We start from the raw sequence: 227,409 nt of genomic DNA on the forward strand, positions 1-227,409 counted from the left end.
TTAAGAAAAGCCCCCTGACGGGGGCTTTGCGTTGAAGAGGTTTCGCTCAGATATTTAGAAGCTGTTTACGATCTCGCGAGCAAGGGCGAGGCAAGGCGAAAACGGCTGAAAAAGCGGAGTGTACACACGGTACATGAGCATTTTGAAGGTGCACTCACCGAGCCACGTTTCACGACGCGCGGCAGATCGTAAACAGGTTCTTAAACCTGTCGTGCCGTGTCCGGCTCCGGCACGCTCTCCGTGGCCGGGGGCGGGCTCAGGCGCAGCGCGCGCGCCACTTCCTGCTGTGCTCGCTCTGCCAGCGCAAAGCGGGTTTCCAGTCCGTTTTCCCAGGCTTTCAGCGGCTGGCCGTAGCTGACTTCCACCTCCATCGCCGGCATCGCCAGCACTTTGCGCACGCTTTGCAGAAAAGTCAGATCGCCGATAAAGGCGGGCTCCAGCGTTTGTTGTCCGTCCGCGCCGTAATAGCGCAAGCCCACCGGCTGCACGGTGCCGCGAGACAGCAAGGCGGCTTCGAACAACGAGGCCTTGAACGGCAGGAGATTCAGGCCGTCTGAGGTGGTGGACTCGGGAAACACCGCCATGCACGCGCCGTGCTCCATCGCATGCGCCAACGCCTTGTAGACGCGGCTGGCGTCCTTGCGCTTGCTGCGGTCGATGAACAGAGTGCCGCCCAGGTGCGCCAGCCAGCCCAGCACCGGCCAGGAGCGAATCTCTCGTTTGGCGACGAAGCGGGATACTGTGCAGCTATTGAGCACGAAGATGTCCAGCCAGGAAATGTGGTTGGCCACCAGCAAGGTGTTGGGCGGGTAAAAGCCGGGATTGACGCCGTTGATCCGCACGCTGATGCCCAGAATTTTCAGCGCGTGGGCGGCCCAGCGCCGGGTGACGACGGCGCGTTCGGCGTGGGCTAGCCGAGAATAACGAGTGGCCAGGATGAAGACACCGATGGCCAAGTGGCCGAACAGGCGCACGATGCGTCCTATCCGGGTGAGCGAAGAGGTTGTGGCGGTTGACTTCAAGATGCTTTGAGGCTCGGTACGCAAGGTTGAGGCCGTAACTCTAGCATGGCTGGCATAGCGGACAATAGTAGGAACTGCGTTGGCCCTGGCGCAAATGCCGGATCGGCGTGCCGCATTGTCGGCAGGGCTGGTCCTGCCGGCCGTACACCATATAAGTTTGCTGGAAATAGCCGGGCTTGCCGTCACTGTGCACGAAGTCGCGCAGCGTGCTGCCTCCGGCCTGTATGGCGCGGTTCAGCACGCCGCGGATTTCCTCGGCCAGCCGACGGTATTCGCCGTCGCGCACCGTGTTGGCTGCGCGTGCGGGATGGATGCCTGCGTGAAACAGCGCTTCGTTGGCGTAGATGTTGCCGACTCCGACCACCACGTGGTTGTCCATCAGCATCAGCTTGACCGCGCTGCCGCGGCGTTGCGCGGCCCGGATCAGCGTGTCGCCGTCAAAGCCGTCGGACAGCGGCTCGGGCCCCAGCGCTTGCAGCAAGGGGTGGTGCTCGATGGCGCCGACATGCCACAGCACCGCGCCGAAGCGGCGCGGATCGCGGTAGCGCAGCACATTGGAGCCCAACAGCAGATCGACGTGGTCGTGTTTCTCCGGCGGAGTGTCCGCAGGCAGGAAGCGCAGGCTGCCGGACATGCCCAGATGGATGATCAGGGTGCCGGCGTCGGTGCCCAGCAGCAGATATTTGGCGCGGCGGTCGACGGAACGTATCGTCAGCCCGCGCAGGGTGGCATGCAGCTCCGGCGGCACCGGCCAGCGCAGGCCGGCGTGGCGGACCACGGCGCCATCCAGTTTGGCGTTCAATAGATGGGGCAGAATCCCGCGGCGGGTGGTTTCGACTTCTGGCAGTTCAGGCATGGGTAGAATGGCGCGAAGATAAAAACAGGTCATGCTATTCTACGCATTCAATAGGTTTATAAGCAGGTCTCTGACTCCATGCGAATGCAACGGCTGAAAAAAACACTCCCTTTGCTGATGGTCGCGCTGCTGTCGGCATGCGCCAATTTCAAGCACCCGGGCGCGGCAAAGCCGGTCGATGCCGGCAAACCGGCCGGCGACGAGACGGCGATAACGCAGAAAGAGGACGAAAGCCAACTGCCCAAGGCGGAGCTGACGCCGGAAATTCTCTATGGCGTGGTGGCTGGCGAAATCGCCGCCCAGCGCGGCTCGGTGGGCGCGTCCGCCGTGACCTATCTGGAACTGGCGCGACAAACGCGCGATCCGCGGCTGGCGCAACGGGCCGCCGAGTTTTCTATGTTCGCAGGGCTGCTTAAGGAAACCTCGGAAGCCTTGACCTTGTGGATGGAGCTGGCGCCGGATTCGGTGCCGGCGAGAGAGCAGTTGTTCATCACCCTGCTGCGCGCCGGCAAACTGGCGGAAAGCAAGCCGCTGATCGAGGCGTTGCTGCAGAAAGAGCCGGAACGGGCGCCGGCCATCTTCGTCCAATTGGCGAGGCTGACCTCGCGTCAGAGCGACAAACAGGCCGCTTACGACTTGGTCAAGCAGTTCGCCTCCCGTTACCCGGACCTAGCCGAGGCCCGCTTCGCGCTCTTGGCCGTGGCGGCCGAAGCCGGCGACCAGGCCACCATGAATCGCGAGTTCGACAGGCTGGCTCAGATCGCGCCCGCCTGGGATTTGCCGGTAGCCTGGCAAGTCGACCGGCTTCGCCGTGAGCAGTTGGATCAGGCTATCGACTTTTTGCAGCGGGAGTTGGCGCGGCGGCCGAACGCCGGTCTGGAGCTGAAGCTGGCCAAGCCGCGCTTGCTGGTGGGCGCCAAGCGCTTCGCCGAGGCGCGCCAGGCTTTCGATCAACTCCTGCCCGGCAATCCCAATAACCCGGACCTGCTCTACGCTTCCGGCTTGATGGCTTACCAGATGCGCGATCTGTCTGCTGCCGAGCGGCATTTGCGCCAAGCACTGGCAGCAGGTCATCCGGAGACTAATTTCATTCGTTACACCCTGGGGCAGATCGCAGAGGAGCGCCAGGACGTCGGCGCGGCCAAGGGCTGGTACGAGATGGTGGGCGCCGGGCCGCAATTCCTGCCGGCGCAAGGCCGGCTGGCGGTGATGGAGGCGGGCGACGGCAAGCTGGAACCGGCCCTGGCGCGTCTCGCGCCCTTGGGCGGCAACGACCAGGAGAAAATCACCTTGGCTTTGCTGCAATCCCAATTGGCGCGCGAGGCCAAGCAGCCGGGCAAGGCTCACGATTTGTTGAGCAAGGCGCTGCTGCGCATGCCCAAGGCGCCGGAGCTGTTGTACGAGCGGGCGCTGGTGTCGGACAGCCTGGGCAATGTCGGCAACGCCGAACGGGATCTCAAGCAAGTACTGAAGGAAAAGCCGGGTGACGCTCAAGCGCTCAACGCGCTGGGGTATACCCTGACCAACCGCACCAACCGGCATCAGGAGGCGCTCGGCTATATCGAGAAGGCGCTGAAGAGCGAGCCGGACAACCCCACCATTCTGGACAGCCTGGGTTGGGCGCAATACAAGCTGGGCCGCCTGGACGCGGCTTTGAAAACGCTGCAGAAGGCCTACGCCTTGTTGCCGGACGCGGAGCTGGCGGCCCATCTGGGCGAAGTGCTATGGAAGCTGGGCAAGAAAGAGGAGGCGCTGGCGGTGTGGAACAAGGCGCTGGAGGCTAGCCCGGAACATGACGTGCTGCGCGATACCATGCGCCGTCTGGGGGCGCATTGATGAGGTGGGGCGGTCTGATTCTGGCTTTGTCTCTTGTTGTGACAGGCTGCGCGACGAGGGATGCGGTGTTCATGCCCTCCGCGACGCAGTCCGCGGACCAACCGTTCGCGGTCAGCGGGCGCTTGTCTATCAATCTGGACGGCAAGGGGCATGTCGCCAACTTCGATTGGCGGCACCAACTCGAGCGCGACCAGCTGGCGATCAATTCACCGTTGGGCAATACTGTGGCCGAAGTGATCCGGGACGCAGGCGGCGTCACCTTGCTGGCGGACGGCAAGGCCTGGCAGGCGCCGGATGTGGAAAGTCTGACCGAGAAAACCCTGGGGTGGCCGCTGCCTCTGTCCGGTTTGGCCTGGTGGATCCGCGGCATGCCGGTGCCGGGCGAGGCTAAAGAGATCCGTCCCGACGGTGAGCTTTTGCAGCAGGGGTGGCGTATCCGCTTCGTGCGCGAGGCTGAGTCCGGCGAGCGCTACCCCAAGCGCGTGGACCTGGTCCGAGATGGATTGACGGTAAGAGTGGTGGCCCGCGATTGGCGCTGACCGCATCGCCACATACGTGTTATTTCAATGATTGCCATGGTGTTCTGTTGATGAGTTCTCCCGTATTCCAAGACTTCCCGGCTCCGGCCAAACTCAACCTCTTGTTGCACGTCGTCGGCAAGCGTCCGGACGGCTATCATTTGCTTGAGACGGTGTTCCGTTTTGTCGACTTCAGCGACACCGTGTCGTTGGCCCTGCGCGACGACGGCCGTGTCGTGCTGGAGACGCCGATTGCCGGCGTGGATCCGGAGCAGGACCTGACCGTGCGCGCGGCGCGTCTATTGCAGGCCCATACTGCGTGCGGGCTGGGCGTGTCCATTCGCCTGGATAAAAAGATACCGATGGGCGGCGGTTTGGGCGGCGGCAGCTCCGACGCCGCCACCGTTTTGCTGGCCCTTAACCGCATGTGGGGACTGAATCTGCCGCGGGCGGTGTTGCAGGAACTGGGCTTGAAGCTAGGTGCGGACGTTCCGGTGTTTATTTTTGGTCGCAGCGCGCTGGCTACCGGCGTTGGCGAAAAACTGAATGAAATCAAATTGAAGCCGGCATGGTATGTGGTAATTCACCCTCAGGTGCATGTGCCCACCAGCAAAATATTTCAAAATTTCTCGCAAGAGGTGTTGACAGAGGTAGGGGGCGTCGGCATAATGCGAATCCTCGAAACAACGCAGCAACGGCGAAACGATCTGCAAAACGTTGTTTCGAATATGTACCCAGCGGTGAATGAAGTGCTGACCGAATTAAGAAAATATGGTTCGCCGCTGATGACTGGTTCCGGTTCCTGTGTGTTTCTGGAGTGCCAGTCTAAAGACGAAGCCGATAAAGTTTATCAGGCGGTGTCGATAAAATATAAGGGATTTTTAGCAAAAGGACTCGATGTCCATCCCTTGATCGACAACGCTGAATAAAAGTTACTGGGGAGTCGCCAAGTGGTAAGGCACCGGATTTTGATTCCGGCATTCGTAGGTTCGATCCCTACCTCCCCAGCCAAGACTTTCTCTCAATAAGAGAGAGCATGAAAAAAGCGTGTAAGAATCCCTTACACGCTTTTTCTTTATCTAGCTAAGGCACACGAATCATGGCGGCATACGACAGTTTGATGGTATTCACCGGGACCGCGAACCCGGAACTGGCCCAAAACGTAGTCAAACATCTGGATATCTCGTTGGGACGCGCCGACGTCGGCAAGTTCAGCGACGGCGAAGTGGCGGTGGAGCTGCTGGAAAACGTCCGTGGACGCGACGTGTTCATTCTGCAGTCGACCTGTGCGCCGACCAATGACAATCTGATGGAAATCCTGACTATGGCCGATGCGTTGAAACGCGCTTCGGCCGGTCGTATTACCGCGGCGATCCCGTACTTCGGCTATGCGCGCCAGGACCGCCGTCCGCGTTCCGCCCGCGTACCGATCTCCGCCAAGCTGGTGGCCAATATGCTGACCAGCGCCGGCATCGACCGCGTGCTGACCGTGGACCTGCACGCCGACCAGATTCAGGGCTTCTTCGATATCCCGGTGGACAACGTTTACGCGACGCCGGTGTTGCTGAAGGACATCCGCTCCCAGCGCATCGAAGACCTGATCGTGGTCAGCCCCGACGTGGGCGGCGTGGTGCGCGCCCGCGCGATGGCCAAGGCCTTGAACACCGATCTGGCCATTATCGACAAGCGTCGCCCCAAAGCCAATGTAGCCGAGGTGATGAATATCATCGGCGACGTGTCCGGCCGCACTTGCCTGATCGTCGACGACATGATCGACACCGCCAACACCCTGTGCAAGGCGGCCAGCGCTCTGAAGGAGCGCGGCGCCCAGCGCGTGCTGGCTTATGCGACTCACCCGATCTTCTCCGGTCAGGCGATTGATCGCATCAAGAATTCCGACATCGATATGGTGGTGGTGACCGACACCATCCCGTTGACCGCCGAGGCCAAAGCCTGCCCGAACATTCGGGTGGCCTCCATCGCCGGCCTGCTGGCCGAGACGCTGCGCCGGATCAACAACGAAGAATCGGTGTCTTACCTCTTCAATGAGGAACTGGTTGCGGCGGGCGCCTGCCTGCCGTGAACATCGGGCCCGCTGGTCGCGGCGGGCCGGGTGCTTTTAATCTGAAACTGGAGTTTTGCCATGTCTTTTGAATATACCGCCAGCAAGCGTGAAGAGTCGGGTACGAGTGCGAGCCGCCGCCTGCGTCACGCCGGCCAGGTTCCGGCCGTTGTTTACGGCGCTTCCAAAGAAGCCGTATCCATCGTTCTGGACCACAACACCATGTACTACGCGCTGAAGAACGAAGCGTTCCACACTTCCGTTCTGGATCTGGTGATCGACGGCCAGAAAGAACAAGTTAAAGTGGCTGCGTTCCAAATGCACCCGTACAAACAGCAAGTAATGCACATCGACTTCGCTCGCGTGTAATCTAGCTGCCGTGCCGTCTGACGGTAACGGTTGAAAAGCTCGTTGCTAGCCGTCGGCCCGCAACGAGCTTTTTCATTTGGAACAAGAGAATATGTCCGGCATTCGCCTGATAGTGGGCTTGGGCAACCCCGGCCCTGAATACGATAGAACGCGCCATAACGCCGGTTTCTGGCTGTTGGATGAGTTGTGCTGGCGCTATAAGGGAAATTGGCGCACGGACGGCAAGTTTCACGGCGATATCGCCCGCGTGGATATCGAGGGACAGGACGTCTGGCTGCTCAAACCGATGACCTATATGAATCTGTCCGGGCAGGCGGTGTTGGCGCTGGCTCATTTTTACAAGATTCTGCCGGATCAGATTCTCGTCGTGCACGACGAACTGGATCTGCCTCCGGGCGCGGCCCGCTTCAAGCAGGGCGGCGGCCATGGCGGCCACAATGGCTTGAAGGACATCGCGGCCCGCTTGGGCTCGCCGGCTTTCTGGCGCTTGCGTTTGGGCATCGGCCATCCGGGAGACCGCAACGAAGTCGCCAATTTCGTGTTGAAAAAGCCGCGCGCCGAGGAACAGCAGGGGCTGGACGAGGCGATCGAACAGGCTTTACGACAATTGCCTGCGGCCATCGGCGGCAAGATGGCGGCGGCGATGAAGGAATTGCACACCGCGGCCAAATGAGCGGCTGGGCAAACCGCCGGCTTGCGGCTATGCTGCGGCAGAACAAGATTTTTCAAGAATTCGAAGGAATGCGGACATGAGTCTGAAATGCGGTATCGTGGGCCTGCCCAATGTGGGCAAGTCCACCCTGTTCAATGCGCTGACCAAGGCTGGCATCGAGGCCGCCAACTATCCGTTCTGCACCATCGAGCCCAATGTCGGCATCGTGGAAGTACCGGACCAGCGTCTGGCCGAGCTGGCCAAGATCATCAACCCGCAACGTATCCAGCCGGCCATCGTCGAATTCGTCGACATCGCCGGCTTGGTGGCGGGCGCTTCCAAAGGTGAAGGCCTGGGCAACCAGTTCCTGGCCAATATTCGCGAGACCGACGCCATCGTCAACGTGGTGCGCTGCTTCGAGGATGAGAATATCGTTCACGTCGCCGGCAAGGTGGACCCTATCGCCGATATCGAAACCATAGGCACAGAGCTGGCGTTGGCCGATCTGTCCGCGGTGGAAAAGGCGATGAACCGCGAGGGCAAGAAGGCGAAATCCGGCGACAAGGATGCGCGCGCCTTGATCGCGGTGCTGGAAAAGCTGGTGCCGCATCTGGATCAAGGCTTGCCGGCGCGCTCGCTGGACCTGAGCCCGGAGGAGAGGGTCTTGGTCAAGCCGTTGTGTCTGCTGACGATCAAGCCGGCGATGTATGTGGCCAATGTGGCGGAAGACGGCTTCAGCAACAATCCGTTGTTGGAGCGAGTGCAGCAGCTGGCGGATAAAGAAGGCGCGCCGGTAGTGGCGTTATGCGCGGCGATCGAGTCCGAAATCGCGGAGCTGGACGACGCCGACAAGGCCGAGTTCCTGGAAACCTTGGGCTTGGAAGAGCCGGGTCTGGATCGCCTGATTCGCGCCGGCTACAAGCTGTTGGGCCTGCAAACGTACTTTACCGCCGGCGTTAAGGAAGTGCGCGCTTGGACCATTCACATCGGCGACACCGCGCCGCAGGCGGCCGGCGTGATTCACACCGATTTCGAGCGCGGCTTCATCCGTGCGCAGACCATTGCCTATACTGACTTCATTGCGCTGGGCGGCGAGGCCAAGGCCAAGGAGGCCGGCAAGATGCGGGCCGAAGGCAAGGATTATGTGGTGCAGGACGGCGATGTGATGAACTTCTTATTTAATGTTTAATAATAATAATTAACTGAAGAAAAGGCATGTGACTCTGGCGCATGCCTTTTTTTGTAAGTAAAATGAGCAGGGATGGCGCATCATTCATGGACAAAAATCGGCAAAAGGAAAATGACAGTTGGAACAGCAGCGCGAAGTTTCAGATGAGATCAGCTTGGTCGATATTATTTTGTTCTGTAGAAAGCAGTGGCGCTTGTTGGTGATGTTGCCTGTGGTCGCGGTGATATTGGCGGTTGTCATTGTTATGAATATGCCACCCCGTTATACGGCGACTTCCTTGCTATTGGTGCCGGCACCGCTTGGCCCCCAGGGTGGCGCAAGTGTGTTGAAGGACAGTGCGATGCTGGACCGCGTCGTTACTGATTTTGAATTGGCCAAGCATTATGAACTAAGCTCTGCAGATAAGACTAAGTTGAATTTGTTGGATAATCTGAAGGTGGGTGCGGGCAAGGATGGCTTGCTTGAGGTTTCGGTCAGTGATGGGGATGCCTTATTCGCTGCAAAGCTGGCTAATTATCTGGTGGAGCAGGCCAGGCAGAGAATTTTGGATCTGCATGTCACTGAGCAAAGTAAAAAGTATCTGGTACTGCAAGAAAAGATCAAGGCGACACAGCAACAACTGTCTGTGGCACAAGGTCAGTTGAACCAGCAGGGTGGCGGAGAGGCGTTGTTGAACAGTGAGTTGGCGCGGATCGTCGATGGATTTGCCCGCCTTGAAGTGCAAATGAATACGCAGCAGATGGAGGGGAGTAGTCCACTGCAATCGTCTTTGCTGCAATTGCGAGCGGAACTGGAACGGTCGAATCCGCAGGCCAAGTCGATCTCTTCGCAGCAGTTGGCGATGTTGAGGAATTTTTTCTTCTATCGGGCGGCCTTGGAGGAGTTGCAAAAACAGGCTTTGGTGGGCAAGGCATTAGTGTCGCAAGAAGTGCAAGTGGTATTGCCGGCCAGTCCCCCTTTGGAAAAGGCGGGCCCGAGGCGTGCGTTAGTGGTGGCGTTGGCTGGTTTGTTGGGATTGGGCTTAGCGATATTGATTGGCATAGGACGCAATGTGCTTAGCTCTTCGCTGAGGCGGCTGCAACAGCTTGCTTGATGATAAGGCCGCCCTAGCGGCCTTTGTTCTATCTGGAACTTGTCAGTGGCTGTGTGCAATGATATTCTGAATTTTTGCACATTATGAATTCAAAATTCCAAAAGGTTATATTGATATGCGCAAGCTGATGACGGTTCTTGTAGTGGCAGGCTTGGCTGGCCAAGCGTTTGCGGCGGACTTGCTGGATACGGTCAAGCAGCGCGGCAGTTTGAAAATCGCTTTGGAAGGCACGTATCCTCCGTTCAACTTCAAGGACGCCAAGCAGCAATTGACTGGTTTTGATGTTGAGATTGCCACCGAAATCGCCAAGCGCCTGAAAGTAAAGCCGGAGTTCACCACCGCGGAGTGGAGCGGTCTGCTGGCGGGCTTGCAGGCCGGCAAGTTCGACATCGTGGTTAACCAGGTGGGCGTAACCGACAAGCGCAAGGAAGTGTTCGACTTTTCCCAGCCTTATACTTACTCCAGCGCGCAATTGATTGTGCGCAAGAACGAGGCCCGCGTATTCAAGAGCCTGGCAGATCTGAAAGGCAAGAAGTTGGGCGTGGGACAGGGCAGCAATTACGCCGATATGGCCAAGGCCGTGCCCGGCATCGAGGTGAAAACGTATCCCGGCGCGCCTGAATATCTTCAGGATCTGGCCAGCGGTCGCGTGGACGCGGCGTTGAACGACAGTTTACTGATTCCCTTTGCCATCAAGCAGGCGAAGCTGCCGTTGAAGGCCGGCGCCCCGGTGGGCGACGTGGCAACGATGGCTATCCCGTTCGCCAAGAACAATCCGCAGTTCAAGGCGGCGATTGACAAAGCTCTGGGCGATATGAAGACCGACGGCAGCTTCAAGAAGATCTCAGTCAAGTGGTTCGGCATCGACGTGTCGAAAGTGCCGGCGGCCAAGAAATAAGCGGCGCTCCTTTTTGAGTGGATAGGGCAAGACGCCCCTGCTTGCGCGGGGGCGTCGGTTTTTGGAAAAACGTGAATGACTGACTGGATTGTCCTGTTCGAATCGGCGCTGCCGGTGTTATTGCAAGGCGCGGGCTATACCTTGATGTTCGCTGTGGTCGCGATGGTGCTGGGGCTGGCGCTGGGCTTTATCGTGGCCTTCCTGCGCGTAGCCAGGGTGCCTTTGCTGGCGCAGGCGGCGGCTTTCTATGTCAGCGCAATGCGCGGCACCCCGCTTTTGGTGCAGATTTTCGTCATTTATTACGGTCTGCCCGGCGTGGGGATTGAATTGGGGCCGGTGACGGCGGGCATTCTGGCCTTGACCCTGAACGTGGCCGCCTACTTGTCGGAAAGCCTGCGCGGCGGCATTGCCGGCGTGCACCGGGGACAGTGGGACGCCGGCTTGTCCTTGGGCTTGAGCTGGTGGCAGACCATGTGTCACATCATCGTCCCGCAGGCGTTGCGCTTGTCGGTGCCCAGCTTGTCCAATTCGCTGATCAGCCTGATCAAGGACACTTCGCTGGTGTCGGTGATCACGGTGACCGAACTGATGCTGGCGACCAAGGAAGTGATTGCCCAGACGTTCCAGCCCTTGCCGCTGTATCTGGCTGCGGCGGGGATCTACTGGGTGTTGAGCGCCAGCTTCGAGCGAGTTCAGCGCTATGTGGAGCGGCGCTTGGAGTTCGCACATAAGCGCTGACCGTCTCGCAATAAAAAACCCCGCGTTGCGGGGCTTTTCGCGTAGCGCTCAGGCCGGGGCGTAGAGGCTTTCTATCATTGCGCGGCAGCGTTCGGCAATGACCTTGCGGCGCAGCTTCAGCGTGGGCGCCAATTCGCCGGCGTCAACGCACCAGGGCTTGTCGATCAGCGTGAATTTCTTGATGTGTTCCCAGTTGCCGAAGTAGCGGTTGAAGCGTTTGATTTCGCGGTCTATCAACTCGACGATCTTGGGGTGGCTGCTCATCTCGCTGTCGGTGGTGTAGGCGATGCCGTGCTCGGCGCACCACTCCTTCAGTTTCTCGAAGAGCGGGACAATCAGCGCCGCCGCGTATTTCTGACCATCGCCCACTACCATGATCTGATCGATAAAGGCGGATTCCTTCAGTTTGTTCTCCAGCGCTTGCGGCGCAATGTATTTGCCGTTGCTGGTCTTGAATATTTCTTTTTTGCGATCGGTGATGCGCAGGTAGCCATGTTCCAGCACGCCGATGTCGCCCGTGTGCAGCCAGCCGTTTTTCAGCGCTTCGGCGGTGAGTTCGGGTTCCTTGTAATAGCCGAGCATGACATTGTCGCCGCGCACCAGGATTTCGCCATCGTCGGCCAGGCGCACTTCCACGCCGGGCAGGGGCAGGCCCACGCTGCCGATCCGGGTGTCCCGGGCATTGAATGGGTTAGCGGAGATCACCGGGGCGGACTCGGTCATGCCGTAACCTTCCGCCACAGAAACGCCGCAGGCCCAGAACAGGCGCGCCAGGCGCGGCTGCAGCGCGGCGGATCCGACATTGATCCATTTGAGTTCGCCGCCCATGGCCGCCCGCCATTTGCGGTAAACCAGCTTGTCGGCCAGCGCGTGTTTGGCAGCTTCCAGGGGGGAGCGCCGCGCATTGGGGTCGAAGCGCTCGGCCCGTTCCACCGCCCACAGATATAGGCGACGTTTGAGGCCGCTGAATTCGCGCGCCTTGCCCACCAGCTTGTCGTGCACTTTCTCCAGCACGCGAGGCACTGCGCTGAAGGTATGCGGACGAATGTCGGCAAGGGCGGAGGACAGGCATTCCACGCTGGAGAAATAGATCCCGGCGCTGCTGTACATATAGTAGAACACCCCGGCGCGCTCGAAGATGTGCGACAGCGGCAAAAAGCTCAGCGCGCGACACTCTCCGTGAGGCAGGCGAGTGAACTCCGCGGTGGCGATGACGGTGCTGAGCACGTTGCGGTGCGACAGCATCACGCCTTTGGAGCGTCCAGTGGTGCCGGAGGTGTAAATGATGGTGTAGACATCGTCCGGTTGGATTGCGTCACGGCGGCGCTCCAGCTCGGCTTGCCGCTCCGGATTGGCAAGGGCCAGGATCTCGGTCCAGGATGGGCAGCCTTCGATCTGTGCCAGACCATAGATCGGACAGCTGAATTTGCCCAGCGCCTCATGCAATTTGCGTTGCAATGCGGCATTGCCGACGAAAGCGAGCTTGACCTCGGCATGAGTCAGGATATAGCGTGCATCATCAAGGGTCATGGTGGGATAGAGCGGCACGCTGACGGCGCCGATTTGTTGCAACGCCAGATCGGCTAGCACCCATTCGATGGAGTTATCGGCGGCGATGGCGACTTTGTCGCCGCTGGCGATGCCCAACTCCAAGAGACCCAGACTGAAGCGGTTGACGCTGTCCGCAACTTCCTCGGTGGACAGCCTGCGCCATTCCTTGCCGGACTTCGCGGCGAGGCAGTCAGTGCGTGGGTGGCGTTCGAGTTGGCGGGGCAGGATGTCAAATACGCGTTCTAGCTTCATTCGTACAATTGTTTGAATGCGAAACGCTGCAAAATAGTCCTAAAGCGCGTGGATGTAAAGCCAAAGCTGCTAAAAATTTAGTCAAGATCAAGGGAGTTGCCGCCATTTTTGTGGTGGTTTCCTTGAAGTTTTCGAAAAATGATGAAAGAGTCATGGACGCGGCGCGCTAGGAGCTTGATTGCGGTCTGTTTGTCGGACAATGTAGGCAAGTAAATGATTTTTTGAGGAAAACCCGTGAAATTTGCAACCAGATCCATTCATGCCGGCTATGACAACGCAGATCATGGCAAGGCAGTGATGCCGCCGGTGTACCAGACTTCGGTGTTCGAATACGGGCATGTCGGAGAAGCCATGCCCTTTGTTTATGCCCGCACCGGCAATCCCACGCGGGCGGCGCTGGAGGCTTGCCTGGCCAGCCTGGAAAACGCCCGCCACGGCCTGGCCTTTGCCAGCGGCATGGCGGCCATAGACGCGGTGCTGCGCGCTTGCCTGAAGCCGGGCGACGAGGTGATCGCGGTGGCGGATCTTTATGGCGGCGCTTACCGCTTGCTGAGCAAGGTGATGGAGCCGGCTGGCGTCAAAGTCACTTTCGCGGATTTGAGCGATAGTCGGAGCCTGTCTGCGCTAATAAGCACGCGGACCAAGCTGTTGTGGCTGGAGTCGCCCACTAATCCGTTGTTGGGCATGGTGGACATCGCGGAGTTGTCCAAGGTCGCGCACGCTCATGGCTCGCGAGTGGCGGTGGACAGCACTTTCGCCACGCCTTATTTACAGAATCCGCTCGATTTGGGCGCCGACATCGTTGTGCATTCCGCCACCAAGTATCTGGCCGGTCACTCCGACGTCTTGCTGGGCCTGGCGGCGGTCAACGACGATGCCTTGCATCGCGAAATCAAATTCATCCAGAACGCGGCCGGCGCGGTGCCGGGACCTCAGGATTGCTTCCTGACCCTGCGCGGCATCAAGACCCTGCATCTGCGCATGGATCGCCATTGCGATAACGCGGAGCGGGTGGCGAATTACCTGCAATCGCACCCCAAGGTGGAGCGGGTGTTCTTCCCAGGGCTGCCTGAGCATCCGGGGCATGGTTTGGCCCGCCGACAGATGCGTCGCTTCGGCGGCATCGTCAGCATCTGGCTTAAGGACGATAGCCGCGAGGCGGCCAGCAGATTGGCGGAGCGGCTGCGCTTGTTCGCGTTGGCGGAGTCGCTGGGTGGAGTCGAGTCGTTGATCAATCACAGCTATACGATGTCGCACGGCGGCATGCCGCCCGAGCAGAAGGCCCGGTTGGGGATCCGCGAAGGAGGGGTGAGACTGTCGATAGGCATAGAAGACATCGAGGACATCCTGGCTGATCTGGAGCAGGCTTTGGCGGACTGATTGAAGAGCGCGTCTGATAGCGCAGTCTTTCAACCGACGCCCGCGCGGGCGTAATCTGAGGATAAATATGGCTTCCGCTTTGTGTCGTCGCTGGCAGTTGCACACCCCTTTGATTCAGGCGCCGATGGCGGGCGGCGCCACTACCCCTACCTTGGTGGCCTCGGTCAGCCAGGCCGGCGGCCTGGGTTTCCTGGCGGCGGCGCTGCTGCCGCCGGAACGCCTGCTCAGCGAAGCCGCCGCGGTGCGCCGCCTCACGGACAAGCCTTTCGGCATCAATCTATTTGTGCAGGACGATCCCGTTCCCGGCAGGGAGGCCTTGGAACAGGCGCTGGAGTGGCTGGCGCCGCTGCACCGTGAGCTGGGACTGCCGGCGCCGCAAATCCCGGAGCGCTTCTGTGAGCCGTTCGCACGTCAGTTCGAAGCGTTGCTGGAGGCTAAGCCGGCGGTGGCCAGCTTCACCTTCGGCATCCTCAACCGCAATCAGCTCAAATTGTTGAAGCAGGCCAAGATAGACGTGATCGGCACCGCCACCAATATGGCGGAAGGGTTGGCCTGGGCCGAACTGGGCGCTGACGCGATCTGCGCGCAGGGCCGGGAAGCGGGTGGCCATCGCGGCACTTTCATAGGCCGGCCGCAGGACAGCCTGCGGCCGACGCTGTCGCTGGTTTACGAATTGGCGCAGAACCAACCGCTGCCGGTGATCGCCGCCGGCGGCATCATGCATGGGCGCGACATCGCCGCCGCGATGCGTCACGGCGCCCAGGCGTGCCAGCTGGGCACCGCGTTCTTGCGTTGTCCGGAGTCCGGCATTTCCGCCTTGTGGAAAAGCGAGCTGGCCAAGGCCGCGCCCGGCGGTACCCGTTTGACCCGCGCGTTTTCCGGGCGCCACGCGCGCGGCCTGAGCAACCGTTATATGGAATTGATGGCCGACAAGGAAGACCTGGTGCCGGCTTATCCTGTGATGAACGCCTTGACCGGGCCCTTGCGAGCCGCGGCGGCCAAGGCAGAACTGTCTGATTTTCTATCCTTGTGGGCTGGCGAAAACGTGGCCGCCGGCCGGGAGCTGCCGGCGGGGCAACTAGTCGCCACGCTGCATGAGGAATGGCTGGCCGCCTATCGTTGAGCGCCTCTGTGACGCCGGCTTGAAGCCGTAGCCGATCTGGAGGACAATACTTGAGTGATTTACTTGGGTATTGGCGAGCAATGGATACAGCGATCGAAGAGAAATACACGGTTCAACCCATTTTATGGTTGCGGCGCTGGGCGGACAATCTGCTCAGCTTCCGCTTGCGGCGGCCGGACGCCTATCGTTTTGAGCCAGGGCAGTTTGCGCGCTTGGGCCTGCCGCTGGGCGATCATGGCGGCCAAGTTTGGCGGGCGTACTCGATGTGTTCGGCGGTGACCGACGAGTATCTGGAGTTCTATTCCATCGTGGTGCCGGAAGGCCAGTTCAGTTCGCGCCTGGCGCAGTTGCAAGTGGGCGCAGAAGTGATGTTGGACAAGAAGGCGATGGGCTTCTTCTTGGCGGACCGGCTGCCGGCGGGTAAGGATCTGTGGCTGCTGGCTACTGGCACCGGTTTGGCGCCGTATTTGTCGATTCTGCAGGATCCGGAGCAGTGGCGGCGTTTCGAGCACATCGTGCTGGCGCACTGCGTGCGACGCGCCGAGGAGCTCAGCTACCAGGATTTCATCGCTGCTTTATGCGAGCATCCGTTGTGGGAAGAGCACGGCCATAAACTGCAATACCTGCCCATCGTGACGCGCGACGCGCCGGAAGGCCTGTTGGACGAGCGTATACCGGCCTTGCTGGCCAATGGACGTTTGGAGCGGGCGGCTGGGCTGTCGATGTCGCCGGAAGACTCGCGTTTCATGATCTGTGGCAACCCGGCCATGGTGGAGGACACCCATAGGCAATTGATGAAGATGGGCTACCGGATGAGCCGGCAAAGCGCGCCCGGCCACCTGGTATTGGAGAACGGCTGGTAGTCGTTACGCTCCAACAGGCCTACAATGCTTTGCTCATGAACAGGCTGAGCGGATCGGGGGCGTAGGCGCCGAATGGAGGGCAGGGGCTGAAGCCGGCGCGTTGGTACAGGCCGATGGCTTCTGGCTGGGACACGCCGGTTTCCAGTTTCAGCGCGGGTAGGCCGGCGGCGCGGGCTTCTTCCTCCAAGCGCCCCAGTAGCGCCTGCGCTACCCCCTTGCCGCGTTGGGACGGCGCCACGAACATGCGTTTGATCTCGCCGTAATCCTCATGCCGCACCAGTGCGGCACAGCCGGCGGCGGCGCCCTTCTCGTCGCGAGCAACAATGAAGCGAACCTGGGGCCGCTCCAGTGCCGAGGGGTCCATCAAGTGGTTGCTTTCCGCCGGGTAGAGGGCGGCCTGATATTCGTCCAGTTGGCGGATTAGCTCTAACGCATCGTGTTGCCGCGGAGACTCCAATTGCAGATTCATGGCGTTTTTACTTGTTGGCGTTGGCGAGCAGAGCGCCGAATAGCAGAAATGTCATGCCGCCGGCCTTGTTCACCCATTTGCCTCCGCGCTCGCTGGCCAGCCAGCGCCGCGCGCGCTGGGCGGTCAACGCGTACACGGTGTGAATCAGGATGATCAGGCTGCTGAAAGTGCCGACCAGCAGCAGAAATTGCGGCGCGTAAGCGCCTTGAGTGTCGATGAACTGCGGGAAAATGGATAGAAAGAAGAAGATGGACTTGGGGTTGGTCAGCTGTACCGCCATGCCTTCTCCAAAGCGTCGGGCAAAACCGCGCGGCTGGGTTTGAATCTCATCGAAGCGGAAAGCCGGCGCGCGCAGTAGTTTGACGCCCAGATAAAACAGATAAGCGGCGCCGATCCATTTCATCATGGTGAAGGCTAGCGCCGAGGCCGCCAGCAATAGGCCCAGGCTGGTAGCCGACACGCCGGCGACGATGAAGGAGCCGCAGGCGGTGCCGAGAATGCCGCCCATGGTGCCGCGCAGGCCGAAGCGCAGAGAATTGGTCAGGGTCATCAAAATGCCGGGGCCGGGGCTGAGCACGGTGGCCGCCGCCATCAGTAGATAAAGCGGATAGTGTTGCATGAGGATTGTTCTGGTTGGGGGCAGGCCCTTAGTCTACGCAGGGTTCGTCATCGATGACAATGTTGTTCCGCGCGGCGCACCGGCTGCGCTGTTTCGGAGAGCGAGCTATGACGATACGCGTCGTGCAATTGGGCAGTCCGCGTCACCCGCAGGAGGGCACGCGCATCGGTACGGTGCGGAGGCCGCCGCGCGGTGTACCCAAGGAGGCGTTTGCCAGCGGTGATTGGTACGACGTGTGGTTTCCCAACCTGGCGCCTAGCGCGGAGCTGGTAAAACAGGCGCAGGCCGCGCAGGGTCCCGCTGAATGGCAGGCTTTCGAGCGGGCGTATCGCGCGGAGATGAAGGCGCCGGCGCAAAGCCGCGAGCTGGATTTGCTGGCGGCGCTGTCGCACGGCAGCCACTTTTCCATCGGCTGTTACTGTCAGGACGAGGCGCGCTGCCACCGTTCGGTGCTGCGAGCTTTGCTGCGGGAACGCGGCGCGGCGCTGGATTGAGGCTTTGATTCCGTCGGGCTGGCTTGTATTATGGCAATTTGTATCTATTCGGAATGTCCGCCATGCCTGATTTGTCTACGCTATTGTTGTTCAGCCTCGCCTGCGTTGCGCTCGCGGCGACGCCGGGCCCGGATATGCTGCTGATCGCCAGCCGCAGCGCCAGCCAGGGTTGCAAGGCCGGTTTCGCCACCTTGGCGGGTATTCAGATGGGGACTTACTGCCATGCTCTGGCGGCGGCCTTCGGCTTGGCGCAGTTGTTCGCGCATGCGCCGATGGCCTACGATGCGGTGCGCATCGCCGGCGCCGCCTACCTGTTCTACCTCGCTTGGACCACGCTGCGTAGCGGCAGTGTGTTGAGCGTCCCCGGAGCGGCGGGCGCGCAGTCGATGCCGCGCATCGTGGCCCAAGGTCTGATTACCAACTTGCTCAACCCCAAGATGGCGCTTTTCGTGTTGGCTTTGTTCCCCCAATTCGTTCACCCGTCAGCTGGGCCGGTTTCCCTGCAGATCATGGTGTTGGCAACTGTGCTGAACGCGATCGGCCTGCTGATCAACGGCGCGATCATCTTGGCGGCCAGCCGTTTCGGGCGCGCGCTTGGCGACAAACTGGGAAGCAGCCGGCTGCCGCAATGGCTGCTGGCGTCTGTGTTTGGCGGGCTGGCTTTGCGGCTGGCGCTGGCGAGCAAGGACTGAGGCGTTACGGGCGACTGACAAAAATCAGTTTCACGCCTGAGAACGTGCTTACGATCTCGCGAGCTAAGGTGAAACAAGGCGAAAACAGCTGAGAAAGCGGAGTGTACACACGGTACATGAGCATTTCGACGCGGTTTTCAACGCTGTATCGCCGATGCGCAGCAGATCGTAAACAGGTTCTGAGGCAAGGCGCACCGACGCAGGCAGTACTTGTAACGGCAAGTCGGCGCAACGCGGCATCAGGGGCTTGTCAGCCGCTCTAGGCGCCGCGTTTGGCCCAGGGCAATATCAGCTGGGCGATGACGCCGCCGTTGGCGGCGTTTTGCACGTGCAGCTTGCCGCCTTGTGCCCGAGCCAGGGTTTCGCATAGCGGTAAACCCAGGCCCATGCCGCGGGAGCGAGTGGTGAAGAAGGGGAGGAAGATCTTGGGCAGGATGGCGTCGGGAATCCCTGGGCCGTTGTCTATGACCTTGAAGCGATAGTTGTGCCCGTCGCTTTCGCCGCTGATCACGATGCGGCCGCCTTGTTCTTGTAGCGCGTCGCAGGCGTTTTGCACCAGATTGTGCAGGATCTGTTCCAGCGCGGTGCGTTCCGCGCGGGGCCATTCGTCTGGGCTTAAGTTATGCCATTCCAGGGTGATGTTTTGGTTGGCCAGTTCGGCCTGACGTAGGAACAGCAGGGAATTCACCAGGGCGTCTGGGTCCAGCGGCGTGGTTTCAGTGGCTTTGGGATGGGCCAGCAGGCGGCTGAGCCGACTGATCAAGGCGGCGGCGCGACGCGCTTGCGCGCCGGTGGCCAGCAGCGTGTCGCGCACGGTTTCGCGCTGAGAGGGTTCGTCCAGCGTCCGCTCCAGCTGGCGGGTATTGGCGATGATGGCGGTGAGCGGCGGGTTCAACTCCTGCGCCAGCCCGGCCATCATTTCATTCAGGGTGTTGAGCCGGGCTTGAGCGGCCAGCCGGTCCTGCTGCTGCTGGCGCTGTTGAGAGGCGCGTTGGCGATGTCTGGCGTACAAGGCGACGGCAACGGCTGCGAGCAGCGCGTTCCATAGCAGGATTTCCATCCAGGGCAAACTGTTCCAACTCAAGGCTGTGCGGCTGGATAGACGGAAGGGCTGGCTGGCGCTGGGCAGTTTGCGGTCCAGGCTCAGGTCCCAGTCATTGACCGGCGCGCCGGCCTTGCGTTGCAGCAATTCGATACGGTGGCCGCGCAATTGCAGGGAGATGTTTTCCAACGGTTTGGGCAGTTCGGCTTGGACCAGCATGCGCAGCGGGTCGATCAGCAGCGCCCAGCCGTCGGGACTTTGCAGCCAGTAGCGCTGTTGCGCGTCGAAGCCGAGGACGGTCTGGCCTTGTTGCTGGGCCTGCCATAACAAGGCCAGCGGCGGGCGGAGACCGCCCGGGTCGCCATGCCATTGTTGTTGCCGCCAGTAACCCACCGCGCTGAGCTGAGGCATGGCGGTTTGCAGGCGCTTGAGCATGTCGGCCGGCAAACGGCTTTGTTCCGAGGCGGCCAAGGTGGCCAGCACCGCGTCGTGTTGCGAGGCTTTCTGGCTTAGCAGACGCAGGGCGATAAAGGATTCCTGGCGGAAGCGCTGCTCCAATTCGCCAAACTGGCGCCAGCCCAGCCATAGGCAGCCGGCCAGGCTGAGCAAGAGCCAGGCGATGAGGGCGTAACGGCGGTCCAATGACATCATGACGGCGATTATCGCACGCTGCCGCGAGCGCGCCAGCCTGGTGTGTTAAAGATTATTGTGTAGAAATTGTGGCGGCGGCGCGCTGGCGGAGCACCGCCGCCGTGCCTCATTTCACGCAGTCGACACAGTAGACCTTGCGGCCGTTAAGGTCCGTCGCCACCAACCCATGCACATCGGTCTCGAAACCGGGCAGCTCGCGGTTGAAGTCCTGAGCGAAGCGCAAGTAGTCAACGATGGTTTTGTTGAAACGCTCGCCGGGAATCAGCAAGGGGATGCCTGGCGGATAGGGTGTCAGCAGCACCGCGGTGACGCGGCCCTCCAACTGTTCCACCGGCACGCGTTCGATCTCGCGGTGAGCCATCTTGGCGAAGGCATCGGCAGGGCGCATGGCCGGCTCCATTTCCGACAGGTAGATCTCGGTGGTGATGCGGGCCACGTCGTGCTTGCTGTAGAGCAGGTGGACGCGCTGGCACAGATCGCGCAGGCCGACGCGCTCGTATTGCGGGTATTTGGCGATGAACTCCGGCATGACCCGCCACATCGGCTGGTTCTTGTCGAAGTCGTCCTTGAACTGCTGCAGTAGGGAGATCAGCGTATTCCAGCGGCCTTTGGTGATGCCGATGGTGAACATGATGAAGAAGCTGTACAAGCCGGTTTTTTCCACCACCACGCCGTGCTCGGTCAGATACTTGGTGACGATGGCGGCGGGAATGCCCATCTCTTCGAAGCTGCCGTCCACATCCAGGCCCGGCGTCAGTACCGTGGCCTTGATCGGGTCCAGCATATTGAAGCTGTCCTCGATGCCGGCGAAGCCGTGCCAGCGCTCATCCGGCCGCAGTTGCCACTCGGCCGGGTCGCAGATGCCGTCGTCGGACAGGTCGTCCGGTCCCCAGACGCTGAACCACCAGTCGCGGCCGTACTCTTCGTCCACTTTGCGCATGGCGCGGCGGAAGTCCAGCGCCTCCACCAGCGATTCTTCCACCAACGCCTGTCCGCCCGGCTGTTCCATCATCGCCGCCGCCACATCGCAACTGGCGATGATGGAGTATTGCGGGCTGGTGGAGGTGTGCATCAGATAGGCCTCGTTGAACCAGGCGGTGTCCAGCTGACGTTGTTCCGGGTCTTGCACCAGAATCTGCGAGGCCTGGCTGATGCCGGCCAGCAGCTTGTGCGTGGACTGGGTGGAGAAGATCAGGCTGTCCTTGCAGCGCGGCCGGCCTTCGCCGATGGCGTGGAAGTCTCCGTAGAAATCATGGAAGCCGGCGTGCGGCAGCCAGGCCTCGTCGAAGTGCAGGGTGTCGACCTCGCCGTCCAGCAGGTGCTTGATCTCCTCGACATTGTAGAGAATGCCGTCGTAGGTGGACTGAGTCAGCGTCAGGATACGCGGCTTGGTCTGCGGGTTCTTGGCCAGCGCGTCGCGTGCGAAGGGATTAGCCTGAATTTTCTTCTTGATATTGTCGAACTGAAATTCGGATTTCGGAATCGGGCCGATGATGCCGTAGTGGTTGCGAGTCGGCATCAGGAACACCGGAATCGCTCCGGTCATCATGATGGCGTGCAGATTGGATTTGTGGCAGTTGCGGTCCACCAGCACGATGTCCCCGGCCGCCACGCAGCTGTGCCAGACGATCTTGTTGGAGGTAGAGGTGCCGTTGGTGACGAAGAACAGGTGGTCGGCGTTGAAGATGCGCGCGGCGTTGCGCTCGGAGGCGGCGATGGGGCCGGTGTGGTCCAGCAACTGGCCCAGTTCGTCCACCGCGTTGCAGACGTCGGCGCGCAGCATGTTTTCGCCGAAGAATTGGTGGAACATTTGGCCCACTGGGCTCTTCAGGAAGGCGACGCCGCCGGAGTGGCCGGGGCAGTGCCAAGAGTAAGAGCCGTCGTGGGCGTAGTCCACCAGCGCGCGGAAGAATGGAGGAGCCAGGCTATCCAGATAGCTTTTGGCTTCGCGGATGATGTGGCGGGCGACAAACTCCGGCGTGTCCTCGTGCATGTGGATGAAGCCGTGCAGCTCGCGCAGGATATCGTTGGGGATATGGCGCGCGGTGCGGGTTTCGCCGTACAGGTAGACAGGGATGTCCGGGTTGCGGCGGCGGATTTCCGCGACGAAGCCGTAGAGTTTGCCCAGCGCTTCCTGCGCCGCGTCTTCGGTGTGGAATTCCTCGTCGTCTATCGACAGGATGAAGCCGGCCGCGCGGCTTTGTTGCTGGGCGAAGGAGGTCAGATCGCCGTAGCTGGTGTAGCCGATCACGCTCATGCCTTCCGCCTCCATGGCGGCGGCGAGTTCGCGGATGCCGGAGCCGCTGGTGTTTTCCGAGCGGAAGTCCTCGTCGATGATTACGATGGGGAAATGAAAACGCATACCTGAGTCCTCAGTTGCTGTAACTCGGACACGCGCGGCGGGCGGGACGCGGGGAGGCCGCCGGTTCGCCGTAGGCGAATCCGGGGCCGCGGGCACCTGTAACCCTTTGCGGTGTCACTCGGTGCGCGTTGGGGCGCAGTTCTGTACGCACGGGCAGACGCGAGGTCCGCCGCCGCCATGGAGGCTGGCCTTGAGGCGCGAATAAAAACAGGGCGCTTTGCGCCGCGGTCCGTAGCTGGCACGCATCTCATTCAGTTTGCGCGCGCTTCACGTCTGCCGGCCTGGAGAACATCCCAAGAAAGCGCGCATTTTAGACCTTTTGCTTGTCATGTTGTTGCGCAGCAAAAACTTTTCCCAGAAAAAAGCTGCTGGCGGCGGCCTCTCGTGGGGCGGCGGGGATGTATTGAAGACCTCGACCTAGGTCAAGGATTTGTTTTTAATCGCATTTGTCCTGGGGCGCGCCATCTTGAGCGCTTGCCGGCGCAGCCGGCGGCGGCTGTTGTTTTTTGCCACGTCTGGCCCAGTACAAGCCCACGGCCTTGGCGACGATGGCCCCGCCGCTGAGCAGTAGCAAAAAGAGCAAGGGAGCCGCCACCAGCCAAGGGAAGAAAGCGATCAGGCTGGCGAAGATCAGCAGGGCCATGCCTATGGTCAGGAAGGCGGACGCTTCGCTGGCGTCGACATTGCGGGTGCCGCGCACCACCACGTCCAGCGCGTCGCCAATCCGCGCCGCCTGCCGCGCGGCGGCGCTAGCGCCGCTGAGGGCGGCGGTATGCGGCGGCAACTGCAGGCCGTGATAGTCCTTGGGGCGAGGCTTGGTCAGCGTCGGTCGGCGGCGTTGCCCGGCCAGAATCACCTCGGTGGCGTGGTCCAGATCCCGCAGGAATTGCTCGGCCAGCTTTTCCGCCAAAGTCTGGTCTTCCACCGCCACGTCCAGTTCTCGGTTGGCGAGCCAACTGGAGAGGTTGAGATTGGTGGAGCCGATACGCGCCCAACGTCCATCCGCCACCGCGGTCTTGGCGTGGATCATCGGGCCGTCCCATTCGAAAACGCGAACGCCGGCTTCAAGCAGCGGGCGGTATTGGGTGCGCGATACAGTGGCGATCCAGCCGATGTCGCTGGAACGCGGCACCAGCAAGCGGACATCGACGCCGTCGCGCGCGGCCTGTTTCAGCGCGGTCAGATACATGCTGGTGCCCATGAAATAGGCGTCGGTCAGCCACAAGGTGCGCCGAGCGAAGCAGGCGATCAGCAAATCCAGCCGCATCATTTGCGCGGTGGCCGGCGTGGTGGCGATCAGACGCGCCGCTACCCCGCCGCAGTTCTCCGCCGGCGGCGGGGTTAGCCATTCCGCGGGCAGAGGGCTGCCGCAGCTGGCCCAGCTGTCGGCGAAGGCGGCCAGAGCGTCGGCCGCCAGCGGTCCGCTGAATTTGACGCCGGTATCGCGCCAGGGCTCTTGGCCGCGCTCCGGGCGACCTTCCCAACTGGAACTGATACACAGGCCGGACACAAAGACGGTTCGGCGATCAATCACGATCAGTTTGCGATGATTGCGGCCCAGCATGCTGAGGCCTGCGGTCAGCGATGGAGGGTTGTAGGCGCGTAGTTCCGCTCCCGCGGCCTGCAGCGGGGTGAAGAAACTGCCCAGATGCGTTTTCCAGCTGCCCAGCCAGTCGTACAGCACGCAGACCTTCACTCCGGCGCGGGCCTGTTCGGTCAGTAGATCCCGGATTCGCAGGCCAAATGCGTCGTTGGCGAAGATATACATCTCTATGAATACCGATTCCCGGCTATCGGCGATGGCTTGTTCCCATGCCGGGAAATTTTCCACGCTGTCGTAGAGCAGTTCCAGGTGATTGCCGCCCACCAGCGGGGCGCCGGCGGAACGTGAAAACGCCTGCTCGGCCAAGTGGCGGATCAGCTCCTGATTGGCGGGATGGGGAGACAGGATGGGCATTATTGTTGGCTATTGTTTGACAATATACTTGTTTTGATTGAAATGGCCATTTTGGATGTCCTTGACAAGGTAGCTTGACAGTCGTTTTATTGAACGTCCGCGTCACAAAATCACAATTAATCCGTCGTAAAAATACGATTTTTCGACATCGGAAAATTAAAAAATGCGCTGTAACATAATGATTTTTATAGTCTAATGCGGTGCACAAAAACCGGTTGCAGGGTCAAGCTCCTTGCCCTTAGAATCGAAACATTCGTTTCACATTATAAGCAGGACAAAGCTATGGACAGACAACGCTGGCTACAGGGCACCCTGTACCATCCGGACTTCGAACAAGACAGCTGCGGTTTCGGCTTGATCGCCCAGCTTGACGATAAACCCAGTCACTGGCTGGTGAATACCGCCATTTCCTCGCTGGCCAAGCTGACTCATCGCGGGGCTGTGGCCGCCGACGGCAAGTCCGGCGACGGCTGTGGTCTGCTGTTTCGCAAGCCGGACGGGTTTTTGCGCGAAGTCGCCGCGGAGGCCGGCTTGACGCTGAAGCCAGTGTACGCCGCAGGGCTGGTGTTCCACCATCCCGATCCGGAGCAGGGGGAGCGCAGCTTGCGGCGTCTGCGCGAGTTTCTGGAGTCTCAAGGCTTGGAGGTGGCGGGTTTCCGACAGGTTCCCACCGACAACAGCGCCTGTGGGGAGGCGGCCTTGGCATCTCTGCCCGCCATGGTCCAGGTCTTTGTTAACTGTCCATTCGGCATGGACGAATTAATGTTCCAGCGCCGTTTGTATATGGGTCGTCGCCAGGCTGAGAAAGCCAATAAGGCAGACGACCCGTTTTTTTATCTGCCGACTTTGTCGCCGCACACCCTGTCCTACAAAGGCTTGGTCACGCCGGAGAACCTGCCCAAATTTTTCCTGGATTTGAACGACTCCCGTTTCGAGTCCAGCCTGGCCGTGTTCCACCAGCGCTTCTCCACGAATACCTGGCCGCAATGGAAGCTGGCGCAGCCTTTCCGTTTTCTCGCTCACAACGGCGAAATCAACACTGTGCAGGGCAATCGTCATTGGGCGCGAGCGCGCGAGCGCATCATGGCATCTCCGCATCTGGACATGGACGCGGTGCGTCCCATCGTGCAGACCGACGGCTCCGACTCGATGTCGCTGGACAATATGCTGGAAGGCCTGCTGATGGGGGGCATTCCGCTGTTCCGCGCGCTGCGCCTGCTGGTGCCGCCGGCTTGGCAGAATGTCGATTCGACCGATAAGGATTTGCGCGCCTTTTACGAATTCAACTCCATGCATATGGAACCGTGGGACGGCCCGGCCGGCATTGTGCTCACCGACGGTCGCTACGCCGCCTGTATGCTGGATCGCAATGGCCTGCGGCCGGCGCGTTGGGTGCTGACACGCGACAATATCCTGACCATCGCCTCCGAAGTGGGGGTGTGGGACTACCATCCCGAAAATGTGGTGCGCAAGGGCCGGGTCAAGCCGGGCCAGCTGTTCGCCGCGGACCTGGCCACCGGCGAGTTGTTGTTGCCGGAGGAGATCGACGCCCAGCTCAAGAGCGCCAAGCCGTATCGGCAATGGATTAAGGACAGCGCCAAATATCTGGAGCTGTCGATCGAGGACGATGCCGGAGTCGAGCCTTTGTCCAAGGACGAACTGGCGCGTTTGCAGAAGCTGTTCAATATCAGCTTTGAAGAGAGAGACCAAATCCTGCGTGTACTGGCCGAAGACGGCCAGGAGGCGGTGGGCTCAATGGGAGACGATACGCCGATGGCGGTGTTGAGCCGGAAAGTGCGCTCGCCGTTTGATTATCTGCGCCAGCAATTCGCCCAGGTGACCAACCCGCCTATCGACCCCATCCGCGAAGCGGTGGTGATGTCGCTGAATACGGTGTTTGGGCCGGAACGCAATATGTTCGAAGAGAGCGCCGAGCACGCCAAGCGGCTAGAAGTGCGCTCTCCGGTGCTGTCGCACGAGAAATTCACCCGCGTGACCACGCGGCCGGAGCCTTATCTGAAGGCGACGACCTTCGACCTGTGCTACGACCCCACCGAAACCGATTTGCGCCAAGCATTGGAAACGCTGACCCGGCATGTTGTGGATGCGGTCCAGGAGGGCACGGTCATCGTGGTGCTGTCCGACCGCCATGTGACGGCGCAACGCCTCCCCATCCCGGCCTTGTTCGCCACCGGCGCGGTGCATCACGCATTGATCGACAGTGGTTTGCGTTGCAAGACCAATATTCTGGTGGAAACCGGCACAGTGCGCGACGCGCACCAGATGGCCTGCATCATCGGCTACGGGGCCACCGCGGTCTATCCCTATCTGGCTTATCAGAGCATCATCGAGTTGGTACAGAGCGGCGAGGTCAAACTCAAGCTTAACGAAGCCTTGCAGCACTATCGCAAGGGCATCAACAAGGGCTTGCTCAAAGTACTGTCCAAGATGGGTATCTCCACCATCGCTTCCTATCGCGGCGCGCAGCTGTTCGAAGCAGTGGGCATCCACGAAGAGGTGGTGGAGCTGTGCCTGAAGGGCACGGTGTCGCGAGTGTCCGGCGCGGGTTTCGCCGACTTCGAGGACGATCAGCGCAAGCTGGCGCGTTTCGCCTTCAACCCGATGCGGCCGATCTCACAGGGCGGCTTGCTCAAGTACGTGCACGGCGAGGAATACCACGCTTACAACCCCGATGTGGTGACCTTGCTGCAAAAGGCGGTGCAGAACGACGACTACCAGGCCTATCAGCAGTACGCCGAGGCGGTGAACCAACGCCCGGTGGCGATGCTGCGAGATCTGATGCAGGTGCAGCCATTGGGCGAGCCCATCTCTATCGACGAAGTGGAGCCGGTGGAAGCCATCCTCAAGCGTTTCGACTCCGCGGGCATGTCCCTGGGCGCTTTGTCGCCGGAGGCGCATGAAGCGCTGGCGATCGCGATGAACCGCCTGGGCGGCCGCTCCAACTCTGGCGAAGGCGGCGAGGACGCCGCGCGTTACGGCACAGAGAAAATGTCCAAGATCAAGCAGGTGGCTTCGGGGCGCTTCGGCGTTACGCCGCATTACCTGGTCAATGCCGAAGTGCTGCAGATCAAAGTGGCGCAAGGCGCCAAGCCGGGCGAGGGCGGCCAGCTGCCGGGCGACAAGGTGTCCGGCCTGATTGCGCGGCTGCGCCATGCCAAGGAAGGCATCAGCCTGATCTCGCCGCCGCCGCATCATGACATCTACTCTATCGAAGACTTGGCGCAACTGATTTTCGACCTCAAGCAGGTCAATCCGTCCGCGCTGGTGTCGGTCAAGCTGGTCGCCGAGCCCGGCGTCGGCACCATCGCCGCCGGCGTGGCCAAGGCCTACGCTGACCTGATCACTATTTCCGGCTACGACGGCGGCACCGGCGCCTCGCCGCTGACCTCGGTCAAATACGCAGGCTCCCCATGGGAGCTGGGCTTGTCTGAGGCGCAGCAAGTGCTGCGCGCCAATGGCCTGCGGGGCCGGGTGCGGGTACAGACCGACGGCGGCTTGAAGACCGGCCTGGATGTGATCAAGGCGGCGATGATGGGCGCGGAAAGCTTTGGCTTCGGCACCGGCCCGATGGTGGCGCTGGGTTGCAAATACTTGCGCATCTGCCATCTGAACAACTGCGCCACCGGCGTGGCTACCCAGGAAATCAAGCTGCGCTCTAAATACTTCACCGGCTTGCCGGAAATGGTGATGAACTATTTCCTGTTCATCGCGCGTGAAACCCGCGAGTGGATGGCCAAGCTGGGCGTGCGCAATATGGAAGAGCTGATCGGTCGGATGGACTTGCTGAGCCTGGCGGCCGGAGATACCGACAAGCAGCAGAAACTGGACCTGTCGCCCTTGTTGTCGCAAGGCCGGGTGCCGGACAGTGAGCCGCGTTTCTGCGTCAGCGCCAGCAATCCTTCCTTTGACAAGGGCGAATTGGCGGAAGCCATTCTGCAGGACGCCTTGTCCGCCATCCACAATAAGCAGATGCTGGAACTGAGCTACCCCATCGAGAACACCCACCGTTCCATCGGCGCGCGCTTGTCCGGCGAGATCGCCCGCGTTCACGGAGCCGCTGGCTTGCCGTTCGGCTGCCTCAAGATCAAGTTCAGCGGCAGCGCCGGGCAAAGCTTCGGCGTGTGGAACGCATCCGGCTTGCACCTAGAGCTGGAAGGCGACGCCAACGACTATGTAGGCAAAGGCATGGCCGGCGGCCGAGTGACCATCTATCCGCCCAAGAGCGCGGGATATCGGGCAGGCGAGTCCATCATCATCGGCAATACCTGTCTCTACGGGGCTACCGGTGGGCAGTTGTTCGCCGCAGGCGTGGCGGGAGAGCGTTTCGGGGTGCGCAACTCCGGCGCGCTGGCCGTCATCGAAGGCGCCGGCGACCATTGCTGCGAATACATGACCGGCGGCACGGTCATCGTGCTCGGCGAAACCGGCTACAACTTTGGCGCCGGCATGACAGGCGGCTTCGCCTTCGTCTACGACCCGAATGAGAAATTCGCTTATCGCTACAACAACGAGCTGATCGATATCCACCTGATCAACGGCGAGGCCATGGGCATGTACCGCGCCTATCTATTGGAAAAGATCGCCAAGCACGTTGAATTGACCGCCTCCGAGACGGCCAAGGCGATGCTGGAGAACTTCGACGATTACGTCGATTACTTCTGGCTGGTCAAACCCAAGGCGGCCAGGCTCGACAGCCTGCTCAAGGACTAAGAAGACGGCACGACCAAGCCGCGCGAGCGCGGCCTGGTCAAATCACCTCATTAAAAGCCCGGCCGCCTGTGAGCGGCGGGCCCAGCAAGACAGGAAACAACCATGAGCGATGTTTTCCAATTTATGAAGCTTGCACGCAACCCCGGCGACAAGGTCGACGCTTCGGTACGCAAGGTCGAATTCAAAGAAATCTACCAGCCCCTGCATAGCGTGGATGCGGCCGAGCAGGCTGGCCGCTGCTTATCCTGTGGCAACCCATATTGCGAATGGGAGTGCCCTGTGCACAACTACATCCCCAACTGGCTGAAGTTGGTGGAGGAAGGGCGCTTGTTCGAGGCGGCGGAAATGTCGCACAAAACCAATAGCCTGCCGGAAATCTGCGGCAGGGTTTGCCCACAAGATCGCTTATGCGAAGGCGCTTGCACCTTGAATCAAGGCGGCTTTGGCGCGGTTTCCATTGGCAGCATCGAGAAATACATTACCGACGAGGCCTTCAAAGCCGGCTGGCGTCCGGACATGTCCAAGGTGGTGTGGACGGACAAGAAGGTCGCGGTAATTGGTGCCGGCCCGGCTGGCCTGGCCTGTGCCGACGTATTGGTACACAATGGCGTCAAGGCGGTGGTGTTCGACCGCTACGAGGAGATTGGCGGCCTGCTTACCTTTGGCATTCCGGAGTTCAAGCTGGAAAAGTCGGTGATCAAGCGCCGTCACGAGATCATGGAGGGCATGGGAGTGGAGTTCGTGCTCAATACCGAGATCGGCAAGGACGTCCAGATAGAAGAATTGTTGGAACAGTACGATGCCATCTTCATGGGCATGGGGGCGTACAAGTATATGAAGGGCGGTTTTCCTGGGGAGGATTTGCCCGGGGTGTTGGAGGCTTTGCCATATTTGATTAATAACGTCCGTCAGGGGCTGGGTACGCTGCCCGAGGGTGAGGCCCCCATTTCAATGCGAGGCAAGCGTGTGCTGGTGTTGGGCGGTGGCGACACGGCGATGGACTGCAACCGTACCGCGATACGCCAAGGTGCCAAGAGCGTGATCTGTGCCTACCGACGCGATGAGGCGAATATGCCGGGTTCCAAGCGTGAGGTGGCGAATGCGAGGGAGGAAGGAGTAGATTTTTTGTGGAACCGACAACCGATCATCATCAACCCGGTAATGAATGGGGCCCTCGCGGTGACTCTGGCAGAAACCTGTTTGGGGGAACCAGATGCCAAAGGCCGCCGCAATGCTGAGATTGTGCCTGGTAGTGAAGCAATCGTAGAATGCGACCATGTTATCATTGCCTTCGGTTTCCAGGCTGAAGCGGCTTCATGGTCGGATAGGCAAGGCATCACGGTTGCAGCGAACGGCCGCACCTTAGCGGCCGCGCACGGCGTCCACAAATATCAGACCAGCAACCCCAAAGTTTTCGCAGGCGGCGACATGGTGCGTGGTGCGGATTTGGTGGTGCGGGCGGTATTTGAGGGGCGGGAGGCTGCGGAGGGGATGTTGGAGTATCTAGGTGTTTGAATGCAGGGGGGCGTTAGCGATCCCCTGCATTACTCGCTGTGTTCCTAGCGAACTGTTGAGGCTCATGTAAGTATATGTAGGTCCCTCAAGTCAACTTTGTCGGGGGTGTTGTGTAGACCCCGTAAGGTGACTTTGAGTACAATGTTCAAGTTTTTACAGAACTGCCGGGTGGGTGCAAAACGGCTGGTAGGAATATTGCGTACGTTGCTTAATAATGCACCAAAACTATTTATATGTAAGATGTCACACGAGATTGATGCTTCGATTCTTATGATTAGTCGTCAAGCAAGACTACAGGAGGATACCTATTTTCGGGTGATGTGTCTCCTGCAAGACAATCCAGATCTGACCCAGCGCGAGCTGGCGGAAAAGCTAGGCATCAGCGTGGGCGGGGTGAACTACTGCCTGAAGGCTTTGATGGGAAAAGGCCTAGTGAAGATGAAAAATTTCGCTCACTCCAAGAACAAATTTGGTTACGTCTACGTGCTTACCCCTAGTGGTATGGTTGAAAAGGCTGCCACCACTCACCGATTTTTGCATAGGAAGATGGAAGAGTATGAGGCGCTGAAAGCTGAGATTGAAGCGCTCAAGTTGGATGTTGAAAATATTGGCAGTGAAGGAATACAAAAGTCATGATTAGTGTTACTCCGGTTATTCTCTGCGGTGGCTCTGGCACGCGCCTTTGGCCGTTGTCGCGGACGGGTTTCCCCAAACAGTTCTTATGTCTAACCGGTAGTGACAGCTTGTTTCAGCAGGCTGCACAGCGCCTTTCCAGCTTGGGAGATGCCAACATGCAGGTGGCTCCTCCGCTTATTGTCACAGGTGAGGAGCATCGCTTTCTGGCTTCCGAGCAGCTGCGCGAAGCCAATATTGAAATGGGAGTTGCACTGCTTGAGCCCGTAGGGCGCAATACAGCTCCCGCGCTAACTCTGGCTGCCTTAGCTGCACTAGAGGGCGGTAATGATCCCATTTTGGTTGTGACGCCAGCTGATCAGACTGTGACTGATTCCGCAGCGTTTACATCGTCAATGCAGCTTGCGATCAGAGAGGCCGTAAATGGCGTGATCGTAATCTTAGGGGTTACTCCAGACCGACCTGAAACAGGCTATGGCTACATCCAGGTTGATAAAAGCGAATTTGGAAGAGATGCACACCTAGTTAAGCGATTCGTTGAAAAGCCGAATGAGGTTACTGCTAGGGGCTATTTGGCAGAGGGCGGGTACTACTGGAACGCCGGCATGTTCGTGTTCAAAGCATCGGTATGGTTGAAAGCACTCGAAAAATTCCGGCCCGATATTTTAGAGGCGACTCGTACATCTTGGGCAATGCGCTCAGAAGATGCACGATTTGTTAGGCCGGGCAAGGCAGAGTTTGTCGCCATCCCATCTGAGTCTGTGGACTACGCAGTGATGGAGCAGTGTCCTGATAGTGACTTCCCAATCAAAATGGTAGCGTTGGATGCAGGTTGGGATGATTTAGGCGCTTGGGATGCGGTGTGGAAGGTCTTGCCTAAGGATGAGTTCGGAAACGCACAGGTTGGCGATGTTCTTACCACCAATAGCCGCAATACATTAGTTCATGCAACCAGTCGACTCGTGAGTTTGGTTGGAGTCGAGAATATCATTGTTGTAGAGACCCCGGACGCAGTTCTTGTTGTAGATAAATCCTGCAGTCAAAACGTCAAACATATTGTTGCCGCGCTTGGGCAGCAGAAGCGTGAAGAACATGTTCTGCACCGTAAAGTTCACCGGCCCTGGGGGTGGTACGATAGCATTGACGAAGGTGGTCGCTTCAAGGTCAAGCGTATTCAAGTTAAACCCAAAGCTAGCCTGAGCTTGCAAAAACATCATCATCGGGCAGAGCATTGGATTGTCGTCAAGGGAACTGCAGAAATTACAAATGGCGAAAAAATTATTCTTCTGACGGAAAACCAGTCGACCTATATTCCATTGGGGGTGGTTCACCGTTTGGCTAATCCAGGTACCATTCCACTTGAAATTATAGAAGTACAGTCGGGAAGCTATTTGGGAGAGGACGATATCGTTCGCTTTGAGGATGATTATGGAAGGGGCGGACAATGACTATGCCAAAGATTTATGTTGCAGGCCATCGTGGGATGGTTGGCTCCGCAATTGTTAGAGCCCTGCAGCAACAAGGTCAAACAAATGTTATTGCTCGTACGCATTCAGAACTGGACCTGACAGATCAAGCAGCAGTTAGGTCCTTTTTTGAGGCTGAAAGACCTGATCAAGTGTATTTCGCCGCGGCTAAAGTGGGGGGGATTTACGCTAATAATGCTTATCCAGCTGAATTCATTTATCAAAATTTGATGATGGAAGCTAATGTTATTGATGCCGCCTTTCGTAATGGAGTAAAAAAATTACTATTCCTTGGCTCTAGCTGTATTTACCCCAAATTAGCCCCTCAGCCAATGGCCGAAGAGTCTTTGCTTACCGGTTCACTTGAGGCGACTAATGAACCTTATGCTGTTGCAAAGATTGCGGGTATTAAATTGTGCGAAAGCTATAATCGACAATATGGCAAATCGCATGGTGTAGATTACCGTTGTGTTATGCCTACCAATCTTTATGGGCCTGGGGATAATTATCACCCTGAGAATTCTCATGTCATTCCTGCGCTGATTCAACGATTTCATGAGGCAAAGCTAAGCAACTCACCTTCAGTTACCATTTGGGGTACAGGCACACCCCGACGAGAATTTTTGTATGTGGATGATATGGCATCTGCGAGTGTTCATGTGATGAATCTTCCTTTTGAGATCTATGCGGAAAATACCCTGCCTATGCTGAGCCATATTAATGTAGGCTGTGGAGAAGATGTTTCTATCTTTGAAGCTGCCAAGCTAATTGCAAAAACTGTAGGCTATATTGGTGAGATTAAAACTGATGCTAGCAAGCCTGATGGTACTCCTCGAAAACTAATGAATAGCTGTCGGCTAAATACTTTGGGGTGGACGCCTCGGGTTGGCCTTGCTGACGGACTTGCATTTACATACGACGACTTTCTAGAGAAAAATTTTGTATGATTAACGAAAACGCGCCTAAAGGTAAAGTTGCACTCATTACTGGGATTACTGGTCAAGATGGTTCCTATCTCGCGGAACTCCTACTGGAAAAAGGTTATACAGTTCATGGTATTAAGCGACGGGCAAGCCTTTTTAATACCCAGCGGGTAGATCACATTTATCAAGACCCACACATCACTGATGCAAGACTAAAGCTTCATTATGGCGACCTTTCAGATACAAGCAATCTTGTTCGCATAATTCAGGAGACTCAGCCTGACGAAATATACAATCTCGGTGCAATGAGCCATGTGGCGGTAAGTTTTGAGAGCCCAGAGTATACTGCTGATGTAGATGCCATTGGCACTTTACGAGTTCTGGAAGCTATTCGTATTTTGGGCTTGGAAAAAAAGACACGTTTCTATCAGGCATCGACCAGTGAGCTTTATGGTTTAGTTCAGGAAATTCCTCAGAAAGAGACCACCCCTTTTTATCCTCGCAGCCCCTATGCAGTAGCTAAGTTGTATGCTTATTGGATTGTGGTGAACTATCGGGAAGCTTATGGCATGTATGCCTGCAATGGCATTTTGTTTAATCATGAGTCTCCCCGTCGCGGGGAGACATTCGTGACGCGCAAGATTACACGTGGTCTGGCGAACATTGCTCAAGGGCTTGAGGATTGCTTGTATATGGGGAATCTAGATGCATTGCGCGACTGGGGTCATGCGAAAGACTATGTGCGCATGCAATGGATGATGCTCCAGCAAGAACAGCCTGAGGACTTTGTGATTGCGACTGGCGTGCAGTACAGCGTACGGCAGTTCATCAAGTGGAGCGCACAAGAGCTAGGTATCACTTTGCATTTTGAGGGGCAAGGTGTTGATGAGGTCGCCATTGTAGAGAAAATTGAAGGCGATAAGGCCCCAGCCCTCAACGTGGGTCAAACGATTGTGCGTATCGATCCTCGTTACTTCCGTCCGACAGAGGTAGAAACGTTGTTGGGAGACCCTACGAAAGCCAAAGCCAAACTTGGCTGGACGCCTGAAATTACCGTTCAAGAAATGTGTGCGGAGATGGTTGTAGCAGATTTGCAAGCAGCCAAGCAGCATGCATTGCTTAAGGCTAATGGTTATGATGTCAATGTCAGCGTGGAATAATTAACAGTTGTGGCAATTGCTAAACTAACAGGCGGGCGTGAGTTCAAGGTCGAGGGGGGGGCGTCCCTATTGGATGCAGCAACGTCTGCCGGGTTAAGGCTTCCTTATAGTTGCCGGACGGGCCGCTGCAGTACTTGTAAAGCCAAGGTGTTGAGCGGCTCTACAAAGCCGCTGCAGGATGAGACGGGGTTAACTTCTGAAGAGCTGAATGAAGGATGGATTTTGACTTGTTCGCGATCCGCTCAAGCCGATATTGAACTCGACATTGAAGATCTTGGCGATATCGCGATTCCTGTACCCAAGACCTTGCCTTGTCGCATATCGCTTCTATCACATCTTTCCACCGATGTGATCAAGGTGGTGTTACGTCTCCCGCCAACAGCTAATTTTGAATTTATTCCTGGCCAGTATGTTGATGTGATTGGCCCTGGTGGTGTGCGTCGGAGTTACTCCCTGGCGAATTCCAGCTTCGCTGAAAAGACGCTTGAACTCCACATTCGCGAGGTTGACGGAGGGGCGATGAGCCAGTATTGGTTCTATCAGGCCAAAGTCGATGACCTTCTGCGTCTTCATGGCCCGCTTGGGACTTTTTGGTTACGAGATACCGCGAATATCGATCTATTCTTCCTCGCTACGGGCACCGGAATTGCCCCTGTCAAGTCCATGCTGGAATCCATCGCACACCTGCCAGTTGAGAAAAAACCCAGTTCGGTAACCGTACTGTGGGGGGGGCGCCAGCCAGATGATTTTTATCTTGATGTACGCAGCATCGCGACTGGATGCAACTATATCCCGGTTCAATCTCGCATACATAATAGCTGGGCAGGTGAAACGGGCTATGTGCAGCATGTGATGCTCGATTTGGTATCTGACTGGAAAAATGCGGTTGTCTATGCCTGTGGATCTGATGCCATGATTCATTGCGCCAAAAAAGCACTCATAGACGCTGGTTTACCAGCCAAGCAGTTCTACTCCGATGCCTTTGTGTGCTCGGCAAGCAATTGATCGAATATTGAATAGAGAGGGTCGAAATGAAAGCAGTGATTCTTGCAGGGGGACTCGGTACGCGACTGAGTGAAGAGACGTCAGTTCGTCCTAAGCCGATGGTAGAAGTCGGTGGCAAACCGATTCTTTGGCACATCATGAAGATGTACTCCTACTATGGAATTAACGATTTCATTATTTGCTGCGGTTACAAAGGCTATTTCATCAAAGAGTATTTTGCGAACTACTTCTTGCACATGTCAGATGTGACGTTCGATATGCAAGCTAATACCATGCATGTTCATGAAAAGCGTGCCGAACCCTGGAAAGTGACACTGGTTGATACCGGGGATGACTCCATGACGGGTGGTCGCCTTGGCCGGGTGGCTGATTATGTGAAGGACGATGAAGCCTTCTGCTTTACCTACGGTGATGGCGTCAGCGATATTGATATTTCAGCGACCATTGAATTCCATCGCCAGCATGGAAAAGCCGCAACTTTGACGGCTACCTATCCGCCGGGACGCTTTGGTGCACTGGACATTCAAAGCAGTCAAGTCAAGAGCTTCAAGGAAAAGCCGAAGGGTGATGGAGCTATGATTAATGGAGGATTCTTTGTTCTGAGTCCTAAAGTGCTGGAGTATATCAAAGGCGATAGCACAGTCTGGGAACAGGAGCCGTTGATGCAGCTGGCTGAGGATGGCCAGCTGATGGCCTATGAGCACCAGGGTTTCTGGCAGCCTATGGATACGCTGCGGGACAAGCACTTGCTGGAAGAGCTGTGGATGAGTGGCAAGGCTCCCTGGAAAAAATGGGGTTTGAAGTGATACCGCAGCAAACCAGGCCGGAGTTCTGGCGTAACAAACGGGTATTGTTGACGGGGCATACCGGCTTTAAAGGTAGTTGGCTCTCTCTCTGGCTTCAGGCTATGGGAGCCGAACTGCGAGGTGCCGCGCTTCAGCCTCCCACGACACCTGCACTGTTTGATGTAGCCCGAGTGGCTGAGGGCATGGATCATCAGGTTGTAGATATCCGCGACTATGAAAAAATCTGTGCGTTAGTTGCAGACTTTCAGCCCGAAATTCTGATCCATATGGCTGCACAACCTTTGGTTCGTCTGTCGTATCAGCAGCCTGTTGAAACCTATGCCACAAATGTTATGGGCACCGTGCATGTTTTAGAGGCCGCACGTAAGGCTGGCAGTGTTCGGGCAATCGTCAATGTCACCACTGACAAATGCTACGAGAACAAGGAATGGCTCTGGGGCTATCGAGAAGACGAGCCGATGGGCGGTTATGATCCGTATTCGAATAGCAAGGGTTGTGTTGAACTGGTGAGTAGTGCCTATCGAAAGTCCTTTCTCAAGAATGAAGGCATTGCCATGGCGACGGCGCGAGCAGGCAATGTCATTGGTGGTGGCGATTGGGCATTGGATAGGCTGGTGCCGGACATCCTTCGTGCTTTGGAAAAACAGCAACCCGTTCAGATTCGCAATCCACATGCCATTCGTCCTTGGCAGCATGTGCTGGAACCGCTGTCGGGCTACCTCCTGCTGGCAGAGAGGTTGTACGAAAATGGTCAAGCTGATGCGGAGGGCTGGAACTTCGGTCCCTGCGATGAAGATGCACGTCCCGTTCAATGGATAGTCGAGCAACTCTGCGAAACTTGGGGGCGGGGCGCGACATGGTCTTTGCAGGCGGGTGATCATCCGCATGAGGCCAGCTACCTTAAGTTGGATATTTCCAAAGCACGGCAACGCCTGAGTTGGTCGCCACGATGGTCGTTGCAAACGGCGCTTTCCCGCATTACTGACTGGCATCAGGCCTGGTTGTCCGGCGCAGATATGCGCGCTTGTTGCCTTGATCAAATCACACAATATCAGAGTAAAAAATGAGTACAGCATCTACCGTTAATTTTCAGCCGCAACTCGATAAACTCCGCTCGCAAATTAGCGAACTAGTGCAGCAATACGCTGAAATCGCCCATGCGCCCAAACCCTTTGTAGCCGGCCAAAGTGCAGTTCCGGTTTCGGGCAAGGTCATCGGTGCAAAAGAACTGCAGTTGATGGTGGATGCCTCACTCGATGGCTGGCTGACGACCGGTCGTTTCAATGCCATGTTTGAAGAGCGGCTGGCCAAGTTTCTGGGAGTGAAGTATCTGATTACAGTGAACTCCGGCTCCTCTGCCAACTTGGTGGCATTCTCGACACTGACTAGCTCCAAGCTGGGCGATCGTGCCATCAAACAGGGGGACGAAGTCATCGGCGTGGCAGCTGGTTTCCCAACAACGGTCAACCCTATCCTCCAGTTTGGTGCCGTCCCGGTGTTTGTTGATGTGGATCTTGCCACGCACAACATTGACGCCAGCAAGATTGAAGCAGCCATCACCCCCAAGACCAAAGCCATCATGCTGGCCCATAGCTTGGGCAATCCCTTCAATCTGGAAGTAGTGACGGCTCTGTGCAAGAAATACAATCTCTGGCTGGTGGAGGATTGCTGTGATGCCTTGGGAGCAACCTACAATGGCCAACTGGTCGGCACTTTTGGCGATATCGCCACGTTGAGTTTCTACCCCGCACACCACATTACGATGGGTGAGGGCGGTGCAGTATTCACCAATAACCCCGATCTCAAGCTGATTGCAGAGTCCTTCCGCGACTGGGGCCGTGACTGCTACTGCGCACCTGGCAAAGACAATACCTGCGACAAACGATTCTGCTGGACGAAAAAAGAGTTGGGTGGTGATCTGCCCGACGGCTATGACCACAAGTACACCTATAGTCATCTGGGGTACAACTTAAAAATCTCCGACATGCAGGCTGCTTGTGCTCTAGCGCAGATGGACCGTGTCGAAGAATTTATCGCCAAGCGCCGGGCTAACTTCGCGTACCTGAAAAATCGTCTGGCTAGCGTCGAGCAGTTCCTGCACTTGCCGGAAGCGACTCCGAATAGTGAACCGTCTTGGTTTGGTTTTCCGTTGATTGTTAAGGATAGTGCAGGTGTAAAGCGAGCTGATTTGATCAACTTCCTGGAGGAGAACAAGATTGGTACACGACTTCTTTTCGCCGGCAACCTGACGAAACAGCCCTATATGTCCGGCCGTAACTTCCGGGTCAGTGGTGATTTGACTAATACCGATGTTGTGATGAATCAGACTTTCTGGTTAGGGACCTTCCCCGCGCTGGGCCAAGAACAGCTGGATTACATTGTGGAAAAACTAGAAGAGTTTTTCGGAGTGAACTTCTGATGACCTCCTTAGGGGCTTCCCACGTGGAAACAGACGCCAATCAGCGGTTCGCGCCGGCGCGTATGCGCCGCACTGTGCTCGAGATGGCTTTTGCTGGTTCGACGGTGCATATCGCTTGTGCGTTCTCGATTATCGAGCTGCTGACGGTCCTGTACCGCAATTATCTGCGTTACCCCGGAAACGATCCATGCGCCGAGGGGCGCGATTACTTGATTCTCAGTAAGGGGCATGGTGTGATGGCGCAGTACGCGTGCATGCATGAATTGGGGTGGCTTGATGGTTCGCATGTCCAAGGCTACTTCAAGGATGGCAGCGAGTTGAAAGGTTTGTCGGACTCCCGTGTGCCAGGCCTAGAGGTGACTTCTGGATCGCTGGGACATGGCTTCTCCGTCGGTGTCGGCATCGCTATGGGATTGCAGCGTAAGGGGTCGGATCAGAAGGTCTACGCAATTGTTGGCGATGGTGAGCTTAATGAAGGTCCGATCTGGGAGGGGGCGTTAGTCGCGTCCCATCACAGAATGGATAACCTGATGCTGATCATCGACAAAAATGGTTTTCAAGCGATGGGTACTACCGACGATGTGTTGGCGTTAGGTGATTTGTCGGCGAAGTTTGAGAGCTTTGGATTCGAAACGTTGGAAGTGGATGGTCACGATGAGGTTGCCGTGGATGCGGCGATTTGCAAATTGTGGGCCATTGGAGCAGGCAAGCCTAAGGCATTGATCGCACGTACAGTCAAGGGTAAGGGGGTTCCCTTTATGGAGTCCGATAACCGTTGGCACTATACACGCTTGAACCCGCAGACCTTCGCCGAAGCACTTGACGCGCTCGGCCTTGCTGGAGTACCGAAGTGAGAGAAGCCTTTTCTAATGCGCTGGTAAGCTTGGCACTGGAAGACCCGAACGTGCTACTGCTGACAGGCGACCACGGCTACGCGCTATTCGATGAATTCCGCAAGCGTTGCCCGAACCAGTACATCAATAGCGGCATCGCTGAGCAAAATATGGTGGGTATGGCAGCAGGGCTTGCACGTGTAGGGTTTCGGCCATTTGTCTACGGATTAGCTGCGTTCGTACCGATCCGCACTATGGAGCAGATTAAACTCGATATCGCCCATGACAATCTACCTGTAGTACTGCTCGGCGATGGTGCTGGCTTCGTTTATAGCCACCTTGGCACAAGCCATCAGTCTACAGAGGACATCGCCTGCACGCGAGCAATTCCGGGCCTGGGGGTGTTATCGCCAGCCGATCGCTTCGAAATGACGGCCAGCATGAATTATGCCTATGAGGCTGGTGGGCCTATTTACATGCGCATGGGCAAGTCGGATCGTGGTGATGTGCATACGAGACCGGTCGATGTTTTGAAGCCAGGATGTTTAGTGCAAGTCCGTGGTGGTCGCGCCAGTCTGCCTGGGTTGATTGCCACCGGGTCTATGCTTCGCACTGCCGTGGATATCGCGCAAGAATATGACCTTGCTGTCTGGAGTGCGCCTTTGCTCAAGCCGCTATCTACCGAAGATGTCTGTGCCGCGGCACGTTCTTGTAACGGACTAGTCACCTTGGAGGAGCATTCAGTGTTGGGGGGGTTGGGTGCTGCAGTTGCTGAAATTGTCAGTGAGTACCAACCTACGCGTGTACTGCGTCTAGGAGTGCCAGACCGCTTCTCGGAATATTGTGGCTCTCATGATTATCTATTGCACGAGCATGGTCTCGATATCAATAGTGTCCGGGCCCGCATCTTGGCTTTCCACTCTCAATTGAGTTTGGCGACGTGAGTGTGCCCAAATTACTTCGGGCAGTGCACGAGGATGACCTTCTGCATGTTTTTCGACTGTTGCCTGAAGATGTCTGGCACGGCTTGGCTGGCCGGCGGATCTTCCTGACAGGTGGCACTGGTTTCGTCGGAAAATGGTTGCTGGCGACGCTGGACTACGTTAATCGCCATCTAGGTTTAGGGGTGCACACGACTATTTTAAGCCGTAATCCTAGCACGTTCAGTGCTGAGGCGCCGACCCTTGCCCAGGCTGACGGCATCAAATGGTTGCAAGGCGATGTACGGAATTTCGTTTTCCCCGAGGGGGAATACGATACCATCATTCATGCGGCTACCGATGTTGTTGCCAGAACGACGCCGGAAGACATTTTTGATACTTGCACCGAAGGCACGCGGCATGTGTTGGCGTTTGCCGAAAGGGCGAATGTACAGGATTTCTTGTTGGTGAGCTCGGGGGCAGTTTACGGTCGGCAACCTGTTGATTTGCTCTGCGTGCCTGAAAGCTATTTTGGTGCCCCCGATCCGTTGCTGCCAAGCTCTGCTTATGGAGAGGGAAAGCGGGTATCGGAATGGCTGACCGTTGCTGCCGGTGCCCGTACCGGGTTGCGGGTTCGCGTTGCTCGATGCTTTACATTTGTGGGTCCCTATCTACCTCTGGACAAGCACTTTGCCATTGGCAACTTCATAGGGGCAGCACTTGATGGCCGCGAGATCGTCATTCATGGTGATGGCACTCCGTTGCGCAGTTACCTGTATGCGGCAGATATGGCTGCTTGGTTGTGGGCTGTATTGCTTAAAGGTCGGCCTGGGGCGGCGTACAATGTCGGGTCGGATATGGCCATCTCAATTAGTGAACTCGCTTACCGTGTTTGCCGGGTTTTGGAGGTGTCGGCTCAAGTGCGTGTCATGAACACGCCGAAATCGTCCCAGCTAGTCGAGCGCTATGTGCCGGACCACAGTTTGGTGCGTAGAGAACTGGGCCTAGCTATGCCGATCATGCTAGATGAAGCTATTACCCGTACCGTGAGTTGGCATCGTTCTGACCATAGGCCATGAGAAATATTGGGAGTCAATTGTGGACGAGCCCACTGAAGCACAGGATGTCGCTTCCTCTTTAAATAAGGGATCGGTATACGATTGTGTTTATGACTCACACTAAAATCCTCCCTCGGGGATTCTATGGCGCCACGGCATCCAGCCGAATCAGCGTTCCATTGACGCAAGCTTCACCAGGAGGCAGCCTGTCATGCAACGAGTGCCGGCCAGGCAGTGGTTCGCGCTTCGGAGTTGGCTGAAGTGATGAAGAAAATCCGCGAGCTGCAGCGCCTGTTGAGCAAAAAGATCGTGGAAGCAGGAATTTCAAGGTAGCCGAGGAGGTTGCCTGCCCGCGAAAATGGATTGTGCGGTAGCTTTTGTTTTCGAGGTGACCAGTGAGTTGGTTAGCGACTGCCCAGGCGTAGTGCGCTCCCTCCGGCTACTCGAACAAATGCTCGAGAGACTGGCACGACGGGTGCCTGCACTACGGCTGAGGATGTGGACTTGGTTGCAGACCTGGACGCAGATTGACGATTTACCCTGCGATGGTTACCGGCGGGTCAGAGGATTGTTGAGGCTCCTGCAAACAACCCTATATATGAAGGTCAACGCCAATCGGGTCTACCGAGTCCTGCCGCAGAATGACTTCCTGTTGAGTCGAGGGATGAAGCAATTCATGGTGTCGCGTCGGTATAAGGGGCTTGTTTCTGTGGCGACCAGGAGTATTTGCAAGTGCTCAGATGATTTCGATGTGAACTATGACTATGGCGATAAGCTATGGCCCATGTTTTTCTTGGGTTCTGTGGTCGAGAAGCCATGAGTAGGGTGGTCTGCTCCTGGCCACCGGAGTGATGACATGCGGAACGTGATGAGCGTGATTGGGTGGCACACATGTCGAAGCCGGACGCTACAACCATCATGCGGAACCTTGGTATTTCCTTCTAACATTACAACGAGCATTACCATTCAGTGTACGGAAATACGATTCCTCACGGGAGCTCAGCCGACTGGCGGCAGCATCAGCCTAAGGGAGGTTTGATGTCTTGAGATACATGGGAAAATCCACGGGGGGCTATTTATATTGTCATTATTCCTTGATGGAGTCTTTGTGGTTCTCAATAGAATTGAGAGTTTGCGAGGCTAATGTTATTAGAGTGGCTGCATAAATCATAAATGTAGTAATTCACGACTGTTCGTGGTGGGTTATTTCTGCTCAAGTTTTAAACCTATCTGAGAATACCAATTGTTATAGCACGGGCTTTTGTTTTATGATTTTGTTATAGGGTAGACGGCATGATATTTACATTATCGTCATGTGAAGGTATGGGTGATAAACAGGCTGGTTTTAATTTTTCGATGATACTTCCAATCTATAATGAGCAGGAGAGAATAGGGCGTGTACTTGATTATTACGGGCAGTTTGGTTCAGTTTTGGTTGTCGATAACTGTAGTAATGATGAGAGTGTGACAATAGCAAAAAATCGGGGCTGTACAGTTGTTGAAGTAGCCAATAAAGGGTCTCTTCAAACACCAGAATGGTTTCGAACTGTTTTACCTATGGTAAATAACGATTATATTCTACTCCTGTCTTGTAGTGAATTTATTTCTTTTCAGGTGCTTAAAGAGTTTGATCGTGTGGCTAGAGAGGGAGCTATAAACATGGTCACTACTCCGATAGTTTCATATACGTGTGGGGAAGATATTCAGATTTGGGGTGGTAGGTTTAGGAATTTTGAAAGAAGAACTGAAAGATTTTTTAATAGAAAAAATCTTAATTATGAAGCTATTTTCATGCATGCTCCATTTGAAACTGTGAACGGCGGTGATGTTCTTCATTTAGAGTCAAGTGAGGGCTTCAGCATAGTTCATTTGCGAGACTCAGATATTGAGTCTTTGACAAGAAAACATTTAAATTATGCCTTGGTTGAAGCTGAACAGATGGTGGCGTCTGGTAAAAAAATAAGCCTATTAAAATTGTTTAACTATGTTGTTAGTGACTGCATTCGTTTTGTTAGACTACCTTGGGGAAAGCATGGTTTTATCTCGGCAAGAGAGCTTTGGGCGAGGATTATGCTTCATGTGACAATATATTTTTGTGTAAAAGAAATTTATGAAGAAAAAGGCATTCGTTATTCACGCGAGCGGTCATCGGCGTTATGGCAGAAGTTGACAAAAACTCAATGTTCAGACAACTAGCTTGTATGAATGATTTCTTTGTGGTTGGGGTGGGGCGGTTTGCTGTAATCGGCTTGCAACTTGCCTATGTGAAAGTTTATACAAATATTTTAAACTCAGCCCAGCTGGGATATTATGCTTTTTGGTTTACTGTGGCCTATCTTTTTTCGGCGATAGTCTTTGTGCCAGTGGATTATTACTTGCAGTCTAAACTCTATGAGTGGCGACGTGAAGGAATATCGGTTACTGGCGCATTGTTGTTAAACGTGGCTCTGGTAAAGTGGTCTTTGCTTGTTACCTTATTAATTGGATGTATTGTAGGGATCGTTTCATCTCCTATTATGGCCCTCGGCACTGTTGTAAGCCTTGTGTATGGGGTTGTTAATCAGTTCTGTGTATCTTTGAGAAATTTAACTAATAATCTAGAGCATAAAAAAACTGCTACCTCTTTCTTGGTGATTGATGGGGTGCTTAAGCTTACGATTTTGTTTGTTGCAAAACAATATTTTAATGTAGATAGTGTATTACTAATAACCTTTGCGTTATTTAGTGGGGTCATCTCTTTAGTGACATATCTGCTGGTAATGAAAAGGCTGGGTATTTTTTTTGGAGGGAAAGTTGTTGAAATCAAGTTAAGTGAAATCTCTAAATTTTGTATGCCAATCTCTTTGTCTTCTTGTGCTAATTGGATGCAGCTACAAGGATATAGGCTGGTATTAATCCCTCTTGGTTTTTCAGAGGTAGTGGGGGTCTATTCGGCCGTGGCAGGTGTAGGCGCTGCCGCTATGAATGCAGCAGGTTCCATTTATTCTCAATTATTTACACCGTCTCTCTATAAATATGGTGGAAAGACACTTAATAAATATATAGGAGGTGCAATTCTCCTGTCTGTTTTCTCTTGCCTGATTACATTGCTTTTTGGTAAGCAAGTTGTCAATTTTCTTACCAATGAGACGTTGGCTCAGCATTATAACTTGATGCTGTTCGGCATATTGATAGAAAGTGGAAATTTGATAATTGGTGCAATGGTTGTTTTCAGTACAATTATTTCCAGCAACCAAAAAGTGCTTATTGCCTCAATCTTAGGTGTTTTGGCATGTTTCGCTATGTTGGCTGTTGCGTATTTGCATTTAACAATTTGGACCGTAGGCATGCCCATGGTGATCTCTCAGTTTCTAGTGGGTGTTTATCTTTATATTAAGTCTTGTCGTAGACATCACTAGAGGATAAAGAATTATGAATGAGCCAATGCCAGAAAATAGCAGCCCAAAAATTTCAATTATTACGATTGTTAGAAATGATAAGAAAGGTATTGAAAGAACACTTGCAAGTGTTGAACGAGAGAAAAATTATTTAGTTGAATATATCATTATTGATGGTGCATCAACTGATGGAACTGTAGAGACGATAGAAAGCCATCTTGATATTGTTGACAATTTTATTAGTGAGCAAGATAACGGGATTTATGATGCCATGAACAAAGGTGTTCGTTTGGCATCTGGCGATGTTATTTGTATGATTAATGCTGGGGACGAGCTTGAGCCTGGCGCTATTAATTTAGTGTTAAATAGCCTAGAGATTCATGGGAGTCATTCTATTTATTTTGGTGATGCCTATTACTCTTATGAAGATACTGGTTCGAAGCGGATGGTGTCGGCACAGGCAGAAAATATTATATGGAAAATGAGCATTTGTCATCAGGCAGTTTTTATTCCCAAATCGGTCTACTATAAGTATGGGTTGTATAGCCTAAAGTATCGTTACGCCGCAGATTTTGATTTCATTCTACGTGTATATATGGCAGGGGAACGGTTTTTTTATGTAAATGGAGTGCTTGCTGTTTTTTATACGGGAGGGGCAAGTGATAAAAAAATACATCGTTCACGGATTGAAAGTATACGCATTCTCCACTCTCAGAATAGTCCTGTGAAATGGAGGGCAAGTGTGCGTTATATCTTTGAGGTATTGCAGTATTATGTTTATGATGCTATCAGTCAAATTTTTGGTGTACAGTTTGCTATTCGCATGCGAAAGTTATTGGCTAGGGGGGGGGTATGAAAATTAGATTATCTTTTGTCGTGCCAGTGGTAAACCCTGACAGCTGGCTGGCTGGTATGATTTCCTCCCTTAAAAATTCTATTGGCTATAGAGCTGATGTGGAACTTGTTGTTATTAATCAGAGCGATTCTAGTATAGATGACTTGCTAAAGTGTCTTGACTGCCCTTCCATTGAGGTGAGACCGGGTAAAATAATTCCAGCTGCGGAGGCTAGAAACTTTGGTGCTAGTCACGCGAATGGGGAGATCCTTTTTTTTATGGATGATGATGCTTTATTGTTAGCATGTCCTGCAAAAATTGATGCCTTGCTGCAAGAGTTTGACCAGGGGGTAAATGTTTGTCTATGTCAGCGTGGCGAACTTAGGGATGGATCATTTATAACACATTGGCCAACTTCGCCAAAAGCAATAAATGAGCGAAATTTTCCGATGTATGCTATTGAATGGAACTTGATAATTCGTAAGAGTATTTTTTTGCAACATAAAGGCTTCCCATTAGTTGGTGCAGGTTCTAGGCACGCTGCACTTTCTGGTGAAATTTTTATTTTAATGGCTTGCCTTCTCCAGAAAGAGAAAATAAAACTGTTTTCTGATGTTTCTGTTGCTCATCCATCTCTTATAAAGAAGAGCAATGCTGCGTTAAACTTATTGGGTTATTTTTATGGGGCAGGCTATGCAGTTGGTAGCGGCATGCAATATTTCAGCAAATTAGGGAGGCTGTACTGGTTTGCAAGAGTAGTTCTTGCTGGGTGTTTTGATTTGGTAGTTCGTTCAAAGCGTTATAAAAGCACAACAGATTCACATGTAAAGATATTGGGTTTAAAACTGTTGTATGTCCGAATTAGAGGTCTGCATGATGGTTTCTCTAGTGGATCTATAAAAGATCAGATTTGGCTTTCAAAATTAGTATAAATTCCTACTGTTCAATCTGATGTTATGTCTCAGTCTTGAAAAGGCGTATTTTTAGATAATACTGCATTATGACGATCAATCAAGAGATCTTGGCTACTATAACTTTAGGCTCATGTTCCTTTGTTGGAGTTTTGATCCTTTTCTTCTATTGTAGAGATAAATGGCGGAATCCATTTTTTTTATATGTTACAGGCTCGCTCATGGTTTTTCTTTCATATGAATGGGGTGGCGCTGAGTTTGTTAATGGAAGAAGCATGGAAGCTGAAGGGTTTTATCTTTTCTCATTATTGATTTCATGTTTCGGCTATAGGTTGACTTGCTTTCAGCATGCGAGCCTCTCTGTTAGCATAGATCCGATTAAGGCGAGGAAGGAGAGTTGGACTGAAAGTTGGTTAATGGGTCTAATGTTAATCGTACTAGGTATTTTGATCGTGCGCTTGACATCTGGAAATATATTTCGCCTTTTTGATTTGTCTTATGGAAATGAGCTTAAGTGGCTAAGAATTACGGAAAAAGATCTTGTAATTTATGTCTCTGAAGCCACATTTATCGCACTGTTTGGGGTCGTTCTGCCTATTGCAGTTTTAAAACTAGCGAGAACCCCCTCAAGTTGGAGATCACTTACCTTGGTGATACTCCCTTATCTACTTTATTTGATGACGACAGGATCCAGATCTCCAGTTGTGGCGGCCGTGTTGACTGCACTGCCAGCGTTTATAGCACTTCGTGAGTACGGGTATTCAACTCGAAAGATCAAAAAATTATTAATTTTATTGTTTTTGTGCTCTGTTGCATATTTTTCAATTATCTCTATGAGTAGAGATACCATAGATGATAATGGTAATGATGCGTTAAAAGTCATATTTAATGCCAATGAGTTGGGTTATTTGGCGGATGCTGACTTTCTCCCTAGGGTAATTCAATTGCCCTTAAATGTGATATCTATTTATTTCTCTTCTACTTTTAATAACTACGTCATAATTTTTCAAAAATCAGAAGAGCTCGCCAACTCATTTGGATATCGTATTTTTTATAGTGAAGCGAAGTTTTTTTCTACTATTGTTCCGCTAATGGACTTTACGAACAGTGAGCAAGTGCTAAGCGAAAATACGGCACTTTTGCGTCAAGTTTCTCCAACTGGTGACCAGTGGGGAACTAATCTAGGGACTTTAATTTTGGAGTTTGGCCTATATGGGGCTCTTTTCTGCTCATTCATACAAGGGGCAGTTATGGGTAGTCTGATCTCTTTCTCTAGGCGATTAAACAGTACTGGGAAAGTCTTGATGGATTGCTTCTTGGTTCCTATTGCAATTTCTTCGATCATTGTTCATCCATTGTTAAGTCTGAGTGTTCATGTCCAGTTTCTAGTTTTGATCTTGATTTTAAGAAAAGTAAAAAACTTCGTACAGAGAAAGTACCTAAGATGGTATAGTGTTTTTATTTATATGATTCGATGATTTAAGACTGACATGCGTCTATGCTCAATTGAATTGATGGTGGTGCCATGATGAATCAATGCAAGCCTAAGGCTTTAATATGTGGTGTTGGTGGGCAAGATGGGGCCTATCTTGCAAAGTTTTTGTTAGACAAAGGATATAAAGTTTGGGGAACTTCGCGCGATGCTCAGATGTCTGCGTTTTCAAAGCTCCGCGCTCTTGGAGTGTTAGAGCAGGTTGAGCTGCTCTCAATGGCGCCAACAGACTTCAGGAGCGTACTGACTGCAATCAGTCGATCAGATCCGGATGAAATTTACTTTCTTGCTGCTCAAAGCTCTGTTGGCCTGTCGTTTGAGCAACCTGTGGATACAATTGAAAGTATTACTCTTGGCACATTAAACGTATTAGAAGCCATGCGTTTTTTAAAATCCAAGGCAAGATTATACAATGCGAGTTCAAGTGAATGCTTTGGAGATTTAGGGAGAGAGGCGGCAACTGAGAGAACACCCTTTCGTCCTTGCAGTCCATATGCGGTGGCTAAAGCCTCGGCCTATTGGCTTGTTTGTAACTATAGAGAAGCTTATGAGCTTTATGCTTGTAATGGCATTTTATTTAATCATGAGTCTCCTTTGCGACCAGAAAGATTTGTTACGAGAAAAATTATTTCTGCAGCGTGCCGAATTTATCATGGCTCAAGTGAGAAGTTAGTTCTTGGCCGACTTGATATCGAACGAGACTGGGGGTGGGCTCCGGATTATGTGTCTGCGATGTGGCGCATGTTACAGCAAGAAAGTTCTGATGACTTTATTGTGGCAACGGGGAGAAGTTATCGATTAGAACAATTCGTGGAAAAAAGTTTTTCCAAGTTTTTCCTAAACTGGCAGGATCACGTAATCATTGATGAGTCTCTATTCAGGCCTAATGAGTTGGCCTGGAGCCAAGGAGATGCGAGCAAGGCAAAGCGCTTGCTTGGTTGGGAGGCTAAGTATGATATGAATGATGTGGTTGATCTGATGATTGAAGCAGAAATGATTGATATAGAGCAACGTTCGGCTGTTAATTAAATTTAAATAACTAGCTTAATGAAAATGAATTCACCTTTTTTTGCTAAAAATGAAAAAAATTGGAATTGATGCACGCTTTGTGACAAGAGCTCCAAGGCGAGGAATTGGAAATTATTCAATTCATCTGTTAAATGAAATGATAGATTTAGCTTCGGACTATATTTTCTATCTGTACATTTCTCAAGAAGATAGTGATGCAATACTTCCAACATCTTCAAACGTTATAGTTCGACAGCTCAGTATGCCCGGATACCCTTTGTGGGAGCAAATAGCACTCCCGAGGGCAATTGTCGCTGATCAAGTAGACTTACTTCACTGCTTAGGTAATACCGGACCTATTTTTAGATCTGGGAGTGTGAAGTGCAGGCAAGTGCTATCCCTTCATGATGTGATGTTCTTAGAGGCTGGACAATATATACCTAGACCTACTAATAGTTATCAAGCATTAGGGCGCCTATATCGCAAATTTATAGCCCCAAGGTATGCTAAACAATGTGATAAAATCATTACTGTTTCGAATTATTCGAAGCTAGATATCCTTAAGTGGATTCCGGAGCTTGAGGCTAGCCAAATAGTAGTGACTGAGCAGTCTTGTGACCCTATCTTTAAAGTTTTTGTATCGGAACTAACATCTCGTCCTCGCCCTTCTGGTCGGCCGTACATATTTGCGCTAGGAGCGGAGGATCCTAGAAAAAATACCATGCGGTTGGTTCAGGCATATTTAAGCTTGCTGAGGGAGGATGACTCTAATGATTTGGTTATATGTGGCTATCAAAACTGGGAGAGTGGACCAGAGTGGAGGGCTGTGCAAGCGGCTGGTGCCCAGTCTCGCGTTCATTTCTTATCGTTTGTGCCTAAGGGAGAGTTGATCGAACTTTATCGGAATGCTAGTTTTTTTATTTACCCTTCCTTGTATGAGGGGTTTGGAATTCCTTTGCTGGAGGCATTTTCCGTAGGCTGCCCTGTTATTACTTCCAATGTCACCTCTATGCCTGAAGTGGCTGGTGATGCTGCCTTGTATGTTGATCCTTACGATATCATTTCTATGTCAAGAGCTATGCTAACCCTGCTGAAGGATGTAGAGCTTCGTGAGGCGTATCGTTGTGCAGGGGAGCGAAGAGCCGATATGTTCTCTTGGTCACATACTGCAGAAAAAACACTAGCTGTTTACGAAAAATGCTTTAAGGAGAAGGCGGGTTGAAATTCTTAACGTTGGCTGGCCGATTGCCTGCACTTGAAAAAAAAGGTGATCAGATTATTGCTTTTCATCGGCTAATGCATTTGACAAAGCAAGGGCATCATGTAGAGATCATCTGCTTCGGTAGTGAAAGCATAGAGGAGGATCGTTTAGCTAAGCAGGTGTTAGAAAAAAATGGAGTGATTGTTCATTTGATAGAGTGGAGGCTAACCGTAGCATTAATTAATGTTTTTCGGGCAATTACAAATTCAGCCATGCCATTTCAGTGCGCCTTTTTTTTGTCCCGTCCGTTCCAGAAAAAAATTTCAGAGGTAGTGCAGCGTCTACAGCCTGATATTGTATATTGCATTATGTTACGCATTGTCCCTAACCTCTCAATCCCATGTAGAAGAGTTGTCATTGAACTGGTCGATTCAATGGGGTTAAATTTTACGCGTAGAGTCGATTTATCTCGCGGATTAAAAAAATGGCTATTAAAAGTTGAAAGAAACCGGGTTGCTAAATTTGAGAGAAACCTAACCAGTAAAGTTGAGCGCTCTTTTGTTGTGTCATCAATAGATGCAGACTTTATTTGTTCTAAAAATATTGATGTTATTCCCTTGGGGGTGGCCATTCAGAGGCCTTTGAATGAAAGAGTGCGTAGTTTTCCTCCCGTTGTTTCATTTACAGGAAATATGAACTACCAACCTAATGTTGATGCTGTTTTGTGGTTTGTTCAACACTGTTGGAAAGAGATAAAGAAAGAATCACCAGGAGTAAGGCTTGTCGTGGCTGGTAATGAACCACAATTATCAATTAAGACTTTGTCTGACGATGACCCTTCAATTATGGTGACGGGTAGGGTGCCTTCTATTGCAGATATTTTAAATAAGTCTACAGTGGCTGTTGCTCCTATGAGATCGGGCTCTGGTATGCAGTTTAAAATTCTCGAAGCCATGGCTTGTGGGGTGCCAGTGGTTGCAACAACGTTGGGCTTAGGGGATATTAGTGCAATAAATGGGCAGGATATAATAATCGCAGACAATCCAAATGATTTTGCTCGGCAAGTTGTTCGACTGATCAAGAACGCTGACATTAATAAAAATGTTGGTAATGCTGGTATGGTATATGTCAAGCGCAATCATAGTTGGGATAGCGCTAATGCATGCTTTGAAAAGGCTCTAGATTTTTAGTGGCAGCGAAAAGTAGAGATTTCGGGCAAATTGAAGCCCATCCGGGTAGGCGATTTGTCATGAAAAAATCGAAGTTCACGGAAGAGCAGGTCGTCTTCGTATTGCACCTGGCGGAGTCCGGTACCACCGTCGCAGAGGTCTCTCGCAAGATGGGCGTGTCTCCGAAGTCACCTTCTACACTTGGTAGAAGAAATACGGTGGCTTGGGTGTCGGAGAGCTACGATGTCTGAAGCATTTGGAAGAAGAAAACGCTCGGCTCAAGCGTATGGTCGCGGACCAGAGCCTGGATAAGCAGATTCTGCAGGAAGTCATCTAAAAAAAGCTGTGAAGCCGGCTAGCGAACGCGAGCTGGCCAACTCCTGATCGGTGCATACCACGTCAGTATACGACGCGCCACAGCCATCATTCAGTTGCGGCAAGCGACGTATTTTTATCGTTCCCATCCTCGTGACGATCGAGTGGGGCTGACCTCCTCCCGACTAACCGAGCGGTCTAAGTTGGAGATTTTCGGCTTAAAGATGAGCAAGTCGGAACTCGCTCGGGGTCTGGTCTCCCAGCGAACTGTGAGGCCTGAATTCGTTGTAATCCTGTCGCCAACGCTCGATTTTGTCACGTGCGTCATCCAGCGACAGAAACCAATGCACATTCAGGCACTCATCCCGCAGACTGTCGTTGAACGACTCGATAAAAGCATTATCCGTCGGTTTTCCTGGCCGCGAGAAGTCCAGCGTGACACCTTGTTGGTATGCCCATTGATCCAGCGCCATCGATATAAACTCGCTGCCATAGTACCTGCAGAATAGTGGTCAACCATCGTCAAGATCCACATCCTTTCCGAGCGACTTGAACCGATGGAGGAGCTTGAGATGGCTGACCCAATCCATGATGTGCGCCCGCAAACCTGGGTGGCAATTGATATCGCCAAACAATTTCATGCAGTATTGATTGAAACCTCGCAAGGTCGACGCCAGCGCTTCAAGATGGCTTCGACAGCCTGTGAGCATGATCGATTCATTGCGTTGCTATCCTCATTGCCGCAGCCGTGCCGCATTGCCTTCGAACCGACTGGTAATTTCCACCGGACATTAGCATGGCGCTTGCTAGCTGCCGGCTTTGACGTGGTAACCGTTTCGACGGTGGCTGCCGCCCGCTATCGGGAAGCGCGTTTCAACTCTTGGGATAAGAATGACCCTAAAGATGCTCAAGTCATTCTGGAAATGCTCAAACAGGGCCTGACGCAGTTTTACCATGAGCCCTTGCTGACGGGATGCCATGACTTGCAGGAGCTGTCCAAGACCTATCACCAGGTCGCCTTGGCCCGCAAGCGGCTGGCCGATACGCTGCTGAATCACTACCTGCCTCTCTACTTTCCCGAAATGGCGCGTTATTGGGAAGCGACGCGCGCCGAATGGTTCATTGCCTTTCTGCAACGATTTCCCACGCCAGGGGCCATTCTGACGTTGAATGAAAGCGAATTTGTGCAAGCCGCAGGGACATTGCTGGGCCGCAAGGTGCACAAGACGGGAAAGCTGTTGGAGATGTATGCGCTGGTGCAACATAGCTCAGCCTTGCCAGTCCTGAAGGATTCGCTGGCCGTGCAGACGTTCCGGCAGCAGTTAGCGCATATGGCCCATGTAGCGGCACTGCGTCGGACTTTGGAACAGCAGGCGCAGGTCCTTCTCCAGGACCGCTGGGAATTTCGTTGCCTGTCGTCTCTGCCTGGCGTCGCAACCATCTTGGCCCTGATCATTCTGGCTGAGGTTGGGGATATCCGTCGCTTTGGCCACCACCGACAGTTCCTCAAATATTGTGGCCTGGACTTAGCAAAGTCCCAGTCGGGGCAGTCGAAAGGAAAGGAGCGGCTTTCCAAGCGGGGCAATGCGCGCCTGCGTTACGCTTTCTGGATGGTGGCTTTAGTGGCGGTACGTATGACCGAGAACTCGTTCCGAGACAAGTATGAACGCTATCTTGCATCGGCACCCCATGACGCGGATCGGAAACGGATGGCGCTGACCGCCGTTGCCGCCAAAATGGCGAGGGTGGCTTATGGACTACTGAAGACCCGCACCATGTATCAAGGCTATTTCGAACACGCTTTACCCGGTGGATCGACCTCTCTCGCGCTGGCCATTGAGGCAACTATGACCTCGTAGATAATGCTTGGGCCTTCCACCGGGACTTCTATGCTGTTTTAGGTTAGGTTAGGTCAGGGCTAGCCGCTGGCTGGATCCTATGTTTATTATGGTCAGCGGGATTCCCGTCAAAGGGGGGAAGCACGGGGGGCACTGTGTGCGTCGAAAAGTGTTTTTACAGACGATTGCTCGTCTGAGGATCAGTGTTGCCTGGCGATGGACAAACCACTTGCAGTTAGTACGTTGTCGACCTGAATCCGTTGTGGTGTCCCGCGCAAGACTTGAACATGCCGCATCGTAGCAACCACGTCCGCGGCTTTCAGCGCGAAATCCACCGTGATCGCCAGGCTCTCCCGGCTAAAATTATCCACTACAGTTAAGGCCCGGATTTTCTGGCCGTTGAACAGCTGATCGGCGACGAAATCCATGCTCCAGCAGGCATTCAAACTGGAGACCGCCGGCCGAGCTTGCCGGTGCGCGGCCGCCACTCGCCGCTTGGGCCGTTTGCGCCGCGTTCAGACCTTCCTCGCAGTAGATCCGGTAGGTCTTCTTGTGATTGATCTGCCAGCCCTCACGCCGTAGCAGGACGTGGATGCGGCGCGCGCCATAACGAATACGCGTGGCGGCGATCTCGCGGATCCGCTGTTGCTCCGCGCGATCGTCTCGAGGATGAGGGCGATAAAAATAGCTAGCTTGCCGCAGTTGAATGACTGCAGTGGCGCGACGGATGCTGACGCGGTACGCGTCAATCAGGAAGTTGGCCAACTCGCGTTTGCGGGCCGGCCTCACAGCTTTTTTTGGATGACTTCCTGCAGCATCTGCTTGTCCAGGCTCAGGTCAGCGACCATGCGCTTGAGGCGGGCGTTCTCTTCTTCCTGTTGTTTCAGGCGGCGCAGCTCGCTGACACCCAGGCCGCCGTATTTCTTCTTCCAGTTGTAGAAGGTGGCTTCAGAGACACCCATCTTGCGGCAGACCTCGGCGACGGTGGTGCCGGATTCCGCCTGGCGCAAAGCGAAGGCGATCTGTTCTTCGGTGAACTTCGATTTTTTCATGACAAACCTCCCTGCCCGGATGGGCTGAAATTTGCCAGAAATCTCTACTTTTCGCCGCTACGTTTTTGCGGGAGGAGGTCAGTGGCATTCAGGTTGACGACGGTTTCGCTGCCACTTGCTAGCCCGTCGAGCACGAAACTGCAGCCTAAAATGATGCCGTCACCGCAGGTTAAAATAATCATATAATTATTCTCAAAGCGTCAATAGCCGTTAGGATTTTGGCTTTGCCAGCGCCAGCTGTCCCGGCACATGTCTCCTAACCCTTTTTCTGCTCTCCATCCGAGCATGCGTTCTGCTTCACTGGGGTCCGCCCAGCAGGAAGCAATGTCACCTGGGCGTCGAGGAGCAAATTCAAAGGGGATGGGTTGTCCATTGTGTGCTTCAAAGGCTTGTACCATATCCAATACGGAGTAGCCTTGACCAGTGCCAAGGTTGGCCGTGATCAGACCCCCTCCCTTCTGCAACGCTTCCAGCGCTTTGAGGTGTCCATGGGCCAGGTCGACGACATGGATGTAGTCACGCACGCCAGTACCATCGGGGGTAGGGTAGTCGTTGCCGAACACTTGTAACGTTTTGCGTTTGCCGATGGCTACCTGGCTGATGAAAGGCATCAGGTTGTTGGGAATGCCGTTGGGATCTTCGCCGATCTGTCCACTTTCGTGTGCGCCGACAGGGTTGAAGTAGCGTAGGAGGGCAATGTTCCAGTCAGGTTCGGCTTTGCTGAAGTCGCGCAGCATATCCTCCACCATCAGCTTGCTATGACCGTAGGGATTGGTGGCAGATAGAGGGAAGTCTTCTCGAATTGGGACGGTGGCGGGGTTGCCGTAGACCGTTGCCGATGAACTGAAAACCAGAGTTTTAACCTGATGCTGACGCATGGCCCGAAGCAGCTGTAAGGTACCGTTTACATTATTGTCGTAGTATTCCAGCGGTTTTGCCACGGACTCGCCTACGGCTTTGAGACCGGCAAAATGGATGACGGCCTGAATCGGGCGGGAGAAAGCTTCGGATAGGGCTGCGTGGTCGCGAGTGTCGCCTTGAATAAAAGTAAGTGGCTTGTTGGTCAGGGCCTCTACTCGCTTGACGGATTCGACTTTGCTATTGCAGAGATTGTCGAGTATCACCACTTCGTAACCTGCTTCCAGGAATTGCAGGCAGGTGTGGGAGCCGATGTAGCCGGCGCCGCCAGTAACCAAAATAGTCATTTTAAATTAACATCCCAAATTAATTGCATACTTCAGCTAGACGATGGGGTCCGGCTGCATTCAGGAGCCGTACTCGACAATTATTGTTGCATGAAAACGGTAGCTTGAGAATGGTGGGCCGCTTACAATGATAGACTTAATTTTGGTGCAGTTGGGATGGCGCGGGCGGCGCCATCACCACGTTTTAAAGAGGCAAGTAATGCTGCAAATCTTATTGTTGGCTACGTTTTTTTCGCTATTAGTAGGGATGTGTCTGATCCACTTCGCTCACTTGCATGAGAGCTTCTCGGCGGATCATGACTTGGGTGGAGTGCAGAAATTTCATGCTAGACCTGTCCCGCGAATTGGGGGGGTGCCGATAGCCGTGGGGCTGGTAGCTGGTGGTTGCTTACTGGCGTGGTCTTTGGGTGACCCGAGGGTGCTACTAGTGCTGCTTGTGGCTTTACCTGCGTTTGCGATAGGAATGCTAGAGGATGTGACTAAGCAGGTGGGGCCCATGCCGCGCTTATTGGTCACATTTGTGTCCGCAGGCCTTGGGTACTTCTTGCTGGGGGCTGGTTTGCAGCGTTTGGATATTCCGCTGTTGGATGGTCTACTGACTCAGTTCTGGCTGCTTTCCTTGCTGTTGACTCTGGTGGCCGTCGGCGGTGTCGCGCATGCCGTTAATATTATTGATGGCTACAATGGCCTTTCCGGAATGGTGTCTATTTTTATTTTCTTAGCCGTTGCCTATGTTTCCTTCAAGGTTCAGGATGCGATGCTGATGGGGATTTGTTTTGCGATGGTTGGTGCAATCGCGGGATTCCTGTTCTGGAATTTTCCCCGTGGTCTGATTTTTGCAGGAGATGGCGGGGCCTATCTGGTGGGCTTCATGATTGCGGAAGTCGCGGTACTGCTGGTGACGCGCCACCCGCAAGTATCTCCTTGGTTTCCCTTGCTGTGTGTGATCTATCCCGTGTTCGAAACGTTGTACTCCATCTACAGGAAAAAATTTTTGCGCGGCATGTCGCCAGGTATGCCGGATGGACTGCATTTGCACATGTTGATATATAAACGGCTGGTGCGTTGGATGGTCGGGTCCAGAGATGCTGCTCACCTGACCCAGCGCAACAGTTTGACATCCCCGTACCTGTGGGCGCTGTCCTCATTTTCTGTGGTGCCCGCCATGCTGTTCTGGAACAACACTCCTGTGCTCATTGGCTTTGTGTTGGTTTTCATTGCCAGCTACATCTACCTGTATCGAATGATCGTCCGCTTCCGCACCCCACGCTGGATGCTGCTGCGCAAGTCTGCTCGCCCCTGATGCTTCTTGAGCCTGTCGAAAATTGAAGCGACAGGCTCTTGAAAACCCTTTCTCTCGTCCCTATCATTAGCACTCGTAGCAGGTGAGTGCTAACACCCGCCTCAACTCAAACAGGTTTCAACTCTCAACAGCCACTGTAACAGGAGAGATCCATGGCAATTCGTCCTTTGCACGACCGTGTTGTTATCAAGCGCCTCGAGGCTGAAGAAAAAACCGCTTCCGGCATCGTTCTGCCGGGCGCAGCCGCTGAGAAGCCGGACATGGGCGAGGTTTTGGCCGTCGGCAACGGCAAGATTCTGGAAAACGGCGAACGCCGCGCTCTGGAATTGAAGAAAGGCGACAAGGTCATCTTCGGCAAGTACTCCGGTCAGACCGTCAAGGTTGACGGAGATGAAGTCCTCGTAATGCGCGAGGAAGATGTAATGGGCATCGTTGAGTAATCCGACCCGCATCTGAACTTCCCTTACTCAGAATTCTGGAGATTTTAAGAATGGCTGCTAAAGACGTAAAGTTTGGTGATTCCGCTCGCGCCAAGATGGTAACCGGCGTCAACATCCTGGCTGATGCCGTTAAAGTGACACTGGGCCCGAAAGGCCGCAACGTGGTGTTGGACCGCTCCTTCGGCGCGCCGACCATCACCAAGGACGGTGTATCCGTCGCCAAGGAAATCGAGCTGAAAGACAAGTTCGAGAACATGGGCGCGCAGATGGTGAAAGAAGTCGCTTCCAAGACTTCCGACGTTGCCGGCGACGGCACCACCACCGCCACCGTGCTGGCTCAAGCCATCGTGCTGGAAGGCATGAAATACGTTGCCGCCGGCATGAACCCGATGGATCTGAAGCGCGGCATCGACAAAGCCGTTGCCTCGCTGGTGGGCGAAATCGCCAAGATCGCCAAGCCGTGCGCTACCACTAAGGAAATCGCTCAGGTAGGCTCCATCTCCGCCAACTCCGATTCCGACATCGGCGACATCATCGCCAATGCCATGGAAAAAGTGGGCAAGGAAGGCGTGATCACCGTTGAAGACGGCAAGAGCCTGAACAACGAGCTGGACGTGGTTGAAGGCATGCAGTTCGATCGCGGCTACCTGTCCCCGTACTTCATCAACAATCAGGACAAGCAGATTGCCGCTCTGGACAATCCCTTCATCCTGCTGTTCGACAAGAAAATCTCCAATATCCGCGACCTGCTGCCGGTTCTGGAGCAAGTGGCCAAGTCCGGCCGTCCGCTGCTGATCATCGCCGAAGACGTTGAAGGCGAAGCGCTGGCGACTCTGGTGGTCAACACCATCCGCGGCATTCTGAAAGTGGTTGCCGTTAAAGCCCCGGGTTTTGGCGATCGTCGCAAAGCCATGCTGCAGGATATCGCCATCCTGACCGGCGGCACCGTGATTGCCGAAGAAGTTGGTCTGACTCTGGAAAAAGCTTCGCTGGAAATGCTGGGCCAAGCCAAGCGCGTTGAAGTGGGCAAGGAAAACACCACTATCATCGACGGCGCTGGCCAAGCTGCCGAGATCCAGTCCCGTGTGGGCGAGATCCGCAAGCAGATGGAAGAAGCCACTTCCGACTATGACCGCGAGAAACTGCAAGAGCGCGTGGCCAAGCTGGCCGGCGGCGTTGCGGTGATCAAGGTTGGCGCCGCGACCGAAGTGGAAATGAAAGAGAAGAAGGCCCGCGTTGAAGACGCGCTGCACGCTACCCGCGCCGCTGTGGAAGAAGGCGTTGTGGCCGGCGGCGGCGTTGCTCTGCTGCGCGCCCGCTCCACTTTGGACAGCCTGAAAACCGATAACACCGATCAGGATGCCGGTATCAAGATCGTGCTGAAGGCCATCGAAGCGCCGCTGCGCCAGATCGTCAAGAACGCTGGTGAAGAGCCGTCGGTTGTGGTGAACAAGGTGCTGGAAGGCAAGGGCAACTTCGGTTACAACGCAGCTAGTGGCGAGTACGGCGATATGCTGGAAATGGGCGTGCTGGATCCGGCCAAGGTGACCCGCTCCGCTCTGCAGCACGCGGCTTCGGTTGCTGGCCTGATGCTGACCACCGACTGCATGATCGCTGAACTGCCGGAAGACAAGCCGGCGGCTGGCATGCCGGATATGGGCGGCATGGGCGGCATGGGCGGCATGATGTAAGCTGACGCCTCCTCGGCTTTGAAAAACCCCGCTACGGCGGGGTTTTTCTTTTGTGGCCTTAAATTGAGTTGGCTTCTGGCAAAATAAGGCCGGGGCATATATTAAGTTAAGGAGTGCGTGATGGAATTGAAGGCGTTGCTGAGCAGCCTGGACACGATTTTGGAGCCGTGGCGGTTCAAAGACTACGCGCCCAACGGGCTGCAGGTGGAGGGCCGGCCCACTGTGCGCAAGTTGGTGACTGGAGTGACGGCTTCCCAGGCCTTGATTGACGAGGCGGCGTTGCGTGGAGCGGACGCCGTGCTGGTGCACCACGGTTATTTCTGGAAGGGTGAGGACGCCCGGATTTGCGGTATGAAGCGCCAACGGGTCAAGGCATTGCTGGAGCATGATTTGAGCTTGCTGGCTTATCACCTGCCTTTGGATGCTCATCTGGAGTTGGGCAATAACGCGATGCTGGGCAAGGTGCTGGATTTGGATGCTTTGGGGCAGGGGGGCGAGCAGGGTTTGCTGTGGCATGGGTCATGGCGGCAAGGAGGCAGCGCGGTAGATTTTCGCGGGCACGTTTCAGCTTGCCTAGGGCGCGATGCCTTGTTGTTGGGCAGGGCGGACAAGCCGATTTCGCGCGTGGCCTGGTGTACTGGCGGTGCGCAGAGCTTCTTCGCCGAAGCCATCGATCTGGGGGTGGATGCTTTCATCACCGGCGAAGCATCCGAGCAAAATCATCATATGGCAATGGAGTGTGATGTGGCTTTCATCGCGGCGGGGCATCACGCCACGGAGCGTTTTGGCATCAAGGCTTTGGGCGAACGCATGGCTCAGCTTCATGGCATAAGTGTTGAATTTGTAGACATTTCCAACCCGGTTTAAGAGGCTAAGCGGGGCTTCGGCCAATTTATTTGCATAGAAGCTTCAAGTCCCTACTCGGAATCGGGTAAAATCAGGCAGTTTTGGGCTCGGTTTCCACGTTTGAGGATGACTGTAATGAGTGAACAACAAGTCGATGCGGGGCGCCGTCGCTTTCTGACGGTTGCAACCAGCGCTGTTGGTGGTGTGGCGGCGGCCGGAGTGGCTACGCCGTTTCTGATGAGTTTCTTCCCGTCCGAGAGGGCAAAGGCCGCCGGCGCTCCCGTCGAGGTGGATATCGGCAAGATCGAGCCGGGCCAGAAGATCAACGTCGAGTGGCGCGGCAAGCCGGTATGGGTGCTGAACCGCACGCCGGAGCAATTGAAAAACCTGCCGAAGCTGGACGAGAAGCTGGTTGATCCCAAATCCGAGATGGATCAGCAGCCTACTTATTGCCAGAACGAGCACCGCTCGATCAAACCCGAGTTGCTGGTTGCCGTCGGCATCTGCACGCATTTGGGCTGTTCGCCGACTCACCGTCCGGATATCGCGCCCGCCGATCTGGGCCCGGACTGGTTGGGCGGCTTCTACTGCCCCTGTCATGGTTCCAAGTTCGACTTGGCCGCGCGCGTTTACAAAGGCGTGCCGGCACCGAAGAACCTGGAAATTCCGCCGCACAAATATCTGTCCGACACCCGCCTGCTGATTGGCGAAGACAAATAAGCTGAGGGGGCTACATGACTAAAGGACAAAAGTTGCTCAACTGGGTGGACGAGCGTTTTCCGCTATCGTCGATGCTCAAGGAGCACGTTACCGAGTATTACGCGCCGAAGAACTTCAACTTCTGGTACTTCTTCGGTTCGCTGGCCATGCTGGTACTGGTGATTCAAATTGTCACCGGCATCTTCCTGACCATGAACTACAAGCCGGACGGCACCTTGAATGGGGCCGGCATCCCGGTTGCCTTTGCTTCGGTCGAATACATCATGCGCGATGTGGCCGGAGGCTGGATCATCCGTTACATGCACTCCACCGGCGCTTCGATGTTCTTCGTGGTGGTGTATCTGCATATGTTCCGCGGCCTGATCTACGGTTCCTACAAGCAGCCGCGCGAACTGGTGTGGGTGTTTGGCACCTTGATCTTCCTGTGCCTGATGGCCGAGGCCTTCATGGGCTATTTGCTGCCTTGGGGCCAGATGTCGTTCTGGGGCGCGCAGGTGATCGTCAACCTCTTCGGCTCCATTCCGGTGATCGGCCCTGACTTGTCGGTGTGGATCCGCGGCGATTACGTGGTGTCTGACGCTACACTGAACCGCTTCTTCGCGCTGCACGTGATCGCGGTGCCGCTGGTGCTACTGGCTCTGGTGGTCGCTCACCTGATCGCTTTGCATGAAGTGGGCTCCAATAATCCGGACGGCGTTGAGATCAAGAAACTGAAGGATGACAAGGGTATTCCGCTGGACGGCATCCCCTTCCACCCGTACTACACCGTTAAGGATGTGCTGGGCGTGGTGGTGTTCCTGATCGTGTTCTCGGCCATTGTGTTCTTCATGCCGGAAATGGGCGGTTACTTCCTGGAGCACCCCAACTTTGACCAGGCCGACCCGCTGAAGACTCCGCCGCATATCGCGCCGGTATGGTACTTCACCCCGTTCTACGCCATCTTGCGTGCCATCCCGTCCTTCCTGGGCACTCAGGTATGGGGCGTATTGGCGATGGGCGCGGCGGTGGTGCTGATCGCCTTCCTGCCGTGGCTGGATCGCTCGCCGGTTAAGTCCATCCGTTACCGCGGTCCCAAGTTCAAGTTCATGCTGGTTCTGTTCATCGTGTCCTTCATTGGTCTTGGCATTCTGGGCGCTTTGCCGTCCACCAATGCCCGTACCGTGATTGCGCAGGTGCTCTCGTTCGTCTACTTCGCCTTCTTCCTGGGCATGCCGTTCTACACCAAGAACGATGTGGGCAGCATTCCGGTGCCGACGCGGGTGACTGATACCAACGCCCAGCGCCAAATCCGGTTTGCGGTGCTGGTGGTGGTGACCATCGTGGCCGCCGCCGTATTCGCCATGAACGTGTAAAAAGGGGAGAGGACTCATGAAAAGCAAAATCCGCCACCTGATCGCGGCCATGGCGCTGGCGTTGCCGTTCAGCGCTACGGCGCTGGCTGCAAGCGAAGGGGCCAAGCTGCCCAAGGCGCCTATCAATATCCAAGATACGGAAAGCCTGCAACGCGGGGCGCAGATCTTCACCAACTACTGCTTGTCTTGCCATTCGGCCAGCGCGATGCGTTACAACCGCCTGACCGATATCGGCCTGACTGAAGAGCAGATCAAGGCGAACTTGCTGCCGGAGGGCGCCAAGATCGGGGATCAGATGAACATCGCGATGAACAAGAAGGATGCTCAAGCCTGGTTTGGCGCCACGCCGCCGGACTTGTCGCTGATCGCGCGTTCTCGCGGCGCCGACTATCTGTACGGCTATCTGCGCGGCTTCTACCGTGATCCGAGCCGGCCTACCGGCTGGAATAACGCGGTGTTCGACAAGGTGGGCATGCCTCACATCTTCTGGGAATGGCAAGGCGAGCAGGTGCTGAAAACCGAGAAGAATGCGGAAGGCCATGAGGAGCACAAGCTGGAGCTGATCAAGGCCGGTACTTTGACCAAGCTTGAGAACGGCAAGGCCAACACCGTGGAATTCGACAAGCGGATGGCGGACTTGACCAACTTCCTGGTCTACATCGGCGAACCGGCACAAGTGAAGCGTCAGCAGATTGGCTATGTCGTATTGATGTTCCTCTCGCTGTTGCTGTTGCCGCTGGCGTATTTCTTGAAGAAAGAGTACTGGCGCGACGTGCATTAAGCTAACTTGTCGGCTTTGATCAAGGCGGAGAAATCCGCCTTTTTTTATTTTAAATCATGGCCTTATGATGCGGTGCTGGAAATGGGGTGGGGGAAAGTGCTAGAATGCCCAGCTGAATCAACCCATTGTTAGTTAAGGATTTCCTCCTGCCATGATGACTCTTTACTCCGGAATTACCTGCCCGTTCAGCCAGCGTTGCCGTATCGTGCTTTTTGAAAAGGGAATGGATTTCGAAATCATTGATGTGGACATCCATAACAAGCCGGAAGATCTGGCGGTGATGAACCCCTACAATGAGGTGCCGGTATTGGTCGAGCGCGATTTGATCCTGCACGAATCCAATATCATCAACGAGTACATTGACGAGCGTTTCCCGCACCCGCAGCTGATGCCGGCGGACCCGGTGATGCGCGCGCGCGCCCGCTTGTTCCTCTACCGTTTTGAAAACGAGCTGTTCATCCACGTCAAGGCGCTGGAGGCTGGCGCCACCGGCAAGGAAGCGAACAAGGCCCGCGAGGCCATCCGTGACGGTTTGACTACGATCGCGCCGATTTTCGCCAAGCAGAAGTTCATGCTGGGCGACGATTTCTCCATGATCGACGTGGCGATTGCGCCGCTGATGTGGCGTTTGGAGCATTACAACATTGATCTGGGCAAAAACTCCGCGCCCATCCTGAAGTACGCCGAGCGGATTTTCCAGCGTCAGTCCTTTATCGATTCGCTGACGCCGTCCGAAAAGGCCATGCGCAAATAAGGATTGCCAATGAGCTCCAGCACCAAGCCCTACATGATCCGAGCGCTGCACGAGTGGTGTGGCGACAACGGTTTCACGCCCTATGTGGTGGTATGGGTCAACGAGCGCGCCGATGTGCCGCACGAGTACGTGAAAAACAACGAAATCGTGCTGAATATCGGTCTTTCGGCCACCAAGAACCTGCGTATCGACAATGATTGGTTGTCGTTTTCCGCTCGTTTTGGCGGCGTTTCCCGCGACATTTGGGTGCCGATTGGCAATGTGATGTCGATTTTTGCGCGGGAAACCGGCGAAGGCATGGGTTTCGAAGTTGAGCTGGGAGAGGCTGAAGCCGCCGCGCCGGCACTGAAACCGGTAACGGCCGACGACGAAGCTAAGCCGGTGGAAGCTTCCGAGCCGGAGGCTCCAGTCAAGCCGACGGGGCGTCCCAGCCTGCGCATCGTCAAATAACGGTTTCCATTCCGTAAGCGAGAGCCGGTCCGTAAGGGTCGGCTTTTTCATTGGCGGCTTGGAATGCGTTCACGATTTGCTGCGCGTTGGCGATATGGCATTGAAAACCGCTTTGAAATGCTCAAGTATCGTATGACCATCTCGCTTTCTTAGAACCTGTTCACGATCAGCTCCGCTGCGGCGATACGGCGTTAAAAACAAGCTCAAAATGCTCATGTACCCCTTGTACATTCCGCTTTTTCGCTCGTTTCACCTTGTCTCGCTCTTGCTCGCGAGATCGTGAACAGGCTCTTAGCCGTTTTCGTTTTGTCTCGCCCGGGCTCCCCGGAGTTTAAGCACTCTCTCTGGCAAAAAAAGGGCGCCAGCGGCGCCCCAAGTCCCTTACCACAACAAGAAAATTCGTATTTATTCGACGCGCTCCCCGTGCAGGATCACATCCAGTCCCTCGCGTTCTTCGTCTTCCGCGACGCGCAGTCCAATCGCTACATCGATCAGCTTCAGCAGGATGAAGGTGACGACGGCGCAATAGGCCGCTGTGACGCCCACGCCTAGCGCTTGAGCGGCGAGGCTGCCTTCCGCGCCGCCGATTTCTTTGACGGCGAAGACGCCGGTGAGCAAGGCGCCCAGGATGCCGCCGATGCCATGTACGCCGAAGGCGTCCAAAGAGTCGTCATAGCCCAGCATGTGCTTGAGTCCGGTGGCGCCCCAGAAGCACACCACGCCGGCTGCCAGGCCGATAATCAGCGCGCCTTTGACGTCGACGAAGCCGGCCGCGGGCGTGATGGCGACCAAGCCGGCGACCGCGCCCGACGCAATGCCCAGCACCGAAGGCTTTTTCTTGGTGAGCCATTCGGCAAACATCCAGGCCAGCGCGGCGGCGGCGGTGGCTAGCTGGGTAGTGACCATGGCCATGCCGGCGCGGCCGTCCGCAGCCGCGGCGGAACCGGCGTTGAAGCCGAACCAGCCCACCCACAGCATCGATGCCCCCACCAGGGTCAGCACCAGGTTATGGGGGGCATCGCTTCCTTACCGAAACCGACGCGCTTGCCCAGTACCAAGGCGGTTACCAAGCCGGCGATACCGGCGTTGATGTGCACTACGGTTCCGCCGGCGAAGTCCAGCACGCCCTTGTCCGCCATCCAGCCGCCCGGCGCCCAGACCCAGTGCGCCACCGGCACGTAGACCAGCAAGGACCACAGGGCCATAAAGACCAACATCGCGGAAAACTTCATTCGCTCGGCGAAGGCTCCGGTGATCAGCGCGGGGGTGATGATGGCGAAAGTCATCTGAAAGGTCATGAACACCGATTCAGGTATGGTGCCGGCCAGCGGATGTACCGCCAATTTGCCGGCGTCTTTCAGGTAAACCATGCCGTCCAGCATCACACGGCTCAAGTCGCCGAGATAAGGCGTGCCGACGGTGAAGGCCAGGCTGTAGCCGATGACCGCCCACAGCACCGTGATCAGCGCGGTGATGGCGAAACTTTGCATGAGCGTCGCCAACACGTTTTTCTTGCGCACCATGCCGCCATAGAACAGCGCCAGGCCGGGAATCGTCATGAACAGCACCAAGGCGGTGGAGATCAGCATCCAGGCGGTGTCGCCGGCGCTGATGCTCTTGGCGTAGGCAATCGCCGGGCCTGCCGGCGCGGCGGCGAACGCCAGCGGGGCCATTAGGCCCAAGCCGGCGAGCTGAATGGTTGCGAGCAGTTTTTTCATTGTCGTTTCCCCTAAGTCTCTATTGCGGTTCAGACCGCGTCGGCGCCGGTTTCGCCGGTGCGGATGCGCACCACTTGTTCCAGGTCGTAGACGAAGATCTTGCCGTCGCCAATCTTGCCGGTGCGGGCGGATTTTTCGATGGCTTCCACGACCTGATCGAGCAAAGCGTCGTCTATGGCGATCTCCAGTTTGACCTTGGGCAGGAAGTCCACCACGTATTCGGCGCCGCGGTAGAGTTCGGTATGCCCTTTCTGGCGACCGAAGCCTTTGACTTCGGTGACGGTGACGCCTTGCACGCCGATGGCGGACAAGGCTTCGCGGACTTCGTCCAGCTTGAAGGGCTTGATGATGGCAGAAACGAGTTTCATGACTGCTCCTTGGGTCTGATGATCCGATGTCTTGAGGTGAGCGCTGCTGTCGCGTCAATACGCATGAATCGTGCCAGGCCGGATTGGCGCAAAAGAAAACGCTAAGATCATGTTGCAATGCAAAAAAGGTCTGTACTGGCCTTTTTGGCACTTTCCCGGTGCATGCGGCGCTGAGGTGCCGCACTGATTTGGTGCCGCGAAGGGCGCGGAGTTGGGATGGGGGGCCAATGGGTACGCGCTGGCGGGTGGCGGACTTGGCTTTTTGCTACACTCTGCTCTGTTATCACTTATTCATTCAAGGAGCCGCGTCATGTTGAGCCAAAAGCTGTTCGAGGAAATCGGCAACAAGATCAGCGAAACTATTGCCGCCAGTCCGGCCAAGGACATCGAGAAAAACGTCAAAGCGATGATGGCCTCCACATTCAGCAAAATGGATCTGGTGACGCGCGAGGAGTTCGACGTGCAGCAAGAAGTGTTGGTGCGGACCCGAGAGAAGCTGGCTCAGCTGGAGCAGAAGCTAGCGCGCTTAGAGGCGCAGGTGTTCCCGGATGAGGCGCGAGCCACGGTAGAGGCCCAGTCAGAACTCGGTCACTCCTAAGCGACATGGCGCTGGCCGTGGTTGCAAGCCGGGCGCTGGCCGGAGTGGACGCGCCTGAGGTTGCGGTGGAAGTGCATTTGGCCAACGGCTTGCCCGCTTTCACCATTGTCGGCTTGCCTGATCTGGAGGTGAGGGAAAGCCGGGAGCGGGTCCGCGCGGCAATCTTGACCTCTGGTTTTGAGTTCCCGGCCCGGCGCATCACCGTCAACCTGGCCCCGGCCGATCTTCCCAAAGACTCCGGCCGTTTTGACCTGCCCATCGCCATTGGCATTCTTGTTGCCAGCGGACAGGTGCGTTGTCCCAAGTTGGCGGAATATGAAATTGCCGGAGAGCTGGCCTTGACCGGGGCTTTGCGGCCGGTGCGCGGGGCCTTGGCGATGGCGTGCAAGACGAGGGAAGCGGGGCGCGCCTTCATCTTGCCGGTAGCCAGCGCCAGGGAGGCTGCCGTGCTTGAGGGCATGCCATTATATGGCGTGAGCAGCCTGGTTGAGGCCTGCGCCTTTCTCAACGGTCTCTCCGAGCTGGAGCCGTATCGACAAGAGGGTGGCCCATCCCGCTCGCTGCCTGATTACCTTGATCTGTTGGATATCAAAGGCCAGTCCTTAGCGCGCCATGCGTTGGAAGTGGCTGCGGCCGGACGGCATAGCCTCTTGTTGATCGGGCCTCCCGGCACAGGTAAATCCATGTTGGCCGCCCGCCTGCCCGGCATCTTGCCCGGCATGCCGGACGAAGAGGCGCTGGAAAGCGCGGCCGTGCGTTCTTTGGGGACCGATGGCTTCGCCCTGGACGATTGGGGCGTAAGGCCTTTCCGTGCCCCGCACCATACCGCGTCCGCGGTGGCGTTGGTGGGTGGAGGCAGTGACCCCCGGCCAGGGGAAATTAGCCTGGCGCATCATGGCGTTTTGTTTCTGGACGAATTGCCGGAGTTCGATCGCAAAGTGCTGGAGGTCTTGCGCGAGCCGCTGGAGGCCGGCGTGATCCACATCTCGCGCGCCGCGCGCCAAGCCAGTTTTCCCGCGCGATTTCAGCTGATTGCGGCAATGAATCCCTGCCCGTGTGGCTATCTTGGGCATTTCAGCGGAAAATGCCGGTGCACGCCCGAGCAAGTGGGGCGCTATCGAGGTAAAATCTCCGGTCCCTTGTTGGATCGCATCGATTTGCATGTTGAAGTGCAGTCCTTGCCTGCCGAGGCGTTGGTGGATGGGGCCGCCGGCGAGCCCAGCGCTTTGGTGCGTGAGCGGGTGGAGTCGGCGTATCGTCGACAATTGGCTAGGCAAGGAAAGGCGAATGCGGGCTTGAGCGGGGCGGAGCTGGAGGCGCTTGGCGATTTTCACGCCGAAGGGCTGGCATTATTGCGGCAAGTTTTGGACAAGATCGGCTTGTCGGCGCGCAGTTATCATCGGATACTTCGGGTTTCCAGAACCATTGCCGATTTACAGGGTCAGGCTATGGTCATGCGGGAGCATGTGTTGCAGGCGATTCAATTACGACGCGCGGCAATGCCTAATGGCTAACAATAAATAAAGAATTGATCAATCCAGATAGTTTTTTGAACTATTTGATTAGTTAAAAGCGTAAGTGCTGCATGGCAAATCGAGATTTAAAAAATTCCTCCCGTAGTTCCCGTGGCCGTTCATCCAGCTCTAAAAGCGGAGGCGGCGGCATGGTGGCGGGCATCGTCATCGGTCTGATCGTCGGCGTTGCCGTCGCGGTTGGCCTCGCCATGTATCTGAATAAGTCCTCTACGCCGTTCAGCAACTTGGAAAAGTTGGATCGCAAAGCGGCCGGCGCTTCCGCGCCGCCGACGGAGCTGCTGGCCCCGGGCACGCGCATTGCTGACGCCGCTTCGGAAACCGTTGCCGCGCCGGCCCCGGTGGCCAAGCCGGCTCAAGAGCCCCCGTCCGCTCCACCACCGATGCCGGCGGAAGTTCCCGCCAAGCCGGCCGCCGCGCCGGCGGCCAAGGACGCGGGCAAGGAAGAGCAGCGCTTTGACTTCTACAAAATCTTGCCTGGCCAGGTGGACGCGGTGCCCGGCAAGAACGGCAAGGCGACGGAACCTTCTGCTCAGCAGGCGGCCAAAAAGGTCTACTTGCAGCTGGGGTCCTTCCAGAATCAGGACGAGGCGGACAACCTCAAGGCCAAGCTGGCGTTGTTGGGCGTGGAGGCCAAGATCCAGTCGGTGACTGTGCCGGAAAAGGGGCTGGTGCATCGGGTCAGGGTGGGGCCGTACAACCGTCAGGACGAGGTGGATCGGGTGAAGGCTCAGTTGAAGCAGGATGGCATTGGCGCGACAGTCGTCAAGGCGGAATAAACTCTTCCTCTATTTAGGGAATCGATAATGAAAAAGTGGTTATTGCTTTCGTTGATGCTGTTCAGCGGGCTGGCAAACGCGGCGATTGAGCTGGGCAAGGATTACACCATGCTGGCGACGCCGCAGCCGGTGGCGGATCCGAAAAAGGTGGAGGTCATCGAGTTCTTCTCTTACCACTGCATTCACTGCCTGGAACTTGAGCCGGCGATGAGCGCTTGGGAAAAGAGCAAGCCCGCCGACGTGGCGTTCTCCAAGGAACAGATCGTGTGGCAAAAGTCGATGGAGGGCTTCGTGCGCATGTTCTCCGCTTTCAAAACCACCGGCACCTACGACAAACTGCACCGCCCGGCTTTCGAGGCGGTGGTGAAGTCGCGCGTCAACCTGTCTGACGAGGGCGTGTTCGCCAACTGGCTCAAGCAGCAGAAGGGCGTTGACGCTGCCAAGGTGATGCAGGCGTACAAATCCTTTGGTGTGAACGCACAGGTGGCCAAGGCGGCCAAGATGACTCGCGATTATGCGATTCAGGGTACCCCGACAGTGATTATCAATGGTAAATACGTAGTGACACCGGTGGCGCCGGAGCGCATGGTGCAGGTGATCAACGAGCTGGTGGTCAAGGCGCGAGCCGAGAAAAAATAAGAATCGAGCAAGATGCTTGGTGAAGAAGGCAGCCCCGGGGCTGCCTTTTGCGCATATTAAACCTTGATGGGGGATGGATGGACATGGATTTGATGCTGTTGGCCAAGGCTTTATTGCTGGGCATCGTCGAAGGGGTGACGGAGTTTTTTCCGATTTCCAGCACCGGGCACTTGATTGTGGTGGGGGACCTGATCGGTTTTCAAAACAATGCGGACGTGTTTGAGGTGGTGATTCAGCTGGGAGCAATCCTGGCAGTGGTTTGGGAGTACCGCCAGCGTTTTCTGAGCGTGGCGCAGGGCGCTTTACAGCGGGATGCCCAGTCGTTGCGCTTCATCAGCAACTTGTTGGTGGCCTTTATGCCGGCGGCGGTTATCGGTTTCTTCGCGATCAAGGCGATCAAGCACTATTTGTTCAACCCGCTGACCGTGGCGCTGGCCTTGGTGGTGGGCGGCATCATCATTCTGCTGGTTGAGCGCAGGCAGCGCGTGCCGCGGGTGAACAGCGTGGATGCGATGAGCTGGCAAGACGCCTTGAAAGTGGGGATCGCTCAGGTGTTTGCCATGGTGCCCGGCACATCGCGCTCCGGTTCCACCATTATCGGCGGCATGTTGTTTGGCCTGGATCGCAAGGTCGCGACGGAGTTTTCCTTTTTCCTGGCGGTGCCTACCATGTTCGCGGCCACGTTCTACGATGTGTACAAGCATTGGCACCAATTCACCGCCGCAGATGTGCCGGTGATAGGCGTTGGTTTCATCGCGGCGTTCATCAGCGCTTTCTTCGCGGTGCGTGGTTTGATCCGCTATGTGTCCAGCCACAACTTCAATGCGTTCGCCTGGTATCGCATCGTATTCGGCTTGGTGATATTGGCCACATGGCAGTTGGGCTGGGTGGATTGGAGTGTTTGAATTGGCTCAAGATAGAAATATCTTGACAGCCAGGAGTGGCTTGTATAATATGCAACCTCTCTGACGCGGGGTGGAGCAGTCTGGTAGCTCGTCGGGCTCATAACCCGAAGGTCGTAGGTTCAAATCCTGCCCCCGCAACCAAATTCAAAAACCCAGCTTTCTTTTGAAAGCTGGGTTTTTTGTTTTCCTTCCAGTGGTCTGTCCGATCAATGGCCGCTGAATTAAAAAAACCGCCGGGTAACGGCGGTTTTTTATTGCTCGAGCAGGCGTGATTAAATGCGCTTGGCCAGTTCCGATGCCTTGCCGATATAGCTGGCCGGTGTTAATTCCAGCAGGCGGGCTTTTTCCGTTTCCGGTAGTTCCAGGTTTTTGATGAAGGCATGCAAGGTTTCACGGGTGATGCCGCCCTTGCCGCGCGTCAATTCCTTCAGCTGTTCGTACGGATTGGGCACGCCGTGGCGCCGCATTACGGTTTGCACCGGCTCCGCCAACAGTTCCCAACTGTTGTCCAGATCGGCGGCAATCGCCTGCGGATTGATTTCCAGCTTGTTCAAGCCCTTCAGGCAGGCTTTGAGGCCAAGAAGGGTGTAGCCGAAGCCCACGCCCATATTGCGCAGAACCGTGGAGTCGGTCAGGTCGCGCTGCCAGCGCGATACCGGCAGTTTTTCCGCCAAGTGGCCCAGGATGGCGTTGGCCATGCCCAGATTGCCCTCGGCGTTTTCGAAGTCGATCGGGTTGACCTTGTGCGGCATGGTGGAGCTGCCGACTTCGTCCTTCTTCACCTTCTGCTTGAAATAGCCCAGCGAGATATAGCCCCAGATATCGCGGTTCAGGTCGACCAGGATGGTGTTGACCCGCGCCAGAACCTGATACAGCTCGGCCATATAGTCGTGCGGCTCGATCTGGATGGTGTAAGGGTTGAAGGTCAGACCCAGGCCGGTGACGAAGCGGCCGCAGAAGCTTTCCCAGTCGATGTCGGGGTAAGCGACCAGATGGGCGTTGTAGTTGCCCACCGCGCCGTTGATCTTGCCGAGGATTTCCTGGTGTACCAGTTGTTCGCGTTGGCGTTTCAGGCGGTAGACCGTATTGGCCAGTTCCTTGCCCATGGTGGACGGTGTCGCCGGCTGGCCGTGGGTACGGCACATCATCGCGGTGTCGGCCAGCTCATGCGACAGTTTTTGCAGCTTGTGGATGACTTCGTCGATGGTGGGTAGCACCACGGTGTTGCGCGCGGTTTTCAGCATCAGCGCGTGCGACAGGTTGTTGATGTCTTCGGAGGTGCAGGCGAAATGGATGAACTCGCTGGCCGCCATGACTTCCGGGTTGCCGGACAGACGTTCCTTCAGCCAGTACTCGATGGCTTTCACGTCGTGATTGGTCCGCGCCTCGATGGCTTTGACCTCTTCGCCGTGCTGTACGTTGAAGTTGGCGATCACGTCGTCGATTTCACGGATGGTGGCTTCCGAGAAGGAAGGCACTTCCTCGATGCCTGGCTCGGCGGCCAGCATCTTCAGCCATTCCAGCTCCACTTTAATGCGGAACTTCATCAGGCCGTACTCGGAAAACAGATTGCGCAAGGCCTCGACTTGGCCGGCGTAGCGGCCATCCAGGGGGCTTAGGGCGGTCAGCGTGGTCAGGTTCATGCTGGGTAGTTCCAAACGTGGGTTGCCGGTGTTCTGGCGGGTTGCGGTACAAAATCCCTTAATGCTCAACGCAGGCGTCGCGCGAGCGCCGCGGCCAACTCCTCCGCGGCTTGCGGCCGGAAGCGGAAAAACAGCTCCGGTTCGATCATTTCCAACTCCATGACCGCCAGGCGGCCATGGTTGTCGCGAATCACGTCGACGCGCGCGTAAAGCACGTCGAAAGGCACTGCTTGCACGGCGGCTTCTGCAAAGGCGATTTCTTGCGCGTCGGCCTGATGCGGGTGCACCTGGCCGCCGTGGTCGTCCTGCACGCGGAAGTCGCCGGACTTAGGCGTTTTGCGGATGGCGTGGCTGAAATGACCATCGATGACGATCAGGGACAGCTCCCCCTGAGTCAACACGCTGTGTTGCATGGGTTGCAGCAACATGGCTTCTTGTTGGATCAGCTCGGCATACACACATTCCAGCGTTTCAGCGTTCGCCGGGGCGACGCGATAGGTGTGCCGGGCGGCGCCGGAGACGACCGGCTTCAAGATGGCGTCGTTCCAGCCTCGTTCCGCTAGTAGTTGGCGCAGTGTTTGCGGCGCGCCTTTCTCAATGTAGTGCGTGTCCACCGTATGAACAGCGTTTTGTTGCAGTTCGGCCAGGTAGTGTTTGTCCAGATTCCAGCGAATGAGCCCAATCTCGTTGAATAGCCGCGTTTGGCCGGCCGCGCGCGCCAGCCAGTCGGAAAACTCGGGCAGGCGCTCGAAGTAATCCCAAGTGGTGCGGAACAGCGCGCAGCGCGCGCCGGCCCAGTCCATGTCCGGGTCGTCCCAGGCCAGACGACGAACAAGCAAACCCTGGCGCTGTAGCGCTGCCAGGACCAAGCCGTCCTCATGATGAACCTGGCGGCGATACCAGTCGCGGTTGTCCGGCGGCAGCAGGCGCGAATCGGTCAGAACGGCAACATCGAGCGACATCGAAATCCTTTTACATCAAGAAAAACGGGTGCCAGGCACCCGTTTCAGCTTACATGCCGGGCATCATGCCCTTCATGCCGCGAAGCATTTTCATCATGCCTCCCTTGGAGGAGAACTGCTTCATCATTTTCTGCGTCTGCTCGAACTGGTTCAGCAGTTTGTTGACTTCCTGCACCGTCACGCCGGCGCCGGCGGCGATGCGTCGCTTGCGGCTGGCTTTGAGCAACTCTGGTTTGTGGCGTTCTTGCGGCGTCATCGAGTTGATGATGCCTTCAATGCGGCGCATGGCTTTTTCCGCCTCCGCGCCCTGCACGCCTTTGGCCATCTGGCCCAGTTGCCCCGGCATTTTCTCCAGCAGATTGCTCATGCCGCCCATTTTCTTCATCTGCTGCATCTGGGCCTTGAAGTCCTCAAGGTCGAAACCCTTGCCGGATTTCAACTTCTTGGCCATGGCGGCGGCTTCGTCCTGATCGATGCCTTTTTGCACTTCCTCGATCAGCGACAGCACATCGCCCATGCCCAGAATGCGGCTGGCGATCCGGTCCGGGTGGAAGGGTTCCAGGCCGGACACCTTTTCGCCGACGCCGATGAATTTGATTGGCTTGCCGGTGATGTGGCGGACCGACAGTGCCGCGCCGCCGCGCGAGTCGCCGTCCATCTTGGTGAGGATGACGCCAGTCAGCGGCAGCGCTTCATTGAAAGCCTGGGCGGTGTTGACCGCGTCTTGGCCCTGCATCGCATCGACGACGAACAGGGTTTCCACCGGATTCAGCGCCGCGTGCAGCGCCTTGATCTCGGCCATCATCGCCTCGTCGATGGCCAAGCGGCCGGCGGTGTCGACCATCAGGACATCGAAGAAATGGCGCTTGGCGTGATCCACCGCAGCGCGGGCGATGTCGACGGGATTCTGGTCGCCGGAAGAGGGGAACCATTCGACTTCGACCTGCTGGGCCAGCAGTTTCAACTGTTCGATCGCGGCGGGACGGTAGACGTCGGCGGAGACGACCAGCACTTTTTTCTTCTGGGTCTCTTTCAGCAGCTTGGCGAGTTTGCCCACCGTGGTGGTTTTACCGGCGCCCTGCAGGCCGGCCATCAGTACGATGGCAGGGGGCACGGCCGCCAGATTGAGGGCGTCGTTCTTCTCGCCCATCAATTTGGTCAATTCTTCATTGACCACGCCCACCAGGGCCTGGCCCGGAGTCAGGCTGCCGGCCACGTCCTGGCCCAGGGCGCGTTCCTTGACCTGGGCGATAAAGGTTTTGACTACGGGCAGGGCGACGTCGGCCTCCAGCAGGGCCATGCGCACTTCTCGCATCGCGTCCTGGATATTGGCCTCGGTCAAGCGCGCATTGCCGCGCAGATTTTTCATCACGCCGGACAGGCGGCTGGTCAGGTTGTCTAGCATGGTGCGTCCTTACTTCTGCCAACGGCTTGCCGGTTGGTGTAGACTCTCAAACTACTGATTTTACCACGAGCGGCCGGGCTGCACCCGGTTTTGATAAAACACCCGCCATGACCAGCTTCCTGCTCATACTTTCTATTGCGCTGATCCTCTCTTACGGGGTCTTCACCTGGCATTACTTCGCCAACTGGCGCGGCTTGGCTTGCTGGCCGCGCAAGCCGCGGCTGGAACACAGCCTATTGGGCGTGCTGCTGCTGCTGCAGGCGATTGCCGTGCTGTTGCCGCTGACTCAGGGACCTTTGCTGTCTCTTGGCGTGGGCCGCGCGCTGTCGGTCATGGTGTGGATCATGCTGCTGATTTACTGGACCTGCAGTTTTTTCTATCGCGTGGAAGGTTTGCAGCTGTTCATGATGCCGCTGGCGATGGCAGCGCTGGGCTTCGCCTTGCTGTTTCCCGGCCAACACGTGGTTCAGGATCTGAGCAATCCGGCTTTTGTGCTGCATATTCTGGTGTCCTTGTTCGCCTATAGCCTGTTCGCCATCGGCGCCCTGATCGCCATTTTGATGCTGTTTTTGGAAAAGGCCCTGCATGATAAACGGGCGTCTCCGCTGCTTAGACAATTGCCGCCTTTGCTTTCCCTTGAAAAAATGATGTTCCAAGTGATTGGCGTGGGCTTTTTGTTGTTGACGGTTTCTTTGTTGACCGGGGTGGTGTTTTCCGAGGAAGTGCTGGGGCACGCCGCGGCGCTGACGCACAAGACCGTTTTCGCCGTGTTGTCCTGGCTGCTATTTGGCGGCTTGTTGATCGGCCGTAAGTTACAAGGCTGGCGTGGTCGGGTGGCGATTCGTTGGACTTTGGCCGGTTTCCTGTCCTTGGCGCTGGCTTACATTGGCAGCAAGGTCGTCATAGAATTGATCCTGCAACGCGGTTGAGGTTGCTCAGTCCTGTCTCACAAGGAGATCAATGATGAAAAAATTGTTAGCCCTGTTTGCCGCCCTGATGCTGATTTGCGGCACCGCTTTTGCCGCCGTCAATATCAACACCGCTAACCAGCAGGAGTTGGAGGCGTTGAACGGCATCGGCCCGGTCAAGGCCAAGGCCATTGTGGAATACCGCGCCAAACACGGAGCGTTCAAGAGTGTCGACGACCTGAAGAATGTCAGTGGGATCGGCGACAAGACCTTGGAAAAACTGCGCAGCGAGATCGCGGTCAGCGGAGCGTCCAGCGCTGCTCCGAAAGCGGCGGCCAAGCCCGGTGCCGCCGCCAAACCGGCTGCAGCGGCTGCCAAGCCGGTGACCGGCGCCAAGAAAGAAGCTTCTAAGCCGGCGGCCAAGAAAAAGTCCTGATGCTTGTCTGGCAACGGTTTGCAGGAAACAACGCCCGCTTATGCGGGCGTTTTTCATTGCTTGCCGAAGAGTGCCAACGCCAGCTGCCGCTGCTCGGCGTGGTCGACGATGGGAAGCGGATAGTCTCGGCCCAGTTTGAAGCCTTCCGGCAGCGCCTTGGCTTGCCAGGGGGCGTGAATCGCCTGATCGTTTAGCGCCGCCAGCTCCGGTACGTATCGGCGGATGAAGCGCCCATCCGGGTCGAATTTCTGCGATTGAGTGACCGGGTTGAAGATGCGGAAATAGGGCTGTGCGTCACAGCCGGTGGAAGCGGCCCATTGCCAGCCGCCGTTGTTCGACGCCAGATCGAAATCCAGCAGTTTCTCCGCGAAATAGCGTTCTCCCAGGCGCCAGTCAATCAGCAGATCCTTGACCAGAAAGCTGGCGGTGATCATGCGCAGCCGGTTGTGCATATAGCCGGTTTGGTTCAGTTGTCGCATGGCCGCATCAATCAGCGGATAACCGCTTAGTCCTTTCTGCCAGCTTTCCAACCAGTCCAAGCGATTGGGAAAGGGCAGGTCGCGGTATTGCGGCTTGAAGCTGTGAGTGGCCGCATCCGGGAAGTGCCACAGCAGTTGCTGATAAAACTCCCGCCAGATCAACTCCTTCAGCCAGCACATCGCGCCTTCGCCGCCGTCGAAGCTGGCGAATTGCACCAATTGGCGAATCGAGATGGTGCCGAAACGCAAGTGGGTGGAGAGGTAGGACACGCCCTTTATGCCGGGATAGTCTCTCTGTTGATGGTAGCGTTGGATGCGTTGCTGGCAAAAATCGGCAAACAGTTCTTTTGCACCGGATGCGCCCGCTGCCAGCAAGCAAGGCTCGGTCTGGGCAAATCCTAGTTCTTCAAGGCTGGGCATGGCCGGCGTACCCGCTGGGGAGCGTAGCCGGCCGGTCAGCGGTGGCACCGTCAGCGCTTGGCTGTGCTGTGGGCTCAGCTTCTTGAGCCAGGCATTGCAATACGGCGTAAACACGGTGAATGGCTTTCCGCTGGCCGTGAGCAGCTCGTCCCGGGCGAAAATGACCTGGTCCTTGTAGGCGTGAAAAGTCTTGCCCATCGTCGCCAAGGTTTGGGCAACCATCGTGTCTCGCCGGCGCGCATAAGGCTCGTAATCCTCGTTCGCGTAAACGGCATCGGCACCTAGCTGCGCTGCCAGCCTGGGGATAATGTCCTCGGCCGGTCCTGTTTCGCACCACAGATCGCCGCCCGCCGCGCGCAGGGTATCCTGAATCTCCCGCAAGGACTGCCAGATGAAGCCGAGGCGTCGATCGGTGGGGGGGAGTGTGTTGAGAATATTGCTATCGAAAACAAAGACGCATTGAACCGGCAGCCCCGAGGCAAGCGCTTGCCGCAAGGCGTGGTTGTCTTCCAGGCGCAAATCGCGTCTGAGCCAGTAAAGCACGGCGTTGCTGGCAGGGGGATTTTTTTCGGTTTGATTGTCTGACAATGTGTGGTCCATTTGTATGCCTGATGGTTTGTTGCTTTTTTGCACCAAGTTACCGCTTGTGTTGCATAATTGCATCTTAATGGTTGCGGTGTTTAGGGGACAGGTTCATGTAAAACAATGCCTTGTGATGATGGTGTTGTTTTTTTGAGTGATTTTTTGTCGAAAGTACATGCTGTTTTTGTTTTTTCGCAACGTCGGTCTTATATTGAGGCTAGCGATCACCGAAGCATATCGGTGGCACATAAATGTCCGGGTTCTCTGGCTTTAGAACAGCGAAATCAACAGGACAACATCAACTGACTTGAAAGGAACTGCAATGAACAAGACGCATATCGCTCTTGCAATCGCCGCCCTGATGCCGGCCGCCGCCGCGATGGCCGACGTCACCATCTACGGTGAAATCCGTGGTGGTTACGAGTACAACAAGACTTACAGCTCCAGTGCTGGTGTTGATGCCAATGGTAAACCGCAGGGTACCTCTCAGATCAACGACTGGACTTCCCGCATCGGTTTCAAGGGCAACGAAGACTTGGGCAGCGGCTTGAAAGCCATCTGGCAGGTCGAGAACCGCGTGCATATCGATGGGGCCTCCAATAGTGGCGATACTTTCGCGACGCGCGACAGTTTCATCGGCTTGGCTGGCGACAGTTGGGGTAAGATTCGCTTGGGTCGTCTGTCCAACTATGCCAACGACATGATGGAGCAAGTGGATCCAGGCTACTACAGCAACCAGAGCGTTGGTGGTTTGGGTATGTTTACCCGTCTGGACGGCCGTCAAAACAACGCGGTGCGCTATGATAGCCCGAACTGGAACGGCTTCAGCTTTGCCTTCCTGTACGGTGCCGATGAAAGCCGTACCGCTGCCCCAAATGGTTCACGCACCAATAACCAGACTTGGAACCTGGGCCTGAGTTATGAGAACTCCGGCTTCTTTGGCAAGTATAACTACGAAAACTGGGGCGACGCAGACAAGCGCGGTGGTGTCAAAAACTGGCATCGTTTGGAAGCGGGCTACAACGCCAATAATCTGTATGTCGCCTTGGGCTATCAACAGATTGAAGGTTATCTGGCGACCAGTACGACTGGAGGTGTAACGACGTTCAAGGATGATGCTGGGGTGGTTTACAATATCAACGCCTTGAATGCTTATGCCAAGACCGCCAATGCACAAATAACCGCGGCTACCTTCGATACCACCCAGAAAATCAAAACTAAGGAAGCAGCTTTGACTTTGGGTTATACCTTCGGGTCGCTGACTCCGTATTTCTCCTATGTCAAAGGCTATGACGTAAGCGTGGGTGGCAATAACTTCTCGAACTCTGGTTACGACCAGTTCGTATTGGCTCTGGACTACGCTTTGTCCAAGCGTACCGAGGTTTACACTTCTTACGGTCACGTGAAGTGGAAAGACGGCGCTTTGGACAAGGAAAACTCCTTCGGCGTGGGCTTGGTGCACCGCTTCTAAGTACATTTGAGTTTGAGCTTGAAAGGACTGCTTCGGCAGTCCTTTTTGTTTTGGCGTGGATGCTTGGCGTAATCCGGCCACGCCGGGATTTAAGTCAAAGTAGCCCCCGCATTTTGCATATAATGTTGTAACGGTAGTGCGGTGGTCTTCAAGGTGGCGAGCTCTGACTCAGGAGCGCCGCGCGGTGTTGTCTAATCTGTTCACTGGTGAGTTGCAAGCGTATGGAAGCTTCGGCTGGCATTTCCGGCTTGGGTCGGGCCTTGGTGCAAAACAATATGCTGTTGCAGCAGGATGCGGACGCAATCCTGCGCCAGTCTCAGGCATCGCACATCAGCTTTGTCGAGCAGCTGATTCAGAGCAAGAAGATGACGGCGCAGGATGTGGCGATGTTCGCGTCCAAGACCTTTGGTTACCCCTTGCTGGACATGTCGGCCATTGATCTTGATCAGTTGCCCAAGGGCGTGGTTGATGACGAGTTGGTCGCCAGCCGGCGCTTACTGCCCCTGCTCAAGCGTGGCAACAAGCTGTATGTAGGCACTTCCGATCCCACCCAGACCTCCGCCTATCACGCCATCACCTTCAAGACTGGGATGACGGTGGAAATCGTGGTGGTGGAGGATGATAAGCTGGGCAAGATGCTCGGCAAGTACAGCGAGGATGCCACCGCCGCGATCAAGGCCTTGGAGAACGAGGATTTTGGCGATCTTGAATTCGCCGATCCGGATGCGCCGACCGATGCCGGCCCACAGCCGGATGTCGATGATGCGCCTGTGGTCAAGTTCATCCATAAGGTGTTGTTGGATGCGATCAATGGCGGCGCGTCGGATATTCATTTCGAGCCCTATGAGAAGTTTTATCGCATCCGCTACCGGGTAGACGGGGTGTTGAAGGAGATTTCGCAGCCGCCCCTGGTATTGAAGGAAAAAATCGCCTCCCGGATCAAGGTGATTTCCAAACTGGATATTTCGGAGAAGCGAGTGCCGCAGGATGGCCGGATGAAGCTGGTCATCTCCAAGGCGCGGGCAATCGACTTCCGGGTCAGCACCTTGCCCACCTTGTACGGCGAGAAGATCGTCATGCGTATTCTGGACTCGTCGGCGGCGAATCTGGATATCGAGCAGTTGGGCTTTGAACCGGAGCAGAAACGCCTACTGCTGGACGCGATTGCGCGGCCCTACGGCATGGTGCTGGTCACCGGACCTACCGGTAGCGGTAAAACGGTGTCCTTGTACACCTGCCTCAATCTGTTGAACAAGCCGGATATCAATATCGCCACCGCCGAAGACCCTGTGGAAATCAACTTGCCGGGCATCAATCAGGTCAACGTCAACGAGCGTGCCGGGCTGACCTTCGCTTCGGCCTTGAAGGCCTTCCTGCGTCAGGATCCCGACGTGATCATGGTGGGTGAGATCCGGGATTTCGAAACGGCGGACATCGCGATCAAGGCGGCTCAGACCGGCCATATGGTGTTTTCCACTCTACACACCAATAACGCGCCGGCGACTTTGACCCGGATGCTGAATATGGGGGTGGCGCCGTTCAACATCGCCAGCTCGGTGTTGCTGATCATGGCGCAACGTTTGGCGCGCCGTTTGTGCGCGCATTGCAAGAAACCGGCGGAGATTCCGGAGGAGGCATTGCTGCGGGCGGGATTCAAGCAAGAGGAGTTGGATGGAAGCTGGAAGCCCTATGCGCCGGTGGGTTGCGAGGAGTGTCGCAACACCGGCTACCGTGGCCGTACCGGTATTTACGAAGTGATGCCGATTACCGATGCGATGACGCGTTTGATCATGCAAAACGGTACCGCCATCGATATCGCCGACCTGGCGCGCAAGGAGGGCATGGTGGACTTGCGCCATGCCGGTTTGCTGAAGGTGAAGGCGGGGTTGACGTCGTTGACGGAGATTGAAGCGGTGACTAACGAGTAAGAACCTGTTCACGACCTGCGCGCGTCGGCGATGCGGTGTTGAAAATTGCTTCGAAATGCTCATGTACCACTTGTACACTCCGCTTTCTCAGCCCTTTTCGCCTTGTGTCGCTCTTGCTTGCGAGGCTTTGAACAGGGTCTAAGAGCGGTTTTGCGCCTCCGGCGGCCGCCGGAACGCTGACTTAACGGCTTGGATAAGAAAGAGGCCATGGAATGGCAGTCACGGTAGCAAAAAAAGCGACGCCGGGCTTTGTCTGGGAATGGGAAGGCAAGGACAAGGCGGGTAAGGCGATACGCGGGGAGCTGCGAGCGGAGTCCGAGGCGGTGGCCAAGACTCAACTGCGGCGTCAGGGCATCAATGTCGTCAAGATCAAGCGTCGGCGCGGAGGCTTCGGCAAACGCATCACCGAGCGGGACATCACCTTGTTCACCCGGCAACTGGCGACCATGATGCGCGCCGGGGTGCCCTTATTGCAGGCTTTCGATATCGCGGCCAAGGGCCACAACAATCCAGCCGTGACCAAGATGCTGCTGGAGGTGCGCGCCGACGTTGAAACCGGCTTGTCGCTGGCGGAGTCCTTCCGCAAACGTCCCTTGTACTTTGACAAGCTGTTCTGCAACATCATCGCCGCGGGCGAAACCGGCGGCGTGCTGGACTCCTTGCTGGACAAACTGGCCACTTACAAGGAAAAAGTGATGGCGATCAAGGGCAAGATCAAGTCGGCCCTGATCTACCCGTCTGCCATTGTCGGCACTGCCTTCATCATTACCGCCGTAATCATGATTTACGTGATTCCGGCATTCAAGGATTTGTTCTCTAGTTTCGGCGCCAATTTGCCGGCGCCGACGCTGTTCGTGATCTGGTTGTCGGATGGCTTTGTCCATTACTGGTGGCTGATCTTCGGGGTGATTTTCGGCAGCCTGTTCGGCTTTCTCTACGCCTTCAAGCGAACGCCCAAGTTGCAAGAGCAGATGGATCGCATCCTGCTGCGCCTGCCGGTGATCGGCGATATCATCCGCAAGGCCACTATCGCGCGTTGGGCGCGTACCTTGTCCACCTTGTTCGCCGCCGGGGTGCCGCTAGTGGAAGCGCTGGATTCGGTGGGCGGCGCCTCCGGCAACCAGGTGTACGCGGATGCCACCAAGCGGATTCAGAACGATGTCAGCACCGGTTCCAGCCTCAACTATTCGATGCAGCGGACCGACTTGTTCCCTAATATGGTGCTGCAGATGACCTCGATTGGGGAGGAGTCCGGCTCGCTGGACCAGATGTTGGACAAGGTGGCGGATTTTTACGAAGAAGAAGTCGACAATGCGGTTGCCGCGCTGTCCAGTTTGCTGGAGCCGGCCATCATGGTGATTCTGGGGGTATTGATCGGTGGTTTGATCATTGCGATGTATATGCCGATTTTCAAAATGGGGCAGGTGGTTGGATGATTGAGGAGTGGCGCTGGATCGCCGGCTCGTACCCGCTGGCTTTCGCCGGCGCGGCGCTGGCGCTGGGTTTGTTGGTTGGCAGTTTTTTGAATGTGATCATTCATCGCTTGCCCAAGATGCTGGAGGCCGAGTGGCGGCGCAATTGCGTTGATTGTCTGCAGTTGGAAGAGGACGAGACGTCCGAGCCCTACAACTTAATGCGGCCTGCCTCGCACTGCCCGCAATGCCGGGCCGCGGTGCGTCCGTGGCAGAATATCCCGGTGTTGAGCTTTGTATTGCTGAGCGGACGCTGCGGCAGTTGCCGAGCCAAGATCCCTTGGCGCTATCCGGTCGTGGAGCTGTCGACCGGGCTGTTGTTCGCTTTCCTGGCCTGGCGTTTCGGCTGGTCGGAACAGCTGCCGGCCTATATGGGTTTGACCGCGGTGCTGCTGGCCCTGACTTTTATCGACGCGGATACGCAGCTGCTGCCGGACAACCTGACTTTGCCCTTGCTGTGGGGGGGCTTGTTATTCAATTTGCTGACCGGCACCGTGCCGCTGGCCGACGCGGTGATAGGCGCGATGGCGGGCTATCTGTGCCTGTGGTTGCTGTTTCACGGTTTCAAGCTGGCCACCGGCAAGGAGGGCATGGGCTATGGCGACTTCAAGCTGCTGGCCGCTTTGGGCGCGTGGTTGGGGTGGACTTTGCTGCCCTTGGTGATTTTGCTGTCTTCGCTGGTGGGGGCAGTGGTGGGCGTGATCTTGATTTTGCTGTCCAAGCACGGACGCGGTCAGCCGCTGCCGTTTGGCCCTTATCTTGCGGCCGCCGGCTGGATTGCTTTGATCTGGGGGCAGGACATTGTGAATTGGTATTTGCATGCCTATTAAAGTCGTGGGTTTGACCGGCGGCATTGGTTCCGGCAAAAGCGCGGCGGCTGATCGTTTCGCTGAATTGGGTGTGCCGGTGATCGATACCGACGCCATCGCGCATGAGTTGACCGGCCCGTGCGGCGCGGCGATGCCGGCCTTGGTAGCGGAGTTCGGCGCGGAGGCGGTGCGAGCGGATGGTGGTTTGGATCGGGGCTGGATGCGCGAGCGGGTGTTCGCCGACTCAAGCAGCCGGCAGCGGCTTGAGAGCGTGTTGCATCCGCTGATCCGACGGCAGAGCGAAGCCGGGGTGGCCGCTGCGCGCGGGCCGTATTGCGTGCTGGTGGTGCCCTTATTGTTCGAAACCGGGCATTATCTGCCGATGCTGTCGCGTACCTTGCTGGTGGACTGCGACGAGTCGGTGCAACTAGAGCGGGTGATGCGGCGCAACGGCATGGACGAAAAAGCCGTGCGCGCGATCATGGCGGCGCAATGTTCGCGAGCGCAGCGACGTGAACGCGCCGACGATATAATTTGTAATAATGACAGCTTGGCTGCATTGAGGCTTCAAGTCGACGCCAAACACGATTATTATCTTGCCAGCCTAGCCGATAGATCATAACCGGGCTCTCGCGAGCCAAGCAGAAGGGCCGATGCGCCGTGATCAGTTTTGAGTTTCCCGTCACCGAGCGAACCCGCATCCTGCTCCGCCTGGAGCATCTCTACGCACGTCTTGGGTATTTCATCGGCAAGGACCATCCGTATGATCATCATGCGGCCCTGCTGGTGTTGTTCGAGCTGATGGAAACCGCCTCGCGCGCGGATTTGAAGGCGGATCTGCTGCAGGAGCTGGAGCGGCAGAAACAGATGCTGGAAGCGCTGCGCGAGAATCCGCAGGTGGCGGAGGAGACCCTGGAGGGCGTGCTGGAGGACATTGAGCACGCGTCCAGCCGTTTGCTGGCGCTGACCGGCAAGTTCGGTCAACACTTGCGTGAAAACGAGTGGCTGATGGCGATCAAGCAGCGCGCGGGCATTCCCGGCGGCACCTGCCAGTTCGATTTGCCGTCCTATCACCAGTGGCAGCAGAAGTCGGCTGAAGTGCGGCGCCAGGATATCAAGCGCTGGGCGTCGCCATTGATGCCCACCGCCGAGGCGGCGGGCATTCTGTTGACCCTGTTGCGCGATAGCGGCAAGACCCATCATTACGTGGCGCGCCGAGGCGTGTTCCAGCAGATGTCCGGCGGCAAGGTGGTGCAGCTGATCCGCGTGGCCTACGACGGCGGCCTGGAACTGCTGCCCGAGCTGTCCGCCAATAAATATGCGCTCAATATCCGCTTTGTCAGCGCGGTGACCGGGGAGTCCCGGCCGCGGCAGACCGAGCAGGATGTCGAGTTTCACCTGACCAATTGCAAGTTCTGACCGGCGTGCGCTGGTCTTTGCCCCGTTTTGAGAAGCCATGTCTGATTCTGTTCGCGTTGTCGCCTGTCCCACTTGTCGCGCTCCGGTGCGCTGGGAGCCGCAAAGCCAGTTCCGTCCGTTTTGCAGCAAGCGCTGCCGTTTGATTGATTTGGGCGAGTGGGCGTCGGAAAGCTACCGGGTGCCGGCGCAGGAAGAGTCGCCGAGCGAGGCGAGCCGCGGCGAGTGAGCGCCCGACCTCAATGAAAAACAGGTCCCATCAGGGACCTGTTTCGTTTGGGGGTGGGAGCGGCTCAGGCTCGGGCGGCCAGCGCCGCGCCTTGCGAAAAATAACCCTTCATGCCGGTGAAGATGGCATTGGCCATTTGCTGCTGGAAGTCGCTGCTGAGCAGGCGCTGTTCTTCTTCCGGGTTGGAGATGAAGGCGGTCTCCACCAGGATGGATGGGATGTCCGGCGCTTTCAGCACCGCGAAGCCGGCTTGCTCCACCGCGCTCTTGTGCAGCTTGTTGAGGCCGCCCAGATGCCCCAGCACGGTCTTGCCCAGTTTCAGGCTGTCGTTGATGGTGGCGGTCTGGGTCAGGTCCAGCAGGGTGTGCGCCAGGTATTTGTCCTTGCTGCCAATCTTGACCCCGCCGATCAGGTCGGCGTCGTTCTGGCTTTGCGCCAGTGCCTTGGCAAAGGCGCTGGTAGCGCCTTTTTCCGACAGCGCGAACACCGAGGATCCGCGCGCGGCGCGGTTGGGCGCGGCATCTGCGTGGATGGACACAAAGAGGTCGGCGTTCAGCTTGCGGGCCTTGGCCACGCGCACGCCCAGCGGGATGAACACGTCCTCCTCGCGGGTCATATAGGCCTTCATATTGCTTTCCGCGTCGACCAGCCGTTTCAACTGTTTGCCGATGCGCAGCACCACGTCTTTCTCGCGAGTGCCGTTCAGGCCGACGGCGCCGGGGTCTTCGCCGCCGTGGCCCGGGTCCAGCATCACGATGATGGGGCGGTTGCTGTCTTTTTTCTTGGGCTTGATCTGCGGTGCAGGCTGTTCCAGCTTGCCCTTGTTGTAGTCCTGCAGCAGGGCGAGCAGGGGATCGTCTTGCTGGCCGCCGGCCGGGTAAAGATCCACCACCAGCCGGTGTTTGTATTCGGCCACCGGCGCCAGGGTGAAGGCTTGCGGCTTGACGTCGGCTTTCAACTCCAGCACCAGGCGCACGGTTTCCGGGTCGAACTGGCCGGCGCGGGCGGTCTTGATATAGGGATCGGCGGCGGAAATCTGGCCGCCGATGTCTTTCAGCACGCTGTTGAGCTGCACGCCTTGCAGGTCGATCACCAAGCGGTTGGGGTTGGGGATGGTGAACTGCTTGTACTGAATGGCCTCGCTGGCTTCCAGCGTGATGCGGGTATAGGTCGACGCAGGCCATATGCGCAAGGCGACAACCTGGCTGCCGGAGGCGAAGCCGACGCGGCTCACCGACAGCATGAAGGTGGCGGCCGCGGCGCCGATCAAGCGGCGGCGGATGGGGTCGAAAGTCGAATCAGGCATGACTGTCCGGTTTCTGAGTGGGCAAGTAAACGATAATTGCGACCATTTCCGGCCACGGCTAGTTCCAACACGATGTCGGCGCGCGGCAGCAGGTCCGCGGCCTTGTCCGGCCATTCGACCAGACACAGGCTGTCCGGACCGAAGTATTCGCGGAAGCCGGCATCCTCCCATTCCTCGGGATCGGCGAAACGGTACAGGTCGAAATGGTGCACGCTATAGTGAGGAAAAGAATAGCTCTCCACCAGAGTATAGGTGGGGCTTTTGACCTTGCCGGCATGGCCGAGCGCGGTCAGCAGGCCGCGCGTGAACGTGGTCTTGCCTGCGCCCAGGTCGCCTAATAGATAGACGACGAGGCCGGCTTGCGCCGCTTCGGCGAAGGCTTTGCCCAGCGCCAGAGTGGCGGTTTCATCTTCCAGGTAGCCGCAGCGAACGCTGGTATCATCCATGGCCATGACCGAAAACTCTTTACAAAAAACGGATTATCCCGAATTGGCGCGCCAAATCAAAGCCTGGGCGCGCGAATTGGGTTTCGCCGACGCCAGAATCGGTCGCGCCGGCCTGCCGCCGGAGGCGGAACAGAAGTTGAACGCCTGGCTGGCCGCCGGTTATCACGGCGAGATGGACTATATGGCTCGCCACGGCTCCTTGCGGGTCAAGCCGGCTGATCTGGTGCCCGGCACCCTGTCCGTTATTTCTCTGCGCATGCATTACTGGCCGCAGGCCCGCGCTTCGGCCGAAGTGCTGGCAGACGGCGGCAAAGCCTATTTATCGCGTTACGCGCTGGGACGCGATTATCACAAGGTCTTGCGTAACCGGCTGCAGGCGCTGGCGGAGCGGATCAAGCGGGAAATCGGCGATTTCGGTTACCGGGTGTTCACCGATAGCGCTCCTGTGGCGGAGGTGGCGCTGGCGGCCCAGGCTGGATTGGGCTGGCGAGGCAAACATACTCTGCTGCTGACCAAGAACGAGGGCTCCTTGTTTTTCCTGGGGGAGGTCTTCACCGATCTGCCCTTGCCGGAGGACGAGGCGGAGGACGGTCATTGCGGCCGCTGCACCCGCTGCATCGATGTCTGTCCCACGGCGGCCATCGTCGCGCCCTATACCGTGGACGCGCGGCGCTGCATTTCCTACCTGACGATAGAATTGAAGCGGGCGATTCCGGAGGAGATGCGGCCCTTGATCGGCAACCGTGTTTACGGTTGCGACGATTGTCAGTTGTTCTGTCCGTGGAACCGTTTCGCGGTCGATAGCCGTGAGACGGATTTTGCGGTGCGTCATGGTCTGGACGACGTGAGCTTGCTAGAGTTGTTCGCTTGGAGCGAGGCCGAGTTCAAGGAAAAGATGGCTGGCAGCCCGATTTACCGCATCGGCTACCTTAAGTGGCTGTCTAACTTGGCGGTGGGCCTGGGCAACGCGCCCACCACGCCGGAAGTGGTGGCGGGGCTGCGGGCGCGTTTGGATTTTCCCGACGAAATGGTGGCCGAGCCGGTGCGCTGGGCGCTGGGCCGGCACGGCGTCATCGTCTGAAGCTCAGGGTTTGCTGGGCGCCTTGACCAGGGACTCGCCTTCCAGCACCACCTTGCCGCGGACCGAGCATTGAGTCGCTAATTTGACGAAGTGTTTGTCCGGGTTCAGCTCTATCACGGTGGCGCGGGCGGTCACGGTGTCGCCGATGCGCACCGGCGCTTTGAAACGGGTGGATTGCGATAGATAGATGGTGCCGTGGCCGGGCAATTGGGTGCCCACTACGGTGGAGATCAGGCTGGCGGTCAGCATGCCGTGCGCGATGCGTGTCTCGAACGGCGTTTGTTCCGCGTATTCCTGATTGATGTGCACCGGGTTGTTGTCGCCGGATACGGCGGCGAACATCAGCACGTCGGCTTCGGTGATGGTCTTGCTGAATTCGGCGAAATCGCCGAGCTGAAGATCTTCAAACCAAACAGTCATGACCGCTCCTGACTTGATATGACGATAAAATGCTGTGGTGCATTGTGACAGCTTTTGGCCGAAATGCAAATTACCGAGAAATCACGTACTATCGGCGATAAGTTGCGTTTTTGCCACGCTGTATGCAATACAAATCAACCAAACGCTCGTTTGAATTTGTCCTTGGGGCATAATCAGGCTTGCTTCGGCAATTGCTGCTTCCGCGTTCGATCAATCCAGACGGCGGCATTTCTGAAACGGCCGCGCTTGGCGGCGCGGCGGCGGCTATAAGCCGCTCCAGGTTTCTTTTGAGAGATGTCCAGAGGTTTGTTGGAGGAATATGAAAGTTCTAGTCGCTGTGAAACGCGTTGTGGATTACAACGTGAAGGTTCGGGTCAAGGCCGACGGCACTGACGTGGATATCGCCAACGTCAAGATGTCGATGAACCCGTTTGACGAAATCGCGGTGGAAGAGGCGGTGCGCCTCAAAGAAGCCGGCAAGGTCAGTGAAATCGTGGCGGTGTCGCTGGGCGTGAAGCAATGCGAGGAGACGCTGCGCACCGCGCTGGCGATGGGCGCGGATCGCGCCATCCTGGTGGAAACCGACGTGGAGCTGCAGCCGCTGGCGGTGGCCAAATTGCTGAAAGCCGTGGCGGAAAAAGAACAGCCGCAGCTCTTGATCGTGGGCAAGCAGGCGATTGACGACGACGCCAACCAAACCGGTCAGATGGTGTCCGCGCTGCTGGGCTGGGGCCAGGGCGCTTTCGCCTCCAAGGTGGAACTGTCGGCGGAGACCGTGGACGTGACCCGCGAGATCGACGGCGGTTTGGAAACCGTCAAGCTGCGCCTTCCTGCGGTGGTCACTTCCGACCTGCGCTTGAACGAGCCGCGTTTCATCAAGCTGCCCAACATCATGGCGGCCAAGAAAAAACCGCTGGACAAGACCACGCCGGCGGAGCTGGGCGTGGACGCCGCTCCCCGTCTGAAGACGTTGAAGGTGGCGGAGCCTTCCAAGCGCAGCGCCGGCATCAAGGTGGCCAACGCCGCCGAGCTGGTCGCCAAACTGAAAACCGAAGCAAAGGTGCTGTAAGCCATGGCCATTCTCGTTATCGCTGAACACGACAACCAGAGCCTGAAAGCAGGCACCCTGAACACCATTACCGCCGCCGCCAAGCTGGGCGAAGTGCACCTGCTGGTGGCCGGCCACAACGCCGCCGCAGCAGCAGAAGCCGCCAAGAGCGTGGCGGGCGTCGCCAAAGTGCTGCTGGCCGATGCCGCGCACTACGCGCACGGCCTGGCCGAGAACCTGGGCGTGCTGGTGTCCGGCCTGGCCACGAGCTACAGCCACGTGCTGGCGCCGGCGTCTTCCTTCGGCAAAAATCTGCTGCCGCGCGTAGCCGCGCTGCTGGACGTGGCGCAGATCTCCGAGATCGTCGCCATTGAGTCCGCCGATACCTTCGTGCGGCCCATCTACGCCGGCAACGTGCTGGCCACCGTGCAGTCCGCAGACCCGATCAAGGTCATCACCGTGCGCACCACCGCCTTCGACGCGGCGGGCCAGGGCGGCTCCGCCGCGGTGGAAGCCGTGGCCGCTGCCGCCGACGCGCAGCTGTCCAGCTTTGTGGGTCAGGAACTGACCAAGTCCGATCGTCCGGAACTGGGCTCGGCCAAGGTCATCGTTTCCGGCGGCCGCGCCTTGGGTTCGGAGGAGCAGTTCAAGGCGGTGATCGATCCGCTGGCGGACAAGCTCTCCGCCGCCGTTGGCGCTTCCCGCGCCGCGGTGGACGCCGGCTACGCGCCAAACGACTACCAAGTGGGTCAGACGGGCAAGGTCGTGGCACCGCAGCTGTACTTCGCAGTCGGCATTTCCGGCGCCATCCAGCACCTGGCCGGCATGAAGGATTCCAAGGTGATCGTCGCCATCAACAAGGACGAGGAAGCGCCTATCTTCCAAGTGGCGGATTACGGCATCGTCGGCGATCTGTTCACTGTTGTTCCGGAGTTGATGGCCGAGTTGTCCAAATAATCCCGCGTCCGCGCCGCGAGCCTCTCGCCGGCGTGGATGGGGTTCGGCGCGCCGCATGGCCGCCGGAACAAGAATATTCAGCCGGCAACGCCCGCGCGCAGTCATCGGCCCGATGCGGGCCGGACCCGTGCGGCGCTTGCCGGCTTTTTCATGTCTGCGAATAGAAACCGATTGCCGGCTGCGGAGGCCATCCCAGCCATCCAAACACGAGGAGAAGGCGATGATTTATCAAGCACCGATCAAGGACATCCAATTCGCGCTTAACGAGTTGGCCGAGCTTCCGGCCATTTGCGGCCTGCCGGGCTATGGCGAGTGCTCGGTGGAACTGGTGGACGCCATTTTGGAAGAGGGCGCCAAGTTTGCCGAGGGCGTATTGGCTCCCATCAACAAGCAAGGCGATCAGGGCGCGAAATGGCGCGACGGCGAAGTCAGCGCCGCACCGGGCTTCAAAGACGCCTGGCAGCAATACGTCGAGTCCGGCTGGGTGGGCCTGCGCGCGCCGGAGGCCTACGGTGGTCAGGGCATGCCGGCCCTGGTGGCCACCGCGGCGGAGGAAATGTGGTGTTCCGCCAATCTGGCCTTCTCGCTGGCGCCGCTGCTGACCTTGGGGGCGATCGAAGCCATTCACCATCACGCATCGGACGAACTCAAGAGCGTCTATCTGCCGCCGATGTCCAGCGGCGCCTGGACCGGCACCATGAATTTGACCGAGCCGCAAGCCGGCTCAGATCTGGCTCAGGTGCGCAGCAAGGCAATGCCGCAGGCCGACGGCAGCTATCGCATCAGCGGCCAGAAAATCTTCATCACCTGGGGCGAGCACGATATGGCGGACAACATCGTCCATCTGGTGTTGGCCCGCTTGCCGGACGCGCCGGCCGGGGTGAAGGGCATCTCCTTGTTCATCGTGCCCAAATTCCTGGTCAATGCAGACGGTAGCCTGGGCGCACGCAACGACGTGCGTTGCGTATCGCTGGAGCACAAGCTGGGCATCCACGGCAGCCCCACCGCCGTGATGAGCTTTGGAGATCAGGGCGGCGCGGTCGGTTATCTGGTTGGCGAGGCCAACAAGGGCCTGAACTATATGTTCACCATGATGAACCACGCACGCCTGGGCGTGGGCATCGAAGGTCTGGCGGTATCGGAACGCGCCTACCAGAAGGCGGTGGAGTACGCGCGCGATCGGGTGCAGAGCCGTGCCGTGGGCTCGCCCGATCCGACCGGCGTGGCCATTATTCAGCACCCGGATGTGCGCCGCATGCTGCTGACCATGCGCGCCCAAGTGGAAGCGCAGCGCGCGCTGGCCCTGTATACCGCGGCGGCGCTGGACCGCGCCGCGCGTCATCCGGTGGCGAGCGAAAAAGCGCGCAATCAGGCGCTGGCCAATTTCCTGATCCCTATCGTCAAGGGCTGGAACACCGAGCAGGCTAATGAAATCACCAGTCTGGCGCTGCAGGTGCACGGCGGCATGGGATATATCGAGGAAACCGGGGTTGCGCAGTACTACCGCGACGCGCGCATCACCGCCATCTACGAAGGCACCACCGGCATTCAGGCGCTGGACTTGATTGGCCGCAAGACCGCCGGCGAGAGCGGCGTCACTGCCCGCGCCTTGCTGGAAGAGGCGGCCGGTTGCGCGGTCAAGCTGCGCGCGGCGGGCTTGACCAGCCTGGCGGACAATCTGGATGAGGCGGTCAAGCAGGCGCGCCGCAGCGTCGATTTCATCCTGGCCACCTTCGCGGGGCAACCGCAACGTGCGGCGGCCGGATCGGTGCCCTTCCTCAAGCTGATGGGCATTACCCTGGGCGGCTGGCAGATGTCGCGCGCGGCGCTGATCGCCCAGGCCAAGCTGGGCGAGGCCGATGTGGATCACAACTTCTTCAAAGCCAAGCTGGCCACTGCGCGTTTCTACGGCGAGCACTTGCTGCCGCAGGCGGGCGGTTTGGCGGCCGCGATCGTGGAAGGCGCGGACAGCGTGCTGGAGATGGACGAAGCCTGGTTCTGAGGCGGGGAGAAAGGCCAAGAAGACGCCGCGGGTTCCGCGGCGTTTTTTGTTGCCTGGCCGATGCAAGAGCGATTCTTGCATGAGTTTGTAATCGGCCTTTGAGATAATGAAAAAGACCTTGTTGCGAGATGCTGTGCTGCAATATCAAAAACCGTTTGTCATTAAAAATATTTTGCCGCATAGTGTTTGTTCCGCCCCTAGCTACGGGCAGTGTGCGAAATCGGGCGAAAAAATAGTCCTTAATAGAAGAATTAATCGCATGGCGCGCTGATATTCGCCTGAATATTGCCGGGCTATGCAATTCGGTCTTTTTTTGGATTGACCGTATCCTGATGGCGTGCAAATAATCCGCTGCATGACTCACAGCCATGCTTGAGCCAGACCCTCGCCGATTCCACCAAGACGCGAGCGTTTGCTTGAGTCTGGCCGCAAGGTCCGCGCTTAGATTTCAAGAATGAATACAGAAGCCAGGATGCAATGAAGCAAGTGGTCCATTGGAGTGAAAAGGGGAAGCGATTGTTGCCGTCGGCCGCGATGCTGGGACGTCTGGTCGCCGCTTTGCCTTGGCTGGCGCTGGCCGGCGCCGCCGTGTGGCTGGGTACGGTCGCCGCGCCGTTGCTGGGCCCCGCCGCCAAGCAGTGGCGAGGCTTAAGCGAGCCGGCGCCGCAGTCCGCTGCCGCCAATGTGGCGATGGCGCACTGGTTTGGCGAGCCGGTGGCGCAACAGGCCGCGGCTTTGCCGCCGGTCAAGCTAATCGGCGTGTACGCTCCGCAGGCTTCCGGCGCGCCCGGCTTCGCGGTGATAGACGACAATGGCCGTTCGGTGGCCTTGTTGCTGGGCAAAACGACGCCGGATGGCTGGGAGCTGGCTCAGATCACCGCCTCCGGCGTGTTGATGCGTTCCGGCGGCAGCGAGCAGTTTGTGCCCTTGGTTGAGCGCGTGCCCGGCGCGGGGGCCGTGGTTGGCGGCAATATCCCGCCGACGATGCCGCCGCCGATTTCTCCTCCTTCCCAGGCCCCCGTTTCTCCCCCCGCCGTGGTCCCTGTGAATCCTGAAACCCCGCCGCAACCTGGGCTGGATTCCGCCAGCATGGTTCGCCAATAAGAAGACTGAATATGCGTATCCACAAACTCGTCGCCATCCTGGCCCTGGTCTACGGTTGCAACGCCGCATTGGCCGCCACCCCGCAGAACGATGGAGTGATGCTCAACTTCGTCAACGCCGACATCGAAACCGTGGTCAAGGCGATAGGCGAGATCACCGGCAAGAACTTCATCATCGACCCGCGAGTGAAGGGCACGGTCAACATCGTGTCCAGCAAGCCGGTGCCGCGCGCCTTGTCCTATCAGATCCTGTTGTCTTCCTTGCGTTTGCAGGGCTTCTCAGCGGTGGAGGGCGGCGGCGTGGTCAAGATCGTGCCGGAGGCCGACGCCAAGTTGCACGCCAAGGCCAGCAAGAACATTCCGCGCGGCGACGGCGATCGATTGATCACCAAGGTGTTCACGCTCAAATACGGCAATGCGAATCAGCTGGTGCCGGTGATCCGTCCCATCGTGTCGCCCAACAACACGATTGCAGCCTACCCGCAGTCCAACGCGCTGATCGTCACCGACTACGCGGACAATATCCAGCGCATCGAGTCCATTATCGACTCGATCGAAAGCGCGGCCTCGGGCGATACCGTGGTGGTGCCGGTGCTGTTCGGCTCCGCGGTGGAGTTGGCCGGCAGCCTGAACAAGCTGTTGCAGGACAGCGGCGCCGGCGCCGACGGCGGCAAGACCACCATCATCCCGGACGCGCGCGCCAATGTGCTGATGGTGCGCGCTGACACCCCGGGCAAGATCGGCAAGATCAAAAGCCTGTTAAAGCTCCTGGATCAGCCCAGTCAGGCCGGCGCCAATGTGCGCGTGGTCTACCTGAAAAACGCAGAGGCCGGCAAAGTGGCGCAGACGCTGCGCGCGCTGATGACCGGCGACGCCGGCCCCTTGCAGGGCCGCACCGCGGTGAGTACCAATGGCGGCTCCAGCTCCAGCCTGTTGAATCAGAGCGGTTCGGGCAGCGGTTCCGCGTCCTCGTCCAGCGGCTCCGCCAGCGCCGCTCAGGCGGCCAGTCCGGTGGGAGGCGACAGCGCGTCCAGCAGCGGTAGCGGCGGCGGGGCCGGAGGCGGCGGTTCCATGATCCAGGCCGACCCCACCAACAACGCGCTGATTCTGAATGTGCCGGATTCCATGTACCAGAATCTGCGCAATGTCATTGACCTCTTGGACAAGCGCCGAGCGCAAGTGATGGTGGAGGCGCTGGTGGTGGAAGTGGCCGCGCAGCGGGTGATGGAGCTGGGCGTGCAGTGGCAGGCGCTGGGCGCGCTCAACGGCAACGGCGCCGGGGTTTTCGGCGGAACCAACTTCCCCGGTACCTCCAATCCGGGAATCATCGGCCTGTCCGGCGGGGCGCTGGCCGGCGGTACCGGTGCCGCCGCCACGCCTCTCGGCGCTCTGGCCGGCTCCGCCGGCCTCAACATCGGCTGGGTCAAGGGCACCGTCAACATTCCTGGCATCGGTACTGTGTTGAATATGGGCGCGCTGGCTCGGGCGATGGAGACGGAAATGGGCGGCAACATCGTGTCCAGCCCATCCCTGATGGCGATGGACAATGAGAAGGCCAAGATCCAGATTGGTCAGGAAGTGCCTATCCTGACCGGCCAATACAGCAATACCGGCAGCAATAGCAATGGCTCGGTCAACCCCTTCCAGACCTATGACCGCAAGACCATTGGTTTCAATCTGGAAATCACGCCTCAGATTTCCGAAGGCGGCTCCATCCGCATGAAGATTTTGCAGGAAGCGTCCACCATCGTGCCGGGCACCGATAAAAACCCGCAGGGTCCTACCACCAACAAGCGGATGATAGAAACCATCGCCAACGTCGACGACGGCGGCATCATCGCCATCGGCGGCTTGCTGCAGGAAGCGGTCAGCGACAATGAAAGCAAGGTGCCGCTGCTGGGCGACATTCCATGGCTGGGCGCCTTGTTCCGCTACAGCAACAAGAAGCGCGAAAAGACCAATCTGATGATTTTCATCAAGCCCACCATCGTCCGTGACGATCTGGGCGCGCGTTCCATCGCCACCGATCGCTACAACTACATCATTGGCGAAGGCCGAAAGGCGGAGAAGGAAAAACTGCAGATGAACCTGGATTCGGCGCTGAAGTCCCTGCCGGAGAGTGGCATCCGCTCGACGCTGGAACAGAGCCTGAAAGCGCAGCCAAAATGAACAAGCCCAAGCTGTCGCCGGCGCTGGGCTTTCCGTTCGCGCGCGCCAACGGCGTCATCCTGCTGGACGGGGAAAGCGGCCGGCATCTGCTGCTGCGCGAAGACAGCCGGCCCGAGGCCTGGGCCGAAGTGTTGCGCCTGCACGGCCAGGGGCTGGCCAGCGTGGAGACGCTGGAGGCCGCCTTGTTCGACAAGCGGCTGTCCGAGCATTACGCCAACCGCGACGGCGCGGCGGCCGAGGTGGTGGACGACATCGGTCAGGATTTGGACCTGACCCAGATGGTGGAGTCCTTGCCGACGGTGGAGGATCTGCTGGAAAGCGAGGGCGACGCGCCCATCATCCGCATGATCAACGCCTTGCTGACCCAGGCGCTGCGCGACGGCGCCTCGGACATCCATATCGAGGCTTTCGAAGACCGCTCGGTGGTGCGTTTCCGCCTGGACGGCTCGCTGCGCGACGTGGTCAGCCCGCACCGCGCGCTGCATGCGGCCATGGTGTCGCGGATCAAGATCATGGCCAACCTCGATATCGCCGAAAAACGCATTCCGCAGGATGGCCGCATCTCGCTGCGCCTGGGCGGCCGCCCGGTGGACGTGCGGGTATCCACGCTGCCCACCAGTCACGGCGAGCGCGTGGTGCTGCGTCTGCTGGACAAGGAAAACGCCCGCCTGGATCTGGCCACGCTGGGCATGGCGGCGGACACCTTGCAGGCGGTGGACAAGGTGATCCGCCAGCCTCACGGCATCCTGCTGGTCACCGGCCCCACCGGTTCGGGCAAGACCACCACGCTGTACGCGGCTTTGTCGCGGCTGGACGCGCGCCACACCAACATCATGACGGTGGAGGACCCGGTGGAGTACCACCTGGACGGCGTCGGCCAGACCCAGGTCAACCCGCGCATCGACATGAGTTTCGCCAAGGCGCTGCGCGCGATTCTGCGCCAGGATCCGGACGTGGTGATGATAGGGGAGATTCGCGATCTGGAAACCGCGCAGATCGCGGTGCAGGCCTCGCTGACCGGTCACCTGGTGTTGGCCACGCTACATACCAACGACGCGGCCTCGGCGGTGACGCGGCTGGTGGACATGGGCGTTGAGCCCTTCCTTTTGGCGTCCAGCCTGCTGGGCGTGATGGCGCAACGGCTGGTGCGCCGGCTGTGCCCGCACTGCAAGGCGCCGCATCCGGTGCCGCTGGAAGGTTCGGAGGACACGCCGCATTACCGGCCTGCGGGGTGTCCAAGCTGTGGCCATTCCGGCTACAAGGGGCGCTACGGCGTCTATGAACTGCTCTTGGTCGACGATCAGTTGCAGCGCTTGATCCATGATCGCGCTTCCGAGCAGAAAATGCGCGACTACGCCGCCCGCCACGGCATGCGCTCGCTGCGCGACGATGGCCTGCGTTGGGTCAAGGCCGGCGAAACCTCGCTGGAAGAAATCATGCGGGTGACGAGGAACTGATGGCCGCCTTCCGCTTTACCGCTTTCGACCCCGCCGGCAAGGAGCAAAAGGGCTTGCTGGAGGCGGACTCCGCGCGCGCAGCGCGCAGCCAGCTTCGCGAGCGCGGCCTGCTGCCGCTGGAGGTGGAAAGCGTCAGCGCCAAGAACGGGGACGCCGGCAGTTCCGCTCTGCGCCGCGGCTTGCCGCGCGCCGAACTGGTGATGATCACGGAACAGCTGTCCACCCTGCTCAACGCCGGCCTGCCGTTGGAAAAAGCGCTGACCGCGGTGACCGAGCAGTGCGAGCACCCGCGCAGCCGCACCGTGCTGGCCGCTTTGCGCAGCGACATTCTGGAAGGCAAGAGCTTCGCCCAGGCGCTGTCAGCCGCGCCGGGCGTGTTCTTCCCCTTGTATCGTTCACTGGTGCAGGCCGGGGAGCAATCCGGTCATCTCGACACGGTGATGGCGCGCTTGGCCGAATACTTGGACAAGCGCCAGAACACCCAGCAAAAAGTGATGTTGGCGATGGCCTATCCCGCCGTGGTCACCGTGGTGGCCATTCTGGTGGTGGCCGGCTTGATGAGCTATGTGGTGCCGCAAGTGGTCAGCGTGTTCGCGCAGACCAAGCAGACCTTGCCTTTCCTGACTCGGGCGCTGGTGGCCGCCAGCGATTTTCTGCGGCAGTGGGGCGTTGCGCTGCTGGCGGGCATTGTCGCCGCGCTCTTTCTGACGGTGCGCGCCTTGCGCGCGCCGGCGCTGAAGCGGCGCTTCCACGCCAGGCTGTTGAAGCTGCCGGTGTTCGGCCGTCTGCTGCGCGCGCTCAACACCGCGCGCATGGCCAGCACGCTGTCCATTCTGGTGGGCAGCGGCGTGCCGCTGCTGACCGCGCTAGAAACCGCGCGCGGCCTGATGACCTTGCTGCCGATGCAGGACGCGGTCAGCGAGGCGATGGCCAAAGTGAGAGAAGGCGTGGCGCTGTCGCGTGCGCTGCACGCCACCCGTCAATTCCCGCCGGTGCTGATCCATCTGATAGGCAGCGGCGAATCCAGCGGTACGCTGGCCCATATGCTGGACCGTGCCGCTCAGCAGCAGGAGCAGGAGGTGGAGCGCAAACTCGCCACCTTCACCACCCTGATGGAGCCGCTGCTGATCCTGTTCATGGGCGGCATGGTCTTGTTGATCGTGCTGGCCATCATGATGCCCATCATCGACATGAACCAGATGGTGCATTGATTTTTGCGGAAAGAAGCACGGCAATGTCTCACAAGGCAGTTTTACAGCAATGGGTGTTGGAAGCGCTGGCCGCGCATGGCGGCAAGGCGGACCGGCTGACGGTGGCCAAGCACATCTGGCAGGCGCGCGGGCGCGAGCTGGAAGGCACCGAGTTGTTCTACACCTGGCAATACGATATGAGCTGGGCGGCGAGCGAGCTGAGAAAGCTGGGCCAGCTCAAGCCGGCCAATGCCGGACCCGCCGGCGTCTGGGAATTGTCCGGCGAAGGCCCCTCCCTGTTTTGACCCTTTGAAACCTCGGTAGTAGGAGTAGATATGCGACACCTTTCCAAAGCGGCCCAGCGAGGCTTCACCCTGATCGAAATCATGGTGGTGATCGTGATTCTCGGCGTACTCGCGGCGTTGGTGGTGCCCAAGGTGATGAGCCGTCCGGACGAGGCGCGCGCCGTCGCCGCCAAGCAGGACTTGGGCGCGCTGAGCCAGGCCCTGAAATTGTATCGTCTGGACAACGGCCGCTACCCCAGCAGCGAGCAAGGCCTGCAGGCGCTGGTGCAAAAGCCGACTTCGGCGCCGGAGCCGAAAAACTGGAAGCCGGGCGGCTATCTGGAGCGTCTGCCCAAGGACCCGTGGGGCAATCCCTACCAGTACGCCAACCCCGGCACGCACGGCGAGATCGACATCTGGAGCTTCGGCGCCGACGGCGAGCCGGGCGGCGAGGGCGTGGACGCCGACATCGGCAACTGGGACGCGGTCAAGTAAGGCCGGAGCCGTTGATGAGCTCCTCCCTTCCGGCGCGCGGCTTCACCCTGATTGAGGTGATGGTGGTGATGCTGATCATCGGCGTGCTGGCCACCACGGTGACGCTCAGCATGCGGCCGGATACCCATCGTCAGGCTTCGGATGAGGCCTACCGATTGGCGCGGGTGCTGGAGCAGGCGGCGGACGCCGCCGAAATGGGGGATCCGCTGGCCCTGATGTGGGACGCCAAGGGTTATGGTTTCCGTCGTCGCGGCGACAACGGGGACTGGGGCGGCGCCAACGACGAATTGCTGGCCGACCGGCTGTGGCCGGAAGGTGTGCACGGCGGCGCGCTGTTGCTGGACGGCCAACCCTGGCCGGCGGGGCGGCCGCTGCTCTTGTGGCAGGACGGGCGCGCCAACGCGCTGGCTTTGCAGATCAAGACCGAGACGCGCAGCTTGGCCGTGACCCTATCGCCGTTGGGACGCAGCCGGGTGGACGAAGGCTCATGAAGCGCGAGCGCGGCTTTACCTTGTTTGAAGTGCTGGTGGCGCTGGCCATCATCGCGGTGGCCTTGGGCGCGTTGTTGCGAGCCACCGGTCTGGCCGCCGACAACGGCGAAGGCATGAAGCGCCGGATGCAGGCGGCCTGGGAGGCGCAGAACATGATCGCGCTGATGCAGGCGCGCCGCGAATGGCCGGATGTGGGCGAGCAGGCTGGAGAATTGGACGACGACGGCGCGCGCTGGCGCTGGCAGCGCGTGATCAGCCAGACGCCCAACCCCAATTTCCGCAAGGTGGTGGTGCGGGTGTTGGCCCAGGGCGATGGCCGTTATGTGCTGGCCGAGATGACCGGCTACCTGCGCATGAATGTTGGAGGCGGGTCGTGAGGGACGGCCGGCAGGGCGGCATGACCTTGATCGAGATTTTGGTGGCGATGAGCTTGCTCGCCATCTTGTCGGTGCTCGGCTACAAGGCGTTCGGCTCCTTGCTGATCTCGCGCGAACGGCTGATGCAGACCAGTGAGCAATGGGTGGACGCCGCGCGCGCCTTCCGGCGGCTGGAGGGCGATTTGACCGGTCAGATGCCGGCGCCGACGCAAGGGCAGGGGCCGAGCTTGGGCGGCAGCCAACTGTTGCTGCAAAGCGACGGCGACGGACAGACACTGACCCTGCAGAGTTTTTCCGCCCGCTATCCCGGCGGGCAGGAGCGCATCAGCTACCATGCCGGCGCGCAAGGCCTCAGCTGGGCGGCGGGCGACGCTCAGGGCGCGGCGCCGACCGCCTACGTGCTTTTGGCCAAGGACGCCGCGGTGCGATGGCGCGTGATGTTGGACGACGGCAACTGGCTGGAGAACTGGCCGCCGCGAGAAGCCAGCTCGGCGCGCAGCCCGCGCGCGCTGGAAATGCGCATCCGCATGCCGGGCAATGAATGGGCGAAACGGATATGGGCGCTGCCATGAGGGCGTCGGGGAGCCGGAAGCAGCGCGGCATGGCGGTGATCATGGCCTTGCTGATCGTGGCGCTGGCTACCACCGCCGCCTCGCTGGTGCTATGGCAGCAAGGCCTGTGGTGGCACCAACTGGACAATGATCGCAATCGCGCCCAACTGCGCCTGGTGGCGGACGCCGGCCTGGGCTGGGCGATGGAAATCCTGCGTTTCAACAACGGCGCGGCCGGCAACGGCGTGGTGGCCTTGTCTCAGCTGTGGGCGCAACCTTTGCCGCAGACCGAGGCGCAGGGCGTGACCGTGGCCGGGCAACTGAGCGATCTGCAGGGACGCTTCAATCTGAATTCACTGGTGCAGAACGGCCAGACCAATGCGCGGCAGCTGGTGTTCTACAAGCGGCTGTTGACCACGCTGGGTCTGCCCACGCGCTTGTCCGAACCGCTGGTCAGGCAGTTGCGCGGCGGCAAGGATTCGGAGGACGCCAGCCAGCCGGCGAGCGAGAGCCGGCCGCCGGAGCCGGGCGCGGCGGCGCCGGGCCATCCGCTGCTTCGCGTGGAGATGTTGCGCTGGTTGCCGGGCTACACCCCTGAAGTGTTGGACAAGCTGCTGCCGCACGTGGCGGCCTTGCCGGCGGACGTTAGCCAGATCAACGTCAACACCGCCACGCCGGCGGTGATGAAAACGCTGTTGCCCGGCGTGGGCGACGGCAATTTGCTGGTTTTGCTCAACCAGCGCAAGGTCAATTACTACAAGGACGCCAACGATTTCAAGGCGCGGTTGCCGGCGCCGGGCATCGTCGCCGACACCGATATCGGGGCGGCGTCCAATTACTTCATGCTGGACAGTTCGGCCCGGTTGGAACGGGCGCGGCTGGAAATGCGGGCGCTGATCTACAGCAATATGAATGTGGTGAAGGCGTTGTGGCGGCAAGACGGCGCGGTCCGCCCGCCGCCGGCCAGGGGAAACGGAAATCAGAATGACAACGCTTAGACTCTATTTGCGGGCCGGTTGGCCCGATAGCGAACCGGGGCTGCCCTGGGCCTTGCTGGGCGCGCGCGGCGAGCCGAGCGCTCAGGGCGACAGCGCGCCGGCCGGCTGGCCGCGCGCCGATCGTTGCGAACTGATCCTGCCCGCCGGCCGCACTCTGTTCACCCAGGCGCGGCTGCCGGCCGCGGTCAAGCAGCCTACGGCGGCGATGATGGGTTTCGCTCTGGAGGAGGGGCTGATCAATGATCCCTCCGCCAATCTTTACGCTCTTGGCGGGGAGTTGCCGGATGGCAGCCGGGCAGTGGCGGTGACCGAAGCGTTTCCGGTGCGCCGCGCCGTGGCCATGCTCAAGAGCGCGGGGCGGCTCTGCGACCGCATCCTGCCGGAGGAAAGCCTGTTGCCGTCGCCGGCGCGCGACGGCTGGAGCGTGGCGCGCGGTAGCGAGGGCTGGTTGCTGCGGCTGAGCGCCACGCGCGCGGCCTGGCTGCCCTATTGCGGCGAAACCACCGAACAACGGTTGTTTGCACGGCTGGCGACACAGCTGCCGCCGGCCAGCCTGATTGTGTGCGGGGCTGAAGCGGCCGGTCTGATCGGCTCGCGCCTGCCCGCGTGGCAAGGCGAGCCCAAGCAATTGGCCGCTCATGATTGGCGGCATGGCCAGGCACAACAGGCTTTCGATTTCGCCAACGGAGAATTGGCGGCCAATCGCCGCTGGCGCGACTGGGGGCCGGCGCTGAGACGGACCGGGCTGGTGCTGGGCGGCTTGCTGGCGGCGCAGCTGGCGTTGACCCTGGGTCAGGCCGGCTGGTACGCCTGGCAGAAACAAAGCCTGTCGGCCGACATTCGCGCCGCCGCCAAACCTTGGATAGGCGGTCAGGCGATGCCGGGCAGCAGCGCGCTGGCAATGACGCGGGCGGTGGACAAGCTGCGGCTGAGCCACGGCCTGCCGGCTCGCGACGACGCCTTGGAACTGATGGGCGCGCTGGCCGCGCTCAGCGGCCGCGATTTGCAGACCCGCACGCTTAGCTACGAAGGCGGGCGGCTCAAGCTGCAAGTGGCGGACGTGCCGGGGGAAACCTTGCAGCGCTGGCGCAGTCAACTGGCGGCTAAGCAGATCCGCCTGGACGTGACCGCCACCCAGCAAGGGACCAAAGAACTCAGCTTGTCCCGGGAGCCTTGAAATGAAGCAATACCGTGAACAATTCGTAGCCTACTGGCGGCAGCGCAGCCGCCGGGAACAAGGGCTGCTGCTGGCGATGGCCGTCGTGCTCGGCGTCGGCGTGCTCTACGCCGGTGTTTGGGAGCCGGCGGGCAAATCGGTGGAGCGCAACCGCGCCGCGGCGGCGCGCCTTCAAGCCGAACTAAGCCATGTGCAGTCTTTGGCTCGCGAGGCAGAGCAACTGAAGCGCCAGCCCGCGCAAGCGGCGCTGCCCGCCAAGGAGCTATTGCCGGTGATTCGTCAGGTGGCGCAGAGCCAAGGCTTGTCCGAGGCTGGCTGGCACTTGAGCCCCGAGGGCGAGTCCGGCGTGGCGATGGAGGGGACGATGGCGTTCGACGCCTGGGTCAAGTTGGCCGGCGTGCTGGCGGCTCAGCACCAGGTGCGCGTGCTCAGCGTGAGGGCGGAGGCGCAGCCGATGCCGGGCCAAGTGCATATCAAGGCGCTGCTGGCGCATGCCGGAGGCGGCGCATGAAACGAAAGATTCTGATTGGCGCGCTATTGGGCGCGTTGTTTCTGACCGGCCTGGTCGCCGCCTTGCCGGCGACCTTGCTGTCGTTGCCGCTGTTGCGAGCCACCGGCGACCGCTGGCAGTTCAGCGGCGCGCAAGGAACGGTGTGGCAGGGCAAGACGCAGTTGGTCTATGTAGGGGACAAGGGCGAGGTGTTGCCCATGAGCAGGATTGGCTGGAATTTCCAGCCCAAGGCCCTGTTGTCTGGCCGGGCGATCTGGTTGCTGGAGAGCGACGGCCAGGACGGCAAGTTGGAATGGGGCTGGGGCGGCGTGGAGGTGAACGGCGTGAACCTGACGCTGCCGGTGGCAGCGCTGGCGAATCTGTCCAAGACCTGGCAGGCGGCGCGGCTGGGCGGCGATCTGCAGCTCAAGGTCGGCCAGTTCAGCCGCAAGGGCGGCCAATTGGCCGGCAATCTCCAGCTCAGCTGGCTGGGCGCGGCCTCGCCGTTGAGCCCATTGTCTCCGTTTGGCTCTTACCAGATGGACGTCAACGGCGCCGGCGCGGGCGTGGCGTTGAACGTGGCGACGCTGGATGGGCCGCTGAATCTGAGCGGGCAGGGGCAGTGGCAGCCGGGAGCGGCCTTCGCGCTGAGCGGCAGCGCCGACAGCCCTCCGGAGAAATACGACGCCTTGAAGCCGTTGATGTTGATGCTGGGTAAACCGAGCGGACCGACCAGCGTGCAATGGCAGATTCGCCCCGGGGCTTGATGCCCGTTCATTTGTCATTTTATGGAATTTTCTTGTGATTTTTCCTGTTTGGCGTTACTATAGAAAGGTTTAACCAAACGGGACTGATGCGCCAGGCATCGAGTCCCGTTCTTCACATAAAGCAATTCGAAAACTTAGGGTAGGGACAGATCCCATCTGTCGCGGCCAGGGTCTTGCGCGAGCAAGGCGGCCAGGCGGACGGACGGGGTCAAACAAACCGGCGCAGCCGGTTTTTCCTTACCCGCCGCAAACGCAATAGGAGCAGCTTGTGTCAACCGTACCCGCAATCCTTGTCTTGGCCGACGGCACCGTGTTCAAGGGCAGTGCTATCGGGGCCGCCGGACATACGGTGGGCGAGGTGGTGTTCAATACCGCCATCACCGGCTATCAGGAGATTTTGACCGACCCCTCCTATACCAAACAGATCGTCACCCTGACTTATCCCCATATCGGCAACGTCGGCGCGAATTCGGAAGACACCGAATCTCGCGCCGTTTTTGCATCCGGCCTGATCATTCGCGATCTGCCGCTGTTGCACAGCAACTTCCGCGCCGAAGATTCCTTGTCCGCTTATCTGAAGCGGCACAATGTCGTCGCCATCGCCGACATCGATACCCGCCGCCTGACTCGCATCCTGCGCGAAAAGGGCGCTCAGGCCGGCTGCGTCATGGCCGGGGATGTCGATGAGGCGCGCGCGCTGGAACTGGCGCGGGGCTTCGGCTCCATGGCCGGCCAGGATCTGGCCCAGGTGGTCAGCTGCGACAAGCCGTACGCCTGGACCGAGCGCGAGTGGACATTGGGCGCCGGCTATCAAGTGCAGTCGTCTACCCGCTTCCATGTGGTCGCCTACGACTTCGGCGTCAAGCACAATATTCTGCGCATGCTGGCCGAACGCGGCTGTCAGTTGACGGTGGTGCCGGCCAAGACCCCGGCCGCCGACGTGCTGGCGCTGAATCCGCACGGCGTCTTCCTGTCCAACGGCCCTGGCGATCCGGAACCGTGCGATTACGCCATCGCCGCCATCCGGGACATCCTGAACGCCAAGCTCCCGGTATTCGGCATTTGCCTCGGCCATCAACTGTTGGGCCTGGCTAGCGGCGGCAAGACGTCCAAGATGAAGTTCGGCCACCACGGCGCCAACCATCCGGTGCAGGACCTGGACAGCGGCCGGGTGATGATCACCAGCCAGAACCATGGTTTCCAGGTGGATGAAACCAGCCTGCCGGCCAACGTGCGCGTGACTCACCGTTCCTTGTTCGACGGCACGGTGCAGGGCATCGCATTGACCGACCGTCCGGCCTTCTCCTTCCAGGGCCACCCGGAAGCCAGCCCGGGGCCGGAAGACGTCGCTTATCTGTTCGACCGTTTCATCGCCTCGATGGCGGAACGCGTTTAAGCGGGGAGCGGGGACATGCTGGGGATTACCGATCTCACCACCTATCTGCTGGGCGCCGTTCTCATTGTGCTGTTGCCGGGGCCCAACTCCATGTATGTGCTGTCGGTGGCCGCGCAGCGCGGCACGCGCGCCGGCTTTGCCGGCGCCGGCGGCATCATCATCGGCGACTTCATCCTGATGACGCTGGCGGCGACTGGCGCGGCCGGTCTGCTGAAGGCCAACCCGATGCTGTTCGCCGTGGTCAAGTATCTGGGCGGCGGCTATCTGGCCTGGCTGGGCTTCAATATGCTGCGCGGCGCGCTGACGGCCTGGCGCCGCTCCGCCCGCGGCGAAGCGGCCGAGGCCAAGTCGGTGCTGGTGGGAGAGGAAAATCCTTTTGTCAAAGCCTTGCTGATCAGCTTGATGAATCCGAAGGCCATCCTGTTTTTCGTGTCCTTCTTTGTTCAATTCGTTGATCCCGCTTACCCGCATCCTGCGCTGACCTTCGTCGCGCTGGGGCTGATCGTGGAAGCGTGCAGCACGCTGTATCTGACCGCGCTGATCGTCGCCGGCCACCGGCTGGCCCAGGCCTTCCGCCGCCGTCGCAAGTTGAGTGCGGCGCTGGGCGGCTCGGTGGGCGCGCTGTTCGTCGGCTTCGGCGCCAAGCTGGCCGCGGCCAGCTTGTAACGCAGAGATTTAATATTCGCCGTGAAGCGGTTGGGCGTCCCAGGCGTCCGGGCTTCGCGGCAAACAAAATGCAATCATAAAGAGTAGAACCATGCCAAAGCGTAGCGACCTCAAAAGCATTCTGATCATCGGAGCCGGCCCCATCGTCATCGGCCAGGCCTGCGAATTCGACTACTCCGGCGCGCAAGCGTGCAAGGCCCTGCGCGAAGAGGGCTACAAAGTCATCCTGGTGAACTCCAACCCGGCCACCATCATGACCGATCCGGACATGGCCGATGTCACCTACATCGAGCCCATCACTTGGAAAGTGGTGGAAAAGATCATCGCCAAGGAGCGCCCGGACGCCATCCTGCCGACCATGGGCGGCCAGACCGCGCTGAACTGCGCGCTGGACCTGGCCAAGAACGGGGTGTTGGAAAAATACAAGGTGGAGCTGATCGGCGCCACCGAGGACGCCATCGACAAGGCCGAAGACCGTGGCCGTTTCAAGGAAGCGATGGCCAAGATCGGCCTGTCCTGCCCGCTGTCCTTTGTTTGCCACACCATGGAAGCGGCGCTGGACGCGCAGTCCAAGGTGGGCTTCCCGACACTGATCCGCCCGTCCTTCACCATGGGCGGTTCCGGCGGCGGCATCGCCTACAACCGCGAAGAATTCCTGGCCATCTGCGAGCGTGGTTTCGAAGCCTCTCCCACCCATGAGTTGCTGATCGAACAATCGGTGCTGGGCTGGAAAGAGTATGAAATGGAGGTGGTGCGCGACAAGAACGACAACTGCATCATCATTTGCTCGATCGAGAACTTCGACCCGATGGGCGTGCACACTGGCGACTCTATCACCGTGGCGCCGGCGCAAACGCTGACCGACAAGGAATACCAGATCATGCGCAACGCCAGCCTGGCGGTGCTGCGCGAGATCGGCGTGGACACCGGCGGTTCCAATGTGCAGTTCGCCACCAATCCGGCCACCGGCGAAATGATCGTCATCGAAATGAACCCGCGCGTCAGCCGTTCCTCGGCCTTGGCGTCCAAGGCCACCGGCTTCCCCATCGCCAAGATCGCGGCCAAGCTGGCGGTGGGCTTCACGCTGGACGAATTGAAGAACGACATCACCGGTGGCGCCACCCCGGCCTCCTTCGAACCGTCCATCGACTACGTGGTCACCAAGATTCCGCGTTTCGCCTTTGAAAAATTCCCGCAGGCCGACGACCGCCTGACCACCCAGATGAAGTCGGTGGGCGAGGTGATGGCGATGGGCCGCACCTTGCAGGAATCGATGCAGAAAGCGCTGCGCGGTCTGGAAACCGGCCTGGCCGGCTTCGACCCGGTCACGAGCGACGAAGCGGCTATCCGCCATGAACTGGGCACGCCGGGACCGGAGCGCATCCTGTACGTGGCCGATGCCTTCCGCATCGGCATGAGCCGCGACGATATCCACGCGGTCAGCAAGATCGACCCCTGGTTCCTGGCGCAGATCGAAGACCTGATTGGCGAAGAACAAGCGCTGGCCGGCCGCAAGATCGAAGAACTGGACTACGCAGAACTGCGCCGCTTGAAGCGCAAGGGCTTCTCCGACCGTCGTCTGGGCGAGCTCTTGGGCTCGGACCAGGCCGCGGTGCGCGCCAAGCGCTGGAGCCTGAACCTGCACCCGGTGTACAAGCGCGTGGACACCTGCGCCGCCGAATTCGCCACCAACACCGCCTATATGTACTCCAGCTACGAGGAGGAGTGCGAGTCCAACCCGTCCGACCGCAAGAAGGTGATGGTGCTGGGCGGCGGGCCGAACCGCATCGGTCAGGGCATCGAGTTCGACTACTGCTGCGTGCACGCTGCGCTGGCGCTGCGCGAATCCGGTTTCGAGACCATCATGGTCAACTGCAACCCGGAAACCGTATCCACCGACTACGACACCTCCGACCGCCTGTACTTCGAACCGTTGACGCTGGAAGACGTGCTGGAAATCTGCCGTATCGAAAAACCGTTCGGCGTCATCGTCCAGTACGGCGGCCAGACCCCGCTGAAACTGGCGCGCGCGCTGGAAGCCAACGGCGTGCCCATCATCGGCACCACCCCGGATATGATCGACGCCGCCGAGGACCGCGAGCGCTTCCAGAAGCTGCTGCACGAGCTGGGCCTGAAGCAGCCTCCCAACCGCACCGCGCGCGCGCCGGCCGAAGCGATGAAGCTGGCCGAGGAAATCGGCTATCCGCTGGTGGTGCGCCCGTCCTACGTGCTGGGCGGCCGCGCGATGGAAATCGTCCACGAGCCGGCCGATCTGGAGCGCTATATGCGCGAGGCGGTGAAGGTGTCCAATGACAGCCCGGTGCTGCTGGACCGCTTCCTCAACGATGCTATCGAAGTCGACGTCGACTGCGTGTCCGACGGCGAGAACGTGGTGATCGGCGGCATCATGCAGCACGTGGAGCAGGCCGGGGTTCACTCCGGCGATTCCGCCTGCTCGCTGCCGCCGTACAGCCTGTTCCCGGCGGTGCAGGATGAAATCCGCCGCCAGACCGTGGCCATGGCCCGCGCTTTGAACGTGGTTGGCCTGATGAACGTGCAGTTCGCCATTCAGGGCGACACCATCTACGTGCTGGAAGTGAATCCGCGCGCCAGCCGCACCGTGCCCTTCGTATCCAAAGTGACTTCCGCGCCGCTGGCCAAGATCGCGGCGCGCGCGATGGCCGGCATCGGCCTCAACGAGCAGGGCTTCACCAAGGAGGTGATTCCGCCGTTCTACGCGGTGAAGGAAGCGGTATTCCCCTTCATCAAGTTCCCCGGCGTGGACACCATCCTGGGGCCGGAAATGAAGTCCACCGGCGAGGTGATGGGCGTGGGCAAAACCTTTGCCGAAGCCTATGTGAAGGGTCAGCTGGGCGCAGGCGACCGTCTGCCCAAGACCGGCAAGGTGTTCTTGTCCGTGCGCGACAGCGACAAGAACGGCGCGGTGGAAGTGGCGCGCGAACTGCAGCGGTTGGGTTTCGGCGTCTGCGCGACGCGCGGCACCGCCAAGCATTTGTCCGCGGCGGGCATCGTGGTGCAGGTGGTCAACAAGGTTAATGAAGGCCGCCCGCACATCGTCGACATGATCAAAAACTCGGAAATCGATCTGCTGATCAACACCGTCGACGAAAAGCGCCAGGCGATTCAAGACAGCCACTCCATCCGCCGTTCGGCCTTGCAGGCGCGGATTCCGCAGTACACCACCCTGGCCGGCGCCAAGGCGGTGTGCGTGGGCATGGCCCACGCCGAGGAGTTCGACGTCTACAGCGTGCAGGAACTGCACAGCCAGATTCAGGGCTGAGTCCTGACGCGGGGGCTTGGAAGCGGGAGGGGTTTGCCGTTACAATCCCTCCCATAACCCGCTACTTCAAGCCGCCGTCCAGTACGGCGGCTTGTGCTTTTGATGAAGGCGGATGCCGCCTCTGGAGAGAATTCTGAAATGATCAAAGTCCCGTTGACCGTGCGCGGTGCCGAGCTGCTGAAAGAAGAGCTGCAACGCCTCAAGAGCGTGGAACGTCCGGCAGTGATCGAGGCGATTGCCGAGGCTCGCTCGCATGGCGACCTGTCCGAGAACGCCGAATACGACGCCGCCAAGGAGCGTCAGGGTTTTGTCGAAGGCCGCATCGCCGAACTGGAAGGCAAGATTTCCAACGCGCTGATCGTGAACCCGGCTGAACTGGACGCCGACGGCCGCGTGGTGTTCGGCGCCACCGTCGAACTGATGGACCTGGAGACCGAGGAAAACGTCACCTACCAGATCGTTGGCGACGACGAGGCCGATATCAAGGTATGCAAGGTGTCGGTGAACTCCCCGATCGCGCGCGCGCTGATCGGCAAGGAAGCCGGCGACGTGGCCGAGGTGGTGGCTCCGGGCGGCATCCGCGAATACGAAGTGCTCGACGTCAAATACATCTGAGTCCCGCCGACGAGCGGGCCGGACGGTCCGCGCGCGGCGCGGCGTGGGAGAGGGACTGAGACATGGATGGATTGCGTTCCATCGCCAAGACGTTCTGGATTGGCGGCTTATGGGTAATCGGCATCATCGTGGCGCCGGTGCTGTTCGCCATGCTGGACCGGGTCACCGCCGGCATGGTGGCTGGCAAGCTGTTCGCCAGCATCGCCTGGGTAGGGCTGGTGTGCGGGGCGATTCTGCTGGTGGACCATATCCGCCGCAACGGCGCGGCCGGGGTCAAGGAAAGCGGCTTCTGGCTGGTGATGGGCATGCTGGCCTGCACGCTGATCAATCATTTCGCCGTCACTCCCATCATCGCCAACCTCAAAGCGCAGATGAATCATGCGGCCGAAGGCCTGTTCGGCGGCGGCTTCGCCACCTGGCATGCGATTTCCAGCCTGATCTATCTGGTGCAGAGCTTGATGGGTTTGGTTTACGTCTGGCGCCACGACTAAGAACCTGTTCACGATCTGCTGCGCGTTGTGAGAGGTTGCACGGTGAGTACCGCTTCGAAATGCTGATGTGCCACTTGACCATTCCGCTTTTTCGCTCGTTTTCGCCTTGTCCCGCTCTTGCTCGCGAGATCTTGGACACGTTCTAAGGCGCCGTTCACGGTTCGTGAATATCCCGTTTGGAGCGGACAAAACAAAAGCGGTGGCATGCCACCGCTTTTCTTCAAGCGCGATCGCCGTGAACGGCGTTCAGCCTTTCAGCGTCTGCTTGTTCTTGGGCAGAACGATGCGTTGTTTATCGCTTGGACGCCACAGCACCAGCAACTTGCCGATGTGCTGGACCGGGGCGGCGCCCAGGTCTTCGCAGATCTGCTCGAACATGGCGACGCGCGCTTCGCGGTCGTCGCCCTGCACGCGGACCTTGATCAGTTCGTGTGCGTCCAGATTGATGGCGATTTCGCGGATCACCGCTTCGGTCAGGCCGTTGTTGCCTATCATCACCACTGGGTTGAGGTCGTGCGCCAGTCCCTGCAGATACTTGCGCTGGAACGGCTTGAGTTCAATTTTCATGAGAAATACGGATTTACAAAGCAAAAGCCGATTCTACTCGAGTTGGACGCTTTCCCAAAGTCCGGACCTAAAATAAATGAAAAACAACAGGATAGCGCGGCTGACCTGTTGCCCACCTTTTTAAGAGCACAGCGCAATGGCTAGAAGCAAGAGCAGCAACCACTGGTTGCAGGAACACGTCAACGATCCCTATGTCAACCAAGCGCAGAAAGACGGCTACCGCGCGCGGGCCGCTTACAAGCTGCTGGAAATCAACGACAAGGACAAGCTGATCCGTCCCGGCACGGTATTGGCCGATCTGGGGTCCACCCCCGGCAGTTGGTCGCAGGTGGCGGCGCGCATCGTCGGCGACAGCGGCAAGGTGTTCGCGCTCGACATTCTGGACATGGACCCGGTGCCCGGCGTCGACTTCATCCAGGGCGACTTCCGCGAGGAAGAAGTGCTGGCGCAATTCGTGCAATTGCTCGGCGGCCGCGAATTGGACCTTGTAATTTCCGATATGGCGCCCAATATGTCAGGCATGAGCGCCATTGACCAGGCCAGAAGTTTTCTGTTGTGCGAGCTGGCGTTGGAATTTGCGCGAGATCATTTGAAACCTGGCGGCCATTTTCTCGTCAAAGTGTTCCAGGGCAGCGATTTCCAAGCCTATCTCAAGTCCATGCGCGAGCTGTTCGACGAGGTAGTCACCCGCAAGCCGAAAGCGTCGCGCGACCGTTCCAGCGAAATTTACCTGCTGGGCAAAGGCCGACGCTGACATAAAGTGGCTCGCGGCGTACAATCAAAGCAAATATCTAGACAAGCAACCAAAAAGTCAGGGCACAGAGGAGTCCGCTACTCGTGAACAATATCGGCAAAAACATCGCGATATGGGTCATCATCGGTTTGGTACTGATGACGGTATTCAATCAGTTCAACAAGCGTCAGGATACCCAGAATCAGCTTGAATATTCGCAGTTCATCAGCGATGTCGAGTCCGGCAAGGTCCAGTCCCTGGCCATAGAAGGCCACCCGCTGCGCGGGCAATGGCTGAAAGGCAAGCTGACCGACGGCTCCGCGTTCAGCACCTACGCGCCTTACGACCCGCAACTGGTCGACGACCTGATCAAGAACAACGTTCGTTTCTCCGCCAAGCCGGAAGAGGAGCCGTCGATGCTGATGAATATTTTCATCAGCTGGTTCCCGATGCTGCTGCTGATCGGCGTATGGGTGTTCTTTATGCGCCAGATGCAGGGGGGCGGCAAGGGCGGCGCGTTCTCCTTCGGCAAGAGCAAGGCCAGAATGCTGGATCAGGACGCCAATACCGTTACTTTCGCCGACGTCGCCGGTTGCGACGAGGCTAAGGAAGAAGTGAAGGAGATCGTCGATTATCTGCGCGACCCTTCCCGTTACCAGAGCTTGGGCGGCCGCATTCCGCGCGGCATCTTGCTGGCCGGCTCGCCTGGTACCGGCAAGACCTTGCTGGCCAAGGCCATCGCTGGCGAAGCCAAGGTGCCGTTCTTCAGCATTTCCGGTTCCGATTTCGTTGAAATGTTCGTCGGCGTGGGCGCGGCCCGCGTGCGCGACATGTTCGAGCAGGCCAAGAAGAACTCGCCGTGCATCATCTTCATCGACGAGATCGACGCGGTTGGTCGCCAACGCGGCGCCGGTCTGGGCGGCGGCAACGACGAGCGTGAACAGACGCTGAACCAGCTTCTGGTGGAAATGGACGGTTTCGACACCAATTCCACCGTGATCGTGATCGCCGCGACCAACCGTCCGGACGTGCTGGACCCTGCGCTGCAGCGTCCGGGTCGTTTCGACCGCCAGGTGGTGGTTCCGCTGCCCGATATCCGCGGCCGTGAACAGATTCTGGGCGTGCACATGCGCAAGGTGCCGATTGCCGCTGACGTCAATGCCGAGGTGATCGCGCGCGGCACGCCGGGTTTCTCCGGCGCCGACCTCGCCAACCTGATCAACGAAGCCGCCTTGTTCGCAGCGCGTCGCAACAAGCGCCTGGTGGACATGGAGGACCTCGAGTCCGCCAAGGACAAGATCATGATGGGCGCAGAGCGCCGCAGCATGGTGATGACCGACGAAGAGAAGCGCAACACCGCTTACCACGAGTCCGGCCACGCCGTCGTTGCCAAGCTCTTGCCCAAGGCGGACCCGGTGCACAAGGTCACCATCATCCCGCGCGGCCGCGCGCTGGGCGTGACCATGCAGTTGCCGGAGCAGGACCGCTTCGCCTATGACCGAGGTTATCTGCTGGACCGCATCGCCATCTTGTTCGGCGGCCGCATCGCGGAAGAGCTGTTCATGAATCAGATGACCACCGGCGCTTCCAACGACTTCGAGCGCGCCACGCAAATGGCGCGCGACATGGTGACCCGCTACGGCATGAGCGACAAGCTGGGCCCGATGGTGTACGGCGAGAACGAGGGCGAAGTCTTCCTCGGCCGCTCCATCACTACCCACAAAAACCTGTCTGAAGCCACCATGCAGCAGGTGGACGCTGAAATTCGCCGCATTATCGACGAGCAATACGCGCTGGCGCGCCGCTTGCTGGAAGAGAACCGCGACAAAGTCGAGGCGATGACCGCCGCGCTGCTGGAATGGGAAACCATCGATGCGGATCAGATCAACGACCTGATGGACGGCAAGCCGCCGCGTCCGCCGAAGCCTGGCGCTGGTTTCGCGGCCAAGCCGCAGGAAGACAAACCGACGCCGCCGGCCGCCGAGCCGACCGCCGATCCGGCCCAGGAAGTCTGAGTCCCTCAGTCATCAAGCCGGGCAAGCCTTGATAGGCTTGCCCGGTTTTTTTGCGACAACACCCCTCCATCCATGAGCGTAGTTCAGATCATGAAACCCTCTTTGCAATGCGGGCGCTTCACGCTCGATCTGTCCCGTCCCCTGGTGATGGGCATTCTGAACGTCACCCCGGACTCCTTTTCCGACGGCGGGCGTTTCAACGCCTTGGACCAGGCGCTGAGCCACGCCGAGCAAATGCTGGCGGACGGCGCGGCCATTCTCGATATCGGCGGCGAGTCGACACGACCGAACGCGCCTCATGTCAGCCCTGAACAGGAAATGGAGCGGGTGCTGCCGGTGTTGGAGCGTTTGCGAGAGCTAGGCGCGCCGCTGTCGCTGGACACGCGGCGCACTGTGGTCATGCGCGAGGCGCTGGCCATGGGCGCGGTGGATCTGGTCAACGATGTGTCTGCGTTGGAAGACGCGGGCGCGTTGGAGTTGGTGGCGGCTTCGGATGCCGCAATTTGTCTGATGCACAAGCAAGGCAACCCGGACACGATGCAGGATCGGCCGGAATACGCGGATGTGGTGGCTGAAGTGGCCGGCTATCTGGCGCGCCGCGTCCAGCTTTGTCTGGATGCCGGCATCGCCCGCGGCAGGCTGCTGGTTGACCCTGGCTTTGGTTTCGGCAAGACGCTGGAACACAATCTGGCCTTGCTGCGCGGGCTGCCGGAGATTGAACGCGCCGCCGGCGCGCCGTTACTGGTGGGTTTGAGCCGCAAATCCATGCTGGGCGCGATCACTGGCGAAGCGACGCCAGCGGAGCGCCTGGGCGCCAGCGTGGCAGTGGCGCTGGAGTCGGCGCGGCGCGGCGCGCGCATCATTCGCGTGCATGACGTGAAGGCCACGCGCCAGGCCTTGCAAGTGCTGGATGCCTTGAAAGTTTGAACTGAAAGGGGTGTCTGGCGCACAATAGCCGGCGTAGCGATTACAGCGGTTGGCCAGAAGCCGGCCGGATTCGAGAGAGAAACATGAGTCGTAAATACTTTGGCACCGATGGCGTGCGCGGCGAGGTCGGTCAATTCCCGATCACGCCTGAATTCGTGATGAAACTGGGCTATGCCGCCGGCCGCGTATTGGTCGACCACGACAAGGCGCATCGTCCTACGGTCTTGATCGGCAAGGATACCCGGATTTCCGGCTATATGCTGGAAGCGGCGCTGCAAGCCGGCTTTTCCGCCGCCGGCGTCAATGTGCTGCTGACCGGCCCGTTGCCGACGCCGGGCATCGCCTACCTGACCCGCGCGCTGCGTCTCGAGGCCGGGGTGATGATCTCCGCTTCGCATAATCCCTTCCAGGATAACGGCATCAAGTTCTTCGCCGAAGGCGGCAAGAAGCTGGACGATGCCGTTGAGTTGGAAATCGAGGCGATGCTGGAGCAGCCGATGGCGACCAATCCGTCCGAACAATTGGGCCGGGTGCGTCGCATCGAGGGCGCGGTGGAGCGCTACATCGAGTTCTGCAAGAGCAGCTTTCCCAACGATCGCGATCTCAAGGGCTTGAAGCTGGTGGTGGATTGCGCCCACGGCGCCACTTACCACGTAGCGCCCAAGGTGTTCCATGAACTGGGCGCGGAGGTGGTCACCATCGGCGGCGAGCCGGACGGCTACAACATCAACGAGAAGGTGGGTGCCACCTATCCCAAGACTTTGCAGGTAGCGGTGCTGGAGCACCACGCCGACTACGGCATCGCGCTGGACGGCGACGGCGACCGGCTGATCATGGTGGACCGCGAAGGCACCGTTTACGACGGCGATCAGCTGATCTACGTGATCGCCAAGGCGCGCGCGGCCAGGGGCGAGCTCAAGGGCGGCGTGGTCGGCACGGTGATGACCAATCTGGCGATGGAACTGGCGCTAAACAAATTGGGCGTGGAGTTTGGCCGCGCCAAGGTGGGCGACCGCTATGTGCTGGAAATGCTGCATGGCAAAGGTTGGCAGGTGGGAGGAGAAGCTTCCGGCCATATCTTGTGCCTGGACTGCCACTCTACCGGCGACGGCATCATTTCCAGCTTGCAAGTCCTGGCTAGCCTGACGGATCTGGGCATGAGCCTGGCCGACGCCTGCAGCGACTGGCAGCCGTATCCGCAGACGCTGATCAATGTTCGCCATAACGGCTGCGATTGGAAGAGCGCCTCCGCGGCGTCGCTGGCCGCCGCCGAGCAGGCTTTGCAAGGCCGCGGCCGCGTGGTGTTGCGTCCGTCCGGTACTGAGCCGGTGGTGAGGGTGATGGTGGAAGCCGACGACAAGGCTCTGGCCGATCAGTGGGCGCAGTCCATTGCGGCGGCGATCCAGAGCGTCGCCTGATTGCCACAGCCGGCAAGTGCCGGCATTAGCATGAAAACGCCATACATTGTTTGTTTGGCGTTTTTTTATTGCCTGGATTTGGAAAGATGCGGAGCTTACTGTTTTCAGGAAAAACATACAGATAGCGACTTTGCGTGCAACTGTATCTAATGACATCTTTTTGTCATTGCGCTCTGGTTAGAATCAGCGCTCCTTACGCTCGTGATGAACCCAGACCATGAAAACAGCAACAGCATTCAGGACCTTGAGCCCTATCGCCATGGCAGTGGCGTTGGCGACTCCGGCCTTGGCCCAGGCCGCTTGCGGCTCCGCCGGCGCCACTTTAATCCATGATGTGCAGGGCCGCGTCGTCGGAAGCCCGATGCAGGGCAAGACCGTCACTGTGGAAGGCGTCGTCAGCGGTGCCTTCACCGGGGCCGGGCAATTGCGTGGCTTCTACCTGCAAGAAGAGGTGCGGGATCAGGATGCCGACCCGACCACCTCGGAAGGCATCTTCGTGTTTCTCGGCAATCTAGCGGCGCCGACGCTTAAACCCGGCGATGTGGTGCGCGTCACTGGCAAAGTGTCCGAGTACAGCCGCAAGGGCGACGCCGCCAGCGAAACCCAGATCACCCCGGCCACGATCGCCGCGGTGGAGCAGTGCGCTTACAGCGAGCCCTTGAGCTACGCCACGTTGCGGCTGCCCTTGCAATCCCGCGCTCAGCTGGAGGCGCTGGCCGGCATGGCCGTGCGCCTGGAAGGACCGGTCTACGTCGCCGCCAATTACGACTACGGCCGTTACGGCGAGCTGACGCTGTCCAGCCAGCCGCGGCTGTGGACCGCCACCCAGCGTTTTCTGCCCGGCAGCGCCGAAGCCAAGGCGCTGACCGAGGCCAATCAATTGGACAAGCTGACCCTGGACGACGGCCTGCAGATCCAAAACGCCAATGCCTGGCTGCCGGCGCCCGGCGGCTTGTCCGCCAGCCAGACCTTGCGCAGCGGCGACCGTCTGGACGGCGTGACCGGCGTGTTCAGCTACGCCTTTGGCAAATATCGGCTGCAACCGCTGGCCGCGCCGAGCGTGGTGGCCAGTAATCCGCGCCCCGGCGCGCCCAAGCGTAAGCCGGAGAGCGTGCGCTTCGCCAGCTTCAATGTGCTCAACTTCTTTAATGGCGACGGCCAAGGCAAGGGTTTCCCGACGCCGCGCGGCGCCAAGACTCAGCAGGATTTCGAGCGCCAACGCGCCAAGATCGTGGCCGCGATTCGTCAACTGGACGCTGATGTAGTGGGCCTGATGGAAATCGAGAATGATGGCTTCGACCGCTACTCGGCGATTCAGGACTTGGTGAATGCGCTAAATCAGGGCCAACCCCAGCCCAAGCAATATCAATTCGCCAACCCCGGCCTGCCGCAAGTGGGCAGCGACGCGATCACCACCGGCCTGATCTACCGTCCGACCGTGGTGACGGCGGAGGGCAAGGCCGAGGTGAGGGTGGTAGGCAATCCGCAGAAGAACCGGCCGGCCTTGTTGCAGACTTTTGTGCTGGACGCCAAGAGCAAGACCCGGGTCACCGTGGCGGTCAACCATCTGAAGTCCAAGGGCAGCAGCTGCGCCGACATGGTAGTGGACGGGCAGGCCGACGTGGATAAGGGCGACGGTCAGGGCAATTGCAATCTGACCCGGGTGCAGGCGGTGCGCGATCTGATGGCGTGGTACGCCACCCGTCCGCAGCCCGGCCCTAACGACGGCATGCTATTGCTGGGCGATATGAATTCCTACGCCAAGGAAGATCCGATCCGCGCCTTTGAAAGCGCGGGCTTCAACAACCTGCTGGCGCGTTGGAGCCGCGATGCCTATTCCTATGTATTCAACGGTGAATCCGGCAACCTGGACCATGCATTGGCCGATAAGCCGCTGAGCTCCATGGTGCTGGCCGCCGGGGAGTGGCACATCAACGCCGATGAGCCGACAGCGCTGGAGTACAGCAGCGAGTTCAAGAGCGCGGAGCAGCAGCAGAAATACTACGCGGCGGACGCTTACCGTTCTTCGGATCATGATCCCTTGTACGTCGACGTGGCGCGTCGCGGCAACGCGGTGGCGGCAGCGGACGAAGGCGGCCTGGCGTTGCTGCTGGGCTTGGGCGCATTAGGAGCGACGGCGCTGTGGCGCCGCAAGCGCTGAAGACCCTGGCCGGCCGGCTGCAGCTGGGTTTATGCCTCGTCGTCCTGCTGCCGCTGGCCGCGCCTTGGGGCGCGGGGGCGCTGGCGTGGCGTTTCGAGCCTTGGAACGCCGAGGAGTGGTGGCGGGCGTTGAGCGGCGGCTGGGTGCATGCCGACGCGCGCCACGCCTGCTTAAACAGCGCGGCGCTGGCTGTGCTGGCCTGCTTGGGGCTGGGACGGGCGTCGCTGCTGCTGGGGTTGGCGCTGACGGCGCCGCCGCTAATCGCCGTCATGCAATGGCTGTGGCCGGCGCCGCAGGCTTTTGTCGGCGCATCCGGCCTGGTGTATTGCTGGTGGGCGGCGCTGGCACTGACGCAGCCGCGCTGGCGCGGCTTGTGGCTGGCCGCCCTGCTGGCCCGGCTGGTGTGGCAAAGCCTGTTTCCAGGCAATTGGAGCAGCGGCGAGCCGGTCTTGACGTCGGCGCATTGGAGCGGCGCGGTCTTGGGTATGTTGGCCACCTGCGGCTGGCTGCGCCGGGCTCAGTTATTGACGACGCGCGGCACTCTCGGCGCCACTGCGCACATCAGTTCGTAGCCCAAAGTGCCCGCGCCGGCGGCGACTTGTTCTATCGGCACTTGAGGGCCCCACAGTTCAACCCGGCTGCCAATGCCGGCTTGAGGCAGTGCGCTCAGGTCCACCGCCAGCATGTCCATGGATACCCGGCCGACGATGCCGCTGGGCAGGCCATCCACCGCGACCGGCGTGCCGTTGTCGGCGATGCGCGGATAGCCGTCGGCGTAGCCGCAAGCGACGATGCCGACGCGCATGTCGCGTTCGGCCACCAGGCGTCGACCGTAGCCGACGGCGTCGCCGGCTGGCACCTTTTGCACCGCGATGACCCGGCTGCTCAGCGTCATCGCCGCCTGTAGGCCCAAGCCGGCGGCGTCGATGTCGGCGAAGGGAGAACAGCCGTAGAGCACGATGCCGGGGCGCACGATGGCGCCGTGGGTATGCGGGTGGCGGAACAGCGCGGCGGAGTTGGCGGCGCTGACCGGCAGCGCGCTGGGCGCGATCAAGGGCTGGAAGCGCCCCCATTGTTCGGCGACGCCGTAGTCGTCGTCGGCGGTGGCGAAGTGGGTCATCAGCGCATCGACGCGCGCGCTGGGTTGAGCGCGCAATTGCGCGAGCGCGGCGGGGGCCTCCGCCGGGGTGAAGCCCAGCCGGTTCATGCCGCTATTGATCTTCAGCCAAACGGAAACCGGCTGTTTGGCGGAACCTTTGGCCAGCCAGCTTATCTGTTGTTGGGAATGTACCGCGCCGCCTAGCCGGTAGTGCGCCATCGCCGCGGCTTCCTCGGCGTCGAAAGCGCCTTCCAGCAGTACGATGTCCTGTTGGATGCCCGCTTCGCGCAAGCGGACGGCGTCCTCGATATTGAGCAGGGCGAAGCCGTCGGCGACATCGGCCAAGGCTTGGACCGCATCCAGCAGTCCATGGCCGTAGGCATTGGCCTTGAGCACGGCGTATGCCTTGGCTTGAGGGGCCTGGGCGCGGGAAAGCAGGTAGTTGTGGCGGATGGCGGCGCGGTGGATTTCCACCTGGATAGGGCGAGTCATGTCAAGAAAGTCTGCGTTGGAGGTGTGCTATTATAAGCCCCTGGTGATGTACCCCGATAACGCAGCCGCGCCAGGATCGTCCTGAACGGAGACATGGCGGCAAGCGGAACAAAATGGACACTCTGCAAATACTTCTCGATTTTTTCACTGGCTACGGCTATGTCGCCGTATTCACCGTGTTGCTGGTATGCGGCTTCGGCGTGCCGATTCCCGAAGACATCACCTTGGTGGCCGGCGGCATTATTTCCGGCCTAGGCTACACCAATGTGCATTGGATGTTTCTCGTCGGCATGGCCGGGGTGCTGGCAGGCGACGGCATCATGTTCACCGCCGGGCGAGTGTTTGGCAACCGGGTGCTGAAGTTCCGGCCCATCGCGCGGATCCTGACTCAAGAGCGTTTTGAAGCGGTGCAGGAGAAGTTCGAAAAGTACGGCAATTGGGTACTGTTCGTTGCCCGTTTTCTACCCGGACTGCGCTCTCCCATTTTCATTACCGCCGGCATGACTCGCCGCGTTTCCTACTGGCGTTTCTTGCTGATGGACGGCTTCGCCGCCCTGATCTCGGTGCCGGTATGGGTGTATCTGGGCTATTACGGCGCCGCCAACCGCGAGTGGTTGATGACCATGGTGCATCGCGGGCAGGCCGGCATTCTGGCGGTGGTGGCCGCCTTGCTGCTGGGCGTGGCTTTCGTCTGGATGCGCCGCCGTCGTCAGCATCAGTGTGTGAAGAAATAAGCCCGCGCCATCCAATGAAAAAAGCTTCCCTGGGGAAGCTTTTTTTACGTCCTTGCACAGCAGGGGTTCAACCCACTTGCAAGAGCTCCACCTCGAACACCAGAGTGGCGTTGGGAGGAATCACGCCGCCGGCGCCGCGCGCGCCGTAGCCCAGCTCGGCCGGGATGGTCAGCTTGCGTTTGCCGCCCACTTTCATGCCGGCCACGCCTTGGTCCCAGCCCTTGATCACATAGCCGGCGCCCAGCGGGAAGCTGAACGGCTGGAAACGGTCCTTGCTGGAATCGAACTTGGTGCCGTCGGTCAGCCAGCCAGTGTAGTGCACGGTGACTTCCTGGCCGCTGACGGCTTCGGCGCCGTCGCCGATCGCCAGTTCTTCGATAATCAGTTCGCTCATGAGATGTCCTTTCGCGCAAGCGCGGGATGAGGCCCGGCCCGGCGGCGCGAAGCGCGGCGCGCGTCAAGGGCCGTGGCAATCGCGGGATTATAGCAGCCGGACGGCCAGCTTGTGTTTTGCGACGCGTGGCGTATAACGGTAAGGATGCGGGGGCTGCCTCGCATCGTATCCTTGAGGGGGACTTGTCATGGACGCGACTCACGATATCCCGCGCGATCGCCCGGTTGCGCGCAGGGTGGAAACCTCCCGGCCGTTGCAATGGCTGAAAAAAGGCTTCCGCGATTTTCAAAAAGCCCCGGCCGACTGCCTGTTTTACGGCGCGGTATTCGTATTGATGGGGTATTTGCTGACCTTGTACTCCGAACACTCTCCTGAGCTGATCATCACCTTCGCCACCATTTTCCTGTTGGCCGGCCCCTTTCTGGCGATAGGTCTGTACGACATCGCCAAGCAGATGGAGGCTTTCGACGGTCATGGACGAGTCAAGCTGGCGCACAGCATGGCGGCCTGGCGCGTCAACTTGCCGGCTTTCACCTTGTACGCGGCCTTGCTGGCGGTGCTGGTGTTCGGTTGGTTCCGAGTGTCTTTGCTGATGTTCGCGCTGTTCTACGACACCGCCGCCTTGCCATCCTTGAATGACATTGTGGTCAATGCCTTCAATCCGGACAATCTCGCCTTCCTGGTGGCTTACTTCGCGGTGGGCTTCCTGTTTGCTCAGCTGGTATTTTCGGTCAGCGTGGTCTCTATCCCCTTGATGCTGGATAAGGAGGTGGACACCGTCACCGCCATGATCGCCAGCGTGCAGGCGGTGCTGAAGAATCTGCTGACGATGGGCATATGGGCGGCTATCATTGTGACGCTGAGCGCGGTGGGCTTTGCGACTTATTTCCTGGGCCTGATCATCATCATGCCGGTTCTGGCGCTGGCCAGCTGGCATGCTTACCGCGATTTGATCACTTTCGAGAGATGACTGAATAGCCGATGACCCACTCCGTCGTGTTTCTTGACCGGGACAGCTTGCCTGTCCCGGTTCCGCTTTTGCCGTTCCCGTCCGAATATCACGAGTTCCCCTCCACCAGCGTCGAAGACGCGGCGATGAATTGCTCGGGGGCGGACATCGTCATCACCAACAAGGTGCCGTTGCGTCGGGAAACCCTGGAGCAATTGCCTGGGCTTAAGCTGGTGGCGGTGGCCGCCACGGGCTACAACCATGTCGACCTGGACGCCTGTCGCGAGCTGGGCATCGCGGTCTGCAATATCCGCCATTATGGCGACGACACCGTGGCCGAACACGCGCTGACCCTGATGCTGGCCCTGGCCAAGAACCTGCCGGCCTATCAGCGCGACGTCGCCGCAGGGGTGTGGCAGCAATCGAGACAGTTCTGCCATTTCGGCGCGCCGATCCGCGATTTGCGCGGCGCGACCCTGGGGATTGTCGGCGCGGGCGGTATTGGCCTGCGCTTGGCGGAGATGGCCGGCGCGCTTGGCATGGAAGTGTTGTTCGTCGAGCGCAAAGGCGCGAAGACGTTGCGCTCCGGTCATGTGGCTTTTGCCGAGGCCTTGGCGCAGGCCGATGTGATTTCGCTGCATTGCCCGCTGACCGAGGAAACCCGGGACTTGATCGCCCAGCCGGAGCTGATGCTGATGAAGCCCGGCGCCTTGTTGATCAACACCGCGCGCGGGGGCCTGGTTAACGAGGAGGACCTGGTGGCTGCGCTGAAATACGGGCAGCTGGGCGGCGCGGGTTTCGACGTGCTGAGCGAAGAGCCGCCGGTACATGGCAATCCTCTGTTGAAAACCCGCTTGCCCAATTTGATTGTCACCCCTCATGTGGGCTGGGCCAGCCGGCAGGCGATGGAGCGTCTGGCCGCGCAGCTGGTGGACAATATCGCGGCCTTTGTAGCGGGCGTAGAGCGCAACCGTTTGTTGTGAGACCCGTTCGTTTCAGGCTTCAAGCCGGCTAAGGCCGGCTTTTTTTAATGATTCATTTTAAATATTATATTTATATAAATGATTCAATATTTTATTTGTTGTTAATTGTTGAAAAACTATTTGCAATTTGTTTATTGTGGGAATAGCATGAAGCTGCTCTTCTGGCTTTGCCAGTACGAGCTGCCCCGCTTGATCGCCGTGGAGGGTTTCCCCCCCACGGCTCTTTTTTTGCCTGTCGCCGGGCAATGCAAAACGCCCGGCTGAGCCGGGCGTTGGTCATGAGCAAGCGCTTGTCGGGTGTGCGGCGTCAGCCTGGGATGTCACTAGGGTTGATGCGGGGCTGCTCCTCCGCTCCCATGCCCAACTTGCCGCGAATACAGCCTATGTAGCGGTTCACGTCCGGTCCGCCGCCATGGCGCTGAGCGTGCCAGATCATTTCGCCGAGACAATCCATCATCGCGTGCTGAGCCAGATGTTCGCTGCCGTGGCGCAGCGCCAGCTGGGCGTACAAGGAGCGGATGCCGAAGGGCTGGTCGATGGAGCGCTGTTCCTCAATAGCCACATGCAGGCCCAGGTGCAGGAAGGGATTGCTCTGGCCCATTTCCGGAGTCCACTCCTGTTCCATATACTGTTCCGGCCGATCCAGAATGGCGTGATACTCCGGGTGGTCTATAAGAATGGGGAGCACCATTTTTTCCAGATCGGACAAGTCCGTCCCGGATTTGGATTTCTGCCAGGTGTCGAAGAAAAAGCGCCGGGCGTCCTGCCGGCTGGGATTGAACAACATCGGATAGTGCCTGAGTGGATTCTCGGGAGCGCTCATTATACGAGACGGAGGTGGCCATGACCACGCTTTACGACTTCACCGCCGCGCGCATAGACGGCAGCGAACAGCCGCTGTCGGCGTACACCGGCCAAGTGACGTTGGTGGTGAATACCGCCAGCGAGTGCGGCTACACCCGGCAGTACGCCGGCTTGCAGGATTTGCAGCAAGGCTTGGGCGGCCGCGGGCTGGTTGTGCTGGGATTCCCCTGCAATCAGTTCGGCGGCCAGGAGCCGGGCGACGAGGCCGAGATCGAGCGTTTTTGCCGGACGCGCTTCGAGGTGGATTTCCCCATGTTCGCGAAGGTGGAGGTTAACGGGCCGCGGGCTCATCCGTTGTGGCGCTGGCTGACTCAAGCAGACTCCACCCATCCACACCCGGTGAAGTGGAACTTCACCAAATTCCTGATCGATGCGAAGGGAAGGGTGGTCAAGCGTTACGAGCCGGCGGTGGAGCCGCACGAGTTGCTGGAGGATATCGAGGCTTTATTGCCGCGAGCGGGCTGAGAGCCTGTTCAAAGACTACCGCGCTGCGTGATGCGTGGCCCGGCGGGTACGTGCTCAGAACGTGTTCACGATCTCTCTCTGGCCGGAGAGCTTTTGAACAGGCGCTGACGCCCGCCGCTTGCGACGGGCGTGGGAGGGGATCAGAGGCGGCGGAAAATGACGTCCCACACGCCGTGGCCCAGTTTGATGCCGCGGGCCTCGAACTTGGTCAGCGGGCGGTAGTCCGGGCGTGGCGCGTAGCCATCGGCGGTATTGACCAGCTGCGGCTGGCTGCTGAACACGTCCATGATTTGCAAGGCGTAGTCTTCCCAATCGGTGGCTGCGTGCAGGTAGCCGCCCGGCTTGAGCTTGGTGATCAGCTTCTCCACCAGCGGCGCCTGGATCAAGCGCCGCTTGTTGTGGCGTTTCTTGTGCCAGGGGTCGGGAAAGAAAATATGCACTCCATCCAGGCTGCCGTCGGCCAGCATGTGATCCAGCACCTCCACCGCGTCGTGTCGGATGATGCGCAGATTGCTCAATTCTTTTTCCGCGATCAGCTTGCACAGATTGCCGACGCCGGGAGAGTGCACTTCCACGCCCAGGTAGTCTTGATCCGGATTGGCGGCGGCGATTTCGGCGGTGGCGCCGCCCATGCCAAAGCCGATCTCCAGAATTTTGGGCGCGGCGCGGCCGAAGGCCTGCTCCAGATCGATGCGCTCGGGGCGGTATTCTATGCCCCAGCGCGGCATGCCTTCGTCCATCGCGCGTTGCTGGCCGGGGGACAGATGGCCTTGGCGCAGGACGAAGCTGCGGATGGCGCGTTGAAATGCCGGATTTTCCATAGAGAAGCCTGCTGAAACTCAAAAAAACCGCGATGTTACCGAATCTTGGCCGCCGAGGCGAGCGCGACGGCGATGCGTTCCGGCGCTTGGGCCAGCGCCGCCAGGTAGACGGCAGTGTTGGGCCAGCGGAGTACCGGCAGCAATTCCCGGCGCAAACGCCTGTTGTCCAACTGCCTGGACTCCATCATATACGACCATAGACCAGCGGAGACCTGGGCGCGGACTTCCTCGCGCGGCAGCAAGGGCGGCAAGACCAGGCCAAGCGTGGCGGCGAGCCGGCGGTACCATTCGCTGATTGGAAGCGGCTGATCGTCGCTGGCGTTGTATACGCGAGGGCCGCCGCGGCATTGCCGCAATGCCGCCACGCAGGCGGCGGCAAGGTCGTCGGCGTGGATGTGATTGCTCCAGCTGTCCTCTTCCGGGCGGATCAGCGGCGTTTGCGAGGCGAAACGGCTTAGCGGAAGGCGGTTGTCAGCGTAGATGCCCGGCGCGCGCAACACGGTCAGTTGACTGCCGTGGGCTGCGGCAAAGCTTCGCAATTGGGTTTCGGCGTCCAAGCGTCGGAAGGCGCGATCGTTGTGCGGGCGAGGACGGGCGCCTTCATCCAGCAAAGCGCCATCGGCATTGCCGTACACGCCGCTGGTGCTGATATAGACTAGGCGCTGTGGTATCCTGCAACCTTTTGCCAACGCAGACAACAACTTGCGCATGCGCAAGTCCTTGCGGCCGGTTTCCTGGGGGGGAGCGGTCAGCAGCAGATCGTCGGCCAGGCCGGCCAATCGGCGCAAAGTGACGGGGTTGTCCAGATCGCCCCGGATGGGCGTGACGCCCTGCCGGCGCAGCGCTTCGGCGCTCGCGCTTGAGCGGCATAGCGCCAGCACTCGCCAGCGGCGGGTCAGTTCCGGCAAAGCGCGGCGCGCGACATCGCCGGCGCCGATGATCATCAGGGTTCGCATGATGCGCATTTTAGCCAGATATTGAGTAGAGGAAACAGATGACAGCGCAGGTGAAAGTGCTCCCCAGCGGGCATACATTTGGCGTCGAGCCGCATGAAACCGTATTGGAAGCGGCTTTGCGTCAGGGAGTGGGCCTGCCCTACGGCTGCCGCGACGGGGCATGCGGCGCCTGCAAAGGCAAGGTAGTGGATGGCGAAGTGAGCCAGGATGGTTTCCAGGAAAAAGCCCTGACCGAGGCCGAACGCGCCCAGGGGCTGGCTCTGTTCTGTTGCGCCCGCCCTCAGGGCGACATCACCATCGAGGCTCGCGAAGTGGCTGGAGCGGGCGATATCCAGATCAAGACCTTGCCGTGCCGTGTAGAGAAAATCGAGAAAATCCACGACGTGGCGGTGCTCAAGCTCAAGTTGCCGGTATCGGAGCGCCTGCAGTTCAAGGCTGGTCAATACATCGACATCCTGATGAAGGATGGAAAGAAGCGCAGCTTCTCCATCGCCAACGCGCCGCATGACGACGCTTTTCTAGAGTTGCACATCCGTCATCAACCTGGCGGTTCGTTCTCCGACTACGTGTTCAGTCAGATGAAGGAACGCGAAATCATGCGCTTCAAGGGCCCGCTGGGCTCCTTCTTCCTGCGCGAGGATTCCTACAAGCCCATCCTCTTCGTGGCCAGCGGCACCGGCTTCGCGCCGGTCAAGGGCATTATCGAGCATGCGATCCACAGCGGAATCCAGCGCGAGATGGTGTTCTATTGGGGCGCGCGGACCAAGGCCGACCTCTATATGGCGGAACTGGCCGGAGCCTGGCAGGCGCAGAACCCCAACATCACCTTCATACCGGTATTGTCCGACGCGCTGCCGACAGACGAGTGGGCGGGCCGTACCGGCTTCGTTCATCAGGCGGTGCTGGAGGATTTCGAAAATTTGTCCGGCTATCAGGTTTACGCTTGCGGCGCGCCGCTGATGGTGGAGGCCGCGCACGGCAGCTTCACGCGCGAACGCGGCTTGCCGGAGGATGAATTCTTTTCCGACGCGTTTTTCCTGTCCAAGGATATGGGCGGCAGCAAGTGAGCGCATCGGCTCGACGTGGATGACGAGCGCCAATTTTTGAGATGGAACGGATCCGGACTGTATCGCTTTTCGAGCAACTGTAATGATATAAGTTGCTGATTTTTAGGAAATGAGCCCCTGGCTAGAGCCAGGGGCTTTTTATTTGTCTTGCATCAAATTTGTGAGTCATGCCATTTGATTTGGGTCAATGGGCGGGCGCCCCAACTGGCTAAGATGAGGGTCAAGAAACCTATATGGGGCGTGGCCCCGGAAAAGGAGTGGCGATGGAACTTCTGACTCTGCTTCTCTCCGACGATGTCGGCATTTTAAGCTTGGTGACCATTGTGGTGACTACCCTGGTGGTGCTAGGCGCTCTGGTGGCGATTTTCAAGAACGTGAAAAAGCCGGAGTGAGCGTCCGAGCAAACAGCATGTGTTTATCCTCTTGATGTGTGTGTTGGTGGATGCGGTGGTGGGCCGCATCCACTTTTTTTTGCGTTTTACGCCTTGTTCTTGATCCCGCGTTCTTTTATCGCTTATCACGTCGATAGGCGCTTGTCTTGATTTCTGCTTGCCGGAATATCCCCTTTCTGAATTGTCTCCCGCAATATTTCACGCAGTAATAATTAATAATTATTTAAAAGAAAAGTAAGTAAATATTTTGTGCGCTGCACATTTTATTATTTTGTCATTCTGATGGGTGGGTTCTATAAAGCTTTTGTTCTATTGCCATAGTGGGTGAGATAGGGCAGGGGAAGCTATTTGATGCAGGTCAAACGGATGTTCGACTGTTCTGGCGATCACTAAATCCGAGGTATACCATTGTCTCAGATGATAAGAATTTAATTATATAACAACAGATTTGCAGGTTAATGTACTCTCACGGAGAACGAAAATGTCTACGGAAACTGAAACCCAAGGCGGCGGCGCTCCCAAGCTCAAGCTTGGCGCGCTGACCGCTCTGGTGGTGGGCTCCATGATCGGTGGCGGCATCTTCTCGCTGCCTCAGAACATGGCGGCGGGTGCCGGAGCCGGTGCTATCTTGATCGGTTGGGTGATTACCTTCTTCGGGATGTTGACTCTGGCATTTGCCTTCCAGATGCTGGCCAACCGCAAGCCGGAAGTTGAAGGCGGCGTTTATGGCTACGCCAAGGCGGGTTTTGGCAACTACATGGGCTTCAACTCGGCCTGGGGTTACTGGATTTCAGCCTGGATCGGCAACGTATCCTATTTTGTGGTGATGTTCTCGGCGCTGGCCTTCTGGTTCCCTGTGTTCGGCGAGGGCAATACCACCACCGCCATCGTCTGCGCATCCATCCTGTTGTGGGCCTTGCACTTCCTAGTGCTGCGCGGCGTGCACGGCGCGGCCTTCATCAACACCATCACCACCGTAGCCAAACTGGTCCCGCTGGCGTTGTTCATCCTGCTGGTTATCTTCGCCTTCAAAGTGGATACCTTTAACCTGGATTTCTGGGGCTCGACCAAACTCGGCTCGGTTGTCGACCAAGTGAAGAGCACCATGTTGGTGACGGTATGGGTGTTCATCGGCATCGAAGGCGCATCGATGTTCTCCAGCCGTGCGGAAAACATGAAAGAAGTAGGCAAGGCCACTGTGATTGGTTTCCTGCTGACCATCGCCTTGCTGGTTGCGGTGTCTGTGCTGTCGCTGGGCGTCATGACCCAGGCTGAACTGGCCGCGCTGAAAAACCCGTCCACCGCCTATGTGCTGGAAAAAGCCATCGGTCCCTGGGGCGCTAACTTGATGAACGCCGGTCTGGTGATCTCCGTGGGCGGCGCGTTGCTGGCTTGGACGCTGCTGGCTTCCGAAGCGCCCTACCTGGCAGGCAAGGACGGCGTGATGCCCAAGGTATTCGGCACCACCAACGCCAATGGTTCTCCAGCCGCCTCGCTGTGGCTGACCAACGGTCTGATCCAACTGTTCCTGATCATCACGCTGTTCAGTTCCGCGGGCTACCTGGCGCTGCTGTCGCTGGCCACCTCGATGATTCTGATTCCCTACCTGCTGTGCGCCGGCTATGCCTTGCTGGTGGCCAAGCGCGGCGAGGGCTACGCCCAGGGCGAGTCCAGCGGCAAAGAGTTCGGCATCGCCACCATCGCTTCGGTCTACGGCATCTGGCTGATCTACGCCGCCGGCCTGAAGTACCTGTTCCTGTCGATGGTGTTGTACGCCCCGGGTCTGCTGTTCTACCTGTGGGCTCGCAAGGAACGCGGCGAGAAAGCGTTCACCGGTCCGGAAGCGGTACTGGCTGCGCTGATCGTGGTGGCGGGTTTGTTCGCCGGCTACGAGTTGCTCACCGGAGCGCTGACGCTCTAAGTCGGATTTAGAAGTAAGAAGATTACCGGAGGCGCGCGAGATCCTCGGGCCTCCACCAGCTCCCCCAATATCATTAAGGAGTTTGTCATGACCAAGTTTGGTGTTCATTCCGAGTGTGGCAAGTTGCGAACTGTGATGGTGTGCCGTCCCGGCCTGGCGCATAAGCGCCTGACCCCGGACAACTGCCACGGCCTGCTGTTCGACGACGTCATCTGGGTAGAGCGCGCACAGAAAGACCACGCCTACATGGTTGAGCAAATGCGCTCCCGCGGCATCGAAGTGGTGGAAGTGCACGATGCGCTGGCCAAAGTATTGGACGACAAGGCCTCCCGCGCCTGGATTCTGGATCGCAAGGTCAAGGCCGACAACGTAGGTATCGGCATGTTGCGCGACCTGCGCAGCTGGCTGGACGAAATGCCTTCGTCGCAACTGGCCGAGCATCTGGTGGGCGGCATCGCCAAGTTCGAACTGCCGTTTGATCCGAAAGGCCTGTTCGGCGGCTATCTGGACCAGTCTGAATTCGTACTGCCGCCGGTGCCTAACAGCCTGTTCCAGCGTGACCCGTCTTGCTGGATCTATGAAGGCGTCACGTTGAACCCGATGTACTGGCCGGCGCGCCGTCAGGAAACGCTGATCCTGCAATCCATCTACAAATTCCACCCGATGTTCGCCGGCAAGGTGAAAGTATGGTGGGGCGATTGCGACCAGGAGCATGGCCCGGCCACGCTGGAAGGCGGCGACGTGATGCCTATCGGCAACGGCGTGGTCCTGATCGGCATGGGGGAACGCACCAGCCCGCAGGCTGTGGTGCAAGTGGCCAAGCGCGTGCTGGGCAAGGAAGGCGGCGCCACTCGCGTGATCGCATGCCAGATGCCGAAGTCCCGCGCGGCGATGCACCTGGACACGGTGTTCAGCTTCCTGGACATCGATCTGCTGTCGCTGTTCCCGGACGTGGTGGACGATATCACATGCACCAGCATGTACGTGGGCGACCGCGAAGGCGAAATCCGTTTCGAACGCCATGAAGGCGTGCATCTGGTGGAAGTGGTGCGCCAGGCGCTGGGTCTCAAGGAAATCCGCGTGATCCAGACCGGCGGCGACGCTTACCAGCGCGAACGCGAGCAGTGGGACGACGGCAATAACGTGGTGGCGCTGGATCGCCGCGTGGTGGTGGCCTACGACCGCAACACCTATACCAACCGCCTGATGCGCGAGCACGGGGTGGAAGTGATCGAGATTCCGGCTTCCGAATTGGGCCGCGGCCGCGGCGGCGGTCACTGCATGACCTGCCCGATCACTCGCGACGAAGTGAAACTGTAATTCAGCTGTAGTGTCCCGGCCGCGGGCGCGGCCGGGAGGAAAATCCAAGATTCATGTGCAAAAAGACAGGTTGACCGCCGGTTTCCCCGGAAACGACGGCCGGCTTGCCCAGACTCTAATCAGGAGCAATATCATGGCTTTCAATCTGCGCAACCGTAACTTCCTCCGCATGCTGGACTTCACCCCGCGCGAAATCCGCTACATGCTCGACCTGGCCCGCGACCTGAAGCGCGCCAAGTACACCGGCACCGAACAGCAGCACCTGAAGGGCAAGAACATCGCCCTGATCTTTGAAAAAACCTCGACCCGCACCCGCTGCGCTTTCGAAGTGGCCTGCTACGACCAGGGCGCCAACGTGACTTACCTTGGGCCGTCCGGTTCGCAAATCGGCATCAAGGAATCGATGAAGGACACCGCCCGCGTGTTGGGCCGCATGTACGACGCGATCGAATACCGCGGCTTCGACCAGCACATGGTGGAAACCGAGCTGGCCAAGTTCGCCGGCGTGCCGGTATACAACGGCCTGACCGATGAATGGCACCCGACCCAGATGCTGGCCGACGTGCTGACCATGTGGGAAAACAGCGACAAGCCCATCTCCCAGATCAGCTACACCTACCTGGGCGACGCCCGCAACAATATGGGCAACTCCCTGCTGGTGATCGGCGCCAAGCTGGGCATGGACGTGCGCATCGGCGCGCCCAAGCATCTGTGGCCGACCGACGAGCTGGTGGCTCAGTGCCGCGAAATCGCGGCCAAGACCGGCGCGCGCATCACTTTGACCGAAGATGCCAAAGCCGCGGTCAAGGGCACCGACTTCATCCACACCGACGTATGGGTGTCCATGGGCGAGCCGGCCGAAGTCTGGGCCGAACGCATCAAGCTGCTGAAGCCTTACCAAGTGAATGCCGCGCTGATGGCAGCCGCCGAAAATCCGCAGGTGAAGTTCATGCACTGCCTGCCGGCCTACCACAACAGCGAAACCAAGGTGGGCAAGGAAATCGCCGCGCAATACCCGGACCTGGCCAACGGCATCGAAGTGACCGAGGACGTGTTCGAGTCCGAAGCTTGCATCGCTTTCGAGCAGGCCGAGAACCGCATGCACACCATCAAGGCCATCCTGGTGGCTACGCTGGGCGACTGATAGCCGCTTAGCATCATCCAGATGATCCGCCGGCCAAGGCTCCCCTGACCGGGAACCTTGGCCGGTTTCGTTTTCAAGCGCGCACGCTGTATCAGACGGTGGGCGCGGCAGTAAAAAGGAACTGAATATGCGAGTCGTCGTAGCTCTGGGCGGCAATGCCCTGCAACGTCGCGGCGAGGCCATGACCGCCGACAACCAACGCGCCAACGTTAAAGTGGCCGCGGAACAACTGGCCGGCGTGACCCGGCTGGGCCACAACCTGGTGATGTGCCACGGCAACGGGCCGCAAGTGGGCCTGCTGGGCCTGCAGAACGATGCTTATGCCCGCCATGTGGACGAAAAAGTGACGCCCTATCCGCTGGATGTGCTGGGCGCGCAGACCGAAGGCATGATCGGCTACATGGTTGAGCAGGAACTCGGCAATGTGTTGCCGTTCGAAGTGCCCATCGCCACCATCCTGACCCAGACCGAAGTGGACGCCAACGACCCGGCGTTCAAGAACCCGACCAAGTTTGTCGGCCCGGTCTACAGCAAGGAAGAAGCCGACAAGCTGGCGGCGGAAAAAGGCTGGACGGTGAAGGCCGACGGCGAATACTTCCGCCGCGTGGTGCCCAGCCCGAAACCGAAGCGCATCTTCGAAATGCGCCCGATCAAATGGCTGATCGAAAAAGGCGTGGTGGTGATTGCGGCCGGCGGCGGCGGTATTCCCACCATGTACGAGGGCGACAAGCTGGTGGGCGTGGAAGCGGTGATCGATAAGGATCTGGCCTCTGCCTTGCTGGCGCGAGAAATCGACGCCGACTACTTCGTGATCGCCACCGACGTGAAGAGCGTGTTTGTCGGTTGGGGCTCGCCGGAAGCCAAAGCGATCAAGCAGGCGCATCCGGACGAAATGGACAAGCTGGGCTTCGCAGCCGGATCGATGGGCCCGAAAGTGGAGGCCGCTTGCGAATTCGCCCGCCTGACCGGCAAGAAAGCGGTGATCGGCGCGCTGGAAGACATCGAGAAAATCGTCAAGGGCGAGGCCGGCACCGTGATTTCCACCGAGAAGGCCGGCATCAGCTGGTATTGATGCCGTCTGCGCTTAACCAAGCGTCAAGGGCTGCCGTCAGGCAGCCCTTTTTTATTGCCTCGCCTTGCTTTAGCCCAGCAGCTTGGCGCGGTGTTGGCGGAGCAGGTCCTGCCCGGCTTGATAGCCGATCTCATAGAGTTGAGACAGATTGGAGTGCGACCAGTCCAACTCCTCCGCGCGGCGTTTCGGGTCGATCAGCTTGTCGAACTGGATCTTCAGCACCTCGGTGCGCGGCCGGCCTTGGTCGTCCTTATTGTGCAGCGCCTCGAACAGCTTCAGGTCGTCGCGCGCGATTTCGGTCAGCGGGGTGATGATGGATTGCACCCAGGCGTCGTACAGACCGCGTGGCGGGTGCAATAGTCTGTCGCTGCCCAGCACGTCGAACACCAGGGTGTAGTCGATGTGCGGGTGATCGCGGAATAACTGCTTGAAGTTCAGCGTGTCTATGGCCGCGCCTTCGATGTAGTCGCCGTCGGCCAGGGGATAAGGCGGGTAGATGAAGGGAAAGGACAGCGCGGCCAGGAAATGCTCGTGGCCGATCTCGCTCTTGTCCCAGCAGCGCATCTCGCCGCGGGTGATGTTGTACGCGTTCAGGTAAAACTGCGGCGCAATGGTCTTGAGGCGGTCGAAATCCACGATTTCTTCGATGAAGGGCACGTGCGCGCACAGGCCTTGGCTGTTGGGGCCCAGATCGCTGGGGCAGAGCGTGGCCAGCAGCAGCGATGTCCAATCGGCCAGCAGGCGTTGCCAGGGGCCTTGGTCGGCTTGCTGCTGAATGGATTGCAGCAGCGGATTTTGGCTTTGCCAGCTACGCCACATGTCGGCGGCCGGGCCGGGTTTGTTGAACACCTTGTAGTTGATCGGCAGCAGCCGGTAAATCGGATCGGATACGCCTAGATCGGCCAGCCGGCGTAAATTGTCCAGCGGCGAGCCCTTGCGCGGCGCCGCGTACAAGAGGCCGACAATAGCGCCGGCGCCTGAGGTGGAGATGATGTCGAATTCGACGCCGGCCTCCATCAGCGCGACCAGCGCGCCGGCCATCAAAGTTGCGTTGGGCGCGCCGCCGCCCAAGACCAGCGCAATGCTGGGCCTGCTTGCTTTTGCCATCGAAATCCCCATTGAGAGAGTGGCCGGTTGGTGGATACCGGGCTGGTACACGGTTAGTTCAATGTCATTATTGTTGTTGAATTATGGATGGCAAGATGTATTTTGCAATGCAATATGATGTCAGTGATGACTATATGACGTGTTGCGAGAAAGCCGCAGCAAGGACTATTTGTCATTGTGTAATGAAAGATACCTTGCGGTACAAGGTAGTGGTTTGTATAGTGCAACCACAAGCAGATTGATGCCTTGGTCCAACTAGCTATCTTGTAATGCAAGGTAGTGGGGCGGGTGGGACCGGGCGGTTTCAAGGAAGGCAAGATGAAAACCCAGTTGAAGAAGGGGACCCTGGACATGTGCGTATTGGCGGTATTGGCTCAGTCCGATAGTTATGCCTACGAATTGGTCAGCACCTTGTCGCGCACGATGGAAATCAGCGAAGGGACGATCTACCCGCTGATGCGCAGGCTGCAGAACGAGTCCTGGGTCAGCACCTATCTGGTGGAATCCGCGTCCGGACCGTCGCGCAAGTATTACGCGCTGACCGAGGCGGGAAAGCGGGAACTGGAGCTGATGCGACGCGAGTGGCAGGAGTTCGTCAGCGAAGTGGACAGCGTGCTGAGTCGCCTGCCGGCGGCCGGCCAGCCAGGAGAACGACAAGCATGAATCGCAAAGTGTTTTTGGAGCAGTTGGAACAGGCCCTGGCCGGCATGCCGGCGGAGGAGATCCGTGAAATCGTCGCCGACTACCAAGAGTATTTCAGCGACGCGCAAGAAGCCGGCCGCGCCGAGGATGACGTGGTTGCCGCTTTGGGCAGCCCGCAGAAGCTGGCCAAGGAGCTAAAAGCGCAGGCGCACTACCGCCAATGGGAGAACCATCGTTCCTTCGGCAATTTGATGAGGGTGGTGGCCTCGGTTGCCGGCCTGGGCGTGCTGAATTTCTTCCTGGCGCTGCCGTTCATGCTCTACCTGCTATGCCTGTCCATAGGCTACATGGTGTCCGGCAGCCTGTTGATAGCCGGCGTGGCGCTGGTGGCGGCTTGGGGAGGCAATAGCCTGTTCGGCTGGCCGGAACTGGAGCCGAGCCTTTCGCCGGAGAACGGCAAGATCGAGTTCAAAGTTCAAGCCGAAGGGAAACCGGTGCACGGCGTGACCCTGAAACAGGGGAGGCTGTTGCTGACGCTGGAAGAAGACGAAACCGCCAGCCTGCAATTGCGAACCGGCGATCCGGTGCGAGTGAGCTACGACGGCGGGGAGCTGAAAGTGGATGCCAGCAATCCGGCGGCCAGGCAGTCGATCAAGCGAGAGGGCGAACGCTCCGTCAGCCTGGAGCGCGGGCAATTGCGCGCGCTGACGCTGACATCTGACGGCGGAGAGAGCATGGTGCTGGCCCAGGACGGGGATGGCCGCTCGCTGCGCTGGCGGATGATCTCGGAGGAAGCTTCCGTCGCCGCCGGCGAAGCCGGACAAGCCGCCGATCTGGTGCTGGGCGACGGCGAGAGCTCGCTGGTGATCAAGGATAACCGGTTGTCGCTGAAAGACGGCAAAGATCATATCGAGATCGACGGCATTCCGGGCTTGTCGCTGCAGAGTTCGGCGGCGGTCAGCGGATTCGTGTTGTTGCTGGTTGGGGGATTGGGGCTGGTGTTTTGCGTATGGCTGACGCGGCTGACTTGGCTCGGGCTGGTGCGCTACGTCCGCTACCAGATCGACTTGGTGGCGGGCAGAAGTCCGAGCGGCAAAGCGGTGTGACGAGTGATGTTTTGACTGGATTTGGGAGAGAAACATGAAACACGATGCATGCATTCAACAATTGCAACTGACCATGGAGCGCTTGCCCGAATCCGAGCTGCGCAAGATTCTCAGCGACTATCGCGAATACATTCGCGACGCGGTGGCAGACCAGCGCAATGAGAGCCGCCTGATCGCCGCGCTGGCGGACTCCCGGAGGCGCACCGTTTCGGCCTTTGCGCGCCAAGGGGGGGCGAGCGCTCAGTGGGCGCGGCTAGCCCGCCATGCTGTGGGCGGGATGGCGGCGGCTTGCGGCGTTATCGCGATGTACTGGCTGTTCATGCAGTGACGAAAACAAGCGCCGCCGGCCGCGGCGGCGGTTTCAACTTGAGAAAGGGGAACGTGATGATGCGTGAGGCAAGGCGGTTGCTGATGTTGACGGGCATGGCGTGCGGCGGAGCGGTTCACGCGGCGGAAGCGCCGATTGAAAAGCTGGTGATCAAGGGGGACGCCGCCGTGCTCAAGCTGAGTGCGGACGACAAACGGCCGTATCAGCTTGATCTGAACAAAAGCAATTGGGACGCGAAGCTGTGCAGTGCCCAAGTGCGGCGCGAAGGCGGGGTGGTCACGATCACGGTCAAGCTCAACAACAAACTGCTGGGCGCCGGCTGCGGGCTGGAGATCGCGGGCAATCTGAAACCGGGCAAGCAAGTGGAGTTGGGGCTGGTCGCGGTCAAGGGTTCGATCCGCGGCGCTTATTCTGCGATCCGGGTGGACAGCAAAGCGGTGGATCTGACGCTGGAGGGCAAGGCTGCCAGCCTCTCCATGTCCGCCGACGCGATCAGGGCGCAGGCCAAGGGCGCTTACGACAAGCTGGCGTTCAAGGGGCAGGCGTTGACGCTGGCTTTCGAGGGCAGTAGCCGCGACATGGCCTTTGACGGCCAGGCGGTGAAGGCGAAGGTGAGGCTGACCGATGCCAAGCCCAGCGGTTCCTTGTCGTTGGACGCCACCACCGGCAAGTTGGCGCTGACGCTGCCGAAGTCCGCAACGCTGCAGTACGAAGTGCGCGGCGCGGCGGCCTCGGTGGATAGCAAGTTGCCCAGCACCGCCGGCGCGCCGCTGAAGCTGAGTGCGCGCGGCCAGGCCTTGAAGGTGTCGGTGGAGGCGGATTAAGGACCTATTTACGATCTCGCGAGCAAGGGCGAGGCAAGGCGAAAACGGCTCAAAAGCGGAGTGTACACACGGTACATGAGCATTTTGAAGGTGAGCTCACCGAGCCACGTTTCACGACGGGTATTCGATCGTAAACAGGTCTAGGTCGCGGCCAAACAAAAACGGAGCCCAAGGGCTCCGTTCGCATGACGGGCGAATCCGGCTCAGTAAGCGCAGACGGTGAACAACTCCAAGCCGCCGTCGCGCACCAGCTTGCCGCCGCCCAGCTCGGGCAACTCAATGATGGCGGCGGCTTCCAACACGTCGGCGCCCATGCGCTTGAGCAGCTTGTAGCCGGCCATCATGGTGCCGCCGGTGGCCACCAGGTCGTCGATCAGGATCACGCGGTCGCCCGGCTTGCAGGCGTCGGTGTGCATTTCCACCGCGGCGTTGCCGTATTCCAGCTCGTATTCCTCTTCCACCGTGGTGAAAGGCAGCTTGCCGCGCTTGCGGATAGGCACAAAGCCTACGTTCAACTCGTAAGCCAGCACCGAGCCGATGATGAAGCCGCGCGCGTCCAGTCCGGCCACCAGGTCCACCTTCTCCATCATGTAGCGGTGCACATAGATGTCGATCAGCATGCGGAAGGTTTTGGGGTTCTGCAGCAGCGGGGTGATGTCGCGGAACATCACGCCTTGTTGCGGCCAGTTGGGCACAGTGCGGATCCAGCCTTTCAGATAGCTGGAGTAGTCGAGATTGCTAAGGTTTTCCATGGCCTTATTGTACTTCTAAATGAAGAGAATCGCCGCGCGGCCCACAAGAAAAAGCCCGCCGCGCAGCGCGGCAGGCTAGGAGTCCGCATCAATTATTGACGTTTCAGTGGAAGAAAGCCAGCTTGAAGATCCACAGCGCGGCGATGACCAACACCGGCAGTTTCAGGTCGGAGAAACGACCGGCCAGGATCTTGATCACCGCATAGCTGATGAAGCCGAAGGCGATGCCGTCGGCGATGGAGAAAGTGAACGGCATCGCCAGCGCGGTCATCACCGCCGGCGCGGATTCGGTCAGATCGCTCCAGTCGATCTCGGCCAGGCCGCGAGCCATCAGCACCGCCACGTAGCACAGCGCCGGCGCGGTGGCGTAGGCTGGCACGGTGGCGGCCAAAGGCGACAGCCACAGCGAGGCCAGGAACAGCAGCGCCACCACCATGGCGGTCAGGCCGGTGCGGCCGCCCACGGCGGTGCCGGCGGCGGATTCCACATAGGCGGTGGTGGACGAAGTACCCATCACTGCGCCGGCGGTGATCGCCACCGAATCAGCCAGCAGCGCGCGCTTCAGGCGCGGCAATTTGCCGTCCTTGAGCAGGCCGGCGCGATGGGATACGCCCACCAAAGTGCCGGTGGTGTCGAACAAATCCACGAAGAAGAACACGAAGATCACGCCGATCAGGCCGGCTTGCAGCGCGCCGGCGATATCCATCTTCATGAAGGTGGGCGCCATGCTGGGCACCGGCGCCACCACGCCCTTGAACGGAGACAAGCCCATGGCGATGGACAGCACCGTCACCACCAGGATGCCGATGATGATGGAGCCCGGCACCTTGCGGTATTCCAGCGCCACGATCAGGAAAAAGCCCAGGACGGCCAGCAGGGTGGTGGGTTTGTGGATGTCGCCCAGGGTCAGATAGGTTTCCGGGTGCGGCGCGATCACGCCGGCGTTCTTCAGCGCGATGATGGCCAGGAACATGCCTACGCCGGCGGAAATGGCGAATTTCAGCGATTGCGGGATGGCGTTGACGATGGCCTCGCGCACGCGGAACAGGCTCACCGCCAGGAACACGATGCCGGAGATGAACACCGCGCCCAGCGCGGTTTCCCAAGAGAGCCCCATGCCCTTGACCACGCTGAAGGTGAAGTAGGCGTTCAGACCCATGCCCGGCGCCAGCGCGATTGGGTAATTGGCCACCAGGCCCATGATGGAGGTGCCGAGGGCGGCGGCCAGACAGGTGGCCACGAAGACGGCGTTCAAGTCCATGCCGGTGCTCGACAGGATCAGCGGGTTGACCAGGATGATGTAAGCCATGGTCAAGAAGGTGGTAAAGCCGGCGATGACTTCGGTCTTCACCGTGGTGCCGTGTTCTTTCAGCTTGAAGAAGCTGTCAAGGAATTGCATGGCGAAACGCGCTCCAAGGGAGATAGGTAGGAAAAAAACGAGCCATTTTATTCAGCCTGAAGAGATTTACCTAAATCTTGATGTGAAAATAACTTGGCGATTAACAGCAACAGCCCGCTTATGGTATTCTGGAGAATTACTCATTTGGCAGGAAAGCGCCTTTTCATGAGCCAGCCAACCGGTAATATCTTTATCGTGGTCGCTCCTTCCGGCGCGGGGAAAACCTCGCTGGTCACGGCCTTGCTCCAGGCGGAGCCATCCGTGGAGCTGTCCATTTCTTATAGCACGCGCGCGCCGCGCAAGGGCGAGGTGGACGGCAAGCATTACCATTTCGTCGATCAGGCCACGTTCAAGTCCATGATAGAGCGCGGCGATTTCCTCGAGTACGCGGAAGTCTACGGCAACTATTACGGCACCAGCGCGCCGTGGATACGCAGCCGCCTGGACGTGGGGCAGGACATCCTGCTGGAAATCGATTGGCAGGGCGCCGAGCAGGTGCGCAAGGTCTTTCCCGAGGCGATCGGCATTTTCATCGCGCCGCCGTCTATCGAAGAACTGGAGCGCCGGCTGCGCGGCCGCGCCACCGACAGCGAGGATGTGATCCGCCGCCGGCTGGCCTCCGCTCGCGCAGAGATCGACAAGATCGCCGAGTACGACTACATCGTGGTCAACGACGATTTCGAACGCGCTCGCCTCGATTTGATCAGCGTCGTGCGCGCCAATCGGCTGCGCAGCGCCATCCAGTGCCGCAAGCTGGCGGCGATGCTGGCGCGGATGGGACAGGCCGGCTGATCCGTCCGTTTGTTGGTGAGTCGACTAAAATTTAGATATAGTGATCCCTCTGGGCGTTGTTGCCGCCGCAAGAACGGCGACCGACAATGCCCTTGGCAACTTTGAGAAAGAAAGCATATGGCCCGTATTACTGTTGACGATTGCCTGGACCGCATCCAGAACCGTTTCGACCTGACCCTGGCCGCAGCCTACCGCGCCCGTCAAGTGGCTTCCGGCGCCAGCCCCTTCGTTGAAGCCGGCCGCCATAAGCCCACCGTTGTCGCGCTGCGTGAAATCGCCGCCGGCCATGTTGGCAAGGAAGTTCTGAGCCGCGGCAAAGCCTGATTGCAAGTGGGTGGTGGGTTATGGCAACCGGCATCGAGGATGAAATCGACTATAACGCCCTGATCGACAGCGAAGCGCAAGCGTTTTTCGAGTCTGTCGCGCGTTATCTCAAGCCGGAGGACGTCCAGCTGTTGCGGCAGGCTTTCGAGGTCAGCCGCGCGGCGCACGAAGGGCAAACCCGCAAGAGCGGCGAACCTTACATCACCCACCCGCTGGCGGTGGCCGGCATGCTGGCCGAGTGGCGGCTGGACGTGCAGGGGCTCGCCGCCGCATTGCTCCACGATGTGCTGGAAGACACCGGCGTCACCAAGCCGACGCTGATCGAAAAGTTCGGCAAGATCATCGCCGATCTGGTGGACGGCCTTTCCAAGCTGGAGAGGCTGGAATACCAGACCAAGGAAACCGCGCAAGCGGAAAGCTTCCGCAAAATGGTGCTGGCGATGGCGCGCGATATCCGCGTCATCATCGTCAAGCTGGCGGACCGCCTGCACAATATGCGCACGCTGGACTCGATGCGCGAAGACAAGCGGCGACGCATCGCGCTGGAAACCCTGGAGATCTACGCGCCGATCGCCAATCGCATCGGCCTCAACAAGGTTTATCGCGAACTCCAGGACCTGGCGTTCAAGCACCTGCATCCGCATCGCTACGGCGTGCTGTCCAAGGCGGTGCGCGCCGCGCGCGGCAACCGCCGCGAAGTGGTGACCAAGATTTTGCAGTCCGTCAGTCAGAAGCTGGTGCAAAGCAATATCGAAGCCACGATCAAGGGGCGGGAGAAAAACCTCTACAGCATCTACAAGAAAATGCAGGAAAAACACCTGTCGTTTTCCGAGGTGCTGGACATTTACGGCTTCCGCGTCGTCGTCAACGACATCCCGGGCTGTTACCTGGCGCTGGGCGCCTTGCACAGTCTGTACAAGCCGATTCCCGGCAAATTCAAGGATTACATCGCCATTCCCAAGGGCAATGGCTACCAGAGCCTGCACACCACCTTGTTCGGCCCCTATGGCACGCCGGTGGAGATGCAGATCCGCACCCGCGAGATGAATAGCGTGGCCGAGGCCGGCGTGGCCTCGCACTGGATGTACAAGAGCGGCGATGGTGTTAACACCGCCCAGCAGCGCACCCATCAGTGGCTGCAGAAAATCATGGACATGCAGGAGGAGAGCGACGATCCGGTCGAATTCCTCGAGCATATCAAGATCGACCTGTTCCCGGACGAGGTCTACGTATTCACGCCCAAGGGCAAGATCATGGTGATGCCTCAGGGCGCGACGCCGGTGGACTTCGCCTACGCGGTGCACACCGACATCGGCCATCGCTGCATCGCCGCGCGCGTCAATCACGCGTTGGTGCCTTTGCGCACCGTGCTACGCAACGGCGATACCGTGGAAATCATTACCTCCACCCAGGCCAAGCCCAATCCGTCCTGGCTGACCTTCGTGCAGAGCGGGCGGGCGCGCTCCGGCATTCGCAACTATCTGAAGAGCCTGCAGCAGGAAGAGGCGGTGGGCTTGGGCGAGAAGCTGCTCAAGCAAGCGATAGGCGCGCTGGCGGTGACGCCGTTGGCGCTGAGCGATGAGCTGTGGGTGGAGTATCTGGCCGCTTTCGGCGAGAAGCTCGCTTCTCATCAAGACGTGCTGGCCGATATCGGCGCGGGCAAGCTGATGCCCATCGTGGTGGCGCGGCGCTTGCTGGAGCTGGCTGGCGAACGGCTGGGCGAGGAGGTGAAAGTGGGTCCCGTGACCATACGCGGCAACGAGGGCGGCATGGTGCAGCTGTCGCCGTGCTGCAACCCGCTTCCGGGCGACGAGATTCTGGGCGTGATCACCAAGGGCCAGGGCCTGGTTATCCACCGCAAGGGGTGTCCGAACGCGCGGCGGGCGGATCACGACAAGCTTCTCGACGTCAATTGGGAAGCGCAACGCGACCGTATGTTCGGCGTCACCGTTGGCGTGTTGTCCCGCAACGAGCGCGGCGCGCTGGCGGATATCGCCACCGCGATCTCGCAGGCTTCGGCCAATATCGAAAGCGCCGACACCCAGGACAGCAGCCGCGATGGCGACGGTCTGTTCAATATCCACTTCCGCTTGCAGGTGGAGGGCGTCGAGCACCTGGAGCGGGTGCTGAGCGCTATTCGCGTGCTGCCGGTGGTGCAGCGCGTGCAACGGAGATGAGATGCTGAAACTCAAGATCAACGGCGAGGGCCGCGAACTGGCCGACGTAGCCAACGTGGCCGAGCTGGTGGCGGCGCTGGACCTTGCCGGCAAGCGCGTGGCGCTGGAAAAGAATGGCGAGATCGTGCCGCGCAGCCAGTATCCGGCCACCGGACTGGCCGACGGCGACGAACTCGAAATCGTGGTGGCCGTCGGCGGAGGCTGAGCGGCAAAGCTGATAGAGGTGCAGGAGTGGCGGATCAACTGATCATCGCAGGCAAGGCTTACAATTCGCGTTTGCTGGTGGGGACCGGCAAGTATCGGGATTTTGAGGAGACGGCGCAGGCGCTCGACGCGTCGGGAACGGAAATCGTCACCGTCGCCATTCGCCGAGTCAACCTGGGACAGAACGCCGGCGAACCCAATTTGCTGGACTTTTTGCCCAAAAACCGGTATAACCTTCTCCCCAATACGGCGGGATGTTATTCCGCCGTCGATGCCATTCGCACTTTGCGCCTGGCCAGAGAGCTTCTGGACGACCATCGTTTTGTCAAGCTGGAAGTGCTGGGCGATCCGAATACCTTGTTCCCCAACGTCAAGGAAACCCTTAAAGCGGCTGAAGTATTGGTGGCCGAGGGGTTCGACGTCATGGTGTATACCTCGGATGATCCCATTATCGCCCGCGAGTTGGAGCAAATAGGCTGCTGCGCCATCATGCCGCTGGCCAGCCTGATTGGTTCCGGGATGGGGATTCTGAATCCGTGGAATTTGAAGTTGATTATTGAGCAGTCCAAGGTTCCCGTGCTGGTTGACGCCGGCGTCGGCACCGCTTCCGACGCGGCAATCGCGATGGAACTGGGCTGCGATGGCGTGCTGATGAACACCGCGATTGCCGCCGCGCAACAACCGGTGTTGATGGCGCACGCCATGAAACAGGCTGTAGAAGCAGGCCGCTCGGCATATCTTGCCGGCCGGATGCCGAAACGTTTTTATAGTGCAGTACCTAGTTCTCCTAGTGAGGGGGTGATTTCTTCCGTCAAGCCGTGATGCGTAAAGCGCCACAGATTGCTTGGTCGGAACGCTTCAGACTTTTCCAAACCGCGTAACGTTGTTAAAATGCTGTTTTTTATAGCCCCAGTCACGTCTGGGCGCTAGGAACTAAGGATACTAGATTCAATGCCGAACATTCGTGTTAAAGAGAACGAGCCGTTTGAAGTTGCAATGCGTCGCTTCAAGCGCGCGGTGGAAAAAACCGGTCTGCTGACCGAACTGCGCGCCCGCGAGTTCTACGAAAAACCGACTGCCGAGCGCAAGCGCAAGCACGCCGCTGCTGTTAAGCGCCACTACAAGCGCATCCGCAGCCAAATGCTGCCGCCGAAACTCTACTAAGAGTTCGTCTGGTCAGTAAGCAGGACCGCAGGCCTAGCCTGCGGTTTTGCCATTTGTAGTTCCCCGTTAGCAGACTCTGACGGCATGGGTTTTGAGCTTTTCAAAACCAATGTCATCAGGGTTTGACTCTCTCTCAAGTGCGCACTCGCCGCCCGCGACGGGTGGCGGTCATCTTCCGGAAAGCAAGCAATGAGCCTCAAGCAGCGAATCAGCGACGACATGAAATCTGCAATGAAAGCGCGGGAAAGCGACAAACTGGCGGCCATCCGCCTGTTGCTGGCGGCCATCAAGCAGAAGGAAGTGGACGAGCGGGTGGAGCTGGACGACGCCGGCGTTGTGGCCGTCATCGACAAGATGCTCAAGCAGCGCCGTGATTCGATCAGCCAGTACGAGGCGGCTCAGCGCCAGGACCTGGCCGACAAGGAAAAATTCGAGATGGACGTGCTGATGGCCTATATGCCGCAGCAACTGTCCGCCGAGGAGATTGACGTTCTGGTGGCCAAGGCCGTAGCGGACAGCGGCGCCGCCGGCATGCAGGACATGGGCAAGGTGATGGGGCTGCTGCGGCCGCAATTGGCCGGCCGTGCCGACATGGCGCAGGTGTCCGCCTGCATCAAGGCCAAGCTGGCCGGTTGAGCCCGCTTCGGGCCGCTTTGTCGGCCCGAGCCAACGGTGACCTTGCTTGATCCCTCAGGATTTTGTTGATCAGTTGTTGTCCCGCGTCGATATCGTCGACGTGGTGGATCGTTACGTCCCTTTGAAAAAGGGTGGCCAGAACTATCTGGCCTGCTGCCCGTTTCATAAGGAAAAGTCGCCGTCGTTCACGGTGAGTCCGTCCAAGCAGTTTTATCACTGCTTTGGCTGCGGCGCTCACGGTTCGGCCATCGGCTTCGTGATGGAATACCAAGGGCTGGGCTTCGTCGACGCCGTGAAGCTGCTGGCGGAAGGCATCGGCATGCAGGTGCCGGACAGCCGCGCTCACGCCAATCCAGAGGCCAGCCGCGCCGCGCGCGAACGCAAGCTGTCGCTGGAGCAGATGATGCAAATGGCGGCAGGCTACTACAAACAGCAGCTGAAGTCCGCGCCCAACGCCATTTCCTATCTGAAAGGCCGGGGTTTGAGCGGCGAAGTGGCCGGTCGCTTCGGCCTTGGCTTCGCCCCGGACGGCTGGCAGAACCTGGAGACGGTTTTTCCGGATTACCAGGACGACAAGCTGGTTGATACCGGCTTGGTCATCGTCAACGAAGAGAAGGGCCAGCGTTACGACCGATTCCGCGATCGGGTGATGTTCCCGATCCGCAACCAGCGCGGCGCCATCATCGGCTTTGGCGGCCGGGTGATGGGCAAGGGCGAGCCCAAGTACCTGAACTCGCCGGAAACGCCCTTGTTCGAGAAGGGCCGGGAACTGTACGGCCTCTACGAGGCGCGCCAGGCGATACGGGATAAAAACCGCGTGCTGGTGGTCGAAGGCTATATGGATGTGGTGGCGCTGGCTCAATTTGGAGTCGGCTATGCGGTGGCCACGCTGGGTACCGCCACCACCGGCGAACACGTGCGCAAGTTGATGCGCCACGCCGACCAAGTTTACTTCTGTTTCGATGGCGATAAGGCTGGCCAAAAGGCCGCCTGGCGAGCGCTGGAAAGCAGCCTGCCGCAATTGCAGGACGGCAAGGCGTTGAATTTTCTGTTCCTGCCGCAGGAACATGACCCGGACAGCTATATCCGCGAGTTCGGCGCCGAGGCCTTTGAAAAAGTATTGGAAGAGCAGAGCTTGCCTCTGTCTGTTTATTTCACCCGCGAATTGTGTCGCGAGGTGAACCTGACCACGCCGGAAGGCAAGGCCGATCTGATCCGTCAGGCCGCGCCCCTTCTGGCGCAGATTGCCGCTCCGGCCCTGGGCTTCATCATCAAGAAAAGACTGGCGGAACTCGCCGGTGTGGATGTCGACGAATTCGACATGTTGACGACGGGCCAACGGAAGTCGGAGCGCAAAGGCAAGCGGGAGCACCGTTTGCCGGAGGTATCGCATCGCCCGCCACAGTCCTCCATGGTGACGCGCCTGATCAAATGGCTGCTATTGAACCCTGGTTGGGCCGGCGATGTGCGTTTGCCGGACAGTATGGCACTGTCCGACGAGCTTGCCTGTTTTGCCATGTTGGCCGAATGCGTGCAAGGGCACGACCAGCCGCCGAATACGGCGCAATTGATGGAAAGCCTGCGCGGCACTCCATACGAAGGGCTGGTGGATAGTGTTCTGCAGCAGGCCATGCAGGACCCGGACGAGTTCGCCGATCCCAGCGAGGAAGATAGACAGCAGTTTCAGGACGGCGCTGCCAAGCTCCTGAAAATGCTGCATCAAACTCAGGTGGAACGGCTAAAACAAAAGGACCGGAACGAAGGCCTGACTCCGGAAGAAGTCAGATTGCTAGGGGAATTGCTGCGGGATTTGCTGGCGCCAAACGCTTGACGTTGTCGCCGCCCCGGCAGATTGCCGAAAGCGATGCCGTGGCTTTAAAAGCGCCCCGCAGGGCTACACAAACAGCGTTGTTTGCTTGTGTTATTATCAACTGTTTTTTTCGGCTTATTTCAAGCAGGAAGCGAAATGGCGGCCTCTCCCGAAAATCAAAAAGACGTGCAGGAAAACGAAACCGAAGTGATGAGCCTGGAAGAGCAGCGTAAACGCCTGCGCCAGCTGATCGCCTTGGGTAAAGAGCGTGGGTATCTGACCTACGCGGAAATCAACGACCACCTGCCGGAAGATGTGTCCGACGCAGAGCAGATCGAAAACATCATCACGATGATTTCCGGTCTGGGCATCCAGGTTTACGACGAAGCGCCGGATGCGGACACCCTGCTGATGTCCGACGCCACTCCGCCGGTGGCCGATGAAGACGCCGTGGAAGAAGCCGAAGCGGCGCTGTCCTCGGTGGATTCCGAATTTGGCCGCACCACGGATCCGGTGCGCATGTATATGCGCGAAATGGGTTCGGTGGAGTTGCTGACCCGCGAAGGCGAGATCGAAATCGCCAAGCGGATCGAAGACGGCCTGAAGTACATGATCCAGGCGATTTCGGCTTGTCCGGGCACCATCGCCGAAGTGTTGGAGCTGGTGGAACGCGTCGGCCGCGACGAAGTGCGCGTGGACGAGGTGGTTGATGGCTTCATCGATCTGAACGCGCCGTCCGAGGAGGAGGCCGCGTTCGCCGCGCAGGCGGACGAGGACGAGTTGCTCGACGCCGAGGCCGAAGAGGAAGAGGAAGAAGAGGAGGAGGAAGGCGACGCCGCCGACGCCGCCGGTATCAACCTCGAAGAGTTGAAGCAGCATGCACTGGAGCACTTCGCCGGCGTGCGCATGTTGTTTGACAAGATGGTCAAGGTGCTTGCCGCCAAGGGTGCGCAGAGCAAGGAATACCTGGAGCTGCAAGACGCGATCACCACTGAGTTCATGCTGGTGCGCTTCTCCACCCGCCAAGTGGAAAGCCTGTGTGATTCGCTGCGCAGCCGCGTCAACGAAATCCGCACTTACGAGCGTGACATCCAGGATATCTGTGTCAGCCGCGTGCGCATGGAGCGTGCTCACTTCATCAAGGTGTTCCCTGGCAACGAGACCAATCTTGATTGGGTGGAAAACGAGATCCATTCGGGCAAGGGCTGGGCGGAGGCGTTGACCCGCTTCAAACACGCGATCATCGAGAAGCAGACCAAGCTGTCCGAGTTGCAGGATCGCGCGATGCTGCCGATCAAGGCGCTTAAGGAAATCAATCGCCAGATGTCGGCGGGCGAATCCAAGGCGCGCCGCGCCAAGAAAGAGATGATCGAGGCCAACCTGCGTCTGGTGATCTCCATCGCCAAGAAGTACACCAACCGCGGCCTGCAGTTCCTCGATCTGATCCAGGAAGGCAATATCGGTTTGATGAAGGCGGTGGACAAGTTCGAATACCGCCGCGGCTACAAGTTCTCGACCTACGCCACCTGGTGGATTCGCCAGGCGATCACCCGCTCCATCGCGGACCAGGCGCGCACCATTCGTATTCCGGTGCACATGATCGAGACCATCAACAAGATGAATCGCATCAGCCGTCAGATTCTGCAGGAAACCGGCCATGAGCCGGACCCGGCCGAGCTGGCGGAAAAGATGGAGATGCCGGAAGAGAAGATTCGCAAGATCATGAAGATTTCCAAGGAGCCCATCTCCATGGAAACCCCGATCGGCGACGACGACGATTCCCATCTTGGCGATTTCATCGAAGACCAGAACAACCTGGCGCCGTCCGACGCTGCGATGTATTCCAGCCTGAAGGACGCCACCAAGGAAGTGCTGGACACGCTGACCCCGCGTGAGGCCAAGGTGTTGCGCATGCGTTTCGGCATCGACATGAACACCGACCACACGCTGGAAGAGGTGGGCAAGCAGTTCGACGTGACTCGCGAGCGCATCCGCCAGATCGAAGCCAAGGCTCTGCGCAAGCTGCGTCACCCGACCCGTTCGGAACGTCTGCGCAGCTTCCTGGACAACGAGCCGGGCGGTCAGTGATTCGATGTGACTCCGGTTTAGGCTAACAGCCTGCGCCGGACGAAAACCCCAAGCCGTCGGTATTAGACGCTTGGGGTTTTGCTTTTGGGCTGGTATAATGCGCAACTCTGGGCCTCTAGCTCATGCTTGGTTAGAGCAGCGGACTCATAATCCGTTGGTGCGGGGTTCGACTCCCCGGGGGCCCACCAAGACTTCCACACTAAACACGGCGGTTCTTGGCGATTCAAATCAGAAGCCGACGCTTAGGTCGGCTTTTTTGTTTTGGTCGGCCGCTCCGTTATTGCCACCTCGCCCGTCTCTTTGTTGAATGCTTCCCTGATTGCGGATTTCCATGCCGGATAGGCGTAGCTTTTAGCTATTTCCCCCCTGTTCCGATGGGGAAAATCAATATGCGACGTCGTTTTCAGTTACTATCTAGCGTTTCGCGCGTTATTGCGCGCTCTCATGTGGAAAAAACCGAATGCCACAGAAGGAAAAAAAAGCGGCAAGCAGTAACGCCACATTGGCCGACAAGGTATTCCAGGAGTTGCGACGGGACATTCTGTTGGGCGTATACCGCCCGTCGCAGAAATTGCTGTTGCATGACCTCAAGGCGCGTTACGACGCCGGAGGCTCTCCGATCCGGGAGGCGCTGTTGCGCCTGAGCTGGTGCAAATACGTGGTGATGGAGCCGCAGCGCGGTTTTTGGGTGGCGCCGATTTCCCGCCATGAGCTTTACGACATTCTGCTGGTGCGCCGAGTGCTGGCGGAGGAGGCGGTGCGCCGCTCGCTGGAGCAGGGAGACGAGGCATGGGAACTGGAGGTGTTGGCCAGCTACCACCGTTTGAGCCGAATAGATCTGAACGACGCGGATGTGGATCTTCAGGACTGGGCGGACCGCCACATGGCGTTCCACCTGGCCATCATCAGCGGCAGCCACTCGCCGGTGATTGTGGAGGTGATGGAGTCCTTGTACAACCGCTTGGAGCGCTATCGGCATATCTGGTTTGATCCGGCTTTGCCGTCCTCCAAGCGTTACAGCGACGAGGGTGAGCATCAGGCCATCATGCAGGCCGTGTTGGCCAGGGATGCGGACCGGACCTTGCAATTGCTGGATCAGCACTATTCCCACGTGATGCAGGTGGTGGAAGGATTAAGCACGGAAGCCTTCCAGCCCCGCTAGTTCGTTGGCCGATTCGAGGCCGGCGGCCCCGCCCGTTCGCCGTCAGGCTTGGGGCGGGGCGAGCCCGGCGCTTCAGCGTCCGGGCCGTTTCACGCGGTTTCTCGCGTTTATTCCCAAATCAACAGACAGTACTGTTTCTTGCCGCGCCGCAACAAGGTATAGCGTTGATGGCGGCGATCGGCCTGTTCCAGCCGAGCTTCCAGCGCTTCCGTTCTGGCGCCGTTAACGCTGACCGCGCCGCTTTGCAGCAGCGTGCGGGCCTCGCTTTTGGACGCGGCCAGGCCGCTGGCCGCCAAGGCGTCGATCAGCGGGGTGGATTGCGGCGGCAGGGTTAGCCGCGGCATGCCGTCCTGGGCCAGTTGAGCAAAGTCCGCGGCGCTGAGGCCTTCCACGTCGTTGTCGAACAGACTAAGCGTGATCCGCTGAGCGGCGGCGAGCGCGGCCGGCCCGTGCACCAGCTCGGTGACTTGCTCGGCCAGGATGCGCTGAGCCCGCGGTTTGCCGCCGGAGGCGCGGTCTTCGGCCTCGATGGCCTGGATCTCTTCATTGGACAAAAAGGTGAAGTAGCGCAGAAAGCGGTAGACGTCGGCATCGGCCGCGCCCAGCCAGAACTGGTAGAAGGCGTAGGGCGAGCACTTGTTAGGGTCCAGCCAGACCGCGTTGCCTTCGCTCTTGCCGAACTTGGTGCCATCGCTATTGGTGATCAAGGGCATGGTCAGGCCGAAGGCCTGCTGCTGGTTCACCCGTCTGACCAGGTCGACGCCGGCGGTGATGTTGCCCCACTGATCGGAGCCGCCGATCTGCAGCTTGCAGCCGAAGCGGCGGTTCAGCTCAACGTAGTCGTGACTCTGGAGCAGGCTGTAGGCGAACTCGGTGAAGGAGATGCCGACATCGTCGCGGTGGAGCCGCTGCTGTACGGATTCCTTCTTGATCATGGCGTTGACTGAGAAATGCTTGCCGACATCGCGGAGGAAATCCAGCGCGCTCATGCTGGCGAACCATTCGTGGTTGTTGGCCATCAGGGCGGCATTGTCGCCTTCGAAGCTAAGGAAGGGCTCCACCTGACGGCGGATTTTGTCCACCCAGCCGGCCACCACCTCCGAGGTGTTGAGCTTGCGCTCGCTGGCCTTGAAGCTGGGGTCGCCTATCATGCCGGTGGCGCCGCCCACCAGGGCGATGGGGCGGTGCCCGGCCATCTGGAAGCGCTTGAGCAGCAGCAGCGGCACCAGATGGCCCAGGTGCAGGCTATCGGCGGTGGGGTCGAAACCGCAGTACAGGGTGACCGTTTGCCGGGACAGCAGCACGTCGAGCGCGTCCGCGTCGGTGACCTGCGAGATCAGGCCGCGTTGCTGCAGATCCCGGATCAGGGTCGATTGCTTCATTTCGTTTACCTCCATGATTGCGGCGCGCGGCCGTGTTGGCCGCGCGTCCGGACGACGGCGCGGAGGCGCCGTCAGAACACGGGCAGCAGTCCTTGCATCACCAAGATCTGGAACAGGATGATGGCGAGGCCTGAACCGCCTATCGCCCAGTGCAGGGTGCCGCCGCCGCTGACTTGGTAGTCGGGCTGGTAGTTGTCCTGGCTACGCAGCTTGATCAGGGCCAGCGCCGGGAACAGGATGGCGAGCACCACCAGGAAAATGGCGGCGGCGCCCAGCGCGGCGACGAAGCCGCCGGGGAAGAACAGCGCGAAGCCCAGCGGCGGCAGATAAGTGATCAGCGCGGTTTGCAGCCGCTGCCGCAGGCTGTCGCCGCGTTTCAGAGTGCTGGCCATGGCGTCGAACAAGCCGAGCGATACGCAAAGATAGGAGGTGAACAGCGCGATGGACGAGAAGGCGGACAGCAGGGATGGCACTTGCGGCGTGGGCACCAGCGCGTGGAATTCGTCCAGAAACATGCCCACCGATCCATTATGAGCGGAGATCGCCTGGAAGCTGTGGCTGCCATAGCGCGGCAGCGTGCCCAGGGTGTTGAACACCCACAGCAGGTAGACGCCCATGGGGATCAGGCTGCCGGCGATGAAGACGTTGCGCAGCGTGCGAGGCTGGTCGCGGCCCAGGTATTTGACCATGCTGGGCACGCTGCCGTGAAACCCGAAGGCGGTCAGAAACATGGGGATGGCGGCCAGCATGTATTTGGCGGAATCCGTGCTTTCCGACAGATTGCCGGTGTCGACGTAGGGCTGGATGACCGCGCTTAGCGCCAGAAAGATCAGGATGTTCAGGCTGAACAGCAGCCGGTTGACCTTGTCCACCGCCGTGGTGCTGGCGAAGACGATGCCGCCGATCAGGACGGTGAAGACCAGCGAGACCTGGGCGGGAGACAGGCTTAGGCCCAGGTACTGGTGCAGGCTGGATTGATAGGTGGAGCCGCCGCCGGAGATATAGGCGGAGGAGAGCGCGTAGAGCAAGAGCAGCAGGCTGGCGTTGATCAGATAGCTGCCCTTGGCCTTGAACAGCGAGCGGGCGATGGCGTCGAAGCCGTAGCCTTCGGGAAAGGACAGGCAGACCTCCAGCAGCATCAAGCCGGTGTAGGTCATCAACGCCCAGATCAGAAACAGGGTCAGGCAGGCGTAGCCGAAACCCATGCCGGCGGACACCAGCGGCAGCGCCAGCATGCCGGCGCCCAGCATGGTGCCGGAAATCAGCAAGGTGGCCCCTATGGCCTTGAAATTGACTTGCATGTGGAATCCTCAACCATCCTTGATGAAGAGAAGGATGCGTTCGTAAAAACCGGACAAACTCATAGTCGGTATTGGGTCTGGTGATGAAAAAAACGCTCCCGGCCAAGCCGGGAGCGGAGGTGGATCAGGCCGCGATCAGGGTGTCGGCGCCGGTTTTGTCTTCCATGTCCACGATCTGGGCCAGCTTGGCGGCGAAGACCTCGCGCAACTGTTCCCAGTAGGCGTCGAAATCCTCTGCTTTGCGCAGGAAGTGGGTCATCACGGCGGCGCGCAGGATGTAGACGCTTTCCACCTTGTCCCATTCGGCCCGGCTGAAGCCGCGGCTAGCCACGTAGTGCCAAGGGGTGTCGCCGTACTCTTCCACGGACAAGGAGGTGGAGGAGGTCAGGAAATCGTTGGTGTAGGTGCGGCCTGAAGCGTAGGAGCAGATCTCGTACATCTTCTTGTTCAGCCGGTTGTGGTCTTCCAGGCTGTCGTTGCCGATTTCCTTGAAGGTGAAGTTCACCATGTGGAAGTCAGGGTGCATGATGGGGCGCACTTCGAAACGGCGGCGGCCAACGGTCAGCGGCTTGGCGGAGGCCAGGCGCTGGGCGAACCAGTCCGCGGTCACGATGCCGCGGCCAATCACTTTGCCGTAGCCGCCGATGTTCAGCGGCACCAGGCGGTGGGCCGCCCATACCGCGGCGGCGGTGGCGCCGGCCTTGGAGCCTTCCATGATGGAGGAGCCCAGCACCACCTTGGTGTCGGCGCCTTCAGCTTCGTCCACTTCTTCGAACACATAGGCCGCGTGGTAGGAGATCAGGTCGACGATGCGCTTGTCCTTCATACAGACGGCGCCGGCCGCGTACTGGATGTAGCCCACCTTGTGCGGATCCACGGTGATGGAGTCCGCTTCCGCCATCGCTTTGAAGCCTTCGTAAACTTCGCGCTTGGGCCAGGTGACGCCGGCCGGGATGATGTCTTCGGCGCGGTAGCGGGCCAGCAGCGCGTCGTAGTCCATGAAGCGGTTGTCCTCATCGAGGAACATCGCGCGCACATAGCCGCCGTAGGCCGCGTCCACGTGCACGTAGAAGGAGGCGCCGTATTTCCGTTCGCACTCGGCGCGCAGCTTGATCACCTCGTCGACATGGTCGATCGAGCCTTCCTCCGTGGTGCCCACCACGGACACCATGGCCAGGATGGGATGGCCTTCCTCTATCAGGCGGAAGGTGATCTCGCGCATCTTGGCGACGTCGGTGCGGTAGTTTTCGTCCACAGGCAGCGGCACGATGTGTTCCTGGCCAATGCCCAGCACGTCCATCGCCTTCATCCACGAGTAGTGCTTGGATTGCGGCACCAGGATCTTGCCCAGCGAACCTTGCTTGATGCCGACGCCGCGGCAGGACAAGGCGCGCACTTCTTCAAACAGGCCGCGCTTTTTCAATTCGTCGGTCAGGTCCAGCACAGCGCTGGGCGATAGGTTCAACAGTTCCTTCTCGCTCTTGCCGGCGACCAGATCGCGGGCTTTTTCATGCTGGGCGATGGCCAGCGGAATGGTCTTCAGATTACGCGCCACCCACATGCCTTCGTAGTTGGCCACGGTGCCGCCGGACGTGATGTGGCCCCAGCTGCGTTTGGGGTCGTAGCCGAACATCCGGCACAGGTCGAGGCCGGCCTCCACTTCCAGTTCGGTGGTGGTGGGCGAGGCTTCGTGCGCGCAGTTGTTGGGGTTGTACATCATGGTCATCACGTAGGCCAGGTTGGACACCATCAGCGTGTCCGCATTCATGTGGCCCAGATAGCGCGGGGAGAACCAGGGCACCGAGGTGTTTTTCAGCTTGGAGGACAGCTGACGCAGGATGCCTTCGGTTCGGTACAGGGTCTGGCGGAAATCGCCGGCGTGCTGCTCCACCGGGGTGACCAGCGCCGGGTCTTCCGGATGGAAGTCCGCGCGCCAGTGCAGGTGTTCAGACACGGCGTATTCCATCATTTCCTTGAAGAACACGCGGTTTTCGGATTTGGGGCCGATGAACAGGGCATCGACGTTAAGCGGGGAGGCGTTCGGAGTGTTCATAACAGATTAACCTTGTAATTTAGGGGCATAAGCGGCTCATTTGCCTTCGGCGGGACGCGCTTTGCTGGCGGGAGAGGTGCGCGGCGCAACGCCGGCGGAGCGGGCGTGCTTGGCTTTTTGGCCATAGGCGTACACCAGGAAGGGAATCACCAGCATGATGGCGAGCCCGATGAGCTGGAATTGCAGGTATTCGTGGGAGGAGCCATGGAAGCTGCCCGGCGGGATGAAACCCAGGTAGCCGGCCAGCAGCGAGATGACGATGCCCAGGCCGGAGCAGACCCACATGCCCGCGTTGCCTCCGGGCACTCGGAAACTGCGTTCCACGTCCGGACGCTTGTAACGCAGGTAGATGGCGGCGGAGAACATGAACAGATAGGCCACCAGATAGACGAGCCCGGTCAGGCCCATCAGCATGAAGTAGAAGTTATCCACGTTCGGCATCACGGTGATCAGCACGCCGACGACGGTAATGGCCGCTGCCTGGATCAGCACCAGAGTGACCGGCACGCCGTGGCGGTTGGTCGTCTGCAGGAATTTGGGCAGTGCGCCGGAGTCCGCGGTGGCTTGCAAGCCGCGCACCGGGCCCAGCACCCAGGAGTTCACCTGGCCCACCAGACCCAGGCCGATGCACAGGCCCATGACAGGAGCCAGCCAGCCCATGCCCCATTGATTGAAGTAGAGCTCGAAGGCCTGCATCAAGCCGGCGGTCATCGAGATTTTTTCCTTGGGGATGGCGATGAAGATCGCCGCGGAGCCGATCACGGACAGCAATACCATGATCACCGACACCAGGATGATGGCAATGGGATAATTGCGCCGGGCGTCTTTGATGGAGGAGACGTTGGACGCGGACACCTCCATGCCCATCACCACGAAAATGAAGCCGATGAAGAGGCCGAGCGTGCCGCTGTCGCTAAAGCTGGGGACCAGGTTGTTCCAGCTCCAGGACACGTCGGTCATGATGGGATGGCCGCCGGCCAGATAGGCGATGCCGCAACCGATCAGCACCACGCCGGGCATGAAGACGCCCAGGCTCACGCAGATGGTGGACACCCAGCCCAGGGTTTTCACGCCGCGCATGTTCACCAAGGTGCAGGCCCACCAGATGCCCACGATCATCGCCAGCATGTAGAACTTGTTGCTGGCGAGGGCAGGGTCGAACACATAGGCGAAAGTGGCGGCGATGATCATGATGATGGAGGTCATGCCGAACACCATCTGTATCCACTGCATCCACACTGCGACAAAGCCCATGCGCTCGCCAAAGGCTTCGCGAACCCAGATGAACAGGCCGCCATCCTGCGGCCAGGCGGTGGCCAGTTCAGCGGACACTAGGGCGGTGGGCACCAGAAACAGCAGCGCGGCCGCCAAGGTCAGGAAAATCGTCATCATCCCCGGTTGAGCCGTCATTGGCAGCGTGCGGACGCTGACGACCACGGCGGCGGTGATCATGACAAAGGCAAAGACGCTGATCTTGGGAGGCGTCTTATCTATTGTCGTCATTTTCATCTCCATCGAACAAAACAATAAAAACGTAAAAATATAAAATTTCGAAAATCTTATTTATTTCGTGTTGTTCGACGTTTGATGAAAGTCAATATTAGGAAAATTCAATAAAAGATAATTTGAATGGAATAATGCTTTGGATGCAGGAAAGCCTTGCCTGAAAAGGGTTCTATGGGACTGTGACTGCAAGGGGCCATTACAGACGCGCTTGCGCAGGGGAAGAGCGAGAGGGTTCTTCGTACGGATTCGTAGCCGCATAGACGACGCGCAGCAGGCTTTGAACCGGCTCTAATGCGGAGAGGCTAGGTGGCAAGACGCTCGCCGCGTCAGCTTGGACGAAGCGTCGCCCATGCCGCGGGCGGAGAGAACAAAGAGGGTGGATCGCCGGAGGAGGGCGAGGTTTGCGGCTGTTGGGAACGAAAGAAGGCGGCGGCGCCGGCACGCGCGCGCCGCCGGGAGCTTAACAGCTTACAGGGCCTGGGACGGGTTCATGCCTTTGGGCAGCAGCATCCACAGATTGCCTTGCTGCTTCATTCTGCCGGCGTACATGCCGGCCTCGGTGCCGTAACCCCAGAAGAAATCGGCGCGCACCGCGCCCTTGATCGCGCTGCCGGTATCCTGTGCGTGCACCAGCCGCGTCAACGGCTGGGTGGAGTGAGGCCAAGTGGTGACCAGGTAGACCGGCGCGCCCAGCGGGATGTAGCGCGGGTCTACCGCGATGCTGTAGCCCCCGGTTAGCGGCACGCCCAGCGCGCCCATTGGCCCGCCGTTGTCGCCCGGCAAGCTTTTGAAGAACACATAGCTGGGGTTCACCGCGAACAGCTCCTGCCGGCGTTGCGGGTTGCGGGTCAGCCAGTCCTTGATGCCCTGCATCGATGCGTCGCCCAGGGTCAACTCCCCCTTGTCCACCAGCCATTTGCCGATCGATTGGTAGCCGTAACCGTTTTGTTCGGCGTAGCCGACGTGGATGAAGCTGCCGTCGTCCAACTGGATGCGGCCCGAGCCTTGCACTTGCAGGAAGAACAACTCCACCGGATCTTCGACCCAGGCCAGGATGGGCGCGTTGGCCACACCCTTGCCCTGGTTGATTTCGGCGCGGGTGTAATAAGGCAGCAGGCGCTTGCCATCCAGCCTGCCTTTCAGCCGCGTGCCGCGGTTGTCGGCGGGAAAGTCGGCAGGGCGGATCTCAATGTCGCCGGCCGCGCTCAGCGCCAGTCGGTTGGGACCGCTGCGGCGCGCAGTCAGGCTGGATTTGCCGCGGAGGGAGGCCGGAACGTCCACGCTGTAGAAGTCCGCTGGAATGCCATACACCGGCCAGGGAGTGCGTTCGCTGCGCGTCCGGCTGCCGCTGAGCAGCGGCTCGTAATAACCGGTGATCAAACCGCTGTCGCGGCCGCCGTCGTTGACCTTCCAGGCGGCAAAGCGATTTTCAAAGAATTGGCGCACAGCCTGAGCGTTGTCGGCGGCAATGCCGTTGGCTTGCCTGCACACTTCGGACCAGCCCGGCTTTCTGGCAATGGCTTTACAGCTTTGCTTCAGCGCGACGAGAGTATCGCCCAGTTCTTGCTGGCTCCAGGCCGGCAGCGAGGTGGGCGCGTCGCTTTCACGCGCCGCGCCGCCAGGCTTGCCAGGCGGGCTGGAGGTAGAGCAGGCGGCCAGGCCGACGACGAGCAGTAACAACAGCCATTTTCTAAACATGCGGTAGGTTCTCTGAAACAGGGCTAAGGCAGCGACGCGCTGCAAATTCGGTCTGATTTTACGCTGGGACGCACATGACGGGGCAATGATGCCCGCGGCGAATGTTGCGGCGGCGCCAACAGCCGGAAGCGTCATGCCGCGTTGTCATGGACCGGCAACAAAATTGAAAAGTTTCCTCGCTAGTATGCGGTAAAACATTCGCGCTGAAGCTTGGGCTTGAGCCATATCACTGGAGAATCTGATGAAACGTTTTTGCATCCGCGCCTTGCTGTTGACCACCTTGCTGTCCGCCGGCCTGCCGGCTTACGCCGAACAGACCCCGCCGACGGATGAGGAGCTGGCCGCCAGCGTGCAGCAGGCCTTGAACGGCGACGCCGAATTGCAGGGGCTTGGTTTGAAGGTGAGCAGCAAGAAGAGCGAGGTGACGATTGAAGGCGGCATGACCGACGACCAGCAAATGTTCAAAGCAGGGCAAATTGCCGAAAAAGTGCCGGGCGTGAAGTTCGTCATCAACAATATGGTACTGAAAAACTAGGCGAGAACGGCCTGGATCAGCAGCATCAGGGGGCGCTTCGGCGCCCTTTTGTCATTTGTGCCGACCAGCGTTTTCGCCAGAAATTTAAGATTAATCCGATTGTGGCGTATTCCCTTATTGAGAAAAATTTACGGTGTTGCCGGCGGACTGCCTTTCTAAAGGCTGGGGCCGGCAAGGTTTTTCCAATCAGCAGTAAGGATCGCACGCCGGCCCACTGCGAAGCACCGGACATGACTCATGGAATATGCATCCGCACTTGGCAAGAGGCTCTCCCACCGCATGATGCTGCAACCGGCGGAGCAGGTGGACAAATTGATTTCACGGCTTGAAGGCGCCGACGAAGCCAAGCTGGTGTATTGGGACGAGCGCAGCCAGCGGCTGCGGGCTTTGAGCCCGCGCTCGCGCCGCGGCCGGCAACTGCTGGCGCGCGGCTTGCAATCGCCCCAGGTGGTGGGGGTGTTCAACGGCTACGCCAGTTATCAGGATATTTATCAGGCCTTCCAGCAGACGCTGGACGACCTGAAGCTTAGTTGATTCTGGCCTAGACTCGCTCCAGCTCCAACAATTCCGCCATGGTTTGGCGGCGGCGGATCAGGCGGCTGGAAGACCCGTCGATCAAGGCTTCGGCCAGCAGCGGCCGGCTATTGTAGTTAGACGACATGGTGGCGCCGTAGGCGCCGGCGTCGTGAAATACCAGCAGATCCCCTACCTGCGCGTCCGGCAGCGGGCGGCTTTCCACCACGCCGCCTTCCTGTTGGGTGAAGACGTCTCCCGATTCGCACAAGGGTCCGGCTACCACGCAGGGCGCGCGCGCGCCTGATTTTTCCGTTCCGTCCGGGCCCAGGACGGAAATATCGTGATGGCTGCCGTACATGGCGGGTCGCATCAAATCGTTGAATCCCGCGTCTACCAACACGAAACGTCGACTGCCCATGGTCTTGACCGCTCTCACCTCGGAGATCAGGGCACCGGATTCCGCTACCAGGAAACGGCCCGGCTCGATTTCCAGCCGCACCGGATGTCCCAGATGCGCGGCGATCCGCCGCCGCGCCTCGTCCCATAGTTCGAAGTAATGCGTGGTATCGATGCGTGCGTCGCCGTCGCGGTAAGGAATGGACAGGCCGCCGCCGGCGGAGATCGCTTCGATGTCGTGCCCCAGTCCAGTCGCCAGCTTGACCATGGCGCCGCAGACCTGCTGCAGGTGGCCGTAATCAACGCCCGAACCAATGTGCATGTGCAGGCCCACCAGATGAAGGCCGAACTGACGGATCACGTCCAGCGCGTCGGACACTTGCTCATGCCAGATGCCGTGCTTGCTGTTCTCGCCGCCGGTATTGGTTTTCTGGCTATGGCCGTGGCCAAAACCGGGGTTGACGCGCAGCCAGACCCTATGGCCGGGCGAGGCCGCGCCCAGCTGACGCAGCATGTCGATGGAACCGGCGTTGACCGCGATGCCCGCGGCCGCCACGCGTTCCAGCGTGGCGCGGTCCAGCACGTCGGCGGTGAAGACGATGTCGGAGGGCTCGGCGGAGTCGGCCTTGTAGCCGGCGGCGAGCGCGCGCTCGATTTCGCCCAGCGACACTGCGTCCACTTTCACGCCCTGTTCTCGCATCAAGCTGAGGATATGGATATTGGAGTTGGCTTTTTGCGCATAGCGGATCACGTCGAAGCGCTTCAGTTCGGCGATGCGCCGGCGAATGGTGTCGGCGTGGTAAACCCAGAGCGGGCTGCCGTACTGGCGGGCGAGTTCTGTCAGTTGGCGGGCGTCAAAGCATTTCATGGCGTGGCGTTGGCTAGGGGTGGCAGACAGAAGCATCATGTCGCGTGCTCCGGCAAAAATAAAATATCAAATTATCGCTACCTCTTTCATTTATGATATGGATTGCCAAGTTGCTTAAGAGGAGGCGGAATGGACATCAGCCTGCGCCATATCGAAGTGTTTCGCGCGGTGATGACCACCGGCAGTGTTACCGAGGCGGCCGTTTTGCTGCGCACTTCGCAGCCTACGGTCAGCCGCGAACTGGCGCGCTGTGAACAATTGCTGGGCATGGCCTTGTTCGAGCGCAGCCGCGGCCGCTTGCGGCCTAGCGCGCAGGGGCTGCTGTTGTTCGAGGAAGTGCAGCGCAGTTATCAGGGCCTGGAGCGCATCGTCAGCAGCGCGGCGGCGATTCGCCAGTTCGAACAAGGGCAATTGTCGATTGTCTGTTTGCCGGTTTTCGCTCAATCGCTATTGCCGGCGGTGTGTCGGCGTTTTTTGTCGCAAGCGCCGGGCATCAGCCTGAACATCGCGCCGCAGGAATCGCCGTTGCTGGAGGAGTGGCTGGCGGCGCAACGCCATGACCTGGGTTTGAGCGAGAGCGCGCACGCGCCGGCGGGAACCAGGGTGGAGCCCCTGCTGCAGGCGGACGAGTTGTGCGTGTTGCCGGAAGGGCATCGTTTATTGAGCAAGACGGTGCTGGCGCCCGAAGACTTCGAGGGCGAAGCCTTCATCAGCCTGGCGGCGACTGATAGCTATCGGCAACAGCTGGATCAGGTGTTCTCCGAGAGGGGGGTCAAGCGGCGCATGGTGGTGGAGACGCATAGCGCCGCCTCGGTATGCGCCATGGCGCGGCAGGGCATTGGCGTGGCCGTGGTTAATCCGTTGACCGCGCTGGATTACGCCGGCGCGGGCCTCGCCATGAGGCGCTTCAGTGTGTCCATTCCGTTCGCGGTCAACCTTGTGCGACCGTTGCACCGCCCCGTCTCTCCTTTGCTGGAGCGCTTCGTCGACAGTCTGAAGGCCGAACTGGGCGTGATTAGCCAACGGCTGGCCGCGCCGGCAGGGGTTTAGAACCTGTTTACGATCCGCTGTGCGTCGTGGAGCGTTACACGGTGAGTACGGCTTCGAAATGCTCATGTACCGTGTGTACACTCCGTTTTCTCAGCCGTTTTCGCCTTGTCTCACCTTAGCTCGCGAGAACGTGAACAGGCTTTAAAAGCCTGCTCAAGTCTCGCGAGCCAGAGCAAGACTTTGAACAGGTTCTTAGTCGCGCAGCGCCACTACCACCCGCTTGTTGCGCGCGCCTTTGCTTTCAATCTTTTTCACCACGACCGGGCCAATCTCGCCGGTGCTGCGCACATGAGTGCCGCCGCAGGGCTGTAGATCGATGCCGTCGATATTGATCAAGCGGATTTCAGGCAGGTGCAGCGGCGGCGTCACCGACATGGTCTTTATCAGCTCCGGCTGCCGCTGCAGCGCCTCGCCGCTGCTCATTTCGATGCGCACCGCACGGTCTTCCGCTACTAACCGGTTCAACTCGTTTTCGATGTGCTCGCGGTCCAACTCCATGCCCTCGGGCAGGTCGAAATCCAGGCGGCCGGATTCCGCGCTCAGATTGCCGCCGGTGACACCCGCCTTGATCACCACGGACAATAAGTGCAGACAGGTGTGAATGCGCATGTGGCGATGGCGGCGCGCCCAGTCGAGTTCCAGGGTGACCGCCGTGCCGGCGGTGAGCCGCGGCGCATCGGGGGGCACCAAGTGGACGATGGCGCGTGTTTCGCGGTCTCGTCGGGTATCGCTTATCGCACAGCCGCCGCCGTCCCAGCTTAGCGTGGCGGTATCGCCCGGCTGGCCGCCGCCAAGCGGGTAGCAAAGCGTGTCCTCCAGCACCAGACCGGCGTCGTCGTACCGCGCCACGCGGGTTTCCAGCCGGGTTTGATAGGGGTCGATGTAAAAGCGTTCTGCCATGCGGCGGTTCCTTTTCAGGCTATGCTGGGAAGACCGGCGGCGCTTGCCGCCGCCGGAGGCGATGATGTTGAGAATGCTGCCGCCGGCTGTGTATTTCAAGAGACAGCGCTAGCGAAAAATCATGGCAACAGCTTGTCGCAGCAGCGTTTAGCGCAGATAATCGCCGCCTTTTTCCGCTTTCCTTTCCATTGCCCCATGACCATTCGCCATAATCTGGAACATTACAATCCGCCGCCGGACACAGGCCTAGACGTGATCTACGCCGACGAGGCGATCCTGGTGTTGAACAAGCCTTCCGGCTTGTTGTCGGTGCCGGGCCGCGGCGAGGACAAGGCGGACTGCTTGATCAGCCGCGCTCAGCGGCTTTATCCGGACGCGCTGACCGTGCATAGGCTCGATATGGCGACATCGGGCCTGGTGGTGATGGGACGCGGCGCCAACATGCAGCGCGAGTTATCCATCGCCTTCATGGATCGCAAGGTGGACAAGCGCTATGTGGCGGTGGTGGACGGCATCGTCGAACAGAACAGCGGCACTGTGGACCTGCCGCTGATCATTGACTGGCCGAACCGCCCGCGTCAGAAGGTGGATTTCGAGAACGGCAAGCAGGCCGTCACTCATTACCGGGTGGTGTTGCGCGATGGCTTGCGCCAGACCAGCCGAGTGGAGCTGGAACCCTTGACCGGCCGCGCTCATCAGCTGCGCATGCATATGCTGCATCTGGGCCATCCCATTCTGGGCGACGACATCTACGCGCCGGAGGCGGTGTTGGCGAAAGCCGAGCGTTTGCTGCTGCACGCGGAGCGGCTGACTTTGCGTCACCCGATCACGCGCGAGGAAATGGAGTTTGTCGCCAAGGCGCCTTTTTGAGTACTCGTTGAAAGCTTCTCCGGGCTAAGCTGCACGCCGCGTCTTGACCCTGCTGGCAGCGTTTCGGCTGCGAAGCCGCGGATGAATTAGCCTTGTGGCTGGCCGAGAATACGGATTGTGTGCTGGGCTTGCTTAGAGCCTGTTCAAAGTCTCGCGAGCTAGGGCGAGACAAGGCGAAACGGCTGAGAAAATGGAATGTACGCGTGGTACAGTGCCGCCCCTGCGGACGCCTTCATTTTCCGCAACACTTACCCGGCCCGGTTTCCATGGCGAAAACCGGGCCGGCTTCGTATTGGGCGGCGGGCTTCGCCGCTGCCCCCTCCGTCATGCCTTCGGTTTTTTCTGCTGTGTAATCTTGGCTTGTCTTGCCAGCCTGTGCATACTTCTTCCTTGATCTGAAGCAAGAACTCCCTAAACAAGCGTGTTGCCGCCAGAACGTTTGTTTAGTGATTTCTACCTTGTAAGGATCTGTCATGTTAAGTCGCAATTCCGCATTGCCCAGCATTGTCGTCGTTGGCGGCGGCGCCGGCGGCCTGGAGCTCGCCACTCGGCTGGGGCGCACCCTGGGCGCGCAGCACAAGGCCCGCGTCGTGTTGGTCGACGGCTCGCCCACCCACATCTGGAAGCCGCTGTTGCACGAGGTGGCCACCGGTGCGCTCAACACTGGCGAGGACGAGGTCAATTACTTTGCCCATGGCTATCGCAACGGCTACGAGTTCGAGTTCGGCTATATGCAGTCGCTGGACACTGAACGGCGCAGCATCCAGCTTGCCGAAGTGCGCGATGCCGGCGGAGCGCAACTGAGCCCGCCGCGGGAAGTGTCCTACGACTGGCTAGTGCTGGCGGTGGGCGCGGAGGCGAACGACTTCGGCACGCCCGGCGTTGGCGAGCACGCGATGTTCCTGAACACCCCGGACGATGCGGAGAAGCTGCGCCACCGGGTGCTGGAACTGGCCTTCCGCTGCAGCAGCGGCCTGCAACCGCTGGCCAAGCTGGGGATCGCCATCGTCGGCGGCGGCGCCACGGGAGTGGAACTGGCGGCGGAACTGAACCACACCTTGTGTGAACTGCATCATTACGGCGCGCGCCTGCAGCCGGAGCGCGTGGAAATCAGCGTGATCGAAGGCGCGGACCGCATCCTGGCCGCCGCGCCGCCGTCTTTGTCCGCTTATGCTCAGGAGCAATTGGCCGCGCGCAACATCAAGGTGCTGACCGGCAGCCGGGTGGCGGCCGTGCACGCCGACGGCGTGGAACTGCAGGGCGGCGACAAGGTGGCGGCCGACATCACGGTTTGGGCCGCCGGGGTCAAGGCGCCGGGTTGGCTGGCCGGTTTGGGGGGCTTGCAGACCAACCGCATCAACCAATTGCAGGTGGACAAGTGGCTGCGCTGCCAGGGCGCCGCCTGCGTCTATGCGCTGGGCGATTGCGCCGAAGCGCCGGACGGCGACAGCGGTCGCAATCTGCCGGCCACCGCCCAGGTGGCGCACCAGCAGGCGCGCTGGCTGGCGGATGAACTGAGCCGGCGCGTGGCCGGCCGCCAGGGCAAGCCCTTCGACTTCAAACCACAGGGTATGCTGGTGTCGCTGGGCAAGCACAGCGCGGTGGGCAGCTTGGCGGCGGTGGTCGGCCCCAAGCGCGACTACTATGTGGAGGGCCGCGGCGCCAAGCTGATCTACAGCTCTCTGTACCGCATGCACCAAGCGGCTGTGCACGGCTGGGTGCTGGCGGGCCTGCTCTATGTCGGAGACAAGTTGCGCCGCGCCGCGAGGCCGTCTTTGAAGCTGCACTGACCCGCTTCAGACCGACGACAAGCCCATCCTCAAGATGGGCTTTTTTTTTGGCGCGGCTTGACCGGGCGGCGCTTTGTGGACATCTTGTTTGCCGTTGGCATAATGGGGCGCGGAGATGGCGCAAGCTTCAAGTTTGGAGATCGACACCTGGCTGGATCAGCGGCCGCTGGGCGGGTTTCAGCGTCGGCTGCTGCTGCTTTGCGGCTTGCTGATGATTCTGGATGGATTCGATGTTCAGGCCATGGCCTATGTCGCGCCGGCGCTGCTGGCGGATTGGGGCTTGGCCAAACCGTCCTTGGGGCCGGTGTTCAGCGCCGGCTTGCTTGGTTTGCTGCTGGGCGCTTTACTGTTCAGTCCGCTGGCGGACCGCTTCGGCCGCCGTGCCTTGCTGCTGTTGTGCACTTTGTGGTTTGGCCTGGGCATGCTGGCCACCGCCTTCGCCGCCACACTGGAGCACCTGCTGTGGCTGCGCTTCCTGACCGGCCTGGGGCTGGGCGGCATCATGCCGAACGCGATGGCGCTGGCCGGCGAGTACAGCCCGCTCCGGCGCAGGGTCAGCATGATGATGCTGATTTCCTGCGGCTTCACGGTCGGCGCGCTGTTAGGCGGCTTGCTGGCGGCTTGGCTGGTTCCTGCCCACGGTTGGCGCGCGGTGTTTGCGGTTGGCGGGGCCGCGCCGTTGCTGTTGGCGCTGTGGATGTGGCGGCAGTTGCCGGAGTCGTTGCAGTTTCTGTTGTCGCGGCAACGGCGCGAACAGGCGCTGTTCTGGTTGCGGCGTCTGGACCCGGCGATGAGCGGGACGACGGCGTCTTGCCTGACGCTGCGGGAGCCCGTCGCCGCCGCGTCGTTGCCGCATTTGTTCCGGGCCGGCCGCGCACGGCTGACGCTGACCCTGTGGACGCTCAGCTTTTTGAATCTGCTTCTGCTCTATTTCCTGTCCAACTGGATGCCGGCCCTGGCGCGGGACGCCGGGTTGGACACGCAAAGCGCCATTCTCGCCGGCGCCGCGCTGCAACTGGGCGGCGTGGCCGGCACCTTGCTGTTGGGGATCTGGATAGACCGGCTGGGTTTTTTGCGGGTGATGCTGCCAAGCTTCGCGCTGGCGGCGGCGGCCGTTGCCATGCTGGGGCAATTGGGCGCGCAGCAGGCCGGCTTGTTTGGCCTCTTGTTCGCCGCCGGTTTTTGCGTGGTGGGCGGCCAGCCGGCGATCAACGCCCTGGCGGCCAACGCCTATCCCACCTCCTTGCGCGCCACCGGCGTGGGCTGGAGCCTGGGCGTCGGCAGGGTGGGGTCGGTGTTGGGGCCATGGCTGGGCGGCGAGTTGCTGCGTCAGGACTGGAGCCTGGCCAGCTTGTTCATGCTGGCCGCGACGCCGGCCATATTGGCGGCCTGGCTGGTGTGGATGTGTCCGCAGGCGGAGCGGCCGGTCGCCGGTTGAGTCAAATCGCCAGCAGCGCGGCGACGACGCGGCGGTCTTCCGCCAGCAGGATGTTGAAGGTGCGGCAGGCGGCCTGGGTGTCCATGGTTTCCACGCCAATGCCGGCGTTGGCCAGTGCGGCGGACAGGCGCGGGTGGCAAAAGCGCAGGCTTTTGCCGGTGCCGAACAGCACCACTTCCGGCTGCAGCGCCAGCAGCGCGCTGAAATGGCTTTCTTGCAAATCCTCGAAAGCGGTTACCGGCCAAGGCGCCACGCTGTCCGCGGTCACGATCAGATTGCCTTCGTGACGCTGGGCGTTGATCAGAACATGGCCTTCGCCATAGCCGGTGAACAAGTTGCGGCCCTGTCCAAGCGATTGCTGCATTTTCATGTGAGTGGATTCCCGATTGCGAGCGCTGCGGCGGATGGCCCTTTTCGGGGGCGAAGAACCTGCTGCAGTGCATCAGAGATTGGGATAGGATTATAACTCGACCCCGCCGCTGATTGCCGCCACAACGTCAACGTGGTCATCGCTTCAGCGGGGACATCCAAAGAGATCAGATGAAAGAACACAAACCGCGCCGCCAGGGCAAGACCGCCGTCTCCGGCGGGCGGCAAGCCACGGAAAACATTGTCGTCATGCAGCCAGTCCATAAATCGCAAAAACTCGCCAACGTCTGTTACGACATCCGCGGTCCGGTGCTTGAGCACGCCAAGAAGATGGAAGACGAAGGCCATCGCATCATCAAGCTGAACATCGGCAACCCCGCGCCGTTCGGTTTCTTCGCGCCGGACGAAATCATCGAGGACGTGATCGTCAACCTGCCGTCAGCCTCCGGCTATTCCGACTCCAAGGGCCTGTTCGCCGCGCGCAAGGCGATCATGCATTACGCCCAGCAAAAACAGCTGCCTAATGTGGGCATGGACGACATCATCGTCGGCAACGGCGTGTCCGAACTGATTGTTATGGCGATGCAGGCGCTGCTGGACAACGGCGACGAAGTGCTGGTGCCGGCGCCGGACTACCCGCTCTGGACCGCAGGCGTCAGCCTGGCAGGCGGCAAGGCGGTGCATTATCTGTGTGACGAAGAGCAGGGCTGGTTCCCCAGCATCGACGACATCCGCGCCAAGATCACGCCCTCCACCCGCGCCATCGTGGTAATCAACCCCAACAATCCCACCGGCGCGGTTTACCCGCCGGCGCTGCTCAAGCAGATCGTAGAGGTGGCTCGTCAGCATCAGTTGATCATCTACGCCGATGAAATCTACGACAAGGTGCTGTACGACGAGGTCAAGCACACCTCCATCGCCTCCCTGGCGCCGGACCTGTTCGTGGTCACTTTCAACGGTCTGTCCAAAAACTACCGCGCTTGCGGCTACCGCGCGGGCTGGATGATTCTGTCCGGGGAAAAGAAACACGCGAAGGACTATATCGAAGGCCTGAACATGTTGGCCTCGATGCGTTTGTGCGCCAACGTGCCGGCGCAGTTCGCAATCCAGACGGCGCTGGGCGGCTACCAGAGCATAGACGACCTGGTGGCGCCGGGCGGCCGCCTCGCGCGCCAGCGCGATCTGGCGCACAAGCTGCTGACCGACATCCCCGGCGTCAGTTGCGTCAAGCCGCAGGGCGCACTCTACCTGTTCCCCAAGCTGGACCCCAAGGTCTACCCGATAGGCGACGATCAGCAGTTCATCCTGGAGCTGTTGCAGGAGGAGAAGGTGTTGCTGGTTCAGGGCTCAGGGTTTAACTGGATTGCGCCCGATCACTTCCGCGTGGTATTCCTTCCCAACTCGGACGATTTGGTCGAGGCCATCGGCCGCATTGCGCGTTTCCTGGAAAACTATCGCAAGCGCCACGGCGGCGAAGCCTGAAACCGCGGTTGCTTGAGGCTTGAGCGGAGGGACGGGGGCTGCGGCTCCCGTCTTGCCATCAGGCTTTCCTTGTCAGCGGATACGGTCCGCTGACAAGGAAAACTTGGGACACGCGCCCGCTGCGCCGGCAATGGCTTGGCGGCACGGCTCTTGATCAGGGCTGGCCGTCGCGGGCAGGGACAAAATACTAGAGACAGGGAGCAGATAATGAAACCGATCAATATCGGCCTATTGGGCGTGGGGACTGTAGGTGGCGGTACCGCCACCGTTCTCAAACGCAACGCCGAGGAAATCAGCCGCCGCGCCGGGCGTCAGATCCGCCTGCTGCAGGCGGCCAACCGCAACCAGGCCCGCGCGCAATCCTTGCTGGGTCCGGACGTGGACGTGGTGGCCGACGCGATGCAGGTGGTGAACAACCCCGACGTCGACATCGTGGTGGAATTGATCGGCGGCGACACCGTGGCCAAGGAGCTGGTGCTCAAGGCCATCGCCAACGGCAAGCACGTGGTCACCGCCAACAAGAAGCTGCTGGCGCTGCACGGCACCGAGATTTTCGCCCGCGCGCAGGAACAAGGCGTGATGGTGGCCTTCGAGGCCGCGGTGGCCGGGGGCATCCCCATCATCAAGGCGCTGCGCGAAGGCTTGTCCGCCAACCGCATCGAGTGGATTGCCGGCATCATCAACGGCACTTCCAACTTTATCCTGACCGAGATGCGCGAGAAGGGCGCCAGCTTCGCCGAAGTGCTGGCCGAGGCGCAGCAGCTGGGCTACGCGGAAGCCGACCCCACCTTCGACATCGAAGGCCATGACGCCGGCCATAAGCTCACCATCATGGCGGCGCTGGCCTTCGGCATTCCGATGCAGTTCGACCGCTGTTATCTGGAAGGCATCAGCAAGCTGGAAGGGCGCGACATCAAATACGCCGAGGAATTGGGCTACCGCGTCAAGCTGTTGGGCCTGACCCGCCGCACCCCCGCCGGCGTGGAGTTGCGCGTGCACCCGACGCTGATTCCGGCGCGCCAGTTGATCGCCAACGTCAACGGCGTGATGAACGCCGTGCTGGCCAAGGGCGACGCGGTGGGGCCCACCTTGTACTACGGCGCCGGCGCCGGCGCGCTGCCCACCGCCTCCGCGGTGGTGGCCGACATCGTCGACGTGACTCGCTTGCTGACGGCGGACCCGGAGCACCGCGTGCCGCATCTGGCCTTCCAGCCGGACCAGTTGCAGGACCTGCCCATCCTGCCGATTTCCGACGTGGTCAGCTCCTACTATCTGCGCATCGGCGCCGCTGACCGCGCCGGGGTGCTGGCCAACATCACCCGTCTGCTGGCGGAAAACGGCATCTCGATCGAGGCGGTCATCCAGAAAGGCTCGGTGTCCGACGGCACCGCCGAAGTGGTGATCCTGACCCATCGCGTGCAGGAACAGGCGATTGACCGCGCCATCTCCGGCATCGAGGCGCTGGAAAGCATCACCGGCAAAGTGGTGCGCCTGCGCATGGAAGAGCTGAATGATTAAACGCTGGCTGACCGGCCTCGGGGCCGGTCTGATCCTGGCAAGCGCCGGGGCGACGCCCTTGTCCCCCGGCCAGCACAGCCTGTTGCAGGGCTTTTTGATGCGTGGTTGCGTCAAACGCACTCCGGCCTCGGACGGCGTTGGCCAGCACTCGTCGGAACAAGTGCAAAGATATTGCCAGTGCGCCAGCCAGCATCTGGCCGGCCGCTTTTCCTCGGAAGAGGTGATGGGCGTGCTGACCGGCCAGATCAAGAAAGACGACCCGCGCGGCAAACAACGGATGAAGGACGCCTCCGCCGCCTGCGCCCAATATCTGGAAACTCCCTGATGCGTTATATCAGCACCCGCGGGGGCATGGCCCCGCAATCGTTCAGCGACATCCTGCTGATGGGCCTGGCGCCCGACGGCGGCCTGGTGTTGCCGGAGAGCTATCCGCGGATTGATCGCGAGCGGCTGGACGCCTGGCGCGGCCTGTCCTATGCCGAATTGGCCTTTGAAGTCATCCGTCTGTTCGCCACCGACATCCCGGAAGACGATCTCAAATCCATCGTCGAGCGTACCTATACCCGCGCGGCCTTCGGCAGCGAGGCGATCACGCCGCTCAAGCGGCTGCACGACGGCCTGGCCATCCTGGAACTGTCCAACGGCCCGACGCTGGCCTTCAAGGACATGGCGATGCAGTTGCTGGGCAATCTGTTCGAATACGTGCTGGCCAGGAAGGGCGAGCGTCTGAACATCTTGGGCGCCACCTCGGGCGACACCGGCAGCGCCGCCGAGTACGCGATGCGGGGCAAGGCCGGCATCCAAGTGTTCATGTTGAGCCCGGACGGACTGATGAGCCCGTTCCAGCGCGCGCAAATGTATAGCCTGCACGACGCCAATATCCACAATATCGCGATCCAGGGCATGTTCGACGACTGCCAGGACATCGTGAAGGCGGTGCAGAACGACCATGCCTTCAAAGCGCGTCACAAGATAGGCACCGTCAACTCGATCAACTGGGCGCGAGTGGTGGCCCAGGTGGTGTATTACTTCAAGGGCTATTTCAACGCCACGGCGAGCAATGAGGAAAAGGTCAGCTTCTGCGTGCCGTCCGGCAACTTCGGCAATGTCTGCGCCGGCCATATCGCGCGTCAGATGGGCTTGCCGATCGAACGGCTGCTGGTGGCCACCAACGAGAACGACGTGCTGGACGAGTTCTTTCGCACCGGGGCCTACCGCCCGCGCGGCACGGCCAACACCTACGTTACCTCCAGCCCGTCGATGGATATTTCCAAGGCCTCCAACTTCGAGCGCTTCGTGTTCGATCTGCTGGGACGGGACCCGGAAGCGCTGAAAGCGCTGTGGCGCCAGGTGGACGCCGGAATCGGCTTCACCTTGTCCGAGGAACAGACCGCCGCCGCCGCAGAGGTCTTCGGCTTCGTTTCCGGCAAGAGCAGCCATGCCGACCGCCTGGCCACTATCCGCCAGCTGGACCGCGAAGACGGCGTGGTGGTGGACACCCATACCGCCGACGGGATCAAGGTGGCGCGCGAGTTGCGCCGCCCCGGCGAAACCGTGGTTTGCCTGGAAACCGCTTTGCCCGCCAAGTTCGCCGCCACCATCCGCGAAGCGCTGGACCGCGATCCGCCGCGGCCGGACGGTTTCGACGGCCTGGAGGATCTGCCGCAGAAAGTGTCGGTGTTTCCGGCGGACGCCGATGAGGTCAAAGCCTTCATCGAACGCAGTTTGAGCTGAAGCGCTTCGGACGCGAAAACGGCCCCATGGGGGCCGTTTTTTTGCGTCTGCCGCGGCGTTAGGGCTTATTCAAAGTCTTGCTCTAGCTTGCGAGACTTTGAACAGGCTCTTAGAACGTCAGCGCCACGCCGACATTGCCGGCGGTCTGGCTGCTGCCGCTGCGACCGCTGGCGGCGCTGAGCTGGCCGAACATCGACACGCTCTTGCTCAACTGGGCGCTGAGGCCGGCGGTCCATTCCAGCCAATCCGCCTTGGGCTTGCCCAACTTGACGCTGTAATCGCCCAGCGTGGTGGCCAGGCCGGCGGTGACTATGCGGTCGTCGCGCTTGAACTCGTGCGCGTAGCTGAGTTTGGCGTAAGGGCTGAAACGGCCGATGTCGGCTTCCAACTGCCAGCCGACACGCGCCACCAGTGAGGTGCCGTTTTGCGCGTTGAAGGCCATGCTGCTGCTGTTGCCGCCTTGCTCTGTGAAGCCGTTCACCTTGACGTGGGCGTAGTCCAGGCCAGCGATGGGGCCGGTGTGGTAAGCGCCCAGCGGGATAAGGTAACCGCCGCCGACGCGCACGCCGTATTGACTCTGACGAGCCGTGCCGTTCAGCGCGATTTGAGCGGCGCCCAGCGATACTTGGCGGCGGGTGTCGATATCGCCGGCGCCGATGTGGGCGTCGCCGTCCAGCCAGAACCGTTCCTGCTTGTAGCTGAACAACGCGCTCATCAAGGTGCTGCGGTCATCTACGCTGCCTGGCGTGGCAATGCCGTTGATGTCGGTTTTGCCGTTCTGGCGCGACATCGCCAGCCCCAGGCTAAGCGCTGGGCTGGCCTGGAAGTCCAGGCCCACGGTGTACAGACGGCCTTGCGGCTTGGCGGACAGGCTGTCATAGCCGATCTTGTCGTCGTTGAAGGCGCCGCTGACGAAGGCGCTGACCGCGCCAACCTCGCGTTTCTGCGCGCGGATGGCCTGATAGCGGCTGTCCAGCGTTCCGCCCAGTTGGCGGGCGTTGTTCAGCGCGGATTCCGGCAGCGCGCCGGCGAAATAGGGCGCTTGCAACAGGCCGTAGATGTAGTCGCCTATCAATTGATAGGCTGCCGGTGTGGGATGCAAGGCATCGGTGAACAGATAGTTTTGCCCCGGAATAACGGAGGCCAGGCAGTATAGAGCGGACTGCGAGCAAGCCGCGCCGGAGGTATTGCTGAAACCATAGGCTCGCGGATTGGCCAGAAGCTCAGAAAACAGGCCCGATATATTGGCCCTGACGACGCCATGCTGCAGATTGCCTGCGCTAAGCGCCATATCCACCAGCTGGTTGTAACCGCTAGCGCCTTTTTGAAGGTTGGGTTGTACCGCAGCGTAAGCGTTGGTCAGCGTGCCTTCGCTCAGGCCGGCGGTGGTTTCAGCCTTGCTTAGCGCCTGGTTGATGAGGGCCGGCGAATTGCTGGTCTGGCCGGCGCTCAGCACCTCCCAGGCGGCGCCCCAGGCGGTAAGGACCTTGCCGGCGTTGCCGGCGCCGGGCAGCGCTGTCTGAATGGCGGCGAGCACGGATAGCGGAGCCGCGGAGATGTCGGGCAGATTGGGCAGGATGATGGTGTTTGCCCCGGCAGCCTTGAGCGCTGCCACCGCCTGCGCGGTGTAGCCTGCGGAGGCGCCTAGATAGGCGGTTGGGTTGCTCTGGCTGCCGGCGGCGATGACGTCGTTGCCGCCGATCCAGATGGCGTAGGCGGCGTTGGGGTCGGCCTTTTGGCCTTTCTGGCCCAGATAAGCGTTGATCTGGCCCGGCAAGTCGGTGACCGGGATCGCGTCGGCGGCAGGGCTCTGGCTGGGCGTCTCTGGATTTGTATTGGGCGGGCTGGCGGGCTGCGCGCGAGCGTCGCCCTGAGCATAATTATTGCCTGCGGTATTGGCAATGTGGGTGTTTAGGCCGTTGTTGGGCGATACGCTTTGGCCGTAGTGATTGGCCAAGACTTCGGCCCAACCCGTTCCGTAGCCCAGAGTCCAGCGAGCGGTTGACGGCAGGCCGCCCAGCCCGCCGAAAGCGCCGGTGTCGGTCAGACTGTCGCCGAAGAAATAAAAATGACTATAGGCGTTGGCGGCGGCCGGCAGGGCCAGCAGAGTGGCCACGGCCAGCGTGTTCAGGCGCTTGCGCATTTGGAATGTCCCCTTCCGGATAAATTTTTGGTTTTATTTGATTTAGGTTTAAGAGTCTAAGCTCTATTCGAACGATTATTTTAATTTCTCCATGGCATTGTCAATAGGAGGGCGCAGGCTGCAGCCCTGGCCTTGCTTGCGCTAGAATGCGGGTATGCGACGTTTACTACTTTGGATGATGTGCTGCGTCTGGGCCGTGGCGGCATCGGCCGCGGGCATGCAGGACCTGGGACGCTTGGAGGCTTTGGCCGGAGACTTCCTCAAGCACGAATTGTCGATGCGTCCCGCCACTTGGACCTTGGGGCAGTTGGACCGTAAGCTGGCGGTGCCGGCCTGCGCGCAGCCCAAGGCGGATTGGGCGACGCCAGGCGTGACCACCGGCGCCACCTTCGTCGCGGTGTCGTGCCCGGAACTGGGTTGGGCGCTGCGGATTCCCGTGCGGATCAATGAAAAGAAAATGGGCGTGGCCCTGAGCCGGGCCGTGGCGGCCGGCGAGGTGCTGAGCGCCGCCGACGTGCGCTTAGTCGACGTGGCCAATCCCAGCCTGGCGCGGAATGTGTTGGACGACCTGCAGCAAGCCATAGGCAAGACCATGCGCTCCGGTGCGCCGGCCGGCGCCTGGTTGCGCAGCTTCATGGTGCGTGCGCCCTATCTGGTGAACAGCAACCAGCGGGTGAAGGTGGTGGCGTCGGGGGAAGGTTTCGCCGCGGCGGCCGACGGGCTGGCGATAGGCAATGCGGCCGAAGGCGAGCAAGTGTCGGTGCGCATGGCTTCCGGCCGGGTGATACGCGGGCAAGTGCAGGCGGACGGCAGCGTGATGGTGATATATTGAGACGGCTCGCCGGCAAGCCGATGTGGCGGCCGCGGCGCGCGGGGACGGATAATTAGGAGAAAGTCTTCAAGATATTGTTTTTCCGTCCGATAATAGAGGTAATCCAGGTTCCCTTTGGGAAGGCCATGCCATGAAAGTAGATAACTCGGGTAAGCTGTCAGCAAGCTACAGCACCCAGAACAAGGCCGCGCCGCGAGATGCGGCCGCCAACGCCAACCCTGCCGCCAGTGGATCCGACAGCGTGACGATTAATCCTTTGGCCAGCCGTCTGAGCGCGGTGGAAAGCAAGGTCAGCGGCGATTCCGGCTTTGATGCCGGTAAGGTGGCCGCGATCAAGTCGGCCATTGCCGCGGGCACATTCAGCGTCAATCCGGAGAAGATCGCCGATGGCTTGATCGCCTCCACCAAGGAATTGTTGGCGCGTTAAGCGCGCGCAGTTGAGAGTCAGGCATGAACGTTGTTGAAGAATTCTGCCAGCTGTGCCGGGCCGAGAGCGATCTCGTTGCCCGGCTGATTGCGTTGCTGGAGCAGGAACAAAAGGTATTGGTGCAGGGTTTTGACGTTCAGCTGGACGCTCTGGCCGAGGGCAAGAGCGCAGTGCTGGACCAACTGGCAGTCAGCGCCGCTCAGCGCGGCGAACTGATGCGTCGGATCGGCGTGCAGGACAGCGAGACGGTTTACATCTGGCTGGCGGACAAGCCGGAAGCCAGTCTGGCCTGGACCGGGCTGGAAGAGGCGATTCAGCGGGCGCAGAGCATCAATCAGCTCAACGGCAGCTTCATCGACCAGCGCTTGTCGTTGGTGGAGGGCGCGCTGAACACCTTGCGCGACGCCGCAGCCTCAACCATGGGCTACGATAAGGCCGGGCAGCTGCCGGAACTGGCGACCGGGCGGCGCTTTCTCGGCTCCGCCTGAGGTTTGTTCAAAGTCCGCCGCGTGTGGGCGGGATGGCTGGAAAAGGGGAGTGAAAACGCCCCCGGCAAGCTCAATATACGAGAGAGCGCCTTTGCGGCGCTCTTGGCTTTTTCACCGCGTCGCGACCGGTTTTAGAGTCTATTCTCAAGGAGCAGTGGGAATGCCCTGGCCTTTATGGTATCTTCCTCTCCGGGCCTGAGAAAACCACTATCCGGAACCAATGACCCTGATTTCCTTGATTATCGCTCTGGCACTGGAGCAGTTGCGGCCGTTAGGCAATCGCAATCGCGTCTGGCTGCTGTTCACTCGCTACGCCAATCATTTGGAACGCAATCTGAATGCCGGCTCCAACCGCCATGGCGTGTTGGCGTGGTCCTTGGCGATCGTGCCGGCGGTCTTGCTCAGCTTGCTGATCTACTACGCACTGCACGCCTTGAGCCCGATCCTGGCGATGTTGTGGAATGTCCTGATCTTGTATCTGACCATGGGTTTCCGCCATTTCTCCAGTGCGTTCTCCGAAATCTCCCAGGCCTTGGCCGAAGGGCGGGATCTGGACGCGCGCACCGCGCTGGCGAATTGGACTGGCCAGGGCACCGCTGAATTGTCTATCGAGGAAATTTCCCGGCTGGCGATTGAGCAGGGGGTGGTGGACAGCTACCGCCATGTGTTCGGCACCATGTTCTGGTTTGTGTTGTTGCCGGGCCCGGCCGGCGCGCTGTTGTACCGACTCTGTTCTATGCTGAATCAGAAGTGGGGCAACCGCGACGCGGACGAAGACCCGTTCGGTCGTTTCTCGGCTAGCGCCGCTGCCTGGCTGGACTGGATTCCGGTGCGTTTGACCGCCGCCAGCTTCGCCATCATGGGCGATTTCGAAGATGCGGTGTATTGCTGGCGCTCCCAGGCCAAAACATGGGGGAACTACGCTAATGGCATTCTTCTGGCTTCGGCCGCGGGTGCGATCGGTGTGAAATTGGGCGATCCGCTCAGACAGGATTACTCCATACGCTTCCGGCCCGAACTGGGCTTGGGCGACGAAGCCGACCCCAACTACCTGAAAAGCGCGGTTGGTCTGGTCTGGCGTTCCGCCTTGCTATGGTTGGCCGTAATCCTGCTGCTCAGCGTCGCAAGCCACATGGGCTGACGACCCAACGCCGCCGTTAGGGCGGCGTTGTCTTGTCCGTTTGTGTCATTTGAATACGGGGGCATGTTGGCGCGTGCGCGCAACAGGCCCCGCGAGTTTTGCAGGAGTGTTGTCCATGCTGTTTTCCGAACTCGGGCTGTCGCCCGAGATTCTGCGCGCCATTGAAGAACAGGGCTATTCCCAGCCCACCCCGATTCAGGAAAAGGCGATTCCTCTGGTTTTGTCCAGCCGCGATTTGCTGGCCGCCGCCCAAACCGGCACCGGCAAGACCGCGGCCTTCATGCTGCCCATTCTGGAGCGCCTGAAGAAATACGCCAATACCAGCGTGTCCCCGGCGATGCATCCGCTGCGCGCCCTGGTGTTGTCTCCTACCCGCGAATTGGCGGATCAGATCGGCGTCAACGTCAAGAGCTACACCAAATACCTGCCTCTGCGCGCCACCACGGTGTTCGGCGGCGTCAATATGGACCCGCAAACTCAGGAACTGCGCCGCGGCGTGGAAATCCTGATCGCCACGCCGGGACGCCTGCTAGACCACATCCAGCAAAAAACCGTTCAATTGAACAAGGTGGAAGTGCTGGTGCTGGACGAAGGCGACCGCATGCTGGATATGGGTTTCATTCAGGACATCCGCAAGATCATGGGCATGCTGCCCAAAGAGCGTCAGACTCTATTGTTCTCCGCCACTTTTGCGCCGGAGATCAAACGGCTGGCCGCTGATTTCATGAAGTCGCCGCAAACGGTGGAGGTCGCGCGTCAAAACGCCACCAACGATCAGGTCGAGCAGATTGTTTACTCGGTGGACGCCTTCAAAAAGCGCCATCTGTTGACGCATCTGATCAAATCTCGCGAGATGAGCCAGGTCATCGTGTTTTGCAAGACCAAGCTCAGCGCCGACCGTCTGGCGCGTGAACTGCAGCGCGACGGCCTGCAAGCCGAAGCCATTCACGGCGACAAGGCTCAGGGCGCGCGTCTGGAAACGCTGGCGGGGTTCAAGGAAGGCAAACTGCGCATATTGGTGGCCACCGATGTCGCCGCTCGCGGCCTGGATGTGACGGAGTTGCCCTATGTGGTCAACTTCGAGCTGCCGAACGCCCCGGAAGATTATGTGCACCGGATTGGCCGTACCGGCCGCGCCGGCGCCAAGGGCGTGGCGATTTCGTTAATGTCCCCGGAAGAAACCCGTCAGCACGAGTCTATCGAGAAGCTGACCAAGCAGACGTTGACGCCGCAGATCGTCGACGGTTTCCGCCCTTCCTGGCTGACGCGCCCCAGTGAGCGGGAACGGGAGCGTGAGCGTGAGCGCTTGCCGGCGCCGCCCAAGCCGGAAGCTTCGGTTCTGGCCGGTTCGACCGAGGGCGTTAAGAGACCTTTGAGCGGCCGTCGCAGCCGGAAGGCGAAGCGCGAGGTGCCGGCTTTGCTGCTGCCGCCGCGCTATAAGGTGGAAATCATTCGCTGATTGGGCGAATAGACAAGAAACGGCCCTGATGGGGCCGTTTTTTTATGCGCATCGTCGGCACTTCCTGTCAGCGATAGAGTCGGACATCTGTGCGAAACCGTTCTGGGATAGGGATAGGGATAGGGAGAGGGCGATGGTGGTGAAGTGGCGGCATATCGGCGTGGGCGGAGTGATGTTGGGCGCAGGCGCGGCGGCGGGAGCGGCGACGACAACGACGCTTCCATCCGCTTTGGGGAAGACCGAGGCCAAGCCCGTGGCGGCATCTGTGATGCTGGCGGAGGCGCAGCGGCTGGAACGCCTGCGCGCGCTGGTGAAACAGCATGCGATCCAATGCCATTGCTCGCTATGCCTGGGGCGGGATGTTGGCGGAGCGAACGGCGGAAGAGAACAGGAGTCGAACCTGCCCGGGACCGCTGGCGGCCCCATCTGATTTTGAAGACCAGCCGCCCCACCGGGGACGAGTCTCTTCCTGCGTGCGAACGGACTGTTGGCCCGTTGGCGTCAAGCCGACGCCAGCGGGCATTATATCGCGGAATCGCGATAAGCCAATTTTATGCCTTATAAATAAAATGAATTTCTAGACAGAGCCTCATGCCATTAGAATGGATGGCCCGCTGCAATGCGCCGGAAGAGCGCGCGGGTCATTCCGTCTACTGAGAATAAAGGAAATCAGCATGAAGCACCTTCTGTCTTTGTTTACCCAGCTTTGCCATGTCGCGGGACGTCCGGGGCTGCGCCGCGGCAAATGAGCCTATCGCCGGCGAGGCTGGCGGAGCGAAGCGAAAGCGGCCCTTCAGGGCCGCTTTCGCATTGAGCGCCGCGAGCGACGGCTACTGTCCCATGGTACTGGTCCGGATAGGGGCGGATGGTTTTTTGTCGGGCAGCTTGATATATTGGCCAGAAATATTTTAATGGCATTTTTGTTCTAATTAGATTTAATTGTTTTGCTTGTGAAATCAAAGTTCAAATGTCATGAGCCCGGCGCCGGAAGACGTCGGACGACGGGCACGGGATGAGCAGGGTTGGGAGCGTGGCATGGGGAAGAGCTGGAAGGCGGTCTTGGGTGGAATGGCGCTGGCGTGTTGCATGGCCGCGCTGCATGCCGAACCGGGGCCAGTGGTGTTGACGGTGTCGGGCAAGATCAGCCAGTTCACTAATAAAGAAAAGAATGTGTACGAGTTCCGCGAGCAGGATTTGCAGAACTTCAAGCAGCATTCGGTGGTGACCAAGACCAGCTGGACGCCGCAATCGGTGTTCAGCGGACCGCTGATGCGGGACATCCTGGCCAAGGTGGGCGCCAGCGGCCAGAAAGTGAAACTGCGCGCGCTGAACGACTACGTGTACTGGATAGACCGCCGCGAATTCTACGACTTCGACGTCGTGCTGGCGCGCTCGGTCAACAACAAGCCTTTGGACATCACCAACCGCGGGCCGCTTTGGCTGATGTATCCACTGGACCAAATGCCGGAGGATAAGAAAGGGCCGGTGATGGACGCCAAACTGGTATGGCAGATCAATCGCCTGGTGGTGTTTTGATGCCGGCCGGTCAGGAGGGCTCGGGACGAGCGATGAACAAATCGATGCTGTCCGGCTGGAAGGGGATTCCGGCGCTGGCCTTGCTTGGCTTTTTGTTGCTCGCCATCGGCGTTTACATGGCGATCGAGCGTTATGTGCCGGCGCGCAGCTTTGAGGGGCGCAGCGAAGATTTGTACTGGTCGGTGGCGCAGATGCAGCTTGAGCTTGAGAAAGCCCGCGCGGACCTGTTGAGGTTGAAGGCGGGGGAAGTCCCCGAGTCGCAAGTGCAATTTCGCTTGGCGGTGGCCAACAGCCGTTTCCTCGATTTCGTCACTCCATCCAAGATGCAGGAGATGCTGAGCCGCGTGGACGGCTTCAAGGGCACCGCCAGCCTGCTGCAGGATTTCTTCGAAGACGAGAATATTCTGCATCCCAGCCTAAGGACCGCGCAGCAGAATATAGACCGCATCGACAGCATCAGGCCTTCGCTGGCGGAGTTCGCGGTTCAGGCGCGCGTGGCCGAGGTGTCGTCCCGCGACGCGCGCAATAAGGATTTGCGGCACAACCAGCAGTTGGTCGCTTCGCTGTGGTTCGCGCTGGGCGGCATTTGCATGGTGATTTTCGTGCTCTTGTACCGCTATCAGGGCGCGCGCCGCGACGCCGCCGCCCGTCAGCAACTATTGGAACAAGAGCGTGAGGCGCATAAGGCCACGGTGAACGCGGAACTGGACCGCACCACCTTCCTCGCCACGCTGAGCCACGAGATCCGCTCGCCGCTGCAGACCATGCAGGTATGCGTGGAGCTGATCGAGCCCGACATTGATCCGGCAGGAAAGGCGGCGAAGGCGGTGGGGCGCTTGAAAACCTGCATGGCGCATCTTATGACCCAGGTGCGGGACATCATGGACATCTCCGCGATCAAAAACATGCAGTTCCGCTTGCATATCAGCGATGTCGATGTGGCGGCGGCGCTGAACGAGGTGATCGACGTGCATCGCGCTCAGCTGGATGGCAAGGGCCTGGGCCTGCATGTGCGGCTGGGCGAGTTGCCGCCGAAGGTGAGGTTGGACGGAGACCGTTTACGGCAGATAGTCGGGAATCTGCTGACCAACGCCATTCGTTACACGGATCACGGGACGGTTACTGTTGAGGCCGGTGTGGACGCCGCCGATGGCCGCAATATTTTGGATATACGGGTGATAGATACCGGCATCGGCGTGCCTGAGGAGTTTCAATCTCGCATTTTCCAGCCGTTTTTCCAGGGGCATGCGCGTCGAGTGGGCAGCAGCGGGCTGGGTTTGGCGGTGGTCAAGGAGCTGGTGTCGCTGCTGGGCGGCGAGTTGGAGCTGAAGAGCGTGGTAGGCGTCGGCTCCGAATTCATCGTCCGTTTGCCGATTGTGGTGCCCGACCAACTGCCGGGGCCGGAGCGCTCGGTGTTGGTGGTGGACGACGACAAGAATATCCGAGAGCCATTTTCAGATTGTCTGCAGATGAACGGTTACGCGGTGTCCACCGCCAGCTCTGTGGCGGAAGCTTGTCAAAAGCTGCAGCAGGCGAGCTTCAACGTGGTGTTGTTGGACATGCAGCTGGGTAATGAGAGCGGTTATTCAGTGGCGGAAGCGCTGAAGCGCAGCGTGCGCCACCGTGGCGTGAAAATCATCGCGATGACGGCGTATCCGGAAGAGTACGCCGACCCGCGCGCCGCTTGGTTCGCCGCGCGTCTGGAGAAGCCGTTTGATATCAGCCGGCTGCGCGCGGTGCTGGGCCGGGCCTTGGAGTCGCCGCCAGGCCCCGGGCATGCCGGCTAGTCGAACAGCCGGGCTTCGCGCAGAAGGTGTTTGTCGCCCAAGCGACGGGTAAAACCGCAGCGGTCGAAGTATTCCAGGATCTGAATCGCCAGCTTGCGGCCGCAGCCCAACTGATCGCGGAAGTTGGCGGCGTCGGCGTAGCCGACGTCTTGGTTCAGGTTTCGAACGATGGCCGCCATGCCGCGTATGGTCGCGCTGGAGCAATAGCGGTCCCGCACCACGGCGTGGACATGACCCAGTCGTGCGGCTTTGCGCAGCAAGGCGCGCGCCTGTTCTTCTTCCAAGCCGGCAGCCGTTGCCAGATCCCGTACCCAGTGCGCTTGGTTCTCCTCGGCGAAAGCCGGTTCCAATCGCCGCCACTGCGCGGTCTCTTCTGGGCTGAAAGCCAGCACGTGCTCGGGCAGGTGCAGCCAGCCGCGGGTGTTGGCCAGCCTCCCTTCCGCCAGCAACTGATCAATCATCAAGTTGACGGCCGCCTCGCTTTCCTGCGGCAGCGCCAGCCGGCGCGCGCGGCCGCGGCTGGCGCCCAGTTGATCCGGTTGCTGAAGATGCAGGACCGCCAGCCGTTGCAGCAGTTGTTCTAGCAAACTTGCCCAGTGTTCCGGCGCATAAGCATGTTGGCCGGCGATGCGTAGCGGCGCGGCGCGCAGCAGTTCCGCCAGGCCGGTTTCGTTTAATTGCCGGTCCCAGGCCAGATCGGGCAGGGAAACCGCTTGCCGGCTGAGGCGGAGCCGCAGATTCTCGATATCCTCCATTCCCGCCGCGGCCAGGGCGCGCAGATAGGTCAGCCGTTCGTCGTGTCGCTTGCCGCGGGTGGGCGGTTGCCGCTCCAACACCGTGGCGCAGGCCAGCGTGTGCTGCGCGCCGGCGTCTCGCAGGATTATCCGGTCGCCGTCGGCCAGGTGGAGCGGACGGTCCAGGCTCAGTTCCGCCAACCCCTCGTCGCCGGAATGGAGCTGCGAGCGTTCCAGTAGCGCCACCCGGCCGGTGCAGTGGCTGGCCGCGTGATGGATATGTACGGCCTGCCAATGGCGCAGCGCGGTGTGAAGCCCCGGAGCCAGGCGCAAGCGGACGCTGACGCGGGTGCTCGGTGCCGGGGCCGCTTGCGCCAGCAGCCAGTCGCCGCGCTGAATCTGTTGTTTTTCGATGTCGCCTGCCAGGTTGAGCGCGATGCGCTGCCCCGCCTGGCCTTGCCGCGCCGGCTGGTTTTGCACGTGCAGGCCGCGTACGCGGACTGGAACGTCCTTGCCGCTCAGCCATAGCGTGTCGCCCATGCTGACGCGGCCGCCCCAAGCCGTGCCGGTTACCACAAGGCCGGCGCCGCCTATGGTGAAGGCGCGGTCTATCGCCAGACGGAAGCGCCGTTCCGTTCCCGTCGCGTCGCCGCGCTGTTGCAGCAGTTGCCGCCGTAAATCATCGACGCCGACGCCGGTGCGCGCGGAAACCGGGAGCAGCGCTGTCGCTTGCAGGCCGTGCTCCGTCAGCGTCTGTCGCGCTTCGCTCATGACGCGTTCCAGTGCTTCCGGGCCGACCAGATCGCTTTTGCTGACGGCCACGGTCAGGCTGTCCAGCTGCAGCAATTGCAGAATGGCGAGGTGTTCGCGGGTTTGCGGCATCACGCCGTCGTCGGCGGCGATGACCAGCAGCGCGTGGCGCACGCCGCCAACCCCGGCCAGCATATTGCCGAGGAAGCGTTCATGGCCGGGCACGTCGATGAAACCGATCGCGCCGCCGTCCGGCGTGGGCAAATAGGCATAGCCCAGATCTATGGTCATGCCGCGTTTTTTTTCTTCCGGCAGACGGTCGGCGTCGGTGCCGGTCAGGGCGTGCAGCAGGGCGGTTTTGCCGTGGTCTACGTGTCCGGCGGTGGCGATAATCATGGCGGGCGAAGCTGAAGGGGTAAAAGGCCAAGTATCGCCAGAAACGGCGGGCTTGGCCATGGGGCCGCGCTCAGCTAGTGGGCGCGGCGTCCGGAAGGTAGTGCTCGACGGGATCGATATGGATCAGCACGTCCAGCACCGGGTGCCGTTCCAGCACATGGTGGCGCGCGGCTTCTGAGATGGCGTGAGCCTGCTCCACGCTGATTGAGCCGTCTACTTCCAAATGCACATCCACTTGGATCAGATCGCCCATCTTGCGAGTGCGCAGGTCATGAACGCCGTGGATGCCGGGGGTGGCCAGCAGGGTTTCGCGGATGGCGGCGACGGCCTCGTCGTCGGCGGCGCGGTCCATCAGGTCATGCATCGCATCCCAGCCGAAGCGCCAGCCCATGCGGGCGACCAGCAGCCCCACCAGCAGCGCGGCCACCGGGTCCAGCAGCGGGTAGCCCATCAGGTTGCCGATAATGCCCAGCGCCACCACGAGGGAGGAGGCCGCGTCGGAGCGCGCGTGCCAGGCATTGGCCACCAGCATGCTGGAGCGCACGCGTTTAGCCACCGCCAGCATGTAGCGGAATAGCGCCTCTTTGACCACCAGGGCCAGCAGCGCCACCCACAAGGCGACGACATGGACGGTGGGGATGGAGGCGGGGTCGTGGAATTTAGCGGCGGCGCTGTACAGCATGCCCAGGCCGACGCCCAGCAACAGCAGGCCCAGAACCAGCGAGGCGGCGTTCTCGTAGCGGTGGTGGCCGTAGTGGTGATCGTTGTCCGGCGCTTTGTGGCTGTGTTTGCCGGCCAGCAAGACGACGAAGTCGGCGATCAGGTCGGACAGCGAGTGCAGGCCGTCGGCGATCAAGGCGGAGGAGTGCGCCAGGGCGCCCACCACGATCTGGGTGGTGGAGAGAATCAGATTGACCGCGACGCTGACGAGCGTGCTGATGCGGCCGGCGCGGCGTTTTTCTACGCTGTCGCCGTCGATGGCGTGATGAGTGTGGGCCATGGCAGTGCAGTCCGGCAGTGGGTGGGATATCGCTATTATCGCATATTGGCTATTAATTTTAAAAAATTGATTGTTTTTATTAATGAGAATGAGAACAAGAATGAACCTCAGCCGTTGGCTGGACGGCTTGTGACACAATCGTGGTTTTCCGCGGGCGGGTAAGGAAATGGCTTTATTGTTGAAAAGCGCCTTGGGCGCGCTGGCGGTCTTGTTGATCAGCGTGTTGGCCAGGTCCAGAAATTACTATATCGCCGGCCTGGTGCCGCTGTTTCCCACCTTCGCGCTGATCGCGCATTATATTGTGGGCAGCGAGCGCGGCGTGGCCGAGCTGAAAACCACCTTGCTGTTCGGCATGGCTTCGCTGCTGCCTTATTTTATTTATTTGTTGGCTTTGTATTGGCTGGTCGACCGTTGGCGCTTGGGCGCGGCCTTGCTGGGCGCGGCGGCATGCTGGGCCATGGCCGCCGGCGTTTTGGTGTGGCTATGGACGCGCCAATGAGCCCAGGTTGTCGATAAAGCCGGTTTCATCCTCCAGGCAGCGCAGGTCCAGCCATAACCGGCCGTCGGCCAAGCGGCCGATCACCGGCCGCGGCAGCGCGCGCAGCGCTTCGGCCAGCCGTTCCAGCGTGCCGCCTCGGCCGTCGGCGGGCGAAACCGCCAGCGCCCAGCTGGGCAAGCGGTCCACCGGTAGCGAGCCGCTGCCGATCTGGGACAGGCAGGCGGCGTCCTCTACCAGATAGTCCGTTCCCAGAGCGGCGGCCAGCGGGGCGCGCAGGCGCTCGGCGCTGGCGCGCATCGTTGTTTGCGGGCGGGTCAGCAGGCGTAGCGTCGGCAGGGTTTCGGGCAGCCGGTCCGGTTCCAGATATAGCCGCAGCGTGGCTTCCAACGCCGCGAGCGTCATTTTGTCGCAGCGCAGCGCGCGTTTGAGCGGGTGTTGCTGAATCTTGTCTATCCATTCGCGCTTGCCGATGATCAGGCCGGCCTGCGGCCCGCCCAGCAGCTTGTCGCCGGAGAAGCTGACCAAGTCTACGCCGGCGGCGATCATCTGCTGCGGCATCGGCTCGTGAGGCAGGCCGTGGGCGGCCAGGTCGATCAGCGCGCCGGAGCCCAGGTCGGTGGCCACCGGCAGGCCGCGTTCGCGCGCCAGTTCGGCCAGTTCCGCCTCCGCCACGCTGCTGGCGAAGCCCTGAATCGCGTAATTGCTGGTGTGGACCTTGAGCAGGAGGCCGGTTTCCGCCGTGATCGCGTTGCGATAGTCCTTCAGGTGAGTGCGGTTGGTAGCGCCCACTTCCACCAGCCGGCAGCCGGCCTGGCGCATCACGTCCGGCATGCGGAAGGCGCCGCCGATCTCCACCATCTCGCCGCGGGACAGAATGACCTCGCGGCCGGCGGCCACGGTGGACAGCATGATGAGCACCGCCGCCGCGTTATTGTTGACCACGCAGGCGGCTTCAGCGCTGGTGAGTTCGCGCAATAGTTCGCTGACCGCCTGGTCGCGGTGGCCGCGGCCGGCGCCTTGCAGGTCGAATTCCAGCGTGGCGGCTTCGCGCATCGCCGCGGTCACCGCGCCCACCGCGGCCTCGGCCATCGGCGCGCGGCCCAAATTGGTGTGCAAGACGGTGCCGGACAGGTTGAACACCGGGCGCATCCGCATGCGCTGGCGCTCGGCGACGCGGTCGCCTACCGCGGCGGCCAGGCTGTCGTCGCTGGCGGCCCAGGGCGGCAGCGCGTGCTGTTCGCGTATGGTCCGGCGCGCCTGCTCCAGCGTCTGGCGCACGGCTTCGGCCAGCGCGGCGTTGCCGTGGCGGCCCAGCAGGCGGGACAGACGGTCGTGGCTCAGCAGGCGGTCTACGGAGGGCAGGCGGGTATACAGGTTTTTCAGATCCATGGGGGCTTCCGGCGCGACGTCAGATTCCTTCATTTTACCCGCTTACGCTTGAGAGCTGCCGGCTGCGTATAATGCCCGGATGCAGACACATCAAACGCCTCCCTTCGCCGGTCTCACGCCGGACGCCATTCTCGACGCAGTGGACAGCCTGGGCCTTTTCAGCTCCGGCAGCTTGCTGGCGCTGAACAGCTATGAGAACCGGGTTTATCAGATCGGCATCGACGACGCCGCGCCGCTGGTGGCCAAGTTTTACCGGCCGGAGCGCTGGAGCGACGAGCAGATACTGGAGGAGCACGCGTTTTCGCTGGAGCTGGCGGAACGCGAGATCCCGGTGGTGCCGCCGTTGGCTTTCAACGGCGCGACGCTGCACCATCACGGCGGTTTCCGCTTCGCCTTGTTTCCTCGCCGCGGAGGCCGGGTGCCTGAGCTGGGCGACGCGCGAACCTTGGAGTGGATCGGCCGTTTCCTTGGGCGCATTCACGCCTTGGGCCGAGTGGAGGGCTACGCGAGGCGGCCGGCGCTGGACCCGGACAGTTTTGGCCGCGAGCCGGCGGAATACCTGTTGCGGCACGCGGACTTGCCGCCGGAATTGCGCGAGGTGTTTCGCGGCGTGCTGGAGCAAGCCTTGGCCGGCGTCGAGCGCGCTTACCAGCGAGCAGGCGCGGTAAGCACGCTGCGGCTGCACGGCGATTGCCATGTCGGGAATATGCTGTGGACCGACGACGGCCCGCATTTTGTCGATTTTGACGACAGCCGCATGGGGCCGGCGGTACAGGATTTGTGGATGTTGCTGTCCGGCAGCCGCGAGGAGCAATCGGCGCAGTTGGCCGAGGTGCTGGCCGGCTACGAGGACTTCTGCGAGTTCGACCTGCGCGAACTGCATCTGCTGGAGGCCTTGCGCACCCTGCGTCTCATCCATTACAGCGCCTGGCTGGCTCGGCGTTGGCACGATCCGGCCTTTCCGGTCGCCTTCCCCTGGTTCAACAGCCAGCGTTATTGGGAGGAGCAGATTCTGACCTTGCGCGAGCAGATTGCGCTGTTGGACGAGCCGCCGTTGTGGTCGGTGTAAGCGCGATTTTACGATCTTGCGAACCAGAGCGAGACAAGGCGAAAACGAGCGAAAAAGCGGAGTGTACGAGGGGTACATGAGCATTTTGAGTTTGTACTCGCCGTGCAAGGCTCCACGAAGCGCGGCAGACTTTGAACAGGCTCTAAGCGCCGGTTCAAAGTCCGGGGTCAGCCGGTGCTGGCCTCCTTATGCTGCTGCATTCTTTCCTTGACCCAGCTTTCAAAGTGGGGCGCGTCCATCGGCTTGGCGATGAAATAGCCCTGGCCCATCAAGCAGCCGCGGTTGCCCATGAAGTCCAGGTCGGTGGTGGTTTCTATGCCCTCGGCCACGGTAGTCAGTTGCATGCGTTGGGCCAGTTCGATCACGCTGTTGAGCACGGCTTCCAGGTGCGGCTTGGTGGACACCGAGGTGACCAGCGATTGATCGATTTTCAGTTCGGTGAACGGGAAGCGGGTCAGTTGCTGCAAGGTGGCGAAGCCGGTGCCGAAGTCGTCGATGGACAGACCCAGGCCGCCCAGCCGCAGCCGGGCGGCGATGCCGATGGCCTCGGCCAGGTTGTCGGCGATCGCGGTCTCGGTCACTTCGAAGATGATGAAGCGAGGCGGCACATGGGTGCTAAGCAGCCGCTGCTCGATTTGCTGTGTCAGGTCGTCTCCCTTCAGCGACAGCGCCGACAGGTTGACCGATAGCGGCAGCCGCAGCCCGCGACGCGCCCATTCCTGCCATTGCTTCAGGCCTTGGTCCAGCATGCTGAGCGTCAGTTCGGTGGCCCAGCCGCTGGCTTCCACCACCGGGATGAAGCGGGCGGGCGAGACGATGCCGAGCTCCGGGTGCTGCCAGCGCGCCAGCATTTCCGCGCCTTTGAGCAAGCCGCCGTTGAGGGTGACCTTGGGCTGGTAGTAGGGAATGATCTCGCCCTTGTCCAGGGCCTCGCGCACCTCTACCTCGCTGAACAGTTCGGCATGGTGTTCGTCGCTGCCCTTGGGCGTCCAGACCCGTTTGAGCAGGTCCAGCAACTCGGGCTGGCGCAGCGGCTTCTTTAAGCCGCCTAGCACCGGTAGTCCAAGCTCCCGCCCCATCAGCTCCACGGTGGAGATCAACAGATAGTCTTTGCTGGAAGTGACCACCAGCGGCGCGGTCAGCCCCTCTTTGGCCATGTGTTGCATCACTTGCACGCCGTCCAGTTTGGGCATTTCCAAATCCAGCAGGATCAGGCTGGGCAGTTGCTCGCGCATCCGCTCCAGACCTTCCTCGCCGTTGGCGGCCTGGCGGATCTGCTGCGCGCCCAGGCCTTGGCAGATCTCGCAGCCGTGCTGGCGTTGCAAGGTGCTGTCGTCAATGATCAGGACGTCCTGGATATCCAGTTGCATGGTGTTTCCTCGTTCAGCGGCAAATCGCCTTGGCGATGGTGTCCAGCGACATCACTTCGTCGGCCGCGCCCAGGCGGATCGCTTCCTTGGGCATGCCGAACACGACACAGCTTTCCTCGTCTTGGGCGATGGTCTTGGCGCCGCAGTCGTGCATTTCCTTCAAGCCCTTGGCGCCGTCGTCTCCCATGCCGGTCATGATGATGCCCAGCGCGTTTTTGCCGGCGAACTTGGCGGCGGAGCGGAACAGCACATCCACCGACGGCTTGTGGCGGCTGACCAGCGGTCCATCCACCACTTCCACCAGATAGAAGGCGCCGCTGCGTTTGATCATCATGTGCTTGCCGCCGGGGGCGATCAGCGCGCGGCCCGGCAGGATGCGGTCGCCGTTGCTGGCTTCCTTGACTTCGATCTGGGACAGGCTGTCCAGCCGCTCGGCGAAAGAGCGGGTGAATTTTTCCGGCATGTGCTGGACGATGGCGAGGCCGGGGCAGGTGCGCGGCAAAGCGGTGAGGACGGTTTCCAAGGCCTGGGTGCCGCCAGTGGAGGTGCCCACGGCAATGATGCGTTCCGTGGTGGCGAACATATTGCCGCCGGTGGGCGCGGACAGGATGGCGTCGGCGGACAGCTTGGGCCGGGTTTCCAGCGGGTTGGGTGTTGGCGCCGGGCCGCCAGAGGGCGCTCCGCCGCCGGCGGAGGGCATCACCCGCACTCGGTTCATTCGGGCGGCGGCGGCGCTGCGCACCGCATGCACCAGTTGGCTGGCGCTCTCTTCGAGAAAGCCCTTGACCCCGGCCATGGGTTTGGCGATTACCTCCACCGCGCCGGCGGCCATCGCCTGCATGCTGATGTCGGTGCCTTTTTGCGTCAGCGACGAGCAGATCACCACCGGCGTCGGCCGGCTGGCCATCAACTGCTTGAGAAAGGTAATGCCGTCCATGCGCGGCATCTCGATGTCCAGCACGATGACGTCCGGCCATTGCTGTTTCATTTTTTCCATCGCGGCGATGGGGTCGGTGGCCACATCCATCACCGTCATGCCGGTTGCCTGGCTGAAAACCTGGCTCAGCACTTGGCGAACCACTGCAGAGTCGTCCACGATCAGCACTTTGATAGTCATGCCCGAGTCCTTGCCTTATGGTGTGCGGAGATCTTGCTCATGTCCGCGTCTTGCGTTTGTTTTACCCACACATCGCCCGTTGCCAGATCGAACATCACCAACCGCGGGCTGTTGCCGCCCAAATCCTCCGCATGCACGGATAGCCCGAGTTGTTTCACCAACTGGTAGGCCATGTCGATATTGCGCGACGGCACGTCGTGCGGCTGATCGCGTTCGATGCCGGCCAGCACCGCGGCTCCACCCACCAGCTTGGCGTGGAATTCCTGCAAGGGCAGTCCGGAGTTCAGCACCTCGTGCAGCATCAACAGCATGGCTTCGTCGCCGTAGCGGCCCGACAATGTCGATGCCCTGCGGTCGGTGCGCCGAGCCAGCAGGTAGTGGCACATCCCTCCGATTTTGGCTTTGGGATGCCACAGCGTGATCGAGACGCAGGAACCTAGCAGCGTGCGGACCTTGTGGTGCTTGTCGCCGAAGTACCAATCGCCGGGATGAAGGAAAATATCGACGTCTTGTTTTGTCATTACCAGGGCCTTTGTGCCGAAGGTGGCCAAGCGACCGGTTCATTCGTTTTAATGTAGATCAGTTGCCGCGCCGTTTCAGGGTGGATTCGACGCGCTCTCCGTCTCCGCGCTTGTCTCCTGAATCAGAAAGTAAGCGATTTGCTGTTGCAGACGCGCCGCCTGTTTGTGCACTTCGGCGGCGGTGGCCGCCAGCGCTTCGCTGTTGGAGGTGTTGCGCTGGGACACCTCGCCCAGGTGCTCCATCGCGTCGCGGACTTGGGATATGCCGCGCGCCTCTTCCCGGCTGGCGGCGCTGATGCCGCCCACCAGTTCCGCGGTGGCCGCGCTGCGTTCCAGAATGCCGGACAGCGCGCGCGCGGCCTGACGCGCTTCATGGCGGCTGTGCCGGGCCAGTTCGCTGATTTCCCGGGCGGCGTGATGGCTGCGTTCGGCCAGCTTGCGCACGTCGCCGGCCACCACGGCGAAACCATGGCCGTGCCGGCCGGCGGTGGCGGCCTCTATGGCGGCGTTGAGCGCCAGCAAATTGGTTTGGTAGGCGATGTCTTCGACGGTTGCGATGCGCTCGGCAATCTGTTCCAGCGCGTTTTCCGCGGTCTGCACCGCTTGTTTGCCGTCAGCTACTTGGCGCGCGGCGTCGTGCGCGGCGGCGTTGGTCAGTTCGGCCTGAGCCAGGTTGCCTTGGCTGACGTCGTGCATTTGAGCGCAGGATTGGGCGGTGGCGCTCACGCTGAGCGCGGCGGCCCAGCTGTTTTGCGCCAGCGCCTCGGCGGTGGCTCGGATTTCGCGGGCGCTGTCGGCCAATTGGTCGGCGTTGTGACGCACGTCTTGGATGATGTCGCTCAGGTGGCGGCTGCTGTATTCCAAGGTGGAGTGCACGCTGCGGCGAGTTCCCGCGGGCAGCTTGCCGCCGCGCCATAGCCGGCCGGCGGCCATTTCGCGCATGCGCTCGGCCAGCTCGTCGGGCTCCGCGCCCAGGATGCGCCACAGGTTGCGGTGAATGGCCCAAGCCAGCAGCAGGCCGGCCAGCGCGCTGCCTCCGGCCAGCGTCAGCAACAGCGTTTTCAATTCCCGGCCGCGGCTCTCCGCTTGCAGGGCGGCTTGTTGCTGCAAGGCGTGGGTTTCTGTCCGCAGCTTCCGCAAGGCGGCGAGGAAATTGGGCGTAGCGTGGCCCAGGACTTTGCGCGCTTCGTATTTTTGGTTGGCGGCGGCCTGGCGCATCGCCTGGTCCAACTGGATGAAGGCCTCTATGCGGCGATTTTGCAGTTGCCGCAGGGCCTGTTGCAGGCTGGCCCGGCCCGGCGCTTGTTGCCGGGCGATGCCGTCGGCCAGGCGCTGCTCCAGCTCCAGGTAGCGGTTGCGCGCGCTCAAATAGCGTTCGCGCCAGGTGTCGATGTCGCGGCGGGAGGAGACGATGATCAGCGAGCGGTAGTCGATGCGCATTTCCTGGATCTGGACCTGCATGCGGTCGCTGAGCCGGGCGTGGCGGCCATAGACTTGGGTGATCTCCTCCAATTGAACGTGGAATTGCTCCAGGCCGTACAGCCCCGCGCCAATCAAGGCCAGCAGCAGAAACAGCAGCGCGCCGAAGCCCAGTTTCAACTGCCGGGAGACGGACAGAAAACTTGGGCCGGGCGCGGGGGCGAAGTGGGCCGGCATGGCCGCTCAGGCCTTTTCCGTTTGGGTTTCCGCTGCGGTTTCCTGCTGGCCCAGGCTGGAGATCAGGGCCATTTCATCGACCGACAGCACTTTGTTGACATTGAGCAGCACGATGAAGTGGCCGTCCAGCTTGGCCATGCCGGCAATGAAGTCGACGCGGATCTTGCTGCCGAACTGGGGCGGAGGCTCGATGTCTGCGTCGGGAATGGCCAGCACTTCGTGCACTGCGTCCACCAGAATGCCGATCAACTGCAGCTGGTCTTCTCCTTCAACCTCGATGATGACGACGCAGGTGCGGCGATTGATTTCGGTTTCGCCTCGGGCGAAGCGCAACGACAGGTCTATTACCGGCACCACCGAGCCGCGCAAATTCATCACGCCGCGAATGAAGGGCGGCATCAGCGGCACATGGGTGGGTTTCAAATATTCCAGGATTTCACGTATTGCCAGGATGCCGATGGCGAAGACGTCGCCGCCCAGCTGGAAGGTCAGGTATTGGCGTGCGTCGGTCTGCCCTTCGGCGGAGACGGCGTTGTCGTGTTTGCGCTGCAGATGGAGCGGTTTCATGGCGCTAGTCCGGTTAGAAACGGATGAAGTCGGACTCTTCCGCCAGCGGCGGGTGCAGCGGTTTGTGCTGCAGCACGGACTCGCGCCGCGCGCGCGGCGCGGGGTGGAAGGATTCGGCGGCGCCCAGCTTGAAGTAGCCCATCAGCTCGTGAAGATGTTCGGCCTGGTCGTTCATTTCCTCGGCGGTGGAGGCCAGTTCTTCGCTGGCGGACGCGTTCTGCTGCGTGGTCAGGCTCAGTTGCTGGATGGCGGAGTTGATCTGGCTGACGCCGCTGGCCTGTTCATTGGAGGCGGCGGCGATTTCCTGCACCAGATCGGCGGTGCGGCTGCTGGAGCGGACGATTTCCTCCAGGAACTGGCCGGCCTGCTCGGCCAGCTTGACGCTGCTGCCGGCCACGCCGCTGATTTCCTGAGCGGCGATCTGGCTGCGCTCGGCCAGCTTGCGCACTTCGGCGGCCACCACGGCGAAGCCCTTGCCGTGCTCGCCGGCGCGCGCGGCTTCGATGGCGGCGTTGAGCGCCAGCAGATTGGTTTGGTAGGCGATGTCGTCGACGATGCCGATCTTATCGGCGATCTGACGCATCGCCTCTACGGTGCGGCGTACCGCCTCGCCGCCCTCGGCCGCCTCGCGCGAGGCCTTGGTGGCGATGCTCTCGGTGACGCGGGCGTTGTCGTTGGTCTGGCTGATGGACGAGGACATCTCTTCCACGGAGGCCGATGTCTCCTCAATGCCGGCGGCCTGTTCGCTGGCGGCCTGGGACAGCGCCTGGGAGGTGGAGTTGATCTGCTGCGCGGCGCTGGACAGCGCCTCGGAGCCGCTCTTGACCTCGGCGATGATGTTGCGCATCCGTTCTATGGTGACGGCGATGGCGGCGCACAGGCTGCTTTGGTCTCCCTGCCGCAGCCGGATTTCCGCGTCCAGATTGCCGTCGGCCACCTGACGCATCACTTCGGACACGTAGTGCGGTTCGCCGCCCAGAGTGCGCAGCAGGTTGCGGGTGATCAGCGTGGCGAGGCCGGCGCTGATCAAGGTGGCCAGCAAGGACAGCGCTATCATCACCCAGTGGGCTTGCTGATAGCTGGCGTCGGCCTGATTGGCCAGTTGGTCGTTGAGTTTGTCTTCCAGGTCCGCCAGCGCGGTCAGTTGCTGGTTGAAGGCGATCATTTGCGGAGCGATCTCGTTCTGCATCAATTTCTTGGCCTCATCCAGGCGGCCCTGGTTGGCTAGATCCACCGCCTTGTCCACCAGGGCCAGCGTGGCGGGGCGCATATTCTGGATGCGGCTCATCTGCTCCAATTCTTGTGGGGTGTTGTTGCTGGCTTGCCGGAACACTTCGGCCAGCTTCTTTTCCCTGTCCGTATAGATGATTTTTGCCGCCTGATAGGCTTGCAGCGCGTTGTTGATGTCGGCAGGCCCCTCGGCCAGCATCACGTTGCGGTAGGCAATCCGGATGTCCTGATTGTCGCTGATCAATTGGCGCGCCAGCCGGCTTTCCGTGTTGTTGACCTGGGTGATGTCGCGCAGGGCGATATTGCTGACTTCCAGCCCGTACAGCGCTGCGCTGACGCAGATCAGCATCAGCGCGATGATCAGGCCGAAACCCAGCCCGAGCTTCTGCGCGATGGACATGCCGTGTTTGTATTGGCTCATTGGGCGCTCCTATCCGTTTTCGCCGCGGTGTTTGTCGTGCCAGCGTCCCATTCCCGGGCGGGAAGCAGCGCGTACCGCTCCGCCTCTTTTTGGGTGGCATGGTGGATCAGGGCGGGCACGTCGAGAATCAAGGCGACTTCGCCGGTGCCCAAGATGGTGGAGCCGCTGATGGCCTTGAGATGGCGGAACAGATTGCCCAGCGGCTTGATCACGGTCTGGAATTCGCCCAGCAGGGCATCCACCACCAGACCAGCCTTGCGATCGCCGTAGTGGACCACCACCACGTTGCGGCGTTTGGCCGCGACCGACGGCAAATCCAGGAAGCTGTCCAGGCGCAGCAGCGGCAGCAACTCGCCGCGCAGATTCAGGCAGTCGTGAACGCTGTCTTTGTCCAGGGCGGCGGGTAGTTCTATGCATTCGATCACCGCTTCCAGCGGTACCACGAAGGTGGCGGCGGCCACTTCCACCAGGAAGCCGTCGATGATGGCCAGCGTCAGCGGCAGCCGGATGCGGAAGGTGGTGCCGAGCCCGAGTTCTGATTCGATGTCTATGGTGCCGCGCAGCTGCTCTATGCTTTTTCTCACCACGTCCATGCCGACGCCTCGGCCGGAGATGTTGGTGACCTGGTCCGCGGTGGAGAAGCCTGCCTCGAAGATGAGCCGGAACACGTCCTGCTCCGGCAGCGCGGAATCGGCGGGAACCAGGCCGCGTTCCACCGCCTTGGCCAGGATGCGCTCTTGGTTGAGGCCGCCGCCGTCGTCGGCCACTTCGATCACGATGCTGCCGGACTCATGGTAGGCGTTGAGCCAGACATGCCCTTCCGCCGGCTTGCCGCTGGCGAGCCGGCGCTCCGTGGTTTCGATGCCGTGGTCTATGGCGTTGCGCACGATGTGCATCAGCGGGTCGCCCAGTTTTTCCACCATGGATTTGTCCAGCTCGGTTTCCGCGCCGGAGATGTGCAGCTGGATGTCCTTGCCCAGTTCGCGGGAGACATCGCGCGCCACGCGCGGGAAGCGGCTGAAGATTTCGCCGATCTGGATCATGCGCATGGACAGCGTACCGGCGCGGATCTGTTCGATCAGGTTGGCGATGGTTTGAGTGGCCTCCACCAGCGCGCTTTGCTGAGAACGGCGCGCCACCAGGTTGGCGGCGGCGCCGGCGATCACCAGTTCGCCTATCAGGTTGATCAGGCTGTCCAGCTTGCCAGCCTCCACCTTGATGAATTTGCTTTCAGCCTGCTTGCCGCTTTTGGCGTCTCCGGAGGTCTTGACGCCGGCGCGGGCTGCCGGGGCTTCCTGGGTCGCGTCGACGAGCAGAACAGGATCGAGGTCCGCGGTGGAATGTTCCTCCTGCGCCAATTCCACGACTTCCGCCTGCGGCGTTTCCACCTCCATCGCGAAGGACTCGTCGGGCGCGGCTTCCGGCTCGGTGGTCTCGGGTTCCAGGCCAAAGCGCAGCCATACCGCCTGCACCGCCTCGGCCTCCTCCGGCGCGGCGCTGGCCAGCGTCTGCGCTTGTTGTCGTGAAGTGGGCGGCCACGGCCAGATATGGACCTCGCTGTCTTCGCGGGCGAATTCGAAGACATCCAGCAGCGTCTGCTGTTCTTCCGGGCTGCGGTACAGCGCCTCCAGGCGCAGATAATTGGTTTCCGGATTGAAGGCGTCGCCGGCCGGCAGTTGGGTGGTGACGGCTTCGATCCGATCGATCTCGCCGATGGTGGCGAGATAGCGGATGAAGGAAGACGGGTCCATGCCGTTGCGCAACATGTCTGGGCCAAAGCGCAGCGACAGCAGCCACTGCTCCGGCTTTTGCGCGTCGGGCGCGGCCGGAGGTTCGGATGGGGCCGCTGCGGGCGGTGTTTCCGGGGGCAGGGTTGTTTCCGCCGCATCCTGAGCCGCGGCGCCGCCGGCCGCGCGGTTGTAGGCGATCAGCTCGTCCAGCAGTTCGGTGTCGGCGAAGCGCTCCAGGCTGTCCTTGGCCGCCAGCGCGGTGAGCATCTCCTTGACGTGGTCGTGGCAGCGCAGCAGCAGGCCGGTCAGCATATCGTCCAGCCGCAGGGCGCCGTCGCGCAGCAGGTCCAGCACGTTTTCCACCTCATGGGTGAAGCCGACGACGATGTCCAGACCAAACAGCCCGGCGGAACCCTTGATGGTGTGCATGGAGCGGAACAGGGCGTTCAGCTGTTCCGTGGTGGTGGAGTCGGCCTCCGCGTCCAGCAGGATGCTTTCCATCTCCCCCAGCAGATCGTTGGACTCTTCGAAGAAGGTTTGCAGCGCCAGTTCAAGATCCATGCGCGGCCTCTTCCAATGAGAGCTCGCCTTGTAGGCCGACGAGTCGTATGAAGTCCTGAGAGGCCGGGCTGGGGGCGATGAAGCGCAACGCGACACCCTTGCGCAGGCTTTCCCGGCGCAGCCACAGCAGCACCTGGGCGATGGCGCAGTCCAGTTCTCCGACACAGGACATATCCAGCTCGATGGCGGCGTGGCCGGCCAGGGCGGCGTGAAGCTGCTGATGCAGTTCCGCCGCCTGGTAAATGGTTTGTTCTCCGCTGAGCGTCAGTTGGAAAACGTCGGCGGACGGTGTGGCGGGCGCGCCGTCTTGGGCGTCTGATTTTTTGCGGGTGCGCGGCATGTCGGGCTCCCGTTCAGGGCAGGATCAATTTGGAAACGGCGGTTAACAGCACCGGCGGCTGAAATGGTTTGACCACCCAGGCTTTGGCGCCGGCGGCCTTGCCCTCCTGCTTCTTTTCCTCGGAGGATTCCGTGGTCAGCATGATGACCGGAGTGAATTTGTAATTGGGATGGACCTTGATATTGCGCAGCAAGGCGATGCCGTCCATCAGCGGCATGTTCACGTCGGAGACGATCAGATGGACTTTGCGTCCGTCCAGCACATCCAGCGCCTCCTGGCCGTTGCCGGCCTCCAGCACCTCATAGCCCGCGCCGGCAAGCGTCATGCGCACCACCTGTCGCAGGCTGGCCGAATCATCGACGATGAGTATGGTTTTGGCCATCGGAAGCGTTCCCCGGATCAAAAAAAGGTAATGTTGTTTTGGTTATTGCCCGATTCAGTCTTGTCGCTGCTGTGCAGGACGCGCTGCTCATGGGTGGTATAGCTGTTTTTCAAGGCCTCTAGCCAGGCTGCCGTGTCCGGCGGCGTCGGCCGCTGTTTGGTATCGATCAGCGCCTGGCTGAAGACGCTTTCCAGCCTGCGCATGTCGTTTTGCACTCCGCTGAGGATTTGATCGACCCTATCCTGGAATTGCAGTTGCACCAGGATGTCTTCAAGCGCCTGCTGCAAGGATTGAGACTGAGCGGCCTCTTCGTCCAGAACGGCTTCTTTATCTTGCGCGGCGGGGTCGGCGGGGTTTAGCAGCGTGTGCGGCCGCAGCGGCTCGTGCGCCATCTGCGCCAGGCTGCCCATTGCCTTGTCGATCTGGTTTTGCAAACGGGACAGCTGTTCCAGCGTGTCGCTGCCCAGTTGTTCGATGCTTTGCTCGCCGTCCAACTGGCGGCCGCTGATCAGGCTGCGCACCAGGTTTTGCAGGGTATTGGCCGATTGGCCCAAAGTGTGCAGATGGATGGCGAGGTCGGTTTGTTGTCGGGTGGCGTTTTGCAAGAGCTGCAGCATGTGCTTGAGCCGGCTTTCCGCCTGCGCCAGCGCCGCTTGGTCGGTGTGCTCGCCGGGTTTGGGCACCGCGCCGCCGACTTGACGCAAGATGCCGTCGAAGCGCAGGGTCAGCCGGTTGGCGGCGTCGTCCATTTGTTCCTTGCCCAAGGAGATGTGGCCGGCCCACAGCGGGAGCAAGGCGCAAACATGGCTGGCGAAGCCCTGCCAGTAGGCATCCGGGTTGGGCGTCTCTTCCGCGGCGTCGACCGGAGAGGGCCAGCTCAGCGCCAGCGCCAGTGCGATGGAGCTGAGCGCCAGCCCGGCCCAGAGCAGGGCATGCCCCCAAAACAGCCAGCACAAGACGCCGCCATTGATGGCCAGGCCCAGCAGCAGGCGGTTTCTTGGCGTCAGAGGCGGGAGCAGAGCCATGTCGATTAACCGGAATAGAAAAAAGTCATACCTTTTTTGTAGTTGTTGGTTTTTTCTTATGCAAACGGCCGGAGCGGCCAAGCCGCTTGCCTAGGCAATAAAAAAGCCTCCGTGAAGGAGGCTGGCAGGGTGGAAACAGAAGCGCTTCTCAGCCGGGGAACAGCAGCGGATTCACCCCGCTGCGGGCAAAGCCGCGCTGCTCCAGCTGCTGATCCAGCGCCAGCGAGGCCAGGTCATCGGCTGCCGGCTCGGCGTTCAGGTCCTTGTCCAGCGCCAGGATCTTCAGGTAGCTGCCGCAGTCGCCGCAGCTTTCGCCTCGCACCGCGGCCTGCTGGCTGTCGCCTTGCTCCAGCGACCAGTAGCCGATGTCGCGCGTGGCTTCGCAATTGCTGCACTTGGCGCGCACCAGATGCCATTCGCTTTCGCACAGACTGCAATGCAGGTAGCGCAGGCCGGACTCGTTGCCCAGACGCACCACGCTGGCCACTGGCGGCATCGCGCACACCGGGCACAGGTGGCGGGCGTCGTCGGGTTCGGCCACCGCGGCAACTTGCAGTTGCGAGGCCAGCTGGCTGAAGTAAACTGACAGCGCCGCCCACAGCAAGGGCGCTCGCGCCGAGCCGACGGCGGCGAAGTCCCCGTCCAGCAGCGCGCGCGCGGCGCTTTCCAGCGCGTCGTCGCTCGCCTGTCCCAGCTCGCGCGCCACTTCGCCGGCGGGGCCGGGCAGGGCGGAGAGTTCCGCGCATAACGCGCGCAGCAGGCCGCGCCAGACCGGATCGCGCGGCCAGGCGGCTGCGCCCAAGGGCGGCAGGCCGTGTTCGGCGCAATGATGGAAGTAATCGCCGCGCTGCGGCAGCGCTACCGGCTGTTCGCGCACCAGCCGGTGCTGAGCCGCGGCGATGCGGGCGGCGAACGCCAGATAGGCCGCCATCGGGTGGCCGTCGGCCAGCGCCGTCAGGCGCTGGCTGCGGGCCAGATAGCGTTCGGCGGGCTGGGGCAGCAACAACGGCGGGATCTCTCCCGCCGCGGTTTGCAGCCGGCCAGCCTCGTCCAGGGGGACGATGCGTATGCTCATGGCTTGTTCTTGTCTCCGGTCATTTCACGATACCAACGCGGATGATGCTTCTTGGCCCAGGCGTGGGTGACCACGCCTTCCACCATTGCCCGTATCGTGCCGCGCACCCAGATGGCGGCGTAGACATGGACGATGATGCCGGCGATCAGGATCAGCGCGCTCCAGGCGTGCAGGAGCAGCGCCACGCGTATCACCGGGATGGGGAAGTACATCGCGAAGTACGGCCGCCACATGATGAAGCCGGTGCACACCAGCACCAGCATGCAGCCGGTCATCAGCCAGAACATGCCTTTCTGGCCGCCGTTGTACTTGCCGATGTCGCCGACCTCATGGCCGGACAGCACTGACTTCACCGCCATCATCCACTTCACGTCTTCCTTGTCCAGGAAGTTGTGATGCCAGTAACGCAGGAACTGGCGCGCGAAGCCGAGGAACATCAGCACCCCGACGAAGGGGTGGATGATGCGCGCCAGCTGCGGGGTGCCGAATACGCCGGTCAGCCAGAAGAAGGCCGGGTAGAAGAAGGCCAGGCCGGAAATCGCCAACAGCACGAAGCACACCGCCACGATCCAGTGGTTGACGCGTTCCGCCGCGCTGTAGCGCTTGATCAGCTTTTCCTTGCTCATGCCTGTTCCTCCTCTTCCTCTTCCGCCTTATTGGGGCCGACGCCGATGTAGTGGAAGAAGCCGAACAACACCGAAGCCGCCAGGCCGATGGTGGACAGCGGCTTGAGGATGCCCTTCCACAGGCTGACCACCGGGCTGATCTTGGGATCCTTGGCCAGGCCGGAATACAGCTCCGGCTTGTCGGCGTGGTGCAGCACGTACATCACGTGAGTGCCGCCCACGCCTTCCGGATCGTACAGCCCGGCGTTGGCGTAGCCGCGGGTTTTCAGTTCTTCCACCCGCTCGTGGGCGTAGGCCTGCATATCGGACTTGGTGCCGAAGCGGATGGCTCCGGTGGGACAGGTCTTCACGCAGGCCGGCTCCTGGCCCACCATCACCCGGTCGGAGCACAAGGTGCATTTATACGCCTTGTTGTCCTTCTGGTTGATGCGCGGGACGTTGAACGGACAGCCAGAGATGCAATAGCCGCAGCCGATGCAGTGCTCGGACTGGAAGTCCACGATGCCGTTGGCGTACTGGATGATGGCCCCCGGCGACGGACAGGCCTTCAGACAGCCCGGGTCGGCGCAGTGCATGCAGCCGTCCTTGCGGATCAGCCACTCCAGCTTGCCGCTTTCCTCCACCTCGCTGTAGCGCATCACTGTCCAGCTGTGCGCGGTGAGATCGGCCGGGTTGTCGTAGACGCCGACGTTGCTGCCCACTTCGTCGCGGATGTCGTTCCACTCCGAGCAGGCCACCTGACAAGCCTTGCAGCCGATGCAGGTGGACACGTCGATCAGCTTGGCCACTTCGGCCTTGTAATCGCGCACCACCGGCGGCTGGGTGGGGCTGGCGGAGCGGCGCAGGATATCTTGCGATTGCAGTGATGACATGGTCGCTCCTTATACTTTCTCGACGTTGACCAGGAAGGATTTGAATTCCGGGGTCTGGGTGTTGGCGTCGCCGACAAACGGCGTCAGCGTGTTGGCGCTGAAGCCTTTCTTGGCCACCCCTTCATAACCCCAGTGAATCGGAATCCCGATCTGGTGCACCGTCTTGCCGCCCGCCTGCAGCGCGCGGATGCGCTTGGTCACTACCGCCTTGGCCTTGATGTAGCCGCGCTTGGACGACACTTTCACTGTGTCGCCGTGAGCGATGCCTTTCTCCTTGGCCAGCGCCTCGCCGATTTCCACGAATTGCTCCGGCTGGGCGATCGCGTTCAGCCGCGCGTGCTTGGTCCAGCCGTGGAAGTGCTCGGTCAGCCGGTAAGTGGTGGCCGCGTACGGGAAGGCGTCGTGCTTGCCCATCTGTTCGCGGTCCGCGGCGAATACCCGCGCTGCCGGATTGGACACCACCTTGGGATGCAGCGGATTGGTGCCCAGCGGCGTTTCGAACGGCTCGTAATGCTCGGGGAAGGGGCCTTCCGCCATCTTGTCGAGCGCGAACAGCCGCCCCAGGCCCTCGGCCTGCATGATGAAGGGGCCCATGGCGCTGCCGGGCGGCTCGTCGGCCTTGAAGTCAGGCACGTCCACGCCCACCCATTTTTCGCCGTTCCACTTGATCAGCGTCCGCTTTTTGTCCCACGGCGTGCCGTCCGGCTTACAGGAAGCGCGGTTGTACAGCACGCGGCGGTTGGCCGGCCACGCCCAGGCCCAGCCTAGAGTGTTGCCCAGCCCGGACGGGTCGCTATTGTCGCGGCGCGCCATCTGGTTGCCGGCCTGGGTCCAGCTGCCGGCGAAAATCCAACAGCCGGAAGCGGTGCTGCCGTCGGCCTGCATCAGCGCGAAGCCGGACAGCAGCTCGCCTTTCTTGGCCAGGAATTGTCCCGGGTTCTTTGGATCCGGGATGTCCGCCAGCGCCTTGCCGTTGAGCTCCTTGGCCAGTTCTTCCGGCTTGGGCTCGTGCGGGTTGCCGTAAGCCCAGGACAGGCTCATGATGGCCTCGGCGTTCTTGCCGCCGTCCTTGGCGTACTGGGCCTTCAGGCGGGTGAAGATGCCGGCCAGGATTTCCGCGTCGGTGATGGCTTCGCCCGGCGCGTCCGCGCCTTTCCAGTGCCATTGCAGCCAGCGGCCGGAGTTGACCACCGCGCCGTCTTCCTCGGCGAAACAGGTGGTGGGCAGGCGGAACACCTCGGTCTGGATCTCCGCGGTCTTCACATCGTTCTGCTCGCCGTGGTTTTTCCAGAAGGTGGAGGTGTCGGTGGCCAGCGGGTCCATGATCACCAAGTACTTCAGCTTGGAGAGCGAAGACACCACCTTGTTCTTGTCCGGGAAAGCCAGTACCGGGTTGAAGCCCTGACAGAAGTAGCCGTTGATCTTGCCCTGGTGCATCAGTTCGAAGTACTGCAGCACGTCGTAGCTCTTGTCCCACTTGGGCAGCCAGTCATAGCCCCACTGGTTGTCGGCGGTGGCCTTGTCGCCCCACATCGCCTTCATCAGCGAGATGAAGAACTTGGGATAGTTCTGCCAGTAGTTCATCTGCCCGTCGGCCAGCGGCTTGCTGGTGTACTTGGCCAGATAGGCCTCCAGCGTGGGCTCTTTCTCCGAGGGCATGTTCAGATAGCCCGGCAAGCTGGTGGACAGCAGGCCGATATCGGTCAGACCCTGGATGTTGGAGTGGCCGCGCAAGGCGTTGACCCCGCCGCCGGCCATGCCCATATTGCCCAGCAGCAGCTGGATCATCGCCATGGTGCGGATGTTCTGCGAACCGATGGAGTGCTGCGTCCAGCCCAGCGCGTACAGGAAGGACGTGGTCTTGTCGTGGGCGCCGGTTTCCGCCAGGTATTCGCATACCTTGAGGAAAGCTTCCTTGGGCGTGCCGCAGAGGGTTTCCACCATTTCCGGCGTATAGCGGGCCACGTGGTCGCGCATCAGATTGATTACGCAGCGCGGGTCGGACAGGGTGTCGTCGCGCTTGGCCATGCCCTTGTCGTCCAGCTGGTAAGTCCAGGTGGATTTGTCGTAGCTGTGCTTCTCCGCGTTGTAGCCGGAGAACAGGCCGTCGTCGAACTTGAAGTCCGGGTTCACCAAGAGCGCGGCATTGGTGTAGGCCAGCGTGTATTCCTTATTGTACTTGCCGGTTTGCAGCAGGTAGCGGATCACGCCGGACAGGAACGCAATGTCCGTGCCGGTGCGGATGGGGGCGTAATAATCCGCCACCGAGGCCGTGCGGGTGAAGCGCGGATCAATGACGATCAGCTTCGCCTTGTTGCGGGTCTTGGCTTCAATCGCCCAGCGGAAACCCACCGGGTGCGCCTCGGCCGCATTGCCGCCCATGACGACAATGAGGTTGGCGTTCTTGATGTCGACCCAATGGTTTGTCATGGCACCGCGACCAAATGTTGGGGCAAGACTTGCCACCGTTGGTCCGTGTCATACACGCGCCTGGTTGTCGACCGCCAGCAGCCCCAGGCTGCGGGTGAATTTGTGGGTGAGCCAGCCGGCCTCGTTGCTGGACGCGGATGCGGCCAGGAAGCCCGTGGTTAGCCAACGGTTGACGGTGACGCCATCGGCGTTTTTCTCGACAAAGTTGGCGTCGCGGTCGCGCTTCATGTGGGCGGCGATGCGCTCGAAGGCTTCGTCCCAGCTGATGCGTTTGAATTCGTTGGAGCCCGCTTCGCGCACTTCGGGGTAGCGCAGGCGGTTGGGGCTGTGGATGAAGTCGATCAGGCCGGCGCCCTTGGGACAGAGCGCGCCGCGATTGACCGGGTGGTCCGGATCGCCTTCAATGTGGAAAATATCGGCTTTGGCGTTCTTGGCGCCGTCGCCCAGGCTGTACATCAAGATGCCACAGCCTACCGAACAGTATGGACAGGTATTCCGGGTTTCCGTCGCGCGCATCAATTTATAGCTGCGCGTGTCGGCCAGCGCGGTTTCGGGCATGAAGCCCAGGGTCGCGATGGTGGTGCCTGCCATGCCGCCGGCGCAGAGCTTGAAAAACTGCCGTCTGCTGACTTGCATGGGTTTGTCTCCTTGGTATGAACCTGGCGCCCTTGACCCACCAAGGGCGCATTGCTCACTCACAGCGGAAAATCTATTATCGCCCTAGGTGTCAATTAGTACAAACTATTGCAGCGGATGGCGGGCCAAATTCTATGAAAAAAAATGAAGCGCTGGAGCATGCGGCGCTTGAGCTGGGCATTCTAGATTGCCGCGATGGCGGCGCTCAGGCCAGGCAAGACTGGGTGGCGGTGGAAACCCCGGTGGCGCTGGTGTACAACGGCCTGTCCCACGTGGTGATGATGGCCAGCCCGATGGCGCTGGAAGACTTCGCGCTCGGCTTTAGCCTGGCCGAAGGCATCATCGCCCATTCGGGTGAAATCTACGGTATCGACATCCTTCCGGGCGAGCGCGGGGTGGAGGTCCATATCGAGCTGGCTTCGGCCCGGTTCATGGCCCTGAAAGAACGCCGCCGCCAACTGGCCGGGCGCACCGGCTGCGGTCTGTGCGGCGTGGAGCAGTTGGCCGAAATCCACAGGCCGCTGCCGCCGCTGCCGGTTACTCAAAGCTTTAGCCTGGACGCGCTGGCGCGCGCCTTGCCGGCCTTGCAGCAGGCGCAAAGCCTATCTCAAGCCACCGCCTGCGCCCACGCCGCCGGCTGGGTGACGCCTCAGGGCGAACTCCTGCATCTTAGCGAGGACGTGGGCCGTCATGTGGCGCTGGACAAGCTGATCGGCGCGCGCGCGCGCCAAGGCTGGCGCGATGGCGCGGCCGTCGTCACCAGCCGCGCCAGTTATGAAATGGCGCAGAAAGCCGCCGCCGCCGGCATCGAAATCCTGATAGCGATGTCTGCGCCCACTTCGCTGGCGGTGGAGATGGCCGCGCGCTACGGCCTGACCTTGATCGGCTTCGCCGGCCGCGGCCGCGCCAATCTCTATAGTTGTCCCGAACGTTTGCGCATGTAATCCAACAGAAATAATCTGCCAGTAAACGGCATGGCTGCCGTGGATTGATGCCGGCAAGCACGGCAGCGCCGGCAGCTTGCGCCGCGATGCTCCGGCAGGGGCCGGCAGCTGGTTTTGCAATGCAATATCGGCGGTGAATTCCGTCTTGCAATTCTTGGCAAGTTAGGGTCAGAATCGAAGCTCGACATTTCAACCCTTTCGAATATAAGAAACAAGCATGGCACTCATCGTACAAAAGTACGGCGGCACTTCGGTTGGAACCACCGAACGGATCAAGAACGTTGCCCGCCGTGTCGCCAAGTGGAAGTCGCAGGGACATGATGTCGTGGTGGTGGTGTCCGCCATGAGCGGCGAAACCAACCGCCTCATCGCCCTGGCAAAGGAGATTCAGGACTATCCGGACCCGCGCGAGCTGGATGTGGTGGTATCCACCGGAGAGCAAGTCACCATCGGCCTGCTGGCCATGGCGCTGAAGGAAATCGGCGTGCCGGCCAAGAGCTACTGCGGCTGGCAAGTGAAACTGGTCACCGACAACGCCCACACCAAGGCCCGCATTCAGGATATCGACGACGCTGCGATGCGCTCCGACCTCAATGAAGGCCGCGTCGTCATCGTCGCCGGCTTCCAGGGCGTGGACGAAGACGGCGATATCACCACGCTGGGCCGCGGTGGTTCGGACACCTCCGCCGTGGCGTTGGCCGCCGCGTTGAAGGCCGACGAATGCCAGATCTACACCGACGTGGACGGCGTATACACCACCGATCCGCGCGTGGTGCCGGAAGCGCGCCGCCTGAAGACCGTCACTTTCGAGGAAATGATCGAAATGGCGTCCTTGGGCTCCAAGGTGCTGCAAATCCGCTCGGTGGAGTTCGCCGGCAAGTACAAGGTTCGTTTGCGCGTGCTCTCCAGCTTCGAAGACGAAGGCGAAGGCACCCTGATTACGTATGAGGAAGATGAAAGCATGGAAAAGGCCGTTGTCGCAGGCATCGCATTTGACCGTAACGAAGCGCGCATCAACGTCAAGGGCGTGCCGGACAAGCCTGGCATCGCCTACCAGATTCTGGGGCCGATCGCCGATGCCAATATCGAAGTGGACATGATCATCCAGAACGTGGGCGAAAACGGCGCGACCGATTTCTCCTTCACCGTGCCGCGCGGCGAATTCCAGCGCGCGCTGACCATTCTGCGCGAAGTGCAGACCCATATCGGCGCCGCCAAGATCGACGCCGACGACAAGGTGGCCAAGATTTCCATTGTGGGTGTGGGCATGCGTTCGCACTGCGGCATCGCCTCCACCATGTTCCGCACCCTGGCGGAAGAGGGCATCAACATCCAGATGATCTCCACCTCGGAAATCAAGGTATCGGTGCTGCTGGACGAGAAGTATCTGGAGCTGGCGGTTCGCGTTTTGCATAAAGTTTTTGGACTGGACCAGCCGGCGTAAATAATTTCGGATACACGCTTGACAGAGGGCGCAGCGCTAATTAATATGGCGCTCTCTGAACGGAGAAATGGCCGAGTGGTCGAAGGCACTTCCCTGCTAAGGAAGCATACGGGCTTAAACCTGTATCGAGGGTTCGAATCCCTCTTTCTCCGCCAGTCAGCGCACCCGTAGCTCAGTTGGATAGAGTATCTGGCTACGAACCAGAGGGTCGGGCGTTCGAATCGCTCCGGGTGCGCCACTTGATGTCCCTATAGTTTAGCGGTTAGAACACCGCCCTTTCACGGCGGTAGCCGGGGTTCGATTCCCCGTGGGGACGCCAGATTCAGAAAAGCCCATTGCGCAAGCGATGGGCTTTTTGCATTACGCCGTTGCTTTGAGCGCAGGCGGCGGCAGGCCGCCCGCGCGGATCGGCGCAGGCCGTTTGGCTCAGAACTTGTGGTTCAACTCAACCCACCACTGGCGGCCATAGGGCAGATAACTGCCCACCGGGTAGTAAGGCCAGCCGCTGGTGTCGTCGCGCTTGATGGTGTCCAGCACATTGTTGACGATAAGCCCCACCGACGTCCGCTTGTTCCACTGGTACTGAGTGCTGAAATTGGCCAAAACCGTGGGCGTGAGATTGCCGTTGCCGCTGGCCTTGGGAATCTTGCCGTAGCGGGTCAGCAGCACGGTGGACGACCACGGGCCAATGTCCCAGGTCAGGCTGGTATCCAGCTTGTCCGGCCAATCGGTGTTTTCCGGATCGTTCAACATATTCTTTTCCGCATCGCCGGCAAACTGCTGGTAAGTGTGCTTCAACACCTTGGTGTAATTGGCTTTCAGCAGGAAGCCGCCCCAGTTGGCGGTTTTCCAGCGCAGCTTGCCTGCGATGTCGAAACCGCTGGTGCGCTCGCTGGCCGCGTTGATCGGGTTGACGATGATCTGCTTGATCGCGCCCGGATTGATCAAGGCATTGGCTGGATTGCGCTGCACCCGGCGCAATGTGTCCTGGCATAGCTGGGATGACGCGTCCAGCATGCCGGCGCGGCACAGCGCCTCGTCGCGCAGCAGTTTGTCGCCGCTCAGGTCGGTGACCAGATCGTTGATGGCGATATCCCAGTAATCCACCGAAATATCCGCGCTGCTGCTGGGCGACCACACAAAGCCGAAACCGTAGGACTTGCCGTTTTCCGGCTTCAACGTCGCGTTGCCGTTCTTCACGTAATCCGCGCCGGGCGACATGCTTTTGTAGTCGCAGCTGGCCAGCGGTTGGCCGGCCTGGGCGCAGCGCCAGTAATCGGTGCTGGACGAGTAATAACCGCGGCTCTGGGTCAGGAACAGGTAATTCATGTCCGGCGCGCGGAAGCTGGTGGCGTAACTGCCGCGCAGCAGCAGCGTGTTCAGGGGCCGGAATTCCAGGCCGGCGCCGTAAGTGAACTTGCCCGCGCTGCTGTCCGGCAGTTGGTAACGGTCGTAGCGGCCGGACAGGGTCAGGTTCAACTGCTTGAACACCGGGATGTACAGTTCGCTGCCCGCCGCCTGACGCGAGCGGGTGCCGCCGGCGTGCACGGCCGGCGAGGTGTTGTAGAAGGCTCCCTGGTTGATCAGTGGGTCCGGATCGTTGCTGAAGCCCTGGCTGCCCCATTCCAGCGTGCCGGCCAGCTTCACCGCGCCGGCCGGCAGCTTGAACAACTCGCCGCTGCCGCTCAGGCTCAGCGCCTGCAGCCAGGACTTGTTCTGGCTCACCGAGCGCCCGGCGATGCTGTCGAACTCCGCCTGCGTCAGCCGGCGGTTGAACGGCCCGGCCGACGGCGCATAAATCGGCACGCCCTTGGCGTCCACGCCCTGCTGCTGGCCCAGGAAGAAGCTGTCCGCATTGGCCAGCAGCCGCGGCGCGATGTTCTGGCTGGTGTAGATCGACGCGTTGTAAGCGGCTTCATAACTCCAGCTGCTGTCCGGCACCGCGCCGCGCAGGCCGAACGTCAGGTTGGCCGCCACATCGTCCCACTTGCGGTTGTAACGGCTGGCGCCGCCCATCTCCTCCGGCGACAGCAGCCGGGTCCAGGCCTCGTAGCGGCCGCTGTTCTGGTTCAGGAAATAGCCGCCGTTGCCGCCGGCGGAGGTCCAGCTGGGGCCGCGGGTATTGTTCTCGCTGTGATTGAAGGCCAGCAGCGCGTCGCCAAAGAGCTCAAGATGATCGTTGAGCGCGTAGTTCAGGCTCAGATAACCGTTTTGGCTTTGGTTGGCGGTCTGCACCGTCCAGTACGAGGCCTTGGCCAGCGGGCTGGCGCAGACATTGGTCTTGCTGGTGCGGTAAGCGCGCACGCTGCCGGCGTACAGCCCGCCCAGATCGCCGCAAGTCGAGCCGGGATCGATGAATTTGCCGGTCTTCACATCTTTCTGAGACCACACCGTGGTGGGGGCCGCGCCGTTGACGGTATTGTCCGCCATGAAGCCGCGCTGGCGCGACCAGATTGGGTTGCGCTGGCTTAACTCCAGCGCGTAGACCAGGTTCAGCTTGTCCCAGCTCTTGCCGCCGCTCAGCTGCAGGCGCAGGTTTTCGCCGCCGTGATGCTCGCTGCCGCCGGCCTTGATGTTGACCGTGGTGCCGTCGGCCTTCTTCTTCAGGATCACATTGACCACGCCGGCAATGGCGTCGGAGCCGTAAATCGCCGACGCGCCGCCGTTGAGCACCTCGATGCGCTCAATCATCGCCGCCGGGATATTGGCCAGATTGACGAAGTTGACCGAGCCCTCGTAAGCCACCGGGTAATCGGCGATGCGGCGGCCGTTGAGCAAGGTCAGCGTATGGTTGGGGCCCAGTCCGCGCAGGCTGATGGCGTTGGCGGCCGGGGTGAAGGTATTTCCGAAATCCGCGCCCTGAGTGAAGCCGGTGTTCTGCGCCAGATTGTTCAGCGCGTCGTAAACATTGGTGTAACCCTGTTTTTCGATATCGGCCCCGGTCAACACCGTGACCCCGGTGGCGCCTTCCTTGCCGGCGCGCGCAATGCGCGAACCGGTGATAGTGACGCTGTCCAGCGTGTTGCCGTCGCTGGCCAGTACCGGCAAGGCTTGCCCTGCCAAGGCCAGCGCCAGCGCGGAGAGAGTGAAATGTGGATATGCCATCGTGGAACGCCGGCTGGGCCGGCCCTTTCTTGATTTTGGAAAACAAAATCTAGCACGATTGCATATATGTTAAAAATCTGGAAAATTAGATTGTTATTCAAATTGAGAATAATGTGATTGGAAGGATTGCGGGGGAGGGGTTGGGGAGCCTTTCTAGGCGGCCTATCCGGCAGAGAACCGCTTGCCGGGCTGCGCGCCATCTACCGGCCATTTCTAAGCTGCCTATCCGGCAGAGAACCCACCACCAGGACAGCGGTGACTGCCGTGGCATTTCTAAGCTGCCTATCCGGCAGAGAACATGTCATCGCCAACCCGACGCCGATCATGGTATTTCTAAGCTGCCTATCCGGCAGAGAACTGAAACCCATCGCCACACAGGCATTGATATTTTTTCTAAGCTGCCTATCCGGCAGAGAACATGCTGACGGCGGACGAGATCCGCAGCACCCATTTCTAAGCTGCCTATCCGGCAGAGAACTCGCAGTTGGGGTTCAGCTTGTTGGCGAGAATTTTCTAAGCTGCCTATCCGGCAGAGAACGGCGTTGGCTATGAAGTCGCTGAGTTGCCGGTTTTCTAAGCTGCCTATCCGGCAGAGAACTACCCGTACAAGTCGCAAATCACGCTCGCAAATTTCTAAGCTGCCTATCCGGCAGAGAACTCATTCAGTTGCACCTCCACAAACAACTTAGTTTTCTAAGCTGCCTATCCGGCAGAGAACACCACGGTCGGCAGCCATACCGCCAGCCTGCATTTCTAAGCTGCCTATCCGGCAGAGAACTCCCGGCGCACCAATCAACCAGCCGCCCGCACTTTCTAAGCTGCCTATCCGGCAGAGAACAAGATGTTTGCTATGGTCATCTGAGCTTTGGTTTTCTAAGCTGCCTATCCGGCAGAGAACGTCACCAGCCCCCCTCCTTTCGACCTCTTCAATTTCTAAGCTGCCTATCCGGCAGAGAACCCTCATATATCGAAACCGCAGTCACCGCAGGCTTTCTAAGCTGCCTATCCGGCAGAGAACACGGATTATGGCAAGGAGCATTTAGGGTGGGTTTTCTAAGCTGCCTATCCGGCAGAGAACCTTGGAACTACTCGAGTGCCTCCATCCTCAGCTTTCTAAGCTGCCTATCCGGCAGAGAACTGAGAAAATGTTTTTTCTCCTGTTATCGTTTGTTTCTAAGCTGCCTATCCGGCAGAGAACCCTTTTCCGTTGTTTGCGGCAAACTGGGGGCTTTTCTAAGCTGCCTATCCGGCAGAGAACGCTGGCCTCGTCTTGCAGCAGATCCAGGAACTTTTCTAAGCTGCCTATCCGGCAGAGAACTGCAACGGCGGCGCCATGCGCCACGCTCAAATTTTCTAAGCTGCCTATCCGGCAGAGAACGCAGAAGTACCCAGGTGGAATTAAAGGGGTTTTTTCTAAGCTGCCTATCCGGCAGAGAACAGCGAGGCGTGACATTGCCAGAGCGGCGAACTTTTCTAAGCTGCCTATCCGGCAGAGAACTTTCATGAGTCGCAGCTTGATCGAGAGTGGGCTTTCTAAGCTGCCTATCCGGCAGAGAACGCGACAGCAGGAGGTAGCCCTGACACGCCGAATTTCTAAGCTGCCTATCCGGCAGAGAACTGGTGGCCGCATGGTTCCACGCGGATTGAATGTTTCTAAGCTGCCTATCCGGCAGAGAACCACCATCGTGTAGATCATAGGCCCGCGTGTCATTTCTAAGCTGCCTATCCGGCAGAGAACGAATGTTGTACAACGCTTCGAGGTTGCCATCATTTCTAAGCTGCCTATCCGGCAGAGAACCCAATCCCGCCCAACAGGCTATCGCTTCGACATTTCTAAGCTGCCTATCCGGCAGAGAACCTTATATTTGAAAATTCTATTAAACACGCTGATTTCTAAGCTGCCTATCCGGCAGAGAACTAGACCCTTTCTCCCGCAAACCCGCGCCAGCCGGGGAAAGCATCGCTTTCCCCAATAAAAACCCTTTTATCCCGCCCCGCGCCAAGGCATTGATTTAAAAGGCTTGGCGGCGGGGCTGGGAAAAAAGGGTTAGAACCACGGCACGGTGGCGTCGGGGCTGAGGCCGAAGGTGTTGAAGCGGCCGCTGCGGGTGGCTGGGGCCGGGCGTTGCTCGATGTGCAACTGATAGCGCTGGCCGGTGCTGGCGCTGTTGAGGGTGAGGAAGGGCAGGGTTAGCCGGCGGGCGGCGCTGTCCGGGAAGCGCTGCGCGGCTTCTTCCGCGCTGATGCCCAGCCGCCGCACCAGCCGGCGGCGTTCCTTGTCCGGATTGGTCTTGGCCTGCTTGCGCCGCACCTGCCAGGCTTCCGCCTGAGGCGGCACCAGCTGGATGGCGGCCAGCGCGATGTGGTCGCGCATGCCGCTGAGCCAGTCGCCGGCCATCAGCCGCTGCAAGGCGGCGTGGCCGCCGTGCAGGCGCAGGGTGTCGCCCAGCGCGGCGGCCGGGGCCGCGCGCGGGAAACTGACGCCGATGTCGTCGCGGCCTTGCTCGCTCAGCGCGCGGTGCAGCTTGGCGAACAGCGCGTTCATCAGCAGCGTGGGCGCAAACTCCGGGTCCGGGCGCAGCCGGATGTCCAGGTAATGATCCATGGCTTACTCCGCCGCGCCGAACACGCCGCCGCGGATCAGCGTGGCCAGCACAAAGTGCTGGTCATGCTGCGACGGAGCCTGGTCTTTCAGTACCCAGTTGTCCAGCAGGGTGTAGAAGTCGGACTTGGCCTTGGGCTGGCGGCAGGCCTTGCCCAGCGTGGTGACCGAGCCGTAGGGCTCCACCGCGATGGGGCCGAGTTGCTCGGCTTCCGGGTGCCAGTCGTCTATGGTGCGGATGGCGTTGCCCAGTTTCTGCGAGTGGATGGCGGCAATCTTCAGCGCCCCTTGCTCAATGGCGTACAGGGTTTTGCTCTTGTCGCCGCGGCCACGGTCCAGAATCAGCTCCTGCGAGGGGAACACCTCCTGGCCGGCGCCCAGCCGTGCAAAGGCGGTGATTTGCAGCAGCAGATGGCGCTGACCAGCCAGGCCGGCGGCGATGGCTGCGGCCAGTTGTTCCAGCGCGGCGGCCTGGCTGCCGGGGTCGAAGTGGCGCAGGGACAGCGCCAGCGCGTCGAATTGCCATTGCTGCGCCGGCTGGCCTTGCTCCAGCAGCGCCACCCGCACCTCCACCTGCTCTGCGCCCACGCGGTTGCGCCACAGGAAGCGGCCGTTGGCCAGGTTGCAGGCATAGCGGCGCGCCAGCTCGGCAAAGCCGTAGGCTTGCACATAGCCGGCCACGGTGGCGCGCAGCTTGGCCTGGTAGGCGCTGTCGTTGCAGGCGGACGGCGCGCCGACATTGCCCAATACCCGCAGCGTGAAGCTGACTTTCAAGGTGTCCGCATGGTGCGGCAGCGCGGCCACATCCACGGTTTGCAGATTGGGGTTTTCAATCTGCGCGTCCAGCTTGGCCGGGTCCTGATCCTTGGTTTTCAGGCGGTTGGAAATGGTGCCGCGCACGGATTTTTCGATGACCCTGACCGGCTCCCAGCCGGCGTGCTGCTCGCGCTGTTGCCAGTCGCCGGCGTGGAACAAGGCGTCGGACGGGTCCAGCTTGCGTTCAAAGGCCAATACGGTAGCGGTTTTCAGCGGTGCGGTGCTCATGAGGCTTCCTTTCTAGTCTTCTATTTCCAAGGTGGCGGCGTAATCATTGCGGCAGCGGTACAAGCCGCTGGCGGTGTCGTCGTCGGCGTACCACAGCAACTGGGCGACATCGTGCAGCCGGTGCGGGCTGACCCATTCGCCCAGCGAATACAGGCTTTCCACAAAGCGGAACGGCGTATGCGCGTCGCGGGCGTTGGCCACGCTGCCGGCCGGGTAGAGCGGGGACAGCGCGCCGTAGCCCACTGGCATCGGCACTGTCCAGCCCTGGCTATGGCCGCGTTGGCTGCGCCATTCCAGCGTGCGGCGCGGTTCGCCGCCGGCCGGGTCCGCGTGTTCCTGCCAGAGCGGCGCGTGGTTGATGCGGGACAGGTCCAGCCAGGCGTCGAAGAGATCTGCCTGCGGCTGGCTGGCGCGCAGGGCGGCCAGGTGGCTTTGCAGCAGGTCGTCGCGGGATACCAGCGCAAAGCCGGGCAGCAGGCTGCGTCGCAATTGGCGGAATTGCTCGCGTCGTTCCGTCTCGTTCTCGCTCAAAGTCATCAATTGCGGCGCGGGACGGCAGCGGCCGGGCAGCGGCGGCGTCACGCTGCCGCCGGCAATGCGCATGCCGTGCAGGGTGTCCGCCACCTGCCGCGCCAGTTCCGGCAGCTGTTCCTTGGGCGCGGCCAGCGCTTCGCCAGTGAGGCCGAACAGCAGGCTGATGTCCAGATGAATGCGGCCTTCCTCCACGATGGCGGCGGTGGCGCCGTCCTTGTCCACCGGGTTGCGGCTGAGGTGGAAACCCTGGGTGTACGCGCCGCTGGTCTGCGCCTGGTAATGGTGGCAGACCACGCCCACCGCCTCGAACTGCAAATCCAGGCTGCCGGCCAGCTTGCGCTCCAGCGCCTGGGCCAGGCCGGTGAAGGCGGTAATGGCCGGAAAGCCCCAAGTGAAGGGGCTGGAAATGGCGTTGGCGTTTTGCACCCGCAGCCGGGGCACGCTCAGCAGGCCGGTGATCACGGGCAGGGTGCTCATGCTTGCTCCTTGGCCATGGCCGCCAGCTGGCGGCGGGTTTGATCGTGCTGGGCCTGCCAGCCCAGGTCCCCGGCCAGCTCCCGCGCCCAGTGGCGGAATTCCGCGTCGCCCATCTCCAGCGGGCTGGCGTCGAATTGCTGGTTCAGCCAGCGGCCGAAGCGCTTGGCCACTTCCAGCGGCCAGTCCTCGCCGTGCCAGCGCGCGGCAAAGTCCGCGTCGGTATCGGCGCGCCAAGGGTCCAGCCACAGCTGTTGGTATTCCGGCAGCCGGCAACGCGTGTCCGCGCTCCAGCCGGGCGGCAGGCCTTCGTGCATTTCCTTGCCAAACAGCAGCAGTTCCTCCAGCAGCGCGTCGCTTAGCTCGTCGCGGCGGTCGCGGGTGTCCATGATCTTGCGCGGTTGGCTTTCCAGGAAGGCGCGCAGTTGGCGGACCAGCCGGCGCACATCGTTGCGGCGGCCAAAGCGCAGCAGCGCGTCCTCGCTATTGAGCGGCGGTTTCAGGCCCAGGCTCCGCCACTGCGGCGGCAAGGAAGCCAGTAGATAGTTATTGCCCTTGCGTTCGCTATTGAGCTGGGAAATATTCTGCGGCTTGGTGCCGCCCAGCTTCTGCACCGCCAGCTGCGGATAATCGCAATAGCCGTGCGGGTGATCGCGCTGTTCGCGGCGGGCTTGGCGCGCGGCCTTGGCGGCTTCTCCGAAGCGGTGCTCCTGGATGGTTTGGTACAGCCGTTGCGCCAGCGCGCTGGGGTAAAGCGGAGCCAGCAGGTGGTAGTGCTCGTCCTTGGCCGGCTCGTAACCCACCAGCCAATACACTTGCTTGGCGCGGCTGTGGCTGGCGGCCGCCGCGCCGGCGTCGGTTAGCGCGGCGAAGGCGGCGATCCAGGCTTGCGCCTGCTCGGGGTTGTCGCTGAGCGCGGCGGCCAAGTCGGCGTCCTGAGCCAAGGCCAGCGCCAGCAGGCTTTGGCCGTCGTGCTGTTGCTTCAGAAACTTGTACACATCCAGCGCGGCGGCGTTGCCCACCACGTCGTCGGCAAAATCCGCGCCCAGGCAGTGGCTGCCCACTTCGCGGCGCGGCGGCAGGGTGGAGGGCGGCGCGTACAGATTGCTGCCGCGGGCGTCTGGGTGGATGGCTTTAAGGGTATGGGTGGCGGCTTGCAGTTGGCCGGCGCGGCGGGCCGCGTCCGCCAGCCAGGCGGCGGGCTGGTGTTGGGCCAGCAGCGCTTCGCGCTTGGCGTCGTCGTCGGGTGCAAGCTTGTCCAGCTTGTCGTCGCGCCGTTGCCGGATGAAGTCGGCCATCAAGGCGCGTAGTGCGGTGGCGCGGGGCGTGAGGGTAGGGGGCATGGCTGTCCTTGGATCACAAAGTCAGAAACAAACAGCTACGCGGCCCCGGCGCGATTGGGCTGCCGGGGCCTTGGCTCGGTGTTTCATTACATGCGGATCCTCCTGTTGTGCAAGGGATTGGGATGGGGGCGTTTTTTAGGCCCATTCGATTGGTATGACGTCTACTAGTGTGCCTGCGGCGAGATCATATTGGAATGGACTGTGGTCTGGATTTACTTGATTTGCATCATGCGGTGGAGGGGCTCAGTTTAGAAGGAGGCATGCCGTTGGGGAAACGGCGTGGGCTGTGTGGCGGCTTGACGCAGACAGCCATGCAAGGTTTGATTCCGCCACTTGCCCATGGAATGAAACGAACCGTAGATGAATGCCATCCTAGTAGAGCACTCCCCCGGCGAACTGGCGCTGGCTTGCGCGCCGGCCGCCACCTTGCTGTTGAACCAAGGTTTCCAAGCGGTGGATTTGCCCTGGTTCTCGGCCGTGGCGGTGTTGGCGGTGGCCAGCCTGGGCTTGGGCGTAGCGCGTTCCCGCAAGCAGGCGGCGCTGGCCTGGGTGGAGAATGGCGAGCTATACGTGCCGCGGCGCTTTGGCGCGGCCAGACATTGCGCCTTGGGCCAGGTGCGTTCGGCGCGGCTGTATTACCACCACAGCGCGCTGCCCACCGCGTTGGCGTTTGAAACCGATCAGGGGCTGTGGCTGAGCGTGCGACTGTCCGGCCTGAGTGTGGGCGATGCGGCGCGGGAGCGTTTGGGGCCGGCGCTGCGCGCGTTCTGCGCCTGCCACGGCATCGCCTTTGTAGAGAAGGCTTGAACAGACGGGCCATCAAGTCAATATTGATAATCATTCCCATTTATGGTGTAAGATTGCGGCTCTCATTGATCTGCCCGCACTGCATAGCGCAGGCATGGAACCGCAACGGCACGCCTTTTTATGACTTTGACCGCTTCTCGCCTCCCCGTCAGCGCCGCACAGCACGGCATCTGGATGGGGCAGCAACTTTCCCCGGACAACCCGAGCTACCTCACCGCCGAAGCCACCGAACTGCGCGGCGCGCTAGATCTGGACGCCTTGCGCGACAGCGCCGCCGAGGTGCTGGCCAATTGCGCGGCGCTGAACATGCGCTTCGAGTTTGACGGCAGCCAGCTGTGGCAGCAGCCGGTGGCCGCGCAGGCGGAGATACCCTGCCTGGACTTCAGCGCGGAACCGGAAGCGGCGGCGCGGGCCTGGGTGGTCCAGTCATTGGCGCGGCCGTGCGATCCGTCGCGGGACGCGCTCTATCTTGGCGCGGTGTTGAAGCTGGGACCGGAGCGGCACTGGTGGTATCTGCAGACCCACCATATCGCGCTGGATGGCTTCGCCTACGGCCTGCTGAGCCAGGCGCTGGCGGCGCGCTACAGCGCCCGCGTCAAGCAGCAGGCCCTGCCGCCGCTGGCGGATTGGTCGCTGGACAAGATCATCGCCGCCGATCACGCCTACCAGGCCAGCGAGGCCTGCGAGCAAGACCGCGCCTTCTGGCTGCAACGCCAAGGCCGGCAGCCGGCGGCCAGCACACTGGCGCCCGCCGCCTTGCTGGCGGACGGGGTGAACAAGGCCGAGCAATGGCTGAGCCCGGCGCAGATCGCCGCCTGGCAGGCCTCCGCCAAACAGCACGGCGTGGACTGGGGTGCTTGGTTGCTGGCGGCGGTGGGCGCCTGGCTGACCAAGCACAGTGGCCGCCGAGCGCTGACCCTGGGCTTGCCGGTGATGAACCGCCTGGGCACGCCGGCACTGGCGGTGCCGTGCATGGCGATGAATATCGCGCCGCTAAGCCTGCGGCTGGACGAAGACCTGAGCGCGGCGGACTTGAGCCGCCAGCTGGCGGACAGCCTGCGCGCGATCCGGCCGCATCAGCGCTACCGCTACGAGCAGTTGCGCGGCGATTTGGCGCGCGTGGGCGGCCAGCAGCGCTTGTTCGGCGCGGTGGTGAACCTGATGCCTTTCGACCGCCGCGCGCCGTTTGCCGGCCTGGACAGCCGGGTGCTGCCGCTGGGCTCCGGCCCGGTGGAGGATGTGTCGATCAATTTCAGCCTGTTGAACACCGAATGGCGGCTGTGCCTGGAAGCCAACCCCAACGCCTACCCGCAGGCGGAGCTGGACGGCTTGCGCGATGATTTGCTGGCCTGGCTGGACGCCTGGGCCGGCCGCGCGCCGGACGTCGTTCTGAGAGAGCTGTTGCCGGAGCTCCCGCCGCTGAGCGTGCTGGACGGCGCGGCTCTGGAACGCGAGCCGCGGGAAGTGCTGAGCCTGATCCGCGCCGCCGCCGCCGCGCGGCCGGATGCGATAGCCCTGGAGCAGGACGGCGAGCGCCTGTCCTACCGCGCGCTGTTGCAGCGCGTGCTGCAACTGGCCGGCCGCTTGCAAGCCGCCGGCCTGCAGGCGGAAGAACGGGTGGCCATCGTGCTGCCGCGCAGCCCGGAAGCCATCGTCGCCATCCTGGCCACGCTGTGGGCCGGCGGCTGCTATGTGCCGCTGGACCCGCACGGCCCGCCCACGCGGCTGGCCATGGTGCTGGACGACGCGCAGCCTCGGCTGGCCGTCACCCTGAGCGCCTGGCGTCCGCTACTGGGCGAAGTGCCGGCGCTGTGCCTGGACCTGCCTCCGCAACAGGACGCGCTGGCCGCCGCGGACCCGGCGCCGGCAGCCGAGCAAGCCGCCTATCTGCTCTATACTTCCGGCTCCACCGGCAAGCCCAACGGCGTGCTGGTCAGCCACGGCGCGCTGGCCCAGTTCGTCAGCAGCGCCGGCCAGCTGTACCGCATCGGCGCCGACGAACGCATCCTGCAATTCGCGCCGCTGCATTTTGACGCCAGCATCGAAGAAATCTTCCTGGCGCTGTGCCATGGCGGCACCCTGGTGCTGCGCACCGACGCGATGCTCGAATCCATGCCGGCCTTCGCCGCCGCGGTGGCGCGCCAGCGCATCAGCGTGCTGGACCTCCCCACCGCCTTCTGGCACGAACTGGCCTTTGCCTTGCAGCCGGAACTGGCCGCGCAGCTGGCCAGCGTGCGGCTGACCATCATCGGCGGCGAAGCCGCGCTGCCGGAACGCGCCGGCCGCTGGCAAGCGCTATTGCCGGACAGCGTGCTGCTCAACAGCTACGGCCCCACCGAAGCCTCCATCATCGCCACCAGCGCCATCCTGTCCGGCCCCGGCGCGGTGTGGGACGGCAGCGACAGCGTGCCCATCGGCCTGCCGCGCCCCGGCGTGCGCGCCGTCATCGTCGACGAGCGCCTGCAGCCTGTGGCGCAGGGCGAGGACGGCGAACTGTGCCTGCTGGGCGAGGCGCTGGCTATCGGCTACCTGGGCCGCGAAGAACTCACCGCGCGCCGTTTCGTCACCCTGGACGCCCTGCCCGGCGCGCCGCGCGCCTACCGCACCGGCGACCGCGCGCGCCTGAGCGACGGCCAACTGCGCTTTCTGGGCCGGCTGGATCATGAAATGAAAATCAGCGGCCTGCGCATCGACCCGGCCGAAATCGAAAACGCACTGCTGGCCTGCCCGGACGTGCGCGAAGCGGCGGTGGTGGGCCTGCCGCTGGCCGGCGGCAGCTATACCCTGGCCGCCTTCCTCAGCGGCGGCGAGACCGAGCCGGCGACGATGCGCTCGCGTTTGGCCGAGGTGCTGCCGGCGGCGGCCATCCCGGACCACTGGCGCTGGCTGGACAGCCTGCCGCGCAACGTCAACGGCAAGATAGACCGCAAGCAGCTGGCTGCCGGCATGGAAGCGCAAGCGCCGGCCGCGGCGGAAGACGCCAGCCCGCTGGAGCGCCAAGTGATGGAAGTGTGGCAGCAGGTATTGGGCGTCACCCCGCCCAGCCGGCACGCCAACTTCTTCGAACTCGGCGGCAAATCGCTGCAAGCCATCCAGGTGGCCAACCGGCTGGCGCAGCGCCTGAACCGCGAAGTGGCGGTGTCCGCGCTATTCAGCCACAGCACGGTGGCGGCGCTGGCGCAGGCGTTGAGCGCGCCCGCCGCGCACCGGCCCCCGTCCGCCAGCGAAGGCCAGGAATTCGCGCCGCTGCTGACCATCCAGCCCGGCGCGCTGCCGGCGTTGTTCTGCCTGCACCCGGCGGAAGGCCTGTCCTGGTGCTACCTGGGCCTGGCTAAACACCTGCCCGGCGTGGCCATCTACGGCCTGCAGGCCACCGGCATCACCGGCGAGAAGCCGGTCAGCTTCGACGCGATGGTGGCGGACTACGTGGCCCGCGTGCGCGAAGTCCAGCCGCAAGGGCCGTACCGGTTGCTGGGCTGGTCCCTGGGCGGCGGGCTGGCGCAGGCGATGGCGGCGCAGCTGCGCGCCGCCGGAGAAACCGTGGAACTGGCGGCGCTGATGGACAGCTACCCAACCGCCAGCTGGCAAGGCCGGCCGCAACCGACATTGCACGACGCGCTGGTAACGGTGCTCAGCGTCAACGGCGAAGTGGACGCCGACGAGAATGGCCAGCCGCTGGACAATGAGGCAATCTACCAACGCCTGCTGCGCCCCGGCAGCCCGCTGGCGCCGCTGGGCCGCGCCGCGCTGGAACGGCTGGGCGAGGCCTCGCTGCACGGCATGCAATTATTCCGCGACAGTCAAACCCCGCGCTACGACGGAGACGTGCTGCTGTTCCGCGCCGGCATCCACCCGGAAGACACGCCCAAGCCGGAAGACTGGCGGCCCTTCCTCGGCGGCAAACTGGAGTGCGTAGAGCTGGACTGCGACCACTTCGGCATGAGCGATCCGGAACCGATGCGAAGGATAGGCGAGGAATTGGCGCGGCGCTTGGCTTGAACCGAACCGGTTTGATGAAAAACGCCGTTCACCTTGGGTGAGCGGCGTTTTTGCTTTTTGAGCGCGGATTGCTCCGTAAGAGGCTGTTCAAAGTCTCGCGAGCAAGGGCGAGACAAGGCGAAAACGAGTGAAAGAGCAGAATGGTCGAGGGGTACATCAGCATTTTGAGTTTGTACACACCGTGTAACGCTTTACGAAGCGCAGCAGACCTTGAGCAGGTTTTAAGGGCTGATTTTCAGATGGCCGATCACGCATGGCATGGGTTCTATTTCATTCGCTCCGGTTCAGTCGCAGCGCATAGCAACCATGGGCGGGGAAACGCAGCATAGCGAAAGTGATCTCTGGCCTTGTCTCCCAGTGCGCCAGTATCGCCTCCACCTGATGTGTTGGCAGCAATGCGGCTTCCAGCATGGTCTGTTCTTTGCCGTAAGCGCGCAGCGCCACGCTGTCGCCAAGGTAGGCATTCCCACCGACGCGGAGCAGTAGCGACGACAGCTCGGGCAGAGGTTCTGGCTGTGATTCAGCCGCCAGGAAAACCGGACCATACTCGCGGTATGGCCCGGCTTGGTGGAATGGGCTGTAGCTCGCCAGAATCAGCCCCTCTCCCGGAGTGGCGCGGCGCAGCGCGTCGCGGAAGGGTTCGCCGCCAGCGGCCGTCATCCGTTGGATGGTTTGGCCGAGCGCATCAATTCCTTTGTGTCGTGCCCGCTCGACGAAAGCCGGGTCCAGGGTTTCCAGTTGCCAAGCCATGTCGCTCTCCTTCGTAACATTGAAATGCTCGAAGTCTATGGCGGCGCGCCCTTGTGGACGACCCGATTCTTGCTGTGCTCGTCTTCAAGTACATAGCAGCTTGAATGACCCCGCCTCGGTTTTCTAAGCGGCTTATTCGGCCGTGAGCCATGCCCGACAATACGGCTAGCTTGCTGTCTTTTCTAAGCTGCCTATCCGGCAGTGAACCAGCGGGAACAGCTTGTCCGACATCAGCCGGCTTTCTAAGCTGCCTATCCGGCAGTGAACACTAAGTATTCGCGGACGAATAGTTCTTGCTTTTTCTAAGCTGCCTATCCGGCAGTGAACTGTTGCAGTTCGTGATTAGACGCGCAGAGGCTTTTCTAAGCTGCCTATCCGGCAGTGAACCAGTTGAAAATCTTGGACAAATATATTGGCGATTTCTAAGCTGCCTATCCGGCAGTGAACACTGACATGCTTCATATCCGCATTGAGCAAGATTTCTAAGCTGCCTATCCGGCAGTGAACAGTTTAACGCAGCCGGATCGGACGCCTGGGGTTTTCTAAGCTGCCTATCCGGCAGTGAACTCGATGGGTCGCTCACGCGGCCCTTACTTTTTTTTCTAAGCTGCCTATCCGGCAGTGAACATTCATCCGGGGCTGGCTGGATCACTTCGGTGTTTTCTAAGCTGCCTATCCGGCAGAGAATCTGAAGATGGCAGTGCACGAGTGGTTCCAAGTTTTTCTAAGCTGCCTATCCGGCAGTGAACTGAAACGCACCGCCATACCGGTGTTGATTTCTTTTCTAAGCTGCCTATCCGGCAGTGAACGGTTTGCGTGACTTCGTTCGTGAGTGTATCGATTTCTAAGCTGCCTATCCGGCAGTGAACCAGAACAGACCTTCATCAATAATCAACAAGCCTTTCTAAGCTGCCTATCCGGCAGTGAACATATATGCACAGAGAGTAGGAGGGCACTTTAATTTCTAAGCTGCCTATCCGGCAGTGAACGGCTACGGAAGCGAGCACGTGAGAGCGCTATGTTTCTAAGCTGCCTATCCGGCAGTGAACATCTATCTGCACCCTATCTTTTTTTCTCTCACTTTCTAAGCTGCCTATCCGGCAGTGAACATTAAATAACTTCCATTATTCGTTACCATAACTTTCTAAGCTGCCTATCCGGCAGTGAACGGACTGCATCGGCCAGGCCTCGACCTGTACGTTTTCTAAGCTGCCTATCCGGCAGTGAACTATGCCTGCTATTCGGATCAGGCGTCGGCAGCTTTCTAAGCTGCCTATCCGGCAGTGAACACCCGGGCTGCATCACGTACAGGTCGAGGCCTTTTCTAAGCTGCCTATCCGGCAGTGAACGTTGGCATTGCCGGCTTCAAATGGCTGCGTAATTTCTAAGCTGCCTATCCGGCAGTGAACGGCTGGATCAGCTTGGCCACGGGGGTGTGGATTTTCTAAGCTGCCTATCCGGCAGTGAACCGTTTTCGCGTAATCAGTACCCGCCGCCGGCATTTCTAAGCTGCCTATCCGGCAGTGAACATTTCTGAAAGACAAGGCTCTTGGCCTGACGCTTTTCTAAGCTGCCTATCCGGCAGTGAACTAGTATTTTTCTTTGCCTTCTTCTCTGGTTTTTTTCTAAGCTGCCTATCCGGCAGTGAACTTTGGGGCGCATGCGGCTCAGGTTTTAAAGTGTTTCTAAGCTGCCTATCCGGCAGTGAACTGGAGAACCATGCGTGGTCAGTGGTTTACCAATTTCTAAGCTGCCTATCCGGCAGTGAACAGCACGAGCTCTCCATCGGCCATTACCTTCAATTTCTAAGCTGCCTATCCGGCAGTGAACTGCGACGGGCAACAGCAGACCGCCGGCGACAGTTTCTAAGCTGCCTATCCGGCAGTGAACCCGGTGCCCTGTGTGCTGGTGCTGGACGGCATTTTCTAAGCTGCCTATCCGGCAGTGAACAAACAGTCGATTCGTAAGACTTTCCGGAGCGTTTTCTAAGCTGCCTATCCGGCAGTGAACGCGGCCTCGGTGATGGACTTCAGGGGCCGGATTTTCTAAGCTGCCTATCCGGCAGTGAACGATAGAGCATCCGCTGAATGGGCGATTCGACTTTTCTAAGCTGCCTATCCGGCAGTGAACAAATATTTTTCCAATCGTTGTAAGCCTGCGATTTTCTAAGCTGCCTATCCGGCAGTGAACGCGTAAGAGCATGCTTTCTTGATAGTCGGGACTTTCTAAGCTGCCTATCCGGCAGTGAACTAGAGTTTACACCGCCCCCTCGCCTTATGGCGTAGGCATCTGCGGCGATTTTTCCGGGTTTGACCCAAATTTTCAGACAAAGGCTAAGTGGTTGTTTTTACTGGGGCTGATGAGGGGCCTGAAAAAAAGGGTTTTACCGCGCTGCCTGTTCCTCCGTTCATGCTCATGGCAAGATGTGTTATCGCGTCACATCCCATAGGTATGACCATGTCCGATTTTTCCCCGTCCGATCTCAAGACCATTCTGCATTCCAAGCGCGCCAACCTTTACTATCTGCAGCACTGCCGCGTGCTGGTCAACGGCGGGCGGGTGGAGTACGTCACCGATGCCGGCAAGGCTTCGCTGTACTGGAATATCCCCATCGCCAACACCACTTGCATCCTGCTGGGCACCGGCACTTCAGTGACGCAGGCTGCAATGCGGGAATTGGCCAAGGCCGGGGTGATGGTGGGTTTTTGCGGCGGGGGCGGCACGCCCTTGTTCAGCGCCAATGAGCTGGAGCAGGAGGCGGCGTGGTTCGCGCCGCAAAGCGAGTACCGGCCCACGGAATATCTGCAGTACTGGGGGCGCTTTTGGTTTGACGACGCGCAGCGGCTGGCCGCCGCCAAGGATGTGCAACTGGCGCGGCTGGGTTGCTTGCAGCGGCATTGGCTGGGCAGCCGCGCCTTGCGCGAGTCCGGTTTCGAGGTGGAGGCGGCCGGCTTGGAAGCCGCCTTGCAAGCCTCGCGCCAGGCGATTGCCCAGGCGCCGGACCACGCGCATTTGCTGACAGAGGAGGCGCGGCTGACCAAGCTGCTGTTCCGCTTGGCCGCCCAGGCCACCCGTTATGGCGATTTCAGCCGCGCCAAGCGCGGCGCCGGCACGGACCCGGCCAACGCCTTTCTGGATCACGGCAATTACCTGGCTTACGGCCTGGGCGCCACCGCGGCCTGGGTGCTGGGCTTGCCGCACGGCCTGGCGGTGCTGCACGGCAAGACCCGGCGCGGCGGGCTGGTGTTTGACGCGGCGGACCTGGTCAAGGACGCGCTGATCCTGCCGCAGGCCTTTATCTCCGCGATGCGCGGCGACGACGAGCAGACCTTCCGCCAGGCTTGTATCGAGGCGCTGACCCGCGGCGAGGCGCTGGACTTCATCATCGACACCTTGAAGGATATTGCCGAGCGGCGGGGGCGGGCGGCATGAATATCCTGCTGATTTCGCAATGCGACAAGAAAGCGCTGACGCGCAGCCGGCAGATTCTGGACCAGTTCGCCGAGCGCCGCGGCGACCGGGTCTGGCAAACGCCCATCACCCAGGCCGGGCTGGATACGCTGCGGCGCTTGCTGCGCCAGAGCGCGCGCAAGAACACCGCGGTGGCCTGCCACTGGATACGAGGCCAGGACCATAGCGAGCTGCTGTGGATAGTCGGCGACGCCAGCCGCTTCAACGCCGACGGCGCCACGCCCACGCACAGCACCCGCCGCAATGTGCTGCGCAGCGCGGACGAAAACGACTGGCACAGCGGGGAGGACATTCAACTGCTGGCCGGCCTGGCGGCTTTGCTGCATGACCTGGGCAAGGCCAGTCAGGCGTTTCAGGAGAGACTGCGCGGCAAGCGGAGCGAGCGTAATCTCTACCGCCACGAGTGGGTGTCCTTGCGCTTGTTCCAGGCTTTTGTCGGCGACGACGACGACTCCGGCTGGCTGGCGCGCTTGCGGCAGCCGACGGAGCGGGATCACGCCAGCTGGCTGGATCGTTTGCAGGCGGACGGCATGGGCGCGGCGTGCGAACCGCCGTTTTCCCGTTTGCCGCCGCTGGCCGCCGCGGTGGGTTGGCTGGTACTGACGCATCACCGGCTGCCGCTGATGCCGGATTTCGCGCAGGGCAAGCAAGGCCGCCTGGGCGGCAAGCTACAGGGCTTTCAAAGCCGCATGTTGTTGAATATTCCGGCACATATCGACGCGCGCTGGAATGAATGGCGGGAGACTGAGGCCGAGCCGGCGCAGCTGGCGCCGTACTGGCGCTTCCCGCAGGGGCTGCCGGTGAACACGCCGGCCTGGAGCCGCCGCGCCGCGCGGCTGGCGGACAAGCTGGCGGCGCGTTTGGCCGTGCGCGGCGAGACGCGTTGGCTGGACAATCTTTACGCGATGCATGTGGCGCGGTTGAGCCTGATGCTGGCGGATCATCATTTTTCCAGCCTGGATTACGCCCAACTGCGGCACAAGCGCGGCCAGGCCGGCTATCCGCTATGGGCCAACACCCATGGCCGGTCCGGCGATTTCAACCAGCCGCTGGACGAGCATTTGCTGGGCGTGGCGGAGCATAGCGCCTTGGTATGCCGCGCCTTGCCCGGTTTTGAGCGGGAGTTGCCGCGGCTGTTGCGGCGCAAGCGCTTGCAGCAACGCAGCGCCGACGGGCGCTTCCGCTGGCAGGACCGCGCCGCGGACCTGGCCGTGGGGATGCGGGCGCGGGCGGCGGAGCAGGGCGCTTTCATCGTCAATATGGCGTCCACCGGCTGCGGCAAGACGCTGGGCAATGCGCGGATCATGTATGCCTTGGCGGACCCGGCCTTGGGTTTGCGTTGCGCGCTTGCGCTGGGCTTGCGCGCGCTGACGCTGCAAACCGGCCAGGCTTTCCGCCAGCGGCTGCGCCTGAACGAGGATGATCTGGCCATCTGCGTGGGCGGCAGCGCCAACACCCAGTTGTTCGAGCACTATCAAGAGCAGGCGGAGGCCAGCGGCTCGGCGTCGCGCCAGGCCTTGTGGGACGAGGGCGGCGAGGTGCGTTACGAGGCCGGCGGCGAGCATCCCTTGCTGTCTCGCGCGCTGCGCGATCCGCAAACGGCCAAGTTGCTGCAGGCGCCGCTGCTGGTGTGCACCATAGATCATCTGACGCCGGCGACGGAAAGCCAGCGCGGCGGGCGGCAGATCGCGCCCATGCTGAGGCTGATGAGCGGGGATTTGGTGCTGGATGAACCGGACGATTTCGACTTGGCGGACTTGCCGGCGCTGACCCGGCTGGCGCATTGGGCCGGCCTGCTGGGCAGCCGGCTGCTGCTGTCGTCGGCCACCTTGCCGCCAGCGCTGATCGAGGGCTTGTTCGAGGCCTATCTGGCCGGCCGTCGTCAGTTTCAGGCCAATCGTGGCCAGCCGGGGCGGCCGCTGGCGGTCTGCTGCGCCTGGGTGGACGAGAATGCCCTGGCGCAGCAAGACTGTGCCGATGTCGATGCTTTCCGCCAGAGGCAACGTCAGTTTGCCGGCCGGCGCGCCGATTGGCTGGTCACGCAGCCGGCGCGGCGCAACGCTGAACTATTGCCGCTGAGTTTTGGCCAGGGGCAGGCGCCGGCGTTGCGTCGGGAGTTCGCGGCTCAGCTACAGCCGGCCATCGAGCGTTTGCACCGGCTCAATCAGCAGCGGGATCCGCTCAGCGGTCAGGCGGTCAGTTTCGGCCTGGTGCGCATGGCCAATATCCAGCCTTTGTTCGAGGTGGCGCTGGCCCTGTACGCGTTGCCGTGGCCGGCGCATTGGCAGCTGCATTTATGCGTTTACCACTCGCAATACCCCTTGTTGCTGCGTTCCGCCATTGAGCGCCAGCTGGACCAGGCGCTGAATCGTTCCGATCCGCAAGCGGTGTTCACGCTGCCGGCCATTCGCCGCGAGCTGGACGCGGAGCCGGAGCGCGAGCATGTGTTCATCGTGCTGGGTTCGCCGGTGACCGAGGTGGGACGGGATCATGATTACGATTGGGCGATTGTCGAGCCTTCGTCCATGCGTTCGCTGATTCAGCTGGCCGGGCGGCTGCGCCGCCACCGCCCGGAGCCTTGGGACAAGGTGAATGTGCTGATTGGCGAGCGCAATCTGCGCAGCGTGGAGCAGCCGGCGCAGCCGGCCTTCCGCTGGCCGGGCTTTGAGGATGAGGCGTTCCCCTTGGGCAGCCATCTGCTGAGCGAACTGCTGGAGGAGGACGAGTACCGGCATCTGGACGCGCGACCGCGCATCGTGCAACCAGAGCCGTTGCAGGCGAAGCGGCGCTTGTCGCACTTGGAGCATGCGCGGCTGGCGCAGCTGATGTCGCCGGCCGGCCAGGTTAGAGTCGCCAGCAGCCGGCCTGGGCGAGAGGGGCCGGCCATCGCTCCGATGGGGGCGTATAGCTGTTGGCAACAGCCTCAGGCGCTGCTCAGCGGCGTGCTGGCGCAGCAGCAGCCTTTCCGCGCCGGCGGAGAGCCGGAAGTGGATTTGCTGTTATTGCCTACCGAAGACGGGGACGATTACGCGCTGCACCGTGTGGAAAGCCGGCCGTGGCCGGAGCCGCCGCATTTCACGTCGGTGGAGGTCAGCTTGAACCAGCGAGTGCCGGAGGCGGCGTTGACGCAGCCGAATATCCGACCCTGGGGCGTCAGCGATTATCCAACGGCTTTGGCCGAGCTGGCGGCGGAGCTGGGCATGGAACTGGAGACTTGCGCGCGGCGCTTTGGCGGGTTGAGCTTGCCGCAGTCTGACAATGGCTGGCGCTTCCATCCGGCACTGGGGTTTTGCAAGGCTTGAGGCCGGGCTGGCCATGAAAACGGCCGAGGCTGCGGCGTGGTATCGCCGGCGGCCTCGGCCGTTCGCAGCAGACATCTGACAGACTCTCAGAG

At 60.1% G+C, this 227,409-nt stretch carries 198 protein-coding genes, 7 tRNA genes, 4 pseudogenes and 2 CRISPR repeat arrays; of the genes and pseudogenes, 145 read left to right on the forward strand and 64 right to left on the reverse strand.

The genetic code is table 11. The features are described 5' to 3' along the window. Positions 1–200: 200 nt before the first annotated feature. Both DXT74_RS06365 and mutM read right to left on the reverse strand, forming a co-directional pair. Complete coding sequence (locus DXT74_RS06365) at positions 201–974, reverse strand: 1-acyl-sn-glycerol-3-phosphate acyltransferase (RefSeq protein WP_231138287.1); 774 nt, start codon at positions 972–974, stop codon at positions 201–203. Positions 975–1,062: 88 nt separating this feature from the next. Further along, positions 1,063–1,878, reverse strand: coding sequence for a bifunctional DNA-formamidopyrimidine glycosylase/DNA-(apurinic or apyrimidinic site) lyase (gene mutM / locus DXT74_RS06370; RefSeq protein ID WP_043637170.1), 816 nt, complete (start codon positions 1,876–1,878; stop codon positions 1,063–1,065). A gap of 78 nt (positions 1,879–1,956) precedes the next feature. Here mutM and DXT74_RS06375 point away from each other — a divergent pair, with 78 nt between their 5' ends. From DXT74_RS06375 to DXT74_RS06425, 11 genes are all read left to right on the forward strand, one after another. Next, positions 1,957–3,714: a tetratricopeptide repeat protein gene (locus tag DXT74_RS06375; protein WP_114154209.1), complete on the forward strand. Its 1,758-nt coding sequence runs from the start codon at positions 1,957–1,959 to the stop codon at positions 3,712–3,714. Between the two features lie 71 nt (positions 3,715–3,785). After that, positions 3,786–4,253 (forward strand): lipoprotein insertase outer membrane protein LolB, encoded by a 468-nt coding sequence (gene lolB, locus DXT74_RS06380; RefSeq protein ID WP_231138288.1) that lies wholly within the window; start codon positions 3,786–3,788, stop codon positions 4,251–4,253. Positions 4,254–4,303: 50 nt separating this feature from the next. Continuing rightward, on the forward strand, positions 4,304–5,161 hold the full coding sequence (gene ispE / locus DXT74_RS06385; RefSeq protein WP_114154213.1) for a 4-(cytidine 5'-diphospho)-2-C-methyl-D-erythritol kinase: 858 nt from the start codon (positions 4,304–4,306) through the stop codon (positions 5,159–5,161). Between the two features lie 7 nt (positions 5,162–5,168). After that, positions 5,169–5,243, forward strand: a tRNA-Gln gene (locus DXT74_RS06390). An 88-nt stretch (positions 5,244–5,331) separates the two neighbouring features. Next, entirely contained in the window at positions 5,332–6,315 is a 984-nt protein-coding gene (locus tag DXT74_RS06395; RefSeq protein WP_043589892.1) for a ribose-phosphate pyrophosphokinase, read from the forward strand. A gap of 60 nt (positions 6,316–6,375) precedes the next feature. Then, positions 6,376–6,663: a 50S ribosomal protein L25 gene (rplY, locus tag DXT74_RS06400; RefSeq protein WP_043589895.1), complete on the forward strand. Its 288-nt coding sequence runs from the start codon at positions 6,376–6,378 to the stop codon at positions 6,661–6,663. 91 nt (positions 6,664–6,754) lie between these two features. Continuing rightward, entirely contained in the window at positions 6,755–7,336 is a 582-nt protein-coding gene (gene pth / locus DXT74_RS06405; protein WP_043637036.1) for an aminoacyl-tRNA hydrolase, read from the forward strand. Positions 7,337–7,412: 76 nt separating this feature from the next. Further along, positions 7,413–8,504, forward strand: a complete 1,092-nt coding sequence (gene ychF, locus DXT74_RS06410) for a redox-regulated ATPase YchF (protein WP_194427566.1) — start codon at positions 7,413–7,415, stop codon at positions 8,502–8,504. Positions 8,505–8,622: 118 nt separating this feature from the next. Further along, complete coding sequence (locus tag DXT74_RS06415; protein WP_194427567.1) at positions 8,623–9,597, forward strand: Wzz/FepE/Etk N-terminal domain-containing protein; 975 nt, start codon at positions 8,623–8,625, stop codon at positions 9,595–9,597. Between the two features lie 127 nt (positions 9,598–9,724). Continuing rightward, a complete protein-coding gene (locus DXT74_RS06420; protein WP_231138289.1) occupies positions 9,725–10,495 on the forward strand; it encodes a transporter substrate-binding domain-containing protein in 771 nt (256 codons plus the stop codon). Between the two features lie 75 nt (positions 10,496–10,570). Beyond that, a complete protein-coding gene (locus tag DXT74_RS06425; protein WP_194427568.1) occupies positions 10,571–11,233 on the forward strand; it encodes an amino acid ABC transporter permease in 663 nt (220 codons plus the stop codon). 48 nt (positions 11,234–11,281) lie between these two features. On the opposite strand, the gene DXT74_RS06430 is transcribed toward DXT74_RS06425, so the two are convergent. Further along, positions 11,282–13,036, reverse strand: a complete 1,755-nt coding sequence (locus tag DXT74_RS06430) for a long-chain fatty acid--CoA ligase (protein WP_194427569.1) — start codon at positions 13,034–13,036, stop codon at positions 11,282–11,284. 234 nt (positions 13,037–13,270) lie between these two features. Here DXT74_RS06430 and DXT74_RS06435 point away from each other — a divergent pair, with 234 nt between their 5' ends. The 3 genes from DXT74_RS06435 to DXT74_RS06445 all read left to right on the forward strand — a co-directional run bounded on the left by DXT74_RS06435 (position 13,271) and on the right by DXT74_RS06445 (position 16,402). Beyond that, positions 13,271–14,416: a PLP-dependent aspartate aminotransferase family protein gene (locus DXT74_RS06435; RefSeq protein ID WP_081555737.1), complete on the forward strand. Its 1,146-nt coding sequence runs from the start codon at positions 13,271–13,273 to the stop codon at positions 14,414–14,416. Positions 14,417–14,483: 67 nt separating this feature from the next. Further along, positions 14,484–15,539: a nitronate monooxygenase family protein gene (locus DXT74_RS06440; protein WP_194427570.1), complete on the forward strand. Its 1,056-nt coding sequence runs from the start codon at positions 14,484–14,486 to the stop codon at positions 15,537–15,539. Between the two features lie 80 nt (positions 15,540–15,619). Beyond that, positions 15,620–16,402 (forward strand): ferredoxin--NADP reductase, encoded by a 783-nt coding sequence (locus tag DXT74_RS06445; RefSeq protein WP_194427571.1) that lies wholly within the window; start codon positions 15,620–15,622, stop codon positions 16,400–16,402. Between the two features lie 19 nt (positions 16,403–16,421). Here the strand turns inward: DXT74_RS06445 and DXT74_RS06450 are convergent, their stop codons facing one another. After that, positions 16,422–16,871 carry a GNAT family N-acetyltransferase gene (locus tag DXT74_RS06450; RefSeq protein ID WP_194427572.1) on the reverse strand — a complete coding sequence of 150 codons (450 nt, stop codon included), beginning with the start codon at positions 16,869–16,871 and terminating at the stop codon, positions 16,422–16,424. A gap of 7 nt (positions 16,872–16,878) precedes the next feature. Continuing rightward, positions 16,879–17,490: a LysE family translocator gene (locus tag DXT74_RS06455; RefSeq protein WP_081555733.1), complete on the reverse strand. Its 612-nt coding sequence runs from the start codon at positions 17,488–17,490 to the stop codon at positions 16,879–16,881. Between the two features lie 107 nt (positions 17,491–17,597). Between DXT74_RS06455 and DXT74_RS06460 the strand changes: the two genes are divergently transcribed. Together DXT74_RS06460 and DXT74_RS06465 are read left to right on the forward strand one after the other, a co-directional pair. Then, complete coding sequence (locus DXT74_RS06460; RefSeq protein ID WP_043637005.1) at positions 17,598–17,984, forward strand: DUF488 domain-containing protein; 387 nt, start codon at positions 17,598–17,600, stop codon at positions 17,982–17,984. A 62-nt stretch (positions 17,985–18,046) separates the two neighbouring features. Next, positions 18,047–18,676, forward strand: a complete 630-nt coding sequence (locus DXT74_RS06465; RefSeq protein WP_081555763.1) for a LysE family translocator — start codon at positions 18,047–18,049, stop codon at positions 18,674–18,676. Between the two features lie 259 nt (positions 18,677–18,935). Here the strand turns inward: DXT74_RS06465 and DXT74_RS06470 are convergent, their stop codons facing one another. The 3 genes from DXT74_RS06470 to DXT74_RS06480 all read right to left on the reverse strand — a co-directional run bounded on the left by DXT74_RS06470 (position 18,936) and on the right by DXT74_RS06480 (position 24,688). Further along, complete coding sequence (locus tag DXT74_RS06470) at positions 18,936–20,369, reverse strand: ATP-binding protein (RefSeq protein ID WP_194427573.1); 1,434 nt, start codon at positions 20,367–20,369, stop codon at positions 18,936–18,938. Between the two features lie 106 nt (positions 20,370–20,475). Then, positions 20,476–22,731: an arginine/lysine/ornithine decarboxylase gene (locus DXT74_RS06475; RefSeq protein WP_194427574.1), complete on the reverse strand. Its 2,256-nt coding sequence runs from the start codon at positions 22,729–22,731 to the stop codon at positions 20,476–20,478. Positions 22,732–23,167: 436 nt separating this feature from the next. Next, entirely contained in the window at positions 23,168–24,688 is a 1,521-nt protein-coding gene (locus DXT74_RS06480) for a phosphatidylserine/phosphatidylglycerophosphate/cardiolipin synthase family protein (RefSeq protein ID WP_194427575.1), read from the reverse strand. Positions 24,689–24,970: 282 nt separating this feature from the next. On the opposite strand from DXT74_RS06480, the gene gltB reads away from it, so the two are divergent. From gltB to DXT74_RS22820, 22 genes and pseudogenes are all read left to right on the forward strand, one after another. Further along, positions 24,971–29,419, forward strand: coding sequence for a glutamate synthase large subunit (gltB, locus tag DXT74_RS06485; RefSeq protein ID WP_194427576.1), 4,449 nt, complete (start codon positions 24,971–24,973; stop codon positions 29,417–29,419). A gap of 102 nt (positions 29,420–29,521) precedes the next feature. Further along, positions 29,522–30,934 (forward strand): FAD-dependent oxidoreductase, encoded by a 1,413-nt coding sequence (locus DXT74_RS06490; protein WP_194427577.1) that lies wholly within the window; start codon positions 29,522–29,524, stop codon positions 30,932–30,934. A 141-nt stretch (positions 30,935–31,075) separates the two neighbouring features. After that, positions 31,076–31,570, forward strand: a complete 495-nt coding sequence (locus tag DXT74_RS06495; RefSeq protein WP_196783834.1) for a MarR family EPS-associated transcriptional regulator — start codon at positions 31,076–31,078, stop codon at positions 31,568–31,570. Further along, positions 31,567–33,015 carry a mannose-1-phosphate guanylyltransferase/mannose-6-phosphate isomerase gene (locus tag DXT74_RS06500; RefSeq protein WP_194427578.1) on the forward strand — a complete coding sequence of 483 codons (1,449 nt, stop codon included), beginning with the start codon at positions 31,567–31,569 and terminating at the stop codon, positions 33,013–33,015. Before DXT74_RS06495 ends, DXT74_RS06500 begins: the two co-directional genes overlap by 4 nt. Beyond that, positions 33,012–33,980 (forward strand): GDP-L-fucose synthase, encoded by a 969-nt coding sequence (locus DXT74_RS06505; protein WP_194427579.1) that lies wholly within the window; start codon positions 33,012–33,014, stop codon positions 33,978–33,980. The genes DXT74_RS06500 and DXT74_RS06505 overlap by 4 nt, the downstream gene beginning before the upstream one ends. Next, the gene (gmd, locus tag DXT74_RS06510; RefSeq protein WP_194427580.1) at positions 33,977–35,116 is read left to right on the forward strand and encodes a GDP-mannose 4,6-dehydratase; all 1,140 of its coding nucleotides are present in this window, start codon (positions 33,977–33,979) and stop codon (positions 35,114–35,116) included. Before DXT74_RS06505 ends, gmd begins: the two co-directional genes overlap by 4 nt. 9 nt (positions 35,117–35,125) lie before the next feature. Further along, positions 35,126–36,121, forward strand: coding sequence for a 2Fe-2S iron-sulfur cluster-binding protein (locus DXT74_RS06515; protein ID WP_194427581.1), 996 nt, complete (start codon positions 35,126–35,128; stop codon positions 36,119–36,121). A gap of 26 nt (positions 36,122–36,147) precedes the next feature. Continuing rightward, positions 36,148–36,927: a glucose-1-phosphate cytidylyltransferase gene (gene rfbF / locus DXT74_RS06520; protein WP_194427582.1), complete on the forward strand. Its 780-nt coding sequence runs from the start codon at positions 36,148–36,150 to the stop codon at positions 36,925–36,927. Then, positions 36,882–37,994 carry a CDP-glucose 4,6-dehydratase gene (gene rfbG / locus DXT74_RS06525; RefSeq protein WP_231138290.1) on the forward strand — a complete coding sequence of 371 codons (1,113 nt, stop codon included), beginning with the start codon at positions 36,882–36,884 and terminating at the stop codon, positions 37,992–37,994. The genes rfbF and rfbG overlap by 46 nt, the downstream gene beginning before the upstream one ends. Next, positions 37,991–39,346 (forward strand): lipopolysaccharide biosynthesis protein RfbH, encoded by a 1,356-nt coding sequence (gene rfbH / locus DXT74_RS06530; RefSeq protein ID WP_194427583.1) that lies wholly within the window; start codon positions 37,991–37,993, stop codon positions 39,344–39,346. The genes rfbG and rfbH overlap by 4 nt, the downstream gene beginning before the upstream one ends. A 23-nt stretch (positions 39,347–39,369) precedes the next feature. Next, positions 39,370–40,200 carry a transketolase gene (locus tag DXT74_RS06535; protein ID WP_196783835.1) on the forward strand — a complete coding sequence of 277 codons (831 nt, stop codon included), beginning with the start codon at positions 39,370–39,372 and terminating at the stop codon, positions 40,198–40,200. After that, the gene (locus DXT74_RS06540; RefSeq protein WP_194427585.1) at positions 40,197–41,123 is read left to right on the forward strand and encodes a transketolase family protein; all 927 of its coding nucleotides are present in this window, start codon (positions 40,197–40,199) and stop codon (positions 41,121–41,123) included. Before DXT74_RS06535 ends, DXT74_RS06540 begins: the two co-directional genes overlap by 4 nt. After that, positions 41,120–42,178, forward strand: coding sequence for an NAD(P)-dependent oxidoreductase (locus tag DXT74_RS06545; protein WP_196783836.1), 1,059 nt, complete (start codon positions 41,120–41,122; stop codon positions 42,176–42,178). The genes DXT74_RS06540 and DXT74_RS06545 overlap by 4 nt, the downstream gene beginning before the upstream one ends. A gap of 1,302 nt (positions 42,179–43,480) precedes the next feature. Further along, on the forward strand, positions 43,481–44,353 hold the full coding sequence (locus DXT74_RS06550) for a hypothetical protein (RefSeq protein ID WP_194427586.1): 873 nt from the start codon (positions 43,481–43,483) through the stop codon (positions 44,351–44,353). Between the two features lie 5 nt (positions 44,354–44,358). After that, positions 44,359–45,555, forward strand: a complete 1,197-nt coding sequence (locus DXT74_RS06555; protein WP_194427587.1) for a hypothetical protein — start codon at positions 44,359–44,361, stop codon at positions 45,553–45,555. 13 nt (positions 45,556–45,568) lie between these two features. Continuing rightward, complete coding sequence (locus tag DXT74_RS06560; RefSeq protein WP_194427588.1) at positions 45,569–46,390, forward strand: glycosyltransferase family 2 protein; 822 nt, start codon at positions 45,569–45,571, stop codon at positions 46,388–46,390. Further along, on the forward strand, positions 46,387–47,301 hold the full coding sequence (locus DXT74_RS06565) for a glycosyltransferase family A protein (RefSeq protein ID WP_194427589.1): 915 nt from the start codon (positions 46,387–46,389) through the stop codon (positions 47,299–47,301). Before DXT74_RS06560 ends, DXT74_RS06565 begins: the two co-directional genes overlap by 4 nt. Before the next feature lie 68 nt (positions 47,302–47,369). Further along, positions 47,370–48,758, forward strand: coding sequence for a hypothetical protein (locus tag DXT74_RS06570; RefSeq protein WP_194427590.1), 1,389 nt, complete (start codon positions 47,370–47,372; stop codon positions 48,756–48,758). Positions 48,759–48,805: 47 nt separating this feature from the next. Further along, on the forward strand, positions 48,806–49,801 hold the full coding sequence (locus tag DXT74_RS06575) for a GDP-mannose 4,6-dehydratase (RefSeq protein ID WP_196783837.1): 996 nt from the start codon (positions 48,806–48,808) through the stop codon (positions 49,799–49,801). A 49-nt stretch (positions 49,802–49,850) separates the two neighbouring features. After that, positions 49,851–51,002: a glycosyltransferase family 1 protein gene (locus DXT74_RS06580; RefSeq protein WP_194427591.1), complete on the forward strand. Its 1,152-nt coding sequence runs from the start codon at positions 49,851–49,853 to the stop codon at positions 51,000–51,002. Continuing rightward, on the forward strand, positions 50,999–52,171 hold the full coding sequence (locus DXT74_RS06585; RefSeq protein ID WP_194427592.1) for a glycosyltransferase: 1,173 nt from the start codon (positions 50,999–51,001) through the stop codon (positions 52,169–52,171). The genes DXT74_RS06580 and DXT74_RS06585 overlap by 4 nt, the downstream gene beginning before the upstream one ends. A 59-nt stretch (positions 52,172–52,230) precedes the next feature. Continuing rightward, positions 52,231–52,499, forward strand: a pseudogene (locus DXT74_RS22820) (transposase); the annotation flags it as partial. A 184-nt stretch (positions 52,500–52,683) separates the two neighbouring features. On the opposite strand, the pseudogene DXT74_RS06595 reads toward DXT74_RS22820, so the two are convergent. Further along, a pseudogene (locus DXT74_RS06595) lies at positions 52,684–52,956 on the reverse strand (integrase core domain-containing protein); the annotation flags it as partial. 81 nt (positions 52,957–53,037) lie between these two features. Here DXT74_RS06595 and DXT74_RS06600 point away from each other — a divergent pair. Then, entirely contained in the window at positions 53,038–54,324 is a 1,287-nt protein-coding gene (locus DXT74_RS06600) for an IS110 family transposase (protein ID WP_194427594.1), read from the forward strand. 221 nt (positions 54,325–54,545) lie between these two features. Here DXT74_RS06600 and DXT74_RS22825 read toward each other — a convergent pair. From DXT74_RS22825 to galE, 3 genes and pseudogenes are all read right to left on the reverse strand, one after another. After that, a pseudogene (locus DXT74_RS22825) lies at positions 54,546–55,355 on the reverse strand (IS3 family transposase); the annotation flags it as partial. Positions 55,356–55,399: 44 nt separating this feature from the next. Continuing rightward, positions 55,400–55,537: a hypothetical protein gene (locus tag DXT74_RS06620; RefSeq protein WP_194427598.1), complete on the reverse strand. Its 138-nt coding sequence runs from the start codon at positions 55,535–55,537 to the stop codon at positions 55,400–55,402. An 18-nt stretch (positions 55,538–55,555) separates the two neighbouring features. Continuing rightward, on the reverse strand, positions 55,556–56,560 hold the full coding sequence (galE, locus tag DXT74_RS06625; protein WP_194427599.1) for a UDP-glucose 4-epimerase GalE: 1,005 nt from the start codon (positions 56,558–56,560) through the stop codon (positions 55,556–55,558). Positions 56,561–56,759: 199 nt separating this feature from the next. On the opposite strand from galE, the gene DXT74_RS06630 reads away from it, so the two are divergent. From DXT74_RS06630 to DXT74_RS06670, 9 genes are all read left to right on the forward strand, one after another. Next, positions 56,760–57,863 carry a glycosyltransferase gene (locus DXT74_RS06630; RefSeq protein ID WP_194427600.1) on the forward strand — a complete coding sequence of 368 codons (1,104 nt, stop codon included), beginning with the start codon at positions 56,760–56,762 and terminating at the stop codon, positions 57,861–57,863. Between the two features lie 152 nt (positions 57,864–58,015). Next, positions 58,016–58,303, forward strand: a complete 288-nt coding sequence (gene groES / locus DXT74_RS06635; RefSeq protein ID WP_019103401.1) for a co-chaperone GroES — start codon at positions 58,016–58,018, stop codon at positions 58,301–58,303. Positions 58,304–58,353: 50 nt separating this feature from the next. Beyond that, positions 58,354–59,994, forward strand: a complete 1,641-nt coding sequence (groL, locus tag DXT74_RS06640; RefSeq protein ID WP_043591381.1) for a chaperonin GroEL — start codon at positions 58,354–58,356, stop codon at positions 59,992–59,994. A gap of 120 nt (positions 59,995–60,114) precedes the next feature. Then, positions 60,115–60,861, forward strand: a complete 747-nt coding sequence (locus DXT74_RS06645) for a Nif3-like dinuclear metal center hexameric protein (protein ID WP_194427601.1) — start codon at positions 60,115–60,117, stop codon at positions 60,859–60,861. 114 nt (positions 60,862–60,975) lie between these two features. Continuing rightward, positions 60,976–61,560, forward strand: a complete 585-nt coding sequence (gene petA, locus DXT74_RS06650; RefSeq protein ID WP_039756139.1) for a ubiquinol-cytochrome c reductase iron-sulfur subunit — start codon at positions 60,976–60,978, stop codon at positions 61,558–61,560. A 14-nt stretch (positions 61,561–61,574) separates the two neighbouring features. Continuing rightward, on the forward strand, positions 61,575–62,912 hold the full coding sequence (locus DXT74_RS06655) for a cytochrome bc complex cytochrome b subunit (RefSeq protein ID WP_043641308.1): 1,338 nt from the start codon (positions 61,575–61,577) through the stop codon (positions 62,910–62,912). Between the two features lie 16 nt (positions 62,913–62,928). Beyond that, positions 62,929–63,693, forward strand: a complete 765-nt coding sequence (locus DXT74_RS06660) for a cytochrome c1 (RefSeq protein WP_019103448.1) — start codon at positions 62,929–62,931, stop codon at positions 63,691–63,693. Positions 63,694–63,844: 151 nt separating this feature from the next. Next, positions 63,845–64,447 carry a glutathione S-transferase N-terminal domain-containing protein gene (locus DXT74_RS06665; RefSeq protein ID WP_039756141.1) on the forward strand — a complete coding sequence of 201 codons (603 nt, stop codon included), beginning with the start codon at positions 63,845–63,847 and terminating at the stop codon, positions 64,445–64,447. A gap of 9 nt (positions 64,448–64,456) precedes the next feature. Beyond that, on the forward strand, positions 64,457–64,897 hold the full coding sequence (locus DXT74_RS06670; protein ID WP_043641305.1) for a ClpXP protease specificity-enhancing factor: 441 nt from the start codon (positions 64,457–64,459) through the stop codon (positions 64,895–64,897). A gap of 405 nt (positions 64,898–65,302) precedes the next feature. On the opposite strand, the pseudogene DXT74_RS06675 reads toward DXT74_RS06670, so the two are convergent. Together DXT74_RS06675 and glnK are read right to left on the reverse strand one after the other, a co-directional pair. Further along, a pseudogene (locus tag DXT74_RS06675) lies at positions 65,303–66,615 on the reverse strand (ammonium transporter). 29 nt (positions 66,616–66,644) lie between these two features. Further along, entirely contained in the window at positions 66,645–66,983 is a 339-nt protein-coding gene (glnK, locus tag DXT74_RS06680; RefSeq protein ID WP_043591378.1) for a P-II family nitrogen regulator, read from the reverse strand. A gap of 310 nt (positions 66,984–67,293) precedes the next feature. Here glnK and DXT74_RS06685 point away from each other — a divergent pair, with 310 nt between their 5' ends. The 6 genes from DXT74_RS06685 to DXT74_RS06710 all read left to right on the forward strand — a co-directional run bounded on the left by DXT74_RS06685 (position 67,294) and on the right by DXT74_RS06710 (position 71,577). Then, complete coding sequence (locus tag DXT74_RS06685; RefSeq protein ID WP_043637957.1) at positions 67,294–67,581, forward strand: accessory factor UbiK family protein; 288 nt, start codon at positions 67,294–67,296, stop codon at positions 67,579–67,581. A 5-nt stretch (positions 67,582–67,586) separates the two neighbouring features. Then, complete coding sequence (locus DXT74_RS06690) at positions 67,587–69,095, forward strand: YifB family Mg chelatase-like AAA ATPase (RefSeq protein ID WP_081555563.1); 1,509 nt, start codon at positions 67,587–67,589, stop codon at positions 69,093–69,095. A gap of 149 nt (positions 69,096–69,244) precedes the next feature. Continuing rightward, positions 69,245–69,892, forward strand: a complete 648-nt coding sequence (locus tag DXT74_RS06695) for an SPOR domain-containing protein (RefSeq protein ID WP_231138291.1) — start codon at positions 69,245–69,247, stop codon at positions 69,890–69,892. A gap of 27 nt (positions 69,893–69,919) precedes the next feature. Then, the gene (locus DXT74_RS06700) at positions 69,920–70,531 is read left to right on the forward strand and encodes a thiol:disulfide interchange protein DsbA/DsbL (RefSeq protein ID WP_114153195.1); all 612 of its coding nucleotides are present in this window, start codon (positions 69,920–69,922) and stop codon (positions 70,529–70,531) included. Between the two features lie 83 nt (positions 70,532–70,614). Beyond that, positions 70,615–71,436: an undecaprenyl-diphosphate phosphatase gene (locus DXT74_RS06705; protein WP_081555592.1), complete on the forward strand. Its 822-nt coding sequence runs from the start codon at positions 70,615–70,617 to the stop codon at positions 71,434–71,436. Between the two features lie 64 nt (positions 71,437–71,500). Continuing rightward, positions 71,501–71,577 (forward strand) — tRNA-Met (locus DXT74_RS06710). Between the two features lie 131 nt (positions 71,578–71,708). Here DXT74_RS06710 and purB read toward each other — a convergent pair. The 3 genes from purB to ffh all read right to left on the reverse strand — a co-directional run bounded on the left by purB (position 71,709) and on the right by ffh (position 75,446). Continuing rightward, on the reverse strand, positions 71,709–73,079 hold the full coding sequence (gene purB / locus DXT74_RS06715; RefSeq protein ID WP_194427603.1) for an adenylosuccinate lyase: 1,371 nt from the start codon (positions 73,077–73,079) through the stop codon (positions 71,709–71,711). 65 nt (positions 73,080–73,144) lie between these two features. Next, positions 73,145–74,041 (reverse strand): RimK family alpha-L-glutamate ligase, encoded by an 897-nt coding sequence (locus DXT74_RS06720; RefSeq protein ID WP_114153193.1) that lies wholly within the window; start codon positions 74,039–74,041, stop codon positions 73,145–73,147. A 49-nt stretch (positions 74,042–74,090) separates the two neighbouring features. Then, positions 74,091–75,446: a signal recognition particle protein gene (gene ffh, locus DXT74_RS06725; RefSeq protein WP_043591367.1), complete on the reverse strand. Its 1,356-nt coding sequence runs from the start codon at positions 75,444–75,446 to the stop codon at positions 74,091–74,093. A gap of 107 nt (positions 75,447–75,553) precedes the next feature. Between ffh and DXT74_RS06730 the strand changes: the two genes are divergently transcribed. Beyond that, positions 75,554–76,375, forward strand: coding sequence for an inner membrane protein YpjD (locus tag DXT74_RS06730; RefSeq protein WP_114153191.1), 822 nt, complete (start codon positions 75,554–75,556; stop codon positions 76,373–76,375). Between the two features lie 34 nt (positions 76,376–76,409). After that, positions 76,410–76,790 carry a helix-hairpin-helix domain-containing protein gene (locus DXT74_RS06735; protein WP_043637938.1) on the forward strand — a complete coding sequence of 127 codons (381 nt, stop codon included), beginning with the start codon at positions 76,410–76,412 and terminating at the stop codon, positions 76,788–76,790. A gap of 53 nt (positions 76,791–76,843) precedes the next feature. On the opposite strand, the gene DXT74_RS06740 is transcribed toward DXT74_RS06735, so the two are convergent. Then, a complete protein-coding gene (locus DXT74_RS06740) occupies positions 76,844–78,352 on the reverse strand; it encodes a deoxyribodipyrimidine photo-lyase (protein ID WP_231138292.1) in 1,509 nt (502 codons plus the stop codon). A gap of 241 nt (positions 78,353–78,593) precedes the next feature. On the opposite strand from DXT74_RS06740, the gene DXT74_RS06745 reads away from it, so the two are divergent. The 7 genes from DXT74_RS06745 (at position 78,594) to yacG (ending at position 85,596) form a co-directional block, all read left to right on the forward strand. Continuing rightward, positions 78,594–79,742, forward strand: a complete 1,149-nt coding sequence (locus DXT74_RS06745; RefSeq protein WP_194427604.1) for a porin — start codon at positions 78,594–78,596, stop codon at positions 79,740–79,742. A 221-nt stretch (positions 79,743–79,963) separates the two neighbouring features. Then, a complete protein-coding gene (pilB, locus tag DXT74_RS06750) occupies positions 79,964–81,670 on the forward strand; it encodes a type IV-A pilus assembly ATPase PilB (protein ID WP_114153189.1) in 1,707 nt (568 codons plus the stop codon). A gap of 212 nt (positions 81,671–81,882) precedes the next feature. Further along, complete coding sequence (locus tag DXT74_RS06755; RefSeq protein ID WP_194427605.1) at positions 81,883–83,106, forward strand: type II secretion system F family protein; 1,224 nt, start codon at positions 81,883–81,885, stop codon at positions 83,104–83,106. Further along, complete coding sequence (locus DXT74_RS06760) at positions 83,103–83,972, forward strand: A24 family peptidase (RefSeq protein ID WP_194427606.1); 870 nt, start codon at positions 83,103–83,105, stop codon at positions 83,970–83,972. Before DXT74_RS06755 ends, DXT74_RS06760 begins: the two co-directional genes overlap by 4 nt. Continuing rightward, positions 83,962–84,573, forward strand: coding sequence for a dephospho-CoA kinase (gene coaE, locus DXT74_RS06765; protein ID WP_081555553.1), 612 nt, complete (start codon positions 83,962–83,964; stop codon positions 84,571–84,573). Before DXT74_RS06760 ends, coaE begins: the two co-directional genes overlap by 11 nt. A gap of 38 nt (positions 84,574–84,611) precedes the next feature. After that, positions 84,612–85,370, forward strand: coding sequence for a cell division protein ZapD (gene zapD / locus DXT74_RS06770; RefSeq protein WP_019100891.1), 759 nt, complete (start codon positions 84,612–84,614; stop codon positions 85,368–85,370). A 37-nt stretch (positions 85,371–85,407) separates the two neighbouring features. Beyond that, positions 85,408–85,596, forward strand: coding sequence for a DNA gyrase inhibitor YacG (gene yacG / locus DXT74_RS06775; protein WP_043591348.1), 189 nt, complete (start codon positions 85,408–85,410; stop codon positions 85,594–85,596). A 64-nt stretch (positions 85,597–85,660) separates the two neighbouring features. Here the strand turns inward: yacG and DXT74_RS06780 are convergent, their stop codons facing one another. Together DXT74_RS06780 and tsaE are read right to left on the reverse strand one after the other, a co-directional pair. Continuing rightward, the gene (locus DXT74_RS06780; protein ID WP_019100893.1) at positions 85,661–86,902 is read right to left on the reverse strand and encodes an N-acetylmuramoyl-L-alanine amidase; all 1,242 of its coding nucleotides are present in this window, start codon (positions 86,900–86,902) and stop codon (positions 85,661–85,663) included. Continuing rightward, positions 86,863–87,348, reverse strand: coding sequence for a tRNA (adenosine(37)-N6)-threonylcarbamoyltransferase complex ATPase subunit type 1 TsaE (gene tsaE / locus DXT74_RS06785; protein WP_370551756.1), 486 nt, complete (start codon positions 87,346–87,348; stop codon positions 86,863–86,865). Before tsaE ends, DXT74_RS06780 begins: the two co-directional genes overlap by 40 nt. Positions 87,349–87,352: 4 nt before the next feature. Between tsaE and queG the strand changes: the two genes are divergently transcribed. Beyond that, positions 87,353–88,429 (forward strand): tRNA epoxyqueuosine(34) reductase QueG, encoded by a 1,077-nt coding sequence (gene queG, locus DXT74_RS06790; protein ID WP_019100895.1) that lies wholly within the window; start codon positions 87,353–87,355, stop codon positions 88,427–88,429. Positions 88,430–88,432: 3 nt separating this feature from the next. Here the strand turns inward: queG and DXT74_RS06795 are convergent, their stop codons facing one another. Further along, a complete protein-coding gene (locus DXT74_RS06795; protein ID WP_019100896.1) occupies positions 88,433–88,849 on the reverse strand; it encodes a MaoC family dehydratase in 417 nt (138 codons plus the stop codon). 319 nt (positions 88,850–89,168) lie between these two features. Between DXT74_RS06795 and DXT74_RS06800 the strand changes: the two genes are divergently transcribed. The 21 genes from DXT74_RS06800 (at position 89,169) to DXT74_RS06900 (ending at position 110,874) form a co-directional block, all read left to right on the forward strand. Then, positions 89,169–89,918: an electron transfer flavoprotein subunit beta/FixA family protein gene (locus DXT74_RS06800; protein ID WP_043637914.1), complete on the forward strand. Its 750-nt coding sequence runs from the start codon at positions 89,169–89,171 to the stop codon at positions 89,916–89,918. 3 nt (positions 89,919–89,921) lie between these two features. Beyond that, a complete protein-coding gene (locus DXT74_RS06805; RefSeq protein ID WP_043591345.1) occupies positions 89,922–90,854 on the forward strand; it encodes an electron transfer flavoprotein subunit alpha/FixB family protein in 933 nt (310 codons plus the stop codon). Positions 90,855–91,074: 220 nt separating this feature from the next. Next, the gene (locus DXT74_RS06810; protein ID WP_194427607.1) at positions 91,075–92,856 is read left to right on the forward strand and encodes an acyl-CoA dehydrogenase C-terminal domain-containing protein; all 1,782 of its coding nucleotides are present in this window, start codon (positions 91,075–91,077) and stop codon (positions 92,854–92,856) included. A 477-nt stretch (positions 92,857–93,333) separates the two neighbouring features. Further along, entirely contained in the window at positions 93,334–93,960 is a 627-nt protein-coding gene (locus DXT74_RS06815; protein ID WP_143330256.1) for a hypothetical protein, read from the forward strand. An 11-nt stretch (positions 93,961–93,971) separates the two neighbouring features. Beyond that, positions 93,972–96,128 (forward strand): type II secretion system secretin GspD, encoded by a 2,157-nt coding sequence (gspD, locus tag DXT74_RS06820; protein WP_194427608.1) that lies wholly within the window; start codon positions 93,972–93,974, stop codon positions 96,126–96,128. Next, positions 96,125–97,585, forward strand: a complete 1,461-nt coding sequence (gene gspE / locus DXT74_RS06825; protein WP_043637902.1) for a type II secretion system ATPase GspE — start codon at positions 96,125–96,127, stop codon at positions 97,583–97,585. The genes gspD and gspE overlap by 4 nt, the downstream gene beginning before the upstream one ends. Then, positions 97,585–98,796 (forward strand): type II secretion system inner membrane protein GspF, encoded by a 1,212-nt coding sequence (gspF, locus tag DXT74_RS06830; RefSeq protein WP_019100903.1) that lies wholly within the window; start codon positions 97,585–97,587, stop codon positions 98,794–98,796. The genes gspE and gspF overlap by 1 nt, the downstream gene beginning before the upstream one ends. 23 nt (positions 98,797–98,819) lie before the next feature. Next, positions 98,820–99,080, forward strand: a complete 261-nt coding sequence (locus DXT74_RS06835; protein WP_019100904.1) for a hypothetical protein — start codon at positions 98,820–98,822, stop codon at positions 99,078–99,080. 30 nt (positions 99,081–99,110) lie between these two features. Continuing rightward, on the forward strand, positions 99,111–99,554 hold the full coding sequence (gspG, locus tag DXT74_RS06840; RefSeq protein ID WP_019100905.1) for a type II secretion system major pseudopilin GspG: 444 nt from the start codon (positions 99,111–99,113) through the stop codon (positions 99,552–99,554). 14 nt (positions 99,555–99,568) lie between these two features. Next, positions 99,569–100,045: a prepilin-type N-terminal cleavage/methylation domain-containing protein gene (locus DXT74_RS06845; RefSeq protein ID WP_043637897.1), complete on the forward strand. Its 477-nt coding sequence runs from the start codon at positions 99,569–99,571 to the stop codon at positions 100,043–100,045. Then, a complete protein-coding gene (gene gspI / locus DXT74_RS06850; RefSeq protein WP_019100907.1) occupies positions 100,042–100,422 on the forward strand; it encodes a type II secretion system minor pseudopilin GspI in 381 nt (126 codons plus the stop codon). The genes DXT74_RS06845 and gspI overlap by 4 nt, the downstream gene beginning before the upstream one ends. After that, complete coding sequence (locus DXT74_RS06855; protein ID WP_194427609.1) at positions 100,419–100,994, forward strand: type II secretion system protein GspJ; 576 nt, start codon at positions 100,419–100,421, stop codon at positions 100,992–100,994. The genes gspI and DXT74_RS06855 overlap by 4 nt, the downstream gene beginning before the upstream one ends. Before the next feature lie 29 nt (positions 100,995–101,023). Further along, positions 101,024–101,971 (forward strand): type II secretion system minor pseudopilin GspK, encoded by a 948-nt coding sequence (gene gspK / locus DXT74_RS06860; RefSeq protein WP_162179214.1) that lies wholly within the window; start codon positions 101,024–101,026, stop codon positions 101,969–101,971. Then, positions 101,958–103,148: a type II secretion system protein GspL gene (gene gspL / locus DXT74_RS06865; RefSeq protein WP_194427610.1), complete on the forward strand. Its 1,191-nt coding sequence runs from the start codon at positions 101,958–101,960 to the stop codon at positions 103,146–103,148. Before gspK ends, gspL begins: the two co-directional genes overlap by 14 nt. Before the next feature lies 1 nt (position 103,149). Continuing rightward, complete coding sequence (gene gspM / locus DXT74_RS06870) at positions 103,150–103,659, forward strand: type II secretion system protein GspM (protein ID WP_019100911.1); 510 nt, start codon at positions 103,150–103,152, stop codon at positions 103,657–103,659. Next, positions 103,656–104,405, forward strand: coding sequence for a type II secretion system protein N (locus DXT74_RS06875; RefSeq protein ID WP_114153181.1), 750 nt, complete (start codon positions 103,656–103,658; stop codon positions 104,403–104,405). The genes gspM and DXT74_RS06875 overlap by 4 nt, the downstream gene beginning before the upstream one ends. 268 nt (positions 104,406–104,673) lie before the next feature. Next, positions 104,674–105,801 carry a glutamine-hydrolyzing carbamoyl-phosphate synthase small subunit gene (gene carA, locus DXT74_RS06880; protein WP_114153180.1) on the forward strand — a complete coding sequence of 376 codons (1,128 nt, stop codon included), beginning with the start codon at positions 104,674–104,676 and terminating at the stop codon, positions 105,799–105,801. Between the two features lie 15 nt (positions 105,802–105,816). Further along, positions 105,817–106,467 carry a leucine efflux protein LeuE gene (gene leuE / locus DXT74_RS06885; protein ID WP_019100914.1) on the forward strand — a complete coding sequence of 217 codons (651 nt, stop codon included), beginning with the start codon at positions 105,817–105,819 and terminating at the stop codon, positions 106,465–106,467. Positions 106,468–106,558: 91 nt separating this feature from the next. After that, entirely contained in the window at positions 106,559–109,768 is a 3,210-nt protein-coding gene (gene carB, locus DXT74_RS06890) for a carbamoyl-phosphate synthase large subunit (protein ID WP_019100915.1), read from the forward strand. Positions 109,769–109,906: 138 nt separating this feature from the next. Then, entirely contained in the window at positions 109,907–110,383 is a 477-nt protein-coding gene (gene greA, locus DXT74_RS06895) for a transcription elongation factor GreA (RefSeq protein WP_019100916.1), read from the forward strand. A 62-nt stretch (positions 110,384–110,445) separates the two neighbouring features. Next, a complete protein-coding gene (locus DXT74_RS06900; RefSeq protein ID WP_194427611.1) occupies positions 110,446–110,874 on the forward strand; it encodes a DUF4149 domain-containing protein in 429 nt (142 codons plus the stop codon). 246 nt (positions 110,875–111,120) lie between these two features. On the opposite strand, the gene yhbY is transcribed toward DXT74_RS06900, so the two are convergent. Further along, positions 111,121–111,435 carry a ribosome assembly RNA-binding protein YhbY gene (yhbY, locus tag DXT74_RS06905; protein ID WP_370551757.1) on the reverse strand — a complete coding sequence of 105 codons (315 nt, stop codon included), beginning with the start codon at positions 111,433–111,435 and terminating at the stop codon, positions 111,121–111,123. A gap of 142 nt (positions 111,436–111,577) precedes the next feature. Here yhbY and rlmE point away from each other — a divergent pair, with 142 nt between their 5' ends. From rlmE to DXT74_RS06935, 6 genes are all read left to right on the forward strand, one after another. Next, positions 111,578–112,195: a 23S rRNA (uridine(2552)-2'-O)-methyltransferase RlmE gene (rlmE, locus tag DXT74_RS06910; RefSeq protein WP_043591324.1), complete on the forward strand. Its 618-nt coding sequence runs from the start codon at positions 111,578–111,580 to the stop codon at positions 112,193–112,195. Positions 112,196–112,278: 83 nt separating this feature from the next. After that, positions 112,279–114,189: an ATP-dependent zinc metalloprotease FtsH gene (ftsH, locus tag DXT74_RS06915; protein ID WP_043591320.1), complete on the forward strand. Its 1,911-nt coding sequence runs from the start codon at positions 112,279–112,281 to the stop codon at positions 114,187–114,189. A 90-nt stretch (positions 114,190–114,279) separates the two neighbouring features. Beyond that, entirely contained in the window at positions 114,280–115,116 is an 837-nt protein-coding gene (gene folP / locus DXT74_RS06920) for a dihydropteroate synthase (RefSeq protein WP_194427613.1), read from the forward strand. 83 nt (positions 115,117–115,199) lie between these two features. Beyond that, positions 115,200–116,534 carry a phosphoglucosamine mutase gene (gene glmM, locus DXT74_RS06925; protein ID WP_043637857.1) on the forward strand — a complete coding sequence of 445 codons (1,335 nt, stop codon included), beginning with the start codon at positions 115,200–115,202 and terminating at the stop codon, positions 116,532–116,534. 244 nt (positions 116,535–116,778) lie between these two features. Next, complete coding sequence (locus DXT74_RS06930) at positions 116,779–118,695, forward strand: ExeM/NucH family extracellular endonuclease (protein WP_194427614.1); 1,917 nt, start codon at positions 116,779–116,781, stop codon at positions 118,693–118,695. Next, positions 118,677–119,267, forward strand: coding sequence for a rhomboid family intramembrane serine protease (locus DXT74_RS06935; RefSeq protein ID WP_194427615.1), 591 nt, complete (start codon positions 118,677–118,679; stop codon positions 119,265–119,267). The genes DXT74_RS06930 and DXT74_RS06935 overlap by 19 nt, the downstream gene beginning before the upstream one ends. On the opposite strand, the gene alr is transcribed toward DXT74_RS06935, so the two are convergent. Beyond that, entirely contained in the window at positions 119,213–120,286 is a 1,074-nt protein-coding gene (alr, locus tag DXT74_RS06940; protein WP_194427616.1) for an alanine racemase, read from the reverse strand. The genes DXT74_RS06935 and alr overlap by 55 nt on opposite strands. Positions 120,287–120,399: 113 nt before the next feature. On the opposite strand from alr, the gene DXT74_RS06945 reads away from it, so the two are divergent. After that, the gene (locus tag DXT74_RS06945; RefSeq protein ID WP_043637851.1) at positions 120,400–121,020 is read left to right on the forward strand and encodes a DedA family protein; all 621 of its coding nucleotides are present in this window, start codon (positions 120,400–120,402) and stop codon (positions 121,018–121,020) included. A 67-nt stretch (positions 121,021–121,087) separates the two neighbouring features. On the opposite strand, the gene DXT74_RS06950 is transcribed toward DXT74_RS06945, so the two are convergent. Beyond that, complete coding sequence (locus DXT74_RS06950; protein WP_019101992.1) at positions 121,088–121,414, reverse strand: FKBP-type peptidyl-prolyl cis-trans isomerase; 327 nt, start codon at positions 121,412–121,414, stop codon at positions 121,088–121,090. A gap of 187 nt (positions 121,415–121,601) precedes the next feature. On the opposite strand from DXT74_RS06950, the gene DXT74_RS06955 reads away from it, so the two are divergent. Then, positions 121,602–122,384 (forward strand): DUF2189 domain-containing protein, encoded by a 783-nt coding sequence (locus tag DXT74_RS06955; protein WP_194427617.1) that lies wholly within the window; start codon positions 121,602–121,604, stop codon positions 122,382–122,384. Positions 122,385–122,395: 11 nt separating this feature from the next. Beyond that, on the forward strand, positions 122,396–123,346 hold the full coding sequence (locus tag DXT74_RS06960; RefSeq protein ID WP_194427618.1) for a D-2-hydroxyacid dehydrogenase: 951 nt from the start codon (positions 122,396–122,398) through the stop codon (positions 123,344–123,346). A 307-nt stretch (positions 123,347–123,653) separates the two neighbouring features. Here the strand turns inward: DXT74_RS06960 and DXT74_RS06965 are convergent, their stop codons facing one another. Then, on the reverse strand, positions 123,654–124,133 hold the full coding sequence (locus DXT74_RS06965) for a DUF1841 family protein (RefSeq protein ID WP_196783838.1): 480 nt from the start codon (positions 124,131–124,133) through the stop codon (positions 123,654–123,656). Between the two features lie 56 nt (positions 124,134–124,189). On the opposite strand from DXT74_RS06965, the gene DXT74_RS06970 reads away from it, so the two are divergent. Beyond that, complete coding sequence (locus tag DXT74_RS06970; protein WP_019103852.1) at positions 124,190–124,675, forward strand: glutathione peroxidase; 486 nt, start codon at positions 124,190–124,192, stop codon at positions 124,673–124,675. 140 nt (positions 124,676–124,815) lie between these two features. On the opposite strand, the gene trmB is transcribed toward DXT74_RS06970, so the two are convergent. Both trmB and DXT74_RS06980 read right to left on the reverse strand, forming a co-directional pair. Continuing rightward, on the reverse strand, positions 124,816–125,496 hold the full coding sequence (trmB, locus tag DXT74_RS06975; RefSeq protein ID WP_043637849.1) for a tRNA (guanosine(46)-N7)-methyltransferase TrmB: 681 nt from the start codon (positions 125,494–125,496) through the stop codon (positions 124,816–124,818). Positions 125,497–125,531: 35 nt separating this feature from the next. Continuing rightward, positions 125,532–126,452 carry an NAD-dependent epimerase/dehydratase family protein gene (locus tag DXT74_RS06980; RefSeq protein WP_194427619.1) on the reverse strand — a complete coding sequence of 307 codons (921 nt, stop codon included), beginning with the start codon at positions 126,450–126,452 and terminating at the stop codon, positions 125,532–125,534. Positions 126,453–126,490: 38 nt separating this feature from the next. On the opposite strand from DXT74_RS06980, the gene DXT74_RS06985 reads away from it, so the two are divergent. From DXT74_RS06985 to arcC, 6 genes are all read left to right on the forward strand, one after another. Then, positions 126,491–127,519 carry a CDP-6-deoxy-delta-3,4-glucoseen reductase gene (locus DXT74_RS06985; protein WP_194427620.1) on the forward strand — a complete coding sequence of 343 codons (1,029 nt, stop codon included), beginning with the start codon at positions 126,491–126,493 and terminating at the stop codon, positions 127,517–127,519. A gap of 263 nt (positions 127,520–127,782) precedes the next feature. Next, the gene (locus DXT74_RS06990; RefSeq protein ID WP_019103856.1) at positions 127,783–127,911 is read left to right on the forward strand and encodes a DUF3149 domain-containing protein; all 129 of its coding nucleotides are present in this window, start codon (positions 127,783–127,785) and stop codon (positions 127,909–127,911) included. A 481-nt stretch (positions 127,912–128,392) separates the two neighbouring features. Beyond that, on the forward strand, positions 128,393–129,832 hold the full coding sequence (gene arcD / locus DXT74_RS06995) for an arginine-ornithine antiporter (protein ID WP_019103857.1): 1,440 nt from the start codon (positions 128,393–128,395) through the stop codon (positions 129,830–129,832). An 87-nt stretch (positions 129,833–129,919) separates the two neighbouring features. Then, positions 129,920–131,152: an arginine deiminase gene (locus tag DXT74_RS07000; RefSeq protein ID WP_043637845.1), complete on the forward strand. Its 1,233-nt coding sequence runs from the start codon at positions 129,920–129,922 to the stop codon at positions 131,150–131,152. A 133-nt stretch (positions 131,153–131,285) separates the two neighbouring features. Then, entirely contained in the window at positions 131,286–132,296 is a 1,011-nt protein-coding gene (locus DXT74_RS07005; protein ID WP_019103859.1) for an ornithine carbamoyltransferase, read from the forward strand. A gap of 127 nt (positions 132,297–132,423) precedes the next feature. After that, complete coding sequence (gene arcC, locus DXT74_RS07010; protein WP_194427621.1) at positions 132,424–133,368, forward strand: carbamate kinase; 945 nt, start codon at positions 132,424–132,426, stop codon at positions 133,366–133,368. A gap of 69 nt (positions 133,369–133,437) precedes the next feature. Here arcC and DXT74_RS07015 read toward each other — a convergent pair whose 3' ends face one another. After that, positions 133,438–134,475: a patatin-like phospholipase family protein gene (locus tag DXT74_RS07015; RefSeq protein WP_043637837.1), complete on the reverse strand. Its 1,038-nt coding sequence runs from the start codon at positions 134,473–134,475 to the stop codon at positions 133,438–133,440. A 318-nt stretch (positions 134,476–134,793) separates the two neighbouring features. Between DXT74_RS07015 and DXT74_RS07020 the strand changes: the two genes are divergently transcribed. From DXT74_RS07020 to DXT74_RS07035, 4 genes are read left to right on the forward strand one after another with little or no spacing between them, the layout of a single operon-like run. After that, on the forward strand, positions 134,794–135,138 hold the full coding sequence (locus tag DXT74_RS07020) for a PadR family transcriptional regulator (protein WP_019103862.1): 345 nt from the start codon (positions 134,794–134,796) through the stop codon (positions 135,136–135,138). Continuing rightward, complete coding sequence (locus DXT74_RS07025; RefSeq protein WP_052052035.1) at positions 135,135–136,223, forward strand: DUF1700 domain-containing protein; 1,089 nt, start codon at positions 135,135–135,137, stop codon at positions 136,221–136,223. The genes DXT74_RS07020 and DXT74_RS07025 overlap by 4 nt, the downstream gene beginning before the upstream one ends. Positions 136,224–136,257: 34 nt before the next feature. Continuing rightward, positions 136,258–136,551, forward strand: coding sequence for a hypothetical protein (locus DXT74_RS07030; protein ID WP_043591303.1), 294 nt, complete (start codon positions 136,258–136,260; stop codon positions 136,549–136,551). A 56-nt stretch (positions 136,552–136,607) separates the two neighbouring features. Next, a complete protein-coding gene (locus tag DXT74_RS07035; RefSeq protein WP_152596907.1) occupies positions 136,608–137,375 on the forward strand; it encodes a hypothetical protein in 768 nt (255 codons plus the stop codon). Positions 137,376–137,578: 203 nt separating this feature from the next. On the opposite strand, the gene DXT74_RS07040 is transcribed toward DXT74_RS07035, so the two are convergent. Together DXT74_RS07040 and DXT74_RS07045 are read right to left on the reverse strand one after the other, a co-directional pair. After that, positions 137,579–138,127: an adenine phosphoribosyltransferase gene (locus DXT74_RS07040; RefSeq protein ID WP_019103866.1), complete on the reverse strand. Its 549-nt coding sequence runs from the start codon at positions 138,125–138,127 to the stop codon at positions 137,579–137,581. 103 nt (positions 138,128–138,230) lie between these two features. Beyond that, positions 138,231–139,526, reverse strand: coding sequence for an NCS2 family permease (locus DXT74_RS07045; protein WP_043591301.1), 1,296 nt, complete (start codon positions 139,524–139,526; stop codon positions 138,231–138,233). Between DXT74_RS07045 and DXT74_RS07050 the strand changes: the two genes are divergently transcribed. From DXT74_RS07050 to DXT74_RS07105, 12 genes are all read left to right on the forward strand, one after another. Beyond that, positions 139,525–139,695 (forward strand): hypothetical protein, encoded by a 171-nt coding sequence (locus tag DXT74_RS07050; protein ID WP_156038976.1) that lies wholly within the window; start codon positions 139,525–139,527, stop codon positions 139,693–139,695. The genes DXT74_RS07045 and DXT74_RS07050 overlap by 2 nt on opposite strands. Continuing rightward, on the forward strand, positions 139,692–140,318 hold the full coding sequence (gmk, locus tag DXT74_RS07055; protein WP_043591297.1) for a guanylate kinase: 627 nt from the start codon (positions 139,692–139,694) through the stop codon (positions 140,316–140,318). The genes DXT74_RS07050 and gmk overlap by 4 nt, the downstream gene beginning before the upstream one ends. A gap of 117 nt (positions 140,319–140,435) precedes the next feature. Next, positions 140,436–140,642 carry a DNA-directed RNA polymerase subunit omega gene (gene rpoZ / locus DXT74_RS07060; RefSeq protein WP_019103869.1) on the forward strand — a complete coding sequence of 69 codons (207 nt, stop codon included), beginning with the start codon at positions 140,436–140,438 and terminating at the stop codon, positions 140,640–140,642. A gap of 20 nt (positions 140,643–140,662) precedes the next feature. After that, a complete protein-coding gene (locus DXT74_RS07065; RefSeq protein ID WP_019103870.1) occupies positions 140,663–142,819 on the forward strand; it encodes a bifunctional (p)ppGpp synthetase/guanosine-3',5'-bis(diphosphate) 3'-pyrophosphohydrolase in 2,157 nt (718 codons plus the stop codon). 1 nt (position 142,820) lies between these two features. Next, positions 142,821–143,024, forward strand: coding sequence for a sulfur carrier protein ThiS (gene thiS, locus DXT74_RS07070; protein ID WP_194427622.1), 204 nt, complete (start codon positions 142,821–142,823; stop codon positions 143,022–143,024). A gap of 26 nt (positions 143,025–143,050) precedes the next feature. Then, a complete protein-coding gene (locus DXT74_RS07075) occupies positions 143,051–143,845 on the forward strand; it encodes a thiazole synthase (protein ID WP_019103872.1) in 795 nt (264 codons plus the stop codon). A 129-nt stretch (positions 143,846–143,974) separates the two neighbouring features. Beyond that, positions 143,975–144,187 carry a 30S ribosomal protein S21 gene (rpsU, locus tag DXT74_RS07080; protein WP_039756346.1) on the forward strand — a complete coding sequence of 71 codons (213 nt, stop codon included), beginning with the start codon at positions 143,975–143,977 and terminating at the stop codon, positions 144,185–144,187. Positions 144,188–144,376: 189 nt separating this feature from the next. Beyond that, on the forward strand, positions 144,377–144,823 hold the full coding sequence (locus tag DXT74_RS07085; RefSeq protein ID WP_043637828.1) for a GatB/YqeY domain-containing protein: 447 nt from the start codon (positions 144,377–144,379) through the stop codon (positions 144,821–144,823). Between the two features lie 46 nt (positions 144,824–144,869). Continuing rightward, a complete protein-coding gene (gene dnaG / locus DXT74_RS07090; protein WP_194427623.1) occupies positions 144,870–146,654 on the forward strand; it encodes a DNA primase in 1,785 nt (594 codons plus the stop codon). 135 nt (positions 146,655–146,789) lie between these two features. Next, positions 146,790–148,721, forward strand: a complete 1,932-nt coding sequence (rpoD, locus tag DXT74_RS07095) for an RNA polymerase sigma factor RpoD (RefSeq protein ID WP_194427624.1) — start codon at positions 146,790–146,792, stop codon at positions 148,719–148,721. 109 nt (positions 148,722–148,830) lie between these two features. Beyond that, positions 148,831–148,909, forward strand: a tRNA-Ile gene (locus DXT74_RS07100). Between the two features lie 272 nt (positions 148,910–149,181). Continuing rightward, complete coding sequence (locus tag DXT74_RS07105) at positions 149,182–149,883, forward strand: FCD domain-containing protein (protein WP_019100596.1); 702 nt, start codon at positions 149,182–149,184, stop codon at positions 149,881–149,883. Between the two features lie 107 nt (positions 149,884–149,990). On the opposite strand, the gene tyrS is transcribed toward DXT74_RS07105, so the two are convergent. From tyrS to DXT74_RS07130, 5 genes are all read right to left on the reverse strand, one after another. Continuing rightward, a complete protein-coding gene (gene tyrS / locus DXT74_RS07110; protein ID WP_194427625.1) occupies positions 149,991–151,265 on the reverse strand; it encodes a tyrosine--tRNA ligase in 1,275 nt (424 codons plus the stop codon). 71 nt (positions 151,266–151,336) lie between these two features. Beyond that, entirely contained in the window at positions 151,337–152,566 is a 1,230-nt protein-coding gene (locus tag DXT74_RS07115) for an aromatic amino acid transport family protein (protein ID WP_043637802.1), read from the reverse strand. A gap of 124 nt (positions 152,567–152,690) precedes the next feature. After that, on the reverse strand, positions 152,691–154,619 hold the full coding sequence (locus tag DXT74_RS07120; RefSeq protein ID WP_114154812.1) for a pyridoxal-dependent decarboxylase: 1,929 nt from the start codon (positions 154,617–154,619) through the stop codon (positions 152,691–152,693). Positions 154,620–154,655: 36 nt separating this feature from the next. Beyond that, a complete protein-coding gene (locus DXT74_RS07125) occupies positions 154,656–156,122 on the reverse strand; it encodes an amino acid permease (protein WP_162788103.1) in 1,467 nt (488 codons plus the stop codon). Between the two features lie 471 nt (positions 156,123–156,593). Then, entirely contained in the window at positions 156,594–157,823 is a 1,230-nt protein-coding gene (locus DXT74_RS07130) for a murein transglycosylase A (RefSeq protein ID WP_194427626.1), read from the reverse strand. Between the two features lie 241 nt (positions 157,824–158,064). Between DXT74_RS07130 and DXT74_RS07135 the strand changes: the two genes are divergently transcribed. Then, the gene (locus DXT74_RS07135; protein WP_043637793.1) at positions 158,065–158,358 is read left to right on the forward strand and encodes a BON domain-containing protein; all 294 of its coding nucleotides are present in this window, start codon (positions 158,065–158,067) and stop codon (positions 158,356–158,358) included. A gap of 237 nt (positions 158,359–158,595) precedes the next feature. Next, positions 158,596–158,892, forward strand: coding sequence for a hypothetical protein (locus tag DXT74_RS07140; protein ID WP_143330252.1), 297 nt, complete (start codon positions 158,596–158,598; stop codon positions 158,890–158,892). 7 nt (positions 158,893–158,899) lie between these two features. Here DXT74_RS07140 and lysA read toward each other — a convergent pair whose 3' ends face one another. Next, a complete protein-coding gene (gene lysA, locus DXT74_RS07145; protein ID WP_231138293.1) occupies positions 158,900–160,177 on the reverse strand; it encodes a diaminopimelate decarboxylase in 1,278 nt (425 codons plus the stop codon). A gap of 90 nt (positions 160,178–160,267) precedes the next feature. Here lysA and DXT74_RS07150 point away from each other — a divergent pair, with 90 nt between their 5' ends. Then, entirely contained in the window at positions 160,268–161,188 is a 921-nt protein-coding gene (locus tag DXT74_RS07150; RefSeq protein WP_043637787.1) for a LysR family transcriptional regulator, read from the forward strand. A 192-nt stretch (positions 161,189–161,380) separates the two neighbouring features. Here DXT74_RS07150 and DXT74_RS07155 read toward each other — a convergent pair whose 3' ends face one another. After that, positions 161,381–162,088, reverse strand: coding sequence for an alanyl-tRNA editing protein (locus DXT74_RS07155; protein ID WP_194427627.1), 708 nt, complete (start codon positions 162,086–162,088; stop codon positions 161,381–161,383). Positions 162,089–162,283: 195 nt separating this feature from the next. On the opposite strand from DXT74_RS07155, the gene DXT74_RS07160 reads away from it, so the two are divergent. Next, positions 162,284–162,958, forward strand: coding sequence for a pseudouridine synthase (locus DXT74_RS07160; protein ID WP_194427628.1), 675 nt, complete (start codon positions 162,284–162,286; stop codon positions 162,956–162,958). 232 nt (positions 162,959–163,190) lie between these two features. Here the strand turns inward: DXT74_RS07160 and DXT74_RS07165 are convergent, their stop codons facing one another. Continuing rightward, a complete protein-coding gene (locus DXT74_RS07165) occupies positions 163,191–163,433 on the reverse strand; it encodes a hypothetical protein (RefSeq protein WP_194427629.1) in 243 nt (80 codons plus the stop codon). Here DXT74_RS07165 and DXT74_RS07170 point away from each other — a divergent pair. Further along, positions 163,432–164,748 (forward strand): NAD(P)/FAD-dependent oxidoreductase, encoded by a 1,317-nt coding sequence (locus DXT74_RS07170; RefSeq protein ID WP_194427630.1) that lies wholly within the window; start codon positions 163,432–163,434, stop codon positions 164,746–164,748. The genes DXT74_RS07165 and DXT74_RS07170 overlap by 2 nt on opposite strands. 115 nt (positions 164,749–164,863) lie before the next feature. Then, entirely contained in the window at positions 164,864–166,186 is a 1,323-nt protein-coding gene (locus DXT74_RS07175; protein WP_194427631.1) for an MFS transporter, read from the forward strand. 1 nt (position 166,187) lies between these two features. Here the strand turns inward: DXT74_RS07175 and DXT74_RS07180 are convergent, their stop codons facing one another. After that, entirely contained in the window at positions 166,188–166,556 is a 369-nt protein-coding gene (locus DXT74_RS07180) for an Mth938-like domain-containing protein (protein ID WP_039753953.1), read from the reverse strand. Between the two features lie 248 nt (positions 166,557–166,804). On the opposite strand from DXT74_RS07180, the gene DXT74_RS07185 reads away from it, so the two are divergent. From DXT74_RS07185 to thrC, 4 genes are all read left to right on the forward strand, one after another. Next, entirely contained in the window at positions 166,805–168,037 is a 1,233-nt protein-coding gene (locus DXT74_RS07185; protein WP_039753972.1) for a pyridoxal phosphate-dependent aminotransferase, read from the forward strand. 207 nt (positions 168,038–168,244) lie between these two features. Further along, a complete protein-coding gene (locus DXT74_RS07190) occupies positions 168,245–169,555 on the forward strand; it encodes a homoserine dehydrogenase (RefSeq protein WP_019100613.1) in 1,311 nt (436 codons plus the stop codon). Continuing rightward, the gene (locus DXT74_RS07195) at positions 169,548–169,880 is read left to right on the forward strand and encodes a hypothetical protein (protein WP_194427632.1); all 333 of its coding nucleotides are present in this window, start codon (positions 169,548–169,550) and stop codon (positions 169,878–169,880) included. Before DXT74_RS07190 ends, DXT74_RS07195 begins: the two co-directional genes overlap by 8 nt. Then, on the forward strand, positions 169,880–171,289 hold the full coding sequence (gene thrC / locus DXT74_RS07200; protein WP_194427633.1) for a threonine synthase: 1,410 nt from the start codon (positions 169,880–169,882) through the stop codon (positions 171,287–171,289). Before DXT74_RS07195 ends, thrC begins: the two co-directional genes overlap by 1 nt. Before the next feature lie 109 nt (positions 171,290–171,398). On the opposite strand, the gene DXT74_RS07205 is transcribed toward thrC, so the two are convergent. Further along, complete coding sequence (locus DXT74_RS07205) at positions 171,399–173,432, reverse strand: autotransporter outer membrane beta-barrel domain-containing protein (RefSeq protein ID WP_194427634.1); 2,034 nt, start codon at positions 173,430–173,432, stop codon at positions 171,399–171,401. Positions 173,433–173,586: 154 nt separating this feature from the next. On the opposite strand from DXT74_RS07205, the gene flgA reads away from it, so the two are divergent. From flgA to DXT74_RS07230, 5 genes are all read left to right on the forward strand, one after another. Further along, positions 173,587–174,264: a flagellar basal body P-ring formation chaperone FlgA gene (gene flgA, locus DXT74_RS07210; RefSeq protein ID WP_039753955.1), complete on the forward strand. Its 678-nt coding sequence runs from the start codon at positions 173,587–173,589 to the stop codon at positions 174,262–174,264. 130 nt (positions 174,265–174,394) lie between these two features. Next, on the forward strand, positions 174,395–174,691 hold the full coding sequence (gene flgM / locus DXT74_RS07215; protein ID WP_043640027.1) for a flagellar biosynthesis anti-sigma factor FlgM: 297 nt from the start codon (positions 174,395–174,397) through the stop codon (positions 174,689–174,691). A gap of 23 nt (positions 174,692–174,714) precedes the next feature. Then, positions 174,715–175,179: a flagella synthesis protein FlgN gene (locus DXT74_RS07220; RefSeq protein ID WP_043640028.1), complete on the forward strand. Its 465-nt coding sequence runs from the start codon at positions 174,715–174,717 to the stop codon at positions 175,177–175,179. Between the two features lie 220 nt (positions 175,180–175,399). Beyond that, on the forward strand, positions 175,400–176,320 hold the full coding sequence (locus DXT74_RS07225) for a CobD/CbiB family protein (protein WP_194427635.1): 921 nt from the start codon (positions 175,400–175,402) through the stop codon (positions 176,318–176,320). A 115-nt stretch (positions 176,321–176,435) separates the two neighbouring features. Next, a complete protein-coding gene (locus DXT74_RS07230) occupies positions 176,436–177,779 on the forward strand; it encodes a DEAD/DEAH box helicase (protein ID WP_081557102.1) in 1,344 nt (447 codons plus the stop codon). A 378-nt stretch (positions 177,780–178,157) separates the two neighbouring features. On the opposite strand, the gene DXT74_RS07235 is transcribed toward DXT74_RS07230, so the two are convergent. Beyond that, positions 178,158–178,249 (reverse strand) — tRNA-Sec (locus DXT74_RS07235). A gap of 565 nt (positions 178,250–178,814) precedes the next feature. On the opposite strand from DXT74_RS07235, the gene DXT74_RS07240 reads away from it, so the two are divergent. Both DXT74_RS07240 and DXT74_RS07245 read left to right on the forward strand, forming a co-directional pair. Next, on the forward strand, positions 178,815–179,315 hold the full coding sequence (locus tag DXT74_RS07240; protein ID WP_043640035.1) for a molybdopterin-dependent oxidoreductase: 501 nt from the start codon (positions 178,815–178,817) through the stop codon (positions 179,313–179,315). A 32-nt stretch (positions 179,316–179,347) separates the two neighbouring features. Beyond that, on the forward strand, positions 179,348–181,102 hold the full coding sequence (locus tag DXT74_RS07245; RefSeq protein WP_194427636.1) for a HAMP domain-containing sensor histidine kinase: 1,755 nt from the start codon (positions 179,348–179,350) through the stop codon (positions 181,100–181,102). Here the strand turns inward: DXT74_RS07245 and selB are convergent. Both selB and DXT74_RS07255 read right to left on the reverse strand, forming a co-directional pair. Then, complete coding sequence (gene selB / locus DXT74_RS07250) at positions 181,099–182,982, reverse strand: selenocysteine-specific translation elongation factor (RefSeq protein ID WP_194427637.1); 1,884 nt, start codon at positions 182,980–182,982, stop codon at positions 181,099–181,101. The genes DXT74_RS07245 and selB overlap by 4 nt on opposite strands. Positions 182,983–183,052: 70 nt before the next feature. Then, positions 183,053–183,982, reverse strand: coding sequence for a cation diffusion facilitator family transporter (locus DXT74_RS07255; protein ID WP_194427638.1), 930 nt, complete (start codon positions 183,980–183,982; stop codon positions 183,053–183,055). Between the two features lie 166 nt (positions 183,983–184,148). Between DXT74_RS07255 and DXT74_RS07260 the strand changes: the two genes are divergently transcribed. Further along, positions 184,149–184,481: a GlpM family protein gene (locus tag DXT74_RS07260; protein WP_194427639.1), complete on the forward strand. Its 333-nt coding sequence runs from the start codon at positions 184,149–184,151 to the stop codon at positions 184,479–184,481. On the opposite strand, the gene selA is transcribed toward DXT74_RS07260, so the two are convergent. Further along, on the reverse strand, positions 184,464–185,870 hold the full coding sequence (gene selA, locus DXT74_RS07265) for an L-seryl-tRNA(Sec) selenium transferase (RefSeq protein WP_194427640.1): 1,407 nt from the start codon (positions 185,868–185,870) through the stop codon (positions 184,464–184,466). The genes DXT74_RS07260 and selA overlap by 18 nt on opposite strands. Before the next feature lie 79 nt (positions 185,871–185,949). On the opposite strand from selA, the gene DXT74_RS07270 reads away from it, so the two are divergent. After that, complete coding sequence (locus DXT74_RS07270; RefSeq protein WP_194427641.1) at positions 185,950–186,939, forward strand: serine/threonine protein kinase; 990 nt, start codon at positions 185,950–185,952, stop codon at positions 186,937–186,939. Positions 186,940–187,106: 167 nt separating this feature from the next. On the opposite strand, the gene DXT74_RS07275 is transcribed toward DXT74_RS07270, so the two are convergent. From DXT74_RS07275 to fdnG, 14 genes are all read right to left on the reverse strand, one after another. Beyond that, positions 187,107–188,309, reverse strand: a complete 1,203-nt coding sequence (locus DXT74_RS07275) for an EAL domain-containing protein (protein ID WP_043640049.1) — start codon at positions 188,307–188,309, stop codon at positions 187,107–187,109. A gap of 13 nt (positions 188,310–188,322) precedes the next feature. Beyond that, a complete protein-coding gene (locus DXT74_RS07280) occupies positions 188,323–189,426 on the reverse strand; it encodes a chemotaxis response regulator protein-glutamate methylesterase (protein WP_043591196.1) in 1,104 nt (367 codons plus the stop codon). After that, positions 189,423–189,947 carry a chemotaxis protein CheD gene (locus DXT74_RS07285; protein ID WP_043591400.1) on the reverse strand — a complete coding sequence of 175 codons (525 nt, stop codon included), beginning with the start codon at positions 189,945–189,947 and terminating at the stop codon, positions 189,423–189,425. Before DXT74_RS07285 ends, DXT74_RS07280 begins: the two co-directional genes overlap by 4 nt. Positions 189,948–190,022: 75 nt before the next feature. Further along, positions 190,023–191,603, reverse strand: coding sequence for a methyl-accepting chemotaxis protein (locus DXT74_RS07290; RefSeq protein ID WP_194427642.1), 1,581 nt, complete (start codon positions 191,601–191,603; stop codon positions 190,023–190,025). 6 nt (positions 191,604–191,609) lie between these two features. Beyond that, entirely contained in the window at positions 191,610–192,170 is a 561-nt protein-coding gene (locus tag DXT74_RS07295) for a chemotaxis protein CheW (RefSeq protein WP_019103017.1), read from the reverse strand. Between the two features lie 13 nt (positions 192,171–192,183). Further along, on the reverse strand, positions 192,184–193,821 hold the full coding sequence (locus tag DXT74_RS07300) for a methyl-accepting chemotaxis protein (RefSeq protein WP_194427643.1): 1,638 nt from the start codon (positions 193,819–193,821) through the stop codon (positions 192,184–192,186). Next, complete coding sequence (locus DXT74_RS07305) at positions 193,818–196,112, reverse strand: chemotaxis protein CheA (protein ID WP_194427644.1); 2,295 nt, start codon at positions 196,110–196,112, stop codon at positions 193,818–193,820. The genes DXT74_RS07300 and DXT74_RS07305 overlap by 4 nt, the downstream gene beginning before the upstream one ends. Further along, the gene (locus DXT74_RS07310; RefSeq protein ID WP_081554769.1) at positions 196,102–196,452 is read right to left on the reverse strand and encodes a lipid asymmetry maintenance protein MlaB; all 351 of its coding nucleotides are present in this window, start codon (positions 196,450–196,452) and stop codon (positions 196,102–196,104) included. The genes DXT74_RS07305 and DXT74_RS07310 overlap by 11 nt, the downstream gene beginning before the upstream one ends. 13 nt (positions 196,453–196,465) lie before the next feature. After that, a complete protein-coding gene (locus tag DXT74_RS07315) occupies positions 196,466–196,834 on the reverse strand; it encodes a response regulator (protein WP_019103013.1) in 369 nt (122 codons plus the stop codon). A gap of 17 nt (positions 196,835–196,851) precedes the next feature. Next, positions 196,852–197,859, reverse strand: coding sequence for a hypothetical protein (locus DXT74_RS07320; RefSeq protein WP_081554770.1), 1,008 nt, complete (start codon positions 197,857–197,859; stop codon positions 196,852–196,854). Between the two features lie 148 nt (positions 197,860–198,007). Next, positions 198,008–198,934 (reverse strand): formate dehydrogenase accessory protein FdhE, encoded by a 927-nt coding sequence (fdhE, locus tag DXT74_RS07325; protein WP_081554771.1) that lies wholly within the window; start codon positions 198,932–198,934, stop codon positions 198,008–198,010. Continuing rightward, entirely contained in the window at positions 198,931–199,560 is a 630-nt protein-coding gene (locus DXT74_RS07330) for a formate dehydrogenase subunit gamma (RefSeq protein WP_019103010.1), read from the reverse strand. Before DXT74_RS07330 ends, fdhE begins: the two co-directional genes overlap by 4 nt. Next, complete coding sequence (gene fdxH, locus DXT74_RS07335) at positions 199,557–200,432, reverse strand: formate dehydrogenase subunit beta (protein ID WP_043640061.1); 876 nt, start codon at positions 200,430–200,432, stop codon at positions 199,557–199,559. The genes DXT74_RS07330 and fdxH overlap by 4 nt, the downstream gene beginning before the upstream one ends. A gap of 9 nt (positions 200,433–200,441) precedes the next feature. Beyond that, on the reverse strand, positions 200,442–203,498 hold the full coding sequence (fdnG, locus tag DXT74_RS07340; RefSeq protein ID WP_081554773.1) for a formate dehydrogenase-N subunit alpha: 3,057 nt from the start codon (positions 203,496–203,498) through the stop codon (positions 200,442–200,444). A 134-nt stretch (positions 203,499–203,632) separates the two neighbouring features. On the opposite strand from fdnG, the gene fdhD reads away from it, so the two are divergent. The 5 genes from fdhD (at position 203,633) to DXT74_RS07365 (ending at position 206,205) form a co-directional block, all read left to right on the forward strand. After that, a complete protein-coding gene (gene fdhD, locus DXT74_RS07345) occupies positions 203,633–204,442 on the forward strand; it encodes a formate dehydrogenase accessory sulfurtransferase FdhD (RefSeq protein WP_043640065.1) in 810 nt (269 codons plus the stop codon). A 217-nt stretch (positions 204,443–204,659) separates the two neighbouring features. After that, positions 204,660–205,886 carry an aspartate kinase gene (locus DXT74_RS07350; RefSeq protein ID WP_048414282.1) on the forward strand — a complete coding sequence of 409 codons (1,227 nt, stop codon included), beginning with the start codon at positions 204,660–204,662 and terminating at the stop codon, positions 205,884–205,886. Positions 205,887–205,947: 61 nt separating this feature from the next. After that, a tRNA-Ser gene (locus tag DXT74_RS07355) sits at positions 205,948–206,041 on the forward strand. Between the two features lie 6 nt (positions 206,042–206,047). Next, a tRNA-Arg gene (locus DXT74_RS07360) sits at positions 206,048–206,124 on the forward strand. A 6-nt stretch (positions 206,125–206,130) separates the two neighbouring features. After that, positions 206,131–206,205 (forward strand) — tRNA-Glu (locus tag DXT74_RS07365). Between the two features lie 107 nt (positions 206,206–206,312). On the opposite strand, the gene DXT74_RS07370 is transcribed toward DXT74_RS07365, so the two are convergent. The 5 genes from DXT74_RS07370 to csy1 form a co-directional block, all read right to left on the reverse strand. Further along, positions 206,313–208,991 (reverse strand): TonB-dependent siderophore receptor, encoded by a 2,679-nt coding sequence (locus tag DXT74_RS07370; RefSeq protein ID WP_194427645.1) that lies wholly within the window; start codon positions 208,989–208,991, stop codon positions 206,313–206,315. 150 nt (positions 208,992–209,141) lie between these two features. Then, a CRISPR array of direct repeats spans positions 209,142–210,909; the repeat unit is 28 nt; unit sequence TTTCTAAGCTGCCTATCCGGCAGAGAAC. A 129-nt stretch (positions 210,910–211,038) separates the two neighbouring features. Beyond that, positions 211,039–211,596, reverse strand: coding sequence for a type I-F CRISPR-associated endoribonuclease Cas6/Csy4 (cas6f, locus tag DXT74_RS07375; RefSeq protein ID WP_114155328.1), 558 nt, complete (start codon positions 211,594–211,596; stop codon positions 211,039–211,041). A gap of 3 nt (positions 211,597–211,599) precedes the next feature. Then, positions 211,600–212,637: a type I-F CRISPR-associated protein Csy3 gene (csy3, locus tag DXT74_RS07380; RefSeq protein WP_194427646.1), complete on the reverse strand. Its 1,038-nt coding sequence runs from the start codon at positions 212,635–212,637 to the stop codon at positions 211,600–211,602. 12 nt (positions 212,638–212,649) lie between these two features. Next, on the reverse strand, positions 212,650–213,648 hold the full coding sequence (gene csy2 / locus DXT74_RS07385; RefSeq protein ID WP_194427647.1) for a type I-F CRISPR-associated protein Csy2: 999 nt from the start codon (positions 213,646–213,648) through the stop codon (positions 212,650–212,652). Then, the gene (gene csy1, locus DXT74_RS07390) at positions 213,645–214,988 is read right to left on the reverse strand and encodes a type I-F CRISPR-associated protein Csy1 (RefSeq protein ID WP_194427648.1); all 1,344 of its coding nucleotides are present in this window, start codon (positions 214,986–214,988) and stop codon (positions 213,645–213,647) included. The genes csy2 and csy1 overlap by 4 nt, the downstream gene beginning before the upstream one ends. A 360-nt stretch (positions 214,989–215,348) precedes the next feature. Between csy1 and DXT74_RS07395 the strand changes: the two genes are divergently transcribed. Together DXT74_RS07395 and DXT74_RS07400 are read left to right on the forward strand one after the other, a co-directional pair. Next, positions 215,349–215,795: a hypothetical protein gene (locus DXT74_RS07395; protein WP_194427649.1), complete on the forward strand. Its 447-nt coding sequence runs from the start codon at positions 215,349–215,351 to the stop codon at positions 215,793–215,795. 120 nt (positions 215,796–215,915) lie between these two features. Continuing rightward, entirely contained in the window at positions 215,916–219,794 is a 3,879-nt protein-coding gene (locus DXT74_RS07400) for a non-ribosomal peptide synthetase (protein ID WP_194427650.1), read from the forward strand. A 270-nt stretch (positions 219,795–220,064) separates the two neighbouring features. Here the strand turns inward: DXT74_RS07400 and DXT74_RS07405 are convergent, their stop codons facing one another. Further along, positions 220,065–220,544, reverse strand: a complete 480-nt coding sequence (locus DXT74_RS07405) for a DUF1203 domain-containing protein (protein ID WP_194427651.1) — start codon at positions 220,542–220,544, stop codon at positions 220,065–220,067. Between the two features lie 120 nt (positions 220,545–220,664). Further along, positions 220,665–222,794: direct repeats of the CRISPR family, unit length 28 nt; unit sequence TTTCTAAGCTGCCTATCCGGCAGTGAAC. 207 nt (positions 222,795–223,001) lie between these two features. On the opposite strand from DXT74_RS07405, the gene cas1f reads away from it, so the two are divergent. Next, complete coding sequence (gene cas1f / locus DXT74_RS07410) at positions 223,002–223,976, forward strand: type I-F CRISPR-associated endonuclease Cas1f (RefSeq protein ID WP_194427652.1); 975 nt, start codon at positions 223,002–223,004, stop codon at positions 223,974–223,976. Beyond that, complete coding sequence (gene cas3f, locus DXT74_RS07415; protein ID WP_194427653.1) at positions 223,973–227,317, forward strand: type I-F CRISPR-associated helicase Cas3f; 3,345 nt, start codon at positions 223,973–223,975, stop codon at positions 227,315–227,317. The genes cas1f and cas3f overlap by 4 nt, the downstream gene beginning before the upstream one ends. Positions 227,318–227,409 lie beyond the last annotated feature (92 nt).

The organism is Chromobacterium sp. Rain0013, assembly GCF_015291765.1.
In the GTDB taxonomy this organism is placed as follows: domain Bacteria; phylum Pseudomonadota; class Gammaproteobacteria; order Burkholderiales; family Chromobacteriaceae; genus Chromobacterium; species Chromobacterium haemolyticum.

Excerpts from the sequence above, each read along its gene's own strand:
- DXT74_RS07395 (WP_194427649.1), top strand. The coding sequence starts at position 215,349 with ATGAATGCCATCCTAGTAGAGCACTCCCCCGGCGAACTGGCGCTGGCT.
- fdhE (WP_081554771.1), bottom strand. The coding sequence starts at position 198,934 with ATGAGCATACGCATCGTCCCCCTGGACGAGGCTGGCCGGCTGCAAACC.
- DXT74_RS06800 (WP_043637914.1), top strand. The coding sequence starts at position 89,169 with ATGAAAGTTCTAGTCGCTGTGAAACGCGTTGTGGATTACAACGTGAAG.
- gspF (WP_019100903.1), top strand. The coding sequence starts at position 97,585 with ATGGCCGCCTTCCGCTTTACCGCTTTCGACCCCGCCGGCAAGGAGCAA.
- DXT74_RS07190 (WP_019100613.1), top strand. The coding sequence starts at position 168,245 with ATGAAACCGATCAATATCGGCCTATTGGGCGTGGGGACTGTAGGTGGC.
- DXT74_RS07405 (WP_194427651.1), bottom strand. The coding sequence starts at position 220,544 with ATGGCTTGGCAACTGGAAACCCTGGACCCGGCTTTCGTCGAGCGGGCA.
- ispE (WP_114154213.1), top strand. The coding sequence starts at position 4,304 with ATGAGTTCTCCCGTATTCCAAGACTTCCCGGCTCCGGCCAAACTCAAC.
- DXT74_RS07035 (WP_152596907.1), top strand. The coding sequence starts at position 136,608 with ATGATGCGTGAGGCAAGGCGGTTGCTGATGTTGACGGGCATGGCGTGC.
- DXT74_RS07270 (WP_194427641.1), top strand. The coding sequence starts at position 185,950 with ATGCAGACACATCAAACGCCTCCCTTCGCCGGTCTCACGCCGGACGCC.
- rfbH (WP_194427583.1), top strand. The coding sequence starts at position 37,991 with ATGAGTACAGCATCTACCGTTAATTTTCAGCCGCAACTCGATAAACTC.
- DXT74_RS07085 (WP_043637828.1), top strand. The coding sequence starts at position 144,377 with ATGAGCCTCAAGCAGCGAATCAGCGACGACATGAAATCTGCAATGAAA.
- DXT74_RS06505 (WP_194427579.1), top strand. The coding sequence starts at position 33,012 with ATGACTATGCCAAAGATTTATGTTGCAGGCCATCGTGGGATGGTTGGC.
- coaE (WP_081555553.1), top strand. The coding sequence starts at position 83,962 with ATGCCTATTAAAGTCGTGGGTTTGACCGGCGGCATTGGTTCCGGCAAA.
- DXT74_RS07185 (WP_039753972.1), top strand. The coding sequence starts at position 166,805 with ATGCAGCCAGTCCATAAATCGCAAAAACTCGCCAACGTCTGTTACGAC.
- DXT74_RS06970 (WP_019103852.1), top strand. The coding sequence starts at position 124,190 with ATGACCACGCTTTACGACTTCACCGCCGCGCGCATAGACGGCAGCGAA.
- DXT74_RS07260 (WP_194427639.1), top strand. The coding sequence starts at position 184,149 with ATGGCTTTATTGTTGAAAAGCGCCTTGGGCGCGCTGGCGGTCTTGTTG.
- yacG (WP_043591348.1), top strand. The coding sequence starts at position 85,408 with ATGTCTGATTCTGTTCGCGTTGTCGCCTGTCCCACTTGTCGCGCTCCG.
- rpsU (WP_039756346.1), top strand. The coding sequence starts at position 143,975 with ATGCCGAACATTCGTGTTAAAGAGAACGAGCCGTTTGAAGTTGCAATG.
- DXT74_RS07130 (WP_194427626.1), bottom strand. The coding sequence starts at position 157,823 with ATGTTTAGAAAATGGCTGTTGTTACTGCTCGTCGTCGGCCTGGCCGCC.
- DXT74_RS06575 (WP_196783837.1), top strand. The coding sequence starts at position 48,806 with ATGATGAATCAATGCAAGCCTAAGGCTTTAATATGTGGTGTTGGTGGG.
- cas6f (WP_114155328.1), bottom strand. The coding sequence starts at position 211,596 with ATGGATCATTACCTGGACATCCGGCTGCGCCCGGACCCGGAGTTTGCG.
- DXT74_RS07065 (WP_019103870.1), top strand. The coding sequence starts at position 140,663 with ATGGCAACCGGCATCGAGGATGAAATCGACTATAACGCCCTGATCGAC.
- rfbF (WP_194427582.1), top strand. The coding sequence starts at position 36,148 with ATGAAAGCAGTGATTCTTGCAGGGGGACTCGGTACGCGACTGAGTGAA.
- DXT74_RS06475 (WP_194427574.1), bottom strand. The coding sequence starts at position 22,731 with ATGCGTTTTCATTTCCCCATCGTAATCATCGACGAGGACTTCCGCTCG.
- DXT74_RS07030 (WP_043591303.1), top strand. The coding sequence starts at position 136,258 with ATGAAACACGATGCATGCATTCAACAATTGCAACTGACCATGGAGCGC.
- petA (WP_039756139.1), top strand. The coding sequence starts at position 60,976 with ATGAGTGAACAACAAGTCGATGCGGGGCGCCGTCGCTTTCTGACGGTT.
- DXT74_RS06735 (WP_043637938.1), top strand. The coding sequence starts at position 76,410 with ATGAAAAAATTGTTAGCCCTGTTTGCCGCCCTGATGCTGATTTGCGGC.
- DXT74_RS06375 (WP_114154209.1), top strand. The coding sequence starts at position 1,957 with ATGCGAATGCAACGGCTGAAAAAAACACTCCCTTTGCTGATGGTCGCG.
- DXT74_RS07280 (WP_043591196.1), bottom strand. The coding sequence starts at position 189,426 with ATGACTATCAAAGTGCTGATCGTGGACGACTCTGCAGTGGTTCGCCAA.
- DXT74_RS06665 (WP_039756141.1), top strand. The coding sequence starts at position 63,845 with ATGATGACTCTTTACTCCGGAATTACCTGCCCGTTCAGCCAGCGTTGC.
- cas1f (WP_194427652.1), top strand. The coding sequence starts at position 223,002 with ATGTCCGATTTTTCCCCGTCCGATCTCAAGACCATTCTGCATTCCAAG.
- DXT74_RS06745 (WP_194427604.1), top strand. The coding sequence starts at position 78,594 with ATGAACAAGACGCATATCGCTCTTGCAATCGCCGCCCTGATGCCGGCC.
- DXT74_RS06740 (WP_231138292.1), bottom strand. The coding sequence starts at position 78,352 with ATGCAATTATGCAACACAAGCGGTAACTTGGTGCAAAAAAGCAACAAA.
- DXT74_RS06670 (WP_043641305.1), top strand. The coding sequence starts at position 64,457 with ATGAGCTCCAGCACCAAGCCCTACATGATCCGAGCGCTGCACGAGTGG.
- DXT74_RS06555 (WP_194427587.1), top strand. The coding sequence starts at position 44,359 with ATGAATGATTTCTTTGTGGTTGGGGTGGGGCGGTTTGCTGTAATCGGC.
- DXT74_RS07315 (WP_019103013.1), bottom strand. The coding sequence starts at position 196,834 with ATGGCCAAAACCATACTCATCGTCGATGATTCGGCCAGCCTGCGACAG.
- DXT74_RS07015 (WP_043637837.1), bottom strand. The coding sequence starts at position 134,475 with ATGGCAAAAGCAAGCAGGCCCAGCATTGCGCTGGTCTTGGGCGGCGGC.
- gspM (WP_019100911.1), top strand. The coding sequence starts at position 103,150 with ATGAAGCAATACCGTGAACAATTCGTAGCCTACTGGCGGCAGCGCAGC.
- gmk (WP_043591297.1), top strand. The coding sequence starts at position 139,692 with ATGAGCCAGCCAACCGGTAATATCTTTATCGTGGTCGCTCCTTCCGGC.
- DXT74_RS07370 (WP_194427645.1), bottom strand. The coding sequence starts at position 208,991 with ATGGCATATCCACATTTCACTCTCTCCGCGCTGGCGCTGGCCTTGGCA.
- DXT74_RS07400 (WP_194427650.1), top strand. The coding sequence starts at position 215,916 with ATGACTTTGACCGCTTCTCGCCTCCCCGTCAGCGCCGCACAGCACGGC.
- DXT74_RS07150 (WP_043637787.1), top strand. The coding sequence starts at position 160,268 with ATGGACATCAGCCTGCGCCATATCGAAGTGTTTCGCGCGGTGATGACC.
- DXT74_RS06730 (WP_114153191.1), top strand. The coding sequence starts at position 75,554 with ATGACCAGCTTCCTGCTCATACTTTCTATTGCGCTGATCCTCTCTTAC.
- DXT74_RS06630 (WP_194427600.1), top strand. The coding sequence starts at position 56,760 with ATGCTGCAAATCTTATTGTTGGCTACGTTTTTTTCGCTATTAGTAGGG.
- gspE (WP_043637902.1), top strand. The coding sequence starts at position 96,125 with ATGAACAAGCCCAAGCTGTCGCCGGCGCTGGGCTTTCCGTTCGCGCGC.
- DXT74_RS07175 (WP_194427631.1), top strand. The coding sequence starts at position 164,864 with ATGGCGCAAGCTTCAAGTTTGGAGATCGACACCTGGCTGGATCAGCGG.
- mutM (WP_043637170.1), bottom strand. The coding sequence starts at position 1,878 with ATGCCTGAACTGCCAGAAGTCGAAACCACCCGCCGCGGGATTCTGCCC.
- DXT74_RS06470 (WP_194427573.1), bottom strand. The coding sequence starts at position 20,369 with ATGATGTCATTGGACCGCCGTTACGCCCTCATCGCCTGGCTCTTGCTC.
- greA (WP_019100916.1), top strand. The coding sequence starts at position 109,907 with ATGATCAAAGTCCCGTTGACCGTGCGCGGTGCCGAGCTGCTGAAAGAA.
- DXT74_RS06685 (WP_043637957.1), top strand. The coding sequence starts at position 67,294 with ATGTTGAGCCAAAAGCTGTTCGAGGAAATCGGCAACAAGATCAGCGAA.
- DXT74_RS07195 (WP_194427632.1), top strand. The coding sequence starts at position 169,548 with ATGATTAAACGCTGGCTGACCGGCCTCGGGGCCGGTCTGATCCTGGCA.
- DXT74_RS07135 (WP_043637793.1), top strand. The coding sequence starts at position 158,065 with ATGAAACGTTTTTGCATCCGCGCCTTGCTGTTGACCACCTTGCTGTCC.
- DXT74_RS06965 (WP_196783838.1), bottom strand. The coding sequence starts at position 124,133 with ATGTTGTTCAATCCCAGCCGGCAGGACGCCCGGCGCTTTTTCTTCGAC.
- DXT74_RS07000 (WP_043637845.1), top strand. The coding sequence starts at position 129,920 with ATGACCAAGTTTGGTGTTCATTCCGAGTGTGGCAAGTTGCGAACTGTG.
- DXT74_RS07045 (WP_043591301.1), bottom strand. The coding sequence starts at position 139,526 with ATGCAATTCCTTGACAGCTTCTTCAAGCTGAAAGAACACGGCACCACG.
- DXT74_RS06875 (WP_114153181.1), top strand. The coding sequence starts at position 103,656 with ATGAAACGAAAGATTCTGATTGGCGCGCTATTGGGCGCGTTGTTTCTG.
- DXT74_RS06580 (WP_194427591.1), top strand. The coding sequence starts at position 49,851 with ATGAAAAAAATTGGAATTGATGCACGCTTTGTGACAAGAGCTCCAAGG.
- DXT74_RS06900 (WP_194427611.1), top strand. The coding sequence starts at position 110,446 with ATGGATGGATTGCGTTCCATCGCCAAGACGTTCTGGATTGGCGGCTTA.
- DXT74_RS06985 (WP_194427620.1), top strand. The coding sequence starts at position 126,491 with ATGACAGCGCAGGTGAAAGTGCTCCCCAGCGGGCATACATTTGGCGTC.
- DXT74_RS07300 (WP_194427643.1), bottom strand. The coding sequence starts at position 193,821 with ATGAGCCAATACAAACACGGCATGTCCATCGCGCAGAAGCTCGGGCTG.
- DXT74_RS07005 (WP_019103859.1), top strand. The coding sequence starts at position 131,286 with ATGGCTTTCAATCTGCGCAACCGTAACTTCCTCCGCATGCTGGACTTC.
- DXT74_RS06550 (WP_194427586.1), top strand. The coding sequence starts at position 43,481 with ATGGGTGATAAACAGGCTGGTTTTAATTTTTCGATGATACTTCCAATC.
- flgM (WP_043640027.1), top strand. The coding sequence starts at position 174,395 with ATGAAAGTAGATAACTCGGGTAAGCTGTCAGCAAGCTACAGCACCCAG.
- glmM (WP_043637857.1), top strand. The coding sequence starts at position 115,200 with ATGAGTCGTAAATACTTTGGCACCGATGGCGTGCGCGGCGAGGTCGGT.
- DXT74_RS06645 (WP_194427601.1), top strand. The coding sequence starts at position 60,115 with ATGGAATTGAAGGCGTTGCTGAGCAGCCTGGACACGATTTTGGAGCCG.
- DXT74_RS06950 (WP_019101992.1), bottom strand. The coding sequence starts at position 121,414 with ATGAGCGAACTGATTATCGAAGAACTGGCGATCGGCGACGGCGCCGAA.
- DXT74_RS07225 (WP_194427635.1), top strand. The coding sequence starts at position 175,400 with ATGACCCTGATTTCCTTGATTATCGCTCTGGCACTGGAGCAGTTGCGG.
- DXT74_RS06565 (WP_194427589.1), top strand. The coding sequence starts at position 46,387 with ATGAAAATTAGATTATCTTTTGTCGTGCCAGTGGTAAACCCTGACAGC.
- purB (WP_194427603.1), bottom strand. The coding sequence starts at position 73,079 with ATGAACCTGACCACGCTGACCGCCCTAAGCCCCCTGGATGGCCGCTAC.
- DXT74_RS06695 (WP_231138291.1), top strand. The coding sequence starts at position 69,245 with ATGGTGGCGGGCATCGTCATCGGTCTGATCGTCGGCGTTGCCGTCGCG.
- DXT74_RS07230 (WP_081557102.1), top strand. The coding sequence starts at position 176,436 with ATGCTGTTTTCCGAACTCGGGCTGTCGCCCGAGATTCTGCGCGCCATT.
- lolB (WP_231138288.1), top strand. The coding sequence starts at position 3,786 with ATGCCCTCCGCGACGCAGTCCGCGGACCAACCGTTCGCGGTCAGCGGG.
- galE (WP_194427599.1), bottom strand. The coding sequence starts at position 56,560 with ATGACTATTTTGGTTACTGGCGGCGCCGGCTACATCGGCTCCCACACC.
- DXT74_RS07040 (WP_019103866.1), bottom strand. The coding sequence starts at position 138,127 with ATGGAAAACCTTAGCAATCTCGACTACTCCAGCTATCTGAAAGGCTGG.
- DXT74_RS07105 (WP_019100596.1), top strand. The coding sequence starts at position 149,182 with ATGCCACAGAAGGAAAAAAAAGCGGCAAGCAGTAACGCCACATTGGCC.
- ychF (WP_194427566.1), top strand. The coding sequence starts at position 7,413 with ATGAGTCTGAAATGCGGTATCGTGGGCCTGCCCAATGTGGGCAAGTCC.
- DXT74_RS07140 (WP_143330252.1), top strand. The coding sequence starts at position 158,596 with ATGGAATATGCATCCGCACTTGGCAAGAGGCTCTCCCACCGCATGATG.
- gspD (WP_194427608.1), top strand. The coding sequence starts at position 93,972 with ATGCGTATCCACAAACTCGTCGCCATCCTGGCCCTGGTCTACGGTTGC.
- rpoZ (WP_019103869.1), top strand. The coding sequence starts at position 140,436 with ATGGCCCGTATTACTGTTGACGATTGCCTGGACCGCATCCAGAACCGT.
- DXT74_RS07275 (WP_043640049.1), bottom strand. The coding sequence starts at position 188,309 with ATGCAACTGGATATCCAGGACGTCCTGATCATTGACGACAGCACCTTG.
- gspI (WP_019100907.1), top strand. The coding sequence starts at position 100,042 with ATGAAGCGCGAGCGCGGCTTTACCTTGTTTGAAGTGCTGGTGGCGCTG.
- thiS (WP_194427622.1), top strand. The coding sequence starts at position 142,821 with ATGCTGAAACTCAAGATCAACGGCGAGGGCCGCGAACTGGCCGACGTA.
- ffh (WP_043591367.1), bottom strand. The coding sequence starts at position 75,446 with ATGCTAGACAACCTGACCAGCCGCCTGTCCGGCGTGATGAAAAATCTG.
- DXT74_RS07125 (WP_162788103.1), bottom strand. The coding sequence starts at position 156,122 with ATGACGACAATAGATAAGACGCCTCCCAAGATCAGCGTCTTTGCCTTT.
- DXT74_RS06660 (WP_019103448.1), top strand. The coding sequence starts at position 62,929 with ATGAAAAGCAAAATCCGCCACCTGATCGCGGCCATGGCGCTGGCGTTG.
- DXT74_RS06460 (WP_043637005.1), top strand. The coding sequence starts at position 17,598 with ATGACGATACGCGTCGTGCAATTGGGCAGTCCGCGTCACCCGCAGGAG.
- fdxH (WP_043640061.1), bottom strand. The coding sequence starts at position 200,432 with ATGTCATCACTGCAATCGCAAGATATCCTGCGCCGCTCCGCCAGCCCC.
- DXT74_RS06700 (WP_114153195.1), top strand. The coding sequence starts at position 69,920 with ATGAAAAAGTGGTTATTGCTTTCGTTGATGCTGTTCAGCGGGCTGGCA.
- gmd (WP_194427580.1), top strand. The coding sequence starts at position 33,977 with ATGATTAACGAAAACGCGCCTAAAGGTAAAGTTGCACTCATTACTGGG.
- selB (WP_194427637.1), bottom strand. The coding sequence starts at position 182,982 with ATGATTATCGCCACCGCCGGACACGTAGACCACGGCAAAACCGCCCTG.
- alr (WP_194427616.1), bottom strand. The coding sequence starts at position 120,286 with ATGACTCGCCCTATCCAGGTGGAAATCCACCGCGCCGCCATCCGCCAC.
- DXT74_RS06500 (WP_194427578.1), top strand. The coding sequence starts at position 31,567 with ATGATTAGTGTTACTCCGGTTATTCTCTGCGGTGGCTCTGGCACGCGC.
- gspL (WP_194427610.1), top strand. The coding sequence starts at position 101,958 with ATGACAACGCTTAGACTCTATTTGCGGGCCGGTTGGCCCGATAGCGAA.
- folP (WP_194427613.1), top strand. The coding sequence starts at position 114,280 with ATGAAACCCTCTTTGCAATGCGGGCGCTTCACGCTCGATCTGTCCCGT.
- thrC (WP_194427633.1), top strand. The coding sequence starts at position 169,880 with ATGCGTTATATCAGCACCCGCGGGGGCATGGCCCCGCAATCGTTCAGC.
- gltB (WP_194427576.1), top strand. The coding sequence starts at position 24,971 with ATGGACAGACAACGCTGGCTACAGGGCACCCTGTACCATCCGGACTTC.
- queG (WP_019100895.1), top strand. The coding sequence starts at position 87,353 with ATGACCGAAAACTCTTTACAAAAAACGGATTATCCCGAATTGGCGCGC.
- DXT74_RS06990 (WP_019103856.1), top strand. The coding sequence starts at position 127,783 with ATGGAACTTCTGACTCTGCTTCTCTCCGACGATGTCGGCATTTTAAGC.
- cas3f (WP_194427653.1), top strand. The coding sequence starts at position 223,973 with ATGAATATCCTGCTGATTTCGCAATGCGACAAGAAAGCGCTGACGCGC.
- DXT74_RS06655 (WP_043641308.1), top strand. The coding sequence starts at position 61,575 with ATGACTAAAGGACAAAAGTTGCTCAACTGGGTGGACGAGCGTTTTCCG.
- csy3 (WP_194427646.1), bottom strand. The coding sequence starts at position 212,637 with ATGAGCACCGCACCGCTGAAAACCGCTACCGTATTGGCCTTTGAACGC.
- DXT74_RS07305 (WP_194427644.1), bottom strand. The coding sequence starts at position 196,112 with ATGGATCTTGAACTGGCGCTGCAAACCTTCTTCGAAGAGTCCAACGAT.
- DXT74_RS06720 (WP_114153193.1), bottom strand. The coding sequence starts at position 74,041 with ATGTCGCTCGATGTTGCCGTTCTGACCGATTCGCGCCTGCTGCCGCCG.
- DXT74_RS06420 (WP_231138289.1), top strand. The coding sequence starts at position 9,725 with ATGACGGTTCTTGTAGTGGCAGGCTTGGCTGGCCAAGCGTTTGCGGCG.
- rlmE (WP_043591324.1), top strand. The coding sequence starts at position 111,578 with ATGGCTAGAAGCAAGAGCAGCAACCACTGGTTGCAGGAACACGTCAAC.
- DXT74_RS07020 (WP_019103862.1), top strand. The coding sequence starts at position 134,794 with ATGAAAACCCAGTTGAAGAAGGGGACCCTGGACATGTGCGTATTGGCG.
- DXT74_RS07165 (WP_194427629.1), bottom strand. The coding sequence starts at position 163,433 with ATGACAGATCCTTACAAGGTAGAAATCACTAAACAAACGTTCTGGCGG.
- gspK (WP_162179214.1), top strand. The coding sequence starts at position 101,024 with ATGGCGGTGATCATGGCCTTGCTGATCGTGGCGCTGGCTACCACCGCC.
- DXT74_RS06705 (WP_081555592.1), top strand. The coding sequence starts at position 70,615 with ATGGATTTGATGCTGTTGGCCAAGGCTTTATTGCTGGGCATCGTCGAA.
- DXT74_RS06455 (WP_081555733.1), bottom strand. The coding sequence starts at position 17,490 with ATGCAACACTATCCGCTTTATCTACTGATGGCGGCGGCCACCGTGCTC.
- DXT74_RS07320 (WP_081554770.1), bottom strand. The coding sequence starts at position 197,859 with ATGGCTCTGCTCCCGCCTCTGACGCCAAGAAACCGCCTGCTGCTGGGC.
- gspG (WP_019100905.1), top strand. The coding sequence starts at position 99,111 with ATGCGACACCTTTCCAAAGCGGCCCAGCGAGGCTTCACCCTGATCGAA.
- DXT74_RS07350 (WP_048414282.1), top strand. The coding sequence starts at position 204,660 with ATGGCACTCATCGTACAAAAGTACGGCGGCACTTCGGTTGGAACCACC.
- arcC (WP_194427621.1), top strand. The coding sequence starts at position 132,424 with ATGCGAGTCGTCGTAGCTCTGGGCGGCAATGCCCTGCAACGTCGCGGC.
- DXT74_RS07115 (WP_043637802.1), bottom strand. The coding sequence starts at position 152,566 with ATGCAAGTCAATTTCAAGGCCATAGGGGCCACCTTGCTGATTTCCGGC.
- DXT74_RS06600 (WP_194427594.1), top strand. The coding sequence starts at position 53,038 with ATGGCTGACCCAATCCATGATGTGCGCCCGCAAACCTGGGTGGCAATT.
- DXT74_RS06690 (WP_081555563.1), top strand. The coding sequence starts at position 67,587 with ATGGCGCTGGCCGTGGTTGCAAGCCGGGCGCTGGCCGGAGTGGACGCG.
- csy1 (WP_194427648.1), bottom strand. The coding sequence starts at position 214,988 with ATGCCCCCTACCCTCACGCCCCGCGCCACCGCACTACGCGCCTTGATG.
- DXT74_RS06570 (WP_194427590.1), top strand. The coding sequence starts at position 47,370 with ATGACGATCAATCAAGAGATCTTGGCTACTATAACTTTAGGCTCATGT.
- DXT74_RS06755 (WP_194427605.1), top strand. The coding sequence starts at position 81,883 with ATGGCAGTCACGGTAGCAAAAAAAGCGACGCCGGGCTTTGTCTGGGAA.
- DXT74_RS06815 (WP_143330256.1), top strand. The coding sequence starts at position 93,334 with ATGAAGCAAGTGGTCCATTGGAGTGAAAAGGGGAAGCGATTGTTGCCG.
- DXT74_RS07180 (WP_039753953.1), bottom strand. The coding sequence starts at position 166,556 with ATGAAAATGCAGCAATCGCTTGGACAGGGCCGCAACTTGTTCACCGGC.
- DXT74_RS07155 (WP_194427627.1), bottom strand. The coding sequence starts at position 162,088 with ATGGCAGAACGCTTTTACATCGACCCCTATCAAACCCGGCTGGAAACC.
- DXT74_RS07310 (WP_081554769.1), bottom strand. The coding sequence starts at position 196,452 with ATGCCGCGCACCCGCAAAAAATCAGACGCCCAAGACGGCGCGCCCGCC.
- DXT74_RS07255 (WP_194427638.1), bottom strand. The coding sequence starts at position 183,982 with ATGGCCCACACTCATCACGCCATCGACGGCGACAGCGTAGAAAAACGC.
- DXT74_RS06480 (WP_194427575.1), bottom strand. The coding sequence starts at position 24,688 with ATGCCCATCCTGTCTCCCCATCCCGCCAATCAGGAGCTGATCCGCCAC.
- DXT74_RS06780 (WP_019100893.1), bottom strand. The coding sequence starts at position 86,902 with ATGCCTGATTCGACTTTCGACCCCATCCGCCGCCGCTTGATCGGCGCC.
- lysA (WP_231138293.1), bottom strand. The coding sequence starts at position 160,177 with ATGATGCTTCTGTCTGCCACCCCTAGCCAACGCCACGCCATGAAATGC.
- DXT74_RS06960 (WP_194427618.1), top strand. The coding sequence starts at position 122,396 with ATGACCCACTCCGTCGTGTTTCTTGACCGGGACAGCTTGCCTGTCCCG.
- DXT74_RS06440 (WP_194427570.1), top strand. The coding sequence starts at position 14,484 with ATGGCTTCCGCTTTGTGTCGTCGCTGGCAGTTGCACACCCCTTTGATT.
- DXT74_RS06395 (WP_043589892.1), top strand. The coding sequence starts at position 5,332 with ATGGCGGCATACGACAGTTTGATGGTATTCACCGGGACCGCGAACCCG.
- DXT74_RS07240 (WP_043640035.1), top strand. The coding sequence starts at position 178,815 with ATGGGGAAGAGCTGGAAGGCGGTCTTGGGTGGAATGGCGCTGGCGTGT.
- DXT74_RS07285 (WP_043591400.1), bottom strand. The coding sequence starts at position 189,947 with ATGACAAAACAAGACGTCGATATTTTCCTTCATCCCGGCGATTGGTAC.
- DXT74_RS06465 (WP_081555763.1), top strand. The coding sequence starts at position 18,047 with ATGCCTGATTTGTCTACGCTATTGTTGTTCAGCCTCGCCTGCGTTGCG.
- DXT74_RS07170 (WP_194427630.1), top strand. The coding sequence starts at position 163,432 with ATGTTAAGTCGCAATTCCGCATTGCCCAGCATTGTCGTCGTTGGCGGC.
- DXT74_RS07245 (WP_194427636.1), top strand. The coding sequence starts at position 179,348 with ATGAACAAATCGATGCTGTCCGGCTGGAAGGGGATTCCGGCGCTGGCC.
- carB (WP_019100915.1), top strand. The coding sequence starts at position 106,559 with ATGCCAAAGCGTAGCGACCTCAAAAGCATTCTGATCATCGGAGCCGGC.
- DXT74_RS06955 (WP_194427617.1), top strand. The coding sequence starts at position 121,602 with ATGGACGCGACTCACGATATCCCGCGCGATCGCCCGGTTGCGCGCAGG.
- DXT74_RS06445 (WP_194427571.1), top strand. The coding sequence starts at position 15,620 with ATGGATACAGCGATCGAAGAGAAATACACGGTTCAACCCATTTTATGG.
- DXT74_RS06945 (WP_043637851.1), top strand. The coding sequence starts at position 120,400 with ATGGACACTCTGCAAATACTTCTCGATTTTTTCACTGGCTACGGCTAT.
- DXT74_RS06810 (WP_194427607.1), top strand. The coding sequence starts at position 91,075 with ATGATTTATCAAGCACCGATCAAGGACATCCAATTCGCGCTTAACGAG.
- DXT74_RS06795 (WP_019100896.1), bottom strand. The coding sequence starts at position 88,849 with ATGACTGTTTGGTTTGAAGATCTTCAGCTCGGCGATTTCGCCGAATTC.
- DXT74_RS07120 (WP_114154812.1), bottom strand. The coding sequence starts at position 154,619 with ATGAACACTCCGAACGCCTCCCCGCTTAACGTCGATGCCCTGTTCATC.
- tyrS (WP_194427625.1), bottom strand. The coding sequence starts at position 151,265 with ATGAAGCAATCGACCCTGATCCGGGATCTGCAGCAACGCGGCCTGATC.
- DXT74_RS06835 (WP_019100904.1), top strand. The coding sequence starts at position 98,820 with ATGTCTCACAAGGCAGTTTTACAGCAATGGGTGTTGGAAGCGCTGGCC.
- selA (WP_194427640.1), bottom strand. The coding sequence starts at position 185,870 with ATGGATCTGAAAAACCTGTATACCCGCCTGCCCTCCGTAGACCGCCTG.
- DXT74_RS07025 (WP_052052035.1), top strand. The coding sequence starts at position 135,135 with ATGAATCGCAAAGTGTTTTTGGAGCAGTTGGAACAGGCCCTGGCCGGC.
- DXT74_RS06495 (WP_196783834.1), top strand. The coding sequence starts at position 31,076 with ATGTTCAAGTTTTTACAGAACTGCCGGGTGGGTGCAAAACGGCTGGTA.
- DXT74_RS07330 (WP_019103010.1), bottom strand. The coding sequence starts at position 199,560 with ATGAGCAAGGAAAAGCTGATCAAGCGCTACAGCGCGGCGGAACGCGTC.
- fdhD (WP_043640065.1), top strand. The coding sequence starts at position 203,633 with ATGAAAAAAAATGAAGCGCTGGAGCATGCGGCGCTTGAGCTGGGCATT.
- glnK (WP_043591378.1), bottom strand. The coding sequence starts at position 66,983 with ATGAAACTCGTTTCTGCCATCATCAAGCCCTTCAAGCTGGACGAAGTC.
- DXT74_RS07205 (WP_194427634.1), bottom strand. The coding sequence starts at position 173,432 with ATGCGCAAGCGCCTGAACACGCTGGCCGTGGCCACTCTGCTGGCCCTG.
- pilB (WP_114153189.1), top strand. The coding sequence starts at position 79,964 with ATGGAAGCTTCGGCTGGCATTTCCGGCTTGGGTCGGGCCTTGGTGCAA.
- DXT74_RS07160 (WP_194427628.1), top strand. The coding sequence starts at position 162,284 with ATGACCATTCGCCATAATCTGGAACATTACAATCCGCCGCCGGACACA.
- groL (WP_043591381.1), top strand. The coding sequence starts at position 58,354 with ATGGCTGCTAAAGACGTAAAGTTTGGTGATTCCGCTCGCGCCAAGATG.
- tsaE (WP_370551756.1), bottom strand. The coding sequence starts at position 87,348 with ATGGATGATACCAGCGTTCGCTGCGGCTACCTGGAAGATGAAACCGCC.
- DXT74_RS06430 (WP_194427569.1), bottom strand. The coding sequence starts at position 13,036 with ATGAAGCTAGAACGCGTATTTGACATCCTGCCCCGCCAACTCGAACGC.
- DXT74_RS07050 (WP_156038976.1), top strand. The coding sequence starts at position 139,525 with ATGGCGAAACGCGCTCCAAGGGAGATAGGTAGGAAAAAAACGAGCCAT.
- rpoD (WP_194427624.1), top strand. The coding sequence starts at position 146,790 with ATGGCGGCCTCTCCCGAAAATCAAAAAGACGTGCAGGAAAACGAAACC.
- groES (WP_019103401.1), top strand. The coding sequence starts at position 58,016 with ATGGCAATTCGTCCTTTGCACGACCGTGTTGTTATCAAGCGCCTCGAG.
- trmB (WP_043637849.1), bottom strand. The coding sequence starts at position 125,496 with ATGGAAAATCCGGCATTTCAACGCGCCATCCGCAGCTTCGTCCTGCGC.
- pth (WP_043637036.1), top strand. The coding sequence starts at position 6,755 with ATGTCCGGCATTCGCCTGATAGTGGGCTTGGGCAACCCCGGCCCTGAA.
- DXT74_RS06425 (WP_194427568.1), top strand. The coding sequence starts at position 10,571 with ATGACTGACTGGATTGTCCTGTTCGAATCGGCGCTGCCGGTGTTATTG.
- DXT74_RS06560 (WP_194427588.1), top strand. The coding sequence starts at position 45,569 with ATGAATGAGCCAATGCCAGAAAATAGCAGCCCAAAAATTTCAATTATT.
- DXT74_RS07295 (WP_019103017.1), bottom strand. The coding sequence starts at position 192,170 with ATGAAACCGCTCCATCTGCAGCGCAAACACGACAACGCCGTCTCCGCC.
- DXT74_RS06980 (WP_194427619.1), bottom strand. The coding sequence starts at position 126,452 with ATGCGAACCCTGATGATCATCGGCGCCGGCGATGTCGCGCGCCGCGCT.
- DXT74_RS06490 (WP_194427577.1), top strand. The coding sequence starts at position 29,522 with ATGAGCGATGTTTTCCAATTTATGAAGCTTGCACGCAACCCCGGCGAC.
- DXT74_RS06845 (WP_043637897.1), top strand. The coding sequence starts at position 99,569 with ATGAGCTCCTCCCTTCCGGCGCGCGGCTTCACCCTGATTGAGGTGATG.
- flgA (WP_039753955.1), top strand. The coding sequence starts at position 173,587 with ATGCGACGTTTACTACTTTGGATGATGTGCTGCGTCTGGGCCGTGGCG.
- DXT74_RS06620 (WP_194427598.1), bottom strand. The coding sequence starts at position 55,537 with ATGATTATTTTAACCTGCGGTGACGGCATCATTTTAGGCTGCAGTTTC.
- DXT74_RS07290 (WP_194427642.1), bottom strand. The coding sequence starts at position 191,603 with ATGCCGGCCCACTTCGCCCCCGCGCCCGGCCCAAGTTTTCTGTCCGTC.
- arcD (WP_019103857.1), top strand. The coding sequence starts at position 128,393 with ATGTCTACGGAAACTGAAACCCAAGGCGGCGGCGCTCCCAAGCTCAAG.
- DXT74_RS06760 (WP_194427606.1), top strand. The coding sequence starts at position 83,103 with ATGATTGAGGAGTGGCGCTGGATCGCCGGCTCGTACCCGCTGGCTTTC.
- DXT74_RS06805 (WP_043591345.1), top strand. The coding sequence starts at position 89,922 with ATGGCCATTCTCGTTATCGCTGAACACGACAACCAGAGCCTGAAAGCA.
- rplY (WP_043589895.1), top strand. The coding sequence starts at position 6,376 with ATGTCTTTTGAATATACCGCCAGCAAGCGTGAAGAGTCGGGTACGAGT.
- DXT74_RS06450 (WP_194427572.1), bottom strand. The coding sequence starts at position 16,871 with ATGAATCTGCAATTGGAGTCTCCGCGGCAACACGATGCGTTAGAGCTA.
- csy2 (WP_194427647.1), bottom strand. The coding sequence starts at position 213,648 with ATGAGCACCCTGCCCGTGATCACCGGCCTGCTGAGCGTGCCCCGGCTG.
- leuE (WP_019100914.1), top strand. The coding sequence starts at position 105,817 with ATGCTGGGGATTACCGATCTCACCACCTATCTGCTGGGCGCCGTTCTC.
- DXT74_RS07220 (WP_043640028.1), top strand. The coding sequence starts at position 174,715 with ATGAACGTTGTTGAAGAATTCTGCCAGCTGTGCCGGGCCGAGAGCGAT.